A 165,704-nucleotide genomic window follows, 5' to 3' on the forward strand; every position below is an offset into this window, starting at 1 on the left:
CAGTTGCAACGCATCCGCCGGGCAGTTTTCGACACAGGCGGGGCCGTTTTCTCGCCCTGCGCACAGGTCGCATTTATGCGCTGTAGCTTTCACTTTACCCGCAGCGACGGGGGTCAGGACGATTTGCATGGTGCCAAACGGACAGGCCACCACGCAGGATTTACAGCCAATGCACTTTTGTTGATTGACCTGAATACTGTCATCAACATGGCTGATCGCGCCATTGGGGCAGCTACGGGCACAGGGCGCATCTTCGCAGTGATGGCAGGTTACCGCACTACGCTGTTGCTGATGTTTAATAACCGTAATTCGGGGGTGAAAATGGTGTTGGCTCAAGACATGTTGTTCATCATTGTGAGCCATGACACAGGCGATTTCACAAGCATGACAACCCAGACATTGCTGACTGTTGGCCATAATAAAACGATTCATAACGACCTTCTTTTTTGGTTGTAAAAACCTTATTCTTTATATGAGTGTTGTTATTACCCGACTTACAGGGGAATCGGCAATATTCATTTGCCCAGGGCAAGTAACTATTTCGCTATAAACTGTGGCAGATCAAATAATCTCATCGCTTATTAAATTGCGTTTCAGCGACCTGAAACATTAATTATTTTATGTGGAGAAGACGCGTGTGATTGTCAAACGACCCGTCTCGGCCAGTCTGGCCCGGGCCTTTTTTTACATTGTGCTGCTGTCGATCCTTTCCACTGGTATTGCTCTGCTAACTTTGGCGAGCAGTTTGCGCGATGCCGAAGCGATCAATATTGCCGGATCGCTACGTATGCAAAGTTATCGTTTGGGTTACGATCTGCAACGCGGCAGCCCGCAGCTCAATGCGCATCGCCAACTGTTCCAGCAGGCACTGCATTCACCGGTATTAACCAATCTCAACGTCTGGTATGTGCCAGAAGCGGTAAAAACTCGCTATGCGCATTTAAATGCCAACTGGCTGGAGATGAATAACCGGCTCATTAACGGCGATTTGCCGTGGTATCAGGCTAATATCAATAGTTATGTCAATCAGATAGACCTGTTCGTGCTGGCTTTGCAGCACTACGCTGAACGCAAAATGCTGCTGGTGGTGGCGATTTCTCTGGCTGGCGGCATCGGTATTTTCACGCTGGTCTTTTTTACTCTGCGCCGCATACGCCATCAGGTGGTTGCCCCTCTGAATCATCTGGTGACCGCCAGTCAGCGTATTGAACACGGGCAGTTCGACTCACCGCCACTGGATACCAGCCTGCCGAATGAACTGGGGCTGCTTGCAAAAACCTTTAACCAGATGTCGAGCGAGCTGCATAAGTTGTACCGCTCGCTGGAGGCGTCAGTAGAAGAAAAAACCCGCGATCTCCACGAAGCGAAGCGCCGTCTGGAAGTGCTGTACCAATGCTCGCAGGCGCTAAATACCAGCCAGATTGATGTACATTGTTTCCGTCATATTTTGCAGATTGTTCGCGACAATGAAGCGGCTGATTACCTGGAGCTTAACGTTGGTGAAAACTGGCGGATTAGCGAAGGAAAGCCAAACCCTGAACTGCCGATGCAAATTTTGCCGGTGACCATGCAAGAGACAGTATATGGCGAACTACACTGGCAAAATAGTAACGTGTCAGCGTCAGAACCGCTGCTTAACAGCGTTTCGTCGATGCTGGGTCGTGGTTTGTACTTTAATCAGGCGCAGAAGCATTTTCAGCAGTTGCTGTTGATGGAAGAACGCGCAACCATCGCCCGCGAGTTGCACGACTCGCTGGCACAGGTGCTTTCTTACTTACGTATCCAGTTGACATTACTGAAGCGTTCGATACCGGAAGATAACGCCACCGCACAAAGTATCATGGCCGATTTTTCCCAGGCGTTGAATGATGCTTATCGGCAGTTGCGCGAGCTGTTGACCACTTTCCGTCTGACACTCCAGCAGGCGGATCTCCCCTCTGCGCTGCGTGAAATGCTGGATGCGTTGCAAAACCAAACCAGTGCCAGACTGACGCTCGACTGCCGTCTGCCAACCCTGGCGCTGGATGCACAAATGCAAGTGCATTTGTTGCAAATTATTCGCGAGGCGGTGCTGAATGCGATGAAGCACGCCAACGCCAGCGAAATTGCCGTCAGTTGCGTCACCGCGCCGGACGGCAATCACACGGTCTATATCCGTGATAACGGTATCGGCATCGGTGAACCGAAAGAGCCCGAAGGTCATTATGGTCTGAATATCATGCGCGAGCGTGCAGAACGGCTGGGTGGTACGCTGACTTTTTCGCAACCTTCTGGCGGTGGCACGTTAGTGAGTATTAGCTTTCGCTCTGCGGAGGGTGAGGAAAGCCAGCTTATTTGACATCCATGCTCGAAATAAGCCGACTTTAAATAAGGCTCTACGACTGATATAAGCCTGATACATTTACTTACCCGGCTGCGAAACAACACCGGGTAAGCCCTCTGTATTTTACCAACTGTAACGCAGGTTCAGACTGCCATTAAGATCGTTATAGTTATGGCTTCCTGTCTCACCAACAACCTGGCCAGTAATACTCCACTGGCAGTCCTGGTTCGCCTGAATCCCTACTTTCGCCTGCGCCCGGTTAGTCGGGCTATCCTGTTTCATCTCCGCGCCATCGAACGAAACTGAAACATCACCGCTAGTGTACAACCAGTTCACTTCGGCAAATGGCTGGATCATGGATGTTGCGTTCCTGTGCAATTTACCATCCACACGCAGCCCCAGACGGGTGGTCCAGCTATCACTATCCTGATCGTCAATACGAGTGCCGTTATTGTCGATAACGCTGTCAGCATCATACTTCTGCCAGGTCGCCTGCGCCTGTGGTATCAGGCTCACTGTATTCTGGTTACTCAGCGCAATATCGTGGCGGTAGCCCGTCTCCAGCGAGATGGCATGTGCCGTGGAGTCATAACCCTCAGAACCTACATCACCGTTACTCACGCTGTTGTTGTAGAAGCCATACTGATACCAGCTATCGACATAAACCCCTTGATGGTTTTGCGCATCAGCAAACTAGGTCGCATATACTCCGAGATTGTAGCCATCAACATTACCTGTCGCGCTGAACCGACTGCCGTCCGCGCCACGATTACCCTCGCTGTCGGTGTCTGCGTTGATGTAACTGGCCATCACGCCGACTTTCAGACTCTGCCTGTCGTTATCCCACGCCAGGATATCGCCGCCCAACTGAAACTGCGAATAGTTGTTGTTGATATCAACATTGCCGTCAGCCGCCTGCGACCCGGCATTACCCGCCTTGAAACGCATCCAGACACTGCCATCTTCATTATGGTACTGACTACCTTCGCGATCGCACAACGTCTGCATTTGCAGGTTACGCACCATCCACTGGTTACCGAGGTAAGCGCCGATATCAGGGCGATATTGCGGCGTTACCGGGACATCGCCACTATCATCCGGTTCCGGTGGAACGGTGGATTGTGAGCGTAAATACCAGTCGCCTTCATCTTCATACAGACGGTATTCATACAGCCCAATCTGCACCTGGTTACCCTGGGTAAAGACACCTTCTGACTGGCCGCCGACATCGATCACTTCAATACCATTTTTCGTCTGTGCGCCTTTACCATTGACGTTAGCAACATAGACCGTCGTGTTACCCGAAGTATCACCGGAGATGACCAGTTTATCGGTTGGTGAACTGTCGTCGCCCAGTTGCGTGTTGAAATACAGATTACCGTTGTCGCCAGTGTAGTTACCGTTGATGGTTAGTGTGTTGCCCGTTTCGCCTTCATGGCTCATAGCAATCTTGCCACTGTTGTAGACATCGCCGTTCACTACGCCGCTGCCGCCGAAAGTGGCACCAGAGTCAACATTTACAGCCCCCTGGCCAGACGCATCCGGCACGCCAATTACTCCGGTATCCGTCAGCCACAATGTGCCTTCGGTGACGCGAGTTTCACCGCTGTAAGTGTTGGCAGTGTTCAGGATCAACGTGCCGTCACCCGCTTTGGTCAGCGTTTTGCCATCCCAGCCAGTCACGCTGTTCGGGTCGACATCCGCCAGCACCGTATTCAGCGTAAAGCTGCCATCGGGATCGCTGAGGGTAAAGATGCCGTGCGCATCCGTCGCCGCATTATTTTCATCCGCATACCAGGAGAGTGACGCCGTCAGTTCGTATTGCGAGTTATCGGCGGGTACTACACGGCTGTCAACCGTCAGGAAATCCGTTTCTTTGGCTTCGATTCCGGCGACGGTCAGGTCGTCAAAGTCCCCACTAATGGCGCTGTCGGCATCGATCAGCGTGAAGGCGTAAGGGGCATGGGTAAGCGGATCCTGAATATTGCCAATCCCGGTGATATTCAGCGTGCCGTTCAGGCTGACGCTGTCGGCGGTAATGATTGGGCTACTGGCATCCGCGCCTAAATCAATGCTCAGCACGCTGCCCTCCTGCTGGTCAAGCACGGTCGTACTGAGCGTTGCGCTCGCCGCCAGCGAGGTGGTGCCGCCGCTAAACGTCGTCAGGTTCGCCAGTACATATTCTCCCGCCGCATTCAGATTCAGCATGGCGTAGTTATCCACGTCGCCCATCCCCAGCGCACCAACGTCACTGGCATTCAGCGTGCCTTCGGCAATCAGCGTGCCGCCGCTGTAAGTGTTGGCATGCGCAATGGTGATGGCGTTAGCGCCCTGTTTCACCACTTTACCCGTGCCAAGCGCGGAAGCATCAGCCACCCGGAAACTGGCATAATTACGGAGGGTCCAGGAGCAGCTAAACCCGCTATTGTCACCGCTGAGGGTGGTATCGCCTGTGCTCCAGACATCGCCGCTGCCGCTGATGTTGTTATCCAGAGTACCGGATGCGGATTCAATGAGCAGCAGGCCATCAGCCACAATACGCCCACTGCCAAGTTCCAGGGTTTGAGCCTCCACCACGGCATACTGCTCAATGTCGATACTCGCACTCAGTCCGCTGAGATCGCTCGTCTGCCCGATAATAAGATCGCCGTACACATCCAGCAGGCCGCCGCCGGTCACGATGCCGTTAAACCAGGAGGTCATATAGCTGTCGCCTCCCAGAGTCAATTTACCTCCGTCCAGATCCAGCGTGCTCCCGACATCGCCATATACGTACTCAAGGTTCTGGCTCATGCCATCCAGGTCAAAGGTGGAGCCAGATTCCAGCTCCAGCCCCCCCTCTTCACCCAGCGAGTTATCGACTCCGGCAATCAGGGTGCCACCGTTAACGAGCGTGTTGCCGCTGTAAGCATTCGCCGCCTTCAGGATAAGCGTGCCGTCACCCGCTTTGGTCAGCGTTGAACCATCCCAGCGAGTGGCGTCGTTCGGGGCAACATCGGCCAGTATGGTGTTCAGCGTAAAGCTGCCATCGGGATCGCTCAGGGTAAAGGTTCCGTGAGCATCTGTGACCGCACTGTTTTCATCTGCGTACCAGGACAGCGAGGTGGCGAGCTCGTACTGCGAGTTATCCGTGGGGTTAATACGACCCGCGACCGTCAGGAAGTCGATCGCTCTCGTCTTCATTCCGGCGATGGTCAGGTCGTCAAAGTCGCCGTTGATGGTGTCATCGGTGTCGATCAGCGTGAAGGTGTAGGGATCATGGCTGAGCGGCTCCTGAATATTACCCACCCCAGTAATATTCAGCGTACCGTCCAGCGAGGCGCTGTCGGCGGTGATGATTGGGCTACTGGCGTCTTCCCCAAGGTTGATATTCAGAACGCTGCCATCCTGCTGGGTGAATACGCCGGTGTTAAGCGTTGAACCCGCCGCCAGCGTGGTGGTGCCACCGCTAAATGTCGTCAGGTTCGCCAGCACGTATTATTCCTTTTTAATTAAAGTTCAATAAAGCGCCTTATTTTGAGGAAAGAAACAAACTCACCTATTATGATTTTCATAACAGAGAACTTTTTATCCCAATGCTCTGGTAATAAACACATATTGCGCGCAATATAATTTAATAAAATTTGGCGCAATATCCCCCTTACCCATAACAAGTATTGAAAAACATCCAAAAACATTCATCAGAGTAAAGTTTTTTATTTTTGGCGCTAACACGCCACCGTTGCTGATATTTAACCAACAACGTAAAATCATTATTATCGACAAGTTAGTGATTAATCACTTCCATATTACATCTTCATCTACCGTTCACTAGTTAATAGTGGACTACTGTTAGCCTGCCTGAAACAAGGTGCCAAAACAGTCTTTAAAATGTTCCGCACAAAGAAAAAATATAAATAAAATCAATTAATTATAATCAATAAACATAAACACACATAATGCAAAAGTTAATAAAAAACCATTGCAAACCATGCCAATACATTTTATTGGCAATAGTTCATCCGGAGCGACACCCCCTCCATGAAATAGATATTAAAAATAGTAACAGTTTATTTAAATAAAGTCATATAGTTTTTATAGATCGATCCATATGAAGAATAGTTCACGGTGTACCTACCAAGATGATTAAAATATTTTCTCAGAAAGCTAAGAATATTTACCACATCACTTAGCACATGATTTTCAACCAAAAAAATGGTCTTCTCATTTTAAGAACCATAGAGGAAAAAGATACCCGACGTTAATTAATAAGATAGAGAGCAAGTCATATTCGTATAAAACAATAGATATCAAAAATAATTCCACACAAACAAAATACAAGAATCATACATGACATCGATTTAATATCTCTATATATTCATATGATTATTAGCAGAAGTCATAAAATAGTGTTTAGTATGTTGATGAGCGTCAGCAAAAACGAGCAGTTTCCTCGCTTATTGATATGGAACCAGACAAACGAAATATCCGCTTTTTGCAAGCTCTCCGGGAAAAACGATGCCGGGCAACGATTCCGTTAAGAAGAAATTTTGTTAACATCCTGCTGCGGCTTTACATTTGTAAAGGTGAGTTTTCGCTGACAGGGTTCGAATGATGCTCTTCCTTGCGATATCAAAATAAAAAACCGCTATATTTTTTATTAAAAATTCAACAAATTAGAAAAACATTCCGTTCATGCACCGCAATGGAAAGAGATAGCTGCCGTTACTTTACGCTTATGCAAACTTTGCTACAGAGTGCTGATAATTTACATTATCTCCTTTTTTTCTCCACGATTGGCTCGTACCTTGCCGCTACAGTGAAGCAAGGTATGCCCATAACGATACGCAGAAACACGAGGTCCTCTTTTAATGGCGAATTTCTTTATTGATCGCCCCATTTTTGCCTGGGTACTGGCAATCCTGTTGTGTCTGACAGGAACCCTGGCGATTTTTTCATTGCCTGTTGAACAATACCCGGATCTCGCCCCCCCTAATGTGCGAGTAACGGCTAACTATCCTGGCGCGTCGGCCCAGACGCTGGAAAACACCGTGACCCAGGTTATTGAGCAGAATATGACTGGCCTCGATAACCTGATGTATATGTCGTCACAAAGCAGCGGCACCGGCCAGGCGTCGGTGACGCTCAGTTTTAAAGCAGGCACAGACCCGGACGAAGCAGTGCAACAGGTGCAAAACCAGTTGCAATCAGCCATGCGTAAACTCCCCCAGGCGGTGCAAAATCAGGGCGTAACGGTACGTAAAACCGGCGATACCAATATTCTGACCATTGCCTTCGTCTCTACTGATGGTTCAATGGATAAACAGGATATTGCCGATTATGTTGCCAGTAATATTCAGGATCCGTTAAGCCGTGTTAATGGCGTTGGTGATATTGACGCTTACGGTTCGCAGTATTCGATGCGTATCTGGCTTGATCCGGCAAAACTGAACAGTTTCCAGATGACCGCCAAAGATGTCACTGATGCCATTGAGTCGCAGAATGCGCAGATTGCGGTTGGGCAACTTGGCGGAACACCTTCTGTTGATAAACAGGCGCTAAATGCCACCATTAACGCTCAGTCGCTGTTGCAAACGCCTGAACAGTTCCGTGATATCACCTTGCGGGTGAATCAGGACGGTTCAGAAGTAAGGCTGGGCGATGTCGCCACCGTCGAAATGGGAGCGGAGAAATATGATTATCTTAGCCGCTTTAATGGTAAGCCAGCCTCGGGTCTGGGAGTAAAACTGGCCTCCGGCGCGAACGAAATGGCAACGGCGGAGCTGGTGCTCAACCGTCTGGATGAACTGGCGCAGTATTTCCCCCCCGGACTGGAGTACAAGGTGGCATATGAAACCACCTCGTTTGTTAAGGCCTCCATTGAAGACGTGGTGAAAACTCTGCTGGAAGCTATCGCACTGGTTTTCCTCGTCATGTACCTGTTCCTGCAAAACTTCCGTGCCACGCTGATTCCGACTATCGCCGTACCGGTAGTGTTGATGGGAACCTTCTCCGTGCTTTACGCCTTCGGTTACAGCGTCAACACCTTAACCATGTTCGCGATGGTGCTGGCGATCGGCCTGCTGGTGGATGACGCCATCGTGGTGGTGGAAAACGTCGAACGTATTATGAGCGAAGACGGACTTTCGCCCCGCGAGGCGACGCGGAAATCGATGAGTCAGATCCAGGGCGCGCTGGTCGGGATTGCGATGGTGCTTTCGGCTGTTTTTGTGCCAATGGCCTTCTTCGGCGGCACCACCGGGGCTATCTATCGCCAGTTCTCCATCACTATTGTTGCGGCGATGGTGCTGTCGGTACTGGTGGCGATGATTCTCACTCCGGCACTGTGCGCCACGCTACTTAAGCCACTGAAAAAAGGTGAGCATCACGGGCAGAAAGGCTTTTTTGCCTGGTTTAACCAGATGTTCAACCGCAACGCCGAACGCTACGAAAAAGGGGTGGCGAAAATTCTCCACCGCAGCCTGCGCTGGATTGTGATTTATGTCCTGCTACTTGGCGGCATGGTGTTTCTGTTCCTGCGTCTGCCAACGTCGTTTCTGCCACTGGAAGACCGTGGCATGTTCACCACCTCGGTGCAGTTGCCCAGCGGCTCGACCCAGCAACAAACCCTGAAAGTGGTGGAACAGATCGAGAAGTATTACTTCACTCATGAGAAAGACAACATCACGTCGGTGTTTGCCACGGTCGGTTCTGGCCCTGGCGGCAACGGCCAAAACGTGGCGCGGATGTTTATCCGCCTGAAAGACTGGAGCGAACGCGACAGTAAAACCGGCACCTCGTTTGCCATTATCGAACGTGCAACGAAAGAATTTAATAAGATTAAAGAAGCCCGAGTTATTGCCAGCAGCCCGCCAGCAATTAGCGGTCTTGGCAGTTCTGCGGGTTTTGATATGGAGTTGCAGGACCACGCCGGGGCGGGTCACGATGCGCTAATGGCTGCACGTAACCAGTTACTGGCGCTGGCGGCAGAAAACCCGGAATTAACCCGTGTGCGCCATAATGGTCTTGATGACAGTCCGCAGTTGCAGATTGATATCGACCAACGTAAAGCCCAGGCGCTGGGCGTTGCCATTGACGATATTAACGACACGCTGCAAACCGCGTGGGGTTCGAGCTATGTAAATGACTTTATGGATCGCGGTCGCGTGAAGAAAGTCTATGTGCAGGCTGCCGCGCCGTATCGCATGCTGCCAGATGACATCAATCTGTGGTATGTGCGTAACAAAGACGGCGGCATGGTGCCTTTCTCTGCCTTCGCGACCTCCCGCTGGGAAACAGGTTCGCCGCGTCTGGAACGCTATAACGGTTATTCCGCGGTAGAGATTGTCGGGGAAGCTGCGCCGGGCGTCAGTACCGGTACTGCAATGGATATTATGGAATCGTTAGTTCAGCAATTGCCGAATGGCTTCGGTCTGGAGTGGACGGCAATGTCGTATCAGGAACGGCTTTCCGGCGCGCAGGCTCCGGCGCTGTATGCGATTTCATTGCTGGTCGTGTTCCTGTGTCTGGCAGCACTGTACGAAAGCTGGTCGGTGCCGTTCTCGGTGATGCTGGTCGTGCCATTGGGGGTTATCGGCGCGCTGCTGGCAACCTGGATGCGTGGGCTGGAAAACGATGTTTATTTCCAGGTGGGACTGTTAACGGTCATTGGTTTATCAGCGAAAAACGCCATTCTGATTGTCGAGTTCGCTAACGAGATGAATCAAAAAGGCCACGACCTTTTTGAAGCAACGCTTTATGCCTGCCGCCAGCGTTTACGCCCGATTTTAATGACCTCGCTGGCGTTTGTCTTCGGCGTACTGCCGATGGCAGTCAGCAGCGGTGCTGGCTCCGGCGGACAACATGCGGTTGGTACTGGCGTAATGGGGGGGATGATTTCCGCTACCATTCTGGCAATTTACTTCGTACCGCTATTCTTTGTGCTGGTACGTCGCCGCTTCCCGCTGAAACCCCGGCCGGAATAAACAATAAAAAAGGCGACATGCCAACGTGTCGCCTTTTTCAACTTTCTGATAAAGAACCTGTTCATCAGGTTCTTTCATTTTACCTTTTGTCCTGGTAATTACTTACGAAGCATAACTTCGATAAAGTCTTTCCAGTTCCCCAGTTCACGTTCAATCATAACAACCTCTCTTATAATTATGGGTATTCTACGGAAACAATATACCGTGGTGAAGCTAATTTATTCGATTGCTGTGATTACTACCTCCGGGGCAAAACCTATGTAAATACTATGGCCCTGAGACAGGGATTTTTATGTGATGCAAAGCAACATTTCAACATATTCATACGGATTCTAATACTGAATCAATTCTGCTTGAAATACAGACAGATACCTAGGGGAATATTCTTAATAATTGCGTTCAAACTGCTCACAATTATTTAATAGTTGTTAAGTGAAATACCTTAATAATGTTATATTCTCTGACAATCATTTGCAGGGGAAATGTATTGCCCGTTAAATGATTATTTATTCTTAATAATCGCAAAAGGATTCATTATGGTTACCCTTTACGGCATCAAAAACTGTGACACCATTAAAAAAGCCCGCCGTTGGCTGGAAACCAATAGCATTGACTTTCGCTTTCACGATTACCGTGTTGATGGTCTGGACAGTGAATTGCTGAACTCATTTATCAACGAATTAGGCTGGGAAGCGTTACTCAACACCCGTGGCACCACCTGGCGTAAACTGGACGAAATCACTCGCAATAAAATCACCGATGCGGCGTCTGCTGCGGCATTAATGACTGAAATGCCTGCAATTATCAAACGCCCATTGCTCTGCGCGCCCGGGAAGCCTATGCTGCTGGGTTTCAGTGAATCCAGTTATCAGCAATTTTTCCATGAGGTGTAGTCTATGTCGTGTCCGGTTATTGAGCTGACACAGCAGCTTATTCGCCGCCCATCCTTAAGTCCTGATGACGCAGGGTGTCAGGCAATTATTATCGAACGTTTACAGGCGATCGGTTTTACCGTCGAACGCATGGACTTTGCGGATACGCAGAATTTCTGGGCGTGGCGTGGACAGGGAGAAACGTTAGCCTTTGCCGGACATACCGACGTTGTACCGCCTGGCGATGCCGACCGTTGGATCAACCCACCATTTGAACCGACCATTCGTGATGGTATGTTATTCGGGCGCGGCGCGGCAGATATGAAAGGGTCGTTGGCGGCGATGGTCGTGGCGGCAGAACGCTTTGTCGCGCAACATCCCAACCATAAAGGTCGACTGGCGTTTCTGATCACCTCAGACGAAGAGGCCAGCGCCCACAACGGCACGGTCAAAGTGGTTGAAACCTTAATGGCGCGTCGTGAACGGCTGGATTACTGCCTGGTTGGCGAACCGTCGAGTATCGAAGTTGTCGGTGATGTAGTGAAAAATGGCCGTCGCGGCTCGTTGACCTGTAACCTTACTATTCATGGCGTGCAGGGACACGTAGCCTACCCACACCTTGCAGATAACCCCGTGCATCGCGCAGCACCTTTCCTCAATGAGTTAGTGGCTATCGAGTGGGATAAGGGTAATGAATTTTTCCCGGCAACCAGTATGCAGGTAGCTAATATTCAGGCGGGTACTGGCAGTAATAACGTCATTCCGGGTGAGCTGTATATACAGTTTAACTTTCGTTTCAGTACTGAACTGACAGACGAAATGATCAAAGCGCAGGTTCATGCGTTACTGGAAAAATATCAGCTACGCTACACCGTTGACTGGTGGCTTTCCGGACAGCCATTTTTGACCGCGCGCGGTAAACTGGTCGATGCGGTAGTCAACGCTGTTGAGCACTATAATGAAATTAAACCGCAGCTACTGACCACAGGCGGAACGTCCGATGGGCGCTTTATTGCCCGCATGGGGGCGCAGGTGGTGGAACTCGGGCCGGTCAATGCCACCATTCATAAAATTAATGAATGCGTCAATGCTGCCGACCTGCAGCTACTTGCCCGTATGTATCAACGTATCATGGAACAGCTCGTCGCCTGATGAGTAGTTCTGCAAGAGGAAATAAGCATGGACTGGCTGGCTAAATATTGGTGGATTCTGGTGATTGTCTTTTTGGTGGGCGTTCTGCTGAATGTGATCAAAGATCTCAAGCGCATCGACCATAAGAAATTTCTCGCCAACAAGCCGGAGCTTCCCCCGCATCGTGATTTCAACGATAAGTGGGACGATGACGACGACTGGCCGAAGAAGGATCAACCGAAGAAGTAAGCTGGAGGAGCCGGACAATGTCTGGCCTTCAACCGTAGGCCTGATAAGACGCCTCAGCGTCGCATCAGGCACCATAGCCGGATGCGGCGTAAACGCCTTATCCGGCCTACGCACCTGGCACCTGTTTTTCACATCATTTCAATCACATCATTATCACCGGGCTTACCGCCGCTTAACGCTTCGTCGAAGTAATGTTTCGGAATGGTATAACGCAAGTGATCCAGGGCAAATTGCATACTGCGATTATCGATCGCATGCCCCAAATCTTCCACGATATCCAGCGTGACATCACCACCAGCGTTAATTAACGCTTCTTGCGCCGCAACCGCATGTGCCAGATCGATAACCGGATCTTCACCACCGTGAATCAAGTGAATTGTCGTGGCAGTAGATGCGCTTTCAGGCAGGCTGGCATAACGCCCGTTAAAGGCTATTACGCGTGAGGCAAGACCCGGTTCGGCCTTAATGCTCTCCAGCGCCATAATCGCCCCTTGTGAGAAACCGATCAGCGCCGTGGCGTTAGCCCCTACTCCGCTCTGTTTCTGCCAGTAGCGTACCGTCTCAATAAACGTCGGCATGATGGCATCTACCCGCGCCTGGCGATTTTCTTCCGTTATACCCTGTACCGAAAACCATTGACGCCCTGCCGGATTACCACTCGGCTCCGCGCCGCCGACACTCACCACCAGCGCATCCGGAAACAGCGGCGCAAACCAACTGCCGATTTCCCCCATCGCCACTGGATTATCCCCAACACCGTGGAAAAGCAGTAACAACTGTTGCGCTGGTTTGTCCGGACTTTGAACAACAAAATGGTCATGTTTCATGGCGAACTCCTTAACTGATGTCAGTAATTTTACGCCGCTGACTCACAATGACCATGAGAGAAAATTGAAGGAGTCAGTGAAAAAATTGCCATTGCGTTATGCCATCGCGCAGGCGTTCAGTGCGAACATCATCAAGTGCCAATAGCGCCTGCACGGCTTCTTCGCGTTGGCGGGCCAGCAATGCCTTACGGCCTGAAAGTTTAAGTGTGGTACATAACCGCGCGTCGCTGACGCTTTTCTGCAAGCGTCCACGCAGCGCCGGTAACGCCAGTTCACTGGTTTGTAGCAGACGCGTTAAACAACCTAACGACGTTAAAAGCGGACGATGGGCGAAAGCAAAACCAGCCAGTTCAAGCCAGTCGTCGTCAGAAAGCACGGTGTCGTTTAGCCGATCAACCGGAATAGTTTCGCCATTCCACTGCGCGAGAATTTGCGCATCGCGGCGTAAACGGTCATGCTCACGCTCCGCCAGTTGTTTCCCCGCTTCGCTAACAGGTAACAGCGCTATCGCCGTATAACAGCCGCTGCTGGCTTCGCGATGGTTACCTATCCGCACCAGCACAAAACCACATCGTTGCCAGAAGCGCCATAATTCATCGGTGTAACCAAAACTCACAGAAAGATAATCGAGGTCATACGTATATTTCAGGGCGCTGACAATAAGCTGTTGTCCTATGCCTTCCCGTTGACGCGCCGGATGAACGGCTATCCGGCTGACACGCCGCCCGCGTAATGTCGCCGCCAGTGGATTGCTGCCGTGCGCTGCCAGCGATTGAGCCACCAGATTTCCCCGCGGACGACGAAAACCGGCCCAGACCGCCTGACTGAGTTGTTCAGATAATCCGCCTTCATCCACCAACCATAGCGCCCCGGCGATCTCGTTTTCGCAAGTCGCCTGTAGGAAATGTTGCCCGGGTGCGTCCATCATCCGCCGTAAATCCAGTGGCGACGTCCGGTAGTGCGCACCAGACAATAATTGATAAACCTTTAACGGTGTTTCCGGCTCACTGCGCCATAATATCTGTTCAAATGGAGAAATGGTGATCTCGCCTTGTGGTGAGTGCGTGAAATTTTCATCGTCAAAAACCAGTGCCTCGCTGACCACTTTTTCCAGTGGACACCCCAGCGCCCAACGGATCGGTTGTTGCAATTCAAAACGTTGCAGATGCGGAAAACGAGCGCAAAATTTCAGCAAAAATCCGCGCCCGGTGCCTTCATAGCCCTGCACCGTAGTGGTTAACAAAGTACGCGGAAAACGCGATACCAGTTGATGCAGTAACGGTGCGGGAATGGCTGCGGCTTCATCGACCACCAGCCAGTCGGCTTTCTCATTGCTGGCTAATAATACATCTGGTGCCACAAAGCGATACTTCTCGCCCGCAAACTGTGCCAGCACATCCGTTGCGGCTTTCGCAGGCGCAGTAACAATCGCACGACCTGCGATACGGGAAATGAGTTGCCCCGCCAGTGCCGACTTACCGCGCCCGCGCGCAGCAGTTACCGCGGCCACGCCAGGCGGCATGGTCAGAAGCTGCTGTAGTATCTGTTGCTGTTCCGGCTGTGGTGCGCCAGTAGCGGGTTGCCAGTCAGTACGGGGAACAAAGTCAGCCAACGTTAGCGGCTGGTTTTGTCGCCAGAGAATAGCATCGTTCTCCGTCGTAAGGACGCATTTGAGATGTTGGACAAAATGTGGAGTAGCAATGGGACTGGAGCAATCACTCCAGCGCAGAGAATCGGCATCGGGATGGTTTTCCCATTCTTCCCATACAGGAAGCAACAAAACCAACCAACTTCCCGCTTTCAGTGTCCCACTAAGCGCCGCAAATGCTGCAGCATCAAAGCCCTGGTGGGCGTCAAATACGGCATGACAGAACTCGCGCCCCAGCAAAGTTTGTAGCGCCGATGGCGTACAGTGGTTTTCAGTAGTTGGCTGCGGCGAAACCCACAACCAGTCACCGGGTAATGTGTCACGCAATTTCAGTGCATGTTCACAGCACCAGCCCTCTTCCCCGCTCAACACCAACAAGCGGCGAATCCCTTCGCGTTTCATTTGCGCTGTTAATGTGTGTAGCGCAGTCAGTTCAGCCATCCCTGCCCCGAGAGTTAAATACTTTTACCGAAAGTATTGCATTGTGCCGGATCGCCACTGTCGAAACCACGTTTAAACCAGCTATAGCGTTGTTGAGAAGTACCATGAGTAAAGCTGTCCGGCACCACCTGCCCCTGACTTTGCTGTTGTAAGCGGTCATCGCCAATAGCTTGCGCCGCATTCAGAGCCTCTTCCAGATCGCCAGTTTCCAGAACGCCTTGCTGCTGCATACTATGTCCCCAGACACCGGCAAAGCAGTCGGCTTGAAGTTCCATACGCACAGATAAGCGGTTCACTTCCGCCTGCGTCGCATTTTGTTGCAGTTGACGGACTTTCGGCTCGATACCTAACAGTTTCTGTACATGATGACCGACTTCATGGGCGATAACATACCCTTGGGCAAAATCGCCATCCGCGCCCAGCTTGTCTTTCATGTCATCATAGAAGGAGAGATCGATATAGACCGTGCCATCCGCCGGGCAATAGAACGGCCCCATAATGGACTGCCCGGCTCCGCAACCGGTGCGCGTCATCCCGCGATACATCACCAGCTTCGGTTGCTGATAAGTCTTCCCCATCTTCTCAAATTGCTGCCCCCAGGTATCTTCTGTGGTAGCCAGAATCACCGAGGTAAATTTTGCCGCTTCGTCTTCATTTGGGCTAATTGAACGCGTTGATTGCTGCTGAGAAACAGGTTGTCCAGTCATCAGCCCGGTTAAATCAACACCATAGTAGCCAGCGACCAGCACCACTACCAGTAAAATCAGCCCACCTTTACCGCTTGGCAGGCGAAAACCGGGACCGCCCATTGACGGACCACCAGAACTGTTTCGCCTGTCTTCAACATTGTCACTTTCACGACGCCCTTGCCAGCGCATAGATACCTCAACAATATATTCATTATAGTGATGATCGTAGGTGGTTCAGAGGAAGATTACCACAGGAAAACAGGAGGAAATGATGGAGGAATGAGCGTTCAATTCACGTCTTACAAAAGCGGTTGTCTTGCCGTGCCAACAGCACGGCAAGATGATGAGCGAAAAAATCAGTCCAGCTCTACACCCAGGCGGCGGGCGACGGCTTCATAGGCTTCGATCACGCCACCGAGGCTCTGGCGGAAACGGTCTTTGTCCATTTTCTCCAGCGTTTCTTTGTCCCACAGACGGCTGCCATCCGGGGAGAACTCATCGCCCAGTACCACTTCACCTTTGTACAGACCAAACTCCAGCTTGAAATCGACCAGAATCAGACCGGCATCGTCGAACAGTTTTTTCAGCACGTCGTTCGCTTTGTAGGTCAACTCTTTCATACGCGCCAGGTTCTCTTTGCTTACCCAGCCAAAAGTTTCGCAGTAAGATTCGTTAACCATCGGGTCGTGCATTGCATCGTTTTTCAGGAACAGATCGAACAGCGGCGGGTTAAGCTCAATACCTTCTTCGATTCCAAGACGTTTCACCAGAGAGCCAGCGGCGCGGTTACGTACGACACACTCAACCGGCACCATATCCAGCTTTTTCACCAGACATTCAGTATCAGAGAGCAGACGCTCCATTTGAGTCGGGATACCCGCTTCAGCCAGTTTGCTCATAATGAAGTAGTTGAACTTGTTGTTCACCATACCTTTGCGATCAAACTGCTCAATGCGCGCGCCATCACCTGCTGACGTATCATTGCGGAATTCGAGCACCAACAGATCCGGGTTTTCCGTGCTGTATACGGTTTTCGCTTTACCACGATACAACTCAGCTTGCTTTTGCATCTTTATCACTCCTGGGTGTGAATTAACGTTTTAAAATCTTTTGCTGTCTGGTGTGCCAGATGTTTTGTCGGATGCGGTGTGAACGCCTTATCCGACCTGTGTCCGACAAACAAATTTCGTGCGAATTAACGCTAAAATTGCGTTTTTCTGTCGACGCACACGTTTGCGTGTCATATCAGAAAAAAGGGCCGGATGATTCCAGCCCTGTATTTTTACTTGCTAAACGCAGCCTGGAAGACAGATACCAGTGCGTCGTTTTGGCTTTGAGTCAGCGTATGACCTTTCGGATCGATGAACTGTAAGCTGCTGCGGTTATCTAAATCACCGACCTGCAGTTTATAGTCGCCGGATGCCAGGCCTGGATCGCGAGCGCCCAGTTCCTGCCAGTCGCTGTCAGACAGCGGCTTATAGGTCACGGCCATGCTGCCCTGCGAACGGGTGCTGTCGGTCACTTTCATGCCCACTTTTTCCAGCGCCGCTGGCAGACGTTGCCAAACCACGTTGAACGGCCCGCGAACAACCAGCATTGGTAAACCGGTGTCGTCAGCAGCACTTTGTACGTCCATGGTGGTGGAAGCACGATTTTGCGCTGCATTCGCCGCGTCAGTAACGGATTTATCCAGGCCAGCGGAAATGACGTTCATCATCTCCGCGCTGTAACGCTGCATGGAAGCCGCGTCTGCAACCGGTTTGCCCGCCTGCTCCAGGTTCAGCAGTTTCACCGTTACCGCCTGCTGATAACCCTGCGGTTTAACAGAGATTTGATAACGGCCGCGATACTGCTCGTCTTCGTCCAGACGGTTCCATTGCACCCAATCGGTGGTCAGCGTCTGACCGGCATCATCGCGTTGGGTTATGGTGTAGTTTTTCGCCTGCAGCACGCTAACCACCTGCGGCCACAGAGTATTGCCACGACCATTTTCTACCAGCAGTGAAGCGGTATCGCCCGTGAACTGGGTACGTGCGCCAGATACCAGCGCCAGCGGCTGGGCTGGTGGACGAATATCCAGTGCCTTACCGACAGCACCGCTACCGTTGGTCACCGGGATTGCATAATCACCGGAGGTCACCGGCAAAATCATGCCTGCCGGGGCATGAAGCTCCGCAAGCGGTGCTGCTTCCAGGTAGGCTTCATCACCACTTACCTGACGCTTATAGCGTGAGTCAGAACTACAGGCAGCGAGTAATAAAACAAGCGAAACCCCCGCAACCTTCGCCAAGCGCGACTTTTGAACAGAGTAAGCCATCAAATCTCCCTAAACTTTACAGCAAACCGGCATGCTTAAGCGCCGCTCTGACCGTCTCACGACCATTGTCGGTGATTGGCGTCATTGGCAGGCGCAGCGTATCGGTCGCCACAAGACCCAGTTCCTTACATGCCCATTTCACCGGGATTGGATTGGGTTCGACAAATAGTTTGTTGTGTAATGGCATCAGACGCTGATTAATAAGGCGTGCCTCGGCAAAATACCCTTCTGCCGCCAGTTTGCACATCTGAGCCATATCACGCGCAGCAACGTTAGCCGTAACGGAAATAACGCCATGACCACCTAATTGCATGAAGTCCAGCGCGCTCGCATCATCACCGCTCAGCAGAACAAAATCGTCTGAAACCAGCTCTTTGATCTGGTTAACACGTGTTAAGTTCCCTGTTGCCTCTTTGATTCCGATAATATTTTTTACTTTCGCCAGGCGGCCGACCGTTTCTGGTAGCAGATCGCAGCCAGTGCGGGACGGCACATTATACAGAATTTGCGGCAGGTCAGTATGTTCAGCGATGGCTTTGAAATGCTGATACAGACCTTCCTGCGATGGGCGGTTGTAATAAGGGGTTACCGTCAGGCAGCCAACGATGCCAGTGTCATTGAAACGCTGTGTCAGGTTAATGGCTTCCGCAGTAGCATTAGCGCCGGTTCCGGCAATCACCGGAATACGCCCGTCAGCCAGTTCCAGCGTCATCATCACCACATCAACATGTTCGTCATGATTCAGGGTAGCGGACTCGCCAGTGGTGCCAACAGAAACAATCGCCGAAGTACCGCTGGCGACATGATAATCAATCAGTTTTTTTAAGCTAGCCCGACAGACATTACCTTTTTCATCCATCGGAGTAACAATCGCGACAATACTTCCCGTGAACATGGGCCATCCTCTGTGCAAACAAGTGTCTCAATGGTACGTTTGGTATGGCATTAAAAGCAAGCAGACAGAACCGTTCTGATTGTTGTATGCATGTTTTTTTTATGCTTTCCTTAAGAGCTACTCTCCCCCTTGAAGGAATAACCGGTTTGACACTGTCATCGCAACATTATCTGGTGATTACTGCTCTGGGTGCCGATCGCCCCGGAATTGTGAACACTATCACCCGTCATGTCAGTAGTTGCGGCTGTAATATTGAAGACAGTCGCCTGGCGATGCTGGGAGAAGAGTTCACTTTTATCATGCTGCTTTCCGGTTCATGGAACGCAATCACCTTGATCGAATCAACGTTACCGTTGAAAGGTGCCGAGCTGGATCTGTTAATCGTGATGAAGCGAACGACGGCTCGTCCGCGTCCGCCGATGCCAGCATCTGTCTGGGTTCAGGTCGATGTAGCAGACTCACCACATTTAATTGAACGCTTTACCGCACTTTTTGACGCGCACCATATGAACATTGCGGAGCTGGTGTCTCGCACGCAACCTGCTGAAAATGAACGCGCTGCACAACTACATATTCAGATCACAGCCCACAGCCCGGCGTCTGCGGATTCAGCAAATATTGAACAAGCCTTCAAAGCACTATGTACAGAACTCAATGCGCAAGGCAGTATTAGCGTCGTCAATTATTCCCAACATGATGAACAGGATGGAGTTAAGTAATGAATCCACTGAAAGCCGGTGACATCGCACCGAAATTTAGCTTGCCGGATCAAGACGGAGAGCAAGTTAATTTGGCCGACTTCCAGGGACAGCGTGTTCTGGTTTATTTCTACCCGAAAGCCATGACCCCCGGCTGTACCGTACAGGCCTGCGGCTTACGCGATAACATGGATGAGTTGAAAAAAGCCGGTGTTGATGTGCTGGGTATCAGCACTGATAAACCCGAAAAACTCTTCCGTTTCGCGGAAAAAGAGCTGCTCAACTTTACGCTTCTGTCTGATGAGGATCACCAGGTGTGCGAGCAATTCGGCGTCTGGGGAGAGAAGTCCTTCATGGGCAAAACCTACGATGGTATTCACCGCATCAGCTTCCTGATCGACGCTGACGGCAAAATCGAACATGTATTTGACGATTTCAAAACCAGCAATCACCACGACGTAGTGATTAACTGGCTGAAAGAACACGCCTGATTACTTTGCTCCATTCCGTGCTGGCTGCGCTTGCGGCCAGCACATCTCACATTCCGGAATGAAGGTTAATCTTGTGCGATTTGGCCATCGGGCCAGGCATGAATCACCGCTTTAATTAGTGTCGCCAGAGGAATGGCGAAGAATACGCCCCAGAATCCCCACAGCCCACCGAAGATCACCACCGATAAAATAATCACCAGCGGATGCAGGTTGACCGCCTCGGAGAACAACACGGGAACTAACAGGTTACCGTCCAGCGCCTGGATAATCAGATACACCGCAAAGCAACTCCAGAATTCAGTGCCTGCTCCAAACTGGAATAGCGCCACCCCCACTACGGGAATAGTCACCACAAAAGCACCGATGTACGGGATAAGCACCGAGAAGCCGACCAGTACCGCCAACAGTAGTGAATAGTTCAGCCCGAAGAGTAAAAAACCCAGCCAGGTGGCTATCCCCACCACGATCATCTCCAGCACTTTACCGCGAATGTAGTTGGTGATTTGCTGGTTCATTTCCTTCCAGACCTGACCTGCCAGCCCACGGTTACGTGGTAGCACCCGACGAACGGCATTCAGCATTTGCTCTTTGTCTTTTAGCAGAAAGAAGACCATCAGCGGCACCAGCACCAGATAGACGGCAATGGTCAGCAATCCCACCAGCGAGGCGAGAGAGATTTTCACCACCGAATCGCCCATTGTGAGCATCCGACTGCGCATGTTGTCGGCCATCGCATCAATGATGCCCGCATCCATCAACGCCGGATAACGTCGCGGCAACGTGGCGGCAAAATCGGAAAGTTTATTGAGCATCCCCGGCATATCGCGGATTAAGTAAATACCCTGCTGCCAGGCAATAGGCAGTACCACGAATGCCATCAGTAGCAGGATGCCAACAAACAGAACCAGCACAATCGACGTCGCCCAACGGCGGGAACAGCCAATAGATTGTAGGCGGACGGTCGGCCATTCCAGCAAATAGGCCAGCACAATAGCCACCAGCAACGGCGCGAGTAGGCCACTAAAGAAAAAGATAATGCCAAAACCGGCAACTAAAATAACCAGCAAGGCAATCGCTTCCGGGTCGCTAAAACGGCGGCGATACCATTGCATCAACATTTCGAGCATAAAGACCTTCCCTGAACCTCAAGAGCGGGATTGCGATCCGCAATTGTATCGAAATGTCACAAAAAAGACTTCGCTTTTTATGACGGATTAAGGAAACTGAAAAGCCATTTGAGTGGGCTAATCTTCGTCGTTACACTCAAAGGCAGTGCGGTGGGAACGATATTTCACAGTATCGGTCAAATGACTATCTCCAGAAATACAGGACAGAGGTTATGTTCAGGCAGTTGAAAAAAAACCTGGTTGCTACCCTCATTGCTGCCATGACCATCGGTCAGGTAGCCCCGGCGTTTGCCGACAGCACAGACACCTTGCCGGATATGGGAACCTCCGCGGGAAGCACGCTTTCCATTGGTCAGGAAATGCAGATGGGCGACTATTACGTTCGCCAGCTACGCGGTAGCGCACCATTAATTAATGACCCACTGTTAACACAATATATTAATTCGTTGGGGATGCGCCTGGTTTCACATGCCAACTCAGTGAAGACGCCGTTCCATTTCTTTCTGATCAATAACGACGAAATTAACGCCTTTGCTTTCTTTGGCGGCAACGTGGTGCTGCACTCTGCCCTGTTCCGTTATTCCGATAACGAAAGCCAGTTGGCTTCGGTTATGGCGCACGAAATCTCCCACGTCACCCAACGTCACCTGGCGCGAGCGATGGAAGATCAGCAGCGTAGCGCACCACTGACCTGGGTTGGCGCGCTAGGTTCTATTTTACTGGCGATGGCCAGCCCGCAGGCGGGGATGGCGGCGCTGACCGGTACGCTGGCGGGAACACGCCAGGGGATGATCAGTTTCACTCAGCAAAACGAACAGGAAGCAGACCGTATTGGTATCCAGGTGCTGCAACGCTCGGGGTTCGATCCGCAGGCGATGCCGACTTTCCTCGAAAAATTGCTCGATCAGGCGCGCTACTCTTCGCGTCCGCCAGAAATTTTGCTGACGCACCCGTTACCGGAAAGCCGTCTGGCAGATGCCCGTAACCGTGCTAATCAGATGCGCCCGATGGTGGTGCAATCGTCAGAAGATTTCTATCTGGCGAAAGCTCGCACACTGGGGATGTACAATTCCGGGCGTAACCAGCTCACCAGCGATTTACTGGATGAATGGGCGAAAGGTAACGTTCGCCAGCAGCGCGCGGCGCAGTATGGTCGTGCTTTGCAGGCGATAGAAGCCAATAAATACGACGAGGCGCGGAAAACGCTTCAGCCATTACTGACGGCAGAACCAACGAATGCATGGTTTCTCGATCTGGCAACCGATATCGACCTTGGGCAAAACAAAGCCAATGACGCGATCAATCGGCTGAAAAATGCTCGAGATTTACGCACCAATCCGGTGTTGCAGCTCAACCTGGCGAATGCTTATTTACAAGGTGGTCAACCACAGGAAGCGGCCAATATTCTGAATCGCTACACCTTTAATAATAAAGATGACATTAATGGCTGGGATTTACTGGCACAGGCGGAGGCCGCGCTAAATAACCGCGATCAGGAACTGGCTGCGCGAGCAGAAGGTTATGCGCTCGCCGGGCGACTCGATCAGGCCATTTCCTTATTGAGTAGCGCCAGTTCGCAGGTGAAATTAGGCAGTCTGCAACAGGCCCGCTATGATGCGCGTATTGACCAGTTGCGCCAGTTGCAGGAACGCTTTAAGCCTTATACCAAGATGTAATTCGCATTAAAGGAAGAACAATGACCAAACAGGTAAAAATCTACCATAACCCGCGCTGTTCAAAGAGCCGTGAAACGCTGAACTTGCTGAAAGAAAACGGCGTAGAGCCTGAAGTAGTGCTCTACCTTGAAACCCCCGCTGATGCGGCAACGCTGCGTGATTTGCTGAACATGCTGGGGATGAACAGCGCCCGTGAATTAATGCGCCAGAAAGAGGATCTTTATAAAGAGCTGAATCTGGCTGACAGTTCGCTTAGCGAAGAGGCGCTGATTCAGGCGATGGTGGAGAATCCGAAGCTGATGGAACGCCCGATTGTGGTCGCGAATGGCAAAGCGCGCATTGGTCGTCCGCCGGAGCAGGTGCTGGAAATCGTGGGTTAAGATGTACCCCTTCGGTAGCTAAGGCATATTGCCGGATGCGACGCTTGACGAGTCTTATCCGGCCTACAAATACAATGAACTTGATTCGAGTAGGTCGGATAAGGCGCTCGCGCCGCATCCGACAATAAACGTCCCGTTTACAGCTTCAAAATCTCTTTCACAAACGGAATGGTCAACTTACGTTGCGCGGTAATAGACGCGCGATCCAACTGATCCAACGTCATAAATAGCGTGCGCATCTCTCTGTCGAGTCGCTTCAGCAAGAAACGTCCCACATCTTCCGGCAGTTCAAAACCACGCAAACGAGCACGTAACTGTAGCGCCTGCAACTTATCTTCATCAGAAAGCGGCTGCAATTTGTAGATCTGCCCCCAGTCGAGACGAGACGCGAGATCAGGTAATCCCAGATTCAACTGGCGCGGAGGGCGATCGCCGGTGATCAACAACCGCGTTTTGCCCGACTCCAGAATCCGATTGTAGAGATCGAAAATCGCCATCTCCCACAACTCATCGCCAGCAATACACTCAATATTGTCGATGCAGACCAGCGACAAATGCTCCATACCGTCGAGCACTTCCGGGACAAACCAGGTGCGTTTATCCAGCGGGACATAACCCACCGCATCGCCACGCTGCGACAATTCCGCGCAAGCCGCGTGCAGCAGATGGCTGCGCCCCGCGCCTTCGCGTGCCCAGAGATAAATGTAACCGCTATGTTCCTGACGCAGCACATTTTGCAGCGCGGCCAGTAGAGAGGAGTTATCCCCCGGCCAGAAACTTGCAAAGGTTTCGTCGTCAGGAAGATAAAGTGGCAAAGAGAGCTGTGCCGGTGTGTTCAGAGATACCTCAACCAGGGATTCCACAAAATCGCGAGAAGTTTACCACAGAATTCCATTATGTTTGAACCGGGCAGCAACACTGCCCGGTCTGTACATTATTTATCTGTTATATCCGCGTCTTCTGCGTCCAGCACCACTTCTTCAGGGCGCAGCACGCTAATCAGTTTGAAGATCAGGCTTAAGCCGATACCGACGATAGTCGCCAGCGCCATGCCTTTCAGCTCCGCCGCGCCGATGTTTACCTTCGCGCCACTGACGCCGATGATCAAAATAACAGAAGTCAGGATCAGGTTCTGAGCTTTGTTGTAATCCACTTTCGATTCAATCAGCACACGAATACCAGAAGCACCAATCACGCCGTAAAGCAGCAGTGAAACGCCGCCCATCACCGGCAGAGGGATCATCTGGATAGCGGCAGCCAGTTTACCAACGCAGGAAAGCAGGATGGCGAAAATCGCCGCGCCGCCGATTACCCATGTACTGTATACGCGGGTGATCGCCATAACACCGATGTTTTCCCCGTAGGTGGTGTTTGGTGTGGAACCAAAGAAACCGGAGATCACGGTCGACAGACCGTTAGCGAACATCGAACGATGCAGGCCCGGATCGCGCAGCAGATCTTTCTTCACAATGTTAGCCGTTACGACCAGATGCCCCACGTGTTCGGCAATCACCACCAGCGCCGCTGGCAGAATAGTCAGAATAGCAAACCACTCGAAGCGCGGTGTATAAAGGGTTGGCAGTGCAAACCAGTGAGCGTTAATAATCGGCGTGGTATCGACGATCCCCATCGCAAAGGAGAGCGCATAACCCACCAGCACGCCAATCAAAATCGGGATAATCGCCAGGAAACCACGGAACAGCACGGAACCTAAAACCGTGACTGCCAGGGTGGTAATAGAAATGATGACGGTTTTGGAATCTGGCGTTTGCCCTTCAGTCGGGAGTAAGCCAGCCATACCGGCAGCTACGCCTGCCAGCTCCAGACCGATGACGGCAACGATCGCGCCCATTGCTGCGGGCGGAAACAGGACGTCCAGCCAGCCGGTTCCCGCTTTCTTCACAATAAAAGAAACCAGACAGAACAGCACGCCGCACATAATAAAGCCGCCCAACGCGACTTCATAACCCAACGGCAACAACAATAATACCGGTGAAATAAAGGCAAAGCTGGAACCGAGATAAGCCGGGATTTTGCCTTTACAAATGAAGAGATACAGTAGCGTTCCGATACCGTTAAATAGCAGTACGGTCGCCGGGTTAATATGAAATAAGACGGGCACCAGGACGGTTGCACCAAACATGGCGAACAAATGTTGCAAACTAAGCGGGATTGTCTGTAAAAGTGGCGGTCTTTCACTCACCCCGATAGCACGGCGCGTCATAGTATATTCCTCTGTATTATGTGTTATAGGCGCTTTACTCAAAAAAAAGCCGACTCTTAAAGTCGGCTTTAATTATTTTTATTCTTTATTTTGTACCAAAGATTTTGTCACCGGCATCACCGAGACCCGGAATAATGTATCCGTGCTCATTCAGCCCTTGGTCAATCGATGCGGTATAAAGCTCAACGTCCGGGTGCGCTTTTTCCAGCGCAGCGATGCCTTCTGGAGCTGCCACCAGCACCAACACTTTAATGCTGCTGCAACCTGCTTTTTTCAGTAGGTCAATGGTGGCGATAACTGAACCACCGGTTGCCAGCATTGGGTCAACGATCAGCGCCATACGCTCATCGATGTTAGACACCAGTTTCTGGAAGTACGGCACCGGCTCCAGTGTTTCTTCATTACGGTACATACCGACTACGCTGATACGCGCACTTGGAACGTTTTCCAGAACGCCGTCCATCATCCCCAGACCGGCACGCAGAATCGGCACTACGGTAATTTTTTTACCTTTAATTTGGTCGATTTCCACCGGGCCGTTCCAGCCTTCGATGGTTACTTTTTCAGTTTCGAGGTCAGCGGTCGCTTCGTAAGTCAGCAGGCTACCCACTTCGGAAGCGAGTTCGCGAAAGCGCTTGGTGCTGATATCTTGCTCACGCATCAGTCCCAGCTTGTGTTTGACGAGTGGGTGTTTGACTTCCACGATCTTCATACTCTTTCTCCTTTGAGGGGCAGCCACAAAAAAAATCGACGGATTATACCGCCTTTCTTCAAGGCGGCAATATTATTTTCGTTGATTTTAGTCAAACCCATAGAAAATTTAGATAAATACATTTAACATTCAAATGGTTAAAAAAGATAATTATCCTGGCAATAAATCATTCGTTGCCTCTGCTCGCGCATTTTTTCACCTCTCGCTCAGCAAAAAGGGGGGAAAAAAGGTTGTGTAAAGCAGTCTCGCAAACGTTTGCTTTCCCTGTTAGAATTGCGCCGAATTTTATTTTTCTACCGCAAGTAACGCGTGGGGACCCAAGCAGTGACCGATAAAACCTCTCTTAGCTACAAAGATGCCGGTGTTGATATTGACGCGGGTAATGCTCTGGTTGGAAGAATCAAAGGCGTAGTGAAGAAAACGCGTCGCCCGGAAGTGATGGGCGGTCTGGGCGGCTTCGGTGCGTTGTGTGCGCTGCCGCAAAAATATCGCGAACCCGTGTTGGTTTCCGGCACTGACGGCGTAGGCACCAAGCTGCGTCTGGCGATGGACTTAAAACGTCACGACACTATCGGTATCGATCTGGTCGCCATGTGCGTTAACGACCTGGTGGTGCAAGGCGCTGAACCGCTGTTTTTCCTCGACTATTACGCAACCGGAAAACTGGATGTTGATACTGCCTCATCGGTGATCAGCGGCATCGCGGAAGGGTGTCTGCAATCGGGCTGCTCGCTAGTGGGTGGCGAAACGGCAGAGATGCCGGGGATGTATCACGGCGAAGATTATGACGTAGCTGGTTTCTGTGTTGGGGTGGTAGAAAAATCAGAAATCATCGACGGTTCGAAAGTCAGCGACGGCGATGTGCTGATTGCTCTCGGCTCCAGCGGCCCGCACTCGAACGGCTATTCGCTGGTACGCAAAATTCTTGAAGTCAGTGGCTGCGATCCGCAAACCACTGAACTCGACGGCAAACCATTAGCCGATCATCTGCTGGCCCCAACCCGTATTTATGTGAAATCGGTACTGGAGTTGATCGAAAAAGTGGATGTGCACGCCATTGCGCATCTGACCGGTGGCGGCTTTTGGGAAAATATTCCGCGCGTATTGCCGGAAAATACCCAGGCAGTGATTGATGAATCCTCCTGGCAATGGCCGGAAGTATTCAACTGGCTGCAAACGGCAGGCAATGTCAGCCGCCATGAAATGTATCGCACCTTCAACTGCGGCGTCGGGATGATTATCGCCCTGCCGGCTCCGGAAGTGGACAAAGCTCTCGCCCTGCTCAATGACAACGGTGAAAACGCGTGGAAAATCGGTATCATCAAAGCCTCTGATTCCGAACAACGCGTGGTTATCGAATAATGAATATTGTGGTGCTTATTTCCGGCAACGGAAGTAATTTGCAGGCAATTATTGACGCCTGCAAAACCAACAAAATTAAAGGCACCCTACGGGCAGTTTTCAGCAATAAGGCCGACGCGTTCGGCCTTGAACGCGCCCGCAAAGCCGGTATTGCAACACATACGCTCATCGCCAGCGCGTTTGACAGTCGTGAAGCCTATGACCGGGAGTTGATTCACGAAATCGACATGTACGCACCCGACGTGGTCGTGCTGGCCGGTTTTATGCGCATTCTCAGCCCGACGTTTGTTTCTCACTACACCGGGCGTTTGTTGAACATTCACCCTTCCCTGCTACCAAAATATCCCGGTTTGCATACCCATCGCCAGGCGCTGGAAAATGGTGATGAGGAACACGGCACATCGGTGCATTTCGTCACCGATGAACTGGACGGCGGACCGATTGTTTTACAGGCAAAAGTCCCGGTATTTGCAGGTGATACGGAAGATGAAATCATCGCCCGCGTGCAAACCCAGGAACACGCTATTTACCCACTGGTAATTAGCTGGTTTGCCGATGGGCGTCTGAAGATGCACGAAAACGCCGCGTGGCTGGATGGTCAACGCCTGCCGCCGCAGGGTTACGCCGCCGACGAGTAATGCCCCCGTAGTTAAAGCGTCAGCTCTACCGTTGGCGCTTTTCAATTCCCTTGTAAATCGCAAGCTCCAGCAGTTTTTTTCCCCCTTTTCTGGCATAGTTGGACATCTGCCAATATTGCTCGCCATAATATCCAGGCAGTGTCCCGTGAATAAAACGGAGTAAAAGTGGTAATGGGTCAGGAAAAGCTATACATCGAAAAAGAGCTCAGTTGGTTATCGTTCAATGAACGCGTGCTTCAGGAAGCGGCGGACAAATCTAACCCGCTGATTGAAAGGATGCGTTTCCTTGGGATCTATTCCAATAACCTTGATGAGTTCTATAAAGTCCGCTTCGCTGAACTGAAGCGACGCATCATTATTAGCGAAGAACAAGGTTCTAACTCTCATTCCCGCCATTTACTGGGCAAAATTCAGTCCCGCGTGCTGAAAGCCGATCAGGAATTCGACGGTCTCTACAACGAACTGCTGCTGGAGATGGCGCGTAACCAGATCTTCCTGATTAATGAACGCCAGCTCTCCGTCAATCAACAAAACTGGCTGCGTCATTACTTTAAGCAGTATCTGCGTCAGCACATTACGCCGATTTTAATCAATGCTGACACTGATTTAGTGCAGTTCCTGAAAGATGATTACACCTATCTGGCAGTGGAAATTATCCGTGGCGATACCATCCGTTACGCGCTGCTGGAGATCCCATCAGATAAAGTGCCGCGCTTTGTGAATTTACCGCCGGAAGCACCGCGTCGACGCAAGCCAATGATTCTGTTGGATAACATTCTGCGTTACTGCCTTGATGATATTTTCAAAGGCTTCTTTGATTACGACGCGCTGAATGCCTATTCGATGAAGATGACCCGCGATGCCGAATACGATTTAGTGCACGAGATGGAAGCCAGCCTGATGGAGTTGATGTCTTCCAGCCTGAAGCAGCGCTTAACCGCAGAACCGGTACGTTTTGTTTATCAACGCGATATGCCCAGTGCGCTGGTTGAAGTGTTGCGTGAGAAACTGACTATCTCCCGCTACGACTCCATCGTACCCGGCGGCCGTTATCACAATTTTAAAGACTTTATTAATTTCCCCAATGTCGGCAAAGCCAATCTGGTGAACAAACCACTGCCGCGTTTACGCCATATATGGTTTGATAAAGCCCAGTTCCGCAACGGTTTTGACGCCATTCGCGAACACGATGTGCTGCTCTATTATCCTTATCACACTTTTGAGCACGTGCTGGAACTGCTACGCCAGGCCTCGTTCGACCCAAGCGTACTGGCGATTAAAATTAACATTTACCGCGTGGCGAAAGATTCGCGCATCATCGACTCGATGATCCACGCCGCGCACAACGGTAAGAAAGTCACCGTGGTGGTTGAGTTACAGGCACGTTTCGACGAAGAAGCTAACATTCATTGGGCGAAGCGGCTTACCGAAGCGGGAGTACATGTGATCTTCTCTGCCCCGGGACTGAAGATTCACGCCAAATTATTCCTGATTTCGCGTAAAGAAAACGGCGAAGTTGTGCGTTATGCGCATATCGGAACCGGGAACTTTAACGAAAAAACGGCGCGCCTTTATACCGACTACTCGCTGCTGACTGCCGATGCGCGTATCACCAACGAAGTACGGCGAGTGTTCAATTTTATTGAAAATCCATACCGTCCCGTGACATTCGATTATTTAATGGTGTCACCGCAAAACTCTCGTCGCCTGCTGTATGAAATGGTAGACCGCGAGATCGCCAACGCTCAACAAGGGCTACCCAGCGGTATTACCCTGAAATTGAATAACCTGGTCGATAAAGGTCTGGTTGATCGTCTGTATGCGGCCTCCAGCTCCGGCGTGCCGGTGAATCTGCTGGTGCGCGGGATGTGTTCACTGATCCCTAATCTGGAAGGCATTAGCGATAACATCCGTGCTATCAGCATTGTCGATCGTTACTTGGAACATGACCGGGTTTATATTTTTGAAAATGGCGGCGATAAAAAGGTTTACCTGTCCTCCGCCGACTGGATGACACGCAATATTGATTATCGTATTGAAGTGGCAACGCCACTGCTCGACCCACGGCTGAAGCAGCGGGTACTGGACATCATCGAAATTCTGTTCAGCGATACAGTCAAAGCGCGTTATATCGATAAAGAACTCAGTAATCGCTACGTTCCCCGCGGTAACCGCCGCAAAGTACGGGCGCAGTTGGCGATTTACGACTACATCAAATCACTCGAACAATCTGAATAACCCTATGCCAATACACGACAAATCCCCTCGTCCACAGGAGTTTGCTGCGGTCGACCTTGGTTCAAACAGTTTCCACATGGTCATTGCCCGTGTGGTGGATGGCGCAATGCAGATTATTGGTCGCCTGAAACAGCGTGTGCATCTGGCGGACGGTCTGGGGCCAGATAATATGTTGAGTGAAGAAGCAATGACGCGCGGCTTAAACTGCCTGTCGCTGTTTGCCGAACGCCTGCAAGGATTTTCTCCTTCCAGCGTCTGTATTGTTGGGACCCATACGCTACGTCAGGCGCTGAATGCCACTGACTTTCTGAAGCGAGCAGAAAAGGTTATCCCCTACCCGATTGAAATTATCTCCGGTAATGAAGAAGCACGTCTGATTTTTATGGGCGTGGAGCATACCCAACCGGAAAAAGGCCGCAAGCTGGTTATTGATATTGGCGGCGGCTCAACGGAACTGGTGATTGGCGAAAATTTTGAACCCATTCTCGTGGAAAGCCGCCGAATGGGTTGCGTCAGCTTTGCCCAGCTTTATTTCCAGGGTGGCGTCATCAATAAAGAGAATTTTCAGCGCGCACGCATGGCAGCGGCGCAAAAACTGGAAACCTTAACCTGGCAATTCCGGATTCAGGGCTGGAACGTGGCAATGGGCGCTTCCGGCACCATTAAAGCCGCCCATGAAGTGTTGATGGAAATGGGCGAGAAAGACGGGATTATTACCCCGGAACGTCTCGAAAAACTGGTGAAAGAAGTTTTACGCCATCGTAATTTTGCATCGCTTAGTTTACCGGGCCTTTCCGAAGAACGGAAAACCGTATTTGTCCCTGGACTGGCAATTTTATGCGGTGTGTTTGATGCCTTAGCTATCCGTGAACTGCGGCTTTCTGACGGTGCGCTACGCGAAGGCGTACTTTATGAAATGGAAGGCCGTTTTCGCCATCAGGATGTACGTAGTCGTACCGCCAGCAGCCTCGCCAACCAGTATCACATTGACAGTGAACAGGCACGGCGGGTGCTGGAAACCACCATGCAGATGTACGAACAGTGGCGGGAACAACAACCGAAGCTGGCGCATCCGCAACTGGAAGCCTTGCTACGCTGGGCCGCCATGCTGCATGAGGTCGGGTTAAATATCAACCATAGCGGATTGCATCGCCATTCGGCCTATATCCTGCAAAACAGCGACTTACCGGGTTTTAATCAGGAACAACAATTGATGATGGCGACGCTGGTACGCTATCACCGTAAAGCGATTAAGCTCGACGATCTGCCGCGCTTTACGCTGTTTAAGAAGAAGCAGTTTCTGCCCTTAATCCAGCTATTGCGCCTTGGCGTATTGCTAAACAACCAACGTCAGGCAACCACTACCCCACCGACATTAACGCTGATTACCGATGACAGCCACTGGACTCTGCGTTTTCCGCATGACTGGTTTAGCCAGAACGCGCTGGTTCTGCTTGATCTGGAAAAAGAGCAAGAATACTGGGAAGGCGTGGCTGGCTGGCGGTTAAAAATTGAAGAAGAAAGCACGCCTGAAATCGCGGCTTAAGATGAAATGAAAACGGGCCAACATGTTATGTCGGCCCCAATAAATTACGCGCTTTCCCGGACAGGTTCTCTTTCATCCAGCATATCCACTAACAGTTGCGGTTCACCAATCAAAAAGCCTTGCAGGTAATCAATACCCAAAGAATGAACCGCCTGGCGAATCTCTTCATTTTCAACATATTCCGCAACCACTTGCATTTTCTTCATTCGCGCCAGATGACAAATTGACGCCACTATCTGGTAATCCAGACTATTCGAGACAATATTGCGTATGAAGCTGCCATCAATTTTTAATAAATTAGCATTCACATTTTTTAGCCGCGCATAACTGGCATAGCCGGTGCCAAAATCATCAATTGCAATTTGGCATCCTAACTCCTGAAGATGCTGCAACGTATTCTGTGCCTGTTTAACATTGGTCAGGATATTACTTTCTGTTACCTCAAAAATAAGCTGCCACGCTTCTATTTGATATTTAGCTAAAAAATGACTGACGTTCAAAGGAAAATGCGCCTGACAAACGGAAGTTGGCGACAGGTTAATAGCAAATCGGCGGGCAGGCATTTTTTCTCTATTTTCCGCCATAAATTGCAGTGTATGTTCGATGACCCACATGTCGATGCTGGACGATAAGCCAAATTCATGCGCAACCGGTAAGAAATTGTCAGGATTGATGAGTTCATCGTTCTCTCCTTTCATGCGCAGCAGAATTTCATGATAGACATCACCACGCACCCCAGTAATCGGCTGGGCCATCAGGCAAAACTGGTTATGCTCAAGCGCCTGCTGTAGCCGATTCATCATCGCCACTTTGTCTTTTAATTCCCGTTGTAAATACATTGCCCCACGACGTTGCATATTTTCCGGGGTATTGGTCACGATGGAAAGTTCGGCAACCGTATTTAACTCCCCGAGCAGCAGGTATATATGATTAACCGGTGAGCGGACATAGCAATAACTAACGCCAATCTGAGGTTGTAACGGTATTCCATCCCAAAAGAAACGAAACTGCTTCAGATGGTTATCCAGCGCGGTAATGCGCTCCTGGTGTGATTCTGTATTCAGTCGTAACGCAAGGTCGTTGCCGGAAAGCTGATAAACAGATTCGCCCGGCTCCAACAATGATGTCAGCCAGTGTGAAATTTTTTGTTTATATTGAATGCGTAGCATGATGCCATAGTTCTTTACCAGCATTTCCATGCCTGGGATGCGTAAATAACATAGCACGGACCAGGGTGCATCGCGCAGCGCGCGGTTCAGGGCGCTAATATTTGGCAGATGAACAACCGGGTCCACATAGGCAAGCCGTTGAATGCGTCTGACCACCGCTCGCTGACGGGTTGCCAGTACAGCCATATAATTGACAATAAAAGAAAAAACTAAATAACTGGAGGAAGTTATGGTCAGTTGCGTGGTATATCCTGGATAAAGGGGAATGTAATTCTGATAGCAGTGAATACTGATCATCAGCACTACCGCCCAGAGCAGCGATATAAACTTATAGCCGTAGCGCATTGCTCCCCACATCATCAGCGGCAACAATAACGATAACGTATAGTTGGTGCTAAAAATTGTGCTTTTTTCATTTAACGGCATACATAACAGCAACAGCAACGTACCTAAAGCCAGTAACCAGATCGCAAATTCTTTTTTGGTCACTTTTCTGTCAACCTGCTGTTTTAACTGCGAATAATAGCTACGTAAATAAAGTGGATTTCGCACCACCCGAATGATGAAATAGCACAGCGGGACACCGATAAGATTACCGACCAGCAGGGCCTGATAATTGATTAAGGTTCCAAGGTTAAAAGGCATGACGCCTACCAGATTTTCTTTGCTCGCCAGTAATCCTACAAACGCCGCAAACTGGAAAAGCACCAGGAACAACGTTGCAGGAAAAAAAATCTGCCAAAAAATTCGCTGGGAAATTAAGCGGGTATCGCCATGTGAAACGTTGTTACGCCGGGGAGTAAAGACCCTGTAACCGCCCCAACAAATAATAATAATGATAATAAAATTAGCCGTTAACGAAAGCGTTTCGTAAAGGCCAAGCTCCGCATACTTACGAACAAAAATGCCTAATGCTATACCCGGTAATGCTGCCCAGCCAAAAAACATCATCATGCTGATCATCAGAGCCAGGGGCAGATAAAAGAGAAATACTTCACCAGAGGAAATATGCGCGAAAGTATTTATTTGTGCGAAAACAGGTAAAATTAAAGAAGGCAGGATCAGCGGAAGCCCCCACCATTTATCACGTATTTTTATATAAGTTGCATTCAGTTTCATAGATGCTCAGCAGAATCCCCCACATCCTGAAGGGGTGTATTCAGACAGGCATCCCACCTGACTTCGAAAGATGATTACTCATCGCTATAGAGGACATTGATTCTAAGTGTCATATGAAAGTTCCAATTGATATATATCAAACAAAATAACCCTGATTAATGAATTATTACGTTTATTATGTTAATTCATCATTATTACATCAGCACTGTAAATAATTAAATTAATTTCCATAACATTAAAATATGTATCCACTGACGCTTTTTTACATAACGAAGAATTGACCATTTTTTCCTGATGTGCCTTAATGTAAGTACCGTCTCCTGAGTGGGACATACTTCAAGGAACCTTTTGTGAGTCAGGCAACCAGTATGCGAAAACGACACCGATTTAACAGTCGTATGACCCGTATCGTACTACTCATTAGCTTTATCTTCTTCTTTGGCCGCTTTATCTACTCGTCCGTCAGTGCCTGGCAGCATCATCAGAGCAAAAAAGAAGCTCAACAATCCACACTCTCTATCGAATCATCGGTACAACGTTAGCGGTTACCTTCGTCATCCTTCCTGAACAAGACGGCTCAATGTTGTCAGATGCTGTTGCTCTTTGTTGTTATCAAAGCGGCAAGCATTCTTTCACCTTAAATCTCGCCTCTTTGCCCTGACTGACGATCATCTTGCCTAAGGACGGAATAAACATTAAATTAATATATATATTTCAATTATATTTTTTATTAATTTATTATTCTGGTGAATTTTAATAAATTAAATCTATTCCTTTATCCGCAATACATTTACTTTCTTCTTTTGATGATCTTAAATGTCTTATTTTTCGTAATGTGTACAACAAGGAATAGTGATGAAATTTAAAAAATGTTTTCTGCCTGTGGCAATTTTAGCGTCATTCACCCTGGCAGGATGCCAGTCAAATGCTGACGACCATGCCGCCGATGTCTATCAAACCGATCAACTGAATACAAAGCAAGAAACTAAAACCGTTAATATTATCTCCATTCTTCCCGCAAAAGTTGCCGTAGATAACTCACAAAATAAACGGAATGCGCAAGCCTTTGGCGCACTTATTGGCGCTGTCGCAGGCGGCGTTATCGGCCATAACGTTGGATCTGGTAGTAACTCCGGAACAACGGCTGGTGCAGTTGGTGGCGGAGCTGTAGGCGCGGCAGCGGGTACTATGGTGAATGATAAAACCTTAGTGGAAGGTGTCTCTTTAACTTATAAGGAAGGCACCAAAGTGTACACCTCCACCCAGGTGGGTAAAGAATGCCAGTTCACAACGGGTTTAGCCGTTGTTATTACCACCACTTATAACGAAACGCGTATTCAGCCAAATACAAAATGTCCTGAAAAGAGCTAACTATCAGGAGGACTCATGAAGAAAGTTTTTCTTTGCGCCGCCATATTAGCTGCTGTTAGTAGCCCGGCTTTCGCCTCTTCATTACAGGATCAACTCTCTGCGGTCGCAGAAGCTGAACAGCAAGGCAAAAATGAAGAACAAAGGCAGCATGACGAATGGGTTGCGGAGCGCAACAGGGAAATCCAGCAAGAGAAGCAACGGCGCGCAAACGCTCAGGCCGCAGCGAATAAAAGAGCGGCAGCAGCAGCAGCGGATAAAAAAGCTCGCCAGGATAAACGGGACGCCGAATTCACTGCGGATAAAAAGCGCGATCAAAGTTATGAAGATGAGCTGCGCAACTTAGAGATTCAGAAGCAAAAACTGGCGCTGGCAAAAGAAGAAGCGCGCGTTAAGCGTGAGAACGAATTTATCGATCAGGAACTGAAACACAAAGCAGCGCAAACCGATGTTGTACAATCTGAAGCTGACGCTAACAGGAATATGACTGAAGGTGGTCGTGATTTGATGAAAAGCGTGGGTAAAGCAGAAGAGAATAAATCAGACAGTTGGTTTAATTAATCGTCTTTCCACTACCAGGCCTGTAATTCGTGAGGATTATGGGCTTTTTAATTGCATAAAAAAACCTCCAGTGGATGAACAGAGGGTTTTGTTACCAAAATATGCTGAAGCCTCGTACGAATAGAAAACCTCAGCATTTAGTGTTCGGGTTTATTCCCACTAAATTATTTACGACACACATAACCATTTGACTGATAACAACTTTCTGAAACCTGATTTTCACCGTACCGTTTTATATACCGTCACCGGAAATCAGTGCCACGATTTTTGCTTCTTCAGTGAATCGTATTGCTGTTCGCAGGATTCTCCTGCAATCCGATACTTTTCAGCCTCAGCTGCTGTTGCGTTGTAAACTCGGTTGCTTTCTTCAAGCATGTCGGCGAGCACACCGATGACCTTGCTGGCTGGCGTGCCAGTGGGGAAAGATCCGGTATAGTGTTCGGCGAGTCGCTTGGTTTTGTCAAGCTCGGCGCGCAGGCTGTCAGCAGCGGCATTAGCATGCTCAGCATCAACACGCGCCACATCGATACGGGATTGTGCTTCACGTTCAATTTGTGTTTTCTCCTGATCACGTTGTGACCTGGCCTTATCATCAGCCTGTTTCTGATCTTCCTGTGCCTGCGCATACCCGGCGTCGTACTGACGAATGCCGTGTGCATTCCAGGCTACAACTCCTGATATGACCAGAACAGCAAGCATCGCCATGATAACCAACTGTTTCCAGTATGCTTTTGCGAATGCCCAGATCATAACGCCAGCACCTTACTGGCAGTGATGTATCGCGCGCGCCGGTCATCAATGCCGTTCCGGCCACCATTGATAAGCAGAGTTACACGTGCAATATCTCCGGTATACTTCATGCAGCCTTTGCTGGAGAAGAACCACGCCGCGCTACGAGCCGCGTATTCGTCCTGCGCAAGCAGTTCAGGACTCTCCAGCAGGTCAACCTTAAGACCGTTTCCACAGTCACGATAGTTATTCAAACCGGTAATCTGGATAAGTCCGCGCCCACGGTAGTTCCAGCCATCGCCAGGAGCATTGTTACCCATGCGTTTGCTGTACACCAGATTGGCAATCGCTCTCTGGCGCTCAGGTGGCAATGGTGGTTCGCCTGCGCGTCGCCCCAATGCGTTGGCCTGTCCCTGAGTGAGACGCCCAGCCCGAACAAAGTTAGCCAGTCCGCTGACGCTGTAGTTGAAATTTTCCTGCAACCGGGTGAAACCTCCAGACTCATGCCCGACCTGAGCAATAAACATTGCCTGATCTTCTGGTTTGCTGATACCAAACTCTTTCATCGCAGAAGTTATATGCGAGAACCAGCGTGCGGCCAGCGCCTCGCTAATACCAGCAGCTCGCTGGAATTGTTTAATCTCCATGTTTAGACCTCGATACTTTAAAAATTTGAACGACGTTACCGCGCGTTTTAATAACCGCAGCGAGCATGACAGCGTTGATAATGACCTCAGATAAATCCACAGCCATTGGCGTGCGGAACCAGATTGCATAGGCAACACGAACCGGAATACTGGCCGCAGCAACAATCAGGAAATAAGCAAGCCACCCCCCCATCTTCGATGTTGAGATCCGTTACGCCGGAATGTGACAACACGAATTGCTATGCCAGTACAAATAACTGCATTGGTGATAAGCAAAAAAAACTCATGCGTTACCATCGTCTTTTCTCCCCGGAATTAACTCGCGTGGATTATCGGAACGGTGGTAGAGCCATATACCAATACGCACAGCAACAATTGCTGACACGAATGCGCCAGCAGAGAAAACAATCCCTTTTTCAAAAGAGTCCTGCGTGATAGTAGGGATCAGGCTGGCTATGCCGATAAGAATTGATGCTGCTGGTTTATAAAAAAGAAGGCCGCAGAGAAAGCTAAGCATCGACAAGAGTACACGACGACGAATGGGATACTCTACCGCAGAGGTAACAAAAATTACCGCTCCAGCCAAAGCCCCCAAAGCAACCTCAGGAGGAACTCCTGCTATCACCGCCGCCAGAGAACTCATGCTAAGCCACTGATTTAAAGTTTCACTGGTTAGTTGAGCTGACATGTTTTCCACCGTTTATATGCATAACTACCTCCTGAACAGTAAAGCATTATGCATGATAAACCATTTATGGTTTTTTGTTACTTCAACATCGTCAATCCCCTGTTTTCATGCCGATAATAAGGCTCACCTTTTACATAACACTGAAGAAACAACAGTACAGAAATGATTCAAACTATGGAGATCGGGTTGAATACCGCGCCATCAAATGGCGCGGTAGCGATCAAATAGAGAAATAAATACAAAAACAAAAAATGACAGGAACAGCAAAATCCAACAGACTTCCCACATCCCACACGCGTGGGTCAAAACCTCCCCACCATGGCATGTTGATACGTTTCCCTTTCCCAAACTTTTCTATCCAGCGATATTCTGCCTGGGTGTGTTCACGCGCAATGAAGAACGTACAACCGGCTATCGCACCGTAAGCCCAGTTTCCTGTTATTATTCCGAAGAAACATTGCACAATTATTGATGCAATAGCATGGACAAAAGGAGAATAGTCAATATTATTCATCATAACACCTTCATGAATAAACCATATTCTGCTTACACAGCACAAATCCTGATCGTTGCTGTGATATCAGTTTCAGTGCCATTATTGAGATATAACCTACCGCCTACAATTGACATCCCAATTTTGGTAGAAACTTCTTCATCTGCAGATGTCACCACCACGTTTGTTTTATTGTAATTACCAAGCGGAGATTCATCAGTCGAATGCCCTGGCCTCAATATCATTCCTACACCTGCAAAGAAATTAGGGTTCCCATTATTTATAACATCCACACAATAAGATAATGCGCTTTTACTAAGTGGGATGGATTGACTTGTATGTGCCTTAACCCACATTTCCCATACGTATTCACTTTTACGTATCGCCCCCTCACATGAACCAGATGCATGGAATAACTTTCCTGATGATACAGTGTTATTGGTGCCAACAAGAATCATCTGATTTCCACCACCAAAGCCAAAGTTATCACCAAGAGATGGTCCACCATTAATCCTTAACATATATGCATCAGTACTGCCTGATGAGGCGTCAGAGTTATCTATATATACAGTGCAATCACTTATAAGAACGCCATCAATCTTATCTGGCGCAACAGTATTAGTTTGGACAACGACGAACTCTCTGGTGGTAGATTTTGCCGAACAACCTTTAATAATTGTTGGTGTTTCAAGAGTATATGTTTGAGTAATAAAAATGAAATTACTAGGACGAAGCTTCCGATTAACAGCATTTGTTGCTTTCCACCATTTATTGCTTGATTCGGTTGTTTCGCTAAAGCCATCAATATAGTGAGTATCGGTAATAGTAATTCCGCTACCATAATACAAACGAATCGGAAGGTTGCTAAATCCTCTAATCTCGCAACCAGATACTATCTCATTAAAACCACGTATAGTTGCGCCATAAAAACAGTCAACTGCCACATTGTCTTTATATTTAGACTCTGCGGCACCACCATGACTACCAAACCCATAGGAAAATTCAGTCCATCCTTCCGATGGAAATATAATCCCACCAGTATAACCAGTTCCGCCACCACGCATTGTAATGTTGGTTACATTATTGTAGAGAGAACTCCAGTTACTCCCTCCAATATCAACACCACGCCTACAACAAGATGCATTGATATTGTCCACAGTGCAGTAACTGCTATTGGAAACAGAAACAGCATTACCTGTACCACCATCACCATTGAAAACTCTATTGATTCCATACAGAGATGTATCACGAACAGTGCATCTTAAGCAGCCTAACAAGGTAATCCCAGCATTCGGGAAATTTTCCACACTAGCGAAACTGGCAATACCGTTTACGCAATATTCGAAGACAACCCCATCATAAGCTTTTTGTCCGCTAGTTGCATTGGTAACTAACCCGTGTATCGTCCCAACATGAAAATCTCCAGAAATATTAAATGTAGCAGGATAGACAGCCCAGGCCTCAGCTTGCCTAACCAAACGAAATGTATCTCCTGCAGCAGGTTTATTTGGGAATCCAGTGTCAGCATTACTACCAATAGTAAATGTTTTTGTGTCATCATCATATGCTGTAACCATTTTGGTTATACCAGCATTATCTCCCGTTAATCCAAGAATTTTATAGAGTGCATCACGAGGTGGTGATGTCACTGAGAAATTTGTAGATGTAAATGATTGCCCACTAGATGCGCCAGTAACTGTAACTGTAATATTCCCTCCTGAACGGTAGTAATAATATGCATCCTGATCTAATGTCACATTATTTCCACTAAGTGAAACGACTTCAACAATTTGCCCTTCCTGCCAACTTCCTCGGTTATCTCCACGAACAAGGTGGTTATTACGAATAACAAGCAAATCTCCGACAGAAATATCAGACACATCATCAAGAGTCACAGTCTTTTCGCCCAATGATATATCTCTCGTTATGAAATTATGCAATTTAGTACTTGCAATTCCACCAAGCTTTATTGCTGAACCTTCATATCCTACAACATTATTTGTGCAGAGCAATTCAACCTTTCCTGATGCCACCCAATCGAAGCAACCATATGGAATGGAAATATCTATTTGTGAAAACAGGTACTTTCCTGCTGTCCATTCCAAACGCTTTCCGTTAGATGCGCAGTAAATGATGGCATTTGTTATTGCGTCTGTATCGTCAGTAATGCCATCCCCTTTTGCACCAAAATCGCGAACATTGACGATATCCCGCATCTTATCCTGGAACGTTCTGTATACTGCTCCAGAACCATACTGAATAAACAAACCAAAACCACCAACAACTCCGGCGATTGCAGCATCGACATAATTACGCATTGAGCGATTATTTACAGCATCCTGCTCAAGTGATGGATCTGCAAGGTTAGAAATTCTGTTTTGTTTTGCATCGTAATATTTTGCAAGCAGAGAGGGCTTCATCAATGCACGTCTGAACCACCCAAAACATTGCTGGATCAGCATCGTCAGATAGTCAAAGGCATCCTCATGCACTTCGGGGAAAAATTTTCCCTGATTGCGAAGGTCTGTCTCCTGCACTACATCAAGCACACGATCTATCGTAATTCGCCATCCAGCAGCAAGCGGAGACGGAAGAACCACAGAACCGCCACTATAAGTGCCCGCCCCAGTTACCGTATAACCGGTATCCAGAACCAATTCTGTTACGTTCCCGTTCAGGTCAGACACCTGAACAACCAGGTCTGATTTTCTGAAAATTCGAAAAGTATACGGAAACGATGTCGTAACGCCGTTACCTGTGTATTCGTTGTGGTCAACTTCGGTTGAGACCGTCATGTTAAATCTCCAGATAGTCGCAGCACCCGTTGCGCCGCATATCTGGTTATTCTATTACCTGAAAAACCACATATGGATAGAAAGACTGTAAATACGAATAGATATTACCTTTCAGGTAATTTGCAAAACGTGCTGGATAGCAAACAAATTATTTGCTACTGTATAAATATACAGTTATTGCATGGAGAAGATAAGATGCAGCAGTATCACTATCCACTGGAAGACGGATTTACCGAAAGGATTCACACGCCGGGAGGCGTCAGATCACTGGTGGAGGGATCGCACTTGATGAAATTACTCCGGGATCTCGATAAGGATGGATTTAATGTCGATGGCCCACTTGCCGAACTGACTGCACTGATTAACTACGTCACCAGCTCACAGATGTCTATGCAGGATCTGCAAACACATCTCGACTATTGTGCCGAACAATTACGAAAACAAACCCGGTAAATTTAAAGGCCGCAAGAGCGGCCTATCGTTTCGCTTTGTGCTCGTCCCAGCACGTTTTGCACCATGCCATTAAGCCGTCCGCATTTTGATTATTAGGGTAAAAGCTGGTTCGTTTTCTGCGGACATTACAAATTGGGCACCACTTCATATGACGTGTATTCTTTGGGCCATCGAGACACCTTGCACACCACTTAGTCAATCCATCTGGATTTTTTGACGATTTCCTGAATTTTTCATATGGAAGGTTTATTCTGCATCGCAAGCACTGCTTGCTACCGCTTGAAACTCTGTTAGCTGATTCTTCTTTTGGCGGCGATACAGAAGATATTCTTGCTGGCTCTGATACTGCCTGAGGTGCTTTTTTAAATGACTGAGACGATATGTCATCACCAGGGAATCTTCCATGATATGCCGGACGCGTTGACACTCCAGGTGGAAGCTCAGCTGTAAACGGCTTTGGCTGAATCAGTTGCCTCTCTTTTGCTAACTCCTGCTGTTTATAATATGTCTGGATTACCGCACTATCATAAGCAGGAGGTGCGGAAATATTAGGCGCATTACCTCCAGTTTTTTGAAACTGAGTAGAGGTGTGTTCTATCACCTGTGTACGATTAATCGTTATCTCCCCATCTTCGGTCTTTATCGTTTTGTTATGATTAACGACCGTACGATCAGAGATCTTAGTCTTGTTCTGGTTGATAACGTAAATAATCACCGTAACCACACCAACAACTATCCAGAAAACTTCCATTGCTTTTCCTCACAATAACATTACCTTAAAGGTAATATCTTGCTTTCAGGTGATCAAGCATTAAACGCAACCAACCAAATACGGTTGATTTTAATATTTATTCGCGTTTATCATTACCTTTGCGGTAAATTTACATCGCACTCCTCTTGTGCCATAGTAATCGGGCACTGGCAAAATCCAGTGCCGGGATTGGCGTCCCGGATTACTAAAAGGCGCATTCACCGCGCAAGCGGTTTTTTTATGCGTATAGCACGGCCACATTCGTATTATGGTGGGCTGTGTGGGGGCACCGAAAGGTGCGCCGGGTCCTTTTAGCCGGTTACGCCAACCCTGCACAGTTCACCACCAACCGATTGGCGTCGGTAGTGGTGATTAACCAGACTAAAAGGTAACCACTATGACAGCTACAAAAAGCACGTCCATTTTTTCTTTCGAATCCCAAGCCGATATACGGGTAATCGTCATTAATGGTGAGCCATGGTTTATCGCTTCAGATGTTTGTCGGGCTATAGGCATAGCAAACCATCGAGATGCTGTTCGAAAACTTGATGATGATGAGAAGGGCGTCGCTTCAACCGACACCCCTGGCGGTGAGCAAGAATCGATCATTATCTCCGAGTCAGGCCTCTACACACTGATCCTCCGCTGCCGCGATGCGGTGACACCAGGCACTATCCCCTACCGCTTTCGTAAATGGGTTACAGGTGAGGTTCTTCCTCAGATCCGCCGCACCGGAAGTTACATTAAAAACTCGCTCCCGCAGGAAGAACGCATAAAGATGGTTGCCGACCAGGTTGCCAACGCCACGGCGTCAGCAGTAATGCAGGCGATGAAGATAGAGAACAAAACCTACAGCGCCCCGCTGAAGCCAGGATACCGCAGTCTGATTCACTCGCCGTCTGGTGTTCTCGGCCTGACGGAGAACTCACTGCTGATGAATCTGCTGAACCAGTTACAGGAAGACGGGCATGATGTATCGGGCGCGGCGGCGGAGCTGACCACCATGTTCTGCTACATCGTCGGTGTGAGTAAATGCCTGCGTGATATCCAGACGCATGCGGAGTACATCAACGACAAGGCTGGGTTCTTCTGACGGGCGGCGGCACAGGGATGTGCCTTTAAAATAATCATTGGCGATGTGATGTAGATTCGCGTAATATTACCTTAAAGGTAAACCATGTGTTTACATGAGGAGGAGATATGGGATTTTGGTTCGCTCGTACAAAAACGAGGGATAATGCACCCAGCCCTCAGGCAAAAAATGCAGAAGTTCCGGCGTCAGCGCAGGTTAACAAGCGTGGTGGAGTATATATCTCATCACAGCAAATTTCTGAGCTTCCTGAGGTTAAGGAGATGCGTCGTCTCGCTGCTGCAATTGTTAAACAGGATCTTGCCACTGTAAGGAAGTAGTGTTGCTAGCTCTTCTAATTATCCCAATCCTGGTTAGCGGTTATATTATGATAACCGCTAACCAGTATCATTATTTCCGTTTATACCGACACGAAGGCCAGCTTCTTTATATGAAAGTAGCGGCACTAGGTACATATTGCCTTGTTGCATCAGTAATAATTGCAGCCGCTATAAAATATAAATGGCCTGATTTTCACCTAGTTCACGATATGGTGGAAACTTTTAATGTAACATCAAAACCAGAAACAGATAGAATTTACATGTGGCTGCTTCTTCTCTCAGCCACATCCATTTGCTTCTCTTTGTGTTATGTGTCTGTTGTGTGGGTGAAAGATTTTCTTCTTGGTTGTTTTTATAAACGTGATATTTACGAGCAAAAAACAGAGGCAATGAAGGCCAGAGTACTGCGAAAAACTTACTCGCAGGGTTCTTTAGACTTACTATTGCTTGATGCTATTGAATCGGATCCTAAACGACCAATGCTGATTACTTTATCATCAAACAAAGTGTATGTTGGAATAATAAATGGTTCTGGTGAACCAACGGAAAATCAGGGTCCGCATCAGCACATATCTTTTGTTCCTTTAATGTCAGGATACAGGAACAAAGAAAACTTATCTGTCACATTCACTAATGCTTATCCAGGAGAAATACAGGTCAAGCGGACTGCAGCAATAAGAGGAATTAGCAGAAAGAAAGTGCCAGGACTTGAGATCATGGTGTCTATTGACGAAATAAGTTATATATCATGGTTTGATTTTGAAGTATATAAAGCAACAAATAACAAAGTAGAATCCAGGGGGCACGTTATTCGTGTTACCAAAAATGGAAGAAATATATATCAAAGAAATAGCAAAAAAGAATAGCCCGCGCCGCGGGCTTTTTTGTGGACGAAACAAAAGTCAGTGCTACACTCATTGACGCCACATTGAGATGGCTTATAGATGGAAATTTCACAATGAAAAAAGCATTTGCTGCACTGTTCGTTTTGTTGTCTCTGGTAGCTTCAACTCAGGCCTTTGCCGGTCGTTGTCAGCACGACAGCGATACTGCTGCTGACGGCTCCCGCTGCGGTGGGCGTTCTGCGGATTCCCGCCCGGGCGGCGGTGGCATCCGTTAAAAACAAGGCCGCGAAAGCGTCCTGTTTGATCACTGTGCAGTTTTCGCTGATCGATTTTCAGCTCTAAATTCAAGAACCGTTTCAATATTTCTTTCCTTCAGCATATCAATAACATTTTTATTCATTTGACTATCACTGGTTAATAACTGGTAAACGTTGCTTCTCTCTTTATCAGAGTTTTCTTTAACAGCTGCTTTGCATGCCAAATGCTTATTGAAATTTTCTACATCGCTAGTACAGGAATTTACGGCTGCTGATGAAATATCAGACGCTGAAGAAACACCATCATCCAAACGTTTTATAGCATTTTCTATACATGAGTTAAGGGAATAAACGACAACTGAGCGATACCCTTCAGACGCACACCATTCTAAATTTCTTGAAGGATCGAGTGGTTTTACTTCGCTGGATTGAATTAACTTGTCAAAAACTGACTTATATTCAATCTGTTTTTTATCTATAGCCCATACTTCAGTAGCTGATTTATAATTCCCCGTATGCCTATTAACATCAAATCCATGTTTTATAAGCAAATCTGCCCATGAAAGATTTATTGATTCATTGTTATGAGGCCATTTTCCTGTCAGAACCGCCCCCATAGACCCCATATATCCGCCATATGATGGTATAGCACCATGGCTCAGTAACTTCTCAGCAACCACAGGGCAATTAATTACATAAGAGGCGTAAAGCCCATTCCATAAAGCCCCTCTATAGTAATCGCCACGATTAGGTTCTTTTAAGTCGATAGCCTTTGATAATTGTTCACACGTTTTGCATGCATCAAAGTTATCCTTATTGCATTGCAATGAACTGGCAGCTGTAGGATTTACAGAGACTATTGAAAGCACTATGCCAAAAAACAAATTTATTTTTTTCATCCTATTTCATCTGCTCTTCAACTTTATTTAGTAATGGTGATATCGCCCACAGATTCTGAAAAGGTAGCATTTTACGGACAGCGTGGGTTTGCTGGCTGTCAAATTCTCCGTTAAGTACACCATTTGCAACCGTCGCGGCATCACCGCCAAGATCAAAGGTAGGACCAAGTAAAGCACCAATAGCATTACGACTCTGAAACCTTGATACCGGAGGCGCACCAAACATCGCGCCAAGACCAAACCTACCGCCGCTTATGTTCTCAACGGTATTCAGCGGCTCAGAGAGCCAGCCAAGCATTCCGCCCCGGTCGATCCCCTCTTTCACAAGGTTATTCCAGCTGTAGTCAATATCGCGACCGCTTAACTTCTGTTTCATCATATAGACCATTGAGCCAAGCGCAATCGTGCCAAGCGCACCAAGATAGAATGCAGCATCGCCCTGCTGGATACCAGATACCAGCACCCTGTTATGCTGTGCGAAGATAAACGTTTTAAACTGCGTGATCATCTTCCAGCCTTCTTTACTAAAAAACAGCGGGGTATCACCTACGCCAGGCGTTACAATCACTGAGTCTACATCTTTCAGCACTGCAGACTGGAAAATCTCTCTAGCGAAACGGTCATCCCACAGATGACTATGCCCGGTTAACAGCCCGTCCATATCCTCTCCGTGCTTCCCGAATTGCTCCCCGATTCGGCGCAGAACATCTTCATTGATGCCGACCTGTGCCATCTTCCGCATTTCACTTTTGGAGAGCGTGCCACCAGCAGAAACTTTGCGAGCCGCGTCAAGTATCCTCGACTGCACTATCATCCCGGACCATGATTTAAGTGCGCTGTTCCACTGATTCATCAGCGTCCAGTTACCGAATTTCTGCGTCATCCAGTTCAGACCTCGCTCAGCGGCGCTTCTCCGGCTATAGGGGTCAGTAAGATCCGCTATAGCCTTTGTACGCGTAGACAGGACATAATCAAGCCCAACGGCCATTTCTCGCAAATCCCTGGTTGCAATTTTCACTGAGTCCATATTTTTAAGCATGCTTACCATTGGTCCGAGAGATTTTCTCAGGCCATGCTGCATCATCGGTCGCATCAGATCAGTTGCAGCGGAGACAGTCATTCCACCAAGCAAACGGAGGAAGTTAATATTCCTAGCAACTCGCCCGGCACGAACAAAGAAACTGCGTGGATCTTGAGGTGCACCGTAAGTACCAAGCAGTCGATCACGCATAGCCGTAATATCCCTAATATCAGCCTCCCGTTGCTTCTCAAGAACTGCACGTCGTTTAGGTGTTTTAGCCTCTTTTATTAGCCGGGTATATTCCTCACTAACCTGACGGATTTGCTCCCCCATATCTTTACGGCCAAACTGCGCAGTCAGCTCAATTTCTGGTGCCACCTGCCGGAGATAACTTTCCATGATGTAGTTAACATCTGATTCAAGAAAATCTTCTATACGCTCATCAGGAATAAGCAGCGTTCTGCTTTTAGTGAAACCAGCCCGACCAACGAGTCTCTCTGGGATAATATCGGCTGGTACAAGCCCGGAAGGTGCGCCTATTATTTTATTCACGATCTCGTCAGCAGCGTCCTCTGCTTCCTCTCGGGATAGAGGCTCCATCTGCTTCAGTGCTCGTTCGCGGCTTGCATTCAGCCTTGTGGTTGAATTTGCCCGTTTTTGCAGTCGGCGAAGCTCAGAACGATATTTCCGTGGATTATCCAGCAACTCCATATGGCGCTGATAGACAGGAAGCTCACTCTTTGCCTGCGCTATATCATCAAGGCGTGTTTTAAGGTCAGAGCTTTCTTTCATCATTCTTGCCTGAAGTTTTTCTGATGAAGTCTCGGCCAACTCTTTTTCTATTCTTGTAAGACGCGCCTGTGTGTCAGTCTCCTGAGATATAAGCTTATTTCGTTTATCCAGTTCTTCCATGAGTAGAATTTTTTTACCAGACCATTTCTCCGCTTCAGCGATTTCACTAGCGAGAGCATCAGCGCGCGGTGCCGATTCCTCTGCAGTTTTTAGCAATGAATTTATCCTTTCAATTCGCTGACCTGCTTTGTCAGCACCTTTGGCACTAATCCCTTGTATCCAGTTGGCAATTCGCCCTCTGAATTCAGTGCGGTCGGAAAGTATCTTATCGAACTTATAAATGCGGGGAAGATAACTTTTCGCCGTCACGACATCGATATCTTCAGGAAGGATCCCCAGTTCCTGCATACGGGCTTTTGTGGTCTCGAAAATGGGGCGGATTCTGGCGGCTGCTTGTGAAACCTCAGGAATATCACTCTGATCACCACGGCGCATAGCCATGCCAACAGCTTCATTGAAATCAATAAAGTTCATCCTCTTCACGCCGCGGGCGCTAACAGATTTGCTGTACTGCTGGTAAGCATCACGAGTAGCTTCCATCTGCTTATAAAGCATGGCGTCGTATTGCTTAATCTTAGTCTCGACTGCTGTAAACGTAGCCAACCCCTCATCATTTTTGGCGAAGAAATAGTTATTTTCGGCAAGCTGCTGGTTAATCTGACGGGAGACAAGAGATGGTGATTGCGCCAAGCGGCCAGCAGGAGTGACACTCAACGTTTTGTTAGCAAGTCCAAGTCCAGCGAGCTGTTCCTGATCGAGTGTGGTATTGAAAACCTGAGCTGCACCAATGCTTTGAGGAGAATCCATACCTCGCAAATGATTACCTACTGAGTTAACCACTGCCTCGCGCGCGCCAGGTCCAGCAAGTAGCTGTGCACCAGCACCAAGAATCCCACCAACGAGAGCATCAACAACAACGTTCGATACGCTCTCCATCGGTGAGCGAGCTTCCTGAGTGGCCTGTAATGCGGCCTCTGAAGCAACACTGCCAGCAGCATTCGCCATGGCAAAACGCCCGGCTGTTTCTGCAATACGACCGCCACGAACGACAGCGCCGAACGGAATAAACATAGAAATCGCATTGAATGGATCTGCTAATCTCATTGCTACAGAAGAGACTGTACCAGCAAATCCCAAGCCTGAATTGTATTCCATGTCAGCTCTCTGCTGATCGATTCGATGTTTAATTGCCATTGTTTCTTCAGGCGAACCGGAGTTGATAAACGAATCTGCAAAATCTTCATAGCCTTTAATATCTGCTGCATCGTTATCAAATGGGTTATATCCTTCAACCCTGTCAAACTGACTGAAAGGAGCACTGGCAATAAAGCTACCCAGCGTGTTATCTATACGAAATGCTGCTTGTCTAGACCTTTGAACGCGTTGATCACTGGTAAATGGGTTCACAGCAGAAAGCAAAGAAGGTGTTTCCATATAGAAATTACTGTCATCAGGTGCTGCTATTTGCTGAATATCCTCGCCAAGCAACTCTTTAGGATCCTGTTCATATATCGGCATTATTTGCCCCCTGCGTATATATTGCTCGGAAGGTAATTGGCTGAACCATAACCGAATGGTTTGGTCAGATCTGGAGGAGTATATCCATCTTTATTGCTGAACTGCGGCAGCGGATTGCCTTCTCTCCGCACTCTAGCCTCATCAACACGCTGTTGCTGGAACTGAATGGTTTGCCTGTACATTGGAGATGTCAGCTGATCCGGCTTGAAACGAACAGGGAGACCATTTTCTCCAATATAATTTCTCGGTTCTATCGCTCCGTTTGCGTCAGGCTGTAAAACCATAACAGCATAACTCCTATCCCTTGCCGTAAGGCCATCAGAAACAAGTATTAAGTCCGTATCACTGCGAGGACCGCCAAAGGATTTTGATTTAAGCTCGCGTTTTTCCTGCTCCCACTGCCCCTGTATCCAGTTACCAGCACCATTATTTACTCCGTACAATGCCTCAGGTGCATACTTCATAACCTCTGCTTTGCCATTAACCGTAGAAACTCCCCAGGTGGTTCTGATCATGGCATTGGTCATTTTCTCAGCCTGTTCTGCATCGCCACCTGTCTGTACAAAGTTAGCATCGTAAATTGTCTGGTAATCTCGCTGATAGGCCGCATTTGATTTTCCTGGATCGGTAATATCCGGAGACCACGAACCAAAGGAAGTCAGACTGCTGGCGTTATTTTGTGCAGCAGTTGCCCTCGCCGCGACATATTTTTTGTCTCGCATGGCAGTGGAAAGCATCTGTTTCATTCGGTCATCCTGTTGGAACACCTGGCTGTAAGCCATATCAACAGCCTTATCCTCCGGCACGCCAGCGCGGGAATAATCGTAAACCTTGCCGTAAAATGCCATCGTACTTTTATCAAGTGTTGCCGCTGCCGCCGGATTATTATCGAATAACTGACCGTAGAATTTTGCCATCGGGACAACCAGCGCAGGATCTCTTGATGTTGCTCCACTGTTAAGCATTGTTTTAACCTGAGTTGGTATCATGCCGCTTTTAGTTGTGACGGTGACCAGTGTATTGATGCTCTGCGGATCAGATATGGAAAACGAAGGCGCAATATCCTGCGCGAAATAACGGTCTACCGCTGCCTGATTGTTTTTGTCGTTCGGGTCCAGCGGGAAGTTATTTTGCATTGAAGACACGAACCTGTTTCTTCCCTGCTGAATCTCCCAATCCCTATCCATCTCTTTAAATTTGGCCTGCATTTTCTCCCAGCGTTGCTGGTTAGCTGCAAATCCAGGAGCGTTTGGATCCTGTGGACGTAAACGTTCAAGAATGTCTTGTCGTCCTTCTGGAGTGAGGTCTTTAGCGGCACCAATGACACCTCCATATTGTATCTGCGCCTGCATATCCTTCCACTTCATAGCGCCAATGCGCGGACCATTGGCCCGGATAAAATCGTCCTCAGAAGGTAACTGCTCAGGTTTCAATCCTTCATCAAGGGCTGAATATGCATCTTTAACTACGGTGCTAAGCTGGTCCGCATACTGCTGGCGGTACTGATTTCTCAGCTCATTAGCCTGCCTCAATGCCTGTATTTGCATTTGAGGGCTCATAGCATCAAATGCCGCATTGCCCGTATAACGCTTAGGTGAATCAAGGTTAGTTAGACCAAGGGCTGCCGAGATACCAGTTTCAAGCTGTTCGGTGCTATAAGGCATACTGCCATTTTCGTGTTTAATAATCCCAGCAAATAAAGCAGCTAGTGTCTTTGGGTTAGAGATATCAAGCTGATCATTCTCCCCAACACCAAGCTCACCACACAATGCCCTAATATAAGCATCAGTATTATTACCATCACTAGCCGGAGCATAGCGATTAACAATCTCGCTAACGGTGTCATAGCCTTGACGCTGGTAAGACAACATATTTTTACCCAACGCGCGGATTCCATGCTCAGGGGTAGCAAACGTTGCAAAACGTCCATCGCTACCGATCTGACCTTCCCACGGGTTAGATTTGCTCGCTTCAATATTACCAGGGTTATTATTACGTAAACCACGAGCATCCAATGAATTACCATGTGACATTGCACGACTCACACCGTCAAGATCCCCTGGCTCTCCATTAACCTGAAGAAACTCGTTGTATTTTTGAGCGATATTTCCTATCCATGCTTGCTGCCCCATTTGTTCCTTGAGCTGAGTTTTCTGCTGAACACGCCACTCATCAGGAAGCCCATGCGCATCAGCGTATTGATCAATAGATTCAAATCGCTGCTTGGCTAAATCGACAAATGCTTGGTTATCGCTATATAGCCCCGCAGACTGAGTGACAGCCAATGCATTTCCTGACAAATACGTTTGATCTTGGAATTGCTGAAACTGCCCAACTTCATATCGACGTGCCTGATTGTAATAAGACTGCATAGACTGCTGGAGTTGAAAGGATAATTTATTCCTTTCCTCACTTTCAGGAATTGAGCCTAATAATGCCTGAGCCCTTTCCTGCATATTTTTCATAACAGCGTCACTCTGACCAAGAGCGTTTTTACCCTGTTTAGAAATCAGCCCATTTTCAGGGTTGTTAATCTGGTCATCTGCAAATTGGTTAAATTGCAGTAACGCCTCCTGGGCCATAGCAACATTCGCTTTCTGCCTGGCTTCACCATATGCCACCGCATACTGATCTGCGACATTCGCCAGCACCTGACCTGCTTGAGGAACATCGAAGGTCTGAAAACCACCGGTTTGCACACCACGACTTTGCACCTGGCGTCCGGATGTAGTAGGAACAACAGGCATCAGTAACCTCCTATTTTGAATCGGGAGTCAGAATTCATAAAACCTGAGTTAGATAACATTGGCGTCCCACCACTAGATGTACTTCCTTTAGAGAACGGACTCCACGTCCCACCAAACATCTGGTACGCACCGTATGCCTTCAGAGGCGCAGTGAGCAATGTTGTTGCTGCTCCCACATTCCCCTGTTTACGGGCTGAACTGGCTTCTGCTTTATAGTTGGCAGCCTGAACCTGATAACCGTAAGCCTCGCGTTGCGCGTTATTCACCGTCGTCAGCGAATCAAGAGCGCCAAACTGAGCAGTGTCACCAAATATATCCAGCGCGTTACCGGTAGATAAATCAGCGCCGGTAGCCCCCATTGTCGCCGCCTGTGTACCAAGCCGCTGTCGGGTCTCTCTGCGCCGTTGCTCAGCTTCAGCGTTACCCCTGTTTATTGCATCATTTGCCTGAGCTGTGGCTATATCTGCGTTCGCTTCTGCAACCTTCGAGGCATACTTTCCCTGTTGGTACTGGGTGTATGCCTGAATGCCACTCATGGCGAGCATTGCGCCACCAGCAATAACCGGATCGCAGATTATTTTCTCTCCATGTGAAATCTGTGGAAATTAAGACCAAGAGCACCATAAGGCGCGGCTTCTTCAAGCCTGAATCCAAGCCAGTGCAGCCATGCTTTGGCAACATGGTTTCGCTCGTCGACGTAGTTTTCCAGGCGCGGATAAACTGCCAGCATCTGCTGCAATACAGGGCGGCAGTGGCGAAGAAATGTCTTCTGATATTTTTCAATACGGCTGGTTCCGACCAGCCAGGGCGTACCATTGCCACCGATCATTGACGCCGGAGATACACCAAACATGGTTACCAGTTCTCCGTTCGCGAACCCTGACCAGGCCATAGTCGCAGTGCGCAGACCAACGCGCAGCGCATCTTCGGTAGTCATCAGCGATACCGCATACAGTTCGTCAATATCAGCCTGACGAACATCCGGCAAAATCATCTGAAGATGCTCTTCGGTAGCGGGAATAATTTGAACGTCGATCATCAGAATCCCCCAACAGTAAGGCGAGGAATAACGGCAAGAACAGACAGCGGCAACGGGTCAAGCTGACGGATTTTTACACGTCCGTTTTTGCCCCAGTTACTGTCCAGTTTCACTTCTACTTTTCCGGTAGCATCATCAACAGGATCATCGTAGAACTCGAATTCACGCTGTGGATATTCGTACCATTTACCGCCAGGCGTAGTCGCCCAGATGCCGCGGCTGGCATTCACAACCAGAGTAACGGAGGGGATCACCTGTTTTTTGTCCAGCAGCGTTTCCTGTCCGTTAATGTTGATATCCAGTGTTTCGAATTCAGCAGTTATTGGCAGACCGATGTGCACTACAGCCCCCGGAGATTCCAGCGTGACGGCACCTCCGGAAACAACTTTCTGTGGCTCAACATTCGCATCAGAAAGAATGTTTACGGTCTGTCCTTCAAGATGAGACAGGCCTCCAAATGTCCGGCGCGCCATCTGCCAGTTCGTGGTGGCCGCATTCCTGAGGGATGGCGGGAGGTTCCTGTTGGCACGAACCACTACAGCGGTATTGCTGGTTACAGAAATAATGTCGCAACGTAATTCTTTTGACACTTCATCGCCAGTATCAGGATCAGTTCCAGCATAAGGGAACTGTAGTTGCGCACCGACATCACTACTGGTGAAGTACGCACCACCAGAAACACTGATTGTATATTCCGCGCGGTAATCCCATTCACCAGAACCACCAGTGATGGTCATCGTTCTGTCAGACGTATTTCTTCCATCATAGCTAAGGCCAGAATCAACAAAGAAAGCGTCTTCATCGCTGGTAAATAAACGGCTGGACAGTCTCTCGATGTATCTCACTGCTTGCCCGTTAACGGTTCGGTTAACGACGAAATACACCGCATCTTCATTGCCTTCGCTGATACTGCATGTGCTTTCATATTTTCCGGTACTGGACTGTGGTGCCCATGCAAAAACCTGCTGATCACGCAAATAGGTCATCACCAGTAATTTACCGTCATCACGAATGCAGAAGGCGCTGGAGTAAGGGACAATCGAGAAGCACCAGTCAACAATGCTGTGCTTCTGAAAAAGATGATTGGCAAGGATGGTCAGGTCGTTCCCCTGATAGCCGTCAACATCGAATGAGTAGGCCAGATCACGGACAACGCTGCCTTTCTCCTGGACGAACAAAGCAATATTCGCCACGGCAATTGGCGGGACGTTGCTTGAGCCATTTGATCCCTGAGAGCTGAATGCAAATGATGATGGGGTTAACACTTTGTTCTGGTCGCCGGTGATGACGTACTCACCTCCGGAAGTCAGCGCCACCAGCGAACCAACATCAATCAGGTGACGGATCTCATTAACCTGACGCCCGGCATAGGTGTAGATAATTCTGTCGTCATCCTGCGTAGGATTGCTTTTGCCAAAATCCTTATAATCCCCAGTACGGCTGGCCCAGATAGTCTGAGGGAACGCAGTCGATGCGGCGAAGTAAAGACGTTGTTGATAATAAACAACAGTGCCAGGATAACCATTAACACTGTTCCAGGCATATTTAGCCCATTTATAGCTGGCATTATCCTCGCCAACGACCTGCGAAGGGATATAGGAAATCACCTCAGCAGTTGCAGTAGTGCCATTTACAGCAGTTATACGGGCAATGCCAAAACCACTGTGCAGATACTCCCACTCAATGCCAGTATCATCATCACCGGATCCGCCCCAGCCATCCCATGATGTGCCTTCTGTATGCGAAGGGCGCAAAGTGCCTGTTTTGCCTGCTGTAACGGCGCGATAGTAGTTACTGTCTGCACGGCGAATATCACCAATCGACGTACTCTTACTGGTTTCCCATACCGGCACTGAATCCACTGCAGGCTGTTCCAGATAGAACAATTTGCCTACCTGCTCCGCGCCAAAAATAGAGGCGCTTGCCGTTAACGTAATTGTCCCGGTGCTGGCGCTGGCATAAACCGTCACTGACTCGTCAATATTGATATCTTCAAATGGCCCGTTCTTCGTTACCACATCAACCAGTTGCCAGTTGTCATGAGCATAGCGGCGCAACTCTTTCGGCGGGTATGCCGGATGAACCAGCGTAAGCACGTCGGCGCTTTGCGTGAATTTAATTCGGAACAGATCGGCTTCAGTATATGGCGTGGCAATTTCATAAATAACATTGCTGCTGTTCAGCACCAACGCACCATCTTTGATAACGCGCATGTACTGGTGTCCGAACTCCAGAGCATAGGTCTGAACAGTCGAGAACTGGAACGGGATCAGGCGGCATTTCCGATTTGGGTATTTGGCGGCACCGACAAAACGCGTACCCGGTCGATTCTCAACGCCGCCATACTGCCGCACGATAAAGTTATCGCACTTGCGCAAAGCCACCTGGTACTTCGCCATGTCGATACGACCGTACAACGACGGTCCAATCTCACCACCGGCAAAGCTGGGCTGGATCCAACTGATAGCCATCAGGACAACCTCGCAATAGTAAACTCGTCAACCGGTGGCTGTGGTTCCTGTGATTCATTCTGGCTATGCGAGCCAGCACTAAGAATCACGCGATTGTACATATTGAGGGCAAACGTACCGAGGTCTGCATTCCCAGTCAGCGCCATGTTAATAGCTGCCGCAAGACGCCAGGCCAACGCCTCCATAAAAATGGCATCAAACATGTTCACATCTGAAACGCGAGAGACATACTTGAGCCATGCCTGAGGCTGGTCTGTGTAGATCAACTTTCCTGTTCCGTTGGTGTCTGCACCAACTTCGTACTGAACGCGCATTGCTGCTGTTGGATTGCGTACACCAGGAAGCATAATTTCAGTAATGCGCAGACAATCTGACGGGTACTGATACGCATATTCCCAGTCAGGCGGTGGATTGCTCGTATCTGCAAGCGCCACGCGTTTGGTAGCAAAGTTCCAGTCAAAATCAGAAAGCACAGCATCACGGCAGGCCTCAAAGTGCAGCGAACATTCCCCCGCTTCCTTGCTGGCTTCCTTCAGGCTGTTAATGCTGCGGCTATTGCCAATATTGGACAGCGCACGATTGCAGATCTCTACTACAGAGGCCATTACTCACCCCCATTGCCGTACAGGGTTTCAGCCGCTGATTTTTCTACATCCCCGGAAACAGGAGCGATCGCCATATCAGTGATCTGCAGATCGGCGCTGCGATTAACACCATCGTCAGTTTCTCTGGCAGACAGGCCTCGAATAACAGCCTTTGCAGTTATCATCTCTTCTGTTCCGACGCCCTGAGGTTGCGCCTTCAGCTTATTCAATGTGTCGTTATTCAGCGTGATGCACAGCCCCCACGGGTATTCATCGCGAGTTCTGGTTTCTCCGCTCTCATCCTGGTAGCTGTCAGTGCCGGTTTTGAGGTTTACGAGTTCCATATACACTCCTGCAATAAAGGGGCCGAAGCCCCTTGTCGGATTCGCGAGGCTTACACGCCCAGTTCTTTACGCTTATCTGCGATCTTCTCGCGGAGCGTTTCGGCTTTGGCGTTATGGTGTGGCTTCTCGTTAAAGAGCAATTCGTACTCTTCACGGAGCTTATCCAGTTCACCATCATCTGACACATCGTTGATGATTTTGGTGCTGGTTGCTGCCATAGACACCTTTCCTGCTACCTTTGCTTTTGCCTGTCTGGCTGCATCGTTAACAGGTTCCAGTGCGCTACCAGGCTCACCTTCGTATTCGATTTCTGCCCCCTCCGGCCACAGTGTGTTATGGATATGAGAGAGGCGCAGAACGCGGTATCTTGGTTTCTCACCTGACATCGATATCACCTTAACCAGTTACTTTTGAGCGGATCGGGTACGGCGTATTGGCATCAACATCAAGACTGATACCCGCAGTGAATTCGCCAGCCGTTAGTGGGCCAGTTGCGACGGAGTAGTTAACACGCAGATATCGCTGAACACCGGCAGGCACCTTTGCAGAAACAACTCGTTTACCTGCTGTCAGGGTGGTCTTTGCCAGTGCGCCACTATCATAAATAGTGGTCCATGAGCTGTTATTCTCACTCGTCTGCAACTGGATGTTTACAGTTGCATCACCGCTTGCCGCGGCGGCTGTGTTAACCAGCGCCCAAAATTCAAGCGGGTAACCCACGCCGATATCACGACGTTTTCCGTCAATTGGACCGAGATCGATTACGTCAGTAGAAGCCGCGGTATTCGTAACCGCCTGAGCTTCGGAGAACATCAACAGTTTGTCGGTGATCATCTTCTTTCTCCATTAGTGGGTCTGTTACGACCCACAGGTTAATAACAGGCGTTACACCACGCGGGCTTCTGTTTCCAGAAGCGCATCAGTTTCACGGATTGGTACACCACGGAATGAAGTCCACCACTCGCCTTCAGTCTCTTTTACGCTGATAGCCAGAGATGTTTTCTCCAGAGACTGTAGATCAAGAGCCTGGCCTACAGTGCGGTTCATGTAGAACACCGGGCGGCCCATGCCACGGTTTGGAATGCGATGCAGTGCTTTAACCATCAACTTCGCAATATTTGCGGCAGAGGAAGGTTCTGAAAGATTGCTGACATCGATGTTTGCAATGCGAACAACATAACGCCAGTCACGCAGAGCAAGTCCGTTGTCCCATTTGTAATGGGTACGGTAGCCTTCGTACTTGCCGCCATTCGCATCTTCCAGTGTCACCTGGCCTTTATCTTCCATCTGGATGCCAGCCTTCTGCCCTTTCGGGAAGATGCCATGCACGGTGTTTTCGCCCCACACCACTAACCAGATTGAGGTGTTATCTGTACCCGTGCCACCAGCATCAATGATGTTCTGAGCATTACCCGCAGACAGGCTGGAATAGCGGGAGGACAAACCCATAAACTGCTGAGGGTTAACGCTGGAATCACCATAAAACAACGTCTGCGCCATCTGCTGATTCATCGCTTCAATAAATGCGCGGTCTTCAGACAGGCGGAATTCGGCGGTATTACCGTTCAGATCAGCCAGTGACTTATCGACTTCAGCATAGGTTTCCAACATGCCAACGGAATCGGTGACCTGCACTGTGGTTGATTTGCTTGGTTGTACGCCATAGTTCAGCAAACGCCAGGTAGCTGAAGGTAAACCAGAACGAATGGTGGTTCGGTGTCCGGTAGGAAGGTTCCCTTCGACAAAAGGCATATCCTGAAGGATCGGGTTAGTTTGACCGAGAAGCTCGATAATCTTATCGACTTTCCCGTTTGGATCGACGCGCTTACCCCAGTCAGCCAGCGTTAGCGCAGTTAAGCCTTTAACAGCCATTGTCATTTCCTCTCTTATTTGCCATAGAGCACTTCGGCCGCACTACGCTGGCCTTCATTACCACCGGTGACCATGCCATCTTCAGACATCGCCTTTCCGATTTTCACGAACGTTTTGACCAGATCAGGGTGATTACCCAGCCCGGTGGTGTTCAGATATTCTTTGAGTTCAGGTGTCCCGAACTGGTCAAGCGCACGCTGTGCGGCGCTAAGGTTAGAAATCAACTTGTCGCCACCGATTTCTTTGTCAGCTTTTACATCCGCAGCCCACTGCTCGGTTGTTTTCTGCCAGGCTTCTGCCTGGCGCTGCTGAACACCTGCCAGAATCTTCGGATAAGCATCAACCAGCTTTTGCGCTTGCTCGTTGGTCAGGTTAAGTTCTCGCGCCACCGGCTCGAATTCCTTCAACGCTTCTGTATCCAGCTCTACGCCTTCGGCAGCCTGAAACTCGTACTTCTCAGGCGCACCCTCTGGTTTATCGCCGCCCTTTTTTTCATCCTGCTTATCGTTTTCAGGCTTTTTGTCATCAGCAGGTTTATCGCCATCAGCAACAGGTTGTGGCTTATCGCCTTCCTGTTGTGATGGATCACCAACTGGAGCAGGGGTATCACCTGCAGGCGCTGACGGTTCTGACGCAGCCGGAGCTGCTCCACCATCGACTGGTTGCTCATTGCAAAGACGGCGATACAGCAAACGCTCAAATAAATTCATGATCACTCCTGTTCACTGGCCTCTTTGGCCATCTTCAAATACTGTTCAGGGCAATGCGCCATAACGCGCTGAAACAGTTCCAGCGCCAGATTGCGTTGCCCCTCATTAAATGCCATTGCCATAGCGTCCATCGGTGAGATAGCGGAAAACACACGGCCTTTCTCCAGCACCGACCAGACAACGCGACGCCCCTGTTCACTGCTCATGACAAAGCGAATGTCATCAATTTCACGCTGCGCCATGTCACGTTGCTTACGGGCGTTTTCTTCTTTCAGTTGATCGTCTTCGTAATCTGTCATTGTGATTGCCCACCCTGACCACTAACTGCATTCGCCATAGCTGACAAAACACTCGGATCCGAAGTTTTAGCTTCGCTTAGCGTCTTGGCACCCTGTGCCGCCGCCATCCCCATCGCCATCATTTGTTGCTGCTGTTGCTGCTGTGCCCGTTGCTGGCGAGCCTGCTCAACCTGTTCCTGCGGAACAATGACGGTTGGAGACACTCCGGACATATCAGCGAATGCATCGATCGCCTGATCAACGTTGAGTTTGTCGAGAGCTTCTGGTTTCGCTTGCGCAAGTTGACCAATGAAGTTGACCGTAGACGCCAGACTGGACAAGCCGATAGACTTCTGCGCCTGAGCCATGACGGAAATGTATTCGACCTTCAGGGGCATACCTTCCATCGCGTCAGGCGGTGGCGGCAGCATGTTTTTACGCACCATCATCGAGAAAGCGCGGTCAATGAGAGGATTAAGACATTCGTCGTTCAGACGCTCCAGAACCGGCCCCAACATCAGAAGTTTTTCTTCTTTCATTTCGATCACCGCTTCAACAGGCATCGAGCGGGTATTGATGTTCTGCAACATCATGAACAGATCGACAAAGTAGGCGCTGTTAATGATTTGACGAGTGTCCTGAATGTCTGCCACCAAATCTGCTGTACTGGGGTTAACCAGATAAGCAGGCCTGAAGCCATCCTGACCAGTAATCTGATCGATATACGTGATGTCGCCAGGAAGAAGGGAGGCGCGCTGATTCTTGAGGGAAGTCGGAGCAACCATCGGCGGATTGGTGGCTTTATCAATCAACTGCGACTTGCGCTTCTGGAGAAGCTGCAATGCCTTAACAGGTCCAAGCGCCAGCATACCCGGGCATGATGATCCATAAACATCTTCGCCGTTAACTTCCCAGCGCGGAGCCATAATTGGAAACTCATCGAATCCGGACTCACGCAACAACTTGTCGTTATCGCCACCAACCTCGTAATAAACCGATTTGAATGGCTTGTTCTTGCTATCCAGCTTCGATGTATCGCGGTCAATGTTCGGGTAAACCGAATGCATCACTTCAATCCACTTCTCGTAGGTGCCGCTTTCCCACATGCTTTTTACGGATTCGCTGACGTTATTTAGCCCGAACTCCTGAACAAGCTGACGAACAGTCATAGAGAACTTACGAAAACATGTGTCCACACTGCCACGAGGTGAGTTAGCCAGGTAGTAACTACCTATCGGGAATGGCATTGTGCGAATTATGTCCTCGTCATCCTCCAGCACCGCCATTGCACCAGTGCTGTATGTGCCGAGGCTTCCGTATAACTGCGGAAGAGACTGGTAGAGATTCGACTTATTGAACATATCGTTCATGCGGTTCTGCACCGCCTCAAGCCACAACTTAACAGGGCCATAATCCATCATTTCAGGATCTGGCGTAGCCAGGCGAAACCACGGACGCGCGGGACTTGTGATGCCTGACATCATGCCGCTGGCGAGAGTGCGCGCCGCCATAGTCCCGGTCGAATCAATAATGCGTGTATTGCGTCGATCGTTACGGTTGACCTCAGAAGTCAGAAAGCGGGAACCACGCGGGTTGATGTAATCACTCAACTCGCGCCAGTGCGGCTCGAACGACTGACGCTCGCTTTCAAGTTGTGCGAACTGTTTGTTCAATCGCTCTTTAGTTGTTTCCGCCATTTCAATGACTCCGGTTACTGACCAAGCAGCGTTTTACCGCTGGTATTAGCGGTTGATGTGTCGCCCTGAGAACCGGTAAGCAGCGTAGAACTACGACCAGCAGCAGCGCGACGGCGACGAGTTTCTTCGTCGCGGGCATCAACAACGGCGGCATCCTGCTCCTGTGGTGCGGCCTGAACTTCTGGTGTTGCAGGCACTGATGGTGAGCTACCCATGCACATATCAATGACTCCGTACGCAATTAAATTATTACCAATTTAACCACATATGATTTATTTATCGTAGATAGTTGACATTTAACGCACGAATTATTACCTTTCAGGTAACCAAAGAGTTCATTCCGGTTACTAACCTGACTGGCTTGTCGTTAAATTGAACAGGTGGAGTGAGCTTTTATTTTGAGCAGTACGGCGTATGGCACATGCGCCGATAGCGGTCTGGATACGTTTAAGGGGCACCCTCCCTTGCTCGGGCAAACGAACCAGGTAGCCGGAATGTGCAAGTCGAGCGGTTTTATTCCGCGCACGGGGATTCACCATCCCGGCGATTCGGTGTGACACCTCGGAAGAGACGAGGGTACAACGATGAGGGCATTTATGGAGCCGCGACAAAGTGTGGTGCCTTAACAGGCTAAGTGCTCTCAGCGTTGTGGCATTAGCTCAGCTGGACAGAGCAACCGCCTTCTAAGCGGTTGGTCGCAGGTTCGAATCCTGCATGCCACGCCAGAATCACGCCTAAGGACCGTGATGCCAGAAGTTCCATGGGCTTGGCGGTGATGGTTTCCCTTGAAGGACTATCACCGCCCTTTTTACAGCAGGACGCCATTGCGATGACTTCATGCTGTAAACCAGTACAGCCACGGAAGGCATAACTCATTGCTTCCAGTTCGCCCGGTTCGCCGGGCATTTTTTTGCCTGGTGACTGAACGTTACCTTGAAGGTAAGATAACAAAAACATTTAACATCTGGTTTAGACATGTTCGAGCAATTTAAAGAGATCGCATCATCGGCTATTAGCACAACGTCAGAGAGAGTCCGCAACCCAGCACTTGGGGCATTTGTGTTTTCGTGGTGTTCTTTTAACTGGAATCCACTATTATTTTTATTCTTCAGTAAGTCAGGAATTGAAGAAAAAATAAATTATATATCTTCCCATAGTGATGCGTACCACTCACTCTTATATCCAGCTTTATGTGCATTCGCGCTGTGTGTAATAGTTCCATGGTTTAACAATATAGTGGTGATGTTTCAAAAAATTCCACTACAGAACATCGATAACTTCAAACACAACAAAAGCCTCAGGGATGTTAAAAACGCCATAGAATTGCGTAAGCTTGAGGCACAAAGGGACATTACATACGACAGAGTTAAGGTTGAGTTTGAGTCTGAGATTCAATTCTATAAAAATGATTTAATCAAGCACCAAGAGTCTTTGAATTCTTTTTTGCAGGAAAGAGATTCCCTTATTGAAAAAATAATGGCGCTTGAAAAAGAACTTGCAGAAGAAAAAATAAAATCCAATACCAGAATTGCAAATAAGTTTAACTCAAGGAACAATCGCAACACAGACAATGCTGCTTAAAACTTTATGAAAACGGATCGTACTCAGTAATAGCTTTCCCCTGCTGCTGCCGTGGGTCATTAGTTTTCTTGGCTACCGGGAAGGCGAACGTTAGCAGCAGCGCATCACCTTTACCCGGCGAACGCCCAAGTCGCTCTTTGATATCTTCCTTCGGTTCGATAACGATTTTACCGTCCACGCGAACTTTGTACTCTGCCGTCGACAGGTCGTCCGCTGTTTCCTGGTCATCCAGCATCCCGCCCAGCCTCAGCCATGTCTTGCATGAGTTGAACATCTCCCCACGCTTGTTGAGCATCTGCGGGTCAGTAGACGCGCCACCGAACGGAACAAGTTGCCATGTACGACCCCAGCCGTCACCGATTGACTTCAGACCAGTTCCGTAACCGAAGTCGATGAACACTGCGTCAGCCTGGTACTGGTCTTCAAAGTCAGCGATACGCTTCGCCATTATCAGATCGTCAGTGGTCTTGTTGCCAGTCCACAGCACCTTACTGTGCAGCCCCTGCCGCAGGTATATCACAGCGTCATCAACGCCGGAGTATGCAGGGTCAACGCCGATTATCACCGGAGCATGTGCCACCTGCGCAGCAGTTACCACCCGTTTCATTGCCTCGTCAGTAAGACCGGTAGGGATAAACTGCAATTCAGATGCATCAGGAAATATGCCGCGCACACGGATTTTAACGAAGTCGCTGTCTTCCCCGTAGTCATCAACCCATTTCTGTAATTGCTGCTTGTTAGTACCTTCCACCGTCCGGCTGTCAATCTGTGCAGTTTTCCAGCGGTGTTTATATTTGCGGAAACATTCGCGGAAACGCCCGGTGTTACGTGTCGGGTTTCCGAACGCCACCCAGATAATCTCAGTGTCTTCGTCCGTAAGCGCACCCTCAGCAACTTCCCACACCAGATCCGCAATGTTCGACGCTTCATCGAATACCACGATGATGCGTTTGCGCTCATTGTGTAATCCGGCGAATGCCTCAGTGTTGTGCTCAGACCAGGGGATTGCGTCAGCTCGCCACCGCTTGTCGTGCCCAGGGTCATTGCTGTACATCGCGGTAGCGGTACAGGTAAACCAATCTTTCGTGATAGCAAGGTTCGACCACTTGATAATTTCCGGCCAGGTCTTCGTTCGTAGCTGGTTGTCGGTGTTGGCGGTCACCACGACCTTACAATCCTCGCAAGTGGACATGCCCCAGTTGATCAGCATTGAGATGAATGCTGATTTACCAATACCGTGACCAGAAGCACGTGCCAGCATAAGCGGCTGATAGCGCGTCTCTGGATTCTGCAGATGATCACGTATCTCTCGGAACGCATCGGCCTGCCACTGACGTGGACCGGTGGCATGTGCCAGTTCAGTCCCCTCTTCCCCCCACGGGAACGCATAGAGGGCATAGCCAAGTGGATCGTGAGTGAACCCTGCAATATCCTCGATTAACTGCTCTTCAGGAGATAACGCTGTATCTGTCACTGATTACCATCCTGACGTTCTTTGAGTCGCTTCCTGGCTGCTGCTATGCGATCAGCAATTGTCACATTCACATTAACATCCAGACGTTCTTTGAACGCGTTGACATCAACATGCTTACCAATCAGCTCAAGGTTCTTCACCTTGTCAGGCCATTTAATTTTTTTGAGGATTGTCTCTATCGAATCCTCGTTCATGTTCATGATGGTCGATGACAGATCAAAGCCACTAAGCGTAGTACGCCAGATTTTCGGCCACTCACGGATTGGTTTAAGGCTCCCATCGTCGTTGAGGATGTCGATCACGTCCATCTGGTCGATCTCCACCAGGCGCATGAGAACGTAATCAGCACTGACGCGCATTCGTTTGTTGCGCTCCTCCATCAACTCGGCAATCCGTTTCTGAATGCGTTCATCGCGCATCATGACACTGGCTTTAACTGCCGCTGTATTTGGGGAGAATCCTGCGTTAATCGCAGCCTGAGTCTGGTTTTCAGGCGTTTTGATGTATGACTGGCAATAAGCCTCCTGCATTGCTGTGAGCGGCTTAAATTGCGTTGATTTGCGTTTATAGGTTTTAGGTTCAGCAGGCATCATAACCACCGTGGTAATTGTTACCGTTGTGGTAATAGTACCATGCAAAATAAAGCCGCCATAGTTGGCGGCAGTATTCAAAACCCATCAAATTCATCATGCATAATCTACTCGTGACATGTCACACTATTAATTTCGTTTCATGCCAGCCTTTAGTCACCCAGCATTGCGAGTCACCATTACACGGGCATGAATTAACTGGAACTCTCTCGCCGCACTTACCGCAACGTTTTCTGCTGATCGATTTTATACGCCCGCGCACGCGTGCATCATCCTGGCGGATCAGTAACGCTATATACTCACCAAATTCGTAAGGCGCACGCCCGGGGCGACGCGTGGCACAGTTACGCTCCAGCATTTCAATTTCCTGAGCATCAAGCACAATTTCCAGCTTACGCACACCAGATGCAGCTTGTCTGGCTCTCTGAGCGGCTTTGCGCTCTGCTGCTGATTTAGCCATCAATATTTACCTTTATCGCGAACACCTTTACCGGTTTATCGCCGAAGTGCGGATGTGTGATTGTCTTGATTTCATATCCGTCATACGGAACATTAATTCTGCGGCTGGAATCGTCGCGCTTCGGATATCCCTTTGTGATAATCAGGCGGTCGTACTCGCGGAACATAATTCGCTTATTCCAGTAGTCATTACACAGGCGATACTCTTCCGTTTTCTCTCCGCGAATCATGGCATCGAAGTATTCACCTTTGACGGCAAGTTGCAGGTTAGCCACGACCTTCCTCCTTTGGCTTGTGAATTTGTATCGTCATGCCGCTTTGAGTGGTGACTACAACGACAGAACCTGGCTGAAGGCTGTTAAGATTGAATGCTTCGTAAAACGAATCCAATGCCAGTGCTTTTTTATTCTTTCGGTTCCACCAACGCCATCCCTTGCTACAGGCTACATCGACAATCCACTGTCCACTCCTGTAAGCCATATAAAACCAGATGAGCAAAACCTGAAGGAAGGCTATCCAGTCAATAATCGTATATTTCGCGAAGGAGTCCATCACTTCACCTCCTGCGGCGGTTCCGGTAGCCGCATCCAGTCGGTTACATTGCGACTCTGTGTTTCGAAAAGTTCATCACCATTGCGGACAATATCGAAAAACTCTCCGTCTCGATATTGCGCATAAAGAACGAATGCGCCATCACATAAAATAATTACGTGCTGACCATCATCTGGCATTCGCTCACTACAGCTTATCCAACCATCCGGAGTTACCGGAGAATTGCCATTTACCAAGTCAGCTCGAACATATAGCGTGTCATCATGGTGCTGATTGTGGCTGCACCACGTTAATTCGCTTAACTCGCCATCTTCTGGCCATACTCCAGCTGTTTGCAGCCAGATATGGGCTGGCGCATCCTGGCAAGGTGTATTAACTGGAAACTTGTAAGTTTGGCTTACAGGTTGGCTACCCTGAAGCATGGCAGCGTGGCAGGCATCCTCTACGCCCTTAACTGCATCTGCGCAGTAGTTATAGCGATTGCATTCCACTAACTTCTGCTTGAGGATTTCAATTGTTTGCGCGACATCAGCCTGTATTACCGGCGCTGGCGGTGCAGTGTACACAGTACGAAATTCGGCGTTTTCACTGGCGTTATCTTTGACAAACTCGTATTCCTGCTCGGTCAATTCCTGCCATCCGGTCGTCATGCCATTGTAGGGATTTCGCTCGCGATAGAGAGTTACCTTTTCAGCTTCCAGAGATGCCAGTGCAATCCGTGCCAGTTCTTTAAGATTTTCGCTATATGGTGAAGTATTATCACGGTTGATTACGTGATTAGCTGTATCTATGAGAACTTGCTTTTGTTCTTCTCTGTTCATAGTGGTCATCTCACTCTCCTTTGATGCGAATGCCAGCGGCGCGTGGCACATTAACTTCCACGATGCGCACAGTTGGTTTGTACATCTCAATCGCTGTCAGCCAGTCAGCTCCTGTCATGCGCTTTTCCGCATCGCCATTAGTCCACTGAACCGGTACACCAATAGCCTTCATCGCGATTTCTATTTCCCCGGCAATGGCGCTTTTTCCGCAACCAGTAAAACCAGATACAACGACAAGAACTTCGCCTTTGGCTGGTTTTATTTCCCGTGCTTCCAGTTCTGCAATGCGCTTTTTGTCTGCTTCCCGTTCATCCAGTAGTGCCAGCAAGATAGCTGGACTGGCTGCGGCGATGAATTCAGCATTGGCCTGCTGTTCCATTTGGAAATCTTCATCGAAACCGCTTTCTGGATGCGCTCCTTCAATTCTGCAAATGGGAAGATATCCAACAACTTCACGATGAATTAGCGCATCACCAGCATCAAATCTCTCCTCTCCATATTCGAGCGACCACACACCACACGTTGCTTTCTCTGCCTTTTCACGCAGTGCCTGATAGTCAATCTTGCTCACTGGGTGCCTCCTTTGCTGGGCTTTCTAACTTCTGAGTGGTTGTATCAAACTCAAACAACTTAACCACGTCATCAAACAGGACATAATCTCCATCAGAATCTTCAGTCATGTCAGCGCCACAATCCTGACCGCACGAGTCACAACCATCCATATCAAGCTCGTATCGCTTGAGGTTTGCGATATTTGATAAATTCAGCGCCAGTACAGCTAGGTCATAAACCTCGTCAGCGGTATACCCTGCACCATGTCCATACATTTCAATGCGGGATATGATTTCTTCTACCCGTTGTTTTGTGATTGTCATTTTTGCTCACCTCCCTGTTCTTCCAGAAAAATACGCATAGCCTCAAGCATCTCTTCGGTGTCATACGGTGACAACTTGTCACGCAGGATGTGTTCAATGCTGTTAATGAACTTGCGGATTGCTTTGCGTTCAATTTCAGCCAGAAAAGCATCGGTGGCTGGCATATTTCCTGTTGCCTTCATGGCCTCCAAAATAACCAGAACGCCATCTCGCCCAACCTCATCAGCGATAATCTCGGTGTTGTCGCCAACAACATCGCAGAATGCCTGAACTGCCTTACGAGCCAGCTCATTCTCCGCCGCAAGCGCATTAGCACGCGCCAGTTGCACTTCCAGTTGCGTTGCCAAATCGCTGATCAGCTTTGCCACACTGCGCATATCAACGGCACCACATTCTGCTTTCAGTTCCGAAGCCATCTCATGCCCGGCGGCAACTAACCCTTTGATATTACTTTCCATCTTTACCCTCGCTTATCCACATAACTTATTGATTACATTGATAACTAAAAAGATCGTCGATTCAGAACTCTTCGATGTTCCAGCCATCACCCGCTTTCTTTGTCTTAACCGTTACCCCGATGATGCGAAACGGGTACTGGTCTGCTGCGACTTTGGTTTTCACCCTGGCGTCGTCGGTCCAGAAACCTTTCACTTCGTGTAGTTCCATCTCGCCGGTGGCGAGCATCACAGCAAAATCGGGCGTATAGAACGTGTTGTCAGCTAACCGCAGCTTGATACCCTCGAATCGATACCAGGCGATTTCCCCTGCACGTTTACGCAGCTCAAGGTGCTGGCAATACGCAGATTCTGTTTTGTTCATCTGGCCTGTTTTGAGTCGACCAAGAGCCTGTATCTGTTTTCTCATGATTTACCCCTGAGGTAATTAAAAACCACATAAGACACGAAATCAATAGAGTTTAGAATATTTTGTTACCAAACAGGTAATTATCAAGACGTAAAAAAATGCGCTATCGCGCTGGTATTACTTGATAAATCCTGCCGCCTTTCCCCGCCTGTATTCCTCCATCAGCCACTGCGCCGGTGTTATTCCCCCAAGGGTGGCGGCGTTAGGCATGCACCCGAAACTTCGCCCTGGTGGATGGTAAACGTCTCTCCCTGTGTCCGGAGGTGTACTCATGGGCTCTGGCTTTGCCTGTATGCTGATCACCGGATCGGGTATCTGCTGTCCGGAAGCCACCTTTTTCGCCCAATCATCGAGCAGCCTGCGCGCGTGTTTCTCAACCTCAATCTCGCTAAGCTGGCGCTGATACATTGCACGGCGGGTATCACATACGACCCAGTACATAACCGGATGCCGCCACGGGAATCTTTCGGGACCACCAGGATATAAACTTTTTTCCTTGCTGTACCGGTGAAACTCCGCCATCACATCGTCAATGGTGACGCCAAGAACCATCTTGCTGTCTTTACACCACTTGATAAATTGCCCTGGCGACGGCCAGAACGGAGATTCACTGGCGCGGGCGTGGCGCATACCAGCGTTAACCTGTTCCATTGTAGTGATCCCATTCTCCAGAAACGCAAGCATCCATTGCTTACGGAATTCATTAAGTTTGTTCTGCTCCCTTATGGTCGAAACGCTTGCAGGAAATGCAGCCTGTAACTGGACAAATAGTTCATTGAAAATTCTAGCGACCTGCTCCTTTTTGCCATTGCTGTCACGCCGCTCTTCATGCACAGCAACACCATGCTCACGTAAGCGATCGTACTCATTGAGAAGTTCTGGAGTTGATTTCATCCCACACCCCTTCTATCCAGTCAGTGTTATTCCAGTCAAGCTCATCGCTTTTCCCGACGTTTTTTGATTTTCCCCTGATATGATTTACGTGCCTGGCGAATTTTTGTTCCCACTGAACCTGCGTGAACACTTTGCCCTCAGCCATCCAGTAATCCCGGAATGCAGCAAGTTCAGCAGGTGTAAATTCCGGTTCCGGCAGGGCCGTTCCCCACAGCGCAGCACGCCGTCGAAAATCCGGCGACGGATGCCAGCCATCGGTCATCGGAAATTTCCCAATAGGTTCACTCAGGCCATCCAGAAATGCAGGTTCTGCCACCTGCAACGGCGTACCGTTCGCTTCACTGGTCGGATCACTCTCGCGCGCGTGTGCTATGTGTGGGGTTTTATATATATCTTCCTCTTCCTCTTCCTCTGGTAACTCTTTTTGTAACGCTGTTGGCGTTACTTTTTGCGTTACTCGTTTTCGATGCTCTGCCACTCTTCTATTCGTAAGTGCACGTTTTTTCGATGATTCTCCATTGTGTCGCTCAAAGTTTGGAAGAATTAGTTTGCCGTCATGATAAGCAAGCCATCCGACGCTAATGAGGGCGTCAGCAAATCCTGTAATAAAAGCGAGTCTATCAAGTACTCCTTTTGTAACGCTGCCAGCGTTACCGTCTATTGTTTGCTGGTCAGCCCATGCCCATATACGAACCAGCTTTCCAAGAACAGCATCTGGATCAATACCCAGAATTTCTGCTATCTGAAAAATTTCAGGTTTATCAGGAGTGATAACTTCAACCTTAATCCAGCTGCTTGCCATAGGTTTCCCCTCTTGCACTCTTTAGTGCACAAGCAAATTCATTACGATGGCGGTTGGCGCTATTCATTGCACATTCAACACATGTTCCGTTCAGAACATACCTTTCAGAGAGATGGCCGTGACGGCACCGCTTTCCTGTGAAATAGCGATTTAACCCGGCTTTTGCGGCCTCCATTCTGGTTACTATCTTCAATTTTTCCGCCCCTTTTTGTTATTGATATTGGCTATTTTGCACAATTGGAAAATTTGATCAACCAGATTTGGTTTTTTATTACCTTTGAGGTACGAATAGATATGAAAAGACCGCCGGATGGCGGTCTACAGAGGGTTGTGGATGGATATCATGAGTAGAAGAAGTATGCCAGTTCTGCTTTTGAGCGCAGCCATTGTCTTGTTTTACAGGCTTTAAAAAGCCCATTCATCAATACCTTACCTGGCATTTTGCGCTTACCTGTTAAGTGAGTCTGGATATAGTGACTCGTCGTTCCGGCTTCCTGTGCGAAGGCTTCACGCTCATCCGGAGTAAGTGCAAGCCAGTGCTTTTTGAAATCGAAATGTCCGTTATCGCTCATAGCTATTGCCTGATATTTATTTCAGATAATAAATATTCACCCATAAGGTAACAAAAATCAAGGATAGTTACCTATGAGGTGCATTTACCTGTTGGGTAATATTGCTTTAAATTGAATCATCTACTGATTCATATATGAGGCGATTTTCCAGAAAATGAAAAGTATCCAGGACGTCCGCAGGCAAAATCTCAACGACTTGATCGACCGTGAATTCAATGGTGTTCAGACGCGGATGGCAGAAAAACTTGGAACTCAGGCAAATCTGGTAAACCGCTGGGCTCTTGGCAAGAAGGTTATCGGCGACCAGGTTGCGCGAAAAATTGAAGCTGCCGCCAATAAACCCCGTAACTGGCTTGATATCGATCGCTCGCTTTCTCAGGAAGGTTTTCAGCCTGTCGGCCCAAGCGACATTGGTCAGCTGGCGGCTCACAACCTGGAACGCTGGATGAGCGAAAGCCGCGACCTTTCAACACAGGGAAAACTTCACCGCGCATCCGGCGTCGCCCAGGTAACAATCAGCCGCCTGTTAAACAATGAGGTCAGCGTTTCCATTTCCACCCTGGAGAATGTTGCATCCGCATTCGGGCGTCACGGCTATGAATTACTGATTCACCCGCACGACCCTGCGACCATCAACTATGACCGCTCGCGCTACGCATTGTTACCCGAAACCGAGAAAGCAAAGATCGAAAGTTACATTGAATTTGTCATCAACCAGAACGAAAAAAATAAACAATAAAACTATAGTTTTCAGCAAGTAAGCCGCCTCATGGCGGCTTTTTTATTGCCATCAAGATTACCTTATGGGTAATTTTTTTAGCTCATATCTATTGACATCAAACCAAATACGCATAATCATTACCCCAACGGTAACAGACCGAGGTAACAAATTATGCAGTGGAAAATCATCAACGGTTGGTACTGCGTTACTGCATGCGGATTCATGAGCTGGAAGTTCCGCACCTTACAGGAAGGCATTAAGTGGGCTTTCGTCAGCAAAGAAGCTCGCGATGTGGCCAACGATAACGAGATATGGGAGGGCTGATAATGAACGTTAATCAGCAGAAAAATCTTCAAAAAATCATGCTGGCATTCGACAAGGACTACCGCCTGTCAGAACAGCTATATGACCGACAAGTTGAACTGATTGAGAGCATCCGACTTCATCAACTGTCCTCAACTTTCGACGTTGTAACAGGCAAAGGCGTTCGTCAGGAAGTACTGGAGGCTGCTAAAGACAGCCCTGAGTTCGAAGAACTGATGGATGCCTACCGGCGCGAGGCAATGGCAATTATCGCCCGCTGGGATCTGGCGGATCAGCTTGATGGACAGAGGGACGCGGCATGAAAGCGGGAATTTATTTCGACATCAGCAACGAAGACTACCACGCCGGTGACGGCGTGAGTAAATCGCAACTGGACATGGTTGCCAAGAATCCGGCGCTTCTTAAATGGGTTCAGGCAGCACCAGAAGACGAAGAGAAAAAGTCTGCACTGGATATGGGAACCGCATTGCACTGTCTGCTTCTGGAGCCTGGAGAGTTCGACAAACGCTTCATTGTTTCACCGAAATTCGAACGTCGGACGAAACAAGGTAAAGCTGACGAAGAGGCATTTCTTCGTGATGTGGCGGATATGGGGATTACGGTACTTGATGCCGAGCAGTGGCGGAAACTGGAGCTGATGCGTGATAGCGCAATGGCTCACCCGGCGGCACGCTGGATGCTGGAAGCACCTGGTTACTGCGAAGCATCAATGTACTGGAACGATGAAGATACTGGTGAGTTGTGCCGCATTCGTCCAGACAAATGGCTGAACGAGCACAACGTGATCGTCGACGTGAAAAAGGTTGCAGATATGGACCGTTTTGCACGCCACATCGAGGAATTCCGCTACCACGTGCAGGACGCAATGTACCGCGAAGGCGCAATGAGGGTTACTGGTCAGCCGCATGGTTTTTTCTTTCTTGCCGTGAGCGAAAGCATTGATTGTGGTCGATATCCGGTACGCGTGTTCGAGCTGGATGCGCCGGATGTCGATGCCGGGCACGCTCTGTTCCGCCGGGATCTGAATACCTATCACGAATGCCGCATCAACGATGAGTGGGGCGGAGTGGAAATTATTAAACGCCCTGACTGGGCACGCAAACAGGATATGTACATATGAGCAACGACATCGCAAACATCAATGCACCAGTAGACACAGCAATCGCTGGAACTGCTGCAACTATTTTCAGCCCAGACGGCTTGAACCAACTGATGAAATTCGCCGAGGTAATGGCGCAAAGCCGCGTAACGGTACCGGCGCACCTCGCCGGGAAACCAGCTGATTGCATGGCCGTGGCAATGCAGGCTGCGCAGTGGGGAATGAACCCGTTTGCCGTGGCTCAGAAAACCCATGTTGTGAACGGCACGCTAGGTTATGAAGCCCAATTAGTAAACGCAGTTATCTCAACGATGTCGCCAACAAAAGATCGCATCAACTACGAGTGGTTCGGGCCGTGGGAACGCGTGATCGGTAAGTTTGTTGAGAAAACATCCAAAAACGGCAATCCATATATCGCACCAGGCTGGACTCTAAAAGACGAAGAAGGCTGCGGTGTTCGCGTATGGGCAACCATGAAGGGCGAGGATCAACCTCGAGTGCTTGAGTTAATGCTGTCTCAAGCACAGGTAAGAAACTCCACACTTTGGGCCAGTGATCCGAAACAACAACTCGCATACCTTGCGACAAAACGCTGGTCTCGCTTGCACTGTCCTGACGTAATCATGGGCGTCTACACACCAGACGAATTACAGGAAACGGCACCGCGCGTTGAGCGAGACATTACTCCGCAAACGACCACTGCTGCGGGAATGAACAGTCTGATCAACGCTAAACAAGTGAAAAAGCCTGATGAGCAAACGCGTAAAGCGGATAGCCGTGATCCAGAAGAAATGCTGATGGCCTTTACCAGCGCAGCGATGAATTACAGCACTGTCTCCGAACTGGATAAAGCTTACAAATACATTGCACAAAAACTTTCAGATGATGACGAACTGCTGGCAAAAGCCACCGACGTTTACAGCGTTCGTCGGGAAGAATTAAACGAAACATCTATGTAACCACCACCGCGGCGCCACGCGCGCCGCACTGCAACCAAGAGAGGTATTTATGAAAGGTGCATTAGGTAAGAAGGAACTCCTGGCGGTGGTGCCACTGTCATGGAGCACTATCGACCGCATGGAGCGCGCAGGGGAATTTCCTAAACGCTGGTATATCACTGACAAACGCTGCGCATGGAACCGTGATGAAGTTGAGCGTTGGCTTGATGAACGTCAGGCAGCAAGCCCGGCAGAGTTCCAGGGTAAAAAGCCTCCTGTTCAGCAACGTGTATATCGTCCTGTGAGCAACGCTGCATGAGTGTGCTGCTAAGGCACTGGAGCAAATGGTCAGGATGGTACTTATTCCTGGCCTCTGTTTCAGCATGGCTTTATCTGCTGGCATTAATTTTCAGAGAGGGTTGGATTAAGTGAAAAAGTTAAGCCGACTTGAAAAATATCACATGAACAAGGTTTCAATGCGCAGTCCGTCAAAGATTGTCGCCGTTACTCCTGCGGCGATAGAGATCGAAAAACGCGCGATTGAAAGAGAGAAAAAAGGGCAGTTCCGCATTGCCGCTCACCTTTGGCTTCAGTGTATGGATGTTGCTTCTGGTGATGTTGAGCGTGCGAGGATCGCGGTTCGCAGGGACCAATGTATCACAAAAGGTAACGGCCTTCGCCGTGGCGACTATAGCGGCATAGGATGTTGTGGGGTGGTTTATGACTAAGAAATACACACTAATCTATGCAGATCCACCCTGGGTATACCGGGACAAAGCCGCAGATGGTAATCGCGGTGCCGGTTTTAAATATCCGGTTATGAGTGTGCTGGACATCTGCCGCCTTCCTGTGTGGGATTTGGCCGATGAAAACTGTCTGTTGGCCATGTGGTGGGTGCCAACACAACCACTCGAAGCACTAAAAGTTGTTGAAGCCTGGGGATTCCGTCTGATGACCATGAAGGGATTCACGTGGATAAAATGTGGTAGTCGACAACCAGATAAACTGGTTATGGGTATGGGACACATGACTCGCGCCAATAGTGAAGATTGCCTGTTTGCGGTAAAGGGAAAACTACCTCCGCGCATTAATGCAGGTATCGTTCAGTCATTTACCGCACCGCGGCTTGAGCATTCAAGAAAACCAGATATTGTTCGTGAAAAACTTGTGCAATTGTTAGGCGATGTTTCTCGCATTGAACTGTTCGCCCGCCAGACGTCTCATGGCTTCGATGTTTGGGGTAATCAGTGCGAAGACCCGGCAGTGCAACTACACCCTGGATACGCGTTGGATATTGCCGGATTAACAAATGCATTCAGCAATGCTCCGCTGTCACCAACAGACAACCAGGGGCGGGAGCGTGCAGCATGAACAGGGCATCACCAGCAGATTTAAGGAAATGCCTTGAAACTGCAAACATGCTTGCACACAGCGGGATCAGGTTTGTTCCAATTCCCGCTGTCACTGATGCTGAATTTGCAACGCTGTCAGCAATATTCGCAGACAAAATTGAATCACTGGCAGCAGAAGCCGAGATGGAAGAAAATCAGCAGAACTATTAAACGTTATTCTCCCGCCATCCACTTCTCAAACTTCGACGGGGAGAACGGAATCAAATCCGTATGCTCCCCGTTAATCCAGGAATCAATCATATCGGCCCACTGCTGCAACATGTAGGCGCGCTGTCTGGCGTATTCCGCTTTGTTATATACGGCGCGCACACTTTTCTGCTCATGTGCCAGGGCCTTTTCAATCCAGTCTGAAGGATAACCAGCCTCATGCAACAACGTACTGGCTGTACGGCGCATATCGTGTACGGTGAAGTCCTGAATATGCTCACCATCTTCATTTATTATTTTCACCGTTCTGTCGATCAGAGAGTTCAGCGCGGCATTAGATAATGGCTTCCGGAAGTTGTAACGACCAGGAACCAGATATTCACTTCCACCAGCGCACATCTGCAACCCGACCAATATATCCTGTGCCTGTTTAGGCAGGTAAATAACGTGCGCCCGGCTTCCCTTCATGCGGTCTGAAGGAATTGTCCATGTCCATTTTTTAAAATCTATTTCATCCCACGTTGCATTGGTGAATTCGCCTTTACGAACCATGGTGATAAGCACCAGCTTTAAAGCCATTTTCATAGTGCCCATAGCACCAATGGCATCCAGCGTGCGGAAGAACAGGCCAACTTCTTCTGGTGTCAGTGTTCGCTCTCGTGGTTTAAATATGGCGATAGACGAAGGTTTAATGTCAGCCGCAGGATTAAACAAACCATGACCACGGTCATTGGCGTGACGGTATACGCTGCTGATGATCTCCCTGGCCTGCACTGCTGTTGCCCGGCCACCGCGTTCGACAATCCGGTCACACAAATCACGAACCATCGATGTGGTAATTTCAGCCATCATTTTGTTGCCAAGAACCGGAAGTATGTCACGGTCGATCACTGCCTTCTTCATTGCGCGGGTACTTTCAGCAAGGATGACGTGTTTCATATAACTGTCGGTATGTACCGTAAACGTCTCGGCACCACGAATCTTTTTGATACCGTCACGTTTAGCCGCAGCCGGTGACTGGCCTGCTTTAAGCAGCTTTTTTGCAGCAATCAGTTCTTCCCGCGCTTCTGCCAGGCTGATACCGTCACGCCCATACTGCCCGATTACCAGTGTTTCGCGGCGACCGTTGATACGGTAGTCATAGCGAAATGAGACCGTACCTGACGTAAGCACAGCTACATACAGCCCGTCACGATCGGAGACTTTGTACAGTTTGTCCTGCGGCTTGAGGTTTTTTAATTTTGTATCGGTAAGCACAATTCACCCGTATAGAAACCATTTTCATGACGGTATGAGAGTATACCTTTAAGGTAATACCGTCACCTGTACCGCCGAAAAATATGGTGTAGAGTGAATAGAAATGAATACATAAAAACAAAAACCCCCTGCAAAAACAGAGGGTTGTATTAGTATCTGAATAGGAGTGAGTTACTATGAGTTAGCTGTTAATCATTCCCACTCAATAGTAGCTGGCGGCTTACCGCTGATGTCATACACCACGCGGGAAATACCATTCACTTCATTGATAATACGGTTGGAAACGCGCCCTAAGAAATCATATGGCAGGTGCGCCCAGTGTGCGGTCATAAAGTCGATGGTTTCGACAGCACGCAGAGAGACAACCCAGTCATATTTACGACCATCGCCCATTACGCCTACGGAGCGTACTGGCAGGAAGACAGTGAATGCCTGGCTGACTTTGTCGTACAGATCAGCTTTACGCAGTTCTTCAATGAAGATGGCATCCGCACGGCGCAGCAGGTCGCAGTACTCTTTCTTCACTTCACCCAACACGCGAACGCCAAGGCCAGGCCCCGGGAACGGGTGGCGGTACAGCATGTCGTACGGCAGACCCAGCTCCAGACCAATCTTACGCACTTCGTCTTTGAACAGCTCTTTCAGCGGTTCAACCAGGCCCATCTTCATCTCTTTCGGCAGGCCGCCTACGTTGTGGTGAGATTTGATAACGTGCGCTTTACCCGTCGCAGAAGCGGCGGATTCAATAACGTCAGGGTAGATAGTCCCCTGCGCCAGCCACTTTACATCTTCCAGTTTCAGCGCTTCTTCATCGAATACTTCAACGAAGACGCGACCGATGATTTTACGTTTAGCTTCCGGATCGTTTTCACCCGCCAGCGCAGCCAGGAAACGCTCTTCTGCCGGAACGTGAATGATGTTCAGGCCGAAGCGATCACCAAACATATCCATTACCTGTTCAGCTTCATTCAGACGCAGCAGGCCGTTGTCGACGAATACACAGGTCAGGTTTTTACCGATAGCACGGTGCAGAAGCATCGCAGTAACAGAAGAGTCCACGCCACCAGAGAGGCCAAGGATCACTTTATCATCGCCCACCTGCTCGCGAATGCGGGCTACGGCGTCATCGATAATTTTTGCTGGTGTCCACAGTGCTTCACACTGGCAAATATCGCGCACAAAACGCTCCAGCATACGCATCCCCTGACGGGTGTGAGTCACTTCCGGGTGGAACTGTACGCCATAGAAACGTTTTTCTTCGTTAGCCATTATGGCAAACGGGCAACTTTCGGTGCTGGCTACGGTAACGAAACCCTCAGGAATTGCAGTTACCTTATCGCCGTGGCTCATCCACACGTCAAGCAGCGGTTTGCCGTCTGCACTTAACGCATCTTCGATACCACGAATGAGCGCGCTATCAGTTTGTACTTCAACCTGTGCATAACCAAACTCACGCTCGTTAGAGGCTTCAACATGGCCACCTAACTGCATCGCCATGGTCTGCATACCATAGCAAACGCCGAATACCGGTACGCCTGCTTCAAAGACATACTGCGGCGCTCGCGGGCTGTTTTCTTCGGTGGTGCTTTCCGGGCCGCCGGAAAGAATAATGCCGCTTGGGTTGAAGTCACGAATTTGTGCTTCTGTCACATCCCATGCCCACAGTTCACAGTAAACGCCCAGCTCACGCACGCGGCGCGCAACCAGTTGGGTGTACTGTGAACCGAAGTCCAGAATGAGGATGCGATGCTTATGAATGTTTTCCGTCATTGACGCTTATTCCGAGGCAAGTGAAACAGATAATATAAATCGCCCGACATGAAGTCGGGCGAAGAGAATCAGGAGCCCATACGGTAGTTCGGGGACTCTTTGGTGATGGTCACGTCATGAACGTGGCTTTCCTGAATGCCAGCACCGCTGATACGTACAAACTCCGCTTTAGTACGCAGTTCGTCGATAGTACCACAGCCGGTCAGGCCCATACAGGAGCGCAGACCGCCCATCTGCTGGTGGATGATCTCTTTCAGGCGACCTTTGTAAGCCACACGGCCTTCGATGCCTTCTGGCACCAGTTTGTCAGCGGCGTTGTCGCTCTGGAAGTAACGGTCAGAAGAACCTTTGGACATCGCGCCCAGAGAGCCCATACCACGGTAAGATTTATAAGAACGGCCCTGGTAGAGTTCGATTTCACCCGGAGATTCTTCCGTACCTGCCAGCATGGAGCCTACCATCACCGCGCTTGCGCCAGCAGCGATAGCTTTAGCGATATCGCCGGAGAAGCGAATACCACCGTCAGCGATAACTGGAATACCGGTGCCTTCCAGGGCTTCTACTGCGTCAGCAACGGCGGTGATCTGCGGAACACCTACGCCAGTGACGATACGGGTGGTACAAATAGAACCAGGGCCGATACCAACTTTAACCGCGCTACAACCGGCTTCCGCCAGCGCACGAGCGCCTGCAGCAGTGGCGACGTTACCGCCGATGATTTGCAGATCCGGGTATTTGGCTCGGGTTTCGCGAATACGTTGCAGAACACCTTCAGAGTGACCGTGAGAGGAGTCGATCAGCAGAACGTCAACACCAGCGGCCACCAGCGCATCAACACGCTCTTCGTTACCTGCGCCAGCACCAACCGCCGCACCAACACGCAGACGGCCTTGCTCGTCTTTACAGGCGTTCGGTTTACGCTCCGCTTTCTGGAAATCTTTCACGGTGATCATGCCAATCAGGTGGAATTCATCATCAACCACCAGCGCTTTCTCAACGCGTTTTTCGTGCATTTTGGTCAGCACAACTTCACGGGCTTCGCCTTCACGCACGGTCACCAGACGCTCTTTCGGCGTCATGTAAACGCTAACCGGCTGATTCAGGTCGGTCACAAAACGCACGTCACGACCGGTGATGATACCAACCAGTTCGTTTTCTTCGGTTACTACCGGGTAGCCAGCAAAACCGTTACGCTCGGTCAGTTCTTTCACCTCGCGCAGAGTCGTGGTTGGCAGAACAGTCTGCGGGTCAGTCACCACGCCAGACTCGTGTTTTTTCACGCGGCGAACTTCTTCCGCCTGGCGTTCAATGGACATGTTTTTGTGGATAAAGCCAATACCGCCTTCCTGAGCCAGGGCAATAGCCAGGCGCGCTTCCGTTACGGTATCCATTGCTGCGGAAAGCATAGGGATGTTCAGACGAATAGTTTTCGTCAGTTGAGTGCTGAGGTCAGCGGTATTCGGCAGGACGGTAGAATGAGCAGGAACGAGGAGAACGTCGTCAAACGTCAGAGCTTCTTTAGCGATACGTAGCATGGGCAATATCTCGACCAGAGTGGTTAATAAATATTGCCGCGGCATTATACAGAGCGTAACCGATTGCATCTACCCCTTTTTGCAAAAAATGCTTGCTATCCCCTGCTGGCGGGTTACTATCGACTGAATAACTTGCTGATTTAGAATTTGATCTCGCTCACATGTTACCTTCTCAATCCCCTGCAATTTTTACCGTTAGTCGCCTGAATCAAACGGTTCGTCTGCTGCTTGAGCATGAGATGGGACAGGTATGGATCAGCGGTGAAATATCTAACTTCACGCAACCGGCTTCCGGTCACTGGTATTTTACGCTCAAAGACGATACCGCCCAGGTGCGCTGCGCAATGTTCCGTAACAGCAACCGCCGGGTAGCCTTTCGCCCACAGCACGGGCAACAGGTGCTGGTTCGCGCCAATATTACGCTGTATGAGCCGCGTGGTGACTATCAGATAATCGTTGAAAGTATGCAGCCCGCCGGTGAAGGCTTGTTGCAACAGAAGTATGAACAGCTAAAAGCGAAATTGCAGGCTGAAGGTTTGTTCGATCAACAGTTTAAGAAGCCACTCCCCTCCCCCGCGCACTGTGTAGGTGTCATCACCTCAAAAACCGGTGCCGCGTTGCACGATATTTTGCATGTGCTTAAACGCCGCGATCCGTCTCTACCCGTGATCATCTATCCTACCGCCGTACAGGGTGATGATGCGCCTGGGCAAATTGTTCGCGCCATTGAACTGGCGAATAAGCGCAACGAGTGCGACGTATTGATTGTCGGGCGCGGCGGCGGGTCGCTGGAAGATTTATGGAGTTTTAACGACGAACGCGTAGCGCGGGCGATTTTTGCCAGTCACATTCCGGTTGTCAGCGCCGTTGGACATGAAACTGATGTGACCATTGCCGATTTTGTTGCCGATTTACGAGCACCCACACCATCGGCTGCCGCCGAAGTGGTGAGCCGTAATCAGCAAGAATTACTCCGTCAGGTGCAATCTGCCCGTCAGCGACTGGAGATGGCGATGGATTATTATCTCGCCAATCGCACCCGGCGTTTTACACAGATTCATCATCGATTACAGCAGCAGCACCCACAGCTACGGCTGGCGCGTCAGCAAACCACTCTCGAACGTCTACAAAAGCGGATGAGCTTTGCACTGGAAAATCAGCTAAAACGTGTCGGACAGCAACAGCAGCGATTAACACAGCGACTAACCCAGCAAAATCCGCAGTCACGTATTCATCGCGCGCAAACGCGGATTCAGCAACTGGAATATCGTCTGGCGGAAGTGTTACACGCACAACTTAGCGTAACACGTGAACGTTTTGGTAATGCAGTAACACACCTGGAAGCCGTGAGCCCGCTGTCAACACTGGCGCGTGGATATAGCGTAACCAGCGCCGCCGATGGCACAGTGCTGAAACAGGTTAAGCAGGTCAAAGCGGGCGATACGTTGACCACGCGGTTAGGTGATGGCGTGGTGGTCAGCGAAGTCAGTTCAGTTATGAAAACCCGCAAACCACGTAAAAAAGCGGCTAATCCGTAGGCCGGATAAGATGCGCCAGTATCGCATCCGGCAATATCACCATGCCAACACCAGATATAATCCGGGCATCACTGAATGTACCCTGCCGTATTACTCATACTTCCACACTGTTTTGCTATATCACATTTGCCTGAATCAACTCAGTGTCCCAACGCCCAGGTTTCGTTGGCGACATTTGGTGCCACCACAACAACTGCACCAGAAGGTAATTCTGTTTTCAACAGAGGTCGATGTGTTTTTCAAACCCTTGTGTTGCAGAGTTGGTGATGTAATCGGCACTGCGTTCTTTAAATGAAGTTCCTTTATTATTTTGTGCTTCTTGTCGGGTCGCTTCGCTGCCGAACTCGAGCTATGGGTCGTTATTTTGTTTAATGTTTGTCTCCGGTGCGGTAATGGCTGCACCAGAGATCAGCATCATTACAATACAGCGCCCCCAATGCACCATCCCTGAATAATATATCAATACAAAAAATTAATAATGACAGGCAGTATATTCCACACATAAAGGAAAAATCACTCAAGCAAATATAAATACAATTTTAATTAAAATGGTCTAACCGATCTGTTTATCGACCAGACACTGATAAATCTAATTTTTATAGTGTGAATATAAATTTTAAATAAAACTTAATATTCAGGAAGGACAAACTCAACACGTTTGCGGGAAATAAGCCCGTGACCATTCTGACAGAAGTAATCTACCGCACCGCAGGCTTTGAGTACCTGCAAAGGCTGATGGCAATCAGGGCACAATGCCTGGAGAGAGAAATTTTTGTCACAGGTTTCACAATGAGCGATGTCACCATTACGCTCGAGAGGTTTCTGACAGATTGGGCAGTTGAGTTCCATATAAACTCCTTCGATAAGTTTCCCCCTACTTACGAGAGGGAAACTATAGATAAGTACTTACCTACTATTACTTATTTTTTTTGATGTGCTTCATCAGACGCTTGCGCTTACGCATCTGGGTCGGCGTCAGGGTGTTACGCTTGTTCGCATACGGGTTTTCCCCTTCTTTGAACTGAATACGAATCGGCGTACCCATCACATCCAGAGATTTGCGGAAGTAATTCATCAGATAACGCTTATAGGAATCCGGCAGGTCTTTTACCTGGTTGCCGTGGATTACCACAATCGGCGGGTTGTAACCACCGGCGTGGGCATATTTCAGCTTCACGCGACGACCGCGAACCAGCGGCGGCTGGTGGTCTTCAACAGCCATAGTCATGATACGCGTCAGCATAGACGTGCCTACGCGACGGGTAGAGCTGTCATACGCTTCACGCACTGATTCAAACAGATTGCCAACCCCGCTACCATGCAACGCAGAGATAAAGTGCACGCGAGCAAAATCGATAAAGCCCAGACGGAAGTCCAGCGTCTCTTTCACCTGCTCCTTCACTTCCTGGCTCAGGCCATCCCACTTGTTCACCACAATCACAAGTGAGCGCCCACTATTGAGAATAAAGCCCAGCAGGGAGAGATCCTGATCGGAAATACCTTCGCGTGCATCAATCACCAGCATCACAACGTTGGCATCTTCAATTGCCTGCAACGTTTTGATTACCGAGAACTTCTCTACCGCATCGGTAATTTTGCCACGTTTACGTACGCCTGCTGTGTCAATGAGTACATACTCACGTCCATCACGTTCCATTGGAATGTAGATGCTGTCGCGCGTAGTCCCGGGCATGTCGTAAACCACCACGCGCTCTTCACCGAGAATACGGTTAGTGAGTGTAGACTTACCCACGTTCGGACGACCCACTATCGCCAGTTTGATCGGCAGACTTTGCGGATCGAAGTCGTCTTCCTCTTCTTCTTCCTCGCCATTCTCTTGCGCTTCAAATTGCGCCCAATATTCCGCGTCTTCATCCACTTCTTCTTGCGGCGCGATATCTTCCATCCACGGCAGCAGAACATGCTCAAGCAGACTCAAAACACCACGACCATGCGAAGCGGCAATCGGGTAGATTTCACCTAAACCAAGTGAATAAAAATCAACGATTGCTTGATCCGGATCCAGTCCGTCGGTTTTATTCGCCACCAGGAAGGTTGGCTTTTCGCGGGAACGCAGATGTTTGGCAATGGCTTCATCCGCTGGCATCAGACCCGCGCGTGCATCCACCATAAACAGCACCACATCCGCCTCTTCAATCGCCAGCAGCGATTGTTCCGCCATGCGGGTTTCTACACCGTCTTCTGTGCCGTCAATCCCGCCGGTATCAATACAGATAAACTCGCGGCCTTCAATTTCCGCACGACCGTACTTACGGTCACGAGTCAGACCCGGGAAATCCGCAACCAGCGCATCTCGGGTGCGAGTTAGACGGTTAAATAACGTGGATTTTCCTACGTTAGGGCGCCCGACAAGCGCGACCACAGGTACCATGTTTAAAGCCTCATTTTTATAAATCATCAGACAACGCCCGCAATTTTCGCGTCGTTGTTAAAAACAGGAAAACGGCCCCTGTCCAGGAGCCGTTTTCAAAGTGAACGACAGAGACGATTAACGTGTAATGGAATACACGGTCCCGTCTTTTGCCTGGATCAGCAGTTTGCCATCAGCGGCAACCGGGTCAGTCTGGAAACCGGAGCTATCAACTTTTTGCTGGGCAACGAAACGGCCATCTTCAACGTTAATCCAGTGCAGATAACCTTCGCTGTCACCCACCACCAGATTGCCATTATACAGCACCGGGGACGTCAGCAGGCGATGCAGCAGATCGCTTTGAGTCCACAGTGTAACGCCACCGTCGATGGTCAGCGCCATCACCCGGTCATTTTGATCGACCAGATAGATGCGGTTGCCGTCGACGATGAAATCATTCACCGAACCCAACTCGCGTTTCCACATAATCTGACCACTGCGCAAATCAAGCGCCGTCAGGTTACCATTATAGGCCAGCGCGAAAACAACACCGTTCACCACAACCGGCGTAGTATCAACATCGCTCAAACGGTCAATTTCGGTAGAACCGGTCGCCTGGGAGATACGCTGCTGCCAAATCATCTGTCCCTGCTGCATCAACACAGCACTGACGCGACCATTATCACCACCGACCACTGCCGCACCAAATGCAGTTGCTGGCGCAGACTCGCCACGCAGAGAGAGCGAAGGCATATCGAGGTTAACTGTCCATTTAACAGCGCCGTCAGCTTCGTTCAACGCCTGCAACTGACCGTTGCTGGTGTGAATCAAAACCAGACCGTCACTGACTACCGGACGAGAAAGTGCTTCACCCGCTACTTTGGTTTGCCATGCAACAGTACCATCGCTGGTGTTCAGCGCGTAAACCTGCGCTTTTTCGCTGCCAATATAGACATGACCACCCGCGACGGTCACGCCGCCGGAAAGTAACGCAGGCTCTTTAGATAACCAGCCATCTTTCTCGGCCAGACTGACAGACCAGATTTCTTTGCCGTCATCCGCATTCATCGCTTTAACCAAACCAGCGCGATCGGCAGCATAGACAACGTTATCCGCCAATGCCGGATGAAGATTAGAGTAGAAGTTACCAATGCCGCTACCAACGGAAGTGCTCCACGCCGTGGTCGGCGTAAACTGGTTTTCAACGGTCGGTAATGGGGACATCTTCACCACATCTTCTTCACTGTTAAACAGCGAACAGCCGCTTAAAAGGGTAACGGAAAGCATTCCTGGCAGCAGTAATTTACGCAATTGCATCGGGTCCCTCTCAGATGGACAAATTATTAATTTTCATCTGCATCATTTCACTCAGTGCCGGGGTAACATCGCTTTTCACGCCTGTTTCCCACGCACTACGCGCACCTTGCTTATCACCTTTGCTCAGCAATGCTTCACCACGCAGGTCAGCAACAATAGCAGCCCAACCTTCACCTTTAATGGTATCGAGGGTTTTCAGCGCGGCATCAGCCTGCTTGAGCTGCACCTGAACTCGGGCAAGACGCAGATTTATCACGGCTTTGAGATTTTCATCGCTCGTGTCCGCCAACCCTTGTTGTAATTGGGTGGCAGCTTTCTCTAGTTCATTTTTGTCAACAAATTGCTGCGCAAGTTCCAAAGAAGCCAGCGCGCCATAAGTATTTTTATTTTCAGCAGCGAATTTTTCCGCCGCCGGGATGCTGTCCGGTTTGCCTTCGCTCACTGCGGTAACCGCATTTTGATAAGCAAGAGAAGTGGATCGTGAGGACTCAACCTGATGGCTGTTCCAGTAGCGCCAGCCAATCAGTGCGCCAACACCTAAAATCACCCCAACAGCCAGTGCTTTGCCATTTTCAGCAAAAAAGCGTTTAACTGCTTCAACCTGGTCGTTTTCGTTCTCGTAAATTTCCACGCTGTCCTTCTCCTTCCTTAACCCAGTAACGTGCGCAAATGCGCGGCCACGCTATCCTGCGCAACTGCCGTTTGCTCACCAGAGCGCAAATCCTTCACCACTGCCGTGCCGTTGGCCACTTCGGACTCACCCAGCACCACAGCAACACATGCGCCCCATTTATCAGCACGGGCAAACTGTTTCTTAAAGTTGCCGCCGCCGTGGTTGGTCATCAATTTCACGCCAGGTAATTCATCACGCAGACGCTCAGCTAATGCCATAGCCGCAGATTGAGTATCAGCACCTGAGGCCACCAGGTATATATCGACAACAGGATCGGCTTTAAATTCCGGATTAACTGCCTGAACTAACAACACAAGACGTTCGAGGCCCATTGCAAAACCCACTGCCGGTGTTGCGCGTCCGCCCAGTTGTTCCACCAGACCGTCATAACGACCGCCTGCGCACACTGTGCCCTGAGAACCAAGACTGTTAGTCACCCACTCGAAAACGGTACGGTTGTAGTAATCCAGACCACGAACCAGACGCTGATTTACGGTGTAGGCGATACCTGCGCTCTCCAGCAGTTTGCAAAGACCAGCAAAGTGCTCGCGAGACTCTTCGTCCAGATAATCGCCCAACGCCGGAGCATCGTTAAGTAGCGCCTGCACTTCCGGATTCTTGGAGTCCAGCACGCGCAGCGGGTTGGTATACATGCGGCGTTTGCAGTCTTCGTCCAGCTTTTCTTTATGCTGTTCGAGGAAAGCAACCAGCGCATCGCGGTAATTGGCACGCGCTTCCAGCGAACCAATTGAGTTCAGCTCGAGGGTAACGTGTTCAGAGATACCCAGCGCGCGCCACCAGCGGGCGGTGAGCATAATCAGTTCGGCGTCGATATCCGGGCCTTGCAGACCGAAGACTTCGCAGCCCAACTGATGGAACTGACGATAACGCCCTTTTTGCGGACGCTCGTGACGGAACATTGGCCCGATATACCACAGACGCTGTTCCTGATTGTACAGAAGACCATGCTCGATGCCGGCGCGTACACAGCCCGCCGTCCCTTCAGGGCGCAAAGTCAGGCTGTCGCCATTGCGATCCTCAAAGGTGTACATCTCTTTTTCAACCACGTCGGTGACTTCACCAATCGCACGTTTGAATAGCGGGGTCTGCTCTACAATCGGCAAGCGGATTTCACTGTAACCGTAGCTGCCGAGCACGTTTTTCAGTGTGCCTTCAATGCGCTGCCAGATGGCCGTTTCGCCAGGCAGGTAATCGTTCATGCCGCGAATGGCTTGAATGTTTTTTGCCACGTTTATTCTCTTTCTGAATATAAAAATGAACCCTCAACGCTTCCCTCAATATTTCGGGAGCCATGCGGGTTCAATCATACACGGGAAGCGAGACGCTTCCCATCACGTTATTATTTTTCAACCTGCTGAACGTCAATTCGACGCGCTTCGTCCAGTTGGCTGGCTTTTGCACGAATGCGTGCTTCCAACTGGTCGATCATGTCGTTGTTGTCCAGACGGTCTTTGCGCACGCCATCTTCATAAAGGCCGCTTTTCTTGTTGCCGCCCGTGACGCCAAGCGTGGAAACCAACGCCTCGCCAGGACCGTTCACCACACAGCCGATGATAGAAACGTCCATCGGGGTGATGATATCTTCCAGACGCTGCTCCAGCGCGTTGACCGTACCAATAACGTCGAATTCCTGACGAGAACAGGTCGGACAGGCAATGAAGTTGATCCCGCGCGAACGGATCCGCAGCGATTTCAAAATATCAAAACCGACTTTGATCTCTTCAACCGGATCTGCCGCCAGTGATACGCGCAGCGTATCGCCAATGCCTTCCGACAACAGCAGACCTAAACCAATAGCGGATTTCACTGCCCCGCTACGTGCGCCACCGGCTTCGGTAATACCCAGATGCAACGGCTGATCGATCTGTTTTGCCAACAGACGGTAAGACTCCACGGCCAGGAAGACGTCAGACGCTTTCACGCTGACTTTGAACTGATCAAAGTTCAGGCGATCGAGATGATCAACATGACGCATAGCGGATTCCAGCAGCGCCTGCGGCGTCGGTTCGCCATATTTTTCTTGCAGATCTTTTTCCAACGATCCGGCGTTAACGCCAATACGAATCGGAATGTTTTTATCGCGCGCGCAGTCAACCACCATGCGAATACGCTCTTCATTGCCGATATTACCAGGGTTAATGCGCAAGCAATCAACGCCATATTCCGCCACTTTCAGCGCAATGCGATAGTCGAAGTGGATGTCGGCCACCAGCGGCACATTAACCTGCTGCTTGATAAGTTTGAACGCTTCTGCAGCGTCCATCGTCGGTACAGAGACGCGAACGATATCGGCACCGACACGTTCCAGCGCCTTGATTTGATTGACCGTCGCTTCGACATCCGTCGTGCGCGTATTAGTCATGGACTGTACGGCGATGGGAGCACCATCGCCAATCGGCACATTCCCAACGTAAATACGTGTTGATTTTCTACGTTGAATTGGAGCCTGGTTATGCATGAAAAATCTCCCGCGTTACCCGTCTGTTACTGCGCCGGTGATTGTTCGGCATTTAGGGTCAGACGCGCAACCTGGTTAGTTCTGATAAAACGACTCAGATCGACAGGTTTCCCTTGATACTGGATCTGCACTGCGGCTGGCGCACCAATTTTCAGTTTATACGGTGCCTGACCGGCTAAATTCAAATTACCGCCTTTACGTTGCATCCCGCTGAACAGTTTTTTACCGGTAGCATCGGTAACTTCCAGCCAGCAATCGGCGGTAAAGTTCATGACCAGTGCATTAGGATCAGCCGCTGGCGTTGTTACAGCAGCCTGATCGGTTGGCAATGGTGCTGCGGCATCTGGCGTCGTTGTTGCAACCGGAGCCGCCGGTGTAGTAGTGGCCGCAGTATCAACATTCGCCTGTGAAGGAGGAACAACCGCGTTCTGCTGTGGATCTACAGCAGGAACTGGCGTCGTCACGGCTGGCGCTTGCGTGTTCGTAACGGTGGTCTCCGCCGCCGATGGCGACGTAGCGGTACTGTTCTGATCAGTAGCCGTATCTAACGGTACACTCTGGCTCTGGTTATTATTCAATTCCGCGGTAGATTGATCAGCCATCGTGGTGATCTCTTCCTGCTGGGCTTTGTGATCCTGCCACCACCAGGCACCGCTCAGGCCAATCACTACAAACAGAACCAGCCAGGTAAAGGTCATCAACCAGCCATCGCGTTTTTTACGTCGCTTCCCGAGGGAGAAACTCTGCATCGGCGCAACTTTTGCGGCCCGCAGAGGTGCCTGCTTTTCCAGCCCTGGCAGCAGTTCTTCTTCTGGAATATGGACCAGACGCGCATAAGAGCGGATATACCCGCGCAAGAATGTTGAAGCAAGATCGGCTGGTGCCTTATCTTCTTCAATGTCGCGTACCGTGGAAACCTTCAAACAAAGTCGTTCGGCAACGGCTTGCTGGCTAAGTCCAATTTGTTCACGGGCATTACGCAAGCGAGCGCCGGTGGTAAGTGCTTCATTTTGGTCGTGCGTGGCTTCAGTATTCATTCGCTGCAGGTACGTTTAAATGAGAATTGGGATGCCGGTGAACCATCACGCCCACCCACACCGCGAAACATCTGTAAGGTTAACCTTTATCATACAGTATAAGACTGTCTGTGTGCTCGTGACAAAGCCCACGTGAATCAAAGCTAACTTACTGTTGCATCGTTACATACTGCCTTAAAGTCAGCAAAAACGCACCGTTAATATTGATCAGACAATTGCAACTTAATGCGACATTCATAAAACATTACGCCACGGTACATAAAGTAACCGTGGCGTAATGGCTATCAGACCGTTTTAATGTCGATGGTTTCACCCTGCATCCGTTTACGCAGAGTACGTTTAGTACGGTCGATGACATCTCCCGCTAACTGGCCACAAGCGGCGTCGATATCATCACCACGGGTTTTACGCACAATGGTGGTGAAACCGTAGCTCATCAGTACTTTTGAGAAGCGATCGATACGGCTGTTCGAGCTACGACCATACGGCGCACCCGGGAACGGGTTCCACGGAATCAGGTTGATCTTACACGGCGTATCTTTCAGCAGCTCCGCCAGTTGGTGCGCGTGTTCAGTACCGTCATTAACGTGGTCGAGCATCACGTACTCGATAGTAACACGGCCCTGGTTAGCGTTGGATTTCTCCAGATAACGGCGCACCGCAGCAAGGAAAGTTTCGATATTGTACTTTTTATTGATCGGTACAATTTCGTCACGAATTTCATCATTTGGTGCATGCAGAGAGATTGCCAGTGCAACGTCAATCATATCGCCCAGTTTATCCAGCGCCGGAACCACGCCCGAAGTAGAGAGCGTCACGCGGCGTTTAGACAGGCCAAAGCCAAAGTCATCGAGCATGATTTCCATCGCCGGAACCACATTGTTCAGGTTAAGCAGCGGCTCGCCCATGCCCATCATAACAACGTTAGTGATTGGGCGCTGACCGGTGATTTTTGCTGCGCCGACGATTTTCGCCGCCCGCCACACCTGGCCGATAATTTCCGACACCCGCAGGTTACGGTTAAAGCCCTGCTGGGCGGTGGAACAGAATTTACACTCCAGCGCACACCCTACCTGCGAAGAGACACAAAGTGTGGCTCGGTCATCTTCCGGGATATACACCGTTTCGACGCGCTGATCGCCCACGGCAATCGCCCATTTAATGGTGCCGTCAGATGAGCGCTGTTCTTCAACCACTTCCGGTGCGCGGATTTCCGCCACCTCTTTCAGCTTGCCGCGCAACACTTTGTTGATGTCGGTCATCTCATCAAAGTTGTCGCAGCAATAATGATACATCCACTTCATCACCTGATCGGCGCGGAAGGGTTTTTCACCTAACTCTTTAAAAAACTCCCGCATCTGCTGACGGTTGAGATCCAGCAGGTTGATTTTCCCATCTTTCGTGGTGACGTTTTCAGGTGTGACTAATTGTTCAGACATATGCTATTCCGGCCTCGTTATTACACGTTATGGCCCCTGGAGGGTTGAAAAAAGAAACGCCCCGGTGAGCGGCTGCTCGTCCGGGGGCGCTGCATTGTACAAATTCTGGCGCACGGATGCCACGTTTGCACGCGGCATTTACGAAATTATTAACGCGTGCGCGGACACACTTCGCCTTCACCGAAGAAATAAGCGATTTCGCGAGCGGCAGATTCTACGGAATCAGAACCGTGGGTGCCGTTTTCAGTCAGGCTGTCAGCGTAATCAGCACGCAGAGTACCCGCCAGCGCATTTGCCGGGTTGGTTGCGCCGAGCAGATCGCGGTGACGCTGAACCGCATTTTCGCCTTCCAGCACAGAAACCACGATCGGGCCAGAGGTCATGAACTCAACCAGACCATCAAAGAACGGTTTTCCATCGTGTTCAGCATAAAAACCACGAGCCTGTTCAACGGTCAGGTGCAGCATTTTAGTGCCGACAATTTTGAACCCTGCAGCTTCGAAGCGCGCAAAGATACTACCAATGACGTTTTTTGCTACCGCGTTCGGTTTGATGATGGAAAAAGTACGTTCAATAGCCATTTTTACCTCTGTAAATTGTTCTGTTGTTGTCTGTACCAGCGTACGAGATGGCGCGGATTATAATGAGCAACAAGGCCGTTGACTATTGATGAAGGTAACATTTTTTTAAAATAAACCGAGCTTAAGCAACAAACCGTCGTGAAACAGACTACTGCATGGAAAATCTCACCGTCGCTACTTGCCCCATTTCATCCATCACCAGTAATTGATAATCGCCTTTTTCACTCAAACGCAGCGTAACGTTACGCCCACGTTCAGTTAACGGCTCACCATTAAGAAACCACCAGCGTTCACCTGCGCCACCACTGGTTTGCACAGGCAAAGAAGCATCAGCAGCGCCAGGTAATCGCTTAATAATGGTGCCATCACGTACTCCTGTTAGTTGCAACGGGAGTTGAGCATCGCGACCGTATGGCGGGCATATTGTCGATGCCGGAGGCAAACGCACAGCCCGGCGTTCCGGAGCAGGCAGCCAGGGTTCCAGCGGTAGCGGCCAGACATTTATCATTTCTTGTCGCGCCTGTGGACAATCGGCGGCGCCTCGTTTGCCATTTTCATCCAGCCAGATAGGGAAACGTATGCCATTAATCCCTTCCTGCTCCGGCAGTAACAGAGTTGGCGGCTGGCTTCCATCCAGTAACCAGGTTGCCAAGCGACGCCGACAGTTACTGTCACCTTCCGGCAAAGACTGCCCGCCCGGCCAGCAGATAACACCACGGCTTACAGAGTTCGGACGTGGGTCTTCTGGCAGATTTGCACTGCGCGACAGTAAGATATTATTGACCTGATTCAACAGCGGTACGGCGCTGGCAAAGCCAAACTGACCAACAACAGGCGTACCGTCCGGCCTGCCGGTCCAGATACCGATGATATAGCGAGCATTTATACCTATCGCCCATGCATCTCGATAGCCATAACTGGTGCCAGTTTTCCATGCCAGTGGTACGATGCGCGGCAAAGCGCCATCCGGCAAGGGTTGCGCTTCATCAGCCATGATCCGGCGGATGATCCACGCAGCCCCCGGCGACATTAAGGGGCGTTCAAGCAGGGGGTCGTCAGGCTGTAAGCGCAATTTACCTGCCTTACCGCGGCGAGCAAAAGCGGTATACGCTGCTGCCATATCTTCCAGTTTTGCACCTGCGCCGCCGAGAATGAGCGACAGATTCGGCGCAGCACCGTTGGGCAGAAACAGCGGTAACCCGATGTTACGCAGCTTTGCCGCAAACCGTTTCGGACCATAGGCTTCCAGCACCTGCACGGCGGGTAAGTTCAGCGAGCGCACCAGCGCCTCGCTCATGCTGATCGGGCCATGAAATCCGCTATCAAAGTTACCTGGTCGATAATCGCCGGTGCGTCGGGGGACGTCCTGCAACAACGATGCCGGATGGATCAATCCCTCATCCAGCGCCAGACCATAGACAAACGGTTTAAGCACCGATCCCGGCGATCGGATCGCATTAACCATATCGACATGACCAAAGCGTGAATCATCATTGAGATCAACCGATCCTACCCAGCCGCGAACACGCATATCAGTATGATCAACCACGATCATCGCCAGTGAACTGCGCGGCGGCAATCGTCCTTTCCAGTTTAGCGCCAGTTCTTCCAGACGCCGCTGAAGGCCTGCATCCAGTGTAGTAACGATTTTGTCGCTTTTACTTTTACCGAGCATCATCCGCGAAAACAGCGGTGCCAGTTTTGGCATCTGTCTGGGTGCCAGCCAGACAGGTTCTTCGATTGACTCTTTTACCTGCTCACGGGACCATACACCTTGCACTGCCATCCGTTTGAGCACTTTATTACGCGCAGCCTCGGCACGCTCCGGCCAGCGATCCGGGCGCAGCCGACTGGGTGCTTGCGGTAATACCGCCAGCATTGCTGCCTCGGAATAGCTTAAATTTGCAGGCGATTTCCCAAGATAAGCCCAACTTGCTGCCCCAACTCCCTGCAACGTACCGCCAAACGGGGCGCGATTAAGATACAAAGTCAGAATTTCACGTTTAGACAGATGCCACTCCAGTTGAAACGCGCGCCAGAGCTGACGAATCTTGCCGCCAAACGTTTTGGGGTGAGGATCAAGCAGACGCGCCACTTGCATGGTGAGCGTGCTACCGCCAGAGATAACCCGACCAGAAGTCAGATCCTGCCAGGCTGCGCGCGCCACCGAGAACGGGTTTACGCCAGGATGCTTCCAGAACCAGCGATCTTCGTAATTAATCAGTGCTTCAATATAACGTGGAGAAACATCTTCGATTGCTACCGGATAACGCCAGATACCATCTGCATCAGCAAAGCGCCACAGTGGCGTACCGTCCTGCGCCACAACCACGCGTGCGGGATTGACTTCATGTAGCGGCAGAGGCCAGAGTTTATCTGCTCCCCACGCCGCCAGAATGATGATAAAAGGCGCGGCTGCCAGCGTTATCCAGCAGCCGCGTTTTGTTAACAGACGAGGCATTTACGGTCTGACAATCAGCAAATCTTCAGTCGCACCCGTCGCCCGCCATTGGGGAACATACATCGATTCCACCATCGGCTGCGGCATCTGATACGTTCCCGGCGTTACCGCCCGCGCCAGATATACCAGCGTTACCGGTTGATATTCATCAACGGCAACCGCGGCCACAAAGCGATCGTCACGGAACTCAATGTGCTTAATGCTCGCTTGCTGCATTTGATTGAGCAAGTTTTGCACTTCGCCACCACTTTGTTCCAGACTGGCGCTGCCGTTCGCCAGGTTCTGGTTTTCCAGTTCCAGACCCGCTGGCAACAAATCAACCACCAGCGCATCCGGCACGCTGTTACTGGCTTTTACCTGCAACCAGACCAGCACCAGATCGCCACTACGCAACGAGTCCAGAGACTTGCTCTTACCATCAGTACCTAATATATGGCGCTCAATTTGCAGAACATTATTCGCTGGAAGCGGTGCAGACTGCGGATAACCGCTGGCATCCACACGCAGCCATAGCGGTTGGTCGCCACTGTTGGTTACCTGCAAAGTTGCAAGTTGATCGCTATTCAGATTGCTGTTTTGCGCTTTCTCGCCTGTCAGAGGTGCGGCAGAGAAAGACGTTTGCGCCTGCCATTTGCCCGGTAAATCCTGAATCGCACGGGCAGCCAGGAACAACGCGTTACTTTCCTGAGTTGATAGCCAACGTTCACCAAACGCCTGCTGCGAAAGCGTGTTCAATAAGGTGTTCTGATCATCTGGCAATAGTTTGTTCTCTTCCAGCAAGGAGAGCATCAACGCGTTGTCGCGCAGTGGGCTACCGTAATCGCCCAGCCATTTCCGCTCATCATTGCGCGGCGTTTTCAGCGCCAGTGCAATCGCTTCTTCACCACGCATCGCATCGCCCATCGTTTTCAGCGCAACGCCAAGTTGCAACAGTGGCAAACCCGAAGCAGCATCTGCACGACGCTCCCAGATTTCACGCAGTGCACCCAGCGGTGCTTTTTGCTGCCGTGCCAGTACCAGCGCAGCATAAGACTGTATGGCAAACTTGCTGGCTTTGAGGTTATCCGCATACGGAATCGACATCATGCCCGGATCTTGTAAATAGCGCAGCAGACGCTCATTTCCCCGGTTAATGACTTCTGTCGGCACGCTGTAACCCTGCTCACCTGCGCGAACCAGAAAATCCATCACGTAGGCAGTCAGCCAGTACTCTTCGTCACCGTTTTTATCCCACAGCGCAAAGCCGCCGTTATCACGTTGCATTTGCAGCAAACGCGAAATGCCAATATCAACTGCCGCACGGCGTTTATCATCACTGTCGCCTTTGATACCCAATGCCTGTAGCTGGGCGGCATTGGTATAAAGTGACGGGAACAGGCCGCTGGTGGTTTGCTCCAGACATCCGTAAGGATACGCTTTTAACTCTTTAATATAACGAGCAATGTTCAGCGGTGGTTTGCCGCTCAACAACAACTGTCCTTCCAGCGTAACAGGCGAGAAGTTTTGCAATCCATCAGTTGGCATCGCCCATGTTTCACCAGGCTGCAACGCCGTACCATAATTGACCGTTTGTGCCGGGAATGCCGGACGGACGCCAATTTTCCACTGCTTATGCTGATCGGCAACGGTTTCACCCGGTAACACTAACCCGCTAATGGTGGCCCGAATTTCGCCATCGCCATAGCCCGTCAGTGCGCGTACCGGGATAAACAGCGTAGTTCGCACGCCTGGCGCTAATTCAACGCCTGCGGGCGAGTTACTCACCAGTTCAAGTAAACCGCTGGCGGTCAGAGCAACGTTCAGTTTTTGCGGTTTATCGGTAAGATTAGTGATATCCAGCGTCAGACGCGAGGTATCGCCGCTGGCCATAAAGCGTGGCATATTCAGTTCCGCTATCACCGGTGCGGCAACAACCACTTTACTTTCGCTGCTGCCGAAGTCATCCGCTGTCCAGGCCTGCGCCATGACTCGTAGCTCACCATTAAAATCGCCAATGGGTAGCGTAACCGTGCCTTCCCCCTGTTCATTGAGCGTTACCGGCTGTGCCTGTTGCGCAACAATATTGACGTGGTTCACGGGCGGTTTACCCCCGCGTTTCAGCTCATCGCCATCGCCACCAAAGCGCAGCGCTGCCAGACGTCCCTGACCTTCAATAACCTGACCGTAAATATCGTAAATATCAGCACCATAACGTTTCTGACCAAAGAATGCCTGCCACGGATCTGGTGTAACGTAATCAGTGATATTCAGCACACCACTATCAACGGCCGACACCAGCACATTCACCTGTTTTGGCATCTCACCATTTTTATTGCTGGCTTTGATTTTCACGGTTAATGGCTGATTGGGGCGCATTTTTGTTGGTGTTTCCAACGCCAGATCGAGGCGACGGTTTTCATCGCCAAGCGGCAAATGCAACACGCCAACCGCACGTTTTGGCGTCGCGGAACGAGATTTATCTCCCGGACGAACCACCAGCGTACTTAAATAGAGGTCATGTCGATTCCAGGTTTTATCGACCGGAATCGTCAAATCCAGCCCTTGTGCCGGGACATCAATCTCTTGCCACCACAGCGGCCCTTCACTGGACTCGACCATCGCGTAGCCTTTACCCGCCGTTGGCGCAGCAATATGCAACTTGATCGTATCGCCAGGTCGATAACTGGCTTTATCCAGTTTCATCGTGACACGGTCTGGTCGTACCGCACCGCTACCATCGCTATTATCCTGCCAGCTATATCCGGCCCAAAAACGCACGCTACTGACCGCTTCATTCGGCGCTTTGACTTCCAGACGATAAGCGCCCCACTCTACCGGGAAACTCACTTTGCCGGTTTCACCCGCTTGCAGATCCAGTGTTTGCTCATTTTCGATCAGATCTTTTTGATCAAACTGCGACCGCCAGCCTTCATCTTCCGACCAGTTCCAGTAGTAATCACGACGTTCACGAATCAGTCTCACCTGCAAGCCCGACACGGCTTTTTTCACGCCCTGTGCATCGCTATAAACGATATCAAAAGCAGCGTTACTGTCTTCATCAACAATGGGCTGTTTTACCGTGCTGTCAGTGCGGTAATCGTAAACCGATTTTGACGAGAACTGCGGGCGGATCCCTGGCAACGCATCCGCAGGCCAGATAGCCTGTTCAACACGGCGCGTCACCGGGCGGCCGCCGGATTCCAGTAAACTCCCCTGGAAAATAACCTGCAATGGAGAATGTGTTTCTTTCCACTGACTTTCTGTAGAAACTTCGCCGCGCCCTTTATCATCCAGCGTCAACTGGACTTCATCCAATGATCGGGAAAGGTTTTCGGCAGCAATATCACCAAATTCGAAACCGGGTAATGCAGCAACCGCTTCACGCAGTGGCCGCAGGAAAAGCTGCCCCTGCAAGGTATTACCGTTAGCAGGCGCTCCGTACAGGTAGTAACCCACCACAGAGAATTTCACCTCATCTTTCGGCGTTAACGGCGTTTTCTCGCCACTCAGATTCAGCGCCATACGCTCAGGCATGAAATCTTCGACGTGGAAATCCCACATTCGATACTGGTTATCGCCCGTGTTAGCGCGGATATGCCACATGCCTGTTGGCGCACTGCTATCGAGTGGCCAGGTAAAGTGATAGAGGCCATTTTGCGGCTGACTAACGACGCTCCTAAGAACCTGCCCGTCGGGTTTAATCACGTCCAGTTTGACAGGTTGATCCGGTAACATTTTACCGTCCGCATCCCGCAATAACCCATTGAGAATTACCGTTTCGCCAGGGCGATAAAGATCGCGCGGGCCAAACATAAAGAACTGCTTGCTGTAGCCTGGCGCGCCTGCAATGTTAAATTCCGCTAAGTCCAGCGCCGGAAGTTTTAAATCAAGCAACGTTGTCTGACCGTCTTTACGCGCCAGCAGCAGTGCCGCGTTTTTGTCATTTTCCAGTTGCACATGGCCCTGTGCATCACTGGTCGCCTGAGTCAGCGTTTGCCCTTCCTCATTTAATAGCGAGACTTCAATTCCTTGCTGGGCCGCGCCGTTTTCCAGGCTTTGGGTAAAGATATCCAGACGATTGTGATAACGGTGGGCCGATACGCCAATATCACTTAACGTAAACAACGTAGCCGGATTACTGTAATCGTAACGTCCGGCCTGATTCATCACCGCCAGATACACGCCCGCCTGCTGAAGCGGCTTGATATCGCCCAGCGGCAGCAATAATTTTTCACGAGTGTTACGCGCAGGATTGAGATCAAAACGCCCGGTGTAGACCAGATCAGCCATCTGCAATAGTTTGTCCGATTGCCAGTTCGCCAGCGAATTGCGGTATTCCCACTGGCTAATGAAAGCAGGCAGAGATTCAGGCTTCACACGGAAGAAGTTAACATCGACATTATTAACGTTGAGCGCCATTACCGGCAGCCCTTCAACGACTTTCCCGGGCAGCAGCGAACCACGGCTGGCAAAACCGACGCTGGGTTGGATATCGCGGGTAGAAATCGTTTTTTCGTAATCTTTACTGAAGGTTGCGTTATTGAGAGCTTTGACCTCCTTGCCAATAGTGACGATCAAATCACGTTTAGGTTCAAGGTGGCGCAAGCGTAGCTCTTTGAGATTATCTGATAGCTCCCAGGCACCATCCACTTTGCCGCTCTTTTTATCGACGACATGGATAACACGCGAGAAATCCTGATCCGGGTCGAGGGGGATGGAGAAAGTCAGCACCAGCGTGGCTGCGCCATCGAGTTGTACTTCAGAGAGATCCAGCAATGTCAGTGCTTTACCGGCACTCTGTTGTGCCAGTTTTTGTCGCTCCACCGCGGAGGTTTTTGCAGAATTCGTATTTCCCGACGATGTGTCTTTAGCAACTTCTGAGGACGCGTCTTTTTTCACCTCTATTGGCGCGTTATCGTTGTTGTCGCACCCTGCCAGCGCCAGCATTAACATGCAGGCGGCTATGCGTAACTTTTTCATCTCTCATCCCTGCCACAATGGCCCGTTAGCAACATCGAATAATTATTATGCGTGAGAAATGACGTTATGTAATTCACTATCACGCCTACAGAATCCGAATTTTAGTGAGAAATGTGGCTCAGACAGCCAAATCAGTCTCTTTTGCTTGTCGCTTTTCGGCAAACATCCGACAATTTAGCTTAACCCCGGCAAAAATGGAGATGCCTATGTCCACGACATGGTTTGTAGGAGCCGACTGGCTCGCTGAACATATAGATGATCCGGAAATTCAGATTATTGATGCCCGTATGGCACCGCCCGGACAGGAAGATCGTGACATTGCCCAGGAATATCTCAATGGACATATCCCCGGCGCAGTATTTTTCGATATCGAAGCACTTTCCGATCACACTTCCCCGCTTCCGCACATGCTGCCACGCCCGGAAACATTCGCAGTGGCAATGCGTGAACTGGGCGTTAATCAGGACAAACATCTGATTGTCTATGATGAAGGTAACCTTTTCTCTGCACCGCGCGCATGGTGGATGCTGCGCACTTTTGGCGTGGAGAAAGTGTCGATTCTGGGCGGTGGACTGGCGGGCTGGCAGCGCGATAGTCTTCTGTTAGAAGAGGGCGCGGTGGTATTGCCGGAAGGGGAGTTTAACACCGCGTTTAACCTGGAAGCCGTGGTGAAAGTGACCGATGTGTTATTGGCAAGCCATGAAAAAACGGCGCAAATTATTGATGCCCGACCGGCAGCGCGTTTTAATGCTGAAGTTGATGAACCTCGCCCAGGTTTACGTCGTGGGCATATTCCCGGCGCGCTGAATGTTCCGTGGACGGAGTTGGTGCGCGAAGGTGAACTGAAGACGACCGATGAACTGGATACAATATTTTTTGGACGCGGCGTCAGCTATGACAAACCGATTATTGTCAGTTGCGGTTCTGGCGTAACGGCAGCCGTCGTGTTGCTGGCACTCGCTACGCTGGATGTACCAAACATAAAACTGTACGACGGTGCATGGAGTGAATGGGGGGCACGGGCAGATTTGCCGGTCGAGCCAGTGATATAAGCTTTTTATTGCTGGTCTGGTTCGCGGCCTTTCCAGCAGATTGACTTGTGTTGCATAAGCAACGCAGGTGCTTCACAGCGCTTGCTATCGCGGCAATATCGCCAGTGGTGCTGTCGTGATGCGGTCTTCGCATGGATCGCACAATGAAGATACGGTGCTTTTGTATCGTACTTATTGTTTCTGGTGCGCTGTTTTCCCAGGTAAATAATAACCGGAGTTTCTCTGGTAATAATTTACTGGTGGCTAACAACCTTCAGTGCAGCAAGTAAGCCCGAATGCCGCCCTTTGGGGCGGCATATTTTATATTATCCGATTCTGTTTAAAATCACGCAGGAATCCACCCCAGCGACGTTCATAGAATGGCGCAATATGTTCGGTAATAAAGTGGCTAATTCCTTTTTCCCCTTTTTTCACCTGACAAATATCGATAGGTTCATCGCCCGGTAACGTATCGGTCGCCACACTTCCCGCCGCCTGAATAATTTCTTCGATATCGCCATCTGCTTCAATACCAATAAGCAAATTAGGTTGTGCCTCTTCGCTTTCTTTAATTGAACAAATAAAAGCGCGCTTCACCGGCTTAATGGTTTTAAATAAGGTGGTGAGCGAATCAATCATTTGTGCTGGCGGCTCTGCGACTTCCGATAATATCAGCGACTCGCCACCTTCCAGCACTTCCTGACTGCTCAGTGGGTTTCCCTCTTCACCGATCAGCAAACTGATTTCACGCGGCATAAACTCTTTGCCGGTGGGCAGTTTTGCATTAAGGAAGAGCGTTTCACCAAGGGTCATCTCAAACAGCGTGCGAACGGGCATCACGACAAATGCTTGTTCGTCTTCAACCGCCTGTTGAAGTGCTTCTAACGAGGTGAAAAAAGGAATGACGCTGGTGCCATCTTCTTTTTCCCAGTGCTGTAAATCAAGTGCACTATCTTCAGCTACTGCCTCGCCCTGCGCCGCTGTACCCGGCACCCAGACAGTGGATTCCAGTAGCGTACGGAAAAAGGCCGGACGGTGTGCCGGTTCGGTTGCTGCTTTTTCCAGCAGGTCTTCAAGTTCATTTTTTGTTTCGGACATAAGAACCACAATTCATTCAACGTTCTGGGCGCAAGTGCCTGATGCGCTACGCTTATCAGGCCTACAAGTGAATCGCAATTTGTTGAATTTGCAATACTTTGTAGGCTGGATAAGGCGTTTACGCCGCATCCAGCATGAACAAATGCACTTTGCCAACGGTCTGATAAAAAAACCGGATGTGGCTTGAACCGCATCCGGCATAAAAGATTACGCAGTTAACAGATTGGCAATCGTGCGCACACCCAGCCCGGTCGCGCCCGCAGACCACTGCTCAACCGGCGCTTTACGGTAAGTCGCTGAGCAGTCAATGTGCAGCCAACCTTGCTGATAGTTCTCAACAAAGTGCGACAGGAAGCCCGCCGCCGTACTCGCCCCTGCCGGATAAGCCGCGCTTCCGGTATTGTTAAGTTCGGCAAAGTTTGACGGTAACTGGTTACGATGGAACTCCGCCAGTGGCAGACGCCAGAATGGTTCATTCTCCTGCGCGGCACTCGTCAGCAAACGCCCTGCCAGCGCATCGTCAAAACTGAACAGTGCGTGATAATCATTACCCAGCGCGGTTTTCGCCGCTCCGGTCAGGGTCGCAGCATCAATAATCAGTTCCGGTTTCTGCGCGCTGGCATCAATCAGGCCATCTGCCAGCACCAGTCGCCCTTCCGCATCGGTGTTCATCACTTCGACTTTTTTACCGTTGCGATAGGTGATGATATCGCCCAGTTTGAACGCGTTGCCGCTGATCAGGTTATCCGCACAGCAGAGGAACAGTTTCACGCGTTTATTCAGACCGCGCGTAATAGCAAATGCCAGCGCTCCGGTAACCGTTGCAGCACCGCCCATATCGGACTTCATCGAGTCCATAAACGCGGTCTGTTTGATACTGTAACCGCCGGAATCAAAGGTGATGCCTTTGCCTACCAGGCAAGCGTATACCGGCGCTTCTTTATCGCCCGTTGGGTTATAGTCCAGCGCCAGCAATACCGGGGAACGTTCTGATCCGCGTCCAACGGTGTGCAGCCCCATATAACCCTGCTCGCGCAGATCTTCGCCTTTAGTGATCCGGTAAGTCACACGATCGCCCGCAACGTTGCTGATCAGATCAACAGCACGCTGCGCCAGTTGTGATGGCCCCAGTTCTTCAGCCGGTGCGTTGATGGTGTCACGCACCCAGTCGATGATCATCAGGCGGTTATCCAGTTCCTGGCGTTGTGCATCGTCCAACTCCGGCCACTCGACTTTACGCGTACCTTTAGGCGCTTTGTAACCCTGCCAGAACGCCCAGCAACGATCCACATCCCAGCCTTCACCACTTAACTGAACATGCTTAATGCCCAGACCGTCAATCTTGCGCGCCGCACGCTGGATCAGCCCCAAATCGTCAGCCCCGGTCAGGTGCAGGGTAATGCCATCATTATTAATGCTGTAAGTCGCTTTTTCTCCCCAACGCGCATCAGCAGGTTGGGAAGAAAGGGTAATTTTCATCGCTTCTGTCATTTTAGTTATCCTTATTTGTTTAACAGCAAAACGGGCTACCCCCAGGCAGCCCGTTTATTCACTCAGCTTCGTCCAGCCAGACTAACAAAATCGCTTCGAGGATTTTCTCGTTAGATGCCTGCGGGTCGTCGTCGAAATCTTCCAGATCGCAAATCCACTGATGCATATCGGTGAATCGAACCGTTTTCGGGTCGAGATCGGGATACGCATCGTACAGTGCTTCGCCAATTTCGCGGCTATCGGTCCACTTAAGTCCCATACTAACCTCTGTTAATGCTCACGCGCATGGTTGATAGTGTAACGCGGAATTTCGACCACTAAATCTTCATCGGTGACGCGCGCCTGGCAGCTTAAACGGCTTTCCGGCTCCAGCCCCCAGGCTTTGTCCAGCATGTCGTCTTCCTGCTCAGAGCTTTCCGGCAACGAGTCAAAACCTTCACGAACGATACAGTGGCAGGTGGTGCAAGCGCAGGATTTTTCACAGGCGTGTTCAATCTCGATGCCGTTACGCAGCGCAGCGTCGAGAATGGTTTCACCGCTCTTAGCTTCCAGAACAGCACCATCAGGGCAGAGATCCTGATGAGGCAAAATAACAATCTTTGGCATATTAAACCTCGTCCACGGAATGGCCTTTCAGCGCACGACGAACCGACTGGTCCATGCGGCGAGCGGCGAAATCCTGGGTTTGTTTGTCTACGTTTTTAATCGCTTGTTCGATGGCGTCAACATCATCGCCCTGCGCTACTTCACTCAGGTGAGCAGCGGCATCGTCGATGACCTGACGTTCTGCGGTGCTTAACAGCGCGGCATCCGCAGCCAGCGCGCCGTTCAGACTTTCCAGTACGCGCGCCGCTTCGACTTTTTGTTCAGCCAGCATACGGGCTTTTACGTCCTGCTCGGCATAGCTCATTGAGTCTTTAATCATTGAGGCGATTTCGCTGTCGGTCAGACCATAAGAAGGTTTGACCTGAATAGACGCCTCAACGCCGGTGGATTTCTCCATCGCCGTCACACTTAAAAGACCGTCGGCATCGACCTGGAACGTTACGCGAATATGCGCACCGCCAGCCGGTAACGCCGGGATCCCACGCAGCGCAAAACGTGCCAACGAGCGGCAATCCTGCACCAGTTCACGCTCACCCTGCATAACATGGATAGACATTGCCGTCTGACCATCTTTAAAGGTGGTGAAATCCTGGGCGCGGGCCACCGGAATGGTGGTATTACGTGGGATCACTTTCTCCACCAGGCCGCCCATAGTCTCAAGGCCCAGCGACAGGGGGATCACGTCGAGCAGCAGCATTTCACTGTCCGGCTTGTTACCCACCAGAATATCAGCCTGAATCGCCGCGCCAATGGCGACAACTTTATCCGGGTCGATGGAGGTCAGTGGCGGACGACCGAAAAATTCGCCCACCCGTTCACGCACCAACGGCACACGGGTAGAACCGCCAACCATCACCACTTCCAGAACTTCATCAGCCTCAACGCCCGCGTCTTTCAGCGCGCGACGACAGGCCAGTAAGGTTCGTTTAACCAGTGGTGCGATCAGTTCGTTGAATTGTTGACGGCTGATTTCGCCCTGCCAGCCCGCAACATTAACAGTCACGGAATCGGCATCGCTCAGAGCGATTTTGGCCGCAATGGCGGCATCCAGCAGTTCACGCTGAACGCGGTTATCGCTACGGTCAGGAATGCCCGCCTGCTCGCGAATGTAATCCGCCAGCAGATGGTCGAAGTCATCACCACCGAGCGCAGAATCACCGCCGGTCGCCAGCACTTCAAACACGCCGCGACTTAAACGTAGAATGGAAATATCAAAAGTCCCGCCGCCGAGGTCATAAACGGCAATCACACCTTCCTGACCGGAATCCAGCCCGTAGGCGATAGCCGCAGCGGTCGGTTCGTTGAGCAAGCGCAGGACATGCAGGCCAGCCAGACGCGCTGCGTCTTTGGTGCCCTGACGCTGGGCATCGTCAAAGTACGCCGGAACGGTGATAACCACACCATCCAGCTCGCCTGCCAGGGCTTCAGTTGCCCGTGCTGCCAGTGCTTTGAGGATGTCCGCAGAAACGCGCACCGGGTTCAGCAGTCCCGCCGCCGTTTCAATCATCGGCAGACCATTCTCGCTGGCCTGGAATTGATAAGGCAAATGCGGATAGCGTTGCTGGATATCAGCCAGCGAGCGCCCCATCAGGCGTTTAACAGAACTAATGGTGTTGGCTGTGTCAAGCGCTGCATTAGTACGCGCGTCATACCCCACCGAATGCCCTTGCTGTTGATAGTGAACAACAGACGGCAGCAGGTGACGGCCTTCATGGTCGGCTAACGTTTCGGCCTGACCGCTGCGTACTGTCGCCACCAGCGAGTTGGTTGTGCCCAGGTCAATACCGGCCGCCAGACGACGCTGATGCGGCGCAGCACTCAAACCAGGTTCACTAATTTGTAATAAGGCCATGTTTAGCTTCCAGAAATTAAAAATCGAGCAGTTTTTCTTCGAGTTGTTCGGCACTGCTTCGCAGTTTATCGAGAAAACGCAGCTTACGCACGGTATCCGCCGCCGCGTCCCACGCCTCGTTGTCTAACTGTTCAACCATCAACTGATGGCGGGTATCAAACATCTTTTTGACGCGTTTGATAAAGCTTTCCAGCCGCGCTTCGTCTTTCGCCTGTTCGATCTCGTCCAGCTCCTCGCGCAGCTCCAGTTGTTCCATCAGGAACGCGGTGTCGCGCACTGTATGCTGCTCGCTGGCAAGATCAAAACCGTGCAGCGAAAGCAGGTATTCTGCCCGCATCAATGGATGACGCAGCGTTTGCCATGCCTGGTTAATGGTTGCGGATTGCTGGACGGCGGCGAGTTGTTCCGCCTGGCTTCCGCTGGCGAATTTATCAGGATGATACTGACGTTGTAGATCCTGAAAACGCAGGCTCAATGCCTGGGTATCGAGTTGATAACGGGCAGGCAAGCCAAAGAGGGTGAAGTAATCCATAACATTCTCAGGGCTGCGATCCGCCGCAATGACGGCGAATCAGGTAAAACAAACCCCACGCGCAGGCGACCACGGTGGGGTTATCGGTATGCGCATCAGACGTGGAAGCTTTCGCCGCAACCACATTCATCTTTTACGTTCGGGTTGGTGAATTTAAACCCTTCGTTCAGGCCTTCTTTTACGAAGTCCAGTTGCGTACCGTCCAGAAATTGCAGGCTTTTGCCATCGACCACGACTTTCACGCCTTTGTCTTCAAACACGATGTCTTCCGGCGTCGGTTCGTCAACAAATTCCAGTACATACGCCATACCTGAACACCCAGAGGTTCTCACACCCAGACGCAGGCCAAACCCTTTACCGCGGTTAGCCAGAAAGGTATTTACTCGCGCTGCTGCACTGTCGCTCAGTGTAATCGACATAACCAAACCTCAACTCTTATTTTGCTTCACGTTTGCTTTTATAGTCCGCAATGGCGGCTTTGATCGCGTCTTCTGCCAGAATAGAACAGTGAATTTTCACCGGTGGCAGTTCAAGTTCTTCAGCAATATCGGTGTTTTTGATCGCCTGTGCTTCGTCGAGAGATTTCCCTTTCACCCATTCGGTCACCAGAGAACTGGAAGCGATAGCGGAACCGCAGCCGTAAGTTTTAAAACGCGCGTCTTCAATGATACCTTCATCGTTGACTTTAATCTGCAACTTCATCACGTCGCCACAGGCTGGTGCACCCACCATGCCGCTGCCCACGTTTTCGTCGTTGTTGTCGAAGGAACCCACGTTACGCGGATTCTCGTAATGGTCGATAACTTTTTCGCTGTAAGCCATTATAAATTCTCCTGATTCCGATACCGATTAATGATGAGCCCATTCGATGCTGTTCAGATCCACGCCCTGCTTGTACATTTCCCACAGCGGAGAAAGGTCACGCAGACGACCGATGGATTTACGAACTAACTCGATGGTGTAGTCGATCTCTTCTTCAGTAGTAAAACGACCTAAAGAGAAACGGATAGAGCTATGTGCCAGCTCGTCGTTCAGCCCCAGCGCGCGCAGCACGTAGGACGGTTCGAGACTTGCCGACGTACAGGCGGAACCTGAAGAAACCGCGAGGTCTTTCAGCGCCATAATCAGCGACTCACCTTCAACGTAGTTAAAGCTGACGTTGAGAATGTTCGGCGCACCGTGTTCCAGGTCACCGTTCAGGTAAACTTCTTCGATATCTTTGATGCCGTTCCACAGACGGTTACGCAGGCCGCGCAGACGTTCCATCTCGGTCGCCATCTCTTCTTTTGCGATGCGATAGGCTTCGCCCATACCCACGATCTGGTGAACCGGCAGTGTACCGGAACGCATACCGCGCTCGTGACCGCCGCCGTGCATTTGCGCTTCAATGCGCACGCGTGGTTTACGACGCACATACAGCGCGCCAATACCTTTCGGACCGTAGATTTTGTGACCGGAGAAAGACATCAGGTCAACTTTCAACTGGCTCAGGTCGATAGGCAGTTTACCCACGCTCTGGGTTGCATCAACGTGATAGATAATGCCGCGGGCACGGCACATTTCACCGATAGCCGCGATATCCTGTACCACGCCGATTTCGTTATTCACGTGCATGATAGAAACGAGGATGGTGTCATCACGCATCGCCGCTTCGAGTTCTTTCAGATCGATAATTCCGTTACGCTGCGGCGCCAGGTAGGTGACTTCAAAACCTTCACGCTCAAGCTGACGGCAGGTGTCCAGTACCGCTTTGTGTTCGGTTTTGCTGGTGATGATGTGCTTGCCTTTTTTCTGATAAAAGTTGGCTGCACCTTTAATTGCCAGGTTGTCAGATTCGGTTGCGCCAGAGGTAAAGACGATTTCACGCGGGTCAGCACCGACCAGATCGGCAATCTGATTACGGGCGATATCTACTGCTTCTTCAGCCTGCCAGCCGAAACGGTGAGAACGGGAGGCCGGGTTACCAAAGGTTCCGTCCATCGTCATAAACTGCATCATTTTCTCGGCAACACGCGGGTCCACCGGCGTGGTTGCGGAGTAATCGAGATAAATCGGTAATTTCATTGCTCTATAAACTCCGTACATCACTCAATGCAAGGAATCAGGCTACCGGCTGGATGTACGACCGTGTTTACGAAGTGATAAACACTCCGGCCTGACTCTGAATTCTTTTTATTAAGCGCGTAACTTAACGTCGATCGCGTCTTGTGTGCGGGTACGTGGCGCGTCGTGAGTATGTTGACGACCAGACACATCCAGCACTTCCTGGTTATTGACCAGTTCGCCTAAAGTAATGTTGTTGAGAAAACCGGTGAGACGGTCGCTCAAATCACGCCACAGCGCGTGGGTCAGGCATTTATCGCCGCCCTGGCAGCCGCCTTTACCCTGACAACGGGTGGCATCTACAGATTCGTCAACGGCGCTAATCACTTCGCCAACGGCGATGCTGCTGGCATCTTTGCCCAACAGATAACCACCGCCAGGTCCACGTACGCTGGAAACCAGACCATTTTTACGCAGACGGGAAAACAGTTGTTCCAGATAAGAAAGGGAAATTCCCTGACGTTCAGAAATATCAGCCAACGGAACCGGGCCTGCTTCGGAGTTGAGCGCAACGTCCAGCATTGCGGTCACGGCATAGCGCCCTTTAGATGTCAGTCTCATGTCTTACTTCACCTCAAACTCGCCCCTGCCCGGGGTTTTTTATTGTAAAAGTGGGGGTATTGCATAGCAGGGTCAAGTCTGACATTCCCGAGTAAATTGGTCAACTATTTACTTGACTGATTTAGTCAGGTATTTAGCCTTCAGTGCCATTTTCTTATCGTGGCATTTGTACCTGTTGTCGGATGCGGCGTAAACGCCTTATCCGACCTACGGTTCCGCGCACTTGTAAGCCTGATAAGACGCGTTAAGCGTCGCATCAGGCAATGACTGTCGGATGCGGCGTAAACGCCTTATCCGACCTACGGTTCCGTGCACTTGTAAGCCTGATAAGACGCGTTAAGCGTCGCATCAGGCAATGACTGTTATTCGGCCTTATTGCCTTTATTCTGCTGCTCAATAGAAGCCAGAATCCCACGCAGGATATTCAACTCCTGACTTTCCGGGCGCGCACGCGTAAACAGACGACGCAATTTATTCATCACCTGCCCCGGATGGTTTTCACGAATAAAACCGGTTGCCAGCAACGTTTGCTCCAGATGACCGTAAAAACGTTCCAGATCATCCACCAGCGGATACGGCGTCTCTGCATGCTCAACCTGCTCGCCGTTTTCCTGGGTCGCCAGCCAGGCCATACGCACTTCATAGGCGATAACCTGTACTGCCATCGCCAGGTTCAGCGAGCTGTATTCCGGGTTCGCGGCAATCGCGACATGATAATGGCATTTCTGCAGCTCTTCATTGGTCAAGCCGACGCGCTCGCGACCAAAGACCAGCGCCACCGGCGTGTTTGCCGCTTCAGCGACGCTTTTCAAACCGCATTCGCGCGGGTCGAGCATCGGCCACGGCAGCGTACGGGAACGCGCGCTGGTGCCAACGACCAGGCTACAACCAGCCAACGCTTCGTCGAGTGTATCGACAATCTGCGCATTACCAATCACATCACTGGCTCCCGCTGCCAACGCGATCGCTTGGGAGTCAGGTTTCACCAGAGGATTAACCAGCCACAGATTGGTTAATCCCATTGTTTTCATGGCTCGGGCAACAGAACCCATATTGCCGGTGTGTGACGTCTCCACCAGCACAATTCGAATATTTTGCAGCATTGTCTTTCTTCGTCTAAAGATTATTCGCGCATCTTATCATAAAACGAAGACAGATGCCGATCTCGCTGCTATACTCTGCGCCGTTTTCCCGTTCTTTAACATCCAGTGAGAGAGACCGATGCATCCGATGCTGAACATCGCCGTGCGCGCAGCGCGCAAGGCGGGTAATTTAATTGCCAAAAACTATGAAACCCCGGACGCTGTAGAAGCGAGCCAGAAAGGCAGCAACGATTTCGTGACCAACGTAGATAAAGCTGCCGAAGCGGTGATTATCGACACGATTCGTAAATCTTACCCGCAGCACACCATCATCACCGAAGAAAGCGGTGAACTTGAAGGTACTGATCAGGATGTTCAATGGGTTATCGATCCACTGGATGGCACCACCAACTTTATCAAACGTCTGCCGCATTTCGCGGTATCTATCGCTGTTCGCATCAAAGGCCGCACCGAAGTTGCTGTGGTTTACGATCCTATGCGTAACGAACTGTTCACCGCGACTCGCGGTCAGGGCGCACAACTGAACGGCTACCGTCTGCGTGGCAGCACTGCTCGCGATCTCGACGGTACTATTCTGGCGACCGGCTTCCCGTTCAAAGCAAAACAGTACGCCACCACCTACATCAACATCGTCGGCAAACTGTTCAACGAATGTGCTGACTTCCGTCGTACTGGTTCTGCGGCACTGGATCTGGCTTATGTCGCTGCTGGTCGCGTTGACGGTTTCTTTGAAATCGGTCTGCGTCCGTGGGACTTCGCCGCAGGCGAACTGCTGGTTCGTGAAGCTGGTGGTATTGTCAGCGACTTCACTGGTGGTCATAACTATATACTGACCGGTAACATCGTTGCGGGTAACCCACGCGTAGTAAAAGCCATGCTGTCAAACATGCGTGACGAGTTAAGCGACGCACTGAAGCGTTAATTTCTCTGGCGGGTGATTTCTCTCACCCGCCCTCGCCTTTCAGGCGCTATTCCGAAATACTTTCTCGCCGCTTTACTTTCCCTCACCGCTCTCCCACCATCTTTCCCCGATTAATGGATTACAAAAAAGTCGCAAGGAAAGGTTATGGTCCTGCCAGTAAACAAGCGCGTTTTCAAGATTCTGTTTATTCTCTTTGTTGTTGCCGTCTGCGTTTATTTAGTGCCGCGCGTCGCTATCAATTTTTTCTATTATCCTGATGACAAAATTTATGGCCCTGACCCCTGGTCAGCAGAATCCGTAGAGTTTACCGCTGAAGATGGCACACGCCTGCAAGGCTGGTTTATTCCGTCATCGACTGGCCCCGCTGAAAATGCCATCGCTACGGTGATCCATGCTCATGGCAATGCCGGAAATATGTCTGCACATTGGCCACTGGTCAGTTGGTTACCCGAACGCAATTTCAACGTGTTTATGTTTGATTATCGTGGGTTTGGTAAGTCTAAAGGAACGCCTTCGCAAGCCGGATTACTGGACGATACACTGAGCGCCATCAACGTGGTGCGCCATCGCAGTGATGTAAACCCGCAGCGACTGGTACTGTTTGGTCAGAGTATTGGCGGTGCGAATATTCTTGATGTTATTGGTCAGGGCAATCGTGAGGGCATCCGCGCGGTGATCCTCGACTCCACATTTGCCTCTTACTCAACCATCGCCAACCAGATGATCCCCGGCAGTGGTTACTTACTTGATGAAAGTTACAGCGGTGAAAATTACATTGCCAGCGTCAGCCCCATTCCGCTTTTACTGATTCACGGCAAAGCCGATCACGTTATCCCCTGGCAGCACAGTGAAAAGTTATATGCTCTGGCGAAAGAGCCAAAACGGCTGATTCTGATCCCCGATGGCGAACACATTGACGCTTTTTCCGATCGTCATGGTGATGTTTATCGCGAACAAGCGGTAGATTTTATCCTCAATACGTTGAGCCCATAGAATTAACCTTAAGATTAAAACCCGATAAAACAGCATGAAATCACCTTAAGACATGGCATTCAACTGGCCATTGCTGTTTATATCGATAAAAATTCTGTGACGCCTGCCCGCATTTCTGATAAATAGCGTTCCATTCACCATTTCCCTAAGCAAACTTTAGCTATCCTTATCAATTATGCTTATGGGAGATCAACAGATGATGTCTACACTTGCTCCACCATCTGCCCTTTCTGCTCCCCAGCGCCGCTGCCAGATCTTGTTAACGCTATTTCAGCCGGGGTTGACCGCCACCACGGCAACGTTTAGCGAGCTTAATGGTGTGGATGATGATATTGCCAGTTTTGATATCAGCGAAACAGGACGGGAGATCCTGCGCTATCATCAACTCACGCTCACTACTGGTTATGACGGTAGCTACCGGATTGAAGGTACAGTACTTAATCAACGTTTATGTTTATTTCACTGGCTACGACGCGGTTTCCGTTTATGCCCGTCATTTATCTCCGGTCGTTTCGCCCCTGCCATAAAGGAAGAATTGAAGCGTCGGGGGATTGCTCGCAACTTTTACGACGATACCAACCTACAAGCTTTAGTTAATCTGTGTTCGCGACGATTGCAAAAATGCTTTGAAGCTCGTGATATTCATTTTCTGTGCCTGTATCTGCAATATTGCCTGCTACAACATCATGCCGGGATCACGCCACAATTTAACCCACAGCAACGTCGATGGGCTGAATCCTGCCTTGAATTTCAGATAGCACAAGAAATTGGCCGCCACTGGCAACGCCGGGCGCGCCAGCCTGTACCACCAGATGAACCGTTGTTTATGGCATTGCTCTTTTCCATGTTGCGGGTTCCCAATCCGCTGCAGGATACCCATCAGCGCGATCGGCAATTGCGTCAGGCTATTGTCCGTCTGGTACAACATTTTCGTGAGCTGGGAAATGTCCGTTTCTATGATGAACAGGGGTTATGCGATCAGCTTTATACTCATCTCGCTCAGGCATTACGCCGCAGTTTGTTTGCCATCGGTATTGATAACACCTTGCCAGAAGAGTTCAGCCGACTTTACCCACGCCTGGTTCGTACAACCCGCGCGGCGCTGGCCGGGTTTGAAAGTGAATACAATGTCCGTTTTTCCGATGAGGAAAGTGGTCTGGTGGCGGTGATTTTCGGCGCATGGCTGATGCAAGCAAATGAAGTTAACGAAAAACAGATTGTTTTACTGACGGACAATGACAGTGAAAGAGAAGCAAGTATTGAGCAACAATTGCGCGAAATTACGCTACTGCCGCTCAATATTAAACATATATCGGTGAAGGCCTTTTTACGAAATGGCGCACCGAGAAACGCTGTGCTGATTATTGCACCTTATACCATCCCGTTACCGCTCTTTTCGCCGCCGCTGATTCATACGAATCAGACCCTGACCGCACACCAACAGGAGCAGATCCGTAAAATGCTGGAATAATCAGCATGAAGGAACCACTTTTGGGCGCAGAAACATTGCCGGAAGCGCCACCAATGCCATCACCCAGAACACGCCGTGCCCCAGATATTGATACAAGAATCCGGCGAAGACGGTCATGATAGCGATACTGCCGCCCATCGCGACGGCAGAGTAAACCGCCTGCAAACGGATCACCTCACTACCCTGACGAGCGGCGATATAGCGCATGGCGGCCAGGTGGCACACGGTAAAAGTGCCGCAATGCAGGATCTGCACCAATATCAACCACGGTAACTCAGTGGTTGCCCCCATAATGCTCCAACGCGCCACTCCGCAAATCGCTGAGATCAACAACATATCGCGAGCGCTACAGCGACGGAAAAGTTTGTTACTCAGCGCAAAGATGATCACTTCCGCCACCACCCCAAGTGACCACAAATAGCCCACCGCCGAAGCCGAGTAACCCGCTGCCTGCCAGTAAATGGCGCTAAAACCGTAATACGCCGCGTGCGCTCCCTGCAATAGACAAACACAAGCCAGAAAGCGCCAGTTCTGGCGAACCAGCGCCAGCCAGGCCGGCCATCCCGTGCTCTCCTGCTGGCGGCTTACCCCTTGTGGTTGAATGGTCGGGCGAATGAGAAAACCAAGTAGCATGGATGCCACGCCCAGCGTCAACATCGCGAGGATCACCCGATAATCAAACACCGTGACCAGTTTGCCCGTCAGCGCCGAACCAATGACAAATGCCACCGAGCCCCACAGCCGCACTTTGCCGTAATCAAGCGGAAACTGCTTTTGCCAGGTATTCGCCAGCGCGTCAGTCAACGGCACCAGCGGTGAGAAAAAGAGGTTAAAACCGACCATTACCACCATCAGCCACGCGACATGCGCGCCAGCCCAGAAGGCAACGGCAAACAGCAGCGTCAGCAACGCCAGCACCCGCAGCGCGGAAATCAGACGAGAAGGATCGCTGACGCGGGGCGCGATTATCAAACTACCGAGAAAACGGGCAACCAGACCGGCCCCTAACAACAGACCGATGGTTTCTGGCGTTAAGCCAATCCCCTCAAGCCAGACGCTCCAGAAAGGTAGAAAAATGCCGTAGCTAAAAAAGTACGTGAAATAACCGAGCGCCAACCAGCGCGTGGATTGCAAAACCATGAGTCCCTCCCGTCAGGAGGCGTTAGTCTGGAGTTAATCGAATGTTGTTGCAAGTTGGAAAATAAGAATATTCGAGCGAGCTTCCCGGCATGAAGCAGCAAGCACATTGTCAGCGACCTGCGCTATGCCGTTATAGCAAACCAGGATAATTAGCGAATATCTCAACGCCTGGGGCGTGGCGAGGTGCCAGAGTGTGTATTACGTTTAAATCACATCTTTTTGCAAAGGGATTGGTTATGAACACACTACGTTATTTTGATTTTGGCGCAGCCCGCCCCGTTTTGTTATTAATTGCCCGTATTGCCATCATCTTAATTTTCATTATTTTTGGTTTTCCCAAAATGATGGGCTTTGACGGTACGGTCCAATATATGACCTCGCTGGGCGCGCCAATGCCGATGCTGGCGGCAATTATTGCGGTAGTTATGGAAGTGCCTGCCGCGATATTAATCGTGCTTGGTTTTTTCACTCGTCCGCTGGCGGTGCTGTTTATTTTCTACACGCTGGGTACAGCGGTGATTGGCCATCATTACTGGGATATGACGGGGGATGCGGTCGGGCCAAATATGATTAATTTCTGGAAAAATGTCAGTATTGCAGGCGCATTCTTGCTGCTGGCGATTACCGGACCGGGGGCGATCTCTCTCGATCGGCGTTAAAAACATGCCGGATGCGGCGTGAACGCCTTATCCGGCCTACCGTTCCGGCACCCATTGTAGGCCTGTGCATCCGGCATTTTATAAATTACAGCAACTCAACCCGCAACGACATCTCTAAGGTTGTTGACTCCCCCGGCGCAAGCGCAATGAGATCTCCGCCTTCGGGACGATGATGGTCATCCGGCGCATGACTCATCGGCTCCAGGCAGAAGAAATCAAACGCATACCCTTTATCAAACGTCGGATCCGAAACAAAGATGAAATAACACGGTGCGGGCGGCGTCGTTTCCATAGTGATGGCGTAACCCTGCTGTGGCTGCTCAATGCGTGCCTGACCATTCCATCCGGAAAAACCATTGTTCACCCACTGACGCGGCAACGGCGCGAGCTGATTGAAATCCAGCTCCAGCGGTAACTGCGCGCAAAACGCCCCCGCCAGCCACTGTTCCCGCTCCAGCCAGTAACCGCTCGCCTGCGCCTGAATCCGCGTTTGCGACGACAACGGAAAATAAGGATGCCAGCCCGTACCAAACGGCAGCGTCTCTGCACCTTCATTGGTGACAGAGAGCGTGACCGTCAGCGCATCTGCCGTTAAATGAAACGTCTGACTTACCCGATAATGATAAATGCCACCGCGATGTTCATACTCCAGACATAAACTATCATCGCTGCACGTTACACATTGCCACTGGCCCAGCCAGCCATCGCCGTGCAGATAATGCGCGTCCCATTCAACGTTAGGATGTAGCGGATACTCACGCCCTTGCCAGACAAAGCGGTTGCCGCTCACCCGGTTAGCAAACGGCACCAGCGGAAAACAGGAGGCATCGGTTGCCACACCGTTTTTTTTACCCGGACGTAGCAACGCCGTCGTGTCGTGCCAGAAGCCTTCTATGACTCCGCCCTGGTCAGAGATATCCAGCTTTAGCGCCCCATGAAATAAGGTATAGATGGTCATCCGCTAACTCCTTAATCCGGGAAATTAATCACAACTTTCCCACATTTGCCACTTGCCATCAGCGCATACGCCTCACCCGCCTGTTCCAGTGAGAAGCGGTGGGTAATGGCGTTACGCGGCCACAGTTTCCAGTCCGTCAGATCGTGAGCGCATTTTTCCATATGGAACAGGCTGGTCACCCAGGAGCCAATAATCCGCCGTTGATGGTGCATCAGATCGGCGCTGACCTCGAACTCCACTTTTCCAGTTTCCCCGATGTAAACCACGCGTCCCCAGTCGGCGGTGGATTGCAATGCCAGCAAGCGCCCCGCAGCATTACCGGAACAATCGAGCGCAACATCCGCGCCGCCGTGGGTGAGCTCGGCAATTATCTGCGGCAGACCTTCAGTGGTTGCTAAATAACCGTGATCCATCACACCTAACTGTTTCGCCATCGCCAGACGTTCCGGCAACATATCAACGCCGATGATCCGTTTCGCACCGCGACCTTTCGCCAGCATCATCGCCATCATCCCGACCGGCCCCAGACCGACCACCAGCACGTTATCGCTGCCGGAGACTTCGCCGCGCAAAATCCCTTCATACGCCGTGCCAACGCCGCAACTGATAAACGCTCCATCTTCGTAGCTCAGTGCGTCTGGCAGGAGGATCAGATCTTTTTCTTCCGCCAGCAGATATTCGGCATGACCGCCGTCACGCTGCCAGCCGTAAGCCGCTTTTCCTTTGCCAGTACAAGAGATAGGAAAGCCGCGGCGGCAGTTCGGGCAAAAACCACAGCCGGAAATGTGATACACCAGCACGCGGTTACCCTCTTTAAAATGACGACAGCCTTGCCCCATAGCCACAATCTGCCCGCACGGTTCATGACCGTTGATAAATCCCTGATACAACGGTTTATCGGGCGCCGCCGCCGTGGCGCGGTGTTGATGATAGATATAGTGGACATCGCTTCCGCAAATCCCGGAGGATTTCATTTTGATCAGTACCTGGTTAATCCCCGGCGTCGGCACCGCAACTTCCCGTAGATCAACGGTCGAATTTCCTGGTAAGTAAGCTGCCAGCATCGTTTTCATAAGTCCCTCATTAACAATACGATTAATTTTCATCCCTGCCGCACCCGCGCCAGGGGCGTTAATATTTAGCGTTTCGCTTTACTGCTTCGCTGGGTCAGCAAGATATTCGCCAGTACCGCCACCACGATGATGACGCCGCGAACCACCTGCTGGAAAAAGGAGTTAATTCCGAGCAGCACCAGACCGTTACCGATTAGCGTAATGACCAGAACGCCAAGCAGCGTACCGAACAGGGAGCCGCGACCGCCGGAAAGCGCCGTACCACCAACTACCACGGCTGCGATCACGTCAAACTCCAGACCGTTTGCCGCGCCTGCGTTACCAGAACCGAGGCGCGCCGCCAGTAAAATGCCGGTCACCGCCGCTAATAATCCTGAAAGGGTAAAAATAAGAATGCGTACTCGCCGGACGTTAATCCCGCACAACTGCGCCGCCGTGGCATTACCGCCCACAGCAAAAACCGAACGCCCGAAGGCAGTTTTACGGCTGATGAACACAAACAGCGCAAACAACACCATCATGATCAGCGCGGATACCGGCACGCCGAGAAATTGCCCACCCAGCCAGTCCAGTACCTCGTTTTCGTCAATCGGCACAGGCAGGGCGTTAGTCATAAACAGCCCCATACCGCGCAGGGCGCTCCACAACCCCAGCGTGGCCACAAAACTTGGCACGTTAAACACGCCACGTAACACCCCGGCGAGCGTTCCCATCAGCGCGCCTAACAGCAACACCAACAAACACGCCACCGCCAGAGGAACCTCAAATTGCAGTAAAAATGCCAGGCACACCGAGACAAAAGCCACCATTGGCCCAACGCTGACATCAATTTCACCGGAGATAATAATCAGCGTCATCGCCCAGGCGGCAATACCGATGGTGGCGGCATCGCGTAGCACGTTCATCTGGTTATTTAATGAGATAAAGCCTGGTGCGTTCAGGGAGAAGACCAGATACAAAATGGCTATCACCACCAGCAAACCGATCTCATTAATGTGGCGACTGACAAATTGTTTGAGCGAGACGCTCTTGCCCTGCGGCAATGGTAATGACGAAGCAGACATCTTCAGGTTCCTCGGTAAAATTCATCAGTGCACAGACAGAATGGCGGACATCAGCTCATCCACATTGACCGGCGAGTGAAACTCCTGCGAGAACGTGCCGTGCTGTAACAACAGGATGCGGTCGCACACCAGCGGCAACTCTTCCACTTCACTGGAGATAAACACCACGCTTTTTCCTTCGGCGGCCAGCTCGCGGACAATACGGTAAATCTGCTGCTTGGCTTCGATATCGACGCCGCGCGTTGGCTCGTCGAGCAACAGAATCTGGCTGGCGGCATAGACCCAACGACCGATCACCACTTTTTGCTGATTACCGCCGGAAAGCGTACCAATCGGCGTTTCGCTACTGGCAGCCTTGACTGTCATCCGTTGCATCACCTCTTCGGTCAGGCGGCGGATGGTGGACCATTGCAGCACGCCGTTAGCGCTGATTTTTTGCCGGTTGGTCAGCACTGTATTTTCGTCAACGCCCAGCCAGGGAATGATCCCCGCTTCTTTGCGATTTTCCGGGGTATAGCCGATGCCGCGTTTCAACATGTCGCCGTAATCCGGGCGCGTGATTTTCTCGCCGTTGATAACAATTTCGCCCTGCTCAAACGCTTCCAGTCCAACAATCGCTTTCAGCAATTCACTGCGCCCGGCTCCCAGCAGGCCAGCAATACCGAGCACTTCACCACGACGCAGTGAAAAATTGATCTCCGCAAGTTTTGGTCTGTGGCGTAACGCACGAACATCCAGCACGATCTGGTCAGCAATTTCCTGGGCGGCAACCGGCGCAATATCAACGTGATCGCGTCCAAGCATCAGCGACACAATATGACGGGTGGAGGTGTTTTCGAGCATCACATCGCCCGCCACCTGACCATCGCGCATGACGGTGGCGCAGGAAGCGATACGGCGGATTTCTTCCATCCGGTGGCTGACATAAATCACCGCCACGCCCAGTGCCGACATCTTTTTCACGGCGCTGATCACCAGTTCAACTTCCGCACTGGCAAGCGAACTGGTAGGTTCATCAAGAATGACCACGCGCGGCTCGCCCTTCATCACTCGCGCAATTTCCACCAGTTGCTTTTGCGCCGGACTTAGCGTCGATACAAGTTGTTCAGGGCTAACGTCGACACCCAGCGCCTGTAAGCAACGTTGGGCATCCTGCGCCATTTGCGGGTAATCAATCATGCTGTTGCGGCGTGGCCATTGACCAAGGCAGAGGTTTTCCGCCACCGTCAGCCCCTCCACCAGACTTAACTCCTGATAAACCGCGCGTACCCCCAGTTCAGCGGCACGGCGAGTCAGCGTAGCTTCGTCACCTTCCAGCCGCGTCTCGCCAATCCAGATATCGCCGCTGTCCGGGCGTTCGCTGCCGGTGAGCATTCGAATGAGGGGCGATTTGCCCGCGCCATTTTTACCTAACAGCGCGCGAACTTCGCCTTTATTGAGCGTGAAATTAACGTTATCCAGCGCAACGACGCCGGGATAACGCTTATTTCCTGCCACCACTTTTGCTACCGGGACTGCCTCTGTTGCCGTGAACATAGGGACCTCTGCGAATCAGCTATTAGGGCAGACCATCAACATGCGTTGCCAGCCACTGCTTACCGTCTTCCGTTTTGGTATAGAGATCGATAGGCACCTGAATCACTTTTTCACCGTCGGCTTTTTTATCGATAACCTTCAATGTTTGCGCAAAAACAGCGTTACCCATTTTCTTACCGGAAATATCCACTACCGCTTTCAGCACCTGGTTGTTTTCCAGTTCCTGGGCAATTTCAGTCGTCATATCTGAACCAAAGACGGCAATTTTCCCGGCCTGATTTTGATTACGTACTGCTTTAACTGCGCCGAGTGTCGCGCCGCCCGATTCTCCCATAATGGCGTTGAGATCCGGCGTGGAGATAATCAGTTTTTCACCGACAGAAATCGCTTTATCTAAAACAGTACCTTCCTGATTCGCGACAATTTGCGCTCCGGGAACACGGGCTTTTAATACTTCTTCAAACCCTTTACGCCGCTGCACACAAACTTCAAAAGCTTCGCAATTTATGACGGCAATTTTTGGTTGTTCAATTTTGTTGGCAATAAAATAATCGGCGGCGGCATTACCCAGTTTTTTACCGAATTCCAGAGGATCGCCCACCAGATACGCCGAGACATATTTATCGACCCCTTTCTGATTAATACAGGTGTTGTAGCAAATCACTGGAATACCCGCCTCACTGGCGCGTCGAACGGTGCGGCTACTGCCATTTTCAGACACTGCCGACAAAATAATGGCATCAACATTACGCGCCACGAGGGTATCAACAAAAGTACTTTCTTTTGAAATATCCCCCTGTGCGTTGGTTTCTATTAACTGTACCTGTACTGAGGAATCTTTTGCCGCATCCTGAACACCCTGACGTACACCGGCGTAATATCCCTGAGTATCAAGATATATTGCGCCAATGGTCATTTCTTTTTCCACAGCCCTGGCGAATAGTGCGCTACCCAAAAGCGTAGCTATTAAAATTATATTACGGGTTGCTCTCATTTTTTCAGGCATAGTGCCTCCTGTAGGGTTTTTATTTACAACGGCTTATTTTAATTATTTAGTGATGAGCGGCAGCGCATGCCGCTCAAATATTACAGTTAATAGGGTTTAGTGAACGTAGTTAAAAATAAAAGGCATCACGGTGGTGAATAATGCCGCTTTCGGCCAGGCCGGATTAATCGCCGTCAGTTCAGCGCGCACAGATTCATATTGCGCAATCTCCCCTAATCCCGCAGCCGCCAGCATCGACACCATCAGGCATTTTTCTTTATGCTGCTGTTGTAAATCGCCATACAGCGACAACAAGTCCGGTTGTGAAACAGCAAAGAAATCCGCTTCGATACTGGTTTTCGCCATCTGTTGCGCCCACTGTTTCATTTCACTGAACAGTTGCTGTGCCGTTTGTTGTTCGCCCAGCAATCGCAGTGCCATCCCTTGCCAGAAGAGATAATCGACCGGCTGATCGTTGTAATAACTGTGGATGTTAATGGTGCGATCGCCGGTCGCCGCCATTCGTAAGCAGCGCGTCGCCTCAGCTTCATCGCCCTGCGTTTTCGCGCATACTGCCTGCCAGAACCAGATGTCGTTATCAGTCTGCCCAGGTAAACGACCTTCGCTTAAATTCTCCGGATAATGCAACGCGGCATGAAGCAGTTCGCTTGCCTGCTGCGGCTGTCTGGCATCAAGGTGTTGCCAGGCGCGTAACAACTGGTTGAGGATAAACTGGCAGGTAACTTTCCCTTCCCCGCCTTCCCACGGATGGAATTTGCGCGTGGCGAGAATGTCCGCCGCTTTGTCTGCCTGACCGGTGAGATGCCACAAATTGAGCAGTTCTGCGGTCATGTCGTCGCGTTTCAGGGCAATTTCCAGATTATTTTCCAGACGCGCCAGTCGTTTCTCCGGCGAAGATCCGGTTAACTTATCCAGCAAATCGCGTTCGAAAAGCAGACGTGCATCCTGTGGCGCAAGCTGATAAGCATTATCAAGATAACGTGCGGCCAGTTCATCATCGTGCTGCTTATTCCACGCATGGATCGCCAACCCGCGCCAGCCGTCGGCAAACTCCGGCGACATCTCTACGCAACGCTGCCATAAGGCAATGGCTTTGTCGTAGCAACGCTTGTTGTAGTAGAAGCAGGCCAGTAAATGACGGGCGAACCAACACTCTTCAATGCTCTCCAGTGCCGCCACTTCCTCCAGCGTATTCGGGAAACGGACAAACTGCGGAAAGACATCAATGGCTCTTGTCACCAGTTCGCCACGATCAGCTTTCGGCAATAAGCTCGCTTGCAGATAAAGCGGCAACGTGCGTTGGCAGTCCAGTGCGTTCAGCATCTCTGCCGCCAGGGCGGGCATTCCCCAGTTAATCAACTGCCCGGCAGTCATCAGGGCGTTCACGTCGCGCCCCTGACACAGACCTCGCCACTGCGTGAAGGCAGATTCAGAACGACCATCGAACCAGTTCAACCACCACAGGGTGGCGTTCAGCGGATAATCGCGCAGCAGTTTCTCGCGCTGTAAACGCGCATTATCCTGACGGCCGCTTAATACCAGCAGCAGATTATGCAGGCAAAGCACTTCCTGATTAGTTGGGCAGGCGCGCAGGCTTTGTTGGCAAAAATCCAGCCCTGCCTCGAAGTTGCCATTACGCGCCGCCAGTCGTGCCAGACCGTAATAGCCGCCCGCTTTACTGTTGCCGCTCCAGACTGCACGCCAGAAATCCTCTTCGGCTTGTTGATATTGCCCCTGACGTTCGTAAGCACTGGCGCGAATCAAACTTGCCTGTCCGCACTGCGGGTTTTTATTCAGCGCATGTGCGCGTTTTAGCGCCTGACTGGCATATGCCACCGCTTGCGGGAAATCTGCGCGGTTATATTCCAGCATCGCCAGCGCCAGGTTGCAGCGATAATCGAGCGGATCCAACGCCACGCCGCGCAGGTAGTAATCGAACGGCGAACGGCTGGCGTGATGGTATTGCTCCAGATGCTGACCGACAAACCAGGCTTCATCTGTACTGGTAATGTCTTGTGCTGCCAGTGGCGCTTTAGCAACGTCCGGCAACGGTAGTTCTTGCGGCTGATGTTCCTGATAACTCAGTACAATATTGCCGTCAGCATCGGAAAGTTCGATAGTCAATCTGCCCGGATCAATACCGCGTAACACGCCCTGGATGGCGGTCGCTGGTGTCAGGGCTACGGCATCGTCAAGTAACACGTTGCATTTGCCGATTTCGCGGATCGCCAGACGATATCCACTCAACGGGGAGATGGCATACAGCCCCCACTCAATCCCCCGCTCGCTACGCTCTAATTTAATCACCGCGTCGCGGGAGGCGTTTTGCACCATGCCCAGAGAATGATAAGGCAGGAAATACTGCTCGAAACGCTTCTCTTCGTAAGCATCAAGCCAGGTAAAATCGGGCTGGTTGTCAGCAAAAATGCCAGTCATCAGTTCGATATACGGGCCGTTATTGTCGGTCAGGCTCTTATCCCACGCCTGACCAAATTCACTGTGTCCCCAGCTCCACTGTTTTTTACCTGGTGCAATATGGTGGTTGGCAACGTGAAGCAAACCGCCATCTTCATCGTGACACCACGCGCCAACAAAATCGTACTGTGATTTTTCGGCCATATATGATGTTGGAACGGGTACATTTTTATAACGAGAAATGTCCACTCCGGCGGAGTAGTCCACTTTGTAATAGGTTCCGGTGGCAATGGGGAAAGCTGAAACGGCCCGTTTGCCATGATCGAATACCGCAGTCACATCCGGTGGGAAAACACTCTGATGCCCTTCACCACCTTTCACCGCCGGATTGGCCCACCACAAAAAATGACGCGGCGTAGCATTGCCGTTATAGGCGCGGCTGGCAATTTCCAGTGCGGCACGGTCAGGGCGCAGCGTGAAACCAGTCATCACCTGTAAACCGTGCATCGGCTCCGTTTCGCCAACCCATACAGTCTGTGCGCCATCTTCATGTGCTTCGATGGCGAAATCAACGGGCATAAAGGTGGTCGGGCGATGGTGTTGCGGCCAGTTAAACTCAATCCCGCCCGAGATCCACGGCCCCAGCAGCCCTACCAGCGCCGGTTTTATCACCTCATTGTGATAGACAAAATCGCGCTGTTTTACTTTATCCCACGCGCGATGCACACGACCGCCCAGTTCCGGCAGGATCATCACTTTGATGTAGTCGTTTTCCAGCCATACCGCCTGCCACGATTTCAGGGTTTTCTGCTCGCTCAGCGTATCCGTCACGCCATAGGGATAAACCGCGCCGGACGATCCCTGATAAACGCGATTTTCCAGAAACATGGGATGTATATCCTGCGGCCCGGTTTCATAGGTCGGGATCTCAACGCGCTCTTGCCACACTTTTACTGGAGTCATGGTGCCCTCAATATTAACAAGACATACTGAATTAAAAGATTTGTGGCAGTGTATTGAACAATCTGGCAATGTTTTCGCGGAATAATCACGCAATTAACTAAACAAGGTTTAGTGAAGATGAGAGCCTGCATTAACAATCAACAGATCCGCCACCATAACAAATGCGTGATTCTGGAGCTGCTGTACCGGCAAAAACGTGCCAATAAATCGACGCTGGCCCGACTGGCGCAAATTTCAATTCCGGCAGTCAGTAATATTTTGCAGGAGCTGGAAAACGAAAAGCGGGTGGTGAATATCGACGATGAAAGCCAGACGCGCGGGCATAGCAGCGGCACATGGCTCATTGCACCGGAGGGTGCCTGGACGCTGTGTCTGAACGTTACGCCCACCAGCATTGAGTGTCAGGTCGCTAATGCCTGTTTAAGTCCGAAAGGTGAATTTGAACGCTTTCAGATTGACGCTCCGACACCGCAGGCGCTATTGGCGGAGATCGAAAAATGCTGGCATCGCCATCGCAAACTGTGGCCAGAGCGCACTATCAATCTGGCGCTGGCAATTCACGGCCAGGTTGATCCGGTCACCGGCGTATCGCAAACCATGCCGCAAGCGCCGTGGACAGCGCCGGTTGAGGTGAAATATCTGCTGGAAGAAAAGCTCGGCATTCGGGTAATGGTCGATAATGACTGCGTGATGCTGGCGCTGGCGGAGAAATGGCAAAAAAATTCGCAGGGGCGTGATTTCTGCGTGATCAACGTTGATTACGGCATTGGCTCGTCGTTCGTGATTAACGAGCAAATTTATCGCGGCAGTTTGTATGGCAGCGGACAGATTGGTCACACCATCGTTAACCCCGATGGCGTCGCCTGTGATTGTGGACGTTACGGCTGCCTGGAAACCGTCGCCTCGTTAAGCGCATTAAAAAAGCAGGCGCGGGTATGGCTAAAATCACAGCCGGACAATACTCAACTTGATCCCGAAAAACTGACTACCGCGCAATTAATCGCTGCCTGGCAAAGTGGAGAACCGTGGGTCACCAGTTGGGTTGACCGCAGTGCTAACGCCATTGGTTTAAGTCTGTATAACTTCCTCAACATCCTCAATATTAATCAGATTTGGCTGTATGGTCGTAGCTGCGCCTTTGGCGAGAACTGGCTTAATACCATTATTCGCCAGACAGGGTTTAATCCGTTCGACCGCGATGAAGGGCCTGGCGTGAAAGCGACGCAAATTGGCTTCGGGCAATTAAGCCGCGCGCAACAGGTGCTGGGGATTGGCTATTTGTATGTTGAAGCGCAGTTACGGCAAATTTAATGCCGCGATAACGTAACAAGGCTTCCCGAAGGAAGCCTCGCGATGATCACAAACGTAAGATTGCCTGATGCGCTACGCTTATCAGGCCTACACGGATATTGCAATGTATTGAATTTGCAAAGTTTTGTAGGCCGGATAAGGCGTTCATGCCGCATCCGGCATGAACAACGAGCACATTGTCAGCAAACCACCGTTTCGCTTATGCGTAAACCGGGTAGCGAGCGCAGATGTCGAGAACTTTACCTTTGATGCGCTCGATAACCGCTTCATCATTGATGCTGTCCAGCACGTCACACATCCAGCCAGCCAGTTCTTTCGCTTCTGCTTCTTTAAAGCCGCGACGGGTAATCGCCGGAGTACCCACACGAATACCGGAGGTCACAAACGGGCTCTTCGGATCGTTCGGTACGCTGTTTTTGTTCACGGTGATGTTAGCACGGCCCAGAGCGGCGTCAGCTTCTTTACCGGTCAGGTTTTTATCAACCAGATCAACCAGGAACAGGTGGTTATCAGTACCGCCGGAAACCACTTTGTAGCCGCGCTCGAGGAACACTTCTACCATCGCTTTGGCGTTTTTCGCGACCTGCTGCTGGTAAGTTTTGAACTCCGGCTCCATCGCTTCTTTCAGCGCTACTGCTTTACCGGCGATTACGTGCATCAGCGGACCGCCCTGCCCACCCGGGAAGACAGCAGAGTTCAGTTTTTTGTACAGATCTTCGCTACCACCTTTCGCCAGGATCAGGCCGCCGCGCGGACCCGCCAGGGTTTTGTGAGTGGTAGTAGTGACAACGTGAGCATGAGGAACCGGGTTCGGATAGACGCCAGCAGCAACCAGGCCCGCAACGTGCGCCATATCAACGAACAAGTAAGCACCGATGCTGTCAGCGATTTCACGCATTTTCGCCCAGTCAACCACGCCGGAATATGCTGAGAAGCCGCCGATGATCATTTTCGGTTTGTGTTCTTTCGCTTGTTTTTCCAGATCTGCGTAGTCGATATGACCTGTTGCATCGATACCGTAAGGAACGATGTTGTACAGTTTACCGGAGAAGTTAACCGGAGAACCGTGAGTCAGGTGACCGCCGTGTGCCAGGTTCATACCCAGAACGGTATCGCCTGGTTCCAGCAGCGCGGTGTAGACCGCAAAGTTAGCCTGGGAACCGGAGTGCGGCTGAACGTTAGCGTAGTCAGCGCCGAACAGCTCTTTCGCGCGATCGATCGCCAGTTGTTCGACGATATCAACATACTCGCAACCGCCGTAGTAACGTTTACCCGGATAACCTTCAGCATATTTGTTGGTTAGCTGAGAGCCCTGTGCTTGCATTACGCGCGGGCTGGTGTAGTTTTCGGAGGCGATCAGTTCGATGTGCTCTTCCTGACGTACTTTTTCCTGCTCCATAGCCTGCCACAGTTCGGCATCATAATCGGCAATGTTCATTTCACGCTTTAACATCCGCATCTCCTGACTCAGCTAACAATAAAATTTTTTCGCCTAATTTTGGCGGTCCTGATGGACAACGGCGAACAGTATAACCGAATCATTCTGCGATAACAGGTCTTGACAAAGGAATTTACGCAAACGATTACCTTCAAGCACGTCAAGGCTTTGGTGAATAAAGGACTTACTACCGGAAACGGATTTCTTTTCAGGTTTGTGATGCAAATTTTTCACTTCATCACATTCCTAATGAAAAACACCAAGGAACCATTTACAGGACAGGGTTATTTTTTATAAGATGCATTTGAGATACATCAATTAAGATGCAAAAAAAAGGAAGACTCTATGCTTGACGCTCAAACCATCGCTACAGTAAAAGCCACTATCCCTTTGCTGGTGGAAACAGGGCCGAAATTAACCGCCCATTTCTACGACCGTATGTTTACTCATAACCCAGAACTCAAAGACATTTTCAATATGAGTAACCAGCGTAATGGCGATCAACGTGAAGCCCTGTTTAACGCCATTGCCGCCTACGCCAGTAATATTGAAAACCTGCCTGCGCTGCTGCCAGCAGTGGAGAAAATCGCGCAGAAACACACCAGCTTCCAGATCAAACCGGAGCAGTACAACATCGTAGGCGAACACCTGCTGGCCACCCTCGACGAAATGTTCAGCCCGGGTCAGGAAGTGCTGGACGCATGGGGCAAAGCGTATGGCGTACTGGCAAATGTGTTTATCAATCGCGAAGCAGAAATTTATAACGAAAACGCCAGCAAAGCCGGTGGCTGGGAAGGTACGCGCGATTTCCGCATTGTGGCTAAAACACCACGCAGCGCATTGATCACCAGTTTCGAACTGGAACCGGTCGACGGTGGCGCAGTGGCAGAATACCGTCCGGGACAATATCTCGGCATTTGGCTGAAGCCGGAAGGTTTCCCGCATCAGGAAATTCGTCAGTACTCTTTGACCCGTAAACCGGATGGCAAAGGCTATCGTATTGCAGTGAAACGCGAAGATGGCGGACAGGTATCCAACTGGCTGCACAATCACGCTAACGTTGGCGATGTCGTTAAGCTGGTGGCTCCGGCTGGTGATTTCTTTATGGATGTAGCGAATGACACGCCAGTGACCTTAATCTCTGCGGGTGTCGGTCAGACGCCAATGCTGGCGATGCTCGACACGTTGGCAAAAACAGGCCATAGCGCCCAGGTGAACTGGTTCCATGCTGCAGAAAATGGCGATGTTCACGCCTTTGCCGATGAAGTTAAGGAACTGGGGCAATCGCTGCCGCGCTTTACCGCGCATACCTGGTATCGTCAGCCGAGTGAAGCCGATCGCGCGAAAGGTCAGTTTGATAGCGAAGGTCTGATGGATCTGAGTAAACTCGAAGGTGCGTTCAGCAATCCGGCAATGCAGTTCTATCTCTGCGGCCCGGTTGGCTTCATGCAGTTTGCCGCAAAACAGTTAGTGGATCTGGGCGTGAAGCAGGAAAACATTCATTACGAATGCTTTGGCCCACATAAGGTGCTGTGATTTGATATTGCCGGATGGAGACATCCGGCAACCCCGACGCGGTTTAAATTGCCGCGTCGTCCTCTTCACCGGTACGGATACGAATGACCCGTGCCACGTCAAAGACGAAGATTTTACCGTCACCAATTTTACCGGTTTGCGCTGTGCGAATAATGGTGTCTACACAGGTATCCACAATGTCGTCGGGTACGACGATCTCAATTTTCACCTTCGGCAGAAAATCCACCATATACTCCGCGCCGCGATACAGCTCGGTATGGCCTTTCTGGCGGCCAAAACCTTTCACTTCGGTTACCGTCATACCGGTAATGCCGACTTCAGCCAGTGCTTCGCGGACATCGTCCAGCTTGAAGGGTTTAATAATCGCATCAATCTTTTTCATGCTATTCCTTGAAAAGGTCGCCTGTCTTTTGATCTGCTAAACGTAACACATTACGCCAATTCATTCCTTGAAATCGTTTGCATCCAGTTCGTGTCGGGAAAGCAGTTTATAAAATTCTGTCCGGTTGCGCCCCGCCATTCTCGCCGCGTGGGTGACATTGCCTTTGGTGATTTGCAGCAGCTTGCGCAAGTAGTTGAGTTCAAACTGATTACGCGCCTCAACAAAGGTGGGTAGCGCCGTGTTTTCTCCTTCCAGCGCCTGCTCCACCAGCGCATCACTAATCACCGGAGATGACGTCAGCGCCACGCACTGTTCAATCACATTCACCAACTGGCGCACATTGCCCGGCCAGGTGGCGGTCATCAGGCGCTTCATCGCATCGGTGGAGAACGCACGGACAAACGGTTTATGTCGCTCTGCCGCCTGACGCAATAAATGGTTTGCTAACAACGGAATATCTTCCGTGCGTTCCGCCAGTGCGGGGATCTTCAGACTAACAACGTTGAGGCGGTAATAGAGATCTTCGCGGAACTCACCTCGCGCCATCGCTTTTGGCAGGTCGCGATGAGTGGCGGAAATAATCCGCACGTCGATATCAATATTGCGGTTGCTGCCCAGCGGACGGACTTTGCGCTCCTGCAACACGCGCAGCAATTTTACCTGTAACGGCGCGGGCATATCGCCAATCTCATCGAGAAACAGCGTACCGCCTTCCGCCGCCTGGAATAAACCTTCGCGATTGCTGACGGCACCAGTAAACGCGCCGCGTGCATGACCAAACAGTTCTGACTCCAGCAACTGTTCAGGCAATGCGCCACAGTTAATGGCAATAAACGGTTTGTTGTTGCGTGGGCTGGCGTTGTGGATCGCCTGGGCGAAAATCTCTTTCCCCGTGCCGCTCTGGCCGTTAATCAGCACACTAACGTCAGACTGCGCTACCAGCCTCGCCTGTTCCAGCAAACGCAGCATCAGCGGACTGCGGGTGACAATAGCCTCGCTCCAGCGTCCGTCGGTGGCTGGCGCGGATTGCTCCAGCGCATCGTCAATTGCCTGATACAACGCGTCTTTATCGACGGGTTTGGTGAGGAAACTAAACACGCCTTGCTGTGTCGCGGAAACGGCATCGGGAATGGAACCATGCGCGGTGAGGATGATAACCGGCATCCCCGGCTGCACTTTCTGGATTTCGGCAAACAGTTGCATACCGTCCATTTCATCCATCCGCAGGTCGCTGATGACTAAATCTATTTTTTCGCGATTCAGTACCCGCAACCCTTCAGCGCCACTTTCCGCCGTGACCACGCTGTAGCCTTCGCTGGTCAGGCGCAGACCAAGTAATTTCAACAATCCGGGATCATCATCGACCAATAATAAATGCGCAGGTTTATGGCTCATCAGGGGTGACCTCATTGGTAGATGGCGCGGGCTTTTCACTCTCGTGCGTCGCGTCCGGCGCGAAATTTCCGGCAGGTTTACGGGTCGAGAGCTGACGTTCAATATCGGTCAGATTTTCCAGTTTACGGGTGGTAAGCTCCAGTTGCTGCTGTAGAACGTGATGTTGCTGGCGCAAAGCATCCAGCTCGCTATCGCTGGACTGCTGGAGTTTACTGTAGCGTTGACGCTCTTCCGCCAGTTGCAATTGTAACGCCTGACCATCGCGCCAGAGCTGATACAGCGGGCGAACCTGCGCCGGGATCTCGGTACTTAACGCGTCAATGCGCGCAACTAACTGGCGGCGTTCAAAAGGCGTAATTTTAGCGTCGGCCAGCAAAATTCCCTGTTTAAAGGTATTTTGCCAGCTACCGTCGCCATACTTGCGGGCTTCCTGACGCGATTGCGCTGGCATTAAGCGGTTGGCACAATCCATCGCCCGTAGCCAGTAAAGCGGGTTAGTTTCGGTTGATTTCCCTTGCAGCGCCCAGATGTCACTACATTCAGTAGGAAGATAATCAGCCAGTTGATAAACCGGAATTTTTTCTTCTGCTGGCGTATTAAGAGCTGGTTTATTGTAACTCTGCACGCAGCCCAGCAATGCCAGACAAGGCAACCCCGCCAGCCATAGCCGCCGGGGCAAAATTTGTTGAAAAATGTGTCGCATATTCACCAGACTTAGAGCCTTTCCCAGTGGGCGTAATTGTTGCAGGAAGTTTGGACATGGACAGCGCGGAGAAACCGGAGCGTACACGTAGTACGTGAGGATTTCGAGCACTGCCCGGGGCCAAACTGGCAAATAAAATAGCCTAATGGGATAGGCTCTTAGCATTATTTCGTGTTTTTTGACGCAGGCAATTCAATACGGAAACAAACGTCTTGCCCGCTCTCATCGACCAGATACAGTTCCCCTTGCATACGGCGAATACAATCCCTGGCAATGCTTAATCCCAGACCGCTGCCCTTCACCGCCCCTTTTCGCTGGTGACTTCCCTGAAAAAAGGGTTCGAAGATCATGGCGCGTTCCTCTTGCGGAATGGGCGTACCTGTATTGATGACATCAATGTAAACCCGCGCACCATGTAAGCTGCTGTGAAGGCAAATGTTACCGGATTCAGCCCCGTAGTGCACCGCATTGGAGTAAAGATTATCCAGCACGCTCATCAACAACATTGGCTCTGCCTGGCAAACTGTTGCCTGCAGATCGACGTCGGTATGCATCATTTTAGCCCGTGCAGGCAAGCTGTGAGCGGAAACTACCATCTCCACCAGTGGTGCAAGCTCGACGCTCTCCAGTGCCACCGCGCCGTCCGCCTGTTTACGGTTGTAATCAAGCAGTTGTTCGATCAGCTTTTGCAGATTGCGACTGCTGTTATCGAGAATGCTCACCACCTCTTTCTGCTCTGCCGTGAGCGGCCCAACAACCTGATCAGCAAGTAATTCAGTACCTTCGCGCATACTCGCCAGCGGCGTTTTTAATTCATGAGATAGATGTCTTAAAAACTGATGGCGTTGAGATTCCAGCCATGACAGGCGCTCGCTTAACCAGATAATTCGTTGCCCGACCGAACGTAATTCACGAGGGCCGCTGAACGAAACGCTATTCCCCAGAGAACGCCCTTCCCCCAATCGGTTGATCATCCGTTCAATATTTTTTACCGGACCGATAATCATCCGTGTGAAAAGCAGCACCATTACCAGGCTTACCAGAAACAGTACCAGCGATTGCCAGCCAAAATATTGCCCACGTTCGGCAATTTCTCGTTGCAGTTGCTGCCCACGAGAGAACACCACGGTGCGCGTGGCCTGTACCATTTCAGTATTCGCGTTGGCGAAGGCTTCCAGACGCGCAGCAGCGGCGGCATCGGGGCCGCTGTTGTTGCACTGAAGTTGGGCGAGATTGTTCAAATCCTGACGCAATGCCTGGTAGAGTTTATCGTCCGGCAGCACGCCTGCGTGGGCGTCGAGCATTTCGCTGTAACGCTTGCGCTGGCTTTGGTAGACCTTCGCCAGGGTGGGATCGTCCAACACGCAATACTGACGGTAGCTACGCTCCATCTCCAGCGCCGCGTTGGTCATCGCTTCACTGCGCCGGGCATCGATAAGCGTCGTGCGGTTGACCAGCGCCGCCTGATCGCTAAGTACATTCAGGCTTTGCCAGGCTTGCCATGCCAACACTAACAAGGGCAGCAGGATCAGCAGGAATGCCAGCGTTACCAGTTGTCGTAATGAATGGGGAAAAACGGGCCAGCGTTTCAAGGCATTACTCTCGTCAGACGCGAATAACGTGATGCTAACCGAGGGGCTGTTCAGATACAACAAAGCCGGGAATTACCCGGCTTTGTTGTGGAATAAGGCGGTGCCTAACTCGACGTTTCGCCCGATGGTTGATATAGCTACGCTGATATCAGAAGTTGGACGGCAGGCACCTTGTTGTGCGTCATTCGGTTTTTATGTAGCACGTCCCGAAGGGGCTGACATAAGTGGGTGAATGAGCCACTGTTTACTATTATGCATTAACTGTGCCAATAAACAAAATAGTTTGATAACGTACTGATTGTACGTTGTTTTGATAGGTTTATGAGTGCTTCACGATTTGACTATAAATCAGCCGTTGTGTCGCCTAAAAGAGACGGTCAAAGATAAAATTATTAGTCTTAAATAAAATCAACAGGTTAAATGTCGCCAATAAGCGACACGGTAAACCACCCATTGTCGTGATTTACAGACACAAAAAAGCTCCCGGAGTTGGGAGCATATGATAGTGGTTGGTGTTTAATGCCGGATGCGGCGTAAACGCCTTATCCGGCCTGTAAAACCAATGCGTTGCGTAAAATACCCGCAGTCTTACCCCAACTGCTTACGCGCATTGCGGAAAATACGCATCCACGGGCTATCCTCACCCCAGTTTTCCGGGTGCCAGGAGTTGCTGACAGTGCGGAAAACACGTTCCGGGTGCGGCATCATGATGGTGACACGACCGCTTTCAGTCGTGACCGCCGTAATGCCGTTCGGGGAACCGTTCGGGTTAGCCGGGTAAGTTTCAGTGACTTTACCAAAGTTATCAACATAGCGCAGCGCCACCAGCCCTTTGCTTTCCAGTGCCGCCAGATGCGCAGCGTCACGCACTTCCACGCGCCCTTCACCGTGAGAAACAGCTATCGGCATCTGTGAACCCACCATCCCCTGCAACAGCAGTGACGGGCTTTGGGTCACTTCAACCAGGCTGAAACGCGCTTCAAAGCGATCGGAGGTGTTACGCACAAAACGTGGCCACAGGTCGCTACCAGGGATCAATTCACGCAGATTAGACATCATCTGGCAACCGTTACATACCCCCAGCGCCAGCGTTTGCGGACGATGGAAGAAGGTTGCAAACTCATCGCGCACACGGTCGTTGAACAGGATAGACTTCGCCCAACCTTCACCTGCGCCCAGCACGTCACCGTAGGAGAAACCACCGCACGCGACCAGGGCGTGGAAATCCTCCAGGCCAGTGCGTCCAGCCAGCAGGTCGCTCATATGCACGTCGATAGCATCGAAGCCCGCACGGTGGAACGCTGCCGCCATTTCAACATGCGAGTTCACACCCTGCTCACGCAGCACAGCAACTTTCGGGCGCGCGCCAGTGGCAATAAACGGTGCCGCCACATCTTCGTTGATATCGAACGACAATTTCACATTCAGACCCGGATCGGCATCGTTATATTTCGCCTGGTGTTCCTGATCGGCACACTCCGGATTGTCACGCAGACGCTGCATCTGCCAGGTGGTTTCTGCCCACCAGACACGCAACGTGGTGCGACTTTCGCTGAATACAGCCTGCCCGTTGGCCGTAATCACAAAACGGTCACCAGAAACAGCCTGACCGACATAATGGACACAATCAGCAAGTCCGTGCTGTGCCAGTACGCCTTCTACGGCTTCACGGTCTGCAGCGCGTACCTGAATCACCGCCCCCAGCTCTTCGTTAAACAACGCGGCCAGGCGATCTTCACCCAGAGTTGCGATATCTGCTTCAATGCCGCAATGACCGGCAAACGCCATTTCCGCCAGCGTCACCAACAGGCCACCGTCAGAACGATCGTGGTAGGCGAGCAGCTTACGTTGGGCGACCAGCGCCTGAATGGCGTCGTAGAAACCTTTCAGTTGAGCAACATCGCGCACATCTGCCGGTATATCGCCAAGCTGACGATATACCTGCGCCAGCGCCGTTGCGCCCAGCGCGTTATTGCCTTTGCCGAGGTCAATCAGCAGCAGTGCGTTATCTTCGGTAGAAAGCTGCGGCGTAATGGTGTGACGCACATCTTCCACACGGGCAAATGCAGAGATTACCAGCGACAGCGGGGAGGTCATTTCGCGCTCTTCATTACCTTCCTGCCAGCGGGTTTTCATCGACATAGAGTCTTTACCGACCGGGATCGTCAGGCCGAGCGCCGGACAAAGTTCTTCGCCCACCGCTTTCACTGCTTCATACAGGCCCGCATCTTCACCAGGGTGACCTGCCGCCGCCATCCAGTTGGCGGAAAGTTTGATGCGTTTAATATCGCCAATCTGCGTAGCAGCAATGTTGGTTAACGCTTCACCGACCGCCAGACGAGCAGAGGCGGCAAAATCCAGCAGCGCAACCGGCGCACGTTCACCAATTGCCATTGCTTCACCGTAGTAGCTGTCGAGGCTGGCGGTAGTAACCGCACAGTTAGCTACCGGTACTTGCCACGGACCGACCATCTGATCGCGCGCCACCATGCCGGTTACGCTACGGTCGCCAATGGTAACGAGGAAGGTTTTCTCTGCCACGGTCGGCAGATGCAGCACGCGTTTCACCGCGTCAGCAATAGTAATCCCTTCACGAACCAGCGCGTCGCCTTTCGCTTTCAGCGTTTGTACATCGCGGGTCATCTTCGGCGTTTTACCAAGCAACACGTCCAGCGGCAGATCGATCGGCTGATTATCAAAATGACTATCGTGCAGAGAAAGATGCAGTTCTTCGGTTGCTTCACCAATCACCGCATATGGCGCGCGTTCACGCTTACACAGTTCGTCAAACAACGGCAACTGATCGGCGGCAACAGCCAGCACGTAGCGTTCCTGGGATTCGTTACACCAGATTTCCAGCGGACTCATCCCCGGTTCGTCGCTAAGAATATCGCGCAATTCGAATTTACCGCCACGCCCGCCGTCACTCACCAGTTCCGGCATAGCGTTAGAAAGACCACCTGCACCAACGTCATGGATAAACAGGATTGGGTTTGCATCGCCCAACTGCCAGCAGCGGTCGATCACTTCCTGGCAACGACGTTCCATTTCGGGGTTGTCGCGCTGTACAGAAGCGAAATCGAGGTCGGCATCAGACTGACCGGAAGCCATAGAAGACGCTGCTCCGCCGCCAAGACCGATGTTCATTGCCGGACCACCGAGGACGACGAGCTTAGCACCAACGTTGATTTCGCCTTTCTGCACATGATCGGCGCGGATGTTGCCGATCCCGCCCGCCAGCATGATCGGCTTGTGATAACCACGCAGCTCTTCGCCATTGTGGCTGTTCACTTTTTCTTCATAAGTACGGAAGTAACCGTTCAGTGCCGGACGGCCAAATTCGTTGTTAAACGCCGCGCCGCCCAGCGGGCCTTCGGTCATAATGTCCAGTGCGGTAACAATACGTTCCGGTTTACCAAAATCTTCTTCCCACGGCTGTTCAAAGCCTGGAATACGCAGGTTGGAAACGGAGAATCCAACCAGGCCGGCTTTCGGCTTCGCGCCGCGTCCGGTTGCGCCTTCATCACGGATTTCACCACCGGAACCGGTCGCCGCACCCGGCCACGGAGAAATTGCCGTCGGATGGTTGTGGGTTTCCACTTTCATCAGGATGTGAGCCGGTTCCTGATGATAATCGTAGCGCCCCGTTTCATGGTCGGCAAAATAGCGGCCTACTTCGGAACCTTCCATCACGGCGGCGTTATCTTTATATGCAGAGAGAACGTGATCTGGTGTGGTTTCGAAGGTGTTTTTAATCATCTTGAACAGCGATTTTGGCTGTTGTTCACCGTCGATAATCCAGTCGGCGTTAAAAATCTTGTGACGGCAGTGCTCAGAGTTCGCCTGGGCGAACATATAAAGCTCGATGTCGTTCGGGTTACGACCAAGCTTTGTGAAAGCGTCTTGCAGATAGTCAATCTCATCTTCTGCCAATGCCAGGCCAAGACGCAGGTTAGCGTCGATCAGGGCCTGACGACCCTGTCCCAGCAAATCAACGCTGGTAACCGGAGCCGGTTGATGATGAGCAAACAACTGCTTTGCATCATCTAACGCAAAAAAGACCGTTTCCATCATGCGGTCGTGTAGTTCAGCGGTAATCTGCTGCCATTGTTCGTGAGTCAGCGTACCGGCTTCAACATAGTAAGCAACGCCACGTTCAAGACGGTTTACCTGTTGCAGCCCGCAGTTATGGGCAATATCGGTCGCTTTCGAAGACCAGGGAGAGATGGTGCCAGGACGCGGGGTCACCAGCAGTAGTTTGCCTTGCGGGGCATGGCTGGCGAGTGCCGGGCCATATTTCAGCAGGCGTTCAAGTTGCGCGTGCTCATCATCGTTTAACGGTGCATTGAGGTCAGCAAAATGGACATACTCGGCGTAAATGTTGTGAACCTGGAGCCTGGCAGCCTGAAAACGTGCCAGCAGTTTATTGATTCGGAATGCCGACAGTGCAGGCGAACCACGCAGAATTTCCATCATAAGTCTCTCGTCTTCTAAGCTTTCGGTGTACCCAAAGGGGGGAAACGGGCGTCATTATAAAGAATCTGGCGTGCTGACGAAACCGTTTGCGTGGAAATAAAATCGCCGCCGTGGATTAGCAACGCGTGCCGCCAATATCTGTAATAAGTTGCCAACTGGCGCGGGTTTACGCAAAATGCCGCTCATTTATGATGAAACCTTTCTACATTATTACGATTTTTCAGGCAGGGAAAAGCACGACGCAGAGAATTAACTAATTGAAAAAATTAAAGATTAATTATCTGTTCATCGGTATTCTGGCACTGCTTCTCGCGGTCGCTCTCTGGCCATCCATTCCCTGGTTTGGTAAAGCCGACAACCGTATCGCCGCCATACAAGCGCGGGGAGAGTTGCGCGTGAGTACTATTCACACACCTCTCACCTGGAACGAAATCAACGGCAAACCCTTCGGGCTGGATTATGAACTGGCCAAACAGTTTGCTGACTATCTTGGCGTTAAACTGAAAGTCACCGTGCGGCAGAACATCAGCCAGTTATTTGACGATCTCGATAACGGTGATGCCGATCTGCTGGCTGCAGGGCTGGTCTATAACAGCGAAAGGGTTAAAAATTATCAACCCGGCCCAACCTATTATTCCGTTTCACAACAACTGGTCTATAAAGTGGGTCAGTATCGACCACGTACGCTGGGTAATCTGACGGCGGAAAAGTTGGCCGTCGCACCTGGGCATGTTGTCATTAATGATCTGCAAAAACTGAAAGAGACTAAGTTCCCGGAATTAGGCTGGAAAGTGGACGACAGAAAAGGGTCTGCGGAGTTAATGGAAGATGTTATCGAAGGTAAGCTGGATTACACCATTGCCGATTCTGTCGCTATCAGCTTGTTCCAGCGCGTTCACCCGGAACTCGCCGTGGCGCTGGATATTACCGATGAACAACCCGTGACCTGGTTTAGTCAATTAGATAACGATAATACGCTTTCTGCTGCCCTGCTCGATTTCTTCAATGAAATGAATGAGGACGGCACACTGGCGCGTATTGAAGAGAAATATCTCGGGCATGGCAATGATTTTGATTATGTCGATACGCGCACGTTTTTACGCGCCGTTGATGCTGTTCTGCCACAGTTAAAACCGCTATTTGAGAAATACGCCGAGGAAATTGACTGGCGTTTGCTGGCAGCGATAGCTTATCAGGAATCGCACTGGGACGCGCAGGCGACTTCTCCGACTGGCGTGCGCGGCATGATGATGTTAACCAAAAATACCGCGCAAAGCCTGGGCATTACCGACCGTACTGATGCCGAACAAAGCATCAGCGGCGGCGCGCGTTACCTGCATAATATGATGAGTAAAGTGCCAGAAAGCGTGCCAGAAAATGAGCGGATCTGGTTTGCGCTCGCCGCCTATAATATGGGCTATGCACACATGCTGGATGCCCGTGCCCTGACGGCAAAAACTAAAGGTAATCCTGATAGCTGGGCCGATGTTAAACAACGTCTGCCTTTGCTTAGCCAGAAACCCTATTACAGCAAGCTGACTTACGGCTATGCACGTGGGCATGAAGCCTATGCTTATGTAGAAAATATTCGTAAGTACCAGATTAGCCTGGTGGGTTACTTGCAAGAAAAAGAAAAGCAGGCAACAGAAGCGGCGATGCAGTTGGCTCAGGATTATCCGGCGGTATCGCCAGCGGAATTGGGTAAAGAAAAATTTCCCTTTCTCTCATTTCTTTCGCAGTCGTCATCTAATTATCTGACGCACTCCCCTTCTCTACTGTTTTCCAGGAAGGGAAGTGAAGAGAAACGAAATTAATCTGTCGCGGATTGCGCTTTTTTCTGCGCTTTGATTTCCTGACGGCGCATTCGGAAAAAATCGCTGAGTAGCGCCGCGCACTCATCCGCCAGTATTCCTTCCGTAATTTCCACTCGATGATTCATGCCCGGGTGGTGAAGTACATCCATTAATGATCCGGCGGCGCCAGTTTTCGCATCACGCGCGCCAAAGACCACGCGACCAATACGGCTGTGGATCATCGCTCCGGCGCACATCACGCACGGTTCCAGCGTGACATATAATGTCGCGTCGATCAGGCGATAGTTTTGCAGCACCAGCCCTCCCTGCCGCAGCGCCATGATTTCTGCATGAGCTGTAGGATCATGGCGACCAATAGGTCGGTTCCAGCCTTCACCGATTACCCGGTTGTTATGCACCAATACCGCGCCGACCGGCACTTCCCGCTCGTCCCAGGCACGTTTCGCCAGCGTCAGCGCATGACGCATCCAGTATTCGTGACTAAATTCGACTTCAGACAAAAAGAAAACTCCGGTTATAAAAGCGCGGCGCATTATACACGGACGCTATGCGTTACTCTATTCCAGTTGCTGGAGTTCGCCGCGAGGCGTTACCCGCCAGCGATGCTGACAGAAATAGAGTAGCGGGTTGTCCTGGTTACTATCACTATAGCCACTGTAAAGTCGCAGCGGCGTGCCGATTTTGCGTTCCAGTTGCGCGACCTTTTCATGGCCGAGACAGCGCATGGTCAGCACCCAGCCGCCATAGCCGCGCTGGATCTGACTGGCGATAAGATTAACGCGTGGTAACCAGGGCGTATCGAAATAAACCGCTTCGACCAACGGCTGAGGGGAACCGGTAATCAACCAAATGTCGGCATCGGAACTTAACAGATAGCTGGTCAGACGTTCCTGCACTAGCGGAAAGGCTGTAACATTGTCGCGAAACCAACGCACAAAATCGGCCTGCAACGCCTGTATACGCGCTTCGCTATGACCAAAGGTACAACCCCATAGCAGCAGGCTCATCGGCCAACGTGCCGCTCGGCCCTTGATTAATAATGCAATGACAATGATCGGCAACAGCGGCAGAACAAGTAGCGCATTCTGCGGCTGGCGGCGCAGTAAGTAGCGCAGAAAACAGCCAAACATATCCTGTTGATGCAATGTTCCATCTAAGTCAAAAAACACCACACGACGCTCGTGAGTTGCCAAACCATACCCCTCTGGACTGATACATCCTGATTAATTTTTGCTACTACATAGCCTAACAGATAGATCATCACTTTTCCGGCATCAATCTATCGCATAATGGCTGACTGGAATTTTTAATTCATGGTAATTGACTGTGATGGAATATAATATTCGCTCGCTTGTGTCTCATATTGCCTGTTGTCGCCATTAATTCATCGCGAGGAAAGATATGAACGGCTTACTTCGTATTCGTCAGCGTTACCAGGGACTTGCCCAGAGCGATAAAAAGCTGGCGGACTATCTCCTGCTACAACCTGACACTGCCCGCCACCTTAGCTCCCAACAACTGGCCAACGAAGCCGGAGTCAGTCAGTCCAGCGTAGTGAAGTTCGCGCAAAAACTCGGCTATAAAGGTTTTCCGGCCTTAAAGCTGGCATTGAGTGAAGCTCTGGCAAGCCAACCGGAATCTCCCTCCGTACCCATTCATAACCAAATTCGTGGTGATGATCCGTTACGGCTGGTGGGCGAAAAACTGATTAAAGAAAATACTGCTGCCATGTACGCAACACTGAACGTCAATAGTGAGGAGAAGCTACATGAATGCGTAGCGATGCTTCGTTCTGCACGGCGGATTATTCTGACCGGCATTGGCGCTTCCGGCCTGGTGGCGCAGAATTTTGCCTGGAAGCTGATGAAGATTGGTTTTAATGCTGCCGCTGAGCGTGATATGCACGCGTTACTCGCTACAGTACAGGCTTCATCGCCGGACGATTTGTTATTAGCCATCTCATACACGGGCGTGCGGCGCGAGTTAAACCTGGCAGCAGATGAGATGTTACGAGTGGGCGGTAAAGTGCTGGCCATCACCGGTTTCACCCCCAATGCCCTGCAACAGCGCGCTTCTCATTGCCTGTATACCATAGCCGAAGAACAAGCGACGAACAGTGCTTCGATCTCTGCATGTCATGCTCAGGGAATGCTAACGGATTTGCTGTTTATTGCACTGATACAACAAGATCTCGAGTTAGCCCCAGAACGCATTCGCCACAGCGAGGCTCTGGTGAAAAAACTGGTTTGAGTAAAGAATGCGCGTATAATGCCCGCCCGGTTTGTGTTGTTTTGAGAGTTTCCTTATGGCGCTGTTAATCACTAAAAAATGCATCAATTGTGATATGTGTGAACCTGAATGCCCGAATGAGGCGATTTCAATGGGCGATCACATCTACGAGATTAACAGCGATAAGTGTACGGAATGCGTAGGTCACTACGAGACGCCAACCTGCCAGAAAGTATGTCCGATCCCCAATACCATTGTGAAAGATCCGGAGCATGTCGAGACGGAAGAACAGTTGTGGGATAAGTTTGTGCTGATGCATCACGCGGATAAAATTTAGTATTTTGCTTCTGGAGCAAAATATTGATTATTTACTCTTGTAAAACGAAATTATTATATTTATTTTCATGTTGCCATTAATAAACACATTCATTAAATAAAACTCCATAATATCTGCGCAGACACTTAATTATCATTATTAAAGGCGCGCCCGGCGGGTTCACCCGACGCGCCTTAATTACGTTTTCTGGTGTTACAAGAACAGAGGGATCAACTGTAAAATAGCAATGACGACTTTAATGCCCTGTTTAATAAGGTATATCGACAATCCGTCATTTGTTTTTCCTTAAACAAGGAATACAGCCATTCAGATTAGCCCTTACATCTCCCCAAAACTGAACGTGCGAGTTACTGGAATCGAGTGCCGCAAGCTTTGATGACACCACTCGTTTCAATGGGGGAATTCAGTAATATAGTGTAGAACACAGCAAAATCTCCAATAACGACGCCAATTCTAATGTATTTATGAAAAAGTGGTCACGTTAATCTTCTCATCAATATTAAATTCTTCGTCCCGGCTCGCATTTTTATGCCAGAAATTGCAAGTTGCTTATACAGACCAACTAAACTGCTCCATAATCATTTCTGTTGGAATCGTGTGCTGCACAATATTAAAATAGTAAAGTACCCCCCTGCTCCTTACCTGTTCGGGGGTTTTACTTTTTAAAAAGAACGGTACTTTTTTGATATTCAGGAAGGGCTTTTAACTTTCAATGATTACCGTGGCACAAGCGTAGTGGCGTTCATCTGCCAGCGTTACATGCATATGTGCGACGCCCAACTTTTCTGCCAGTTTTAACGCCTCGCCCCACAACCGTAGTCTTGGCTTGCCGAGCTCATCGTTAAACACTTCAAACTGATTAAATGCCAGGCCATTACGGATCCCAGTACCAAACGCTTTTGCCGCCGCCTCTTTCACAGCAAAACGTTTTGCCAGAAAACGCACCGGCTGATGATGCGTTTTCCAGATCTCCCATTCATTATCGCTTAATACACGTCGTGCCAGGCGATCACCGGATCGCGCGATTACCGCTTCTATGCGAGCGATCTCCACGATATCCGTGCCTAAACCTAATATTGCCATTAGCCACGCGCTTCCAGCATCAGGCGTTTCATTTCTGCCACGGCATCTTTCAGTCCGGTCATTACTGCGCGACCAATAATGGCATGACCTATATTCAGTTCGTGCATCTCTGGGATAGCGGCAATAGCTTTCACGTTGTGATAGGTCAGACCGTGACCAGCATTAACTTTCAAACCGAGGCTTGCGGCAAAGGTCGCGGCTTTCTCGATTCGCGCCAGCTCTTGCGCCTGTTCAGCGTCCGTTTTGGCATCAGCGTAACAACCGGTGTGGATTTCGATAAATGGTGCCCCCACCTCTGCTGCAGCTTTGATCTGCTCTTCGTCAGCGTCGATAAACAGAGAAACCTGAATCCCGGCATCTGCCAGACGTCTGCAGGCATCGCGCATTTTGTCACGCTGACCCGCGACGTCCAGGCCGCCTTCGGTTGTCACTTCCTGACGCTTTTCCGGCACCAGACAGCAGAAATGCGGCTTCGTCTCAACGGCAATCGCCAGCATCTCTTCAGTTACCGCCATCTCCAGATTCATGCGGGTATCTAGCGTCTGACGGAGGATGCGCACGTCACGGTCTGTAATGTGGCGGCGATCTTCACGTAAATGCACGGTAATGCCGTCCGCCCCCGCCTGTTCTGCAATAAATGCGGCCTGAACCGGGTCCGGATAAGCAGTACCGCGTGCATTGCGCAGCGTTGCGATATGGTCAATGTTGACGCCCAACAGTAATTCAGCCATGACAATCCTCATCAGTCATTAAATGTTTTCACTGTCCGCTTAGGTATAAACTGCCGGAACAGTTCCCTGCTTTTTAAAGGTTTACCGCCAAGATAAGGCTTAAGGGCCATACGGGTAAAGCGTTTCGCGGCGCGCAATGTGTCTGCGTCAGGAAATTCCCGCGCATGTAACGCTTTCAACTGCCGTCCGGTAAAGGTTTTATTGTCGATAACCACACTGGCGATAAATCCTTTTTCTTCGCGGTAACGATACGTCATGTTGTCATCCACCGGCTCACCGCTACCTGCGCAATGGGTAAAATTGACGCCATAACCCAGATGCCCAAGGAGCGCCAGTTCAAAACGACGCAACGCCGGTTCTGGCGTACCTGTGATCCCTGCCAGTGCCTGGATACAATGCAAATAATCGAAAAAAAGTTCCGAAAAGCGTGTTTCGTATTCCAGTACGCGGGAGAGGAGTTCGTTGATGTAAAGCCCGCTGTAAAGCGTGATACCGCTTAGCGGCAGTGCCAGCGAGACGGCTTCAGCACTGCGCAGCGTTTTGACTTCACCGCGCCCGCCAAAACGAAGCAAGAGGGGGGTGAAAGGCTGCAATGCGCCTTTCAGGGTAGAACGTTTTGAACGTGCGCCTTTAGCAACCAGACGCACGCGTCCCGATTCCTCCGTGAAGACGTCCAGCATCAGGCTGGTTTCGCTCCAGGGACGACTATGCAGTACGAATGCGCGCTGCCAGCCTTCCATCGGTGTAACTCTTAGAGATCGTCAACGTAACCGAGACTACGCAGTGCGCGTTCATCGTCGGCCCAACCAGATTTCACTTTCACCCATAGCTCAAGGTGGACAGGCGCTTCGAACATTTCTTGCATGTCTTTACGCGCTTCAATACCGATGGTTTTGATCTTGGCCCCTTTGTTGCCAATTACCATCTTCTTCTGCCCTTCACGCTCAACGAGAATCAAACCGTTGATGTCATAACCACCGCGCTCATTGGTGACAAAACGTTCGATCTCCACGGTTACAGAGTACGGCAGTTCTGCACCGAGGAAACGCATCAGCTTTTCACGAATGATTTCAGAGGCCATAAACCGCTGCGAACGATCGGTAATGTAATCTTCCGGGAAGTGATGCGTCGCTTCTGGAAGGTGTTTGCGTACAATTGCCGCGATAGTGTCGACGTTTAGCCCAGTTTCGGCTGAGATTGGCACGATATCGAGGAAATTCATTTGGCTTGCCAGAAACTGTAAGTGCGGCAGTAGATCGGCTTTCTCCTGCACGTTGTCTACTTTGTTCACCGCGAGAATCACCGGCGCTTTACCGTCACGCAGCTTGTTGAGCACCATTTCATCGTCCGGCGTCCAACGGGTGCCTTCAACGACAAAAATAACCAGCTCAACGTCGCCAATGGAGCTGCTTGCCGCTTTGTTCATCAAGCGGTTAATGGCACGCTTCTCTTCCATATGCAGGCCCGGGGTATCAACGTAGATCGCCTGATACGCACCTTCAGTATGGATACCCACAATACGGTGACGTGTAGTCTGCGCCTTGCGGGAGGTGATGGAGATTTTCTGCCCTAACAGTTTATTCAACAATGTGGATTTGCCAACATTCGGACGTCCGACGATGGCAATAAATCCGCAGTAACTTTTATCGATGCTCATTCCAGCTCCAGTTTTTTCAACGCCTGTTCGGCGGCAGCCTGTTCAGCCTTACGACGGCTTGAACCTGTGCCAACCACCGGTTCGCTCAGGCCGCTAACCTGGCAGTGGATCGTAAATTCCTGATCGTGCGCTTCGCCACGTACCTGGACCACCAGATAAGTTGGCAGAGGCAGATGGCGCCCCTGCAAATATTCCTGCAAGCGCGTTTTCGGATCTTTTTGTTTATCGCCCGGACTAATTTCGTCCAGACGAGTTTGATACCAGTTAAGGATTAATTTCTCGACAGTCTGAATATCGCTGTCGAGGAATACGCCGCCAATTAATGCTTCAACGGTGTCAGCAAGAATTGACTCGCGACGAAATCCACCGCTTTTAAGTTCACCCGGCCCTAAACGCAAGCACTCGCCTAACTCAAATTCACGAGCCAGTTCTGCCAGCGTATTACCGCGTACCAGCGTGGCGCGCATCCGGCTCATATCCCCTTCATCCACTCGCGGGAAACGGTGATACAACGCATTAGCGATAACGTAGCTTAGAATAGAGTCGCCTAAAAATTCCAGACGCTCGTTATGTTTACTGCTGGCACTGCGGTGAGTTAATGCCTGCTGCAGCAGTTCCTGATGATTAAAAGTGTAGCCCAGCTTCCGTTGAAGCCGATTAATTACGATGGGGTTCATGCGATACCAATAAATAAATGCGTCAACAATTCAGCACACGAAACAGACCTGATATGCAGGGTTCTGCTAACAGCTTTTCAGCAGTTTCAGTTGACCTGTATATGGGGACCAACGCTGTTTCGTGTGCCGTGGCGACCAGAAGGCGCCAACCTGAAACTTCGGGGGAATATTCTATACACAACGACAAGGGATGTCGTTAGCCACGGGAGATTTATCTCATAAATAATTCACGTTGCCACCATAACAGTGACAACGTGAACGGATAACGACAATTAGTGAATGCCGCCGATGCGACTTAAACGAACGCCAGTTGGCCATTCGCCTTCCTGTTTATCGAAACTCATCCAGATAGCCGTCGCCCGACCCACCAGGTTAGCTTCTGGCACAAAACCCCAGTAACGACTGTCCGCGCTGTTATCGCGGTTGTCACCCATCATGAAGTATTGGCCCGGCGGGACAATCCAGGTTGCCAGTTGTTGCCCTGGCTGCTGGTAATACATCCCTACCTGGTCCTGAGCGATAGGTACTGTCAGGATGCGGTGTGTAACATCACCCAGTGTCTCTTTACGTTCAGAAAGACGAATACCGTTTTCTTTAGTTTCGTTTTTCGGCACTTCAAAGAATCCGCTGGTCGCTTCCCCACCATTACGACGAGAGAAGGTTTGAACAAAATCGCTCGGCTCCACGTTGGAATACGTTACCGGTAGCGCGTTTTCACACGCCTGACCGGAACTGCATCCAGGTTGAATAGTCAGCTCTTTCGCAACCGGATCGTAAGTGACTTTATCGCCCGGTAAGCCAACCGCACGCTTGATGTAATCAAGCTTTGGATCTTCCGGGTATTTAAAGACCACAATATCACCACGTTTCGGATGGCCGGTTTCGATCAGCGTTTTCTGGTAGATAGGATCTTTAATACCGTAGGCAAATTTCTCCACCAGAATGAAGTCACCGATTAACAGAGTCGGCATCATCGAACCTGACGGGATCTGGAACGGTTCATAAATAAATGAACGCACAATTAACACAAGTGCCAGCACCGGAAATACAGAAGCACCGGTTTCCAGCCAACCTGGTTTTGGCGCAACTTTTTTCAGCGTAGCTTTATCCAGTGAGTCTCCAGCAGCCGCCTGCGCTGCTGCCTGACGTTCCCGCCGTTTAGGTGCGAAAAAGAATTTATCCACGCACCATAAAATGCCCGTCACCAGTGTGGCAATCACCAGAATCAGGGCAAACATATTCGCCATGCCAACTCCTAAAGATTATTTGTTGTCTTTGCCGACATGCAGAATGGCGAGGAACGCTTCCTGCGGCAGCTCGACGTTACCGATCTGCTTCATGCGTTTCTTACCTTCTTTCTGCTTCTGCAGCAGCTTTTTCTTACGGCTGATATCGCCGCCATAACATTTGGCCAGTACGTTTTTACGAAGCTGCTTCACGGTGGAACGCGCGATAATGTGCGTACCAATCGCTGCCTGAATGGCAATATCAAACTGCTGGCGTGGGATTAGATCTTTCATCTTCTCCACCAGCTCGCGACCACGGTTTTGCGAATTATCACGGTGGGTGATCAACGCCAGCGCATCGACACGTTCACCGTTGATTAAAACGTCAACACGCACCATGTCGGAAGCCTGGAAGCGTTTGAAGTTGTAATCCAGAGACGCATAACCACGCGAGGTAGATTTCAAGCGATCGAAGAAGTCGAGCACCACTTCCGCCATCGGGATCTCGTACGTCAGCGCCACCTGATTACCGTGGTAAACCATATTGGTCTGTACACCACGTTTTTCTACGCACAGCGTAATAACGTTACCGAGATATGCCTGCGGCAGCAGCATGTGACATTCCGCGATCGGCTCACGCAGTTCGTAGATGTTATTCACTGCTGGCAGCTTAGACGGGCTGTCGACGTAGATAACTTCTTTCCCCGTAGTTTCTACTTCATACACTACTGTCGGTGCCGTGGTAATCAGGTCAAGATCGTATTCACGTTCCAGACGTTCCTGAATGATCTCCATATGCAGCAGGCCGAGGAAGCCGCAGCGGAAGCCAAAGCCCAGCGCTGTAGAACTTTCCGGCTCGTAGAACAGAGAGGCATCGTTCAGACTCAATTTGCCCAGCGCGTCGCGGAAGGCTTCATAGTCGTCGGAACTTACCGGGAACAGACCGGCATAAACCTGAGGTTTAACTTTCTTAAAGCCTGGCAGCGCTTTTTCTGCCGGATTACGCGCCAGCGTTAAGGTATCGCCTACTGGTGCGCCGTGAATATCTTTAATCGCACAAACCAACCAACCTACTTCACCACATTTCAGTTCAGTACGATCAACTTGTTTCGGCGTGAAAATACCCAGGCGGTCGGCGTTATAAGTCTGCCCGGTACTCATGACTTTCACTTTATCACCCTTACGCAGGGTGCCGTTTTTAATACGGATAAGTGAAACAACGCCCAGGTAGTTGTCGAACCAGGAGTCGATAATCAGTGCCTGCAATGGGCCTTCTGGATCTCCCTCCGGCGGCGGAATGTCACGCACCAGACGTTCCAGTACATCCTGCACACCAACACCTGTTTTTGCCGAGCAACGCACTGCGTCGGTAGCGTCGATGCCGACGATATCTTCGATTTCTTCCGCAACGCGTTCAGGATCGGCTGCTGGTAAGTCAATTTTGTTAAGTACCGGCACCACCTCGAGGTCCATTTCCATCGCGGTGTAGCAGTTTGCCAGGGTTTGCGCTTCTACGCCCTGCCCTGCATCGACCACTAACAATGCACCTTCACAAGCAGCCAGCGAACGGGATACTTCATAGGAGAAGTCCACGTGACCCGGGGTGTCGATAAAGTTAAGTTGATAGGTTTCGCCATCGGACGCTTTATAGTCCAGCGTCACGCTCTGCGCTTTGATAGTAATACCACGCTCACGCTCAAGATCCATGGAATCGAGAACCTGTGCCTCCATTTCACGGTCAGACAGGCCACCGCAGATCTGGATAATACGGTCAGACAGCGTCGATTTACCGTGGTCAATGTGAGCTATGATCGAAAAGTTACGTATATTCTTCATAAAGTATGATTATTGTGCCTTAATGCCCGGTTAACCAGGCTTTTAGAAGTCGCTGTTCTGAGCTTAACGTCTGTATTAATAGAAACGCCGCATTCTACACTACAACATTGAGGCGAGGAAATGTTCATACCGTATGGATTGTGGTATCTGAAAACGTCCTCGCATTTGTTATGCAAAATACAATAAAGCCAGTGAAATCACTGGCTCGCGTCTTCCGAAGATGCTTCATATCGCACAAGGCCAGGCGGCAATGCCACACTTAAGATGATCGGTTGCCATTCTGTTCGGGCGGCAAACTTACGTGAGTATCCTCGCGCAATAAGGAATCCACCAACGCCGCCGAGGATTGCTCCGCATAATGCTGCAATATCTGAAGCAAAGAGTAGCTGAAATAACGAAGCGACAAGGAATAATCCCACCAGCGGCGACATATAAACCAATAATGCGGAGCTAAGCAGGCTGCTTTCAGCGATTCCCAATTCAACTTTCTGCCCCGGCACTAACGGTTCATCACAGGATACGACGATGGTATGTGTGGTTTGCGGGCCTAGTTTATTCAACACGCGACTGCCGCAACCTGCGCGGGAAGCGCAACTGCTGCATGAAGCTTTAACATCGCAACTGACCAGCGCCTGCCCGTTTTGCCAGGAGACGACAGTAGCCCACTCTTTGATCATTCCGCTGCCCCAAACTTAATATTCTCGGCAATTCGTTTCGCCGTTTGCGGTGGCAGTTCACCAACAATGGTGATTTCCGCGTTGTCGCGTATGCTGGTGCTGACCGTTCGGCGTCCGGTTCGCAACATCTGATCGGTACTGGATGGCGTAGCGCGGTTAACGTTTACCGAGAAGCTGAACAACCCGTCGGAATAGAGACGCGATTCGATGGGCATGTTATCCATCGTCGGTAACGGACGTCGACTGCTGGAAACTTCGCTAAAGCCCTGTGGCAACCAGGTTGGAGCCCAATTAAATTTGGCTTTCTCACCAACAGGTACAGAAAGCAGAGGCGGCAAGTTTGCCTTCGCCAGTGTCTGCATACTGTTGCTGATATCCTGATTAACGTTGAAAGCGATCACGCGGAATTGCTCCAGTGTCTCACCATCGCGATCAAGGAGATCAACCCGCATCGGTAATTTCGATTCGGTGTCCATCCACACGATGTAGCTGTAGCGTGTGCCATCACGGGCTACCACGCGGATTACCTCACATAAGCGGTCAGCAATACGGGTGCGCCCCACAGAGATAAAGTCGTAGTAAGGAGAAAGGCGTTTGAAATCGGTATAGATGAGCGATGGCAGAGAATCAACAATGTAATCGCCATTAAGAGTGAACGGTTCAAGACCCGGTTCAAAGTAGCTGATTTCATTGCCGCGCTGTACCACTTCCCGGCGCGGGCCATCCATTTGCAACAACTGTGCAAGAGGACGGTTATCGAGGCGTGCATGTCGATAACGCAGAGACTCAACACCTTGTTTATTGATGCTGATGAATGACAGCTCGTAATTCAGTGACTGGCTAGCCAGGTTCATCTGCTGTAATAACGCCCCGGACGCGGGAGTGGCCGAGGCGTTAGCAGAGAATAACAGGCTACCTGTCACTAATGACATGGCAAACCAAAGTTGCTTCATTACTGCGATTGCGTTCCTAAAGTTTGAATTCCTGGCACTTGTACAGCGGCTTGCTGTGTCTGTGCCTGCTCAAACTGAAGCTGTTCGGAGTGGAGTCGACGTTGCAATTCGTAATCCTGCAACATGGCATTAATGCGACGACGCTGCTCCTGTACCTGCTGCTGTTGACCATTGTTCGCGGTCGCTTCAGAAGGTACTCCCAGGCTTACCGGACTGGCTTTACCCATCATCGGCAGAGTATTAAATACCGGTGTTTCGGGCTGCTGGGACGTTTCAGATTGTCCATTATAGTGCTGGACGCCAACGATAACTGCAAGCGATACGCATGCCGCTACACCCATTTGGGTGAGCTGTGCCGCCCACGGACGAACTTTCTGCCAGAATGGTATTTTCTGCCATTGATGCGGCGCAGGCTGAGCCTCTGGGATCAATATCGTCGGTTGGCGAACGGGCTCTTCTTCAATGGCGGCCATCACGCGTGAAGAGATATCGAAATGGAGTACCTCGGGAGTATCACCCCGCATAGAGTCACGGATTAAGTGATAATTTTCCCAGGTTTTCTGCATCTCCGGGTTGTGAGCCAGTTCGTTAAGCAGCTCACTATCCAGCGTTTCGCCATCCATTAAAGCGGAAAGTTGTTCTTTCTGCATGCCTAATACCCTTATCCAGTATCCCGCTATCGTCAACGCCTGATAAGCGGTTGAACTTTATTATCAATAGCTTCCCTCGCTCGGAAGATACGTGAACGCACCGTACCCACCGGACAATCCATGATAGCGGCTATCTCTTCATAGCTCAGACCATCCAGCTCCCGCAAGGTTATTGCCATGCGTAAATCTTCCGGGAGGGACTCAATAGTTCGGAAAACTATCTGTCTCAGTTCTTCTGACAACATTAAGTTCTCAGGGTTCGAAATTTCTTTCAGCGCGCCGCCACTTTCGAAGTTTTCTGCTTCAATGGCATCCACATCGCTGGAAGGTGGACGACGCCCCTGAGCAACCAAGTAATTTTTTGCCGTATTAACAGCAATCCGATACAGCCATGTATAAAAAGCACTATCTCCCCGGAACGAATCCAGCGCACGATAGGCTTTAATAAAAGCTTCTTGTACCACATCGGGAACATCACCCGACGGCACATAGCGGGAAACCAGACTCGCCACTTTATGCTGATAGCGCACTACCAGTAAGTTAAAAGCTTTCTGATCTCCCTTCTGGACCCGTTCAACCAGGACCTGGTCCGTTAACTGCTCGCTCATCCGAGGTAAAGTCTCCCCAAACCAAATTTCCACGCGCTGTCGAAACGCCACTCCATTAGCTGCAATTTGAGCAAGCAAAAGATTAGAGTGTCTCGTTTTTGTAAAGTTCCGTAACGCATCTGTTTTTGTTTGTCATGCTGTAGACGGATCATTATCTATCATTATAAGTCTACAGAATCTGAATAACGCATTATCTGTGCAGAAATGCCCATTTAACTGCCTGAAGAGTAACCCAACGGCCTTTTTATTTCACCACCTAATCCTCCGTCGACGAGCAACTTCCCTTTTTTCCGCCTCCCAGAAACAATATGTTTAGCCATTGTAACAAACATTAAAATAGCAGGTGTTTAATTGTACAACATGATGCTATGCTGACCGGACTGTGTTTAGTAAATTAAACAACAAAAATGAATACTTTCCCTGAATATTCTTGTGATGTGTTGATTATCGGTAGTGGCGCTGCCGGGCTTTCACTGGCACTACGTCTGGCAGATAAGCATCATGTCATCGTTCTTAGCAAAGGCTCTGTTACTGAAGGCTCGACGTTTTACGCCCAGGGCGGAATTGCTGCCGTGTTTGATGAAACTGACAGTATCGATTCACATGTGGAAGATACGTTGGTTGCCGGTGCCGGAATTTGCGATAGCCATGCGGTTAAGTTTGTTGCCAGCAATGCGCGTTCCTGTGTGCAATGGTTGATCGATCAAGGGGTATTGTTTGATACCCAGGTGCAACCAAATGGGGAAGAAAGTTACCATCTGACCCGTGAAGGCGGTCATAGCCACCGCCGTATTCTTCATGCCGCCGACGCCACTGGTAAAGAAGTAGAAACTACGCTGGTGAGCAAGGCGCAGAGTCATCCGAATATTCGTGTACTGGAACGCAGCAACGCAGTCGATCTGATTATTTCCGACAAAATTGGTCTGCCGGGGACGCGACGAGTGGTCGGAGCATGGGTGTGGAATCGCAATAAAGAAGCGGTAGAAACCTGTCATGCGAAAGCTGTGGTGCTGGCAACTGGCGGCGCATCGAAGGTTTATCAGTACACCACCAATCCGGATATTTCCTCTGGTGATGGTATTGCCATGGCCTGGCGCGCCGGTTGCCGGGTTGCTAATCTCGAATTTAATCAGTTCCACCCAACGGCGCTGTATCATCCACAGGCGCGGAACTTCCTGTTAACGGAAGCTTTACGTGGCGAAGGCGCTTATTTGAAGCGCCCGGACGGCACACGCTTTATGCCCGATTTTGATGAGCGTGGTGAACTGGCTCCGCGCGATATTGTTGCCCGCGCTATTGACTATGAAATGAAACGCCTCGGCGCGGATTGTATGTTCCTAGATATTAGTCATAAGCCTGCGGATTTTATTTGTCAGCATTTCCCGATGATTTATGAAAAGTTGCTGGGTCTGGGTATTGATCTCACTAAAGAGCCTGTGCCGATAGTACCTGCTGCGCACTATACTTGCGGCGGTGTAATGGTGGATGACTATGGGCGTACTGATGTTGATGGGCTGTATGCGATTGGCGAAGTGAGCTACACAGGATTACATGGCGCTAACCGAATGGCCTCTAACTCATTGCTGGAATGTCTGGTCTACGGCTGGTCGGCGGCGGAAGACATTGAAAGACGGATGCCTTATGCACGTGGCGTCAACCGCTTGCCGTCATGGGATGAAAGCCGCGTTGAGGATCCTGACGAGCTGGTGGTGCTCCAACATAACTGGCATGAGCTGCGTCTGTTTATGTGGGATTACGTCGGTATTGTGCGCACAACAAAGCGCCTGGAGCGTGCCCTGCGACGGATCAATATGTTGCAGCAGGAAATAGACGAATATTATGCCCACTTTCGGGTGTCGAATAATTTACTGGAACTGCGTAATCTGGTGCAGGTTGCCGAGTTAATTGTTCGCTGCGCGATGATGCGCAAGGAGAGTCGGGGCTTGCATTACACGCTGGACTACCCGGAGTTGCTCACGCATTCCGGTCCGTCGATTCTCTCGCCTGGCCATCATTACATAAACAAATAAAAAGCCTGGGTCAGCGCCGTATACGCTTCAGAATAGTTCTGGTCTGGCCCACGAATCACTAACCGATCGCTAAAGTATTCCCCCGCCAGTGGGGAGAATGCCAGTAGCACCCGATGCGGTAATCGAGCCTCGTTTTCCGCCACGTCCGTCCGTAAACGTAAATGCCATCCCATGCTTAATGCCAGTTCAGTAAAACCATTACCAATCTGCTCCGGCAGCACCACGCAGAAAAATCCCTCTTCGGTAATGCATTCTGCCGCACAAGTAAGCAACGTCTGGTGATCCAACGTAGTGGTATAGCGCGCCTGTTCCCGTTGCGGCGTCGCGCACTCAACCCCCTGCTGATAATACGGCGGGTTACTGATAATTAAGTCAAAACGCGCGGCCTGCTGGGTTATCCACTGCTGAATATCCGCCGTATGGATATTAATCCGCTCTGCCCACGGGGACTGCGCGATATTTTCCTGCGCCTGAGCCGCTGCCTCACTTTCCAGTTCAACTGCATCAATCATCACGCTGTCATCAGTTCGTTGCGCCAGCATTAGCGCCAGTAGCCCGCTACCACTGCCGATATCAAGGCAGCGTTTTACCCCTGCCACAGGAGCCCATGCGCCCAGTAAAATTCCATCCGTTCCCACTTTCATCGCACAGCGATCGTGCGCGACAAAAAACTGTTTAAAAGTAAATCCATTACGACGAAGCACGGATGTAGACTGTGACATGAAAATAAAACCTTGCTGTAAAAACGGCGATAGCACCGGGTAAGAACAATACCTGAGAAGCGATATCCATACAAACAGATGAAGATTGCAGCCGTAACGTCTATAATCAGCGCCCCACACAGAGGTAGAACATGACTGTAACGACTTTTTCCGAACTTGAACTCGACGAAAGCCTGCTGGAAGCCCTCCAGGATAAAGGTTTCACTCGCCCGACCGCCATTCAGGCTGCCGCCATTCCGCCTGCGCTCGATGGCCGTGATGTACTCGGTTCTGCGCCGACAGGCACCGGTAAAACGGCGGCGTATCTGCTGCCAGCGTTGCAGCACCTGCTCGATTTCCCGCGTAAGAAATCCGGTCCACCGCGTATTTTGATCCTCACCCCAACTCGCGAACTGGCGATGCAGGTGGCCGATCATGCCCGTGAACTGGCGAAACATACACATCTGGATATTGCCACCATCACCGGCGGCGTGGCCTATATGAACCACGCGGAAGTGTTCAGCGAAAACCAGGACATCGTGGTCGCCACGACCGGACGTCTGCTGCAATACATAAAAGAAGAGAACTTCGATTGCCGCGCGGTTGAAACACTGATCCTTGACGAAGCAGACCGTATGCTGGATATGGGCTTCGCCCAGGATATCGAACATATTGCTGGCGAAACTCGCTGGCGTAAGCAAACCCTGCTCTTCTCAGCTACGCTGGAAGGCGATGCCATTCAGGATTTTGCCGAACGTCTGCTGGAGGATCCGGTGGAAGTTTCTGCTAATCCATCCACCCGTGAGCGCAAAAAGATTCATCAGTGGTATTACCGTGCCGATGACCTTGAGCATAAAACTGCGTTGCTGGTACATCTGTTAAAACAGCCGGAAGCGACTCGCTCAATCGTATTTGTGCGCAAGCGTGAGCGTGTGCATGAACTGGCAAACTGGTTGCGCGAAGCAGGCATCAACAACTGCTATCTCGAAGGTGAGATGGTACAAGGCAAGCGTAATGAAGCGATTAAGCGTCTGACTGAAGGTCGCGTAAACGTGCTGGTTGCCACCGACGTTGCCGCACGTGGTATCGACATTCCGGATGTCAGCCACGTCTTTAACTTCGATATGCCGCGCAGTGGCGATACCTATTTGCACCGAATCGGGCGTACCGCTCGCGCCGGTCGTAAAGGGATCGCGATTTCACTGGTTGAAGCCCATGACCATCTGCTGCTGGGCAAAGTTAGTCGTTATATTGAAGAGCCGATTAAAGCTCGCGTCATTGATGAGTTACGCCCGAAAACGCGTGCGCCAAGCGAGAAACAGACGGGTAAACCATCGAAGAAAGTCCTGGCAAAACGCGCCGAGAAGAAAAAGGCTAAAGAGAAAGAGAAGCCACGGGTGAAAAAACGCCACCGCGATACCAAAAATATTGGTAAGCGCCGCAAACCAAGCGGAACAGGCGTGCCGCCGCAAACGACAGAAGAGTAAAAATAATGCCGGGTTTTATCCCGGCATTATTTTTGTCTATAGATAACCACCAGCCTGACTGATGGTTATCTATATAGACAAAAAGCGGAAGAGGTCACCCTCTTCCGCTTCTGTAATATCTTGCTACTTAAGCCTTACAGGCTTTCAGTAAAGGTACGAGCGATAACGTCGCGCTGCTGTTCCGGAGTCAGAGAGTTGAAGCGAACTGCATAACCGGATACACGGATAGTCAACTGCGGATATTTTTCCGGATGCTTAACAGCATCTTCCAGAGTTTCGCGACGCAGAACGTTTACGTTCAGGTGCTGACCACCTTCCACGCGAACTTCTGGTTTAACTTCTACTGGAACTTCACGGTATTCAATATCACCCAGTTTGCTTACTGCAACCACTTCGTCTTCTGCAAATCCTGCTTTCGCAACGATGCAACGCGCTTCGCCTTTTTCGCTGTCCAGCAGCCAGAAAGAGTTCAGCAGATCGTCATTAGCGGCTTTAGTAATCTGGATACCTGTAATCATGTGATGCCTCCCCGGCAAAATTATTTGATTTGTCAGCCTGTCGCGGCCAATTGGTAAAACCATTGTTGTTTGAGTGTATATATACTCCTCAAACACTCTTGATTCTTTGATTTAAATCAATAAAAACCACACGGTAAGCGTGGTCGCAAATAGATTTTATTGTTTTACATCAACTTATGCGGGTGTGAAATTTTACCAATTTACATTTTTTTGCACTCGATTGTGTCTAAAAAATGAGCTTGATTTTGTTCTGTAGAAAGAAGCAGTTAAGCTAGGTGGATTGAAGATCCGCAGGAGAGCGAGATGGCTAACGAATTAACCTGGCATGACGTGCTGGCTGAAGAGAAGCAGCAACCCTATTTTCTTAATACCCTTCAGACCGTCGCCAGTGAGCGGCAGTCTGGCATCACTATCTATCCGCCACAAAAAGATGTCTTTAATGCCTTCCGTTTTACTGAGTTGAGCGATGTCAAAGTTGTGATTCTCGGCCAGGATCCTTACCACGGACCTGGACAGGCACATGGTCTGGCATTTTCTGTTCGTCCCGGTATTGCGACACCGCCGTCACTGCTGAATATGTATAAAGAGCTGGAAAATACCATCCCAGGCTTTACCCGCCCGACGCATGGTTACCTGGAAAGCTGGGCGCGCCAGGGCGTGCTGCTGCTCAATACCGTATTGACTGTACGTGCAGGTCAGGCGCATTCCCACGCCAGCCTCGGCTGGGAGACGTTCACCGATAAAGTCATCAGCCTGATTAATCAGCATCGCGAAGGCGTGGTGTTTTTACTGTGGGGGTCGCATGCGCAAAAGAAAGGGGCAATTATAGATAAGCAACGCCATCACGTACTGAAAGCACCGCATCCGTCGCCGTTATCGGCCCATCGTGGATTCTTTGGCTGTAACCATTTTGTACTGGCAAATCAGTGGCTGGAACAACGTGGCGAGAAGCCGATTAACTGGATACCTGTATTACCGGCAGAGAGCGAGTAAATTTGCGGGAAAATGCCGGATGGCAGAACTGCCATCCGGCTGATTTATCAGGCTTTATTCTGACGCCACCATTCACCAAGCAGAACACCCGTTGCGACAGAGATATTCAGACCAGCAACATTGCCAGTACCGTCAATCTTCACTCGCAGATCGTTTGGATCACGCGCAGCATCTGGTAACCCTTCATATTCCTGCCCCAAAACCAACACCATTTTCGCTGGCAAACTGGTTTTGAACAGTGGTTGGCCCTGTTCGCTGGAAGTGGTCACCACGGTGTAACCCGCCTGACGGAAATCATCCAGCACATTAACAATGTTGTCGCCAGTAATCGGTTGCACATGCTCTGCGCCACCTTCTGCGGTACGGATAGCCGCACCCGATTCCAGCAACGCCGCATCCTGCACAACAACACCTTTCACGCCGAAGTGCGCACAGCTACGCATCATCCCGCCCAGATTATGTGGGTTAGATTCATTTTCCAACGCCAGTACGCAATCCTGTGCACCTGCCTGGCTTACCCACTGCTGCACGGTTGTGCCGTTGCGCTTTTTGATCAGGAAGCAAACGCCGCCGTGATGTTCCGTGCCTGACGCTTTTGCCAGCTCGGCTTCATCTACCACGTGGTACGCTTTGCGGTTTGCCGCCATCCAGCGCAATGCTTCTTTAAAACGCGGCGTTACACTCTGGATAAACCAGGCGCGAACAATCGCTTCCGGACGGCTCTGGAACAGTGCCTGACATGCGTTTTCGCCGTAGACGCGGGTTTCTTCCGCACGCTGACGACGCAACACTTCCGGATCAATAAAACTTTTACCACTGATGCCACCGTGATCGGCCTTTTCCGGTGCCTCATCACCCGGCGCGCGGGAAACAGTTCGCCACGGCGACTCTTCCCACTTGCGGTCACGGGGCTGACTCTGTTTGTCATCGCGGGCGGGGCGACGGCCACCGTCGGCACGAGATTTTCCTGGACGCCCGCCCCCTTTCCCGGTTCGCGGGTTGTGGGTTCGTTTATCAGAATCATCATCACTGCGGACATACATCACTTTGACCTTGCCGCTTTTGCTTTTCATTTCATCGTTCATGCTTTTCTCCACCAGCGCTGCGCGAAGCGCGCAGATTACCCGAAGTGCGCGCGGTTCGCCATGATTTCGTTCCAAAGCCTGCGACTATCATACCCATTGAATAAAACAGATTGTTGTCTGGAACAATGCCCTCGATAATATGTAACATATTAGAAACATACCGGCGTCGTTGCCGATAAGTCTCCTTACTCATCCCGAGGTTAGTTATGAATACCGTTTGTACCCATTGTCAGGCCATCAACCGCATTCCCGACGAACGGATTGACGATGCGGCAAAATGCGGACGCTGCGGTCACGACCTGTTTGACGGAGAGGTGATTAATGCGACCGGTGAAACACTCGACAAATTGCTGAAAGACGATCTGCCTGTGGTGATCGACTTCTGGGCACCGTGGTGCGGCCCTTGCCGTAACTTCGCACCGATTTTTGAAGATGTTGCACAAGAGCGTAGCGGTAAAGTGCGTTTTGTAAAAGTGAATACCGAAGCTGAACGTGAATTAAGCAGTCGCTTTGGTATTCGCAGTATTCCGACGATCATGATTTTCAAAAATGGTCAGGTTGTCGACATGCTTAACGGCGCAGTGCCGAAAGCACCGTTTGATAGCTGGCTGAACGAATCTCTTTAATCTTATCGGGGCGCATCTTGTGCCCCGTTTTCTCCTCTGCGACAATGGCATTTTTTCGACGCTCTCTTATGACCGAAAACGCTGTTCTCCAGTTACGCGCCGAGCGTATTGCGCGCGCAACACGTCCTTTTCTTGCCCGTGGTAATCGCGTTCGTCGTTGCCAACGCTGCCTTTTGCCAGAGAAATTATGCCTCTGTTCAACCATCACCCCAACGGAAGCAAAAAGCCGCTTTTGTTTGCTGATGTTTGACACCGAGCCAATGAAACCCAGCAATACTGGACGTTTGATTGCCGATATCTTGCCAGATACCGTCGCGTTTCAATGGTCACGTACCGAACCATCGCAAGAACTGCTGGATCTGGTGCAAAACCCGTATTATCAGCCAATGGTGGTTTTTCCTGCCTCATATGCGGATGAGCAACGAGAAGTGATCTTTACGCCTCCTCCTGGTAAGCCACCGCTATTTATCATGCTCGATGGCACCTGGCCGGAAGCGCGGAAGATGTTTCGTAAAAGTCCGTATCTGGATAATCTTCCCGTCATTTCCGTCGATCTTTCGCGTTTGTCTGCCTATCGCCTGCGTGAAGCTCAGAGTGAAGGCCAATATTGCACCGCTGAGGTAGCCATCGCACTTTTAGATATGGCGGGTGACACCAAAGCCGCAACGGGCTTAGGCGAGCATTTCACTCGCTTTAAAACGCGCTATCTGGCAGGAAAAACGCAACATCTGGGTAGTATCACAGCAGAACAGTTAGAAATCGTTTAAAATCATTCGGTCACTTCTGCGGGAGACCGGTATGAGTCAGCGAGGACTGGAAGCACTACTGCGACCAAAATCGATTGCGGTAATTGGCGCGTCGATGAAACCCAATCGCGCAGGTTACCTGATGATGCGTAACCTGCTGGCTGGAGGCTTTAACGGACCGGTGCTGCCGGTGACGCCAGCCTGGAAGGCGGTACAGGGCGTGCTGGCATGGCCAGACATCGCCAGTTTGCCTTTTACTCCTGACCTCGCAGTGCTATGTACTAATGCCAGCCGCAATCTTGCTCTTCTGGAAGAGCTTGGAGAGAAAGGCTGTAAAACCTGCATTATTCTTTCTTCACCGACATCACAACACAAAGACCTACGCGCCTGCGCTCTGCGCCATAACATGCGCCTGCTTGGACCAAACAGTCTGGGATTACTCGCTCCCTGGCAAGGGCTGAATGCCAGCTTTTCGCCAGTGCCAATTAAGCGCGGCAAGCTGGCGTTTATTTCACAATCGGCTGCTGTCTCCAACACCATCCTCGACTGGGCGCAACAGCGTGAAATGGGGTTTTCATACTTTATTGCGCTCGGTGACAGCCTGGATATCGACGTTGATGAATTGCTCGACTACCTGGCACGCGACAGCAAAACCAGCGCCATCTTGCTCTATCTCGAACAATTAAGCGACGCACGACGCTTTGTGTCGGCTGCCCGTAGTGCCTCGCGAAATAAGCCGATTCTGGTGATTAAAAGCGGACGTAGTCCGGCGGCGCAAAGATTGCTGAACACCACAGCGGGTATGGATCCGGCGTGGGATGCAGCTATTCAGCGTGCCGGTTTGTTGCGAGTGCAGGACACCCACGAACTGTTTTCGGCGGTGGAAACCCTTAGCCACATGCGTCCGTTGCGTGGCGACCGGCTGATGATTATCAGCAACGGTGCTGCTCCTGCCGCACTGGCGCTGGATGCCTTATGGTCGCGCAATGGTAAACTGGCAACGTTAAGTGAAGAGGCCTGCCAGAAACTACGCGATGCCCTGCCAGAACATGTAGCAATCTCTAACCCGCTTGATCTACGCGATGACGCCAGCAGCGAGCACTATGTCAAAACGCTGGATATTCTGCTCCACAGCCAGGATTTTGATGCGCTGATGGTTATCCATTCCCCCAGCGCCGCTGCGCCTGCCACAGAAAGCGCACAGGCATTAATTGAAGCAGTAAAACATCATCCTCGCAGCAAGTATGTCTCTCTGCTGACTAACTGGTGCGGCGAACACTCCTCGCAAGAGGCGCGACGTTTATTCAGTGAAGCCGGGCTTCCGACCTATCGCACACCGGAAGGAACTATCACCGCTTTTATGCATATGGTTGAGTACCGTCGAAACCAGAAGCAGTTACGCGAAACACCGGCGTTACCCAGCAATCTGACCTCCAATACCGCAGAAGCGCATATTCTGCTACAGCAGGCCATTGCCGAAGGAGCGACATCGCTCGATACCCATGAGGTTCAGCCAATCCTGCAAGCATATGGCATGAACACGCTTCCCACCTGGATTGCCACTGACAGCACCGAAGCTGTGCATATTGCAGAACAGATTGGTTATCCGGTGGCGCTGAAATTGCGCTCGCCGGATATTCCGCATAAATCGGAAGTTCAGGGCGTGATGCTCTATTTACGTACGGCTAATGAAGTCCAGCAAGCCGCGAACGCTATTTTCGATCGGGTAAAAATGGCCTGGCCGCAGGCACGGATCCACGGCCTGTTGGTGCAAAGTATGGCTAATCGTGCTGGCGCTCAGGAGCTGCGTGTAGTCGTGGAACACGATCCGGTTTTTGGGCCGTTGATCATGCTTGGTGAGGGCGGTGTGGAGTGGCGTCCTGAAGATCAAGCTGTCGTGGCGCTGCCACCGCTGAACATGAATCTGGCTCGCTATCTGGTCATTCAGGGAATCAAAAGTAAAAAAATTCGTGCACGCAGCGCACTGCGTCCACTCGACATCGCGGGCTTAAGCCAGTTACTGGTGCAGGTTTCCAACCTGATTGTCGATTGCCCAGAAATTCAGCGGCTGGATATTCACCCTTTACTGGCTTCCGGCAGTGAATTTACCGCGCTGGATGTCACGGTGGATATTGCACCGTTCGAAGGCAATAACGAAAGTCGCCTTGCTGTGCGCCCGTACCCACATCAGTTAGAAGAGTGGGTAGAATTAAAAAACGGCGAACGTTGCTTGTTCCGCCCGATCTTGCCGGAAGATGAGCCACAACTTCAGCAATTCATTTCGCGAGTCACCAAAGAAGATCTTTATTACCGTTACTTTAGCGAGATCAACGAATTCACCCATGAAGATTTAGCTAACATGACGCAGATCGACTACGATCGGGAAATGGCGTTTGTGGCTGTACGGCGTATTGATCAAAAAGAAGAGATCCTTGGCGTCACTCGGGCGATCTCCGATCCTGATAACATTGATGCCGAATTTGCCGTACTGGTGCGCTCGGATCTCAAAGGGTTAGGCTTAGGTCGACGCTTAATGGAAAAGTTGATTACCTATACGCGAGATCACGGACTGCAACGTCTGAATGGTATTACGATGCCAAACAATCGTGGCATGGTGGCGCTGGCCCGCAAGCTCGGGTTTAACGTCGATATCCAGCTCGAAGAGGGGATCGTTGGGCTGACGCTAAATCTTGCCCAGCGCGAGGAATCATGAGTAAGGTACTGGAAATGTTGACCACTTAATCGGGACTGGTGTTATTATTGCCCGCTTATGTCGTCTGCATTGCACAGAGGACCCTTCAATGAACAGAGAAGAAATGCACTGTGATGTTGTCAAAATTTAAGCGTAATAAACATCAACAACACCTTGCCCAACTACCCAAGATTTCTCAATCAGTTGATGATGTCGATTTTTTTTACGCTCCCGCCGACTTCCGGGAGACACTGCTGGAAAAAATAGCCAGCGCGAAGCAGCGCATTTGCATTGTCGCCCTGTATCTTGAGCAGGATGACGGTGGCAAAGGCATTCTGAGCGCGTTGTATGAGGCTAAACGGCAGCGTCCGGAACTGGATGTGCGGGTGCTGGTCGACTGGCATCGTGCACAACGTGGGCGCATTGGCGCTGCGGCATCTAATACCAATGCTGACTGGTACTGCCGCATGGCGCAGGAAAACCCGGGCGTAGATGTTCCGGTTTATGGCGTTCCGATCAATACCCGTGAAGCCCTGGGCGTTCTGCACTTTAAAGGCTTTATCATCGACGATAGCGTACTTTATAGCGGTGCCAGCCTGAACGATGTTTACCTGCATCAGCATGATAAATACCGCTACGACCGCTATCATCTGATCCGTAACCGTAAAATGTCAGACATTATGTTTGAATGGGTTACACAGAATATTATGAATGGTCGCGGTGTTAACCGTCTGGATGATATTCACCGTCCGAAAAGCCCGGAAATCAAAAACGATATCCGCCTGTTCCGCCAGGAGTTGCGTGATGCTGCTTATCATTTCCAGGGCGATGCCGATAACGATCAACTCTCCGTAACGCCATTAGTGGGTCTGGGAAAATCGAGTCTGTTGAACAAGACTATTTTCCATCTTATGCCGTGTGCCGAGCAAAAACTGACCATCTGCACACCATACTTCAACCTACCGGCCATCCTCGTGCGCAATATCATCCAATTGCTGCGCGAAGGGAAAAAAGTCGAAATTATTGTCGGTGATAAAACCGCAAATGACTTCTACATTCCGGAAGATGAACCTTTCAAGATTATCGGCGCACTGCCGTATCTCTACGAGATTAATCTGCGTCGTTTCCTGAGCCGTTTGCAGTATTACGTCAATACTGACCAGTTAGTGGTCCGGTTATGGAAAGATGACGACAATACCTATCACCTGAAAGGGATGTGGGTTGATGATAAGTGGATGCTGATCACCGGTAATAACCTGAACCCTCGCGCCTGGCGTCTGGATCTGGAAAACGCCATTTTGATCCACGATCCGCAACTGGAGCTTGCGCCGCAGCGTGAGAAAGAGTTGGATCTGATCCGCGAGCATACCACTATCGTTAAGCACTACCGCGATCTGCAAAGTATTGCCGATTATCCGGTGAAGGTTCGCAAGCTTATCCGTCGCTTGCGTCGTATCCGTATCGACCGATTAATTAGCCGTATCCTGTAATCTGAACCCCGTCCTGTACGGGGTTTGTTTTTTGGAGGCCACGTTGCGTATTCTTTTTGCCTGTTCGCTATTGTTGCTTTCTGGTTGCAGCCATAGGGCTAACGATGGCTGGAGCGGACAGGATAAAGCGCAACACTTTATCGCCTCGGCAATGCTTTCAGCGGCTGGAAATGAATATGCACAGCATCGGGAGATAAGCCGCGACCGCAGCGCCATGTTCGGGTTGATGTTCTCTGTAAGTCTGGGCGTGTCAAAAGAGCTGTGGGATAGCCGCCCCGAAGGGAGCGGCTGGAGCTGGAAAGATTTTGCCTGGGACGTAGCCGGTGCCACCACCGGTTATACGGTCTGGCAAATGGCTCATCACTAAAGACGCATCCCCTTCCCTTTATGATGTAGCATCAAAGAAACCAGAAACGCGACTACGGCCATCAATGTCACATACCAGAAGAATGCCGTTTCCATTCCTATCGATTTTAGCGACAACGCCACATACTCCGCTGAGCCACCAAATATGGCATTCGCGACCGCATATGACAGACCAACACCTAATGCGCGAACCTGTGCCGGGAACATTTCCGCCTTCAGGATCCCACTAATTGAAGTGTAAAAACTCACAATCAGCAGGGCACACATCACCAAACCAAAAGCCGCATAAGGTGAGGAGACGTTCTGCAATGCCGAAAGAATGGGGACGGTAAAAATAGCGGCCAGAGAGCCGAAACATAACATTGAAGTCCGACGGCCAATCTTATCCGACAATGCTCCAATTATCGGCTGGATGAGCATAAATACAAACAGCGCCGCCGTCATAATGCCGCTTGCTACGTTGGCGTGCATACCCGCAGTATTCACCAGATACTTCTGCATATAGGTGGTGAAGGTATAGAAACAAAGAGAACCCGCAGCCGTAAAGCCGAGAACCATGATGAATGCACGGCGATTGCGCCATAATCCCTTCATTGAACCCGCTTCTTTTAGAGCTCGCGTTTCTTGTTGCGAAGTTTCATCCAACTGACGACGTAACCATAACGCCACAACGGCTAACACCGCGCCTAATGCAAAGGGAATACGCCACCCCCACTCTCTAAGCGCGATATCTTCCATTGTATGCTGTAAAACCACCACAACCAACAATGCCAGAAGTTGCCCGCCTATCAACGTGACATACTGAAATGAAGCGTAAAACCCTTTGCGTCCTTCTACTGCAACTTCACTCATATAGGTGGCGCTGGTGCCATATTCTCCACCTACAGATAATCCCTGGAATAAACGCGCGAGAAGTAACAACGCCGGAGCCCAGGTGCCAATTGTTTCATAGCCTGGCAAGCAGGCTATGACCAGTGATCCAAAACACATCATACATACCGATAGCAGCATCGATTTCTTGCGGCCATGTTTGTCAGCAATACGACCAAATAACCAGCCGCCTATTGGACGCATCAGAAATCCTGCGGCAAAAATACCGGCAGTTTGTAGTAGTTGAGTGGTTGTGTTATCTGAAGGGAAGAAGATGTGGGCGAAATAGAGGGAACAAAATGAGTAGACATAGAAATCGAACCACTCAACCAGGTTACCTGATGAGGCCCCTACAATTGCCCAAATGCGGCGACGAGTATCACTACTTGTCAGTTTGCCGTCTGCCGTTACAGTGTTTTCTGCCATGCCATTATTTCTCCTGCCATAATCCGATGCTTTTGTCGGTTGTTATTTATTTTTTAGTAAGACAAATGTTATACATTTGTTATTTTGCTTGCACAACCATAACTGAGAATTTAGTTAGCAGAAGAATAATTATTGCGGATATTAAGGATGGATTGCAGGTGAGGCGATCGTATGGAAGCGGGCAGGTTGGGGAAACCGTATCCGCTACTGAATCTGGCGTATGTGGGGGAATAATGCGCTGCTGACCCCTACCGTAACCCTGCGCAGGACAGATAAGGCTCGCCAGCATTGCATCCGGCATTTTTTCCGCACCAGCGCAAAAAGGCCATCCTTACGGATGGCCTTTCGCTTTATTTGATGCCTGGCAGTTCCCTACTCTCGCATGGGGAGGCCCCACACTACCATCGGCGCTACGGCGTTTCACTTCTGAGTTCGGCATGGGGTCAGGTGGGACCACCGCGCTATCTCCGCCAGGCAAA

General features: G+C 50.4%; 156 protein-coding genes, 1 tRNA gene, 1 rRNA gene and 2 pseudogenes (1 of these 160 only partly in view). 52 read left to right on the forward strand and 108 right to left on the reverse strand.

Going from position 1 to position 165,704, the window contains the following annotated elements:
- Positions 1 to 432, reverse strand: partial view of a formate-dependent uric acid utilization protein AegA gene (aegA, locus tag C0K55_RS01880; protein ID WP_105266006.1) — the start only. It extends 1,548 nt beyond the left edge of the window; the window shows 432 of its 1,980 coding nt (coding positions 1-432); its start codon is at positions 430 to 432; its stop codon lies beyond the left edge, outside the window.
- A gap of 205 nt (positions 433 to 637) precedes the next feature.
- Here aegA and narQ point away from each other — a divergent pair, with 205 nt between their 5' ends.
- On the forward strand, positions 638 to 2,338 hold the full coding sequence (gene narQ, locus C0K55_RS01885; protein WP_010378985.1) for a nitrate/nitrite two-component system sensor histidine kinase NarQ: 1,701 nt from the start codon (positions 638 to 640) through the stop codon (positions 2,336 to 2,338).
- A 108-nt stretch (positions 2,339 to 2,446) separates the two neighbouring features.
- On the opposite strand, the pseudogene C0K55_RS01890 reads toward narQ, so the two are convergent.
- A pseudogene (locus C0K55_RS01890) lies at positions 2,447 to 5,800 on the reverse strand (autotransporter outer membrane beta-barrel domain-containing protein); the annotation flags it as partial.
- Between the two features lie 1,373 nt (positions 5,801 to 7,173).
- Here C0K55_RS01890 and acrD point away from each other — a divergent pair.
- Positions 7,174 to 10,287, forward strand: coding sequence for a multidrug efflux RND transporter permease AcrD (acrD, locus tag C0K55_RS01895; protein ID WP_085449137.1), 3,114 nt, complete (start codon positions 7,174 to 7,176; stop codon positions 10,285 to 10,287).
- Between the two features lie 98 nt (positions 10,288 to 10,385).
- On the opposite strand, the gene ypfM is transcribed toward acrD, so the two are convergent.
- Positions 10,386 to 10,445, reverse strand: a complete 60-nt coding sequence (gene ypfM / locus C0K55_RS01900; RefSeq protein ID WP_001386977.1) for a protein YpfM — start codon at positions 10,443 to 10,445, stop codon at positions 10,386 to 10,388.
- Positions 10,446 to 10,823: 378 nt separating this feature from the next.
- Here ypfM and C0K55_RS01905 point away from each other — a divergent pair, with 378 nt between their 5' ends.
- From C0K55_RS01905 to C0K55_RS01915, 3 genes are read left to right on the forward strand one after another with little or no spacing between them, the layout of a single operon-like run.
- Positions 10,824 to 11,180, forward strand: a complete 357-nt coding sequence (locus C0K55_RS01905) for an ArsC family reductase (protein ID WP_000258263.1) — start codon at positions 10,824 to 10,826, stop codon at positions 11,178 to 11,180.
- Positions 11,181 to 11,183: 3 nt separating this feature from the next.
- Positions 11,184 to 12,311, forward strand: coding sequence for a succinyl-diaminopimelate desuccinylase (gene dapE / locus C0K55_RS01910; protein WP_105266005.1), 1,128 nt, complete (start codon positions 11,184 to 11,186; stop codon positions 12,309 to 12,311).
- A gap of 27 nt (positions 12,312 to 12,338) precedes the next feature.
- Positions 12,339 to 12,539: a YpfN family protein gene (locus C0K55_RS01915; RefSeq protein WP_001516859.1), complete on the forward strand. Its 201-nt coding sequence runs from the start codon at positions 12,339 to 12,341 to the stop codon at positions 12,537 to 12,539.
- 128 nt (positions 12,540 to 12,667) lie between these two features.
- Here the strand turns inward: C0K55_RS01915 and ypfH are convergent, their stop codons facing one another.
- From ypfH to dapA, 6 genes are all read right to left on the reverse strand, one after another.
- Positions 12,668 to 13,366, reverse strand: a complete 699-nt coding sequence (ypfH, locus tag C0K55_RS01920) for an esterase (RefSeq protein ID WP_000679835.1) — start codon at positions 13,364 to 13,366, stop codon at positions 12,668 to 12,670.
- 73 nt (positions 13,367 to 13,439) lie between these two features.
- The gene (gene tmcA, locus C0K55_RS01925; protein ID WP_105266004.1) at positions 13,440 to 15,455 is read right to left on the reverse strand and encodes a tRNA cytosine(34) acetyltransferase TmcA; all 2,016 of its coding nucleotides are present in this window, start codon (positions 15,453 to 15,455) and stop codon (positions 13,440 to 13,442) included.
- Between the two features lie 14 nt (positions 15,456 to 15,469).
- Positions 15,470 to 16,333 carry a KPN_02809 family neutral zinc metallopeptidase gene (gene ypfJ / locus C0K55_RS01930; protein ID WP_001267513.1) on the reverse strand — a complete coding sequence of 288 codons (864 nt, stop codon included), beginning with the start codon at positions 16,331 to 16,333 and terminating at the stop codon, positions 15,470 to 15,472.
- 167 nt (positions 16,334 to 16,500) lie between these two features.
- Positions 16,501 to 17,214: a phosphoribosylaminoimidazolesuccinocarboxamide synthase gene (gene purC / locus C0K55_RS01935; RefSeq protein WP_001516861.1), complete on the reverse strand. Its 714-nt coding sequence runs from the start codon at positions 17,212 to 17,214 to the stop codon at positions 16,501 to 16,503.
- A 212-nt stretch (positions 17,215 to 17,426) separates the two neighbouring features.
- Complete coding sequence (gene bamC / locus C0K55_RS01940) at positions 17,427 to 18,461, reverse strand: outer membrane protein assembly factor BamC (protein WP_001516862.1); 1,035 nt, start codon at positions 18,459 to 18,461, stop codon at positions 17,427 to 17,429.
- Between the two features lie 16 nt (positions 18,462 to 18,477).
- On the reverse strand, positions 18,478 to 19,356 hold the full coding sequence (gene dapA / locus C0K55_RS01945; RefSeq protein ID WP_001516863.1) for a 4-hydroxy-tetrahydrodipicolinate synthase: 879 nt from the start codon (positions 19,354 to 19,356) through the stop codon (positions 18,478 to 18,480).
- 146 nt (positions 19,357 to 19,502) lie between these two features.
- On the opposite strand from dapA, the gene C0K55_RS01950 reads away from it, so the two are divergent.
- Together C0K55_RS01950 and bcp are read left to right on the forward strand one after the other, a co-directional pair.
- The gene (locus C0K55_RS01950; RefSeq protein ID WP_010378971.1) at positions 19,503 to 20,075 is read left to right on the forward strand and encodes a glycine cleavage system transcriptional repressor; all 573 of its coding nucleotides are present in this window, start codon (positions 19,503 to 19,505) and stop codon (positions 20,073 to 20,075) included.
- Positions 20,075 to 20,545, forward strand: a complete 471-nt coding sequence (bcp, locus tag C0K55_RS01955) for a thioredoxin-dependent thiol peroxidase (protein WP_001068673.1) — start codon at positions 20,075 to 20,077, stop codon at positions 20,543 to 20,545. Before C0K55_RS01950 ends, bcp begins: the two co-directional genes overlap by 1 nt.
- A gap of 65 nt (positions 20,546 to 20,610) precedes the next feature.
- Here bcp and C0K55_RS01960 read toward each other — a convergent pair whose 3' ends face one another.
- Positions 20,611 to 21,672 carry an AI-2E family transporter gene (locus C0K55_RS01960; protein ID WP_000892035.1) on the reverse strand — a complete coding sequence of 354 codons (1,062 nt, stop codon included), beginning with the start codon at positions 21,670 to 21,672 and terminating at the stop codon, positions 20,611 to 20,613.
- Positions 21,673 to 21,884: 212 nt separating this feature from the next.
- On the opposite strand from C0K55_RS01960, the gene bepA reads away from it, so the two are divergent.
- A complete protein-coding gene (gene bepA, locus C0K55_RS01970) occupies positions 21,885 to 23,348 on the forward strand; it encodes a beta-barrel assembly-enhancing protease (protein ID WP_105266003.1) in 1,464 nt (487 codons plus the stop codon).
- Between the two features lie 20 nt (positions 23,349 to 23,368).
- On the forward strand, positions 23,369 to 23,728 hold the full coding sequence (arsC, locus tag C0K55_RS01975) for an arsenate reductase (glutaredoxin) (RefSeq protein ID WP_000166463.1): 360 nt from the start codon (positions 23,369 to 23,371) through the stop codon (positions 23,726 to 23,728).
- A gap of 137 nt (positions 23,729 to 23,865) precedes the next feature.
- Here the strand turns inward: arsC and C0K55_RS01980 are convergent, their stop codons facing one another.
- The 3 genes from C0K55_RS01980 to upp form a co-directional block, all read right to left on the reverse strand.
- Complete coding sequence (locus C0K55_RS01980) at positions 23,866 to 24,567, reverse strand: DnaA inactivator Hda (protein ID WP_001307333.1); 702 nt, start codon at positions 24,565 to 24,567, stop codon at positions 23,866 to 23,868.
- Between the two features lie 95 nt (positions 24,568 to 24,662).
- Positions 24,663 to 25,952 (reverse strand): uracil permease, encoded by a 1,290-nt coding sequence (gene uraA / locus C0K55_RS01985; RefSeq protein ID WP_010378964.1) that lies wholly within the window; start codon positions 25,950 to 25,952, stop codon positions 24,663 to 24,665.
- An 85-nt stretch (positions 25,953 to 26,037) separates the two neighbouring features.
- The gene (gene upp, locus C0K55_RS01990) at positions 26,038 to 26,664 is read right to left on the reverse strand and encodes a uracil phosphoribosyltransferase (RefSeq protein ID WP_001295473.1); all 627 of its coding nucleotides are present in this window, start codon (positions 26,662 to 26,664) and stop codon (positions 26,038 to 26,040) included.
- Between the two features lie 324 nt (positions 26,665 to 26,988).
- On the opposite strand from upp, the gene purM reads away from it, so the two are divergent.
- From purM to ppx, 4 genes are all read left to right on the forward strand, one after another.
- Positions 26,989 to 28,026, forward strand: coding sequence for a phosphoribosylformylglycinamidine cyclo-ligase (purM, locus tag C0K55_RS01995; RefSeq protein ID WP_001516867.1), 1,038 nt, complete (start codon positions 26,989 to 26,991; stop codon positions 28,024 to 28,026).
- A complete protein-coding gene (gene purN / locus C0K55_RS02000) occupies positions 28,026 to 28,664 on the forward strand; it encodes a phosphoribosylglycinamide formyltransferase (protein WP_016262252.1) in 639 nt (212 codons plus the stop codon). The genes purM and purN overlap by 1 nt, the downstream gene beginning before the upstream one ends.
- A 171-nt stretch (positions 28,665 to 28,835) precedes the next feature.
- Complete coding sequence (ppk1, locus tag C0K55_RS02005; protein WP_001516868.1) at positions 28,836 to 30,902, forward strand: polyphosphate kinase 1; 2,067 nt, start codon at positions 28,836 to 28,838, stop codon at positions 30,900 to 30,902.
- Between the two features lie 4 nt (positions 30,903 to 30,906).
- Positions 30,907 to 32,448 carry an exopolyphosphatase gene (ppx, locus tag C0K55_RS02010; RefSeq protein WP_001121375.1) on the forward strand — a complete coding sequence of 514 codons (1,542 nt, stop codon included), beginning with the start codon at positions 30,907 to 30,909 and terminating at the stop codon, positions 32,446 to 32,448.
- A 44-nt stretch (positions 32,449 to 32,492) separates the two neighbouring features.
- Here the strand turns inward: ppx and C0K55_RS02015 are convergent, their stop codons facing one another.
- Both C0K55_RS02015 and C0K55_RS26170 read right to left on the reverse strand, forming a co-directional pair.
- Entirely contained in the window at positions 32,493 to 34,736 is a 2,244-nt protein-coding gene (locus tag C0K55_RS02015; protein ID WP_105266975.1) for a bifunctional diguanylate cyclase/phosphodiesterase, read from the reverse strand.
- A gap of 180 nt (positions 34,737 to 34,916) precedes the next feature.
- Positions 34,917 to 35,069: a hypothetical protein gene (locus C0K55_RS26170; protein WP_000019728.1), complete on the reverse strand. Its 153-nt coding sequence runs from the start codon at positions 35,067 to 35,069 to the stop codon at positions 34,917 to 34,919.
- A gap of 17 nt (positions 35,070 to 35,086) precedes the next feature.
- On the opposite strand from C0K55_RS26170, the gene C0K55_RS02025 reads away from it, so the two are divergent.
- The 3 genes from C0K55_RS02025 (at position 35,087) to C0K55_RS02035 (ending at position 36,665) form a co-directional block, all read left to right on the forward strand.
- A complete protein-coding gene (locus tag C0K55_RS02025) occupies positions 35,087 to 35,278 on the forward strand; it encodes a YfgG family protein (RefSeq protein ID WP_000076002.1) in 192 nt (63 codons plus the stop codon).
- Positions 35,279 to 35,588: 310 nt separating this feature from the next.
- Positions 35,589 to 36,107: a glycine zipper 2TM domain-containing protein gene (locus C0K55_RS02030; RefSeq protein WP_010378956.1), complete on the forward strand. Its 519-nt coding sequence runs from the start codon at positions 35,589 to 35,591 to the stop codon at positions 36,105 to 36,107.
- 15 nt (positions 36,108 to 36,122) lie between these two features.
- A complete protein-coding gene (locus C0K55_RS02035; RefSeq protein WP_000755156.1) occupies positions 36,123 to 36,665 on the forward strand; it encodes a DUF5384 family protein in 543 nt (180 codons plus the stop codon).
- A gap of 252 nt (positions 36,666 to 36,917) precedes the next feature.
- Here C0K55_RS02035 and C0K55_RS02040 read toward each other — a convergent pair whose 3' ends face one another.
- The 6 genes and pseudogenes from C0K55_RS02040 to C0K55_RS26435 all read right to left on the reverse strand — a co-directional run bounded on the left by C0K55_RS02040 (position 36,918) and on the right by C0K55_RS26435 (position 42,017).
- Entirely contained in the window at positions 36,918 to 37,415 is a 498-nt protein-coding gene (locus C0K55_RS02040; RefSeq protein ID WP_087598100.1) for a DUF2514 family protein, read from the reverse strand.
- A complete protein-coding gene (locus tag C0K55_RS02045; protein ID WP_105266599.1) occupies positions 37,412 to 38,041 on the reverse strand; it encodes a glycoside hydrolase family 19 protein in 630 nt (209 codons plus the stop codon). Before C0K55_RS02045 ends, C0K55_RS02040 begins: the two co-directional genes overlap by 4 nt.
- Positions 38,031 to 38,338 (reverse strand): annotated as a pseudogene (locus C0K55_RS02050) (phage holin family protein). Before C0K55_RS02050 ends, C0K55_RS02045 begins: the two are co-directional and overlap by 11 nt.
- Positions 38,325 to 38,729, reverse strand: coding sequence for a putative holin (locus C0K55_RS02055; RefSeq protein WP_001275999.1), 405 nt, complete (start codon positions 38,727 to 38,729; stop codon positions 38,325 to 38,327). Before C0K55_RS02055 ends, C0K55_RS02050 begins: the two are co-directional and overlap by 14 nt.
- Before the next feature lie 220 nt (positions 38,730 to 38,949).
- Positions 38,950 to 39,234 (reverse strand): hypothetical protein, encoded by a 285-nt coding sequence (locus C0K55_RS02060; RefSeq protein WP_172955674.1) that lies wholly within the window; start codon positions 39,232 to 39,234, stop codon positions 38,950 to 38,952.
- A 41-nt stretch (positions 39,235 to 39,275) separates the two neighbouring features.
- Positions 39,276 to 42,017: a glycosyl hydrolase family 28-related protein gene (locus C0K55_RS26435; RefSeq protein ID WP_236942223.1), complete on the reverse strand. Its 2,742-nt coding sequence runs from the start codon at positions 42,015 to 42,017 to the stop codon at positions 39,276 to 39,278.
- Between the two features lie 195 nt (positions 42,018 to 42,212).
- Here C0K55_RS26435 and C0K55_RS02070 point away from each other — a divergent pair, with 195 nt between their 5' ends.
- Positions 42,213 to 42,470: a hypothetical protein gene (locus tag C0K55_RS02070; protein ID WP_001188252.1), complete on the forward strand. Its 258-nt coding sequence runs from the start codon at positions 42,213 to 42,215 to the stop codon at positions 42,468 to 42,470.
- 22 nt (positions 42,471 to 42,492) lie between these two features.
- Here C0K55_RS02070 and C0K55_RS02075 read toward each other — a convergent pair whose 3' ends face one another.
- Entirely contained in the window at positions 42,493 to 43,221 is a 729-nt protein-coding gene (locus tag C0K55_RS02075) for a hypothetical protein (RefSeq protein WP_105266601.1), read from the reverse strand.
- 397 nt (positions 43,222 to 43,618) lie between these two features.
- Between C0K55_RS02075 and C0K55_RS02085 the strand changes: the two genes are divergently transcribed.
- From C0K55_RS02085 to C0K55_RS02100, 4 genes are all read left to right on the forward strand, one after another.
- Positions 43,619 to 44,314: a BRO-N domain-containing protein gene (locus C0K55_RS02085; protein ID WP_000127505.1), complete on the forward strand. Its 696-nt coding sequence runs from the start codon at positions 43,619 to 43,621 to the stop codon at positions 44,312 to 44,314.
- Positions 44,315 to 44,421: 107 nt separating this feature from the next.
- Complete coding sequence (locus C0K55_RS02090; RefSeq protein WP_000508164.1) at positions 44,422 to 44,631, forward strand: hypothetical protein; 210 nt, start codon at positions 44,422 to 44,424, stop codon at positions 44,629 to 44,631.
- A gap of 110 nt (positions 44,632 to 44,741) precedes the next feature.
- Positions 44,742 to 45,497 (forward strand): hypothetical protein, encoded by a 756-nt coding sequence (locus C0K55_RS02095; protein ID WP_236108758.1) that lies wholly within the window; start codon positions 44,742 to 44,744, stop codon positions 45,495 to 45,497.
- 92 nt (positions 45,498 to 45,589) lie between these two features.
- A complete protein-coding gene (locus tag C0K55_RS02100) occupies positions 45,590 to 45,751 on the forward strand; it encodes a hypothetical protein (RefSeq protein WP_000708858.1) in 162 nt (53 codons plus the stop codon).
- 29 nt (positions 45,752 to 45,780) lie between these two features.
- On the opposite strand, the gene C0K55_RS02105 is transcribed toward C0K55_RS02100, so the two are convergent.
- Genes C0K55_RS02105 through C0K55_RS02175 form a run of 15 tightly spaced genes read right to left on the reverse strand, consistent with a single transcriptional unit; the run spans position 45,781 to position 61,986 of the window.
- Positions 45,781 to 46,632, reverse strand: a complete 852-nt coding sequence (locus C0K55_RS02105) for a hypothetical protein (RefSeq protein WP_000723561.1) — start codon at positions 46,630 to 46,632, stop codon at positions 45,781 to 45,783.
- 1 nt (position 46,633) lies between these two features.
- Positions 46,634 to 50,023 (reverse strand): DUF919 family protein, encoded by a 3,390-nt coding sequence (locus tag C0K55_RS02110; protein ID WP_105266602.1) that lies wholly within the window; start codon positions 50,021 to 50,023, stop codon positions 46,634 to 46,636.
- Positions 50,023 to 52,770, reverse strand: a complete 2,748-nt coding sequence (locus tag C0K55_RS02115) for a hypothetical protein (RefSeq protein ID WP_105266603.1) — start codon at positions 52,768 to 52,770, stop codon at positions 50,023 to 50,025. Before C0K55_RS02115 ends, C0K55_RS02110 begins: the two co-directional genes overlap by 1 nt.
- Complete coding sequence (locus tag C0K55_RS02120; RefSeq protein WP_000332877.1) at positions 52,770 to 53,345, reverse strand: virion core protein, T7 gp14 family; 576 nt, start codon at positions 53,343 to 53,345, stop codon at positions 52,770 to 52,772. Before C0K55_RS02120 ends, C0K55_RS02115 begins: the two co-directional genes overlap by 1 nt.
- Entirely contained in the window at positions 53,345 to 53,809 is a 465-nt protein-coding gene (locus C0K55_RS02125) for a hypothetical protein (RefSeq protein WP_000568023.1), read from the reverse strand. The genes C0K55_RS02120 and C0K55_RS02125 overlap by 1 nt, the downstream gene beginning before the upstream one ends.
- The gene (locus tag C0K55_RS02130) at positions 53,809 to 56,280 is read right to left on the reverse strand and encodes a hypothetical protein (protein ID WP_105266604.1); all 2,472 of its coding nucleotides are present in this window, start codon (positions 56,278 to 56,280) and stop codon (positions 53,809 to 53,811) included. The genes C0K55_RS02125 and C0K55_RS02130 overlap by 1 nt, the downstream gene beginning before the upstream one ends.
- Positions 56,280 to 56,885, reverse strand: a complete 606-nt coding sequence (locus C0K55_RS02135) for a hypothetical protein (protein WP_000179253.1) — start codon at positions 56,883 to 56,885, stop codon at positions 56,280 to 56,282. The genes C0K55_RS02130 and C0K55_RS02135 overlap by 1 nt, the downstream gene beginning before the upstream one ends.
- A complete protein-coding gene (gp10, locus tag C0K55_RS02140; RefSeq protein ID WP_105266605.1) occupies positions 56,885 to 57,208 on the reverse strand; it encodes a capsid staple protein in 324 nt (107 codons plus the stop codon). Before gp10 ends, C0K55_RS02135 begins: the two co-directional genes overlap by 1 nt.
- Before the next feature lie 50 nt (positions 57,209 to 57,258).
- A complete protein-coding gene (locus tag C0K55_RS02145; RefSeq protein WP_000012377.1) occupies positions 57,259 to 57,594 on the reverse strand; it encodes a hypothetical protein in 336 nt (111 codons plus the stop codon).
- A 10-nt stretch (positions 57,595 to 57,604) separates the two neighbouring features.
- Complete coding sequence (locus C0K55_RS02150; RefSeq protein WP_105266606.1) at positions 57,605 to 58,042, reverse strand: Bbp16 family capsid cement protein; 438 nt, start codon at positions 58,040 to 58,042, stop codon at positions 57,605 to 57,607.
- Between the two features lie 51 nt (positions 58,043 to 58,093).
- Positions 58,094 to 59,080: a major capsid protein gene (locus C0K55_RS02155; protein ID WP_000268715.1), complete on the reverse strand. Its 987-nt coding sequence runs from the start codon at positions 59,078 to 59,080 to the stop codon at positions 58,094 to 58,096.
- A 14-nt stretch (positions 59,081 to 59,094) separates the two neighbouring features.
- Complete coding sequence (locus C0K55_RS02160) at positions 59,095 to 59,790, reverse strand: peptidase (RefSeq protein WP_069905254.1); 696 nt, start codon at positions 59,788 to 59,790, stop codon at positions 59,095 to 59,097.
- 2 nt (positions 59,791 to 59,792) lie between these two features.
- Complete coding sequence (locus C0K55_RS02165) at positions 59,793 to 60,089, reverse strand: Bbp19 family protein (RefSeq protein ID WP_000133160.1); 297 nt, start codon at positions 60,087 to 60,089, stop codon at positions 59,793 to 59,795.
- Positions 60,086 to 61,765 carry a portal protein gene (locus tag C0K55_RS02170; RefSeq protein WP_000852419.1) on the reverse strand — a complete coding sequence of 560 codons (1,680 nt, stop codon included), beginning with the start codon at positions 61,763 to 61,765 and terminating at the stop codon, positions 60,086 to 60,088. The genes C0K55_RS02165 and C0K55_RS02170 overlap by 4 nt, the downstream gene beginning before the upstream one ends.
- 14 nt (positions 61,766 to 61,779) lie before the next feature.
- Complete coding sequence (locus C0K55_RS02175; protein WP_000335899.1) at positions 61,780 to 61,986, reverse strand: hypothetical protein; 207 nt, start codon at positions 61,984 to 61,986, stop codon at positions 61,780 to 61,782.
- A 427-nt stretch (positions 61,987 to 62,413) separates the two neighbouring features.
- On the opposite strand from C0K55_RS02175, the gene C0K55_RS02180 reads away from it, so the two are divergent.
- Positions 62,414 to 62,490: transfer RNA gene (locus C0K55_RS02180), tRNA-Arg, on the forward strand.
- Between the two features lie 250 nt (positions 62,491 to 62,740).
- Positions 62,741 to 63,346 carry a hypothetical protein gene (locus C0K55_RS02185; protein ID WP_105266607.1) on the forward strand — a complete coding sequence of 202 codons (606 nt, stop codon included), beginning with the start codon at positions 62,741 to 62,743 and terminating at the stop codon, positions 63,344 to 63,346.
- Between the two features lie 4 nt (positions 63,347 to 63,350).
- Here the strand turns inward: C0K55_RS02185 and C0K55_RS02190 are convergent, their stop codons facing one another.
- From C0K55_RS02190 to C0K55_RS02255, 14 genes are all read right to left on the reverse strand, one after another.
- Positions 63,351 to 64,820 carry a hypothetical protein gene (locus C0K55_RS02190; RefSeq protein ID WP_024946520.1) on the reverse strand — a complete coding sequence of 490 codons (1,470 nt, stop codon included), beginning with the start codon at positions 64,818 to 64,820 and terminating at the stop codon, positions 63,351 to 63,353.
- The gene (locus C0K55_RS02195) at positions 64,817 to 65,491 is read right to left on the reverse strand and encodes a terminase small subunit (protein ID WP_001090120.1); all 675 of its coding nucleotides are present in this window, start codon (positions 65,489 to 65,491) and stop codon (positions 64,817 to 64,819) included. Before C0K55_RS02195 ends, C0K55_RS02190 begins: the two co-directional genes overlap by 4 nt.
- A 40-nt stretch (positions 65,492 to 65,531) precedes the next feature.
- A complete protein-coding gene (locus tag C0K55_RS02200) occupies positions 65,532 to 65,870 on the reverse strand; it encodes a hypothetical protein (RefSeq protein WP_001129693.1) in 339 nt (112 codons plus the stop codon).
- On the reverse strand, positions 65,863 to 66,144 hold the full coding sequence (locus tag C0K55_RS02205) for an ASCH domain-containing protein (protein ID WP_000002119.1): 282 nt from the start codon (positions 66,142 to 66,144) through the stop codon (positions 65,863 to 65,865). The genes C0K55_RS02200 and C0K55_RS02205 overlap by 8 nt, the downstream gene beginning before the upstream one ends.
- Entirely contained in the window at positions 66,137 to 66,421 is a 285-nt protein-coding gene (locus tag C0K55_RS02210; RefSeq protein WP_062876739.1) for a DUF4752 family protein, read from the reverse strand. The genes C0K55_RS02205 and C0K55_RS02210 overlap by 8 nt, the downstream gene beginning before the upstream one ends.
- Positions 66,421 to 67,071, reverse strand: coding sequence for a DUF551 domain-containing protein (locus tag C0K55_RS26440; RefSeq protein ID WP_236942224.1), 651 nt, complete (start codon positions 67,069 to 67,071; stop codon positions 66,421 to 66,423). Before C0K55_RS26440 ends, C0K55_RS02210 begins: the two co-directional genes overlap by 1 nt.
- Before the next feature lie 181 nt (positions 67,072 to 67,252).
- On the reverse strand, positions 67,253 to 67,813 hold the full coding sequence (locus tag C0K55_RS02220; protein ID WP_105266608.1) for an ead/Ea22-like family protein: 561 nt from the start codon (positions 67,811 to 67,813) through the stop codon (positions 67,253 to 67,255).
- Positions 67,800 to 68,117, reverse strand: a complete 318-nt coding sequence (locus tag C0K55_RS02225; RefSeq protein WP_105266609.1) for a hypothetical protein — start codon at positions 68,115 to 68,117, stop codon at positions 67,800 to 67,802. Before C0K55_RS02225 ends, C0K55_RS02220 begins: the two co-directional genes overlap by 14 nt.
- Positions 68,114 to 68,575: a hypothetical protein gene (locus C0K55_RS02230; RefSeq protein WP_105266610.1), complete on the reverse strand. Its 462-nt coding sequence runs from the start codon at positions 68,573 to 68,575 to the stop codon at positions 68,114 to 68,116. The genes C0K55_RS02225 and C0K55_RS02230 overlap by 4 nt, the downstream gene beginning before the upstream one ends.
- Before the next feature lie 61 nt (positions 68,576 to 68,636).
- Positions 68,637 to 68,981, reverse strand: coding sequence for a DUF1064 domain-containing protein (locus C0K55_RS02235; RefSeq protein ID WP_105266611.1), 345 nt, complete (start codon positions 68,979 to 68,981; stop codon positions 68,637 to 68,639).
- A gap of 117 nt (positions 68,982 to 69,098) precedes the next feature.
- Positions 69,099 to 69,875 (reverse strand): replication protein P, encoded by a 777-nt coding sequence (locus C0K55_RS02240; protein WP_000843279.1) that lies wholly within the window; start codon positions 69,873 to 69,875, stop codon positions 69,099 to 69,101.
- Positions 69,847 to 70,677 (reverse strand): DnaT-like ssDNA-binding domain-containing protein, encoded by an 831-nt coding sequence (locus tag C0K55_RS02245; protein WP_001525359.1) that lies wholly within the window; start codon positions 70,675 to 70,677, stop codon positions 69,847 to 69,849. The genes C0K55_RS02240 and C0K55_RS02245 overlap by 29 nt, the downstream gene beginning before the upstream one ends.
- A complete protein-coding gene (locus C0K55_RS26445) occupies positions 70,658 to 70,870 on the reverse strand; it encodes a hypothetical protein (protein WP_000706991.1) in 213 nt (70 codons plus the stop codon). The genes C0K55_RS02245 and C0K55_RS26445 overlap by 20 nt, the downstream gene beginning before the upstream one ends.
- 148 nt (positions 70,871 to 71,018) lie before the next feature.
- A complete protein-coding gene (locus tag C0K55_RS02255; protein ID WP_001282459.1) occupies positions 71,019 to 71,249 on the reverse strand; it encodes a hypothetical protein in 231 nt (76 codons plus the stop codon).
- Between the two features lie 154 nt (positions 71,250 to 71,403).
- Between C0K55_RS02255 and C0K55_RS02260 the strand changes: the two genes are divergently transcribed.
- The 9 genes from C0K55_RS02260 (at position 71,404) to C0K55_RS02295 (ending at position 75,893) form a co-directional block, all read left to right on the forward strand.
- Positions 71,404 to 71,988, forward strand: coding sequence for a helix-turn-helix domain-containing protein (locus tag C0K55_RS02260; protein ID WP_000836290.1), 585 nt, complete (start codon positions 71,404 to 71,406; stop codon positions 71,986 to 71,988).
- A 153-nt stretch (positions 71,989 to 72,141) separates the two neighbouring features.
- Positions 72,142 to 72,294: a hypothetical protein gene (locus C0K55_RS26180; protein WP_001198620.1), complete on the forward strand. Its 153-nt coding sequence runs from the start codon at positions 72,142 to 72,144 to the stop codon at positions 72,292 to 72,294.
- A gap of 2 nt (positions 72,295 to 72,296) precedes the next feature.
- Positions 72,297 to 72,596, forward strand: coding sequence for a hypothetical protein (locus C0K55_RS02265; protein ID WP_001102257.1), 300 nt, complete (start codon positions 72,297 to 72,299; stop codon positions 72,594 to 72,596).
- Entirely contained in the window at positions 72,593 to 73,414 is an 822-nt protein-coding gene (locus tag C0K55_RS02270; protein ID WP_050010296.1) for a PD-(D/E)XK nuclease-like domain-containing protein, read from the forward strand. Before C0K55_RS02265 ends, C0K55_RS02270 begins: the two co-directional genes overlap by 4 nt.
- Entirely contained in the window at positions 73,411 to 74,352 is a 942-nt protein-coding gene (locus tag C0K55_RS02275) for a RecT family recombinase (RefSeq protein ID WP_097411283.1), read from the forward strand. The genes C0K55_RS02270 and C0K55_RS02275 overlap by 4 nt, the downstream gene beginning before the upstream one ends.
- A 49-nt stretch (positions 74,353 to 74,401) precedes the next feature.
- A complete protein-coding gene (locus C0K55_RS02280) occupies positions 74,402 to 74,650 on the forward strand; it encodes a helix-turn-helix transcriptional regulator (protein ID WP_000675390.1) in 249 nt (82 codons plus the stop codon).
- Positions 74,651 to 74,807: 157 nt separating this feature from the next.
- A complete protein-coding gene (locus C0K55_RS02285) occupies positions 74,808 to 75,059 on the forward strand; it encodes a PerC family transcriptional regulator (protein ID WP_001335975.1) in 252 nt (83 codons plus the stop codon).
- Entirely contained in the window at positions 75,052 to 75,702 is a 651-nt protein-coding gene (locus C0K55_RS02290) for an MT-A70 family methyltransferase (RefSeq protein ID WP_105266612.1), read from the forward strand. Before C0K55_RS02285 ends, C0K55_RS02290 begins: the two co-directional genes overlap by 8 nt.
- Complete coding sequence (locus C0K55_RS02295) at positions 75,699 to 75,893, forward strand: DUF1382 family protein (protein ID WP_001077941.1); 195 nt, start codon at positions 75,699 to 75,701, stop codon at positions 75,891 to 75,893. The genes C0K55_RS02290 and C0K55_RS02295 overlap by 4 nt, the downstream gene beginning before the upstream one ends.
- Before the next feature lie 3 nt (positions 75,894 to 75,896).
- On the opposite strand, the gene C0K55_RS02300 is transcribed toward C0K55_RS02295, so the two are convergent.
- From C0K55_RS02300 to guaB, 3 genes are all read right to left on the reverse strand, one after another.
- Positions 75,897 to 77,147, reverse strand: coding sequence for a tyrosine-type recombinase/integrase (locus C0K55_RS02300; RefSeq protein WP_105266613.1), 1,251 nt, complete (start codon positions 77,145 to 77,147; stop codon positions 75,897 to 75,899).
- Positions 77,148 to 77,339: 192 nt separating this feature from the next.
- Positions 77,340 to 78,917 carry a glutamine-hydrolyzing GMP synthase gene (gene guaA / locus C0K55_RS02305; protein ID WP_000138266.1) on the reverse strand — a complete coding sequence of 526 codons (1,578 nt, stop codon included), beginning with the start codon at positions 78,915 to 78,917 and terminating at the stop codon, positions 77,340 to 77,342.
- A 68-nt stretch (positions 78,918 to 78,985) separates the two neighbouring features.
- Positions 78,986 to 80,452: an IMP dehydrogenase gene (gene guaB / locus C0K55_RS02310; protein WP_001516870.1), complete on the reverse strand. Its 1,467-nt coding sequence runs from the start codon at positions 80,450 to 80,452 to the stop codon at positions 78,986 to 78,988.
- Between the two features lie 161 nt (positions 80,453 to 80,613).
- On the opposite strand from guaB, the gene xseA reads away from it, so the two are divergent.
- The gene (gene xseA, locus C0K55_RS02315) at positions 80,614 to 81,990 is read left to right on the forward strand and encodes an exodeoxyribonuclease VII large subunit (RefSeq protein WP_016249069.1); all 1,377 of its coding nucleotides are present in this window, start codon (positions 80,614 to 80,616) and stop codon (positions 81,988 to 81,990) included.
- A 627-nt stretch (positions 81,991 to 82,617) separates the two neighbouring features.
- On the opposite strand, the gene C0K55_RS02320 is transcribed toward xseA, so the two are convergent.
- The 11 genes from C0K55_RS02320 to yfhM form a co-directional block, all read right to left on the reverse strand.
- The gene (locus tag C0K55_RS02320) at positions 82,618 to 82,839 is read right to left on the reverse strand and encodes a zinc ribbon domain-containing protein (RefSeq protein WP_000422354.1); all 222 of its coding nucleotides are present in this window, start codon (positions 82,837 to 82,839) and stop codon (positions 82,618 to 82,620) included.
- Positions 82,840 to 82,906: 67 nt separating this feature from the next.
- The gene (der, locus tag C0K55_RS02325; protein ID WP_001516872.1) at positions 82,907 to 84,382 is read right to left on the reverse strand and encodes a ribosome biogenesis GTPase Der; all 1,476 of its coding nucleotides are present in this window, start codon (positions 84,380 to 84,382) and stop codon (positions 82,907 to 82,909) included.
- A gap of 117 nt (positions 84,383 to 84,499) precedes the next feature.
- Positions 84,500 to 85,678: an outer membrane protein assembly factor BamB gene (bamB, locus tag C0K55_RS02330; RefSeq protein ID WP_001177078.1), complete on the reverse strand. Its 1,179-nt coding sequence runs from the start codon at positions 85,676 to 85,678 to the stop codon at positions 84,500 to 84,502.
- Between the two features lie 10 nt (positions 85,679 to 85,688).
- Positions 85,689 to 86,309, reverse strand: coding sequence for an ancillary SecYEG translocon subunit YfgM (gene yfgM, locus C0K55_RS02335; protein WP_000409215.1), 621 nt, complete (start codon positions 86,307 to 86,309; stop codon positions 85,689 to 85,691).
- A gap of 17 nt (positions 86,310 to 86,326) precedes the next feature.
- The gene (hisS, locus tag C0K55_RS02340) at positions 86,327 to 87,601 is read right to left on the reverse strand and encodes a histidine--tRNA ligase (protein ID WP_001107164.1); all 1,275 of its coding nucleotides are present in this window, start codon (positions 87,599 to 87,601) and stop codon (positions 86,327 to 86,329) included.
- 110 nt (positions 87,602 to 87,711) lie between these two features.
- Positions 87,712 to 88,830: a flavodoxin-dependent (E)-4-hydroxy-3-methylbut-2-enyl-diphosphate synthase gene (gene ispG / locus C0K55_RS02345; protein ID WP_000551807.1), complete on the reverse strand. Its 1,119-nt coding sequence runs from the start codon at positions 88,828 to 88,830 to the stop codon at positions 87,712 to 87,714.
- Between the two features lie 26 nt (positions 88,831 to 88,856).
- A complete protein-coding gene (gene rodZ / locus C0K55_RS02350; protein ID WP_085449145.1) occupies positions 88,857 to 89,867 on the reverse strand; it encodes a cytoskeleton protein RodZ in 1,011 nt (336 codons plus the stop codon).
- Positions 89,868 to 90,151: 284 nt separating this feature from the next.
- On the reverse strand, positions 90,152 to 91,306 hold the full coding sequence (locus C0K55_RS02360) for a bifunctional tRNA (adenosine(37)-C2)-methyltransferase TrmG/ribosomal RNA large subunit methyltransferase RlmN (protein ID WP_000003330.1): 1,155 nt from the start codon (positions 91,304 to 91,306) through the stop codon (positions 90,152 to 90,154).
- Positions 91,307 to 91,455: 149 nt separating this feature from the next.
- Positions 91,456 to 91,887 carry a nucleoside-diphosphate kinase gene (ndk, locus tag C0K55_RS02365; protein ID WP_000963841.1) on the reverse strand — a complete coding sequence of 144 codons (432 nt, stop codon included), beginning with the start codon at positions 91,885 to 91,887 and terminating at the stop codon, positions 91,456 to 91,458.
- 148 nt (positions 91,888 to 92,035) lie between these two features.
- Positions 92,036 to 94,348 carry a peptidoglycan glycosyltransferase PbpC gene (pbpC, locus tag C0K55_RS02370; RefSeq protein ID WP_105266346.1) on the reverse strand — a complete coding sequence of 771 codons (2,313 nt, stop codon included), beginning with the start codon at positions 94,346 to 94,348 and terminating at the stop codon, positions 92,036 to 92,038.
- Positions 94,349 to 99,307: an alpha2-macroglobulin gene (gene yfhM / locus C0K55_RS02375; RefSeq protein WP_105266345.1), complete on the reverse strand. Its 4,959-nt coding sequence runs from the start codon at positions 99,305 to 99,307 to the stop codon at positions 94,349 to 94,351.
- Positions 99,308 to 99,513: 206 nt separating this feature from the next.
- Between yfhM and sseA the strand changes: the two genes are divergently transcribed.
- Positions 99,514 to 100,359, forward strand: coding sequence for a 3-mercaptopyruvate sulfurtransferase (gene sseA, locus C0K55_RS02380; RefSeq protein ID WP_105266344.1), 846 nt, complete (start codon positions 99,514 to 99,516; stop codon positions 100,357 to 100,359).
- A 143-nt stretch (positions 100,360 to 100,502) separates the two neighbouring features.
- The gene (timP, locus tag C0K55_RS26860; RefSeq protein WP_242664687.1) at positions 100,503 to 100,628 is read left to right on the forward strand and encodes a small toxic inner membrane protein TimP; all 126 of its coding nucleotides are present in this window, start codon (positions 100,503 to 100,505) and stop codon (positions 100,626 to 100,628) included.
- A gap of 31 nt (positions 100,629 to 100,659) precedes the next feature.
- On the opposite strand, the gene sseB is transcribed toward timP, so the two are convergent.
- The 11 genes from sseB to trmJ all read right to left on the reverse strand — a co-directional run bounded on the left by sseB (position 100,660) and on the right by trmJ (position 109,684).
- Positions 100,660 to 101,436, reverse strand: coding sequence for an enhanced serine sensitivity protein SseB (gene sseB, locus C0K55_RS02385; RefSeq protein ID WP_010378943.1), 777 nt, complete (start codon positions 101,434 to 101,436; stop codon positions 100,660 to 100,662).
- Positions 101,437 to 101,643: 207 nt separating this feature from the next.
- Entirely contained in the window at positions 101,644 to 102,927 is a 1,284-nt protein-coding gene (gene pepB, locus C0K55_RS02390; protein WP_000133530.1) for an aminopeptidase PepB, read from the reverse strand.
- Positions 102,928 to 102,985: 58 nt separating this feature from the next.
- A complete protein-coding gene (gene iscX / locus C0K55_RS02395; RefSeq protein WP_000523616.1) occupies positions 102,986 to 103,186 on the reverse strand; it encodes a Fe-S cluster assembly protein IscX in 201 nt (66 codons plus the stop codon).
- A gap of 11 nt (positions 103,187 to 103,197) precedes the next feature.
- Positions 103,198 to 103,533 carry an ISC system 2Fe-2S type ferredoxin gene (gene fdx / locus C0K55_RS02400; RefSeq protein WP_001124467.1) on the reverse strand — a complete coding sequence of 112 codons (336 nt, stop codon included), beginning with the start codon at positions 103,531 to 103,533 and terminating at the stop codon, positions 103,198 to 103,200.
- Position 103,534: 1 nt separating this feature from the next.
- Positions 103,535 to 105,385, reverse strand: a complete 1,851-nt coding sequence (hscA, locus tag C0K55_RS02405; protein WP_001516878.1) for a Fe-S protein assembly chaperone HscA — start codon at positions 105,383 to 105,385, stop codon at positions 103,535 to 103,537.
- 16 nt (positions 105,386 to 105,401) lie between these two features.
- The gene (gene hscB, locus C0K55_RS02410; RefSeq protein WP_000384411.1) at positions 105,402 to 105,917 is read right to left on the reverse strand and encodes a co-chaperone HscB; all 516 of its coding nucleotides are present in this window, start codon (positions 105,915 to 105,917) and stop codon (positions 105,402 to 105,404) included.
- A 95-nt stretch (positions 105,918 to 106,012) separates the two neighbouring features.
- A complete protein-coding gene (gene iscA, locus C0K55_RS02415) occupies positions 106,013 to 106,336 on the reverse strand; it encodes an iron-sulfur cluster assembly protein IscA (protein ID WP_000028953.1) in 324 nt (107 codons plus the stop codon).
- A gap of 16 nt (positions 106,337 to 106,352) precedes the next feature.
- Positions 106,353 to 106,739, reverse strand: a complete 387-nt coding sequence (iscU, locus tag C0K55_RS02420) for a Fe-S cluster assembly scaffold IscU (protein ID WP_000331707.1) — start codon at positions 106,737 to 106,739, stop codon at positions 106,353 to 106,355.
- A 27-nt stretch (positions 106,740 to 106,766) separates the two neighbouring features.
- The gene (gene iscS / locus C0K55_RS02425) at positions 106,767 to 107,981 is read right to left on the reverse strand and encodes a cysteine desulfurase (RefSeq protein WP_001295373.1); all 1,215 of its coding nucleotides are present in this window, start codon (positions 107,979 to 107,981) and stop codon (positions 106,767 to 106,769) included.
- Between the two features lie 111 nt (positions 107,982 to 108,092).
- The gene (iscR, locus tag C0K55_RS02430; protein WP_001241357.1) at positions 108,093 to 108,581 is read right to left on the reverse strand and encodes a Fe-S cluster assembly transcriptional regulator IscR; all 489 of its coding nucleotides are present in this window, start codon (positions 108,579 to 108,581) and stop codon (positions 108,093 to 108,095) included.
- 362 nt (positions 108,582 to 108,943) lie between these two features.
- Positions 108,944 to 109,684, reverse strand: coding sequence for a tRNA (cytosine(32)/uridine(32)-2'-O)-methyltransferase TrmJ (trmJ, locus tag C0K55_RS02435; protein ID WP_000940037.1), 741 nt, complete (start codon positions 109,682 to 109,684; stop codon positions 108,944 to 108,946).
- A gap of 118 nt (positions 109,685 to 109,802) precedes the next feature.
- Here trmJ and suhB point away from each other — a divergent pair, with 118 nt between their 5' ends.
- The 3 genes from suhB to csiE all read left to right on the forward strand — a co-directional run bounded on the left by suhB (position 109,803) and on the right by csiE (position 113,070).
- Positions 109,803 to 110,606, forward strand: a complete 804-nt coding sequence (suhB, locus tag C0K55_RS02440) for an inositol-1-monophosphatase (protein WP_000553448.1) — start codon at positions 109,803 to 109,805, stop codon at positions 110,604 to 110,606.
- A 144-nt stretch (positions 110,607 to 110,750) separates the two neighbouring features.
- The gene (locus tag C0K55_RS02445) at positions 110,751 to 111,599 is read left to right on the forward strand and encodes an alpha/beta hydrolase (protein ID WP_085449148.1); all 849 of its coding nucleotides are present in this window, start codon (positions 110,751 to 110,753) and stop codon (positions 111,597 to 111,599) included.
- Positions 111,600 to 111,795: 196 nt separating this feature from the next.
- Positions 111,796 to 113,070: a stationary phase inducible protein CsiE gene (gene csiE, locus C0K55_RS02450; protein ID WP_000987934.1), complete on the forward strand. Its 1,275-nt coding sequence runs from the start codon at positions 111,796 to 111,798 to the stop codon at positions 113,068 to 113,070.
- Here the strand turns inward: csiE and C0K55_RS02455 are convergent, their stop codons facing one another.
- The gene (locus C0K55_RS02455) at positions 113,071 to 114,210 is read right to left on the reverse strand and encodes a 3-phenylpropionate MFS transporter (protein WP_000244163.1); all 1,140 of its coding nucleotides are present in this window, start codon (positions 114,208 to 114,210) and stop codon (positions 113,071 to 113,073) included.
- 236 nt (positions 114,211 to 114,446) lie between these two features.
- Here C0K55_RS02455 and C0K55_RS02460 point away from each other — a divergent pair, with 236 nt between their 5' ends.
- Positions 114,447 to 114,869 carry a DoxX family protein gene (locus C0K55_RS02460; RefSeq protein WP_105266343.1) on the forward strand — a complete coding sequence of 141 codons (423 nt, stop codon included), beginning with the start codon at positions 114,447 to 114,449 and terminating at the stop codon, positions 114,867 to 114,869.
- 85 nt (positions 114,870 to 114,954) lie between these two features.
- On the opposite strand, the gene C0K55_RS02465 is transcribed toward C0K55_RS02460, so the two are convergent.
- The 6 genes from C0K55_RS02465 to C0K55_RS02490 all read right to left on the reverse strand — a co-directional run bounded on the left by C0K55_RS02465 (position 114,955) and on the right by C0K55_RS02490 (position 123,884).
- Complete coding sequence (locus C0K55_RS02465) at positions 114,955 to 115,827, reverse strand: aldose 1-epimerase (protein WP_105266342.1); 873 nt, start codon at positions 115,825 to 115,827, stop codon at positions 114,955 to 114,957.
- Between the two features lie 11 nt (positions 115,828 to 115,838).
- Positions 115,839 to 116,933, reverse strand: coding sequence for a zinc-dependent alcohol dehydrogenase family protein (locus C0K55_RS02470; RefSeq protein WP_172955673.1), 1,095 nt, complete (start codon positions 116,931 to 116,933; stop codon positions 115,839 to 115,841).
- Between the two features lie 32 nt (positions 116,934 to 116,965).
- Positions 116,966 to 117,964: an ABC transporter permease gene (locus C0K55_RS02475; RefSeq protein WP_001276671.1), complete on the reverse strand. Its 999-nt coding sequence runs from the start codon at positions 117,962 to 117,964 to the stop codon at positions 116,966 to 116,968.
- Positions 117,965 to 117,988: 24 nt separating this feature from the next.
- The gene (locus tag C0K55_RS02480; RefSeq protein ID WP_105266341.1) at positions 117,989 to 119,500 is read right to left on the reverse strand and encodes a sugar ABC transporter ATP-binding protein; all 1,512 of its coding nucleotides are present in this window, start codon (positions 119,498 to 119,500) and stop codon (positions 117,989 to 117,991) included.
- Positions 119,501 to 119,522: 22 nt separating this feature from the next.
- Entirely contained in the window at positions 119,523 to 120,506 is a 984-nt protein-coding gene (locus C0K55_RS02485; RefSeq protein WP_105266340.1) for a substrate-binding domain-containing protein, read from the reverse strand.
- Positions 120,507 to 120,602: 96 nt separating this feature from the next.
- Positions 120,603 to 123,884, reverse strand: a complete 3,282-nt coding sequence (locus tag C0K55_RS02490; protein WP_105266339.1) for a DUF5107 domain-containing protein — start codon at positions 123,882 to 123,884, stop codon at positions 120,603 to 120,605.
- Between the two features lie 117 nt (positions 123,885 to 124,001).
- On the opposite strand from C0K55_RS02490, the gene C0K55_RS02495 reads away from it, so the two are divergent.
- On the forward strand, positions 124,002 to 125,195 hold the full coding sequence (locus C0K55_RS02495; RefSeq protein WP_001516887.1) for an ROK family protein: 1,194 nt from the start codon (positions 124,002 to 124,004) through the stop codon (positions 125,193 to 125,195).
- Positions 125,196 to 125,394: 199 nt separating this feature from the next.
- Here C0K55_RS02495 and glyA read toward each other — a convergent pair whose 3' ends face one another.
- Entirely contained in the window at positions 125,395 to 126,648 is a 1,254-nt protein-coding gene (glyA, locus tag C0K55_RS02500; RefSeq protein ID WP_000919150.1) for a serine hydroxymethyltransferase, read from the reverse strand.
- Positions 126,649 to 126,978: 330 nt separating this feature from the next.
- On the opposite strand from glyA, the gene hmpA reads away from it, so the two are divergent.
- Positions 126,979 to 128,169 carry an NO-inducible flavohemoprotein gene (gene hmpA / locus C0K55_RS02505; RefSeq protein ID WP_000883084.1) on the forward strand — a complete coding sequence of 397 codons (1,191 nt, stop codon included), beginning with the start codon at positions 126,979 to 126,981 and terminating at the stop codon, positions 128,167 to 128,169.
- A gap of 43 nt (positions 128,170 to 128,212) precedes the next feature.
- Here hmpA and glnB read toward each other — a convergent pair whose 3' ends face one another.
- From glnB to purL, 5 genes are all read right to left on the reverse strand, one after another.
- The gene (gene glnB, locus C0K55_RS02510; RefSeq protein ID WP_000717694.1) at positions 128,213 to 128,551 is read right to left on the reverse strand and encodes a nitrogen regulatory protein P-II; all 339 of its coding nucleotides are present in this window, start codon (positions 128,549 to 128,551) and stop codon (positions 128,213 to 128,215) included.
- 60 nt (positions 128,552 to 128,611) lie between these two features.
- Positions 128,612 to 129,946: a two-component system response regulator GlrR gene (gene glrR, locus C0K55_RS02515; RefSeq protein ID WP_105266338.1), complete on the reverse strand. Its 1,335-nt coding sequence runs from the start codon at positions 129,944 to 129,946 to the stop codon at positions 128,612 to 128,614.
- Positions 129,936 to 130,649 (reverse strand): two-component system QseEF-associated lipoprotein QseG, encoded by a 714-nt coding sequence (gene qseG / locus C0K55_RS02520; RefSeq protein WP_001215851.1) that lies wholly within the window; start codon positions 130,647 to 130,649, stop codon positions 129,936 to 129,938. Before qseG ends, glrR begins: the two co-directional genes overlap by 11 nt.
- A 164-nt stretch (positions 130,650 to 130,813) precedes the next feature.
- Positions 130,814 to 132,241, reverse strand: a complete 1,428-nt coding sequence (gene qseE, locus C0K55_RS02525) for a two component system sensor histidine kinase QseE/GlrK (protein ID WP_105266337.1) — start codon at positions 132,239 to 132,241, stop codon at positions 130,814 to 130,816.
- A 588-nt stretch (positions 132,242 to 132,829) separates the two neighbouring features.
- A complete protein-coding gene (gene purL / locus C0K55_RS02530) occupies positions 132,830 to 136,717 on the reverse strand; it encodes a phosphoribosylformylglycinamidine synthase (protein ID WP_105266336.1) in 3,888 nt (1,295 codons plus the stop codon).
- A 257-nt stretch (positions 136,718 to 136,974) separates the two neighbouring features.
- On the opposite strand from purL, the gene mltF reads away from it, so the two are divergent.
- Positions 136,975 to 138,531, forward strand: coding sequence for a membrane-bound lytic murein transglycosylase MltF (gene mltF / locus C0K55_RS02540; protein ID WP_000734181.1), 1,557 nt, complete (start codon positions 136,975 to 136,977; stop codon positions 138,529 to 138,531).
- Here mltF and tadA read toward each other — a convergent pair.
- Positions 138,528 to 139,031 carry a tRNA adenosine(34) deaminase TadA gene (gene tadA / locus C0K55_RS02545; protein ID WP_001516895.1) on the reverse strand — a complete coding sequence of 168 codons (504 nt, stop codon included), beginning with the start codon at positions 139,029 to 139,031 and terminating at the stop codon, positions 138,528 to 138,530. The two genes, mltF and tadA, sit on opposite strands and share 4 nt — an antisense overlap.
- Positions 139,032 to 139,088: 57 nt before the next feature.
- The gene (gene yfhb, locus C0K55_RS02550) at positions 139,089 to 139,724 is read right to left on the reverse strand and encodes a phosphatidylglycerophosphatase C (protein WP_061090351.1); all 636 of its coding nucleotides are present in this window, start codon (positions 139,722 to 139,724) and stop codon (positions 139,089 to 139,091) included.
- A 208-nt stretch (positions 139,725 to 139,932) separates the two neighbouring features.
- Between yfhb and C0K55_RS02555 the strand changes: the two genes are divergently transcribed.
- Together C0K55_RS02555 and yfhL are read left to right on the forward strand one after the other, a co-directional pair.
- A complete protein-coding gene (locus C0K55_RS02555) occupies positions 139,933 to 140,781 on the forward strand; it encodes a MurR/RpiR family transcriptional regulator (protein WP_001013776.1) in 849 nt (282 codons plus the stop codon).
- Between the two features lie 55 nt (positions 140,782 to 140,836).
- A complete protein-coding gene (gene yfhL / locus C0K55_RS02560; RefSeq protein ID WP_001196284.1) occupies positions 140,837 to 141,097 on the forward strand; it encodes a 4Fe-4S dicluster ferredoxin YfhL in 261 nt (86 codons plus the stop codon).
- Between the two features lie 702 nt (positions 141,098 to 141,799).
- Here the strand turns inward: yfhL and acpS are convergent.
- From acpS to rseD, 12 genes are all read right to left on the reverse strand, one after another.
- Positions 141,800 to 142,180, reverse strand: a complete 381-nt coding sequence (gene acpS, locus C0K55_RS02570) for a holo-ACP synthase (RefSeq protein ID WP_000986026.1) — start codon at positions 142,178 to 142,180, stop codon at positions 141,800 to 141,802.
- Entirely contained in the window at positions 142,180 to 142,911 is a 732-nt protein-coding gene (gene pdxJ, locus C0K55_RS02575; RefSeq protein WP_001516896.1) for a pyridoxine 5'-phosphate synthase, read from the reverse strand. Before pdxJ ends, acpS begins: the two co-directional genes overlap by 1 nt.
- An 11-nt stretch (positions 142,912 to 142,922) precedes the next feature.
- Complete coding sequence (gene recO, locus C0K55_RS02580) at positions 142,923 to 143,651, reverse strand: DNA repair protein RecO (protein WP_000399390.1); 729 nt, start codon at positions 143,649 to 143,651, stop codon at positions 142,923 to 142,925.
- A gap of 11 nt (positions 143,652 to 143,662) precedes the next feature.
- A complete protein-coding gene (gene era, locus C0K55_RS02585; RefSeq protein ID WP_000020738.1) occupies positions 143,663 to 144,568 on the reverse strand; it encodes a GTPase Era in 906 nt (301 codons plus the stop codon).
- Complete coding sequence (rnc, locus tag C0K55_RS02590) at positions 144,565 to 145,245, reverse strand: ribonuclease III (protein WP_001068343.1); 681 nt, start codon at positions 145,243 to 145,245, stop codon at positions 144,565 to 144,567. Before rnc ends, era begins: the two co-directional genes overlap by 4 nt.
- A gap of 272 nt (positions 145,246 to 145,517) precedes the next feature.
- Complete coding sequence (gene lepB / locus C0K55_RS02600) at positions 145,518 to 146,492, reverse strand: signal peptidase I (protein WP_000002549.1); 975 nt, start codon at positions 146,490 to 146,492, stop codon at positions 145,518 to 145,520.
- A gap of 15 nt (positions 146,493 to 146,507) precedes the next feature.
- A complete protein-coding gene (gene lepA, locus C0K55_RS02605) occupies positions 146,508 to 148,307 on the reverse strand; it encodes a translation elongation factor 4 (RefSeq protein ID WP_000790174.1) in 1,800 nt (599 codons plus the stop codon).
- Between the two features lie 197 nt (positions 148,308 to 148,504).
- Positions 148,505 to 148,984, reverse strand: a complete 480-nt coding sequence (gene rseC / locus C0K55_RS02610; RefSeq protein WP_016249085.1) for a SoxR-reducing system protein RseC — start codon at positions 148,982 to 148,984, stop codon at positions 148,505 to 148,507.
- Complete coding sequence (gene rseB / locus C0K55_RS02615; RefSeq protein WP_000812042.1) at positions 148,981 to 149,937, reverse strand: sigma-E factor regulatory protein RseB; 957 nt, start codon at positions 149,935 to 149,937, stop codon at positions 148,981 to 148,983. Before rseB ends, rseC begins: the two co-directional genes overlap by 4 nt.
- A complete protein-coding gene (gene rseA / locus C0K55_RS02620) occupies positions 149,937 to 150,587 on the reverse strand; it encodes an anti-sigma-E factor RseA (RefSeq protein WP_105266335.1) in 651 nt (216 codons plus the stop codon). Before rseA ends, rseB begins: the two co-directional genes overlap by 1 nt.
- A 32-nt stretch (positions 150,588 to 150,619) precedes the next feature.
- Positions 150,620 to 151,195, reverse strand: a complete 576-nt coding sequence (gene rpoE, locus C0K55_RS02625) for an RNA polymerase sigma factor RpoE (protein ID WP_001295364.1) — start codon at positions 151,193 to 151,195, stop codon at positions 150,620 to 150,622.
- A complete protein-coding gene (gene rseD, locus C0K55_RS25850; protein WP_010378892.1) occupies positions 151,192 to 151,347 on the reverse strand; it encodes a rpoE leader peptide RseD in 156 nt (51 codons plus the stop codon). Before rseD ends, rpoE begins: the two co-directional genes overlap by 4 nt.
- A 255-nt stretch (positions 151,348 to 151,602) precedes the next feature.
- Here rseD and nadB point away from each other — a divergent pair, with 255 nt between their 5' ends.
- Positions 151,603 to 153,225: an L-aspartate oxidase gene (nadB, locus tag C0K55_RS02630; protein WP_016249088.1), complete on the forward strand. Its 1,623-nt coding sequence runs from the start codon at positions 151,603 to 151,605 to the stop codon at positions 153,223 to 153,225.
- Here the strand turns inward: nadB and trmN are convergent.
- Entirely contained in the window at positions 153,210 to 153,947 is a 738-nt protein-coding gene (gene trmN / locus C0K55_RS02635) for a tRNA(1)(Val) (adenine(37)-N(6))-methyltransferase TrmN (protein ID WP_010378883.1), read from the reverse strand. The genes nadB and trmN overlap by 16 nt on opposite strands.
- Positions 153,948 to 154,078: 131 nt before the next feature.
- Here trmN and srmB point away from each other — a divergent pair, with 131 nt between their 5' ends.
- Positions 154,079 to 155,413: an ATP-dependent RNA helicase SrmB gene (gene srmB / locus C0K55_RS02640; protein WP_000219188.1), complete on the forward strand. Its 1,335-nt coding sequence runs from the start codon at positions 154,079 to 154,081 to the stop codon at positions 155,411 to 155,413.
- Between the two features lie 134 nt (positions 155,414 to 155,547).
- Here the strand turns inward: srmB and grcA are convergent, their stop codons facing one another.
- Positions 155,548 to 155,931: an autonomous glycyl radical cofactor GrcA gene (gene grcA / locus C0K55_RS02645; protein WP_000627804.1), complete on the reverse strand. Its 384-nt coding sequence runs from the start codon at positions 155,929 to 155,931 to the stop codon at positions 155,548 to 155,550.
- Between the two features lie 303 nt (positions 155,932 to 156,234).
- Between grcA and ung the strand changes: the two genes are divergently transcribed.
- Complete coding sequence (gene ung, locus C0K55_RS02650; protein WP_001262704.1) at positions 156,235 to 156,924, forward strand: uracil-DNA glycosylase; 690 nt, start codon at positions 156,235 to 156,237, stop codon at positions 156,922 to 156,924.
- A 47-nt stretch (positions 156,925 to 156,971) separates the two neighbouring features.
- Here the strand turns inward: ung and C0K55_RS02655 are convergent, their stop codons facing one another.
- A complete protein-coding gene (locus tag C0K55_RS02655) occupies positions 156,972 to 158,009 on the reverse strand; it encodes a tRNA/rRNA methyltransferase (RefSeq protein ID WP_000997429.1) in 1,038 nt (345 codons plus the stop codon).
- A gap of 206 nt (positions 158,010 to 158,215) precedes the next feature.
- On the opposite strand from C0K55_RS02655, the gene trxC reads away from it, so the two are divergent.
- The 5 genes from trxC (at position 158,216) to C0K55_RS02685 (ending at position 163,930) form a co-directional block, all read left to right on the forward strand.
- Complete coding sequence (gene trxC / locus C0K55_RS02665) at positions 158,216 to 158,635, forward strand: thioredoxin TrxC (RefSeq protein WP_001098736.1); 420 nt, start codon at positions 158,216 to 158,218, stop codon at positions 158,633 to 158,635.
- A gap of 68 nt (positions 158,636 to 158,703) precedes the next feature.
- The gene (gene tapT / locus C0K55_RS02670) at positions 158,704 to 159,402 is read left to right on the forward strand and encodes a tRNA-uridine aminocarboxypropyltransferase (protein WP_001516900.1); all 699 of its coding nucleotides are present in this window, start codon (positions 158,704 to 158,706) and stop codon (positions 159,400 to 159,402) included.
- 31 nt (positions 159,403 to 159,433) lie between these two features.
- Positions 159,434 to 162,094 carry a peptidyl-lysine N-acetyltransferase PatZ gene (gene patZ / locus C0K55_RS02675; RefSeq protein ID WP_105266334.1) on the forward strand — a complete coding sequence of 887 codons (2,661 nt, stop codon included), beginning with the start codon at positions 159,434 to 159,436 and terminating at the stop codon, positions 162,092 to 162,094.
- Positions 162,095 to 162,207: 113 nt separating this feature from the next.
- Positions 162,208 to 163,563, forward strand: a complete 1,356-nt coding sequence (gene pssA, locus C0K55_RS02680; RefSeq protein WP_016249092.1) for a CDP-diacylglycerol--serine O-phosphatidyltransferase — start codon at positions 162,208 to 162,210, stop codon at positions 163,561 to 163,563.
- Between the two features lie 43 nt (positions 163,564 to 163,606).
- Positions 163,607 to 163,930 (forward strand): YfiM family lipoprotein, encoded by a 324-nt coding sequence (locus tag C0K55_RS02685; protein ID WP_016262268.1) that lies wholly within the window; start codon positions 163,607 to 163,609, stop codon positions 163,928 to 163,930.
- Here the strand turns inward: C0K55_RS02685 and kgtP are convergent.
- Positions 163,927 to 165,225 (reverse strand): alpha-ketoglutarate permease, encoded by a 1,299-nt coding sequence (gene kgtP, locus C0K55_RS02690; protein WP_016249093.1) that lies wholly within the window; start codon positions 165,223 to 165,225, stop codon positions 163,927 to 163,929. The genes C0K55_RS02685 and kgtP overlap by 4 nt on opposite strands.
- A 359-nt stretch (positions 165,226 to 165,584) precedes the next feature.
- Positions 165,585 to 165,700, reverse strand: a 5S ribosomal RNA gene (rrf, locus tag C0K55_RS02700).
- Between the last annotated feature and the right edge of the window lie 4 nt (positions 165,701 to 165,704).

This window comes from Escherichia sp. MOD1-EC6098 (assembly GCF_002965865.1).
In the GTDB taxonomy this organism is placed as follows: Bacteria; Pseudomonadota; Gammaproteobacteria; order Enterobacterales; family Enterobacteriaceae; genus Escherichia; species Escherichia marmotae.

What these genes read in the sequence shown, in the direction of transcription:
- iscA (WP_000028953.1), bottom strand. Translation starts at nt 106,336, where the DNA reads ATGTCGATTACACTGAGCGACAGTGCAGCAGCGCGAGTAAATACCTTT.
- C0K55_RS01905 (WP_000258263.1), top strand. Translation starts at nt 10,824, where the DNA reads ATGGTTACCCTTTACGGCATCAAAAACTGTGACACCATTAAAAAAGCC.
- C0K55_RS02275 (WP_097411283.1), top strand. Translation starts at nt 73,411, where the DNA reads ATGAGCAACGACATCGCAAACATCAATGCACCAGTAGACACAGCAATC.
- dapE (WP_105266005.1), top strand. Translation starts at nt 11,184, where the DNA reads ATGTCGTGTCCGGTTATTGAGCTGACACAGCAGCTTATTCGCCGCCCA.
- rseC (WP_016249085.1), bottom strand. Translation starts at nt 148,984, where the DNA reads ATGATCAAAGAGTGGGCTACTGTCGTCTCCTGGCAAAACGGGCAGGCG.
- C0K55_RS02165 (WP_000133160.1), bottom strand. Translation starts at nt 60,089, where the DNA reads ATGACAGATTACGAAGACGATCAACTGAAAGAAGAAAACGCCCGTAAG.
- nadB (WP_016249088.1), top strand. Translation starts at nt 151,603, where the DNA reads ATGAATACTTTCCCTGAATATTCTTGTGATGTGTTGATTATCGGTAGT.
- C0K55_RS02045 (WP_105266599.1), bottom strand. Translation starts at nt 38,041, where the DNA reads ATGGAGATTAAACAATTCCAGCGAGCTGCTGGTATTAGCGAGGCGCTG.
- C0K55_RS26170 (WP_000019728.1), bottom strand. Translation starts at nt 35,069, where the DNA reads ATGTCCCACTCAGGAGACGGTACTTACATTAAGGCACATCAGGAAAAA.
- C0K55_RS02090 (WP_000508164.1), top strand. Translation starts at nt 44,422, where the DNA reads ATGGGATTTTGGTTCGCTCGTACAAAAACGAGGGATAATGCACCCAGC.
- C0K55_RS02485 (WP_105266340.1), bottom strand. Translation starts at nt 120,506, where the DNA reads ATGCCTGAAAAAATGAGAGCAACCCGTAATATAATTTTAATAGCTACG.
- C0K55_RS02265 (WP_001102257.1), top strand. Translation starts at nt 72,297, where the DNA reads ATGAACGTTAATCAGCAGAAAAATCTTCAAAAAATCATGCTGGCATTC.
- C0K55_RS02070 (WP_001188252.1), top strand. Translation starts at nt 42,213, where the DNA reads ATGCAGCAGTATCACTATCCACTGGAAGACGGATTTACCGAAAGGATT.
- tapT (WP_001516900.1), top strand. Translation starts at nt 158,704, where the DNA reads ATGACCGAAAACGCTGTTCTCCAGTTACGCGCCGAGCGTATTGCGCGC.
- pdxJ (WP_001516896.1), bottom strand. Translation starts at nt 142,911, where the DNA reads ATGGCTGAATTACTGTTGGGCGTCAACATTGACCATATCGCAACGCTG.
- rnc (WP_001068343.1), bottom strand. Translation starts at nt 145,245, where the DNA reads ATGAACCCCATCGTAATTAATCGGCTTCAACGGAAGCTGGGCTACACT.
- C0K55_RS02100 (WP_000708858.1), top strand. Translation starts at nt 45,590, where the DNA reads ATGAAAAAAGCATTTGCTGCACTGTTCGTTTTGTTGTCTCTGGTAGCT.
- fdx (WP_001124467.1), bottom strand. Translation starts at nt 103,533, where the DNA reads ATGCCAAAGATTGTTATTTTGCCTCATCAGGATCTCTGCCCTGATGGT.
- ypfJ (WP_001267513.1), bottom strand. Translation starts at nt 16,333, where the DNA reads ATGCGCTGGCAAGGGCGTCGTGAAAGTGACAATGTTGAAGACAGGCGA.
- C0K55_RS02455 (WP_000244163.1), bottom strand. Translation starts at nt 114,210, where the DNA reads ATGGTTTTGCAATCCACGCGCTGGTTGGCGCTCGGTTATTTCACGTAC.
- hmpA (WP_000883084.1), top strand. Translation starts at nt 126,979, where the DNA reads ATGCTTGACGCTCAAACCATCGCTACAGTAAAAGCCACTATCCCTTTG.
- bamC (WP_001516862.1), bottom strand. Translation starts at nt 18,461, where the DNA reads ATGGCTTACTCTGTTCAAAAGTCGCGCTTGGCGAAGGTTGCGGGGGTT.
- C0K55_RS02280 (WP_000675390.1), top strand. Translation starts at nt 74,402, where the DNA reads ATGAAAGGTGCATTAGGTAAGAAGGAACTCCTGGCGGTGGTGCCACTG.
- C0K55_RS02085 (WP_000127505.1), top strand. Translation starts at nt 43,619, where the DNA reads ATGACAGCTACAAAAAGCACGTCCATTTTTTCTTTCGAATCCCAAGCC.
- C0K55_RS02200 (WP_001129693.1), bottom strand. Translation starts at nt 65,870, where the DNA reads ATGGCTAAATCAGCAGCAGAGCGCAAAGCCGCTCAGAGAGCCAGACAA.
- C0K55_RS02110 (WP_105266602.1), bottom strand. Translation starts at nt 50,023, where the DNA reads ATGCCGATATATGAACAGGATCCTAAAGAGTTGCTTGGCGAGGATATT.
- C0K55_RS02465 (WP_105266342.1), bottom strand. Translation starts at nt 115,827, where the DNA reads ATGACCATCTATACCTTATTTCATGGGGCGCTAAAGCTGGATATCTCT.
- glrR (WP_105266338.1), bottom strand. Translation starts at nt 129,946, where the DNA reads ATGAGCCATAAACCTGCGCATTTATTATTGGTCGATGATGATCCCGGA.
- iscR (WP_001241357.1), bottom strand. Translation starts at nt 108,581, where the DNA reads ATGAGACTGACATCTAAAGGGCGCTATGCCGTGACCGCAATGCTGGAC.
- lepA (WP_000790174.1), bottom strand. Translation starts at nt 148,307, where the DNA reads ATGAAGAATATACGTAACTTTTCGATCATAGCTCACATTGACCACGGT.
- yfhM (WP_105266345.1), bottom strand. Translation starts at nt 99,307, where the DNA reads ATGAAAAAGTTACGCATAGCCGCCTGCATGTTAATGCTGGCGCTGGCA.
- trmN (WP_010378883.1), bottom strand. Translation starts at nt 153,947, where the DNA reads ATGTCACAGTCTACATCCGTGCTTCGTCGTAATGGATTTACTTTTAAA.
- recO (WP_000399390.1), bottom strand. Translation starts at nt 143,651, where the DNA reads ATGGAAGGCTGGCAGCGCGCATTCGTACTGCATAGTCGTCCCTGGAGC.
- C0K55_RS02240 (WP_000843279.1), bottom strand. Translation starts at nt 69,875, where the DNA reads ATGAAATCAACTCCAGAACTTCTCAATGAGTACGATCGCTTACGTGAG.
- gp10 (WP_105266605.1), bottom strand. Translation starts at nt 57,208, where the DNA reads ATGGAACTCGTAAACCTCAAAACCGGCACTGACAGCTACCAGGATGAG.
- suhB (WP_000553448.1), top strand. Translation starts at nt 109,803, where the DNA reads ATGCATCCGATGCTGAACATCGCCGTGCGCGCAGCGCGCAAGGCGGGT.
- upp (WP_001295473.1), bottom strand. Translation starts at nt 26,664, where the DNA reads ATGAAGATCGTGGAAGTCAAACACCCACTCGTCAAACACAAGCTGGGA.
- bamB (WP_001177078.1), bottom strand. Translation starts at nt 85,678, where the DNA reads ATGCAATTGCGTAAATTACTGCTGCCAGGAATGCTTTCCGTTACCCTT.
- C0K55_RS02285 (WP_001335975.1), top strand. Translation starts at nt 74,808, where the DNA reads ATGCGCAGTCCGTCAAAGATTGTCGCCGTTACTCCTGCGGCGATAGAG.
- C0K55_RS26440 (WP_236942224.1), bottom strand. Translation starts at nt 67,071, where the DNA reads ATGACGACCGGATGGCAGGAATTGACCGAGCAGGAATACGAGTTTGTC.
- ypfH (WP_000679835.1), bottom strand. Translation starts at nt 13,366, where the DNA reads ATGAAACATGACCATTTTGTTGTTCAAAGTCCGGACAAACCAGCGCAA.
- C0K55_RS02445 (WP_085449148.1), top strand. Translation starts at nt 110,751, where the DNA reads ATGGTCCTGCCAGTAAACAAGCGCGTTTTCAAGATTCTGTTTATTCTC.
- purC (WP_001516861.1), bottom strand. Translation starts at nt 17,214, where the DNA reads ATGCAAAAGCAAGCTGAGTTGTATCGTGGTAAAGCGAAAACCGTATAC.
- C0K55_RS02105 (WP_000723561.1), bottom strand. Translation starts at nt 46,632, where the DNA reads ATGAAAAAAATAAATTTGTTTTTTGGCATAGTGCTTTCAATAGTCTCT.
- ppx (WP_001121375.1), top strand. Translation starts at nt 30,907, where the DNA reads ATGCCAATACACGACAAATCCCCTCGTCCACAGGAGTTTGCTGCGGTC.
- iscX (WP_000523616.1), bottom strand. Translation starts at nt 103,186, where the DNA reads ATGGGACTTAAGTGGACCGATAGCCGCGAAATTGGCGAAGCACTGTAC.
- dapA (WP_001516863.1), bottom strand. Translation starts at nt 19,356, where the DNA reads ATGTTCACGGGAAGTATTGTCGCGATTGTTACTCCGATGGATGAAAAA.
- C0K55_RS01915 (WP_001516859.1), top strand. Translation starts at nt 12,339, where the DNA reads ATGGACTGGCTGGCTAAATATTGGTGGATTCTGGTGATTGTCTTTTTG.
- C0K55_RS02040 (WP_087598100.1), bottom strand. Translation starts at nt 37,415, where the DNA reads ATGATCTGGGCATTCGCAAAAGCATACTGGAAACAGTTGGTTATCATG.
- uraA (WP_010378964.1), bottom strand. Translation starts at nt 25,952, where the DNA reads ATGACGCGCCGTGCTATCGGGGTGAGTGAAAGACCGCCACTTTTACAG.
- arsC (WP_000166463.1), top strand. Translation starts at nt 23,369, where the DNA reads ATGACCAAACAGGTAAAAATCTACCATAACCCGCGCTGTTCAAAGAGC.
- C0K55_RS02170 (WP_000852419.1), bottom strand. Translation starts at nt 61,765, where the DNA reads ATGGCGGAAACAACTAAAGAGCGATTGAACAAACAGTTCGCACAACTT.
- C0K55_RS02155 (WP_000268715.1), bottom strand. Translation starts at nt 59,080, where the DNA reads ATGGCTGTTAAAGGCTTAACTGCGCTAACGCTGGCTGACTGGGGTAAG.
- C0K55_RS02225 (WP_105266609.1), bottom strand. Translation starts at nt 68,117, where the DNA reads ATGACAATCACAAAACAACGGGTAGAAGAAATCATATCCCGCATTGAA.
- ung (WP_001262704.1), top strand. Translation starts at nt 156,235, where the DNA reads ATGGCTAACGAATTAACCTGGCATGACGTGCTGGCTGAAGAGAAGCAG.
- rseD (WP_010378892.1), bottom strand. Translation starts at nt 151,347, where the DNA reads ATGATCCGTCTACAGCATGACAAACAAAAACAGATGCGTTACGGAACT.
- C0K55_RS02035 (WP_000755156.1), top strand. Translation starts at nt 36,123, where the DNA reads ATGAAGAAAGTTTTTCTTTGCGCCGCCATATTAGCTGCTGTTAGTAGC.
- ispG (WP_000551807.1), bottom strand. Translation starts at nt 88,830, where the DNA reads ATGCATAACCAGGCTCCAATTCAACGTAGAAAATCAACACGTATTTAC.
- qseG (WP_001215851.1), bottom strand. Translation starts at nt 130,649, where the DNA reads ATGCGACACATTTTTCAACAAATTTTGCCCCGGCGGCTATGGCTGGCG.
- C0K55_RS02470 (WP_172955673.1), bottom strand. Translation starts at nt 116,933, where the DNA reads ATGAAAATTAATCGTATTGTTAATGAGGGACTTATGAAAACGATGCTG.
- C0K55_RS02255 (WP_001282459.1), bottom strand. Translation starts at nt 71,249, where the DNA reads ATGAGCGATAACGGACATTTCGATTTCAAAAAGCACTGGCTTGCACTT.
- C0K55_RS02475 (WP_001276671.1), bottom strand. Translation starts at nt 117,964, where the DNA reads ATGTCTGCTTCGTCATTACCATTGCCGCAGGGCAAGAGCGTCTCGCTC.
- C0K55_RS02230 (WP_105266610.1), bottom strand. Translation starts at nt 68,575, where the DNA reads ATGGAAAGTAATATCAAAGGGTTAGTTGCCGCCGGGCATGAGATGGCT.
- hscA (WP_001516878.1), bottom strand. Translation starts at nt 105,385, where the DNA reads ATGGCCTTATTACAAATTAGTGAACCTGGTTTGAGTGCTGCGCCGCAT.
- pepB (WP_000133530.1), bottom strand. Translation starts at nt 102,927, where the DNA reads ATGACAGAAGCGATGAAAATTACCCTTTCTTCCCAACCTGCTGATGCG.
- xseA (WP_016249069.1), top strand. Translation starts at nt 80,614, where the DNA reads ATGTTACCTTCTCAATCCCCTGCAATTTTTACCGTTAGTCGCCTGAAT.
- pssA (WP_016249092.1), top strand. Translation starts at nt 162,208, where the DNA reads ATGTTGTCAAAATTTAAGCGTAATAAACATCAACAACACCTTGCCCAA.
- pbpC (WP_105266346.1), bottom strand. Translation starts at nt 94,348, where the DNA reads ATGCCTCGTCTGTTAACAAAACGCGGCTGCTGGATAACGCTGGCAGCC.
- kgtP (WP_016249093.1), bottom strand. Translation starts at nt 165,225, where the DNA reads ATGGCAGAAAACACTGTAACGGCAGACGGCAAACTGACAAGTAGTGAT.
- C0K55_RS02270 (WP_050010296.1), top strand. Translation starts at nt 72,593, where the DNA reads ATGAAAGCGGGAATTTATTTCGACATCAGCAACGAAGACTACCACGCC.
- C0K55_RS02055 (WP_001275999.1), bottom strand. Translation starts at nt 38,729, where the DNA reads ATGTCAGCTCAACTAACCAGTGAAACTTTAAATCAGTGGCTTAGCATG.
- csiE (WP_000987934.1), top strand. Translation starts at nt 111,796, where the DNA reads ATGATGTCTACACTTGCTCCACCATCTGCCCTTTCTGCTCCCCAGCGC.
- ppk1 (WP_001516868.1), top strand. Translation starts at nt 28,836, where the DNA reads ATGGGTCAGGAAAAGCTATACATCGAAAAAGAGCTCAGTTGGTTATCG.
- C0K55_RS02175 (WP_000335899.1), bottom strand. Translation starts at nt 61,986, where the DNA reads ATGTGCATGGGTAGCTCACCATCAGTGCCTGCAACACCAGAAGTTCAG.
- C0K55_RS02185 (WP_105266607.1), top strand. Translation starts at nt 62,741, where the DNA reads ATGTTCGAGCAATTTAAAGAGATCGCATCATCGGCTATTAGCACAACG.
- C0K55_RS26435 (WP_236942223.1), bottom strand. Translation starts at nt 42,017, where the DNA reads ATGACGGTCTCAACCGAAGTTGACCACAACGAATACACAGGTAACGGC.
- C0K55_RS02480 (WP_105266341.1), bottom strand. Translation starts at nt 119,500, where the DNA reads ATGTTCACGGCAACAGAGGCAGTCCCGGTAGCAAAAGTGGTGGCAGGA.
- guaB (WP_001516870.1), bottom strand. Translation starts at nt 80,452, where the DNA reads ATGCTACGTATCGCTAAAGAAGCTCTGACGTTTGACGACGTTCTCCTC.
- patZ (WP_105266334.1), top strand. Translation starts at nt 159,434, where the DNA reads ATGAGTCAGCGAGGACTGGAAGCACTACTGCGACCAAAATCGATTGCG.
- C0K55_RS26180 (WP_001198620.1), top strand. Translation starts at nt 72,142, where the DNA reads ATGCAGTGGAAAATCATCAACGGTTGGTACTGCGTTACTGCATGCGGA.
- C0K55_RS02360 (WP_000003330.1), bottom strand. Translation starts at nt 91,306, where the DNA reads ATGTCTGAACAATTAGTCACACCTGAAAACGTCACCACGAAAGATGGG.
- trmJ (WP_000940037.1), bottom strand. Translation starts at nt 109,684, where the DNA reads ATGCTGCAAAATATTCGAATTGTGCTGGTGGAGACGTCACACACCGGC.
- glyA (WP_000919150.1), bottom strand. Translation starts at nt 126,648, where the DNA reads ATGTTAAAGCGTGAAATGAACATTGCCGATTATGATGCCGAACTGTGG.
- der (WP_001516872.1), bottom strand. Translation starts at nt 84,382, where the DNA reads ATGGTACCTGTGGTCGCGCTTGTCGGGCGCCCTAACGTAGGAAAATCC.
- C0K55_RS02460 (WP_105266343.1), top strand. Translation starts at nt 114,447, where the DNA reads ATGAACACACTACGTTATTTTGATTTTGGCGCAGCCCGCCCCGTTTTG.
- C0K55_RS02260 (WP_000836290.1), top strand. Translation starts at nt 71,404, where the DNA reads ATGAAAAGTATCCAGGACGTCCGCAGGCAAAATCTCAACGACTTGATC.
- C0K55_RS02555 (WP_001013776.1), top strand. Translation starts at nt 139,933, where the DNA reads ATGAACGGCTTACTTCGTATTCGTCAGCGTTACCAGGGACTTGCCCAG.
- acrD (WP_085449137.1), top strand. Translation starts at nt 7,174, where the DNA reads ATGGCGAATTTCTTTATTGATCGCCCCATTTTTGCCTGGGTACTGGCA.
- tmcA (WP_105266004.1), bottom strand. Translation starts at nt 15,455, where the DNA reads ATGGCTGAACTGACTGCGCTACACACATTAACAGCGCAAATGAAACGC.
- C0K55_RS02495 (WP_001516887.1), top strand. Translation starts at nt 124,002, where the DNA reads ATGAGAGCCTGCATTAACAATCAACAGATCCGCCACCATAACAAATGC.
- timP (WP_242664687.1), top strand. Translation starts at nt 100,503, where the DNA reads ATGAAGATACGGTGCTTTTGTATCGTACTTATTGTTTCTGGTGCGCTG.
- yfhL (WP_001196284.1), top strand. Translation starts at nt 140,837, where the DNA reads ATGGCGCTGTTAATCACTAAAAAATGCATCAATTGTGATATGTGTGAA.
- guaA (WP_000138266.1), bottom strand. Translation starts at nt 78,917, where the DNA reads ATGACGGAAAACATTCATAAGCATCGCATCCTCATTCTGGACTTCGGT.
- iscU (WP_000331707.1), bottom strand. Translation starts at nt 106,739, where the DNA reads ATGGCTTACAGCGAAAAAGTTATCGACCATTACGAGAATCCGCGTAAC.
- C0K55_RS02125 (WP_000568023.1), bottom strand. Translation starts at nt 53,809, where the DNA reads ATGATCGACGTTCAAATTATTCCCGCTACCGAAGAGCATCTTCAGATG.
- rpoE (WP_001295364.1), bottom strand. Translation starts at nt 151,195, where the DNA reads ATGAGCGAGCAGTTAACGGACCAGGTCCTGGTTGAACGGGTCCAGAAG.
- purL (WP_105266336.1), bottom strand. Translation starts at nt 136,717, where the DNA reads ATGATGGAAATTCTGCGTGGTTCGCCTGCACTGTCGGCATTCCGAATC.
- glnB (WP_000717694.1), bottom strand. Translation starts at nt 128,551, where the DNA reads ATGAAAAAGATTGATGCGATTATTAAACCCTTCAAGCTGGACGATGTC.
- trxC (WP_001098736.1), top strand. Translation starts at nt 158,216, where the DNA reads ATGAATACCGTTTGTACCCATTGTCAGGCCATCAACCGCATTCCCGAC.
- sseB (WP_010378943.1), bottom strand. Translation starts at nt 101,436, where the DNA reads ATGTCCGAAACAAAAAATGAACTTGAAGACCTGCTGGAAAAAGCAGCA.
- C0K55_RS02160 (WP_069905254.1), bottom strand. Translation starts at nt 59,790, where the DNA reads ATGAATTTATTTGAGCGTTTGCTGTATCGCCGTCTTTGCAATGAGCAA.
- C0K55_RS02320 (WP_000422354.1), bottom strand. Translation starts at nt 82,839, where the DNA reads ATGGAACTCAACTGCCCAATCTGTCAGAAACCTCTCGAGCGTAATGGT.
- C0K55_RS02245 (WP_001525359.1), bottom strand. Translation starts at nt 70,677, where the DNA reads ATGGCAAGCAGCTGGATTAAGGTTGAAGTTATCACTCCTGATAAACCT.
- srmB (WP_000219188.1), top strand. Translation starts at nt 154,079, where the DNA reads ATGACTGTAACGACTTTTTCCGAACTTGAACTCGACGAAAGCCTGCTG.
- rseB (WP_000812042.1), bottom strand. Translation starts at nt 149,937, where the DNA reads ATGAAGCAACTTTGGTTTGCCATGTCATTAGTGACAGGTAGCCTGTTA.
- C0K55_RS02015 (WP_105266975.1), bottom strand. Translation starts at nt 34,736, where the DNA reads ATGAAACTGAATGCAACTTATATAAAAATACGTGATAAATGGTGGGGG.
- C0K55_RS02290 (WP_105266612.1), top strand. Translation starts at nt 75,052, where the DNA reads ATGACTAAGAAATACACACTAATCTATGCAGATCCACCCTGGGTATAC.
- C0K55_RS02095 (WP_236108758.1), top strand. Translation starts at nt 44,742, where the DNA reads ATGAAAGTAGCGGCACTAGGTACATATTGCCTTGTTGCATCAGTAATA.
- rseA (WP_105266335.1), bottom strand. Translation starts at nt 150,587, where the DNA reads ATGCAGAAAGAACAACTTTCCGCTTTAATGGATGGCGAAACGCTGGAT.
- acpS (WP_000986026.1), bottom strand. Translation starts at nt 142,180, where the DNA reads ATGGCAATATTAGGTTTAGGCACGGATATCGTGGAGATCGCTCGCATA.
- C0K55_RS02235 (WP_105266611.1), bottom strand. Translation starts at nt 68,981, where the DNA reads ATGAGAAAACAGATACAGGCTCTTGGTCGACTCAAAACAGGCCAGATG.
- C0K55_RS02135 (WP_000179253.1), bottom strand. Translation starts at nt 56,885, where the DNA reads ATGGCCTCTGTAGTAGAGATCTGCAATCGTGCGCTGTCCAATATTGGC.
- hscB (WP_000384411.1), bottom strand. Translation starts at nt 105,917, where the DNA reads ATGGATTACTTCACCCTCTTTGGCTTGCCTGCCCGTTATCAACTCGAT.
- purN (WP_016262252.1), top strand. Translation starts at nt 28,026, where the DNA reads ATGAATATTGTGGTGCTTATTTCCGGCAACGGAAGTAATTTGCAGGCA.
- sseA (WP_105266344.1), top strand. Translation starts at nt 99,514, where the DNA reads ATGTCCACGACATGGTTTGTAGGAGCCGACTGGCTCGCTGAACATATA.
- C0K55_RS02210 (WP_062876739.1), bottom strand. Translation starts at nt 66,421, where the DNA reads ATGGACTCCTTCGCGAAATATACGATTATTGACTGGATAGCCTTCCTT.
- lepB (WP_000002549.1), bottom strand. Translation starts at nt 146,492, where the DNA reads ATGGCGAATATGTTTGCCCTGATTCTGGTGATTGCCACACTGGTGACG.
- era (WP_000020738.1), bottom strand. Translation starts at nt 144,568, where the DNA reads ATGAGCATCGATAAAAGTTACTGCGGATTTATTGCCATCGTCGGACGT.
- C0K55_RS02145 (WP_000012377.1), bottom strand. Translation starts at nt 57,594, where the DNA reads ATGTCAGGTGAGAAACCAAGATACCGCGTTCTGCGCCTCTCTCATATC.
- C0K55_RS02150 (WP_105266606.1), bottom strand. Translation starts at nt 58,042, where the DNA reads ATGATCACCGACAAACTGTTGATGTTCTCCGAAGCTCAGGCGGTTACG.
- C0K55_RS02295 (WP_001077941.1), top strand. Translation starts at nt 75,699, where the DNA reads ATGAACAGGGCATCACCAGCAGATTTAAGGAAATGCCTTGAAACTGCA.
- iscS (WP_001295373.1), bottom strand. Translation starts at nt 107,981, where the DNA reads ATGAAATTACCGATTTATCTCGATTACTCCGCAACCACGCCGGTGGAC.
- C0K55_RS02115 (WP_105266603.1), bottom strand. Translation starts at nt 52,770, where the DNA reads ATGCCTGTTGTTCCTACTACATCCGGACGCCAGGTGCAAAGTCGTGGT.
- bcp (WP_001068673.1), top strand. Translation starts at nt 20,075, where the DNA reads ATGAATCCACTGAAAGCCGGTGACATCGCACCGAAATTTAGCTTGCCG.
- C0K55_RS02075 (WP_105266601.1), bottom strand. Translation starts at nt 43,221, where the DNA reads ATGGAAGTTTTCTGGATAGTTGTTGGTGTGGTTACGGTGATTATTTAC.
- C0K55_RS02490 (WP_105266339.1), bottom strand. Translation starts at nt 123,884, where the DNA reads ATGACTCCAGTAAAAGTGTGGCAAGAGCGCGTTGAGATCCCGACCTAT.
- C0K55_RS01960 (WP_000892035.1), bottom strand. Translation starts at nt 21,672, where the DNA reads ATGCTCGAAATGTTGATGCAATGGTATCGCCGCCGTTTTAGCGACCCG.
- C0K55_RS02130 (WP_105266604.1), bottom strand. Translation starts at nt 56,280, where the DNA reads ATGGCTATCAGTTGGATCCAGCCCAGCTTTGCCGGTGGTGAGATTGGA.
- ndk (WP_000963841.1), bottom strand. Translation starts at nt 91,887, where the DNA reads ATGGCTATTGAACGTACTTTTTCCATCATCAAACCGAACGCGGTAGCA.
- C0K55_RS02655 (WP_000997429.1), bottom strand. Translation starts at nt 158,009, where the DNA reads ATGAACGATGAAATGAAAAGCAAAAGCGGCAAGGTCAAAGTGATGTAT.
- grcA (WP_000627804.1), bottom strand. Translation starts at nt 155,931, where the DNA reads ATGATTACAGGTATCCAGATTACTAAAGCCGCTAATGACGATCTGCTG.
- rodZ (WP_085449145.1), bottom strand. Translation starts at nt 89,867, where the DNA reads ATGAATACTGAAGCCACGCACGACCAAAATGAAGCACTTACCACCGGC.
- bepA (WP_105266003.1), top strand. Translation starts at nt 21,885, where the DNA reads ATGTTCAGGCAGTTGAAAAAAAACCTGGTTGCTACCCTCATTGCTGCC.